General features: G+C 71.5%; 204 protein-coding genes, 1 tRNA gene, 5 pseudogenes and 1 riboswitch (1 of these 211 cut by a window edge). Of the genes and pseudogenes, 86 read left to right on the top strand and 124 right to left on the bottom strand.

The window, feature by feature from the left end:
- Window positions 1–94: 94 nt before the first annotated feature.
- Both HYQ63_RS10365 and HYQ63_RS10370 read left to right on the top strand, forming a co-directional pair.
- A complete protein-coding gene (locus HYQ63_RS10365; RefSeq protein ID WP_179933557.1) occupies window positions 95–1,555 on the top strand; it encodes an aldehyde dehydrogenase family protein in 1,461 nt (486 codons plus the stop codon).
- A gap of 16 nt (window positions 1,556–1,571) precedes the next feature.
- Window positions 1,572–2,696 (top strand): NAD(P)-dependent alcohol dehydrogenase, encoded by a 1,125-nt coding sequence (locus HYQ63_RS10370; RefSeq protein WP_179933558.1) that lies wholly within the window; start codon window positions 1,572–1,574, stop codon window positions 2,694–2,696.
- Window positions 2,697–2,705: 9 nt separating this feature from the next.
- Here HYQ63_RS10370 and HYQ63_RS10375 read toward each other — a convergent pair whose 3' ends face one another.
- The 6 genes from HYQ63_RS10375 to HYQ63_RS10400 form a co-directional block, all read right to left on the bottom strand.
- Complete coding sequence (locus tag HYQ63_RS10375) at window positions 2,706–3,485, bottom strand: enoyl-CoA hydratase/isomerase family protein (RefSeq protein ID WP_373689057.1); 780 nt, start codon at window positions 3,483–3,485, stop codon at window positions 2,706–2,708.
- 129 nt (window positions 3,486–3,614) lie between these two features.
- Complete coding sequence (locus tag HYQ63_RS10380; protein WP_009718933.1) at window positions 3,615–3,836, bottom strand: helix-turn-helix domain-containing protein; 222 nt, start codon at window positions 3,834–3,836, stop codon at window positions 3,615–3,617.
- 418 nt (window positions 3,837–4,254) lie between these two features.
- On the bottom strand, window positions 4,255–5,853 hold the full coding sequence (locus tag HYQ63_RS10385; RefSeq protein WP_179933559.1) for an ABC-F family ATP-binding cassette domain-containing protein: 1,599 nt from the start codon (window positions 5,851–5,853) through the stop codon (window positions 4,255–4,257).
- A gap of 185 nt (window positions 5,854–6,038) precedes the next feature.
- The gene (locus tag HYQ63_RS10390) at window positions 6,039–7,469 is read right to left on the bottom strand and encodes a hypothetical protein (protein ID WP_179933560.1); all 1,431 of its coding nucleotides are present in this window, start codon (window positions 7,467–7,469) and stop codon (window positions 6,039–6,041) included.
- Window positions 7,470–7,752: 283 nt separating this feature from the next.
- Complete coding sequence (locus HYQ63_RS10395) at window positions 7,753–8,883, bottom strand: alpha/beta hydrolase (protein WP_179933561.1); 1,131 nt, start codon at window positions 8,881–8,883, stop codon at window positions 7,753–7,755.
- Between the two features lie 46 nt (window positions 8,884–8,929).
- Window positions 8,930–9,658, bottom strand: a complete 729-nt coding sequence (locus HYQ63_RS10400; RefSeq protein WP_179933562.1) for a class II aldolase/adducin family protein — start codon at window positions 9,656–9,658, stop codon at window positions 8,930–8,932.
- 236 nt (window positions 9,659–9,894) lie between these two features.
- Here HYQ63_RS10400 and HYQ63_RS10405 point away from each other — a divergent pair, with 236 nt between their 5' ends.
- The 10 genes from HYQ63_RS10405 (at window position 9,895) to cobC (ending at window position 21,279) form a co-directional block, all read left to right on the top strand.
- Entirely contained in the window at window positions 9,895–11,208 is a 1,314-nt protein-coding gene (locus tag HYQ63_RS10405; protein ID WP_179933563.1) for an inorganic phosphate transporter, read from the top strand.
- A 15-nt stretch (window positions 11,209–11,223) separates the two neighbouring features.
- Window positions 11,224–11,454 carry a hypothetical protein gene (locus HYQ63_RS10410; protein WP_179933564.1) on the top strand — a complete coding sequence of 77 codons (231 nt, stop codon included), beginning with the start codon at window positions 11,224–11,226 and terminating at the stop codon, window positions 11,452–11,454.
- A gap of 176 nt (window positions 11,455–11,630) precedes the next feature.
- Window positions 11,631–11,772: riboswitch (cobalamin riboswitch) on the top strand.
- 141 nt (window positions 11,773–11,913) lie between these two features.
- Complete coding sequence (locus tag HYQ63_RS10415) at window positions 11,914–12,894, top strand: cobalamin biosynthesis protein (protein WP_179933565.1); 981 nt, start codon at window positions 11,914–11,916, stop codon at window positions 12,892–12,894.
- Complete coding sequence (locus HYQ63_RS10420) at window positions 12,891–14,462, top strand: cobyric acid synthase (protein ID WP_179933566.1); 1,572 nt, start codon at window positions 12,891–12,893, stop codon at window positions 14,460–14,462. The genes HYQ63_RS10415 and HYQ63_RS10420 overlap by 4 nt, the downstream gene beginning before the upstream one ends.
- A gap of 58 nt (window positions 14,463–14,520) precedes the next feature.
- A complete protein-coding gene (locus tag HYQ63_RS10425; protein ID WP_179933567.1) occupies window positions 14,521–16,686 on the top strand; it encodes a putative cobaltochelatase in 2,166 nt (721 codons plus the stop codon).
- The gene (cobO, locus tag HYQ63_RS10430; RefSeq protein WP_063731950.1) at window positions 16,686–17,282 is read left to right on the top strand and encodes a cob(I)yrinic acid a,c-diamide adenosyltransferase; all 597 of its coding nucleotides are present in this window, start codon (window positions 16,686–16,688) and stop codon (window positions 17,280–17,282) included. Before HYQ63_RS10425 ends, cobO begins: the two co-directional genes overlap by 1 nt.
- A complete protein-coding gene (locus HYQ63_RS10435) occupies window positions 17,276–18,751 on the top strand; it encodes a cobyrinate a,c-diamide synthase (RefSeq protein ID WP_179933568.1) in 1,476 nt (491 codons plus the stop codon). The genes cobO and HYQ63_RS10435 overlap by 7 nt, the downstream gene beginning before the upstream one ends.
- Before the next feature lie 18 nt (window positions 18,752–18,769).
- Window positions 18,770–19,291 carry a cobalamin biosynthesis protein gene (locus HYQ63_RS10440; RefSeq protein ID WP_179933569.1) on the top strand — a complete coding sequence of 174 codons (522 nt, stop codon included), beginning with the start codon at window positions 18,770–18,772 and terminating at the stop codon, window positions 19,289–19,291.
- A 64-nt stretch (window positions 19,292–19,355) separates the two neighbouring features.
- Window positions 19,356–20,195 (top strand): sirohydrochlorin chelatase, encoded by an 840-nt coding sequence (locus HYQ63_RS10445; RefSeq protein ID WP_179933570.1) that lies wholly within the window; start codon window positions 19,356–19,358, stop codon window positions 20,193–20,195.
- Window positions 20,185–21,279: an Rv2231c family pyridoxal phosphate-dependent protein CobC gene (gene cobC / locus HYQ63_RS10450; protein ID WP_179933571.1), complete on the top strand. Its 1,095-nt coding sequence runs from the start codon at window positions 20,185–20,187 to the stop codon at window positions 21,277–21,279. Before HYQ63_RS10445 ends, cobC begins: the two co-directional genes overlap by 11 nt.
- A gap of 125 nt (window positions 21,280–21,404) precedes the next feature.
- Here cobC and HYQ63_RS10455 read toward each other — a convergent pair whose 3' ends face one another.
- Both HYQ63_RS10455 and HYQ63_RS10460 read right to left on the bottom strand, forming a co-directional pair.
- Window positions 21,405–22,307: an SCO1860 family LAETG-anchored protein gene (locus tag HYQ63_RS10455; RefSeq protein WP_179933572.1), complete on the bottom strand. Its 903-nt coding sequence runs from the start codon at window positions 22,305–22,307 to the stop codon at window positions 21,405–21,407.
- Between the two features lie 224 nt (window positions 22,308–22,531).
- The gene (locus HYQ63_RS10460) at window positions 22,532–23,635 is read right to left on the bottom strand and encodes an amidohydrolase family protein (protein ID WP_179933573.1); all 1,104 of its coding nucleotides are present in this window, start codon (window positions 23,633–23,635) and stop codon (window positions 22,532–22,534) included.
- A gap of 145 nt (window positions 23,636–23,780) precedes the next feature.
- On the opposite strand from HYQ63_RS10460, the gene HYQ63_RS10465 reads away from it, so the two are divergent.
- The 6 genes and pseudogenes from HYQ63_RS10465 (at window position 23,781) to thpD (ending at window position 28,904) form a co-directional block, all read left to right on the top strand.
- Window positions 23,781–24,491: a SigE family RNA polymerase sigma factor gene (locus HYQ63_RS10465; RefSeq protein WP_257231784.1), complete on the top strand. Its 711-nt coding sequence runs from the start codon at window positions 23,781–23,783 to the stop codon at window positions 24,489–24,491.
- A complete protein-coding gene (locus HYQ63_RS10470; RefSeq protein ID WP_179933574.1) occupies window positions 24,491–25,270 on the top strand; it encodes a hypothetical protein in 780 nt (259 codons plus the stop codon). Before HYQ63_RS10465 ends, HYQ63_RS10470 begins: the two co-directional genes overlap by 1 nt.
- A 391-nt stretch (window positions 25,271–25,661) precedes the next feature.
- Window positions 25,662–26,210 carry a diaminobutyrate acetyltransferase gene (ectA, locus tag HYQ63_RS10475; RefSeq protein ID WP_179933575.1) on the top strand — a complete coding sequence of 183 codons (549 nt, stop codon included), beginning with the start codon at window positions 25,662–25,664 and terminating at the stop codon, window positions 26,208–26,210.
- A gap of 131 nt (window positions 26,211–26,341) precedes the next feature.
- Window positions 26,342–27,567: pseudogene (gene ectB, locus HYQ63_RS10480) on the top strand (diaminobutyrate--2-oxoglutarate transaminase).
- Between the two features lie 40 nt (window positions 27,568–27,607).
- Entirely contained in the window at window positions 27,608–28,012 is a 405-nt protein-coding gene (locus HYQ63_RS10485) for an ectoine synthase (protein WP_179933576.1), read from the top strand.
- Between the two features lie 4 nt (window positions 28,013–28,016).
- The gene (gene thpD / locus HYQ63_RS10490; RefSeq protein ID WP_179933577.1) at window positions 28,017–28,904 is read left to right on the top strand and encodes an ectoine hydroxylase; all 888 of its coding nucleotides are present in this window, start codon (window positions 28,017–28,019) and stop codon (window positions 28,902–28,904) included.
- A gap of 76 nt (window positions 28,905–28,980) precedes the next feature.
- Here thpD and HYQ63_RS10495 read toward each other — a convergent pair whose 3' ends face one another.
- Both HYQ63_RS10495 and HYQ63_RS10500 read right to left on the bottom strand, forming a co-directional pair.
- On the bottom strand, window positions 28,981–30,033 hold the full coding sequence (locus tag HYQ63_RS10495) for an aminotransferase class V-fold PLP-dependent enzyme (protein WP_179933578.1): 1,053 nt from the start codon (window positions 30,031–30,033) through the stop codon (window positions 28,981–28,983).
- A 196-nt stretch (window positions 30,034–30,229) separates the two neighbouring features.
- Window positions 30,230–31,765, bottom strand: coding sequence for an aldehyde dehydrogenase (NADP(+)) (locus HYQ63_RS10500; RefSeq protein ID WP_257231785.1), 1,536 nt, complete (start codon window positions 31,763–31,765; stop codon window positions 30,230–30,232).
- A 131-nt stretch (window positions 31,766–31,896) separates the two neighbouring features.
- Between HYQ63_RS10500 and HYQ63_RS10505 the strand changes: the two genes are divergently transcribed.
- The 5 genes from HYQ63_RS10505 (at window position 31,897) to HYQ63_RS10525 (ending at window position 36,828) form a co-directional block, all read left to right on the top strand.
- Window positions 31,897–32,667, top strand: a complete 771-nt coding sequence (locus HYQ63_RS10505; RefSeq protein WP_009718909.1) for an IclR family transcriptional regulator — start codon at window positions 31,897–31,899, stop codon at window positions 32,665–32,667.
- Window positions 32,668–32,811: 144 nt separating this feature from the next.
- Complete coding sequence (locus HYQ63_RS10510) at window positions 32,812–33,831, top strand: hypothetical protein (RefSeq protein ID WP_179933580.1); 1,020 nt, start codon at window positions 32,812–32,814, stop codon at window positions 33,829–33,831.
- On the top strand, window positions 33,828–35,102 hold the full coding sequence (locus tag HYQ63_RS10515) for a histidine kinase (protein ID WP_257231786.1): 1,275 nt from the start codon (window positions 33,828–33,830) through the stop codon (window positions 35,100–35,102). Before HYQ63_RS10510 ends, HYQ63_RS10515 begins: the two co-directional genes overlap by 4 nt.
- The gene (locus HYQ63_RS10520; RefSeq protein WP_179933581.1) at window positions 35,099–35,767 is read left to right on the top strand and encodes a response regulator transcription factor; all 669 of its coding nucleotides are present in this window, start codon (window positions 35,099–35,101) and stop codon (window positions 35,765–35,767) included. The genes HYQ63_RS10515 and HYQ63_RS10520 overlap by 4 nt, the downstream gene beginning before the upstream one ends.
- An 80-nt stretch (window positions 35,768–35,847) precedes the next feature.
- Entirely contained in the window at window positions 35,848–36,828 is a 981-nt protein-coding gene (locus HYQ63_RS10525) for an aldo/keto reductase (protein WP_179933582.1), read from the top strand.
- A gap of 113 nt (window positions 36,829–36,941) precedes the next feature.
- On the opposite strand, the gene HYQ63_RS10530 is transcribed toward HYQ63_RS10525, so the two are convergent.
- From HYQ63_RS10530 to HYQ63_RS10590, 13 genes and pseudogenes are all read right to left on the bottom strand, one after another.
- On the bottom strand, window positions 36,942–38,162 hold the full coding sequence (locus HYQ63_RS10530) for a right-handed parallel beta-helix repeat-containing protein (RefSeq protein WP_179933583.1): 1,221 nt from the start codon (window positions 38,160–38,162) through the stop codon (window positions 36,942–36,944).
- 304 nt (window positions 38,163–38,466) lie between these two features.
- Window positions 38,467–39,771, bottom strand: a complete 1,305-nt coding sequence (locus tag HYQ63_RS10535; RefSeq protein WP_179933584.1) for a polysaccharide lyase family 1 protein — start codon at window positions 39,769–39,771, stop codon at window positions 38,467–38,469.
- Between the two features lie 42 nt (window positions 39,772–39,813).
- Window positions 39,814–40,641: a rhamnogalacturonan acetylesterase gene (locus HYQ63_RS10540; protein ID WP_179933585.1), complete on the bottom strand. Its 828-nt coding sequence runs from the start codon at window positions 40,639–40,641 to the stop codon at window positions 39,814–39,816.
- A gap of 82 nt (window positions 40,642–40,723) precedes the next feature.
- Window positions 40,724–42,055: a sugar ABC transporter substrate-binding protein gene (locus HYQ63_RS10545; protein ID WP_179933586.1), complete on the bottom strand. Its 1,332-nt coding sequence runs from the start codon at window positions 42,053–42,055 to the stop codon at window positions 40,724–40,726.
- Window positions 42,052–42,990, bottom strand: a pseudogene (locus HYQ63_RS10550) (pectinesterase family protein); the annotation flags it as partial. The pseudogene HYQ63_RS10550 and the gene HYQ63_RS10545, both read right to left, overlap by 4 nt.
- A 389-nt stretch (window positions 42,991–43,379) precedes the next feature.
- Window positions 43,380–44,915, bottom strand: coding sequence for a glycoside hydrolase 43 family protein (locus tag HYQ63_RS10555; protein ID WP_179933588.1), 1,536 nt, complete (start codon window positions 44,913–44,915; stop codon window positions 43,380–43,382).
- Complete coding sequence (locus HYQ63_RS10560) at window positions 44,912–45,733, bottom strand: PmoA family protein (protein WP_179933589.1); 822 nt, start codon at window positions 45,731–45,733, stop codon at window positions 44,912–44,914. Before HYQ63_RS10560 ends, HYQ63_RS10555 begins: the two co-directional genes overlap by 4 nt.
- Window positions 45,730–46,962 carry a Gfo/Idh/MocA family protein gene (locus HYQ63_RS10565; protein ID WP_179933590.1) on the bottom strand — a complete coding sequence of 411 codons (1,233 nt, stop codon included), beginning with the start codon at window positions 46,960–46,962 and terminating at the stop codon, window positions 45,730–45,732. The genes HYQ63_RS10560 and HYQ63_RS10565 overlap by 4 nt, the downstream gene beginning before the upstream one ends.
- Window positions 46,963–47,000: 38 nt before the next feature.
- Window positions 47,001–47,924: a carbohydrate ABC transporter permease gene (locus HYQ63_RS10570; RefSeq protein WP_179933591.1), complete on the bottom strand. Its 924-nt coding sequence runs from the start codon at window positions 47,922–47,924 to the stop codon at window positions 47,001–47,003.
- Window positions 47,921–48,859, bottom strand: coding sequence for a carbohydrate ABC transporter permease (locus HYQ63_RS10575; RefSeq protein ID WP_179933592.1), 939 nt, complete (start codon window positions 48,857–48,859; stop codon window positions 47,921–47,923). The genes HYQ63_RS10570 and HYQ63_RS10575 overlap by 4 nt, the downstream gene beginning before the upstream one ends.
- Before the next feature lie 116 nt (window positions 48,860–48,975).
- Entirely contained in the window at window positions 48,976–50,718 is a 1,743-nt protein-coding gene (gene araD / locus HYQ63_RS10580) for an L-arabinonate dehydratase (RefSeq protein WP_179933593.1), read from the bottom strand.
- Entirely contained in the window at window positions 50,715–51,617 is a 903-nt protein-coding gene (locus HYQ63_RS10585; protein ID WP_179933594.1) for a dihydrodipicolinate synthase family protein, read from the bottom strand. The genes araD and HYQ63_RS10585 overlap by 4 nt, the downstream gene beginning before the upstream one ends.
- Window positions 51,618–51,676: 59 nt before the next feature.
- Complete coding sequence (locus tag HYQ63_RS10590) at window positions 51,677–52,345, bottom strand: GntR family transcriptional regulator (protein WP_179933595.1); 669 nt, start codon at window positions 52,343–52,345, stop codon at window positions 51,677–51,679.
- Between the two features lie 141 nt (window positions 52,346–52,486).
- Here HYQ63_RS10590 and HYQ63_RS10595 point away from each other — a divergent pair, with 141 nt between their 5' ends.
- Window positions 52,487–53,020: a kinase gene (locus tag HYQ63_RS10595; RefSeq protein ID WP_179939945.1), complete on the top strand. Its 534-nt coding sequence runs from the start codon at window positions 52,487–52,489 to the stop codon at window positions 53,018–53,020.
- 99 nt (window positions 53,021–53,119) lie between these two features.
- Here HYQ63_RS10595 and HYQ63_RS10600 read toward each other — a convergent pair whose 3' ends face one another.
- Window positions 53,120–53,440: a hypothetical protein gene (locus tag HYQ63_RS10600; RefSeq protein WP_179933596.1), complete on the bottom strand. Its 321-nt coding sequence runs from the start codon at window positions 53,438–53,440 to the stop codon at window positions 53,120–53,122.
- Between the two features lie 109 nt (window positions 53,441–53,549).
- Window positions 53,550–54,488 carry a class A beta-lactamase gene (gene bla, locus HYQ63_RS10605; protein WP_179933597.1) on the bottom strand — a complete coding sequence of 313 codons (939 nt, stop codon included), beginning with the start codon at window positions 54,486–54,488 and terminating at the stop codon, window positions 53,550–53,552.
- Between the two features lie 150 nt (window positions 54,489–54,638).
- On the opposite strand from bla, the gene HYQ63_RS10610 reads away from it, so the two are divergent.
- Entirely contained in the window at window positions 54,639–55,520 is an 882-nt protein-coding gene (locus HYQ63_RS10610; protein ID WP_257231787.1) for a LysR family transcriptional regulator, read from the top strand.
- Complete coding sequence (locus HYQ63_RS10615) at window positions 55,517–56,419, top strand: serine hydrolase (RefSeq protein ID WP_179939947.1); 903 nt, start codon at window positions 55,517–55,519, stop codon at window positions 56,417–56,419. Before HYQ63_RS10610 ends, HYQ63_RS10615 begins: the two co-directional genes overlap by 4 nt.
- A 500-nt stretch (window positions 56,420–56,919) precedes the next feature.
- Here the strand turns inward: HYQ63_RS10615 and HYQ63_RS10620 are convergent, their stop codons facing one another.
- The 3 genes and pseudogenes from HYQ63_RS10620 to HYQ63_RS10630 form a co-directional block, all read right to left on the bottom strand.
- Entirely contained in the window at window positions 56,920–58,527 is a 1,608-nt protein-coding gene (locus HYQ63_RS10620; protein WP_179933599.1) for a VWA domain-containing protein, read from the bottom strand.
- Complete coding sequence (locus HYQ63_RS10625; RefSeq protein WP_179933600.1) at window positions 58,524–59,714, bottom strand: AAA family ATPase; 1,191 nt, start codon at window positions 59,712–59,714, stop codon at window positions 58,524–58,526. The genes HYQ63_RS10620 and HYQ63_RS10625 overlap by 4 nt, the downstream gene beginning before the upstream one ends.
- A gap of 69 nt (window positions 59,715–59,783) precedes the next feature.
- Window positions 59,784–60,047, bottom strand: a pseudogene (locus HYQ63_RS10630) (helix-turn-helix domain-containing protein); the annotation flags it as partial.
- Here HYQ63_RS10630 and HYQ63_RS10635 point away from each other — a divergent pair.
- A pseudogene (locus HYQ63_RS10635) lies at window positions 59,939–60,232 on the top strand (zinc-binding dehydrogenase); the annotation flags it as partial. The pseudogenes HYQ63_RS10630 and HYQ63_RS10635 sit on opposite strands and share 109 nt — an antisense overlap.
- Window positions 60,233–60,393: 161 nt before the next feature.
- Here the strand turns inward: HYQ63_RS10635 and HYQ63_RS10640 are convergent.
- Window positions 60,394–61,569 (bottom strand): hypothetical protein, encoded by a 1,176-nt coding sequence (locus HYQ63_RS10640; protein ID WP_179933601.1) that lies wholly within the window; start codon window positions 61,567–61,569, stop codon window positions 60,394–60,396.
- Window positions 61,566–62,543 (bottom strand): 5-dehydro-4-deoxyglucarate dehydratase, encoded by a 978-nt coding sequence (locus tag HYQ63_RS10645; protein ID WP_179933602.1) that lies wholly within the window; start codon window positions 62,541–62,543, stop codon window positions 61,566–61,568. The genes HYQ63_RS10640 and HYQ63_RS10645 overlap by 4 nt, the downstream gene beginning before the upstream one ends.
- Window positions 62,544–62,771: 228 nt before the next feature.
- On the opposite strand from HYQ63_RS10645, the gene HYQ63_RS10650 reads away from it, so the two are divergent.
- Window positions 62,772–63,590, top strand: coding sequence for an NAD(P)-dependent oxidoreductase (locus HYQ63_RS10650; RefSeq protein WP_179933603.1), 819 nt, complete (start codon window positions 62,772–62,774; stop codon window positions 63,588–63,590).
- 33 nt (window positions 63,591–63,623) lie between these two features.
- Here HYQ63_RS10650 and HYQ63_RS10655 read toward each other — a convergent pair whose 3' ends face one another.
- The 8 genes from HYQ63_RS10655 to HYQ63_RS10690 form a co-directional block, all read right to left on the bottom strand.
- The gene (locus tag HYQ63_RS10655) at window positions 63,624–64,460 is read right to left on the bottom strand and encodes an EamA family transporter (RefSeq protein WP_179939949.1); all 837 of its coding nucleotides are present in this window, start codon (window positions 64,458–64,460) and stop codon (window positions 63,624–63,626) included.
- Between the two features lie 149 nt (window positions 64,461–64,609).
- Window positions 64,610–65,413, bottom strand: a complete 804-nt coding sequence (locus HYQ63_RS10660) for a MerR family transcriptional regulator (RefSeq protein ID WP_179933604.1) — start codon at window positions 65,411–65,413, stop codon at window positions 64,610–64,612.
- A complete protein-coding gene (locus HYQ63_RS10665) occupies window positions 65,406–65,942 on the bottom strand; it encodes a VOC family protein (protein ID WP_179933605.1) in 537 nt (178 codons plus the stop codon). Before HYQ63_RS10665 ends, HYQ63_RS10660 begins: the two co-directional genes overlap by 8 nt.
- 76 nt (window positions 65,943–66,018) lie before the next feature.
- The gene (locus tag HYQ63_RS10670; RefSeq protein ID WP_257231788.1) at window positions 66,019–67,329 is read right to left on the bottom strand and encodes a cytochrome P450; all 1,311 of its coding nucleotides are present in this window, start codon (window positions 67,327–67,329) and stop codon (window positions 66,019–66,021) included.
- 88 nt (window positions 67,330–67,417) lie between these two features.
- Window positions 67,418–68,200 (bottom strand): sugar phosphate isomerase/epimerase, encoded by a 783-nt coding sequence (locus tag HYQ63_RS10675; protein ID WP_179933606.1) that lies wholly within the window; start codon window positions 68,198–68,200, stop codon window positions 67,418–67,420.
- 105 nt (window positions 68,201–68,305) lie between these two features.
- Window positions 68,306–68,809: a hypothetical protein gene (locus tag HYQ63_RS10680; protein ID WP_257231789.1), complete on the bottom strand. Its 504-nt coding sequence runs from the start codon at window positions 68,807–68,809 to the stop codon at window positions 68,306–68,308.
- A gap of 7 nt (window positions 68,810–68,816) precedes the next feature.
- Complete coding sequence (locus HYQ63_RS10685) at window positions 68,817–69,968, bottom strand: mandelate racemase/muconate lactonizing enzyme family protein (RefSeq protein WP_179933607.1); 1,152 nt, start codon at window positions 69,966–69,968, stop codon at window positions 68,817–68,819.
- Between the two features lie 20 nt (window positions 69,969–69,988).
- Complete coding sequence (locus tag HYQ63_RS10690; RefSeq protein ID WP_257231790.1) at window positions 69,989–70,957, bottom strand: hydroxyacid dehydrogenase; 969 nt, start codon at window positions 70,955–70,957, stop codon at window positions 69,989–69,991.
- Between the two features lie 125 nt (window positions 70,958–71,082).
- On the opposite strand from HYQ63_RS10690, the gene HYQ63_RS10695 reads away from it, so the two are divergent.
- From HYQ63_RS10695 to HYQ63_RS10705, 3 genes are read left to right on the top strand one after another with little or no spacing between them, the layout of a single operon-like run.
- Entirely contained in the window at window positions 71,083–71,958 is an 876-nt protein-coding gene (locus tag HYQ63_RS10695; RefSeq protein ID WP_257231791.1) for a LysR substrate-binding domain-containing protein, read from the top strand.
- A gap of 59 nt (window positions 71,959–72,017) precedes the next feature.
- On the top strand, window positions 72,018–72,527 hold the full coding sequence (locus HYQ63_RS10700; RefSeq protein WP_179933610.1) for an RNA polymerase sigma factor: 510 nt from the start codon (window positions 72,018–72,020) through the stop codon (window positions 72,525–72,527).
- On the top strand, window positions 72,527–73,204 hold the full coding sequence (locus tag HYQ63_RS10705; RefSeq protein ID WP_257231792.1) for a hypothetical protein: 678 nt from the start codon (window positions 72,527–72,529) through the stop codon (window positions 73,202–73,204). The genes HYQ63_RS10700 and HYQ63_RS10705 overlap by 1 nt, the downstream gene beginning before the upstream one ends.
- 52 nt (window positions 73,205–73,256) lie before the next feature.
- Here the strand turns inward: HYQ63_RS10705 and HYQ63_RS10710 are convergent, their stop codons facing one another.
- Window positions 73,257–74,492, bottom strand: a complete 1,236-nt coding sequence (locus HYQ63_RS10710) for a Bcr/CflA family multidrug efflux MFS transporter (RefSeq protein WP_257231793.1) — start codon at window positions 74,490–74,492, stop codon at window positions 73,257–73,259.
- Between the two features lie 104 nt (window positions 74,493–74,596).
- Here HYQ63_RS10710 and HYQ63_RS10715 point away from each other — a divergent pair, with 104 nt between their 5' ends.
- Window positions 74,597–75,109 carry a MarR family winged helix-turn-helix transcriptional regulator gene (locus HYQ63_RS10715; protein ID WP_179933613.1) on the top strand — a complete coding sequence of 171 codons (513 nt, stop codon included), beginning with the start codon at window positions 74,597–74,599 and terminating at the stop codon, window positions 75,107–75,109.
- Here HYQ63_RS10715 and HYQ63_RS10720 read toward each other — a convergent pair.
- Window positions 75,106–76,020 carry an NAD(P)H-binding protein gene (locus HYQ63_RS10720; RefSeq protein ID WP_179933614.1) on the bottom strand — a complete coding sequence of 305 codons (915 nt, stop codon included), beginning with the start codon at window positions 76,018–76,020 and terminating at the stop codon, window positions 75,106–75,108. The genes HYQ63_RS10715 and HYQ63_RS10720 overlap by 4 nt on opposite strands.
- A gap of 154 nt (window positions 76,021–76,174) precedes the next feature.
- Between HYQ63_RS10720 and HYQ63_RS10725 the strand changes: the two genes are divergently transcribed.
- Window positions 76,175–77,041: a helix-turn-helix domain-containing protein gene (locus tag HYQ63_RS10725; RefSeq protein WP_179933615.1), complete on the top strand. Its 867-nt coding sequence runs from the start codon at window positions 76,175–76,177 to the stop codon at window positions 77,039–77,041.
- A 9-nt stretch (window positions 77,042–77,050) separates the two neighbouring features.
- On the opposite strand, the gene HYQ63_RS10730 is transcribed toward HYQ63_RS10725, so the two are convergent.
- Entirely contained in the window at window positions 77,051–78,034 is a 984-nt protein-coding gene (locus HYQ63_RS10730; protein ID WP_179933616.1) for a BtrH N-terminal domain-containing protein, read from the bottom strand.
- Window positions 78,035–78,204: 170 nt separating this feature from the next.
- On the opposite strand from HYQ63_RS10730, the gene HYQ63_RS10735 reads away from it, so the two are divergent.
- The gene (locus tag HYQ63_RS10735; protein WP_179933617.1) at window positions 78,205–78,666 is read left to right on the top strand and encodes a hypothetical protein; all 462 of its coding nucleotides are present in this window, start codon (window positions 78,205–78,207) and stop codon (window positions 78,664–78,666) included.
- Between the two features lie 187 nt (window positions 78,667–78,853).
- Here the strand turns inward: HYQ63_RS10735 and HYQ63_RS10740 are convergent, their stop codons facing one another.
- A complete protein-coding gene (locus tag HYQ63_RS10740; RefSeq protein WP_179933618.1) occupies window positions 78,854–79,432 on the bottom strand; it encodes a TetR/AcrR family transcriptional regulator in 579 nt (192 codons plus the stop codon).
- 90 nt (window positions 79,433–79,522) lie between these two features.
- Here HYQ63_RS10740 and HYQ63_RS10745 point away from each other — a divergent pair, with 90 nt between their 5' ends.
- Window positions 79,523–79,969, top strand: coding sequence for a DUF1772 domain-containing protein (locus HYQ63_RS10745; RefSeq protein WP_179933619.1), 447 nt, complete (start codon window positions 79,523–79,525; stop codon window positions 79,967–79,969).
- On the opposite strand, the gene HYQ63_RS45970 is transcribed toward HYQ63_RS10745, so the two are convergent.
- From HYQ63_RS45970 to HYQ63_RS10775, 6 genes are all read right to left on the bottom strand, one after another.
- Window positions 79,909–80,073, bottom strand: a complete 165-nt coding sequence (locus tag HYQ63_RS45970) for a transposase (protein WP_179933620.1) — start codon at window positions 80,071–80,073, stop codon at window positions 79,909–79,911. The genes HYQ63_RS10745 and HYQ63_RS45970 overlap by 61 nt on opposite strands.
- Before the next feature lie 22 nt (window positions 80,074–80,095).
- A complete protein-coding gene (locus tag HYQ63_RS10755) occupies window positions 80,096–81,061 on the bottom strand; it encodes a threonine/serine dehydratase (RefSeq protein WP_179933621.1) in 966 nt (321 codons plus the stop codon).
- An 82-nt stretch (window positions 81,062–81,143) separates the two neighbouring features.
- A complete protein-coding gene (locus HYQ63_RS10760) occupies window positions 81,144–82,544 on the bottom strand; it encodes an MFS transporter (protein WP_179933622.1) in 1,401 nt (466 codons plus the stop codon).
- Complete coding sequence (locus HYQ63_RS10765) at window positions 82,541–82,990, bottom strand: MarR family transcriptional regulator (protein WP_373689058.1); 450 nt, start codon at window positions 82,988–82,990, stop codon at window positions 82,541–82,543. The genes HYQ63_RS10760 and HYQ63_RS10765 overlap by 4 nt, the downstream gene beginning before the upstream one ends.
- A gap of 64 nt (window positions 82,991–83,054) precedes the next feature.
- Complete coding sequence (locus HYQ63_RS10770) at window positions 83,055–83,306, bottom strand: DUF397 domain-containing protein (RefSeq protein WP_179933623.1); 252 nt, start codon at window positions 83,304–83,306, stop codon at window positions 83,055–83,057.
- Window positions 83,303–84,115: a helix-turn-helix transcriptional regulator gene (locus HYQ63_RS10775; protein ID WP_179933624.1), complete on the bottom strand. Its 813-nt coding sequence runs from the start codon at window positions 84,113–84,115 to the stop codon at window positions 83,303–83,305. The genes HYQ63_RS10770 and HYQ63_RS10775 overlap by 4 nt, the downstream gene beginning before the upstream one ends.
- 175 nt (window positions 84,116–84,290) lie before the next feature.
- Between HYQ63_RS10775 and HYQ63_RS10780 the strand changes: the two genes are divergently transcribed.
- Window positions 84,291–84,770: an ATP-binding protein gene (locus tag HYQ63_RS10780; RefSeq protein ID WP_179933625.1), complete on the top strand. Its 480-nt coding sequence runs from the start codon at window positions 84,291–84,293 to the stop codon at window positions 84,768–84,770.
- A complete protein-coding gene (locus HYQ63_RS10785) occupies window positions 84,715–85,110 on the top strand; it encodes a hypothetical protein (protein WP_179933626.1) in 396 nt (131 codons plus the stop codon). The genes HYQ63_RS10780 and HYQ63_RS10785 overlap by 56 nt, the downstream gene beginning before the upstream one ends.
- A 130-nt stretch (window positions 85,111–85,240) precedes the next feature.
- On the opposite strand, the gene HYQ63_RS10790 is transcribed toward HYQ63_RS10785, so the two are convergent.
- The gene (locus HYQ63_RS10790; protein WP_179933627.1) at window positions 85,241–86,164 is read right to left on the bottom strand and encodes an NAD(P)/FAD-dependent oxidoreductase; all 924 of its coding nucleotides are present in this window, start codon (window positions 86,162–86,164) and stop codon (window positions 85,241–85,243) included.
- 81 nt (window positions 86,165–86,245) lie between these two features.
- Window positions 86,246–86,818 carry a TetR/AcrR family transcriptional regulator gene (locus HYQ63_RS10795; protein WP_179933628.1) on the bottom strand — a complete coding sequence of 191 codons (573 nt, stop codon included), beginning with the start codon at window positions 86,816–86,818 and terminating at the stop codon, window positions 86,246–86,248.
- 107 nt (window positions 86,819–86,925) lie between these two features.
- On the opposite strand from HYQ63_RS10795, the gene HYQ63_RS10800 reads away from it, so the two are divergent.
- On the top strand, window positions 86,926–87,861 hold the full coding sequence (locus tag HYQ63_RS10800) for a DMT family transporter (protein ID WP_179933629.1): 936 nt from the start codon (window positions 86,926–86,928) through the stop codon (window positions 87,859–87,861).
- 48 nt (window positions 87,862–87,909) lie between these two features.
- Here the strand turns inward: HYQ63_RS10800 and HYQ63_RS10805 are convergent, their stop codons facing one another.
- A complete protein-coding gene (locus HYQ63_RS10805; RefSeq protein ID WP_257231795.1) occupies window positions 87,910–88,719 on the bottom strand; it encodes a YwqG family protein in 810 nt (269 codons plus the stop codon).
- A 295-nt stretch (window positions 88,720–89,014) separates the two neighbouring features.
- On the opposite strand from HYQ63_RS10805, the gene HYQ63_RS10810 reads away from it, so the two are divergent.
- The 6 genes from HYQ63_RS10810 (at window position 89,015) to HYQ63_RS10835 (ending at window position 94,000) form a co-directional block, all read left to right on the top strand.
- Window positions 89,015–89,344, top strand: a complete 330-nt coding sequence (locus tag HYQ63_RS10810) for a PadR family transcriptional regulator (protein WP_179933630.1) — start codon at window positions 89,015–89,017, stop codon at window positions 89,342–89,344.
- A 2-nt stretch (window positions 89,345–89,346) separates the two neighbouring features.
- Window positions 89,347–89,727, top strand: coding sequence for a DUF1048 domain-containing protein (locus tag HYQ63_RS10815; RefSeq protein WP_179933631.1), 381 nt, complete (start codon window positions 89,347–89,349; stop codon window positions 89,725–89,727).
- Between the two features lie 148 nt (window positions 89,728–89,875).
- The gene (locus HYQ63_RS10820) at window positions 89,876–90,865 is read left to right on the top strand and encodes an ATP-binding cassette domain-containing protein (RefSeq protein WP_179933632.1); all 990 of its coding nucleotides are present in this window, start codon (window positions 89,876–89,878) and stop codon (window positions 90,863–90,865) included.
- Window positions 90,862–91,680: an ABC transporter permease gene (locus HYQ63_RS10825; protein ID WP_179933633.1), complete on the top strand. Its 819-nt coding sequence runs from the start codon at window positions 90,862–90,864 to the stop codon at window positions 91,678–91,680. Before HYQ63_RS10820 ends, HYQ63_RS10825 begins: the two co-directional genes overlap by 4 nt.
- 81 nt (window positions 91,681–91,761) lie before the next feature.
- A complete protein-coding gene (locus HYQ63_RS10830) occupies window positions 91,762–92,961 on the top strand; it encodes a TerD family protein (protein ID WP_179933634.1) in 1,200 nt (399 codons plus the stop codon).
- Window positions 92,962–93,247: 286 nt separating this feature from the next.
- A complete protein-coding gene (locus HYQ63_RS10835) occupies window positions 93,248–94,000 on the top strand; it encodes a class I SAM-dependent methyltransferase (RefSeq protein ID WP_179933635.1) in 753 nt (250 codons plus the stop codon).
- Window positions 94,001–94,010: 10 nt separating this feature from the next.
- Here the strand turns inward: HYQ63_RS10835 and HYQ63_RS10840 are convergent, their stop codons facing one another.
- The 4 genes from HYQ63_RS10840 to HYQ63_RS10855 form a co-directional block, all read right to left on the bottom strand.
- Window positions 94,011–96,212, bottom strand: a complete 2,202-nt coding sequence (locus HYQ63_RS10840; RefSeq protein WP_179933636.1) for a WD40 repeat domain-containing serine/threonine protein kinase — start codon at window positions 96,210–96,212, stop codon at window positions 94,011–94,013.
- Between the two features lie 110 nt (window positions 96,213–96,322).
- The gene (locus HYQ63_RS10845; RefSeq protein ID WP_179933637.1) at window positions 96,323–97,354 is read right to left on the bottom strand and encodes an LLM class flavin-dependent oxidoreductase; all 1,032 of its coding nucleotides are present in this window, start codon (window positions 97,352–97,354) and stop codon (window positions 96,323–96,325) included.
- Window positions 97,355–97,388: 34 nt separating this feature from the next.
- Entirely contained in the window at window positions 97,389–98,834 is a 1,446-nt protein-coding gene (locus HYQ63_RS10850; protein ID WP_179933638.1) for an alkaline phosphatase PhoX, read from the bottom strand.
- Between the two features lie 179 nt (window positions 98,835–99,013).
- Window positions 99,014–100,567: a hypothetical protein gene (locus tag HYQ63_RS10855; RefSeq protein ID WP_179933639.1), complete on the bottom strand. Its 1,554-nt coding sequence runs from the start codon at window positions 100,565–100,567 to the stop codon at window positions 99,014–99,016.
- A 261-nt stretch (window positions 100,568–100,828) separates the two neighbouring features.
- On the opposite strand from HYQ63_RS10855, the gene HYQ63_RS10860 reads away from it, so the two are divergent.
- Together HYQ63_RS10860 and dapA are read left to right on the top strand one after the other, a co-directional pair.
- Window positions 100,829–102,649 (top strand): endonuclease/exonuclease/phosphatase family protein, encoded by a 1,821-nt coding sequence (locus HYQ63_RS10860; RefSeq protein WP_179933640.1) that lies wholly within the window; start codon window positions 100,829–100,831, stop codon window positions 102,647–102,649.
- A 294-nt stretch (window positions 102,650–102,943) separates the two neighbouring features.
- Window positions 102,944–103,816, top strand: a complete 873-nt coding sequence (gene dapA / locus HYQ63_RS10865; protein WP_179933641.1) for a 4-hydroxy-tetrahydrodipicolinate synthase — start codon at window positions 102,944–102,946, stop codon at window positions 103,814–103,816.
- A 256-nt stretch (window positions 103,817–104,072) separates the two neighbouring features.
- On the opposite strand, the gene dapD is transcribed toward dapA, so the two are convergent.
- The 11 genes from dapD to HYQ63_RS10920 all read right to left on the bottom strand — a co-directional run bounded on the left by dapD (window position 104,073) and on the right by HYQ63_RS10920 (window position 112,763).
- A complete protein-coding gene (dapD, locus tag HYQ63_RS10870) occupies window positions 104,073–105,065 on the bottom strand; it encodes a 2,3,4,5-tetrahydropyridine-2,6-dicarboxylate N-succinyltransferase (RefSeq protein ID WP_123105627.1) in 993 nt (330 codons plus the stop codon).
- A 72-nt stretch (window positions 105,066–105,137) separates the two neighbouring features.
- A complete protein-coding gene (locus HYQ63_RS10875) occupies window positions 105,138–105,677 on the bottom strand; it encodes a TetR/AcrR family transcriptional regulator (protein ID WP_179933642.1) in 540 nt (179 codons plus the stop codon).
- Entirely contained in the window at window positions 105,677–105,997 is a 321-nt protein-coding gene (locus HYQ63_RS10880; RefSeq protein ID WP_179933643.1) for a multidrug efflux SMR transporter, read from the bottom strand. Before HYQ63_RS10880 ends, HYQ63_RS10875 begins: the two co-directional genes overlap by 1 nt.
- Window positions 105,998–106,113: 116 nt before the next feature.
- Window positions 106,114–106,452, bottom strand: coding sequence for a metal-sulfur cluster assembly factor (locus tag HYQ63_RS10885; RefSeq protein ID WP_009718823.1), 339 nt, complete (start codon window positions 106,450–106,452; stop codon window positions 106,114–106,116).
- Window positions 106,449–106,913: a Fe-S cluster assembly sulfur transfer protein SufU gene (gene sufU / locus HYQ63_RS10890; RefSeq protein WP_063732186.1), complete on the bottom strand. Its 465-nt coding sequence runs from the start codon at window positions 106,911–106,913 to the stop codon at window positions 106,449–106,451. Before sufU ends, HYQ63_RS10885 begins: the two co-directional genes overlap by 4 nt.
- Before the next feature lie 10 nt (window positions 106,914–106,923).
- On the bottom strand, window positions 106,924–108,180 hold the full coding sequence (locus tag HYQ63_RS10895) for a cysteine desulfurase (RefSeq protein WP_179933644.1): 1,257 nt from the start codon (window positions 108,178–108,180) through the stop codon (window positions 106,924–106,926).
- On the bottom strand, window positions 108,177–108,941 hold the full coding sequence (gene sufC, locus HYQ63_RS10900; RefSeq protein ID WP_009718820.1) for a Fe-S cluster assembly ATPase SufC: 765 nt from the start codon (window positions 108,939–108,941) through the stop codon (window positions 108,177–108,179). Before sufC ends, HYQ63_RS10895 begins: the two co-directional genes overlap by 4 nt.
- Window positions 108,942–108,948: 7 nt before the next feature.
- Window positions 108,949–109,272 (bottom strand): bifunctional 3-phenylpropionate/cinnamic acid dioxygenase ferredoxin subunit, encoded by a 324-nt coding sequence (locus HYQ63_RS10905; RefSeq protein WP_123099621.1) that lies wholly within the window; start codon window positions 109,270–109,272, stop codon window positions 108,949–108,951.
- Window positions 109,269–110,438, bottom strand: coding sequence for a Fe-S cluster assembly protein SufD (sufD, locus tag HYQ63_RS10910; protein ID WP_179933645.1), 1,170 nt, complete (start codon window positions 110,436–110,438; stop codon window positions 109,269–109,271). Before sufD ends, HYQ63_RS10905 begins: the two co-directional genes overlap by 4 nt.
- Before the next feature lie 79 nt (window positions 110,439–110,517).
- Window positions 110,518–111,939 (bottom strand): Fe-S cluster assembly protein SufB, encoded by a 1,422-nt coding sequence (sufB, locus tag HYQ63_RS10915; protein WP_123099619.1) that lies wholly within the window; start codon window positions 111,937–111,939, stop codon window positions 110,518–110,520.
- Window positions 111,936–112,763 (bottom strand): metalloregulator ArsR/SmtB family transcription factor, encoded by an 828-nt coding sequence (locus HYQ63_RS10920; protein ID WP_179933646.1) that lies wholly within the window; start codon window positions 112,761–112,763, stop codon window positions 111,936–111,938. Before HYQ63_RS10920 ends, sufB begins: the two co-directional genes overlap by 4 nt.
- A 206-nt stretch (window positions 112,764–112,969) precedes the next feature.
- Between HYQ63_RS10920 and HYQ63_RS10925 the strand changes: the two genes are divergently transcribed.
- From HYQ63_RS10925 to HYQ63_RS10935, 3 genes are all read left to right on the top strand, one after another.
- Complete coding sequence (locus HYQ63_RS10925; protein ID WP_179933647.1) at window positions 112,970–113,896, top strand: ABC transporter ATP-binding protein; 927 nt, start codon at window positions 112,970–112,972, stop codon at window positions 113,894–113,896.
- The gene (locus tag HYQ63_RS10930; RefSeq protein WP_179933648.1) at window positions 113,893–114,675 is read left to right on the top strand and encodes an ABC transporter permease; all 783 of its coding nucleotides are present in this window, start codon (window positions 113,893–113,895) and stop codon (window positions 114,673–114,675) included. Before HYQ63_RS10925 ends, HYQ63_RS10930 begins: the two co-directional genes overlap by 4 nt.
- A gap of 110 nt (window positions 114,676–114,785) precedes the next feature.
- Window positions 114,786–115,811 (top strand): heme A synthase, encoded by a 1,026-nt coding sequence (locus tag HYQ63_RS10935; RefSeq protein ID WP_179933649.1) that lies wholly within the window; start codon window positions 114,786–114,788, stop codon window positions 115,809–115,811.
- Here the strand turns inward: HYQ63_RS10935 and HYQ63_RS10940 are convergent.
- The 3 genes from HYQ63_RS10940 to HYQ63_RS10950 form a co-directional block, all read right to left on the bottom strand.
- On the bottom strand, window positions 115,751–116,917 hold the full coding sequence (locus HYQ63_RS10940; RefSeq protein ID WP_257231796.1) for an amidohydrolase: 1,167 nt from the start codon (window positions 116,915–116,917) through the stop codon (window positions 115,751–115,753). The genes HYQ63_RS10935 and HYQ63_RS10940 overlap by 61 nt on opposite strands.
- 149 nt (window positions 116,918–117,066) lie before the next feature.
- Window positions 117,067–117,402, bottom strand: coding sequence for a hypothetical protein (locus HYQ63_RS10945; protein WP_179933650.1), 336 nt, complete (start codon window positions 117,400–117,402; stop codon window positions 117,067–117,069).
- Window positions 117,403–117,443: 41 nt separating this feature from the next.
- Window positions 117,444–118,409 (bottom strand): heme o synthase, encoded by a 966-nt coding sequence (locus tag HYQ63_RS10950; RefSeq protein ID WP_179933651.1) that lies wholly within the window; start codon window positions 118,407–118,409, stop codon window positions 117,444–117,446.
- 349 nt (window positions 118,410–118,758) lie between these two features.
- Between HYQ63_RS10950 and tkt the strand changes: the two genes are divergently transcribed.
- The 5 genes from tkt to pgl are packed head-to-tail and all read left to right on the top strand — an operon-like array spanning window position 118,759 to window position 125,515.
- The gene (gene tkt / locus HYQ63_RS10955; protein ID WP_179933652.1) at window positions 118,759–120,837 is read left to right on the top strand and encodes a transketolase; all 2,079 of its coding nucleotides are present in this window, start codon (window positions 118,759–118,761) and stop codon (window positions 120,835–120,837) included.
- 46 nt (window positions 120,838–120,883) lie between these two features.
- Window positions 120,884–122,002, top strand: a complete 1,119-nt coding sequence (gene tal / locus HYQ63_RS10960; RefSeq protein ID WP_179933653.1) for a transaldolase — start codon at window positions 120,884–120,886, stop codon at window positions 122,000–122,002.
- A gap of 5 nt (window positions 122,003–122,007) precedes the next feature.
- Window positions 122,008–123,534, top strand: coding sequence for a glucose-6-phosphate dehydrogenase (gene zwf, locus HYQ63_RS10965; RefSeq protein ID WP_179939960.1), 1,527 nt, complete (start codon window positions 122,008–122,010; stop codon window positions 123,532–123,534).
- Window positions 123,531–124,736, top strand: a complete 1,206-nt coding sequence (opcA, locus tag HYQ63_RS10970; RefSeq protein WP_179933654.1) for a glucose-6-phosphate dehydrogenase assembly protein OpcA — start codon at window positions 123,531–123,533, stop codon at window positions 124,734–124,736. Before zwf ends, opcA begins: the two co-directional genes overlap by 4 nt.
- Complete coding sequence (gene pgl, locus HYQ63_RS10975; protein WP_179933655.1) at window positions 124,733–125,515, top strand: 6-phosphogluconolactonase; 783 nt, start codon at window positions 124,733–124,735, stop codon at window positions 125,513–125,515. Before opcA ends, pgl begins: the two co-directional genes overlap by 4 nt.
- An 86-nt stretch (window positions 125,516–125,601) precedes the next feature.
- On the opposite strand, the gene pgi is transcribed toward pgl, so the two are convergent.
- The 12 genes from pgi to HYQ63_RS11035 all read right to left on the bottom strand — a co-directional run bounded on the left by pgi (window position 125,602) and on the right by HYQ63_RS11035 (window position 140,200).
- On the bottom strand, window positions 125,602–127,254 hold the full coding sequence (pgi, locus tag HYQ63_RS10980; RefSeq protein ID WP_179939962.1) for a glucose-6-phosphate isomerase: 1,653 nt from the start codon (window positions 127,252–127,254) through the stop codon (window positions 125,602–125,604).
- Window positions 127,255–127,406: 152 nt separating this feature from the next.
- Window positions 127,407–127,742, bottom strand: a complete 336-nt coding sequence (locus HYQ63_RS10985; RefSeq protein WP_009718803.1) for an RNA polymerase-binding protein RbpA — start codon at window positions 127,740–127,742, stop codon at window positions 127,407–127,409.
- A 216-nt stretch (window positions 127,743–127,958) separates the two neighbouring features.
- Window positions 127,959–128,186, bottom strand: coding sequence for a preprotein translocase subunit SecG (gene secG, locus HYQ63_RS10990; RefSeq protein WP_039942143.1), 228 nt, complete (start codon window positions 128,184–128,186; stop codon window positions 127,959–127,961).
- Window positions 128,187–128,315: 129 nt separating this feature from the next.
- A complete protein-coding gene (gene tpiA / locus HYQ63_RS10995) occupies window positions 128,316–129,092 on the bottom strand; it encodes a triose-phosphate isomerase (RefSeq protein ID WP_179933656.1) in 777 nt (258 codons plus the stop codon).
- Window positions 129,093–129,097: 5 nt separating this feature from the next.
- Complete coding sequence (gene pgk, locus HYQ63_RS11000) at window positions 129,098–130,300, bottom strand: phosphoglycerate kinase (protein WP_179933657.1); 1,203 nt, start codon at window positions 130,298–130,300, stop codon at window positions 129,098–129,100.
- A gap of 80 nt (window positions 130,301–130,380) precedes the next feature.
- Window positions 130,381–131,385, bottom strand: a complete 1,005-nt coding sequence (gene gap, locus HYQ63_RS11005; RefSeq protein ID WP_123108006.1) for a type I glyceraldehyde-3-phosphate dehydrogenase — start codon at window positions 131,383–131,385, stop codon at window positions 130,381–130,383.
- Window positions 131,386–131,558: 173 nt separating this feature from the next.
- The gene (locus HYQ63_RS11010) at window positions 131,559–134,540 is read right to left on the bottom strand and encodes a M14 family metallopeptidase (RefSeq protein ID WP_179933658.1); all 2,982 of its coding nucleotides are present in this window, start codon (window positions 134,538–134,540) and stop codon (window positions 131,559–131,561) included.
- Between the two features lie 190 nt (window positions 134,541–134,730).
- Window positions 134,731–135,720: a DNA-binding protein WhiA gene (gene whiA, locus HYQ63_RS11015; RefSeq protein ID WP_176183588.1), complete on the bottom strand. Its 990-nt coding sequence runs from the start codon at window positions 135,718–135,720 to the stop codon at window positions 134,731–134,733.
- Window positions 135,711–136,730, bottom strand: coding sequence for a uridine diphosphate-N-acetylglucosamine-binding protein YvcK (gene yvcK / locus HYQ63_RS11020; RefSeq protein ID WP_009718796.1), 1,020 nt, complete (start codon window positions 136,728–136,730; stop codon window positions 135,711–135,713). The genes whiA and yvcK overlap by 10 nt, the downstream gene beginning before the upstream one ends.
- A complete protein-coding gene (gene rapZ / locus HYQ63_RS11025; protein ID WP_179933659.1) occupies window positions 136,727–137,665 on the bottom strand; it encodes an RNase adapter RapZ in 939 nt (312 codons plus the stop codon). The genes yvcK and rapZ overlap by 4 nt, the downstream gene beginning before the upstream one ends.
- On the bottom strand, window positions 137,662–139,734 hold the full coding sequence (gene uvrC / locus HYQ63_RS11030; protein ID WP_179933660.1) for an excinuclease ABC subunit UvrC: 2,073 nt from the start codon (window positions 139,732–139,734) through the stop codon (window positions 137,662–137,664). The genes rapZ and uvrC overlap by 4 nt, the downstream gene beginning before the upstream one ends.
- 40 nt (window positions 139,735–139,774) lie before the next feature.
- The gene (locus HYQ63_RS11035) at window positions 139,775–140,200 is read right to left on the bottom strand and encodes a Rieske (2Fe-2S) protein (RefSeq protein WP_179933661.1); all 426 of its coding nucleotides are present in this window, start codon (window positions 140,198–140,200) and stop codon (window positions 139,775–139,777) included.
- Between the two features lie 219 nt (window positions 140,201–140,419).
- On the opposite strand from HYQ63_RS11035, the gene HYQ63_RS11040 reads away from it, so the two are divergent.
- Both HYQ63_RS11040 and HYQ63_RS11045 read left to right on the top strand, forming a co-directional pair.
- Window positions 140,420–141,493 carry a LacI family DNA-binding transcriptional regulator gene (locus HYQ63_RS11040; RefSeq protein ID WP_179933662.1) on the top strand — a complete coding sequence of 358 codons (1,074 nt, stop codon included), beginning with the start codon at window positions 140,420–140,422 and terminating at the stop codon, window positions 141,491–141,493.
- Window positions 141,490–142,455 carry a carbohydrate kinase gene (locus HYQ63_RS11045; RefSeq protein ID WP_179933663.1) on the top strand — a complete coding sequence of 322 codons (966 nt, stop codon included), beginning with the start codon at window positions 141,490–141,492 and terminating at the stop codon, window positions 142,453–142,455. The genes HYQ63_RS11040 and HYQ63_RS11045 overlap by 4 nt, the downstream gene beginning before the upstream one ends.
- 84 nt (window positions 142,456–142,539) lie before the next feature.
- Here the strand turns inward: HYQ63_RS11045 and uvrA are convergent, their stop codons facing one another.
- The gene (uvrA, locus tag HYQ63_RS11050) at window positions 142,540–145,596 is read right to left on the bottom strand and encodes an excinuclease ABC subunit UvrA (protein ID WP_179933664.1); all 3,057 of its coding nucleotides are present in this window, start codon (window positions 145,594–145,596) and stop codon (window positions 142,540–142,542) included.
- 307 nt (window positions 145,597–145,903) lie between these two features.
- On the opposite strand from uvrA, the gene HYQ63_RS11055 reads away from it, so the two are divergent.
- On the top strand, window positions 145,904–146,560 hold the full coding sequence (locus HYQ63_RS11055) for an MBL fold metallo-hydrolase (RefSeq protein WP_179933665.1): 657 nt from the start codon (window positions 145,904–145,906) through the stop codon (window positions 146,558–146,560).
- A gap of 222 nt (window positions 146,561–146,782) precedes the next feature.
- Here HYQ63_RS11055 and HYQ63_RS11060 read toward each other — a convergent pair whose 3' ends face one another.
- The 4 genes from HYQ63_RS11060 to uvrB form a co-directional block, all read right to left on the bottom strand.
- The gene (locus tag HYQ63_RS11060; protein ID WP_179933666.1) at window positions 146,783–147,787 is read right to left on the bottom strand and encodes a TerC family protein; all 1,005 of its coding nucleotides are present in this window, start codon (window positions 147,785–147,787) and stop codon (window positions 146,783–146,785) included.
- A gap of 260 nt (window positions 147,788–148,047) precedes the next feature.
- On the bottom strand, window positions 148,048–150,033 hold the full coding sequence (locus HYQ63_RS11065) for a TerD family protein (RefSeq protein WP_179933667.1): 1,986 nt from the start codon (window positions 150,031–150,033) through the stop codon (window positions 148,048–148,050).
- A gap of 158 nt (window positions 150,034–150,191) precedes the next feature.
- On the bottom strand, window positions 150,192–150,770 hold the full coding sequence (locus tag HYQ63_RS11070; RefSeq protein ID WP_179933668.1) for a TerD family protein: 579 nt from the start codon (window positions 150,768–150,770) through the stop codon (window positions 150,192–150,194).
- A 210-nt stretch (window positions 150,771–150,980) separates the two neighbouring features.
- Window positions 150,981–153,122 (bottom strand): excinuclease ABC subunit UvrB, encoded by a 2,142-nt coding sequence (gene uvrB, locus HYQ63_RS11075; RefSeq protein ID WP_179933669.1) that lies wholly within the window; start codon window positions 153,120–153,122, stop codon window positions 150,981–150,983.
- A gap of 170 nt (window positions 153,123–153,292) precedes the next feature.
- Between uvrB and HYQ63_RS11080 the strand changes: the two genes are divergently transcribed.
- From HYQ63_RS11080 to HYQ63_RS11095, 4 genes are all read left to right on the top strand, one after another.
- Window positions 153,293–154,171 carry a glycerophosphodiester phosphodiesterase family protein gene (locus tag HYQ63_RS11080; protein ID WP_179933670.1) on the top strand — a complete coding sequence of 293 codons (879 nt, stop codon included), beginning with the start codon at window positions 153,293–153,295 and terminating at the stop codon, window positions 154,169–154,171.
- 58 nt (window positions 154,172–154,229) lie between these two features.
- Window positions 154,230–154,808, top strand: a complete 579-nt coding sequence (locus HYQ63_RS11085; protein ID WP_373689059.1) for a methylated-DNA--[protein]-cysteine S-methyltransferase — start codon at window positions 154,230–154,232, stop codon at window positions 154,806–154,808.
- Between the two features lie 249 nt (window positions 154,809–155,057).
- The gene (locus HYQ63_RS11090) at window positions 155,058–155,699 is read left to right on the top strand and encodes a DUF4360 domain-containing protein (RefSeq protein ID WP_179933671.1); all 642 of its coding nucleotides are present in this window, start codon (window positions 155,058–155,060) and stop codon (window positions 155,697–155,699) included.
- 61 nt (window positions 155,700–155,760) lie between these two features.
- A complete protein-coding gene (locus tag HYQ63_RS11095; protein ID WP_179933672.1) occupies window positions 155,761–156,420 on the top strand; it encodes a DUF4360 domain-containing protein in 660 nt (219 codons plus the stop codon).
- 90 nt (window positions 156,421–156,510) lie between these two features.
- On the opposite strand, the gene HYQ63_RS11100 is transcribed toward HYQ63_RS11095, so the two are convergent.
- A complete protein-coding gene (locus tag HYQ63_RS11100; RefSeq protein ID WP_179933673.1) occupies window positions 156,511–157,158 on the bottom strand; it encodes a uridine kinase in 648 nt (215 codons plus the stop codon).
- Window positions 157,159–157,234: 76 nt separating this feature from the next.
- Between HYQ63_RS11100 and HYQ63_RS11105 the strand changes: the two genes are divergently transcribed.
- Window positions 157,235–157,786, top strand: a complete 552-nt coding sequence (locus HYQ63_RS11105; protein WP_179933674.1) for a DUF1697 domain-containing protein — start codon at window positions 157,235–157,237, stop codon at window positions 157,784–157,786.
- A 21-nt stretch (window positions 157,787–157,807) separates the two neighbouring features.
- Here HYQ63_RS11105 and HYQ63_RS11110 read toward each other — a convergent pair whose 3' ends face one another.
- A complete protein-coding gene (locus HYQ63_RS11110; RefSeq protein ID WP_179933675.1) occupies window positions 157,808–158,269 on the bottom strand; it encodes a type II toxin-antitoxin system PemK/MazF family toxin in 462 nt (153 codons plus the stop codon).
- A 79-nt stretch (window positions 158,270–158,348) separates the two neighbouring features.
- Here HYQ63_RS11110 and HYQ63_RS11115 point away from each other — a divergent pair, with 79 nt between their 5' ends.
- The gene (locus HYQ63_RS11115; protein ID WP_179933676.1) at window positions 158,349–159,569 is read left to right on the top strand and encodes an aromatic acid exporter family protein; all 1,221 of its coding nucleotides are present in this window, start codon (window positions 158,349–158,351) and stop codon (window positions 159,567–159,569) included.
- A gap of 26 nt (window positions 159,570–159,595) precedes the next feature.
- Here the strand turns inward: HYQ63_RS11115 and HYQ63_RS11120 are convergent, their stop codons facing one another.
- Window positions 159,596–160,729, bottom strand: coding sequence for an ADP-ribosylglycohydrolase family protein (locus HYQ63_RS11120; protein WP_179933677.1), 1,134 nt, complete (start codon window positions 160,727–160,729; stop codon window positions 159,596–159,598).
- 136 nt (window positions 160,730–160,865) lie between these two features.
- Here HYQ63_RS11120 and HYQ63_RS11125 point away from each other — a divergent pair, with 136 nt between their 5' ends.
- A complete protein-coding gene (locus tag HYQ63_RS11125; protein WP_179933678.1) occupies window positions 160,866–161,147 on the top strand; it encodes a DUF6343 family protein in 282 nt (93 codons plus the stop codon).
- A 28-nt stretch (window positions 161,148–161,175) separates the two neighbouring features.
- Here HYQ63_RS11125 and HYQ63_RS11130 read toward each other — a convergent pair whose 3' ends face one another.
- The 4 genes from HYQ63_RS11130 to rpsA form a co-directional block, all read right to left on the bottom strand.
- On the bottom strand, window positions 161,176–161,544 hold the full coding sequence (locus tag HYQ63_RS11130) for a tetratricopeptide repeat protein (protein WP_179933679.1): 369 nt from the start codon (window positions 161,542–161,544) through the stop codon (window positions 161,176–161,178).
- Window positions 161,545–161,762: 218 nt separating this feature from the next.
- Window positions 161,763–162,368 (bottom strand): dephospho-CoA kinase, encoded by a 606-nt coding sequence (gene coaE, locus HYQ63_RS11135; RefSeq protein ID WP_179933680.1) that lies wholly within the window; start codon window positions 162,366–162,368, stop codon window positions 161,763–161,765.
- Window positions 162,369–162,456: 88 nt separating this feature from the next.
- On the bottom strand, window positions 162,457–163,401 hold the full coding sequence (locus HYQ63_RS11140) for a PAC2 family protein (RefSeq protein WP_179933681.1): 945 nt from the start codon (window positions 163,399–163,401) through the stop codon (window positions 162,457–162,459).
- 227 nt (window positions 163,402–163,628) lie between these two features.
- Window positions 163,629–165,131, bottom strand: a complete 1,503-nt coding sequence (gene rpsA / locus HYQ63_RS11145) for a 30S ribosomal protein S1 (RefSeq protein WP_179933682.1) — start codon at window positions 165,129–165,131, stop codon at window positions 163,629–163,631.
- Window positions 165,132–165,494: 363 nt separating this feature from the next.
- On the opposite strand from rpsA, the gene HYQ63_RS11150 reads away from it, so the two are divergent.
- Both HYQ63_RS11150 and HYQ63_RS11155 read left to right on the top strand, forming a co-directional pair.
- A complete protein-coding gene (locus HYQ63_RS11150; protein WP_179933683.1) occupies window positions 165,495–166,391 on the top strand; it encodes a class I SAM-dependent methyltransferase in 897 nt (298 codons plus the stop codon).
- Window positions 166,392–166,409: 18 nt separating this feature from the next.
- Window positions 166,410–169,253, top strand: coding sequence for an ATP-dependent RNA helicase (locus HYQ63_RS11155; RefSeq protein ID WP_179933684.1), 2,844 nt, complete (start codon window positions 166,410–166,412; stop codon window positions 169,251–169,253).
- Between the two features lie 21 nt (window positions 169,254–169,274).
- On the opposite strand, the gene HYQ63_RS11160 is transcribed toward HYQ63_RS11155, so the two are convergent.
- The 6 genes from HYQ63_RS11160 to polA all read right to left on the bottom strand — a co-directional run bounded on the left by HYQ63_RS11160 (window position 169,275) and on the right by polA (window position 175,934).
- A complete protein-coding gene (locus tag HYQ63_RS11160) occupies window positions 169,275–169,649 on the bottom strand; it encodes a hypothetical protein (protein ID WP_009718762.1) in 375 nt (124 codons plus the stop codon).
- Window positions 169,646–169,864, bottom strand: coding sequence for a hypothetical protein (locus tag HYQ63_RS11165; RefSeq protein WP_039942128.1), 219 nt, complete (start codon window positions 169,862–169,864; stop codon window positions 169,646–169,648). Before HYQ63_RS11165 ends, HYQ63_RS11160 begins: the two co-directional genes overlap by 4 nt.
- A 49-nt stretch (window positions 169,865–169,913) precedes the next feature.
- Window positions 169,914–170,918 carry a DUF3068 domain-containing protein gene (locus HYQ63_RS11170; RefSeq protein ID WP_179933685.1) on the bottom strand — a complete coding sequence of 335 codons (1,005 nt, stop codon included), beginning with the start codon at window positions 170,916–170,918 and terminating at the stop codon, window positions 169,914–169,916.
- A gap of 17 nt (window positions 170,919–170,935) precedes the next feature.
- Window positions 170,936–171,070 (bottom strand): SPW_0924 family protein, encoded by a 135-nt coding sequence (locus HYQ63_RS11175; RefSeq protein WP_009718759.1) that lies wholly within the window; start codon window positions 171,068–171,070, stop codon window positions 170,936–170,938.
- A 175-nt stretch (window positions 171,071–171,245) separates the two neighbouring features.
- Window positions 171,246–173,039 carry a lytic transglycosylase domain-containing protein gene (locus HYQ63_RS11180; protein ID WP_179933686.1) on the bottom strand — a complete coding sequence of 598 codons (1,794 nt, stop codon included), beginning with the start codon at window positions 173,037–173,039 and terminating at the stop codon, window positions 171,246–171,248.
- Between the two features lie 159 nt (window positions 173,040–173,198).
- Complete coding sequence (gene polA, locus HYQ63_RS11185) at window positions 173,199–175,934, bottom strand: DNA polymerase I (protein WP_179933687.1); 2,736 nt, start codon at window positions 175,932–175,934, stop codon at window positions 173,199–173,201.
- A 158-nt stretch (window positions 175,935–176,092) separates the two neighbouring features.
- Here polA and HYQ63_RS11190 point away from each other — a divergent pair, with 158 nt between their 5' ends.
- The 7 genes from HYQ63_RS11190 (at window position 176,093) to HYQ63_RS11220 (ending at window position 185,128) form a co-directional block, all read left to right on the top strand.
- Window positions 176,093–178,399, top strand: a complete 2,307-nt coding sequence (locus HYQ63_RS11190) for an FdhF/YdeP family oxidoreductase (RefSeq protein ID WP_179933688.1) — start codon at window positions 176,093–176,095, stop codon at window positions 178,397–178,399.
- A 64-nt stretch (window positions 178,400–178,463) separates the two neighbouring features.
- Complete coding sequence (locus HYQ63_RS11195) at window positions 178,464–178,934, top strand: hotdog fold thioesterase (protein ID WP_123106570.1); 471 nt, start codon at window positions 178,464–178,466, stop codon at window positions 178,932–178,934.
- A gap of 573 nt (window positions 178,935–179,507) precedes the next feature.
- Window positions 179,508–180,737, top strand: coding sequence for a branched-chain amino acid ABC transporter substrate-binding protein (locus HYQ63_RS11200; RefSeq protein WP_123106321.1), 1,230 nt, complete (start codon window positions 179,508–179,510; stop codon window positions 180,735–180,737).
- Window positions 180,738–180,843: 106 nt separating this feature from the next.
- The gene (locus tag HYQ63_RS11205) at window positions 180,844–181,776 is read left to right on the top strand and encodes a branched-chain amino acid ABC transporter permease (RefSeq protein ID WP_123106320.1); all 933 of its coding nucleotides are present in this window, start codon (window positions 180,844–180,846) and stop codon (window positions 181,774–181,776) included.
- A 12-nt stretch (window positions 181,777–181,788) separates the two neighbouring features.
- Complete coding sequence (locus HYQ63_RS11210; protein WP_179933689.1) at window positions 181,789–183,528, top strand: branched-chain amino acid ABC transporter permease; 1,740 nt, start codon at window positions 181,789–181,791, stop codon at window positions 183,526–183,528.
- Window positions 183,525–184,415 carry an ABC transporter ATP-binding protein gene (locus HYQ63_RS11215; RefSeq protein ID WP_179933690.1) on the top strand — a complete coding sequence of 297 codons (891 nt, stop codon included), beginning with the start codon at window positions 183,525–183,527 and terminating at the stop codon, window positions 184,413–184,415. Before HYQ63_RS11210 ends, HYQ63_RS11215 begins: the two co-directional genes overlap by 4 nt.
- On the top strand, window positions 184,412–185,128 hold the full coding sequence (locus tag HYQ63_RS11220; protein WP_179933691.1) for an ABC transporter ATP-binding protein: 717 nt from the start codon (window positions 184,412–184,414) through the stop codon (window positions 185,126–185,128). Before HYQ63_RS11215 ends, HYQ63_RS11220 begins: the two co-directional genes overlap by 4 nt.
- A gap of 50 nt (window positions 185,129–185,178) precedes the next feature.
- Here the strand turns inward: HYQ63_RS11220 and HYQ63_RS11225 are convergent, their stop codons facing one another.
- Window positions 185,179–185,814, bottom strand: a complete 636-nt coding sequence (locus tag HYQ63_RS11225) for an ANTAR domain-containing response regulator (protein ID WP_179933692.1) — start codon at window positions 185,812–185,814, stop codon at window positions 185,179–185,181.
- Window positions 185,815–185,913: 99 nt separating this feature from the next.
- Here HYQ63_RS11225 and HYQ63_RS11230 point away from each other — a divergent pair.
- A tRNA-Leu gene (locus tag HYQ63_RS11230) sits at window positions 185,914–185,989 on the top strand.
- A gap of 109 nt (window positions 185,990–186,098) precedes the next feature.
- Window positions 186,099–186,857 (top strand): annotated as a pseudogene (locus tag HYQ63_RS11235) (transcriptional regulator).
- Window positions 186,858–186,892: 35 nt separating this feature from the next.
- Here HYQ63_RS11235 and pyk read toward each other — a convergent pair.
- Window positions 186,893–188,323 carry a pyruvate kinase gene (gene pyk, locus HYQ63_RS11240; RefSeq protein WP_179933693.1) on the bottom strand — a complete coding sequence of 477 codons (1,431 nt, stop codon included), beginning with the start codon at window positions 188,321–188,323 and terminating at the stop codon, window positions 186,893–186,895.
- A 158-nt stretch (window positions 188,324–188,481) separates the two neighbouring features.
- Entirely contained in the window at window positions 188,482–189,171 is a 690-nt protein-coding gene (locus tag HYQ63_RS11245) for an SIMPL domain-containing protein (RefSeq protein ID WP_179933694.1), read from the bottom strand.
- 165 nt (window positions 189,172–189,336) lie between these two features.
- Here HYQ63_RS11245 and HYQ63_RS11250 point away from each other — a divergent pair, with 165 nt between their 5' ends.
- Window positions 189,337–191,130 (top strand): bifunctional UDP-sugar hydrolase/5'-nucleotidase, encoded by a 1,794-nt coding sequence (locus HYQ63_RS11250; RefSeq protein WP_179933695.1) that lies wholly within the window; start codon window positions 189,337–189,339, stop codon window positions 191,128–191,130.
- Between the two features lie 21 nt (window positions 191,131–191,151).
- Here HYQ63_RS11250 and HYQ63_RS11255 read toward each other — a convergent pair whose 3' ends face one another.
- From HYQ63_RS11255 to HYQ63_RS11275, 5 genes are all read right to left on the bottom strand, one after another.
- Complete coding sequence (locus tag HYQ63_RS11255; protein WP_257231797.1) at window positions 191,152–192,576, bottom strand: lysine N(6)-hydroxylase/L-ornithine N(5)-oxygenase family protein; 1,425 nt, start codon at window positions 192,574–192,576, stop codon at window positions 191,152–191,154.
- Window positions 192,577–192,649: 73 nt separating this feature from the next.
- Window positions 192,650–194,056 carry an aminotransferase class V-fold PLP-dependent enzyme gene (locus tag HYQ63_RS11260; RefSeq protein ID WP_179933696.1) on the bottom strand — a complete coding sequence of 469 codons (1,407 nt, stop codon included), beginning with the start codon at window positions 194,054–194,056 and terminating at the stop codon, window positions 192,650–192,652.
- Window positions 194,057–194,183: 127 nt separating this feature from the next.
- Window positions 194,184–196,739 (bottom strand): aminopeptidase N, encoded by a 2,556-nt coding sequence (gene pepN / locus HYQ63_RS11265; protein WP_179933697.1) that lies wholly within the window; start codon window positions 196,737–196,739, stop codon window positions 194,184–194,186.
- Between the two features lie 132 nt (window positions 196,740–196,871).
- On the bottom strand, window positions 196,872–197,231 hold the full coding sequence (locus HYQ63_RS11270) for a chorismate mutase (protein ID WP_123108407.1): 360 nt from the start codon (window positions 197,229–197,231) through the stop codon (window positions 196,872–196,874).
- Window positions 197,232–197,532: 301 nt separating this feature from the next.
- Window positions 197,533–198,330: a trypsin-like serine protease gene (locus tag HYQ63_RS11275; protein WP_179933698.1), complete on the bottom strand. Its 798-nt coding sequence runs from the start codon at window positions 198,328–198,330 to the stop codon at window positions 197,533–197,535.
- Between the two features lie 276 nt (window positions 198,331–198,606).
- On the opposite strand from HYQ63_RS11275, the gene HYQ63_RS11280 reads away from it, so the two are divergent.
- Entirely contained in the window at window positions 198,607–199,446 is an 840-nt protein-coding gene (locus tag HYQ63_RS11280; protein WP_257232593.1) for a hypothetical protein, read from the top strand.
- A 59-nt stretch (window positions 199,447–199,505) separates the two neighbouring features.
- Window positions 199,506–199,985: a PPOX class F420-dependent oxidoreductase gene (locus HYQ63_RS11285; protein ID WP_179933700.1), complete on the top strand. Its 480-nt coding sequence runs from the start codon at window positions 199,506–199,508 to the stop codon at window positions 199,983–199,985.
- A gap of 300 nt (window positions 199,986–200,285) precedes the next feature.
- Here HYQ63_RS11285 and HYQ63_RS11290 read toward each other — a convergent pair whose 3' ends face one another.
- From HYQ63_RS11290 to hisI, 14 genes are all read right to left on the bottom strand, one after another.
- On the bottom strand, window positions 200,286–201,746 hold the full coding sequence (locus tag HYQ63_RS11290; protein WP_179933701.1) for a glutamate synthase subunit beta: 1,461 nt from the start codon (window positions 201,744–201,746) through the stop codon (window positions 200,286–200,288).
- The gene (gene gltB / locus HYQ63_RS11295) at window positions 201,739–206,283 is read right to left on the bottom strand and encodes a glutamate synthase large subunit (protein WP_179939968.1); all 4,545 of its coding nucleotides are present in this window, start codon (window positions 206,281–206,283) and stop codon (window positions 201,739–201,741) included. The genes HYQ63_RS11290 and gltB overlap by 8 nt, the downstream gene beginning before the upstream one ends.
- Window positions 206,284–206,585: 302 nt before the next feature.
- Window positions 206,586–207,317 carry a VIT1/CCC1 transporter family protein gene (locus tag HYQ63_RS11300; RefSeq protein WP_179933702.1) on the bottom strand — a complete coding sequence of 244 codons (732 nt, stop codon included), beginning with the start codon at window positions 207,315–207,317 and terminating at the stop codon, window positions 206,586–206,588.
- Window positions 207,318–207,493: 176 nt separating this feature from the next.
- Window positions 207,494–208,441 (bottom strand): prolipoprotein diacylglyceryl transferase, encoded by a 948-nt coding sequence (lgt, locus tag HYQ63_RS11305; protein WP_179933703.1) that lies wholly within the window; start codon window positions 208,439–208,441, stop codon window positions 207,494–207,496.
- A gap of 72 nt (window positions 208,442–208,513) precedes the next feature.
- On the bottom strand, window positions 208,514–209,290 hold the full coding sequence (locus HYQ63_RS11310) for a thioredoxin domain-containing protein (protein ID WP_179933704.1): 777 nt from the start codon (window positions 209,288–209,290) through the stop codon (window positions 208,514–208,516).
- A gap of 81 nt (window positions 209,291–209,371) precedes the next feature.
- The gene (gene trpA / locus HYQ63_RS11315; protein ID WP_179933705.1) at window positions 209,372–210,187 is read right to left on the bottom strand and encodes a tryptophan synthase subunit alpha; all 816 of its coding nucleotides are present in this window, start codon (window positions 210,185–210,187) and stop codon (window positions 209,372–209,374) included.
- Window positions 210,187–211,422: a tryptophan synthase subunit beta gene (trpB, locus tag HYQ63_RS11320; RefSeq protein ID WP_179933706.1), complete on the bottom strand. Its 1,236-nt coding sequence runs from the start codon at window positions 211,420–211,422 to the stop codon at window positions 210,187–210,189. The genes trpA and trpB overlap by 1 nt, the downstream gene beginning before the upstream one ends.
- 277 nt (window positions 211,423–211,699) lie before the next feature.
- On the bottom strand, window positions 211,700–211,837 hold the full coding sequence (gene trpM / locus HYQ63_RS45975) for a tryptophan biosynthesis modulator TrpM (protein WP_373689061.1): 138 nt from the start codon (window positions 211,835–211,837) through the stop codon (window positions 211,700–211,702).
- A gap of 7 nt (window positions 211,838–211,844) precedes the next feature.
- Window positions 211,845–212,654 (bottom strand): indole-3-glycerol phosphate synthase TrpC, encoded by an 810-nt coding sequence (gene trpC, locus HYQ63_RS11325; RefSeq protein WP_123108393.1) that lies wholly within the window; start codon window positions 212,652–212,654, stop codon window positions 211,845–211,847.
- Between the two features lie 136 nt (window positions 212,655–212,790).
- Entirely contained in the window at window positions 212,791–213,204 is a 414-nt protein-coding gene (locus HYQ63_RS11330) for a DUF2752 domain-containing protein (RefSeq protein WP_257231798.1), read from the bottom strand.
- Between the two features lie 111 nt (window positions 213,205–213,315).
- Window positions 213,316–213,555 carry an HGxxPAAW family protein gene (locus HYQ63_RS11335; protein WP_179933707.1) on the bottom strand — a complete coding sequence of 80 codons (240 nt, stop codon included), beginning with the start codon at window positions 213,553–213,555 and terminating at the stop codon, window positions 213,316–213,318.
- A gap of 135 nt (window positions 213,556–213,690) precedes the next feature.
- The gene (locus tag HYQ63_RS11340; RefSeq protein ID WP_179933708.1) at window positions 213,691–214,359 is read right to left on the bottom strand and encodes a TIGR02234 family membrane protein; all 669 of its coding nucleotides are present in this window, start codon (window positions 214,357–214,359) and stop codon (window positions 213,691–213,693) included.
- A gap of 57 nt (window positions 214,360–214,416) precedes the next feature.
- A complete protein-coding gene (locus tag HYQ63_RS11345) occupies window positions 214,417–215,928 on the bottom strand; it encodes an anthranilate synthase component I (protein ID WP_179933709.1) in 1,512 nt (503 codons plus the stop codon).
- A gap of 40 nt (window positions 215,929–215,968) precedes the next feature.
- The gene (gene hisI, locus HYQ63_RS11350) at window positions 215,969–216,334 is read right to left on the bottom strand and encodes a phosphoribosyl-AMP cyclohydrolase (protein WP_009718719.1); all 366 of its coding nucleotides are present in this window, start codon (window positions 216,332–216,334) and stop codon (window positions 215,969–215,971) included.
- A 366-nt stretch (window positions 216,335–216,700) separates the two neighbouring features.
- Between hisI and HYQ63_RS11355 the strand changes: the two genes are divergently transcribed.
- On the top strand, window positions 216,701–217,306 hold the full coding sequence (locus HYQ63_RS11355; RefSeq protein WP_179933710.1) for a hypothetical protein: 606 nt from the start codon (window positions 216,701–216,703) through the stop codon (window positions 217,304–217,306).
- A gap of 65 nt (window positions 217,307–217,371) precedes the next feature.
- The gene (locus HYQ63_RS11360) at window positions 217,372–218,004 is read left to right on the top strand and encodes a TIGR03085 family metal-binding protein (protein ID WP_179933711.1); all 633 of its coding nucleotides are present in this window, start codon (window positions 217,372–217,374) and stop codon (window positions 218,002–218,004) included.
- A gap of 37 nt (window positions 218,005–218,041) precedes the next feature.
- On the opposite strand, the gene HYQ63_RS11365 is transcribed toward HYQ63_RS11360, so the two are convergent.
- The gene (locus HYQ63_RS11365) at window positions 218,042–218,365 is read right to left on the bottom strand and encodes a multidrug efflux SMR transporter (RefSeq protein ID WP_179933712.1); all 324 of its coding nucleotides are present in this window, start codon (window positions 218,363–218,365) and stop codon (window positions 218,042–218,044) included.
- A 119-nt stretch (window positions 218,366–218,484) separates the two neighbouring features.
- Here HYQ63_RS11365 and HYQ63_RS11370 point away from each other — a divergent pair, with 119 nt between their 5' ends.
- Complete coding sequence (locus tag HYQ63_RS11370) at window positions 218,485–219,399, top strand: LysR substrate-binding domain-containing protein (RefSeq protein WP_179933713.1); 915 nt, start codon at window positions 218,485–218,487, stop codon at window positions 219,397–219,399.
- Between the two features lie 6 nt (window positions 219,400–219,405).
- On the opposite strand, the gene HYQ63_RS11375 is transcribed toward HYQ63_RS11370, so the two are convergent.
- Window positions 219,406–220,428, bottom strand: a complete 1,023-nt coding sequence (locus tag HYQ63_RS11375; protein WP_306664819.1) for a LacI family DNA-binding transcriptional regulator — start codon at window positions 220,426–220,428, stop codon at window positions 219,406–219,408.
- A 188-nt stretch (window positions 220,429–220,616) separates the two neighbouring features.
- Here HYQ63_RS11375 and HYQ63_RS11380 point away from each other — a divergent pair, with 188 nt between their 5' ends.
- Genes HYQ63_RS11380 through HYQ63_RS11390 form a run of 3 tightly spaced genes read left to right on the top strand, consistent with a single transcriptional unit; the run spans window position 220,617 to window position 222,718 of the window.
- Window positions 220,617–221,660, top strand: coding sequence for a Gfo/Idh/MocA family oxidoreductase (locus tag HYQ63_RS11380; protein WP_179933714.1), 1,044 nt, complete (start codon window positions 220,617–220,619; stop codon window positions 221,658–221,660).
- Window positions 221,657–222,436 carry a TIM barrel protein gene (locus HYQ63_RS11385; protein WP_179933715.1) on the top strand — a complete coding sequence of 260 codons (780 nt, stop codon included), beginning with the start codon at window positions 221,657–221,659 and terminating at the stop codon, window positions 222,434–222,436. Before HYQ63_RS11380 ends, HYQ63_RS11385 begins: the two co-directional genes overlap by 4 nt.
- A 36-nt stretch (window positions 222,437–222,472) precedes the next feature.
- Window positions 222,473–222,718, top strand: coding sequence for an OsmC family protein (locus tag HYQ63_RS11390; RefSeq protein ID WP_306664820.1), 246 nt, complete (start codon window positions 222,473–222,475; stop codon window positions 222,716–222,718).
- Here HYQ63_RS11390 and HYQ63_RS11395 read toward each other — a convergent pair.
- Entirely contained in the window at window positions 222,691–223,797 is a 1,107-nt protein-coding gene (locus HYQ63_RS11395; RefSeq protein WP_179933716.1) for an alkene reductase, read from the bottom strand. The two genes, HYQ63_RS11390 and HYQ63_RS11395, sit on opposite strands and share 28 nt — an antisense overlap.
- A gap of 64 nt (window positions 223,798–223,861) precedes the next feature.
- Between HYQ63_RS11395 and HYQ63_RS11400 the strand changes: the two genes are divergently transcribed.
- Both HYQ63_RS11400 and HYQ63_RS11405 read left to right on the top strand, forming a co-directional pair.
- Window positions 223,862–224,227, top strand: a complete 366-nt coding sequence (locus HYQ63_RS11400) for a MerR family transcriptional regulator (RefSeq protein ID WP_179933717.1) — start codon at window positions 223,862–223,864, stop codon at window positions 224,225–224,227.
- A gap of 90 nt (window positions 224,228–224,317) precedes the next feature.
- Window positions 224,318–224,457: the 5' end (the start) of an RNA polymerase sigma factor gene (locus HYQ63_RS11405; protein WP_179933718.1), read on the top strand. 520 nt of this gene lie beyond the right edge of the window; only the first 140 of its 660 coding nucleotides appear in the window; the start codon lies at window positions 224,318–224,320; the stop codon falls past the right edge of the window.

The following is a 224,457-nucleotide window of genomic DNA, read 5'->3' on the forward strand; positions in this document are numbered from 1 at the left end:
GTGCGCAAAGTTCTTGAAATGTGTACGTCCCGGGCCTTGTCGCACCCTTCTCCGAGGAGCATCATCAGGATTCCTGAGCATTGAGGAGTCCGCGATGAGCCTGCTCTCCACCGCCGACTGGGCGGACAGGATCTTCACCGGCGGCTGGGACCTCCCGGCCCGGCCCGGCACCATCGACATCACCGAGCCCGCGACCGGGCAGCACCTCGGCTCCGTCGGCCGGGCCACCGAGGCGGACGTCGCCCCCGCGGCCCGCACCGCGGCGGCCGCGGGGCGCGCCTGGGCCGCGGCCCCCTTCCCCGAGCGGGCCGCGGCCCTGCGGCGCGCGGCCGACGCCTTCCGGAGCCACGCCGACGAGATCGCCGACTGGATCGTGCGGGAGGCCGGATCGTCGCGGGCGAAGGCCGCCCTGGAGGTGGCGGTCGCCGCCGCCGAATGCGAGGAAGCCGCCGCCCTGCCCGCGGCGCCCACCGGTGAGCTGCTGCCCTCGACGCAGCCGCGTCTGAGCATGGCGCGCCGGATCCCGGTCGGGGTGGTCGGCGTGATCTCGCCGTTCAACTTCCCGCTGATCCTGTCCATCCGCTCCATCGCCCCGGCGCTCGCGCTCGGCAACGCCGTCCTCCTCAAGCCCGATCCGCGCACCCCGGTGTCCGGCGGGGTGGTGCTCGCCCGCGTCTTCGAGGAGGCCGGGCTGCCCGCGGGGCTGCTGCACTGCCTGCCGGGCGGCGCGGACGTCGGCGCGGCGATCGTCCGCGACCCTGCGGTGCGGGTCGTGTCGTTCACCGGCTCCACCGCCGCGGGCCGCGCGGTCGGCGCGCTGGCCTCCGAGCAGCTGACCCGGGCCCATCTGGAGCTGGGCGGCAACAGCGCCCTGATCGTGCTGGACGACGCGGACATGGAGGCCGCCGCGTCCTGCGGGGCCTGGGGGAACTTCCTCCACCAGGGGCAGATCTGCATGGCGGTCGGCCGCCATCTGGTGCATGAGTCGCGGTACGAGGAGTACCTCGGCCTGCTCGCCAAGAAGGCCGAGCAGCTCACCGTCGGCGACCCCTTCCGCGAGCCGGTCGCCCTCGGGCCGCTCATCGACGACCGGCAGCTCGGCCATGTCGTGGACATCGTCGAGCGCAGCGTGGCCGCGGGCGCCCGGGTGGTCACCGGCGGCACCCACCGGGGGCGGTTCTACCGGCCCACGGTGCTGGCCGACTGCGGCCCGTCCGTCCCCGCCTGGGACGAGGAGGTGTTCGGCCCGGTCGCGTGCGTACGTCCGTATCGTGACGACGACGAGGCCGCGGCGCTCGCCGCCGACTCCCCGTACGGCCTGAGCCTGGGCATCCTCACCGCCGACACGGCACGCGGGCTCGCGCTGGCCGAGCGGATTCCCAGCGGGATGGTCCACATCAACGACCAGACCGTCAACGACGATCCGAACGCGCCCTTCGGCGGCCTCGCCGCATCCGGCTTCGGCCGGGTGGGCGGCGCCCGGGCCAATCTCGACGCCTTCACCGAGACGCAGTGGCTGACCCTGCGCGGCGACACCGCGCGCTACCCGTTCTGACCAGGGAGTCCCCACGATGACCGAAACCCTCGCCGCCGTGGTGAACAAGCCCGGCGCCCCCTTCTCCCTGGAGCGGATCACCCTGGACGAGCCCCGGCCGGACGAGGTCGTGGTCCGGCTGGCCGCCGCCGGGGTCTGCCACACCGATCTGACCGTGCGCGACGGCCATCTGCCCTTCCCCCTCCCCGGCGTCCTCGGCCATGAGGGCGCGGGCGTCGTGGAGCGGGTCGGGTCATGGGTCGGCCGGGTGCGGCCGGGCGACCATGTCGTCCTGACCTTCACCTCGTGCGGTACGTGCGGCACCTGCCGCGGCGGCCATCCCGCCTACTGCGCCTCCTGGCTCCCGCTCAACCTCCTCGGAGGCGCCCGCGGCGACGGCACCGCGACCCTGCGGCGCGGCGGCGATCCGGAAAGCAACGGGCTCGGCGGCCACTTCTTCGGCCAGTCGTCCTTCGCGACGCACGCGCTGGTGGACGAACGCAGCGTGGTCCGGGTCCCGGCGGACATCCCCCTGACCACCCTCGCCCCGTTCGGCTGCGGCATCCAGACCGGGGTCGGCGCCGTCCTGAACGTCCTGCGGCCCCGGCCCGGCAGCACGATCGCCGTCTTCGGCACCGGCGCGGTCGGGCTCGCCGCCCTGATGGCCGCCGCGCTCGGCCCGGTCCGGCAGGTGATCGCCGTCGACCGGCTCGCCCCGCGGCTGGCGCTGGCCCGGAAGCTGGGCGCCACGACCGTCGTCGACGCCGCGGAGGAGGACACCGCGGCCGCCCTGGTCGAGCTGACGGACGGCCTCGGCATCGACTGCGCCCTGGAGACCACGGGCCACCCCGGCGTCCTCCGCACCGCGATCGACGCCCTCGCGCCCCGGGGCGAGGTCGCGGTCATCGGGGCACCGCCCATGGGCACCGAGGTCGCGGTCGACGTCAACGGCATGCTTCCGGGCCGCCGCATCACCGGCGTCACACTCGGCGACAGCGAACCGGAACAGCTGATCCCGCTGATGGTCGCCCTCCACCAGCAGGGCCGGCTGCCGGTGGACCAACTGATCCGGACCTATCCGTTCGCCCGGATCGAGGAGGCGGCGGCGGACATGACGGCGGGCACCACGATCAAGCCGGTGCTGACCTTCGAGGACGCCTGAGCCCGTGCGCTAGTCGGCCACACCGGCGAGGTCGCGGATGCGGCGGGCCTGGGCGGCGCGCTCGGCGGCGCGCTGCTCGTCGTACGTACGGTCCGCCGCGCCCCGCAGCAGCGCCTTGGTCTCGACCACCGCGTCGCGGGGGGCGGCGAGCAGGGCCGCGGCCAGGTCCCGGACCGCGCCGTCCAGCTCAGCGGCGGGCACCACGAGGTTGGCGAGACCGGTGCGCTCGGCCTCCTCGGCATGGACGGAGCGCCCGGTCGCGCAGATCTCCAGCGCCCGGGCGTACCCCACGAGTCCGACCAGCGGATGGGTGCCGGTCAGGTCGGGCACCAGCCCGAGGCTGGTCTCGCGCATCGCGAACTGCGCGTCCTCCGCGCACACCCGCAGGTCACAGGCGAGGGCGAGCTGAAAGCCCGCCCCGATCGCATGGCCCTGCACGGCGGCGATGGACACGATGTCGTTGCGCCGCCACCAGGTGAACGCGTCCTGGTAGGCGGCGATGATCCCGTCCAGCTCGGCGTCCGGGCGGCGGGCCATCTCCGGGAAGGACGGCTCGCCGTCGAACCCCTCGGGGGTGAACGCCTGCCGGTCAAGCCCTGCCGAGAAGGACACGCCCTCGGCGCGCAGCACCACCACCCGCACGCTGCCGGGCAGCAGTGACCCCGCCTCGGCCAGCGCCCGCCACAACGCGGGCGACTGGGCGTTGCGCTTGGCCGGATTGGTCAGGGTCACCGTGGCGACCGCGTCATCGACGATGAGCGATACGCCGTCCTTGTCGAGCAGGGTCACAGGAAGCCTCCGGTCGGCCGCAGTCAGTACAAGTGACTGCACAGTAACCACCCGGTCGAACGGACGATCAACCGGGTGGCACTGTCCACACCTGCTTCCGGTGACGAACCGCGGACGCGAGACGCGCGATCAGGCCGATGCGGCCTTCTTGCCTCGCGTCGCGCCACCGCGACCACGTAGGGACACTCCTGATTCGCTGAGCATCCGGTGGACGAATCCGTAGGAACGGCCGGTCTCCTCGGCCAGCGCCCGGATGCTCGCACCGGAGTCGTACTTCTTCTTCAGGTCTGCCGCGAGCTTTTCGCGCGCGGCGCCGGTCACCCGGCTGCCCTTCTTCAGAGTCTCGGCCACCCGTGCCTCCTCATGGGAAGTGCGCTCTGGACTCTCATGATCACCCCTAGGCGGCTTCCTGGCCACCCATTCGGCAAGACCTGTGGAGGAAGGATTCCGAGAAATGACGCCATACGAGCCTTCGGAATCCAGGATTCCGGCGGCTTACGCCCTGTCAGTCTTTCTTGATCCGCGAAGAAAGGGCAGGTCAGGACCTATGTGCCAGAGGTTGGACGGAGAGCGACCGGCGCGCGGCACGTGCCGTGCGCCGGTCGCGGGCGGCGCGCCGCGATACCAGCCGTTCTCACTCAGATGACGGATCACGCCTAGGCCGAATGATCTACGAGGCCAGGGGACAGGGGATCAGAGGCTCAGACGGCCGGCCGGGAGCAGACGGGCCGGACGACGCCCGGAGGCCAGGCCGGCGCGACCAGATCGGTCAGGCCAGCGCGACCAGATCCGCGTAGTCCTCGCCCCACAGGTCCTCGACCCCGTCCGGCAGCAGAATGATCCGCTCCGGCTGGAGGGCGTCCACCGCGCCCTCGTCGTGGGTCACCAGCACCACCGCACCGGTGAAGGTGCGCAGCGCGCCGAGGATCTCCTCGCGGCTGGCCGGGTCGAGGTTGTTGGTGGGCTCGTCGAGCAGCAGGACGTTGGCCGAGGAGACGACCAGGGTGGCCAGCGCGAGCCGGGTCTTCTCACCGCCGGAGAGCACTCCGGCGGGCTTGTCCACGTCGTCGCCGGAGAACAGGAACGAGCCGAGCGTTTTGCGGATGTCGACCAGGTCGAGGTCGGGCGCGGCCGAGCGCATGTTCTCCAGGACGGTGCGGTCCGGGTCGAGCGTCTCGTGCTCCTGCGCGTAGTAGCCGAGCTTCAGCCCGTGGCCGGGCGACACCTGGCCGGTGTCCGGCTTCTCGACCCCGGCCAGCAGCCGCAGCAGGGTGGTCTTGCCCGCGCCGTTGAGGCCCAGGATGACGACCCGGGAGCCCTTGTCGACGGCCAGGTCGACATCGGTGAAGATCTCCAGGGAGCCGTACGACTTCGACAGGCCCGCGGCGGTCAGCGGGGTCTTGCCGCACGGGGCCGGGTCCGGGAAGCGCAGCTTGGCGACCTTGTCGGACTGCCGCACCTCCTCCAGGCCGGACAGCAGCTTCTCGGCCCGCCGGGCCATGTTCTGCGCGGCGACCGTCTTGGTGGCCTTGGCGCGCATCTTGTCGGCCTGCGAGTTGAGCGCGGCGGCCTTCTTCTCGGCGTTGGCACGCTCGCGCTTGCGGCGCTTCTCGTCGGCCTCGCGCTGGGCCTGGTAGAGCTTCCAGCTCATGTTGTAGATGTCGATCTGCGAGCGGTTGGCGTCCAGGTAGAAGACCTTGTTGACGACCGTCTCCATGAGGTCGACGTCATGGGAGATGACGATGAAGCCGCCGCTGTACGTCTTCAGGTAGTCGCGCAGCCAGATGATGGAGTCGGCGTCGAGGTGGTTCGTCGGCTCGTCCAGCAGCAGGACGTCGGAGTCCGAGAACAGGATCCGGGCCAGCTCGACGCGGCGCCGCTGACCGCCGGAGAGGGTGTGCAGCGGCTGGCCGAGCACCCGGTCCGGCAGGCCCAGGCTGGCCGCGATGGTCGCGGCCTCCGCCTCGGCCGCGTAGCCGCCCTTGGTCAGGAACTCCGTCTCCAGGCGCTCGTACTTCTTCATCGCGCGCTCGCGGGTGGCGCCCTTGCCGTTGGCCATGCGGTCCTCGTTCTCGCGCATCTTGCGCAGCACGGAGTCGAGGTCGCGGGCGGAGAGGATGCGGTCGCGCGCGAGGACGTCGAGGTCGCCGGTGCGCGGGTCCTGCGGCAGATAGCCGACCTGGCCGGAGCGGGTGATGCTGCCGCCGGCCGGGATGCCCTCGCCCGCCAGGCACTTGGTGAGGGTGGTCTTCCCGGCGCCGTTGCGGCCGACGAGGCCGATGCGGTCGCCCTTGGCGATGCGGAAGGAAGCGGACTCGATCAGAACACGGGCGCCGGCACGCAGCTCGACGCCGGATGCGGTGATCACGGGAATTACTCCTGGGCAGGGTGGACGGCGGACGGGACAGACCAGCGGGCGGGGCCGACGCCGTCTAATGCACGAGGAGAATTGCCATGCGGCTAGTTTAGCGGGGCGGGCAACCGGTTTTTTCCCTGGGGTCCGGAAGCTCCCCGCCTCCCGCCGGGCCGCTCCCCCGCCTGCCGAAAGGCCCCTCAGACGCCGCCCGTGTGGACCTGGAAGGCCGCCCGGCGCACCGCCTTGGCGAGGGCCGGGTCGGGGTGGGCGGCGGCCAGCGCCACCAGCACCTGCACCGTACGGGGGTGGCCGACGGCCCGCACCTCCGCCAGCAGCGCGGGCACCGTGCCCTGCACCGCCGACTCCAGGTGGCGCACCAGCAGCGGGCTCTCGCCGTGGTCGGAGATGGCCGCGGCGGTGTCCACCCACAGCCAGGTGGCCTCCTCGCGGGTGAGCACGTCCAGCGCGTCCTCGGGGTCGGCGCCCTCGTGCTCGGCGAGCCACAGCAGCGCGTACGGCCGCAGGCACGATTCGTCCACGACGGCCCGCACCGCGGGTTCGGCGGGCGCCCCGGCGACCCGCAGCGCCTCGAACGCGAGCCCGCGCAGCAGCGCGTCGTCGCCGCGCGCGGCGTCCAGGAGTTCGGTGATGGCGCTGCCGACCGGGCGGGCGGCGAGCCAGGCCCGGTATTCGGCGCGGGCGGGCCCGGGGGTGAGGCCCGCGCAGCCGCGCAGCATGTCGGCGGCGGGGTGCTCGATGTTCCCGGCGGGGCTCTGGGCGGCCACGCAGATCTGCTCCAGCTTGACCCACACCGCCCAGTTGCCGAGCGCGGTGAGGACGGCGTCGCCTTCGAGGACGGTGAGCGCCCCGACCGAGGCGAGCGCGTCCAGGGCCCAGCCGAGCAGGCCCTCCAGCGCCTCGTCGTCCTCCTCGGCGCCCTCCGCCCGCTCCCCGGGGGCGGCCGCGTGGTCGGCCGGGTCCGGGGTCGCGGCGGGGTCGTTGGCGTCTCCCGGCGCGGCCACCCCGTACGGCACCTCGCAGCGCTCGGTGCGCAGCTCCGCGACCCGCTTGCGCAGCATGTCCAGCAGCGTGGAGATCTGCACCGGGCCCGCGGACAGCTGGAGCAGCGAGAGCAGCTGCGGTACGGCCTCGACCACCTCGGCGACGGCCGTGGGCTCGGCGGTCTCCGGCGCGGGGCTGGCCAGCGACCAGGCGTCGAGCAGCGCGACCCAGCCGCGCAGCACCGCGCTGTCGTCGCGGTCCCATGCCTGGAGCCGCCAGCCGGGGCGCGCGGTGCCGCCGTGCAGATCGACGAGCCCGACGAGCCGGGCCCGGTCCCAGTCGGCGCGCACCTCCTCGGGGCTGCGCCCTAGCGTCGCGGCGGCACGGGCGGCGGCCTCGTCGGAGAGGGCCCCGAGCGAGTCGTCCTCGGCCGCGGCCCAGCGCGCCACCTCCACGGCCCCGGCAAGCCCCGCACGGGCCTGCCGGGCCAATTCCGGCCGGGGCGGCGTGCCCTCTGGCGGGCGTGGCGCCGGCCGGGAGCGGTTCGGCGCGGGCCGCGGGGCGGTGGCCATCGGCCGCTGGCGGACGAGTCGGAGCCGGGAGTCGCGCGGAGTACGGGACGTCACAGAAGCAGTCTCGCCGTTGACGGCCCGAAAGCCCAATCGGCACCCGTCCGGCGGTCGCCGCGGCCGGATTCCGATGGGTAGCCGGGACCGCCCGTGGCGCTAGGGGGTGTCTTGTCGATCGGGCTGGATCAGCGAGCGGCGTCTGGTGCGGTACATCGCAACCCGCGTGAGGAGAGCGCAGCGGCGCCGCGTGCGACGAGCGCGGCGCCGCGAGGTGCCGTGCCAGGCGTCGCGAGGTGCCGTGCCAGGCGTCGCGAGCCCTGCATGATCGGCACGACACCCCCTAGATGAGGGGCGTGAGGAAGCGGCGCAGCGCCTCCTCGTACCCGCGGGGGTCGGCGTTCCACATGGCGGCGTGCGGGGCGTGCCGGACCGGATGAAGGGTGACCAGCTCGGGCCGGGCGGCGGCGAGTTCACGGGAGGCGTCCCAGGGCGCGAGGGTGTCGCCGGGGCCGTGCACGATGAGGGTGGGCACCGGCAGGCTCTCGGGGTCGGCCGCCTCCGCCAGCTTGCCGTCGTGGAGCCCGGTGCGCCCTTCCGCGGCCCGTACGGCGAGCGGGAGCAGGGCGGCGGGGATGCGGCGCGCCGTGGCGAGGGCGCGCAGGGTGGCGCGCCAGTCGAGCACCGGGGAGTCCAGGACGATGCCGCTGAGCCGGTGCCGCAGTGCGGAGTTGGCGGCCGCGCGCAGGGCCATCGAGGCGCCGGTGGACCAGCCGTGCAGGACGATGCTCTCCGCCCCGTAGCGGACCGCGTAGCGGATGGCGGCGTCGAGGTCGCGCCACTCCGTCTCGCCGAGGTGGCTGATGCCGTCGGGCGGGCGCGGGGCGCCGGGGTCGCCGCGGTACGCGAGGTCGAGCACCGGGATCCGCATCCGGTGCAGCATCGGCATGACGACCATGGGGTGTTCCCGGGTGGTGCCGAGGCCATGGGTGGTGATCACCCAGGTGGTGCGCTCGCCGGGCAGGAACCAGGCGGGCAGCGGACCGAGTTCGCCGGGAATGTCGACATCGGCGTGTTCGATGCCGAGCGCGTCCCTCGGGTTGCCGATGTGCACCTGCGGGGTGAGCCGCACCCGGGTGCCCGTGTCGAGGGTGCCGTGCGTCACCCGTTCCAGGCGGCGTACGACGCAGTCGGCGGGGTGCGCAACGTCCTCGTCCACCGGGCCGACGACGGCGTGGCAGGCCCGGCCGACAAGGCCGTAGGTGCCGGGGCGCAGCGAGGCGAGCGAACGGGTGAGGGTGATCCGCCCGTCGTCGTCCATGGCGTGCACCGTGAGCGGCGGCTCGTTCGGCAGCGGCCGGTCGGGGGCCGGTCTGAGCGCAGCGTCGGTGACGTACCGGCCCGCCGCCACCGCGGCCGCGCCGACACCGAGCAGAGTGGTGGCGGCAGCGACCGCCGTTGTCCGCACACGCATCCCTCCCAGTGTGGGCGGGCGGCCGCGCGGCGGCCAGCGGAAGGGGCTATTTCGGGACGCCCGGGGCACCGCCCTCCGTACCGCCGTCGCGCGGCTGGCCGTAGCCGCCCAGCTTGGCCGCGGCGCGGTCCAGTTCGGCGGGCGGGAGAAGGGTGGGGGTGCGCCCGGGGACGGCGGCCGCGGCCAGCCAGACCTGGCACATCCATTCGAGCTGGGCGGTGCGGTCGTAGGCCTGGTCCAGCGTCGCGCCGTATACGACGGTCCCGTGGTTGCGCAGCAGACAGCCGGAGCGGTCGCGCAGCGCGGACAGCATGTTTTCGGCCAATTCATCGGTGCCGTAGAGCGCGTAGTCGGCGACCCGGACCGGCCCGCCGAGGGCGGCGGTCATGTAGTGGATCGCGGGGAGTTCGTCGACCAGCGTGGAGACGGCGGTGGCGTGAACGGCGTGGGTGTGGACGATGGCCGCGGCGTCTTCCGTGTGACGGTAGACGGCGAGGTGCATGGGCAGCTCGCTGGTGGGCGCGAGCGTGCCCAGCACCTGTCGGCCATCGAGGTCCACGCCGACCACGTCACGCGGGCCGAGCCGGTCGTAGGGGACGCCGCTCGGGGTCACCAGGACGGTGTCGCCGATCCGGGCCGACACATTGCCCGAGGTGCCGACGACGAGCCCGTCGGCGGTGGTTCTGCGGGCCGTCCGCACCACCTGCGTCCACGCCTGCCGCAGGGGCTGGGTCAGCCTCGGCTGTGGCCGTCGTGCCGATCGCGGCTCCGTCACGGGCCCTCACCTCCGGGCGCGATCCTTCCACACGGGCGCCGGCGCGGTGCGGTTACGCCGGCTCGATGTACGGGCGTCAAATGCCGTGTGACGAAAGGAAGTACGGTCGAAAACCAGCCGTTCTCACACTCGCGCGCCCGTGTCACCATGAAGCCCGCCTCAGTTCATCTTCCGTTCACCCAGTTTCCTTACGTTCACCGTGCACTGACCGCCCTCCGAACTGATTGACCGGGTGTATGGAACACATCACGCTTCTCATCGGGATCGTGATCGTCACGGCCTTGGTGTTCGACTTCACGAACGGCTTCCACGACACGGCCAACGCCATGGCCACCACCATCTCCACCGGAGCGCTCGGTCCCCGGGTCGCGGTGGCGATGTCGGCAGTCCTCAACCTCGTCGGCGCCTTCCTCTCCGTGGAGGTCGCCAAGACCATCTCCGGCGGAATCATCGACGAGGGCTCCGGCATCCAGCCCGAAGTGATCTTCGCGGGGCTCGTCGGCGCGATCCTCTGGAACCTGGTGACCTGGCTGGCCGGTCTCCCGTCCAGCTCATCGCACGCCCTCTTCGGCGGCCTCATCGGCGCCACCGTGGTCTCCGTCGGCATGGACGGGGTCAACGGCGACGCGATCGTCATGAAGGTCCTCATCCCGGCCGTGGCCGCGCCGGTCGTGGCGGGCATCGCCACGGTGGCCGCCACCCGGCTCACCTACCGGCTGGCCAACAACCGGGCCGCGGAGGACACCGCGAAGGGCTACCGCGCCGGTCAGATCGCCTCGGCCGCGCTGGTCTCCCTGGCCCACGGCACCAACGACGCCCAGAAGACGATGGGCGTCATCACCCTCGCGCTGGTCACCGGCGGCGTCATCGCCCCCGACTCCGACCCGCCCATGTGGGTGATCGTCTCCGCGGGTCTCGCCATCGCGCTCGGCACCTACCTGGGCGGCTGGCGCATCATCCGCACCATGGGCAAGGGCATCACCGACATCCAGCCGCCGCAGGGCTTCGCCGCCCAGACCGGCGCCGCGACCGTCATCCTGGCCTCGTCCCACATCGGCTTCGCGCTGTCCACCACGCAGGTCTGCTCGGGCGCCGTCATGGGTGCGGGCGTCGGCCGCAAGGGCGGTGTGGTGCGCTGGTCGACCGCGGGCCGCATGGTCGCCGCGTGGGCGCTGACCCTCCCGGCCGCCGGTCTGGTGGCCGCCGGTGCGGCGCTGCTGGCCGGCCAGGGCAACGGGGGCATCACCGCGGTCGCCGTCCTCGCGGTGCTGGGCTGCGGCGTCATCTGGATGCTGTCGCGCCGCAAGCCGGTGGACGCCAGCAACGTCAACGAGCTGGGTGCGGAGTCCGCCGAGCCGGTCGGTGTCGTCACCGCCGCCGTGCGGTCGGTCGCCCCGCCGCCCGCCGGAAAGACCGCATCCGCTGCCGATGGCACCGATGGCACGGATGCCGCAGACGCCTCGAACGCCTCGGGCTCGACGTCCGCCGAGGACGCCTCGTCCGAATCCGCCCCGACCCCCGCCACCGCGGGAACCGGTTCCACCAGCTGACAGGGAGCACACGCAATGCACATCGACTGGGCGGCCCTCGGCCAGGTCTTCGGCGTCAGCCTCGCGGTGACGGTCGGCGTCGTAGGGGTCTTCACCCTGGGCATCATCGGCACCTCCCGTACGGCTCAGCCGCAGCCCCAGGCCGCCGCGGGCGGCGCTTCCGCGGTTGCGCGCACCGGCGCGTACGCCTGTTTCGCGCTGTGCGCCGCGGTCGTGGCGTACGGCATCTATCTGATCGTGGCCTGAAACCAACGGAGGCCACTCAAGCCGCGGGGCGGTGGGCGCTGTTCGGCGCCCACCGCCCCGCGGTCGTTCCCGCGCGGGCGCCTGTGGATCTCGGCACACTCTGGCATCGCAGGTCAAATGCGAGTTGACGGCCATTCGCGCCCCATGGTGGACTTCCCGAGCCAAACGGCGGCAGGAGAGGAAGCCGGTGAGAATCCGGCGCGGTCCCGCCACTGTCACCGGGGAGCGCTCTCCCCTCACCGCAAGGGGTCACGGCCGTCCGTACGCCAGGAGGGCTGGAAGACCGGGAGAGCCGCGGATCCGGGAGCCAGGAGACTCTCACCGCCGGTCACGTCGAGCCAGGGCGCGGACCCTGAGTGAGGACATACCGCCATGCCCGGCACTGCCACGCCGTCAGCTCCTCCTGTCCGCATGCTCGGCGGCGGTCCTCGCCGCAGAGGCATGACGGCGGTCTGAAGGATGCGTGCCGACCACGCCTCGTACGCGTGCGGCGCCGCACTCGGCTTCCTCGGCGACCTCGCCGCGGGCGATCCGCGCCGCGGCCATCCGGTGGCCGCGTTCGGGCGGGCCGCCGCGGCCGTCGAGCGGCGGCTGTGGCGCGATCACCGCGGTTCCGGGGCCCTGCACACCGCGCTGTGCGCGGGCGGCGCGGCCGCCGGTGCCGCGCTGCTGGCGCGTACCGTACGCGGCTTCGCGGGCCGACGCCGGACGGCCGATGCCGCGCTGACCGCCGCCACCACCTGGGCCGTACTGGGCGGCACCTCGCTGGTGCGGGAGGCCCGGGTCATCGGTGACGCGCTGGCCGCCGGGGACGTCGACGCCGCGCGGGAGCGGCTGCCGCATCTGTGCGGACGCGATCCGCAGGCGCTGGACGCACAGCAGATCGCGCGGGCGGTCGTCGAGTCGGTGGCCGAGAACACCTCGGACGCGGTCGTGGGCGCGCTCGTGTGGGGGGCCGTGGCCGGGGTGCCGGGGCTCGTCGGCTTCCGCGCCGTCAACACCCTGGACGCCATGGTGGGCCACAAGTCGGCCCGCTACAGCCGGTTCGGCTGGGCCGCGGCCCGGCTGGACGACGTCGCGGGCTGGCCCGGCGCCCGGCTCACCGCCGCCCTGGCCGCCCTCGCCGGGCCCGATCCGCGCGGCGCGTGGCGCGCCTGGCGCGACGACGGCGGACGCCACCCGAGCCCCAACGCGGGCCCGGTGGAGGCGGCGTTCGCGGGCGCGCTGGGGGTCCGGCTGGGCGGCACGCTGGCGTACGCGGGCCGGGTCGAGCACCGCCCGGTGCTGAACCCGGGCGGCCGTCCCGTGACGGCGGCCGACATTCCGCGGGCGATCCTCCTCTCGCGGCGGGTGTCGGCGCTCGCTCTGCTCACCACCGTCGTGGCTCGTTCCGGAGCCGGTCGGGGCTCCGGAGCCGATCAGGAAAGGGTGAATCGATGACCCTGGGGGGCGGACTGCTCATCGCGGGAACGACCTCGGACGCCGGGAAGAGCGTCGTCACGGCGGGCATATGCCGCTGGCTGGCGCGCAAAGGGCTCCGGGTCGCCCCGTTCAAGGCGCAGAACATGTCGCTCAACTCCTTCGTCACCCGGGACGGCGCCGAGATCGGGCGGGCCCAGGCGATGCAGGCCGCCGCCGCGCGCGTCGAACCGAGCGCCCTGATGAACCCGGTCCTGCTGAAGCCGGGCAGCGACCGCAGCAGCCAGGTGGTGCTGCTCGGCAAGCCGGTGGGCGAGATGAGCGCGCGCGGGTATTACGGGGGGTCTGGGGGGTCGTCCCCCGAGGAAAGGCTGCACTCGGAGCGGCGGCGCGAAGGGCTGCTGGAGACCGTCACCGAGTGCCTGAGCGAGCTGCGGCGCACGCATGACGCGGTGATCTGCGAGGGCGCGGGCAGCCCGGCCGAGATCAATCTGCGCCGCACCGACATCGTCAACCTCGGTCTTGCCCGGGCCGCGGGGCTGCCGGTCGTCGTGGTCGGGGACATCGACCGCGGCGGCGTCTTCGCGTCCTTCTTCGGCACGACCGCGCTGCTGTCCCGCGAGGACCAGCGGCACATCGCCGCCTATGTGGTGAACAAGTTCCGCGGCGATGTGAGCCTGCTGGAACCCGGGCTGGACATGCTGCGCGACCTCACCGGACGGCCGACCGTCGGTGTGCTGCCGTACGCGCACGGCCTCGGCATCGACGAGGAGGACGGGCTGCGCGTCTCGCTGCGCGGCACGGTGCGCGAGAGCGTCGTCGCACCGCCGCACGGCGCGGACGTGCTGCGGGTCGCGGTGGCCGCCGTACCGCTGATGTCCAACTTCACCGACGTGGACGCGCTGGCCGCCGAGCCGGGCGTGATCGTGCGCTTCGTGGACCGCCCGGAGGAGCTGGCCGACGCCGATCTGGTGGTGCTGCCGGGCACCCGGGGCACCGTGAAGGCGCTGGAGTGGCTGCGCGAGCGCGGTCTCGCCGACGCGATCGCGCGGCGGGCCGCGGAGGGGCGGCCGGTGCTCGGGATCTGCGGCGGCTTCCAGGCGCTGGGCTACGCAATCGAGGACGAGGTCGAGTCGAAGGCCGGGACGGTCGAGGGCCTCGGACTGCTGCCCGTACGGGTCCGCTTCGCGGCCGACAAGACCCTGGCCCGGCCGGTGGGCGAGGCGCTGGGCGAACGGGTGGTGGGCTACGAGATCCACCACGGCGTCGCCGAACTGCTCCACGGGGGCGACGAACCCTTCCTGGACGGCTGCCGGGTGGGCCCGGTGTGGGGCACGCACTGGCACGGCTCGCTGGAGAGCGACGGCTTCCGCCGCGCCTTCCTGCGGCGGGTCGCGGAGGCGGCGGGCCGGGCGTTCGTGCCCGCGCCTGACACCCGCTTCGGGGAGCTGCGCGAGGAGCAGTTGGACCGGCTGGGCGATCTGATCGAGGAGCACGCGGACACGGACGCGCTGCTGAGGCTCATCGAGGGCGGCGTACCGGACGAACTGCCCTTCGTGCCGCCCGGGGCGCCGGGAGGAATGGCTTGAGCACACGACGCGAGCCCACACGCACCGACCGCGCACGCACCGTAGGAGGTACCGAAGCATGACCACCGCTGCCTACCCGTTCACCGCGGTCGTCGGAATGGACGACATGCGGCTCGCCCTGCTCCTCAACGCCGTCTCGCCCGCCGTGGGCGGGGTGCTGGTGCGCGGCGAGAAGGGCACGGCCAAGTCGACGGCCGTGCGCGCGCTGTCCACACTGCTGCCGCCGGTCGACGTCGTCCCCGGCTGCCGCTTCTCGTGCGATCCGGCCGCGCCCGACCCGGGCTGCCCCGACGGGCCGCACGAGACCGCCCCAGGGGACGCGCGCCCCGCGCGGATGGTGGAGCTGCCGGTCGGCGCGTCCGAGGACCGCCTCGTCGGGTCGCTGGACATCGAGCGGGCGCTGTCGGACGGGGTCAAGGCGTTCGAGCCGGGGCTGCTCGCGGACGCGCACCGCGGGGTGCTGTACGTCGACGAGGTCAACCTGCTGCACGACCACCTGATCGACCTGCTGCTCGACGCGGCCGCCATGGGCGCCTCCTATGTGGAGCGCGAGGGCGTCTCCGTACGGCACGCCGCGCGCTTCCTGCTGGTGGGCACCATGAACCCGGAGGAGGGCGAGCTGCGGCCGCAGCTGCTGGACCGCTTCGGGCTCACCGTCGAGGTCACGGCGTCGCGGGACACCGAGGAGCGGGTCGAGGTGGTGCGCCGGAGGCTGGCGTACGACGAGGACCCGGCCGGGTTCGCCGCGCGCTGGGCGCGCGAGGAGGGCGAGCTGCGGGACCGCATAGCGGCGGCGCGCGCCCTGCTGCCCGCCGTCCGGCTGGGCGACCGCGCGCTGCGGCAGATCGCGGCGGTGTGCGCGGCGTTCGAGGTGGACGGGATGCGCGCGGACATCGTGACGGCGCGTACGGCGACGGCGCTGGCCGCCTGGGCGGGCCGGACGGACGTGCGGACCGAGGACGTACGGCAGGCCGCGCTCCTGTCGCTCCCCCACCGGCGGCGGCGGGCGCCGTTCGACGCGCCGGGGCTGGACGAGGACAAGCTGGACGAGGTGCTGCGGCAGTTCGAGGACGAGGAGCCGGAGCCCGAGCCGGAACCCTCTGGTCCGGGCGATGCCCCGGATGACGACCCCGACGACCCCGACGGGCCGGGCGGGGGCGGAGGGTCCGACGGCGGGGACGCCCCCGACGGACCCGGCGGTGGCCGCCCGCAGGACGGCGGGCAGGAGCAGGCGCCGCCGCCCGGCGGGCCCGAGCCGTCCATCCCCGAGCAGCGGTCGCCCGAACCCGAGTCGTCCGCCGACGCCGCGCCCGCGGAGTCCGAGGCGGACGGCGGGGCCGGTGGCGGCGGCGGTGAACGGGCCGCCGTGGGCGCCGCGGAGCCGTTCCGCACCCGGCGGCTGGACGTGCCGGGGCTCGGCGAAGGCGCGGCCGGGCGGCGGTCGCGGGCCCGCACCGCGCACGGCCGCACCGCCGGTGCGCGCCGCCCCCAGGGCACGCTGACCTCGCTGCACCTGGCGGCGACGGTACGGGCCGCCGCCCCCCATCAGCACACCCGCGGGCGGCGCGGCCCGGGGCTGCTGGTGCGCCGGGACGATCTGCGGGAGGCGGTGCGCGAGGGCCGGGAGGGCAATCTCGTGCTGTTCGTCGTGGACGCGTCGGGGTCGATGGCCGCCCGCAAGCGCATGGGCGCGATCAAGGGCGCGGTGCTGTCGCTGCTGCTGGACGCCTATCAGCGGCGGGACAAGGTCGGCCTGGTCACCTTCCGGGGGTCCGGCGCGGAGCTGGCGCTGCCGCCCACCTCGTCGGTGGACGCGGCCGCCGCCCGGCTGGAACAGCTGCCGACCGGCGGCCGCACCCCGCTCGCGGCGGGGCTGTTGAAGGCCCGCGAGGTGCTGCGGGTGGAGCGGCTGCGGGACCCCTCGCGCCGTCCGCTGCTGGTCGTGGTGACCGACGGGCGGGCCACCGAGTCGAAGAAGGCCGCGGTGTCCGACGGGTCCACGCCGGTGGAGCGGGCCGGGCGCGCGGCGCGGCTGCTCGCGGGCGACGGGGTCGCCTCGGTGGTGGTCGACTGCGAGTCGGGGCCGGTGCGGCTGGGCCTGGCGGGCGCGCTCGCCCGCGATCTGCGGGGCACCCCGGTCACCCTGGACGAACTGCGCGCGGACAGCGTCACGGCGCTGGTCCGCGATGTACGGACGGTACAGAACTCACGGAGGGCAGCCTGATGCCGCAAGGACAACCGACCGTCGTCCCCGACGACGGGCTGACCACCCGCCAGCGCCGCAACCGGCCGCTCGTGCTCGTGCACACGGGCGTGGGGAAGGGCAAGTCGACGGCCGCGTTCGGTCTGGCGCTGCGGGCGTGGAACCAAAACTGGCCGGTCGGTGTATTCCAGTTTGTAAAGAGCGCGAAATGGAAGGTCGGCGAGGAGCGTGCGCTGCGCGTCCTCGGCGACTCGGGCGAAGGGGGGACCGTCGCATGGCACAAGATGGGCGAGGGCTGGTCGTGGGTCCAGCGCGACATGGCTTCCAGCGAGGAGGCCGCACGCGAGGGCTGGGAGCAGGTCAAGCGCGATCTCGCGGCGGAGACATACCGGCTCTATGTGCTGGACGAGTTCGCGTATCCCATGCACTGGGGCTGGGTGGATCCTGAGGAAGTGGTGTCGGTCCTGCGCGACCGGCCGGGTACCCAGCACGTCGTTATCACGGGGCGGAACGCCCCGGCGCCGCTGGTGGACTTCGCCGACCTCGTCACCGACATGTCCAAGGTCAAGCACCCGATGGACGCCGGTCAGAAGGGCCAGCGGGGCATCGAGTGGTGAGAGTTCCCAGACTGGTCGTCGCCGCGCCCGCCTCCGGCAGCGGCAAGACGACCGTCACCGCGGGGCTGATGGCCGCCTTCGCGCAGCGCGGTCTCGACGTGTCCCCGCACAAGGTGGGCCCGGACTACATCGATCCTGGCTATCACGCGCTGGCCGTCTCGTCCGCCGGTGGCGGCCGGGCGACGGGTGGCGGGGTGGCTGGTGGCCGCGCGCCTGGTGGCCGCGCGCCCGGTGGCGGGGCCGGGCGGCCGGGGCGGAACCTGGACGCCTATCTGTGTGGTCCGGACCGGATCGCCCCGCTGTTCCTGCACGGGGCGGCGGGCTGCGATCTGGCCCTGGTCGAGGGCGTGATGGGGCTGTTCGACGGGGCGGCCGGGCAGGGCGAGCTGGCGTCGACGGCACAGGTGGCCAAGGTGCTGCGGGCGCCGGTGGTGCTGGTGGTGGACGCGTCCTCGCAGTCGCGTTCGGTGGCGGCGCTGGTGCACGGCTTCGCCTCCTGGGACCCGGAGGTGCGGGTCGCGGGGGTGATCCTCAACAAGGTGGCGTCCGACCGGCACGAGGCGATGCTGAGGGAGGCGCTGGAGGGCGCCGGGGTGCCGGTGTTCGGCGCGCTGCGCCGGATGCGCGAGGTCGGGACGCCGAGCCGTCACCTCGGTCTGGTGCCGGTGGCCGAGCGGCGCACGGAGGCCACGGATTCGGTCGCGGCGCTGGCCGCGTGGGTGCGGGAGGGGTGCGATCTCGACGGGCTGATGGCGCTGGCGGGCAGCGCGCCTCCCCTGTCCGGCCCGGTGTGGGATCCGGTGGCGGAACTGGGCCCGGCGGCGGAGGCCGCCGCGGAGAGCCCCCTGCCGGAGGACCGGCGGCCGGTGGTCGCCGTGGCGGGCGGGGCCGCGTTCACCTTCTCCTACGCGGAGCACACGGAGCTGCTCACCGCCGCGGGCGCGCGGGTCGTGCCGTTCGACCCGCTGCGGGACGAGCGCCTCCCCGACGGGACCGGCGGGCTGGTGATCGGTGGCGGCTTCCCGGAGGTGTACGCACCGGAGCTGTCCGCGAACGAGCCGCTGCGCACCGAGGTCGCCAAGCTGGCGGCGACGGGTGCGCCCATCGCCGCCGAGTGCGCCGGGCTGCTGTATCTGGCGCGCTCGCTGGACGGGCGCCCGATGTGCGGAGTGGTGGACGCCGAGGCACATATGTCGGATCGGCTGACGCTGGGCTACCGTGAGGCCGTGGCCATTTCCGACACGTCCCTCGCCGCCGCGGGGACCCGGGTGCGGGGCCATGAGTTCCACCGCACCACCGTCGAGCCGGAGGCCGGGCAGACGCCCGCCTGGGGGCTCGTCCATCCGCAGCGCCGCACCGAAGGGTTCGCACCGGGAAACGTGCATGCCTCGTATCTCCATGTGCACTGGGCGGCGGTGCCCGGTGTGGCGGCCCGGTTCGTGGCCGGATGTGTGCCCACCACCGGGTGACCGGGGCGGTGACCTGAGGTGCGCCATCCACAGCAGCCGGATCTGGTGGTCGGCGTCGGCGCGGGGCGAGGGGTGTCCGTGGGCGAGGTGACCGGGCTGGTGGCGGCGGCCCTCGCCGCGGCGGGCCTCGCGCCCGGCGGCGTCGCCGAGTTGGCGACGGTCGAGGCCAAGGCCGATGAGCCCGGACTGCTGGCCGCGGCCGAGCGGTTCGGGGTGCCGCTGCGTGGGTACGGGGCGAAGATGCTGGCCGCCGTCGAGGTGCCGAACCCGTCCAAGGCGGCCCTCAGCGCCGTGGGGACGCCCGGTGTGGCCGAGGCGGCCGCGCTGCTGGCCGCCGGGCCGGGGGGCGAACTGCTCGTCGCCAAGCGGGTGTCGGAGCCGGGTGGGGGCAGGCCGTCGAGAGCCACCTGTGCGATCGCCCGCCGTGGCCCGCGGGACAGCCCGCCTCAAGACGGCCACTCTGGAAACGGCCATTCTCGAAACGGCCACTCTGAAAACGGCCGAAGACCTGCCGTGGCGTGTCCCGACGGCGCTCAGTAACGTCTCGGGGCGAGACTGCGCTTTGCACCGTGAGACCCGTTTCACCCTGCACCAAGGAGACTTCGTGACGACCCCGCCCGCGCTGCTCATCGCAGGCATCGGCACCCGAGACGAGAGGCGCGCCGGCGCCTTCCAGGACTTCGTACGGGAGTTGGGCGCGCAGCACCCGGATCTGCCCGTGGCGGGCGGCCTCACCGGGCCGGGCGCGCCCCCGCTGTCCGATGCGGTGGCCCGCCTCGTCGGAGAGGGCGTGACGCGTTTCGCCGTCGTGCCCCTCAGCCTGATCCCGGTGGAGCATCCGAGAGACGGGGTCGCCGCCGCGCTGGCCCAGGAGGCGGAGCGGCACGCGGACGCCTCGTTCGTCTTCGGCCGCCCGCTGGGCCCGGACCCCCGGCTGCTGCGGGTGCTGGAGCGGCGGCTGGACGAGGCGCTGGGCGGCGGGCGGCGCTCCCCCTCGGACCGGGCGCGGACGACGGTGCTGCTGGTGGGCGACGGGTCCCCGCTGCCGGAGGGCAACGCCGAGGTGCACCGGGCCGCCCGGCTCCTGTGGGAGGGCCGCGGTTTCGCGGGCGTCGAGACGGCGTTCGCCTCGCTCGCCGCGCCGGACGTGCCCTCGGGTCTGGACCGCTGTGTGCGGCTCGGGGCACAGCGGATCGTGGTGCTGCCGTATTTCCTGTTCGGCGGCGACGTGCTGGAGCGGGTGCGGCAGCAGGCGGAGGGCTGGCAGCTCGCGTATCCGGATGCCGAGGTGGTGTCCGCCGATGTCATCGGCCCGACCGTGGAGTTGGCGGAGCTGGTCATGGAGCGCTACGAGGAGGTGGCCGGGGTGCCCGAGCGGGCGCAGCTCGAAGCGGAGGCGGCCCATGCCCACTCCCACCCGGACATCCACGCCGATGTCCGCTGAGATACCGGCCGCCGAGACGCCCGCCGACGGTGCGGTCCCCGGGTTCGATCTGCGGCATCACGGGGACGCGGAGGTACGCGGCGCCGACGCGGGGCTGACGGACCTCGCGGTCAACGTCCGGGCCGGTACGCCGCCGCGCTGGCTCAAGGACCGCGTCGCCGCGTCCCTCGACGGGCTGGCCGCCTACCCCGACGGGCGGGCGGCGCGCGCCGCGGTGGCCGCGTGCCACGGCGTGCCCGAGGGACGGGTGCTGCTGACGGCCGGGGCCGCGGAGGCGTTCGTACTGATCGCCCGCGCCCTTCCGGCCCGGCGCCCGGTGGTGGTGCACCCTCAGTTCACCGAGCCGGAGGCCGCGTTGCGGGACGCCGGGCACACGGTGGAGCGGGTGCTGCTCGACGAGCGGGACGGCTTCCGGCTGGACCCGGCGGCGGTGCCGGACGACGCCGATCTGGTGGTCGTCGGCAACCCCACCAACCCCACCTCCGTGCTGCACCCGGCCGCCACGCTCGCCGAACTGGCCCGGCCCGGGCGGACGCTGGTGGTGGACGAGGCGTTCATGGACGCCGTGCCGGGCGAGCCCGCGTCGCTCGCCTCCCGCACGGATGTGCCGGGGCTGGTCGTGCTGCGCAGCCTCACCAAGACCTGGGGGCTGGCCGGACTGCGCATTGGGTACGTGCTGGCGGACCCCGGGATCATCGCCGCGCTGGAGCGGGTGCAGCCGCTGTGGCCGGTGTCCACCCCCGCCCTGGCGGCGGCGGAGGCGTGCTGTGCGCCCGACGCGCTGGCCGAGGCGGCGCGGGCCGCCGAGCGGTCCGCCGCCGACCGCGCCTATCTGGCCGAGCGGCTGGGCGAGTTCGCCGGGGCCGGGCTGCGGGTGTGCGGTCCGGCGGCCGGTCCGTTCCTGCTGATCCGGCTGCCGGACGCGGCGGCGATACGCACCCGCCTCCGCGAACTCGGCTTCGCGGTGCGCCGCGGCGACACCTTCCCGGGCCTGGGCCCGGAGTGGCTGCGGCTGGCCGTCCGCGACCGCGATACGACCGACCGCTTCGTGATCGCCCTGGCCAAGGCCCTCCAGGACGGCTGAGCCCCACAGGACACCGCCGTCTGGGGGCCTGCCCGGGCGGGTGGAATCGCACCGGGCAGGCCCTGGCCGACGCCGGAGGTCGGGGTGGGTCGACCGCCGGCGTCGGCTGCTAGGTGGGGTCGTGCTTACGCATCACCGCGCGTTCCGGCGGCCCGCCGGCGGCGGGCCATGAACACCGCGCCGCCACCCGCGGCGAGCAGCACGGCGCCGCCCGCCACCAGGTACGGGGTGGCCGAGCTGCCGCCGGTCTCGGCGAGGTGTTCCGGCTTGGGCTCCGGCTTGGTCTGGTTGACGACCTCCGGCTCCTCCTCCTTGGCGGGGGCGCCGGGCGCCTCACAGGTCGCGTGGGCCAGGGTGACCTGGCCCTCGACCTCGGAGACGTTGAGCTTGAGCGGGTTCACCGAGACCTTCAGCGACAGCGCGGTGGCCGCCGCGGTGCGCGAGGTGGTCGAGGTGCGCGACAGATCCAGGCTCACCTGGCCGAGCGAGGGCACGTCGACCTTGGTGGAGGCGCCCGCGGTCAGGGTGACCTTCTTGCCGAGCACACTGACGGTGCCGAGCACGTTGGAGTCGGCGGTCGGCTTCTTTCCGGCCGCGCACACGGCCTTCGAGGTGACCTGCTCCACGGTGAGGAGCGGCACCGCCAGCAGCCCCGGCACGTTCACCTTGGCGTTGACGAGGTTGGAGTAGCCCTGGGACCGGGACTTCTCCGTGACGGCGCGGGCGGTGGCCACGTCGGCGCGCAGCACGCTGAAGGGACGGTCGCCGTTGACGCCGGCCACGGTCGCGCTGAGCGCGGTCTTGCTGGCGGTCTGCGGCGCCTTCACTTCGTTCAGCGAGGTCACCAGCGGTGCGGTGACGGTCTTGTTGAGGAGCGAGACGCTCAGGTCGGTACGGAGGACGGCCGCGCCGGCCTTGCCGGTGGCGGTGGTGTCGCCGGTCCGGGCGTGCGCCGTGCCCGCGGGCAGGACGCCCAGGACGGAGACGGCGGTGGCGGCGGAGACGGCCGCCACACGGCGGGCGGGCATGCCGAAGAAGGTATTGCGTGAAAAGGACACGTGAGTTGACCCCCACAGGAGACATGGAGCCGCCGGCACCTGCCGCGGGGGACTCCACGGGCGCCGACGGCCTCGACCACGCCATATTTGCGCACCGAGGGTAAACAGGCAGACACATGAAGTCCGTTCATCCCAAAGGGTGTTGTTCGCCGAAGCGTTCGATGGCCACGTCTCCCTGGGCTCCCGGGTCCCGCTCAGAACACCCGGCCCCGCAGCACCACCCACCGCGGTGCCGTCAGCACCCGTACGTCGGCGCGCGGATCGGCCTCGTACACCACGAGGTCGGCGGGGGCGCCCTCGGTGATCCCCGGCCGTCCCAGCCAGGTCCGGGCGCCCCAGGTGGCCGCCGACAGCGCGTCCCGCACCGGGATGCCCGCCTTGACCAGCTCGGCGACCTCCTGGCCGACCAGCCCGTGCGCGAGCGAACCGCCCGCGTCGGTGCCGGTGTAGACGGGGATGCCCGCGTCCCAGGCGGCGCGCACCGTGTCGTAGCGCCGCGCGTGCAGCCGTCGCATGTGGTCGGCCCAGCGGGGGAACTTGGCCTCGCCGCCCTCTGCGAGCCGCGGGAAGGTGGCGATGTTGACGAGGGTCGGGACGATGGCGACGCCGCGCTCGGCGAACAGCGGGATGGTGTCCTCGGTCAGCCCGGTGGCGTGCTCGATGCAGTCGATCCCGGCCTCGACCAGCGGGGCGAGCGTCTCTTCGGCGAAGCAGTGCGCCGTGACCCGCGCCCCGAGCCGGTGGGCCTCGGCGATGGCCGCCTCGACCGCCCCGCGCGGCCAGCAGGCGGACAGGTCGCCGCTGTCCCGGTCGATCCAGTCGCCGACGAGCTTGACCCAGCCGTCGCCGCGGCGCGCCTCGGCCGCCACGTAGGCGACCAGGTCCTCCGGTTCGATCTCGTGCGCGTAGTTGCGGATGTAGCGCTTGGTGCGGGCGATGTGGCGACCGGCCCGGATGATGCGTGGCAGGTCCTCGCGGTCGTCGACCCAGCGGGTGTCGGACGGCGATCCGGCGTCGCGCAGCAGCAGCGCCCCGGCGTCGCGTTCGGTGAGTGCCTGCTTCTCGCTCGTCGCGTCGTCCACCGCGCCGTGGGCGTCCAGGCCGACGTGGCAGTGGGCGTCGACGAGCCCCGGCAGCACCCAGCCGTCCAGCCGCCGGACATCCCGGGTCCCGGTCGGCCGGTCGAAGGTGATCTTTCCGTCGATCACCCACACCTCGTCCCGGACGCCACCGGCGTCCCCGTCCTCCGGGCCGACCAGGATCCGCCCCTTGATGTGCAGCACCGCGCTCTCCCTCATGTCACGCACTGTACGAGACGGCGGCCGACCGCTGACCGGCCAATTCCCGGGAAGCGGAAGGGCTCCACTCGTACAACACGGGGAGCGCTGCTACGCTCACGCAACCCACCGGACGAGGGACAGCAGGGACAGTGAGGAGGCCCGCGTGAGCGCTCCTACCGATGGCCCGGCCGCCGCGGCCACCACACCGACGTCTGGCTTACAGGCAGCCGACTCACCGGCGGATGGCTTACCCGCGGCCGACGCGCAGGCGGAGTTCCGGGAGTTCTTCGAGCGGCACCATGCCGAGTTGGCCCGCCTCGCCCACTTGCTGCTGGGCAGTTCCGACGGTGCGGACGACCTGGCGGCCGACGCCCTGGTCGCGGTCTGGCACCGGTGGGACCGGGTGCGGGTCGCCGAGCATCCGGCCGCGTACGCCCGGGGCGTGGTCGCCAACCTGGCCCGGTCCCGGATCCGCAGTCTGGTGCGCGAGCGGCGGCGGGTGGCGCTCTTCTCGTCGGAGCGCTCGGACCGGGTGGACGATCCGGATGTGTCCGCGATGGTGGACGTGCAGGCCGCGCTGGTGAGGCTGCCGTTCCGGAAGCGGGCGTGCGTGGTGCTGCGGCACGCGTTCGACCTCTCGGAGCGGGACACGGCCCGTACGCTCGGCATCTCGGTGGGCACGGTCAAGAGCCAGACCTCCCGTGGCATCGCCGAGCTGGAGCGGCTGCTCGGCCCGCCCGACGACGAAACCGAGCGGCCCGCGGCGGGCACGCAGGCGCAGGCCCCGCCGTCGGCGCCGTCCGCGCAGGAGACGGTACGGGGGCTCCGCCCCGGCCGTGTGGGTCATGCCGGGCACCCAGGAGGGAACGGTTGATGATCGACCATCGCGACGACCGGCGCGATGTCGCCGCCGAGCTGCGCGAGGCCGCCGAGGCGCACCAGCCGGACCGGGCCCGGATGCTGGCCCGGGTCACCGCGGGCATGGCGGCGGGCGAGCGGCGGAGCGTCCGCCGGGTCCCCGCCCGGCAGTGGACCCGGGTCGTGGGCCCGGCGGCGGGGCTGGCCGCGGCGGTCGCGGCCGCCGGGATCGCGGTGGTGACCACCGACACCGCCGACGGGCCGCAGACGGTACGGACGTCGAGCGAACCGGCCGGGCCGCCCGCGGGCGAGGGCGGCGACACGGCGCGACGGCCGGGCGGCGGCACGGGGGACGGGGCTGGTCGGCACACGCCGAGCGCCTTTCCCACCTCGGTCGGTCCAAACCATCTCGCCGATCCGGCGGTGCGTTCGCGGGGGGCGATCAACCCAAATTCCAACCCGTACTGGGCGCAGAGTGACATCACGCTCACCAACAGCGAGCCGCTGACGTCGCTGACGGTGGAGCTGCGGGTCGCCGAGAACGGCGGGGTGCACACCACGGGATCCTGGAGCACCCTGCCCGCGGACGACCTGGCCGTCTCGGTGCGCTCCGAGGACGGGGTGCTGGTGTACCGCTGGACGCTCCGGAAGGGGGCCACGGTGCCGGCCGGGCGCCATGTCTTCGCGGGGCAGTACAACCATGCCGAGGGCAGCCGGGACGCCGGACGGGACCGCTACTCTGCCTCCGGCAACGGGCCCTCCGGCGCATTCGCCGTCCGCGGTGACTTTCGGTGAGTTCGGCGGTGAGTTCCGTGCAAGCGGTCGCGAGTTCCACGCGAGAAGCGATGCGCCAAGCCCGGCGGAATGAATTCCGGAAGACCGGAAGACAAATTCGGGGCGTTTTTCATGTACATCTTCCCATCTCGTCTTCCCCCTCTTCCGATCTCTAAACGCACTTTTTTTAGTGGCCCAGGACACGGTAATTCGATGCCATCACGCCCCCGTTACGCACATGTGACACACTCCACACGTCGACCGTTTCGACCCGCTAACTCCCCCACAAAATAGCGCTTTTCAGCGATCTGCCGCGCGTACGCGCGCACTCGCGTGTTACCACATCGACCCCCGTCTACGTAACCCCTCTCCTCGATGCATTTTTAGATCCTGCTGGGTAAATTGAATTTGCATGACCGCCGCACAAGCAGACCGAGTAGGCGCCCGTAGCGAATTTGATTTGCCAGAGGGGCTGACCCTCGACACACCACGCGTCGAGGACGGAGCCGCGATCTGGCGAATCGCCCGCGACTCCAAGACTCTGGACCTCAACTCCTCCTACAGCTACCTGTTGTGGTGCCGCGACTTCGCCGCCACCTCCGTGGTGGCGCGCGACGCCGAGGGCGGACCGGTCGGCTTCATCACCGGCTACATCCGCCCCGACCGGCCCGAGACCCTGGTGGTCTGGCAGGTCGCCGTCGATCAGGCGTGGCGCGGTCGCGGACTGGCAGCCACCCTGCTGGACGGGCTGACCGCGCGCGTCGCCGCGACGGGCATCCGGGGCATCGAGACCACGATCACCCCGGACAACACCGCGTCGAACCGGCTGTTCACGTCCTTCGCAGAGCGGCACGGCGCGCCCGTCGAGCACGAGGTGCTCTTCGACGGCGGGCTGTTCCCCGACGGAGGGCACGAGCCCGAGGTGCTCTACCGCATCGGCCCGCTCGCGGACCGCGGCTGAGCCCGGGGCAACGGCACCCGAGGTCATCCCCGATTTCTGCCCCCGATCCCCCGTACAGCGACCCCCCGTACACCCCGAGGGCGCACGCCCTCACCCCCTCACCCCTCGCACTCATCTCTCAGGAGAATGCTGTGACCATCACCCCGCCCGCCCTGAGCGTCTTCGAGGCCCTGGAGTCGGAGGTGCGCAGCTACTGCCGCGGTTGGCCTGCCGTCTTCGACCGCGCGCAGGGCAGCCACATGTACGACGAGGACGGCCACACCTACCTCGACTTCTTCGCCGGAGCCGGGTCACTCAACTACGGCCACAACAACCCGGTACTGAAACGGGCGCTGATCGACTACATCGAGCGTGACGGCGTCACGCACGGTCTCGACATGTCGACCACGGCCAAGCGCGCGTTCCTGGAGTCGTTCCAGAACAACATCCTGCGCCCGCGTGACCTGCCGTACAAGGTCATGTTCCCGGGCCCGACGGGCACCAACGCGGTCGAGGCCGCGCTGAAGCTCGCCCGTAAGGTCAAGGGGCGCGAGTCGATCGTCTCGTTCACCAACGCCTTCCACGGCATGTCGCTCGGCTCGCTCGCCGTCACCGGCAACGCCTTCAAGCGGGCCGGCGCCGGTATCCCGCTGGTCCACGCGCCGGTATCCGCTGGTCCACGGCACGGCTGCTCGAGGACCAGGGTTCCGGCCTCAACAAGCCCGCCGCCGTGATCGTCGAGACCGTGCAGGGCGAGGGCGGCATCAACGTCGCCCGCGCCGAGTGGCTGCGCGCGCTGGCCGACCTGTGCGAACGCCAGGACATGCTGCTGATCGTCGACGACATCCAGATGGGCTGCGGCCGCACCGGTGCCTTCTTCTCCTTCGAGGAGGCGGGCATCACCCCGGACATCGTCACGGTGTCCAAGTCGATCAGCGGTTACGGCCTGCCGCTGGCGCTCACCCTCTTCAAGCCGGAGCTGGACATCTGGGAGCCTGGTGAGCACAACGGAACGTTCCGTGGCAACAACCCCGCGTTCGTGACCGCCGCCGCGACCCTGGACACCTACTGGGCCGACGGCCAGATGGAGAAGCAGACCCTGGCCCGCGGTGAGCAGGTCGAGCAGGGGCTCCGCGCCATCTGCGAGGAGCAGTCCGGAATCTCCTACCGCGGCCGTGGCCTGGTCTGGGGCATGGAGTTCGAGGACAAGCCGCGCGCCTCGGCCGTCTGCAAGCGCGCCTTCGAGCTCGGCCTGCTGGTCGAGACCTCCGGCCCGGAGAGCGAGGTCGTCAAGCTGCTGCCGGCGCTGACGATGACGCCCGAAGAGCTGGACGAGGGTCTGCGGATCCTCGCCCGGGCGGTCCGCGAGACCGCTTGAAACATCAAGTAACGGAACAGCAGAAAGGTAGCGACTCACCGTGATCGTCCGATCCTTCAAGGACATCGAGGGCACCGAAAGGCATGTAAAGGCCAAGTCGGGTACGTGGGAGAGCAAGCGCATCGTGCTCGCGCGGGAGCGGGTCGGCTTCTCGCTGCACGAGACCACGCTCTACGCGGGCACCGAGACCTCGATGTGGTACGCCAACCACATCGAGGCGGTCCTCTGCGTCGAGGGCGAGGCCGAGCTCACCAACGACGAGAACGGCGAGAAGCACATCATCACGCCCGGCACCATGTACCTGCTGGACGGACACGAGAAGCACACGATGCGCATCAAAAAGGACTTTCGGTGCGTTTGTGTCTTCAACCCGCCGATCACCGGACGGGAGGACCATGATGAGAACGGGGTATACCCCCTGATCACCGAGACCGAGGAGGCATGATCCGATGACCACGGTCACTGACCTGTACCCGACCCGCGGCCCTATCGAGGTGGCCACGCCCCGCGTGGACCCCGTCGTGTGGTCCGAGCCCGGGGCCGAGGGTCCTCTGCAAGCGTCCGAGCTGAGCGATTTCGATCGCGATGGCTTTCTGGCGATCGATCAGCTCATCACTCCGGACGAGGTCGCGGTCTACCGCGCCGAGCTGGACCGGCTGATCGTCGACCCGGACGTGCGCGCCGACGAGCGCTCGATCATCGAGCCGAAGTCGCAGGACGTACGGTCGGTGTTCGAGGTGCACCGGATCAGCGAGGTCTTCGCCAACCTGGTGCGCGACCCGCGTGTGGTGGGTCGCGCACGGCAGATCCTCGGTTCGGACGTCTACGTCCACCAGAGCCGGATCAACGTCAAGCCGGGTTTCGGGGCCTCGGGCTTCTACTGGCACTCGGACTTCGAGACCTGGCACGCCGAGGACGGGCTGCCGAACATGCGGACCGTGTCGCTCTCGCTCGCCCTGACCGAGAACTACGACACCAACGGCGGCCTCATGATCATGCCGGGGTCGCACCGCACGTTCCTCGGCTGCGCGGGCCAGACACCGAAGGACAACTACAAGAAGTCCCTCCAGATGCAGGACGCCGGGATTCCGTCCGACGAGGCGCTCAGCGGCTTCGCCGACAAGCACGGCATCAAGCTGTTCACCGGCAAGCCCGGTTCGGCGACCTGGTTCGACTGCAACTGCATGCACGGCTCGGGCGACAACATCACGCCCTACTCGCGCAGCAACGTCTTCATCGTGTTCAACAGCGTGGAGAACACGGCGGTGGAGCCGTTCGCGGCGCCCGTGCGGCGGCCGGAATTCATCGGGGCGCGGGACTTCACGCCGGTGCGGTGAACCACAGGTCCCGTTGACCGTGGGTGGCCAGGGGGAGGGCGGCACACGCCCTCCCCCTGGCCATCCGCGCTGTCCGCTACGCACCGTCCCCCAGTGCTTCCAGCAGGCGGTCCACGTCGGCGGGCGTGTTGTAGAGGTGGAAGGCGGCGCGCAGGTTCCCGGCCCGCGCCGAGACCTGTACGTCCGCCTTGGCCAGCCGGGGCGCGGCCTCGCCGAGCCCCGGTACGGAGACGATCGCCGACCCCGGGGCGGGCAGGCAGGAGTGCCCCAGGGCGGTGATCCCGGCGCGGAAGCGGTCGGCGAGCGCGCGGTCGTGGGCGCGGACGGCCTCGGTGCCCAGCTCATGGAGCAGGGCGAGCGAGTGCCGGGCCGCGACGTACGAGAACAGGCTCGGGCTCTCGTCGTAGCGCCGCGCCGAACGGGCCAATTCGGCCACCGGCCCGTAGCAGCTGTCCCACGGCTTCTCCCCCGCGACCCAGCCCGCGAAGACCGGGGTCAGACCGCCCAGGTCCTCGGGCACGGTGAGGAAGGCGGTGCCGCGCGGACACAGCAGCCACTTGAAGCCGATGGACACGGTGAAGTCGGCGTCCGCCGCGCTCACCGGCAGCCATCCGGCGGCCTGACTGAAGTCCACCAGGGTGCGCGCTCCGTGTGCCCTGGCGGCGTCCCGGATCGCGTCGAGGTCGGCGATCCGGCCGTCCGCCGACTGGACGGCGCTCACCGCGACGAGCGCGGTGTCCGGCCGTACCGCCTCCGCCAGCTCCTCCAGCGGCGCGATGCGGAGCGTGAGGTCGCGGCGTACGGCGAACGGGTTGACCAGGGAGCTGAAGTCGCCCTCGGCGGTGAGGACTTCGGCGCCGGACGGCAGCGAGGTGGCGATCAGTCCGGCGTATACGGCGACCGAGGCGCCCGCCGCGACGCGCCGTGCCGGTACGCCGACCAGCCGGGCGTAGGCGGCGCGGGTCTCCTCGACCGCCTCGAAGGCCACGTCGGCGTACGGGCCCCCGGCGGCCGCGTCGTCGAGGGCCGCCTTCATGGCGGCGACGGAGCGTGCGGGGATCAGACCGCTGGAGGCGGTGTTGAGATACGTCGTCTGTGGCGCGAACTCGGCGCCCGCCAGGCTCTCCATGTCCATCCACTATGAGACGGGCCCACCCCGGCGTCCATCGCACATCTCTGTAGGGTCCCCGCCACGGATGCTTACGCATCCCCACTGACCTGCGCTGATTCCCGCTACCGGAACGCGGCACGCCCGGAACGCGAGACGGCCGCCGGGCGGGCGGGTCAGGTCCGCGCGCCCGACGGCCGTGCCGTCACCGGGGGTGTCAGCCCTGCTGTTCCCGGATGCCGTTCACCCGGCGGGGCAGCCCGAGCGGGTTGTCGTCGCGCAGCTCCGGCGGGAGCAGCGCGGGCGGGGTGTCCTGGTAGCTGACCGGCCGCAGCCAGCGCTCGACCGCGGTGCCGCCGACCGAGGTGGAGGTGGAGGTCGTCGCCGGGTACGGGCCGCCGTGATGCTGGGCGGGGGCGACGGCGACACCGGTCGGCCAGCCGTTGACCAGGACCCGGCCCGCGAGCGGGGTCAGCTCGGCGATCAGCTCACCGGCCCGGCCCTCGGTGCCCTCGGCCTCGGCGGCGGAGATCTGGACGGTGGCGGTCAGGTTGCCCTGGAGGCGGCCGAGGACGGCGGAGATCTCGGCGTCGTTCTCGTACCGGGCGACGACGGTCACCGGGCCGAAGCACTCCTCCAGCAGCACATCGTGCGGGCCCTGCTCGGCGAGGCGCCGGGCCGGGACGGTGAGGAAGCCGGGGCTGACGCTGTGCTCGCCGCCGGAGCCGGGGGTCACCGGGGCCTCGACGTCCGCCAGCTCGGCGCGCTCCTTGACCCCGGCCACGAAGTTGTCCCGCATGCGGTGGTCGAGCAGCACCCCGGCGTCGGTGTTGCTGACGGCCTCGGTGAGCGACTTGACCAGCGCGTCCCCGGCGGCGCCCGCGGGCGCCAGCACGAAGCCGGGCTTGGTGCAGAACTGGCCCACGCCCAGCGTCATCGAGCCGCTGAGCCCGGAGCCGATCTGCTCGCCGCGCTCGGCGGCGGCGGCCTCGGTGACCACGACCGGGTTGAGGCTGCCCAGTTCGCCGTGGAAGGGGATCGGCACCGGCCGGGCGGCCGCGGCGTCGTACAGGGCGCGGCCGCCGCGGATCGAGCCGGTGAAGCCCGCGGCGGCGATCAGCGGGTGCTTGATGAGTTCGAGGCCCGCGTCGAAGCCGTGCACCACGGAGATCACGTCGGCGGGCAGCCCGACCCGCTCGGCGGCCCGGCGCAGCGCGGAGGCGGCCACCTCGGAGGTCGCGGGGTGGTCGGGGTGGGCCTTGACGACGACCGGGCAGCCCGCGGCGAGGGCGCTGGCGGTGTCGCCGCCGGGTACGGAGAAGGCCAGCGGGAAGTTGCTGGCGGCGTAGACGGCGACGACGCCGAGCGGCAGCTTGTAGCGGCGCAGATCGGGCCACGGCGGGGTCTGGGTGGCGTCGGCGTGGTCGACGTGGACGTCGAGGAAGGCGCCCTCGTCCACGATCGTCGCGAAGGAGCGGAGCTGGTAGCTGGTGCGGGCCAGCTCGCCGGTGAGCCGGGCCGGGCCGAGCGCGGTCTCGGCGTCGGCGGCCTCGACCAGCGTGTCACGGGCCTCGTCGAGCAGATCGGCGGCGGTGCGCAGGAAGGCGGCGCGCACCGTACGGTCGGCCAGGGCGCCGCGCGCGGCGTCGGCCGCCCGCACCACCTTGTCGACCTCCTCCGCCGTGGCTTCGACCGCTACCTGCTCGCGCTGCTTTCCGGTTCGGGGGTCGACGCTCCACACTGGTGCTGACACCGCGGATTCCTCCTGCTGTGTTACCGCTGCTTGCGTCTCGCACATCGACTGTTGTTCGATATGTTGAACGCTGTCCCGGTTGATGAATTCCATCGGGACTCTATGGCTGGTCGAACAGAGGGGTCAAGGCGATGACAGCTGCCGAGACGGGCGGGGCCCAGGTCAAATCGGCGGTCCGCACGGTCGAACTGCTGGAGTTCTTCGCCGGACGGCCCGGGATGCACAGCCTGGCCTCCGTGCAGGAGGCCGTGGGCTACCCCAAGTCGAGCCTGTACATGCTGCTGCGCACCCTGGTCGAGCTGGGCTGGGTGGAGACGGACGCGACCGGCACCCGGTACGGCATCGGGGTGCGGGCGCTGCTCGTCGGCACGTCCTACATCGACGGCGACGAGGTCGTGGCCGCGGCCCGGCCCACCCTGGACCGGCTCTCGGACGACACCACCGAGACCATCCACCTCGCGCGGCTCGACGGCACCAACGTGGTCTACCTCGCCACCCGCCAGTCGCAGCACTACCTGCGCCCCTTCACCCGCGTCGGCCGCCGCCTCCCGGCCCACTCCACCTCGCTGGGCAAGGCGCTGCTGGCCACGTACACCGACGAGCAGGTGCGCAAGCTGCTGCCGGAGACGCTGAGCCCGCTCACCGAGCACACGATCACCGACCGCGAGAAGCTGATCGAGGAGCTGCACCTGATCCGCGAGCAGGGGTACGCGGTGGACCGCGAGGAGAACACCCTGGGCCTGCGCTGCTTCGGCATCGCCATCCCCTACCGCACCCCGTCCCGGGACGCCATCAGCTGCTCGGTGCCGGTGGCCCGGCTGACCGGGGCCCATGAGCAGATGATCAAGGACGCGCTGTTCGACGCCCGCGACCGCCTCACGCTCGCCACGCGCCGCCTCTGATCCGAAGACCGCGGGTCGCGGGGAGGACGGCGGCTCTCAGGGTCGTGGGGAGGACGGGGAGGACGGCGGCCTCCGCCGCACGGCGGAGGCGGATCGTCGGACAGGGCGAGGTGCGGAGCCGGAGGCTCCGCAAGGCTGGTGTACATGACACAGCCCCACGCCACCACCGCTCCCCGCCGGGCGCTGCGCGCCGTCGCCATCCTCGCCTGCCTCCCCTACATCGCCCTCAAGGTCGCCTGGATCGCGGGGAGTTACGTCGGCATCCCCGAGGGAAGCGATCTGCGCCGCCCCGAGGAACGCCCCGTCATGCTCGCCTTCAACGGGCTCTCCGTCCTCATGGACGCCGCCGTCGTCGTCCTCGCCCTCCTCCTCACCCGCCCCTGGGGCAGGCGGGTCCCGGCCTGGCTGCTGGCGCTGCCCGTGTGGTGCGCCTGCGGGCTGCTCGCGCCGATCATGACCGGCTTCCCTGCCCAGCTGATCATCAAGGCGCTCGGCCGCGGCACCGGGGTGGGCACGGCCGACGACGACAGCCGGTTCCTCGCCGACTGGGTCTTCGGCCTCGTCTACGGCGGGTTCATCGTGCAGGGCCTCGCCCTCGGCGCCCTCTTCGTGCTGTACGCCCGTGACCGGTGGGGCCATCTGTGGCGCGGCCGGATCGCCGATCTGCCGGTCGACAGCCCCACCCGCGGCGCCCAGCGCCTCACCGCCGTGGTCGCCACGGTGCTCGCCGTGCTGCCCGCCGCGACCCATGCGCTGTGGGCGGGCGGTTCGACGGCCGGGCTGTCCGCGGCGCGGGCCGCGGAGCGGACGAGCGACTTCTACGTCCTGGAGGCGATGTACGTCGTCTTCGCGCTCGCCACCGTCGCCGGTGCGCTGACGCTCGCCTTCCGCTCCGGCCACCGCCTCCGGCTCGGCGTCCCGCTGGGCCTGGCCTGGATCGGGTCGGGGGCGCTGGCCTGCTGGGGCGGCTGGCTCATGCTGACCGGTCTGACCTCGGGGGACAGTGCCAAGGCGCCGAGCGCGGTGATGACCATGACCTACGCTGTGCAGATGATCGTGGGCTTGCTGGTCCTCACGGCCGGCGCGTACTTCTTCGGCGAGCGGAGCGCGCAGGCGTCCGGAGCCCCGGTTTCCCCGCGCACGCTGGAGCTGCGGCCCCTGTGACCACCATCCCCTGGCGACGGTGGACCCGCGCGGTCCTCGGGCGACGAGCCCTGCTGCGCTGGGTCCATCTGGTGCTCGGCGGCGCGCTGTTGATGCCGTACTTCCTCCTCACCACGGTCATCCTCGGGTCGGTGGTCCGCAGCGACGACCTCCTCACCTCCCTCCCCTGGCAGCTGCTCGCCTTCGCCGCGGCCCTCCCGCTCGCCGCGCTGACCGCGCTCTTCCCCCTCGTACGCCCGCTGGAGGCCACGGCCGCGCGGGCGCTGTGCGGGCTGCCGGAGTCCGCCGAACTCGCCGCCGGGCCCGCCGCGTCCTGGGACGCCCGCCAGCGCACCGCCCTCTGGTACGCGCTGCACCTGGCGGTCGGCGGGGTGGTCAGCGGGGTCACCCTCGCCGTGCCGCCCGCCGCGGTGCTGCTGATGGCGCTGCCAGTGGCGGGGACCTCGTACGGGGCGGACCTGGGCTGGCCGGGCGCCTTCGACGGGGGCCGCGCCGTGCTGGCGCCCGCCGCCGGGGCGCTGCTGCTGGCGGGGGTGGCCGTGGTCGCCCTGGGCGCCGGGGCGCTGCTGGCCCGCTGTGCGCCCGCGCTCCTCGGGCCCGCCCCCGCCGACCGGCTGGCCGCCGCCGAGGAGCGGGCCGCCCGGCTCGCCTCCCGCAACCGCCTCGCCCGCGAGCTGCACGACTCCGTCGGGCACGCGCTCAGCGCGGTGACGCTCCAGGCGAGCGCCGCCCGCAGGGTCCTGGACGCCGATCCGGGCTTCGCCCGGGAGGCACTGGAGGCGATCGAGGAGACGACGCGCGGGGCCGTGGCCGAACTCGACAGCGTGCTGGGCCTGTTGCGCGAGGAGTCCGAGGGGGCCGGGACGGGCCCGGCCGCGCCCTCCCCCACCCTCGCCGACCTGGACGGGCTGCTGGCCCGTACCCGCGCCGCGGGCGTCACCGTCGACCTCGACGGGCCCCCACCGGGCGGTCTGCCGCCGGTCGTCTCCCGCGAGGCGTACCGCATCGTGCAGGAGGGGCTGAGCAACGCCCTGCGCCACGCCGGACCGGTGCCGGTGCGGGTGCGGATGACCAGATGCGGCAGCGAGTTGGAGATCCGCGTGGAGAACCCGGTGAGCGGGGCCGCCGCCCGCGCCCGCCGCACCGGCGGCGGCCGCGGCCTGCGCGGCATCGCCGAGCGCGCGGCGCTGCTGCGCGGCAGCTGCGCCTGGGACACCGTGGACGGCCGGTGGCGGCTGACGGTCCGGCTCCCCCTGGGGGCCGCCCGGTGACCGCGCCGCCGCCCCTGCGCATCGTGCTGGCCGACGACGAGCGGATGGTCCGCACCGCGCTGCGCGCGATCCTGTCCTGCGAACCGGACCTGGAGGTGGTGGGCGAGGCGGGCAGCGGCGCCGAGGCCGTCCCGCTGGTCCGCGAACTGCGCCCGGACATCGTGCTGATGGACGTCCGGATGCCGGACATCGACGGCATCCGCGCCACCGAGCAGATCCTGCGGACCGTGCCGGAGCCGCCGCGCATCATCGTGGTGACCACCTTCGAGAACGACGCGTACGTGTACGACGCGCTGCGCGCCGGAGCCAGCGGCTTCCTGCTCAAACGGGCCCGCGCGGACGACCTCGTGCAGGCGGTGCGGCTGGTGGCGCGCAGCGACTCGCTGCTGTTCCCGGCCGCCGTACGCGCCCTGGCCGCCGAACACGCCGCGGCGGGCGACCGCCACGCGGCCCGCGCCCTGCGTGACCGGCTCTCCGAGCGGGAAGCCGACGTGCTGCGGCTGATGGCCGCCGGGCTGTCGAACGCCGAGATCGCCACCCGGCTCACGGTCGGCCCGGCAACCGTCAAGACCCATGTCGCCGCGGTCCTCGGCAAGCTCGGCGTCCGGGACCGCACCCAGGCGGTGATCGCGGCATACGAGTGCGGTTTCGTCACTCCGGGCTGAGACAGGGCTGACATCCGCCTCCCGGGGTGGTCTCCTGTGACCGGCCAAAGCCATGGCCAATGCCGTGAGAGGAGACCGCCATGGAGTACGCACGACTGGGCACCTCGGGGATCAAGGTGTCGCGGATCTGCCTGGGCATGATGAGCTACGGCGACCCCTCGTACCGGGCGTGGCAGCTGGACATCGACGCGTCCCGGCCGATCGTGCGGCGGGCGGTGGAGAGCGGGGTGACGTTCTTCGACACCGCCGACATGTACGCGGTCGGCCGCAGCGAGGAGATCACCGGCGAGCTGCTGGCCGAGTGCTTCCCGCACCGCGACGACTACGTGCTGGCCACCAAGGTCTACAACCCGATGGGCCCGGGCCCCAACGACCGGGGCCTGTCCCGCAAGCACATCCTGGCCGGGATCGACGCCTCGCTGCGGCGGCTGGGCACCGACCACGTGGACCTGTACCAGATCCACCGCTACGACCACGAGACGCCGATCGAGGAGACGATGGAGGCGCTGCACGACGTGGTGCGCGCCGGGAAGGCCCGCTACATCGGCGCGTCCTCGATGTACGCGTGGCAGTTCGCGAAGGCCCAGCACACCGCCGACACCCACGGCTGGACACGGTTCGTCTCCATGCAGAACCACTACAACCTGCTGTACCGGGAGGAGGAGCGGGAGATGAACCCGCTCTGCCTCGACCAGGGCGTCGGCGTCATCCCGTGGAGCCCGCTCGCCCGCGGCCTGCTGGCCGGAACCCGCGACCGCGACCGCACCGGCCCCACCACCCGCGCCGCCAACGACCCCCTGGTCGAGCGGTGGTACGCGGACGCCGACTTCGACATCGTCGACGCGGTGCGCGAGGTCGCCGGGGAGCGCGGCGTCTCCCCCGCCCAGGTCGCCCTGGCCTGGCTGCTGAGCCGCCCCGCCGTGACCGCGCCGATCGTCGGCGCCACGAAGCTGTCCCACCTGGAGGACGCGGTGGCGGCGGTGGACCTGCCCCTCACGGAGGAAGAGACAACCCGCCTGGAGTCCCCGTACCGCCCCCGCCCCATCATGGGCCACCAGTAGCCCCTGACCAGCACACCTGGCGGCCCGGCCTGTTCGCGGGGCCGGGCGGGGTCCAGGGGCGGAGCCCATGGTTCGGGAAGGGGCGGGGTGGGGAAACACCCGCCGCCCGCCGGTCAGTTCATGGTCGAGCCGACCTCCGTCGCGCCTGCGACGACGAGGAAGCTGGTCACGGGCAGCGAGCCGTCCTGGCGTCGGGCCTCGTAGGCCGTGCCCGGGTCGGTGGTCACGAAGGGCGGGGTGATCGAGGCGTCCGGCTTCCAGTTGTTGCCGCGGGAGACCGCGGACTCGCCGGTGTCGGCCTGGCCGCGGCCGTTGGCGACGGCGAGGTTCTGCTGGAGCAGGACGCGGGAGTCGGGGAAGGAGTAGCCCTGGCCCTCGTTGGCGTAGGCGGTGGTGCGCAGCAGCCGGAGGGCGCCCGTGTTGCCGCCGGCGGCGAAGCCGCTCTTGGAGTTCTTCCAGGCGGCGGACGCCCGGACGACATGGGCGGGGGTGGGGGCGGAGCCGGTGTCGGCACCGAGCTGGAATCCGCTGCCGTCGCCCTCGAAGTCAGGGATGCCCCAGCGGTTGATGCCGTTGCCCCAGGCCCAGGAGTGGTCGATGGAGACGGGGCTCGCCCACATCCACAGGTCGAGGCCGTCGTCGCTGTTGTCGAAGAGGCGGGAGCCGGTGATCACGTTGCCGGAGCCGGAGCCATGGGTGATCGCGATGCCATCGGCTCTCTTGCCGCCGGTGGCGTCGTCGTGGTTGCCGTAGGAGTCCAGGTTCCGGATGAGGTTGCCGTCGGTGTTGTCGCCGCGGAGGGTGAACCCGGTGTCGCCGTTGCCGTGCGTGGTGAGGTTGTTGAAGACGCCGCGCGAGCAGGAGGTGCAGACGAGGCCGCCGCCGGGGGCGTTGCGCAGTTCGAGGCCGGAGACGGTCCAGTAGTCGGCGCTGAGGGAGAGCAGGGAGGCGCCGTCGCGGAGCCGGGAGCCGTCGACCCTGACCTTCTCGCCCTGGTACGGCCGCAGATGGACGCGGTCCCCGGCGGTGCCGCTCACGGAGCTGCGCAGGGTCCGGGACGGGTAGTACGTACCGCCGCGCACCTCGATGGTGGTACCGGGCTTCGCCACGGCGAAGGCCCTCTCCAGCGTGCGGTACGGAGATGCCAGCGTGCCCGTCTGGCTGTCGCTGCCGCCGGGCGCCACGTAGACGGTGGTGGGGACGGCGCTCGCGCCATCGGGGGAGGCGGTCAGGTACACCCCGGCTACGGCCGATGCCACGATCACCGCGCTGCCGAGCGGCAGCGTGCGGTCCTTGCGACGGCGGTGGCGGCCGCGGCTTCGCCTCACTCTCATGGCAACTCCTGTTCTGCGTCGAGAGAGCGGGCCGTGGGATCCTGGACGACCCGCTCCATGGCGTAGTTGCCGCCGATCCAGATTAGGTTGCCGCCGTATCGAGGATTCTCAGATTACGGAATCGCGATCGTCCAGCGATAGAGCATGGCGACTCTTGATCATTCTGCGACCAGCATTGCCCGGCAGTCCAATTGAAGTTGACCAACACGTCGCGACAGCAGAAAACGTCGGAAGACGGCGGAAGGGAAGGCCGGGCGGGGCCAGTTGACGCCCGGCCTCCCCCGCTCATGGGGCCGACCGGACGTCAGAAGCGGCCCGCGCCCGCGTCCTTGCCGACGATGCCCGGCACCGCGCGCGGTGCGTCGACGCGCGTGCGCAGCGTCGGGGTCCAGCCCGCGTCGCCGCCCAGTTGCTCGTCGGGGACGCCCGCGTTGTGGAGGGCGAGGAGGTCGGCCGCCTTGCCGCCGAGGTGGTTGTTCTTCGCGGTCAGCGCCGTGCCCTTCCACTTCTTGATGATCGTCGCCGGGTCGACGGAGGCGGGCACCGTGAAGGCGTTGGCCTCGGCGTAGAGCTGGGACTCGACGCCGATGCCCCAGCTGTACGCGTAGCCGCTTCGGGGCGCCACGAAGTGGTTGTTGTACGCGTCGACCTTGCCGAACCGCACCCGCGGCGCGCGCTCCACGATGTTCTTGAAGAGGTTGTGATGGAGCGTGACGCGGAGCTTGCCGCGGTCCGTGGCGCCCGCGCTGTCGCTGTTGCCGATCATCAGCGTCTTGTCGTGGTCGGCGAACACGTTCCAGGAGGCGGTGACGAGGTCGGCGCCGCGCACCACGTCCAGCTCCCCGTCGTGCTGCTGGTAGAGGCGGCCGAAGTAGCTGGGCTGGGCGCTGTCGGGGCGGCGGCCGTCGGTGAACGTGTTGTGGTCGACCCAGACGTGGGTGGAGCCGTACACCACCAGGTTGTCGTACTCGGAGTTCCAGTTGCCGTCGTCGCCGTCGGTGGGGTCCCAGGCGGGGAAGCAGTCGAAGGCGTCCTCGAAGGTGACGTTGCGGACGATGACGTTGTCCACGCCCCGGATCTGGAGGCTGGCCCCCAGCAGCCTGGCGTTCCGGCCGACGCCGAGGATGGTCGTGTTGGAGCCCACCTTCAGCTCGACGCGCTCGTACTGCCGGGCGGCGGACGCGGCGCGGGCGTCCTCCTGGGGGCCGGACGGCGCGGCCTTGCCCCAGGTGGCGGGGTCGTAGGCCGTCAGGTACGCGTCCAGGGAGTAGCCGTCGGTCGCGTAGTCGGCGCAGGAGAGCGGCTTTCCGGCGTCGTCGGTGTTGGCGTCGATCGTTCCCTTGACGCGGATCAGCCTCGGGGTCGCGTCGCCGTCGCCGAGGGCCTTCACCAGCTCGGCCCGGTTGGTGACCGTGAAGGTGTGCGCCTTGTCGGCCTTGGCGCCGCCGGTCGTGCCGCCGTCGGCGGAGGCCCAGCCGTCACCGGCCGGGAGGGCGCCCCGGGCGCCCCCGGCCTCCTGGGCGGCGGCGGCCGACGGGCCCTGGGCCACGCCGAGGGCGAGGGCGGCGCAGCCGAGCACGGCGGCCACGCGGGCATGACGTCTGAACATGACGGCTCCTGAGAACAAGGAAAGGGGGAGGTGAGAGGTGAACTACCAGGTGATCCAGCTGTCCGGGATCGCGGCGTTGAGCCGCCGCAGGTCGTGCGGCCGCAGCACCCGCCGGGCCGCCAGCTCGCGCGCGACGAGCCGGGCCACCTCGATCGCGCCGTGCGGCTGGAAGTGGGTGTTGTCCTGGAGCCCGGCCGGGTAGTTGGGCGACTCCCCCGGCTCCAGCCAGTTGAAGTAGTCCTGGGTGGCCTCGGGCCCGAGGCGCTGCCACAGCGCGATGCTGGATGCCTGGATGTCGAGGAGCGGCACCCGCTCGGCGCGGGCGAGGTGGCGTACGGCGTCGGGGTACGCGCCGTGCGTGGGCTGGGCGTTGCCCGCCGCGTCGAACGTGCGGCGCTCCACGGAGGTCAGCAGCACGGGGTGCGCGCCGCGCTCGCGCGCGCCGTCGAGGTAGAGCCGCAGATACTGCGGATACGTGGTCTGCGGATCGGTGCCGCGCGCCGGGTCCTCGATCTTCTCGTCGTTGTGGCCGAACTGGACGAGGAGGAGGTCGCCGGGGCGGAGGGCGGCCAGGATGGGGGCGAGCCGCCCCTCGTCGTAGAAGCTCTTGGAACTGCGGCCGTTGACGGCGTGGTTGGCGACCGTGAAGCGGTCGTCGGCCAGGAAGAACGGCAGGGCCATGCCCCAGCCGGCCTCGGGCGCGGCGGTGGGCTGCTTGGTGGCGGCGGTGGAGTCGCCCGCGAGGTAGACGGTGGTGCGGCGGCGGGCTGTCGCGGCGGCTGCCGTGCCGGGGGCGGCGAGGGCGAGGGGCAGCGCGGCGAGGGGCAGCGCGGCGAGGGACGCGGCGGCGTGTCTTCGGGTCAGGGCCATGGCGGAGCGAAAGCCTTCCGTAAGGGGCGTACGGGGCGGCCACCGGTGCGGTGCGGCCGCCCCGTACGCCGGATCAGGAGCCCTACTGGTGCTTCTTCCAGTCGGCCTGGGCCGTGTTCAGCTCGTCCGCGACCTTGTCGCAGAAGGCCTTGGCGGTCATCTGGCCGAGCAGCACCTTCTGGAAGCTGGGCTCGTTGTCGGCCTTGCTGATGTTGTTCCAGTCCGGGAGGTAGTACGGCAGCTGGACGACCTTCGTCTGCGGGTCGTTCAGCGACTCCAGCGCGGCCTTGGTCGGCGGGGCCTTGCTGATCCAGGCGTCGTCGGCGGCGCCGACGTTGGCGGGGATCGCGCCGACGTCCTCGTTCCAGAGGCTGTTCATCTCCGGGGAGGCCGCGAACTCGATGAACTTCCAGGCGGCGGCCTTGTTCTTGCTCGCCTTGAAGAGGCCGAGGCCGTCGACCGGGTTGGAGACGATCGTGCGGGCCGACCCGTCCTCGGACGGCGGCAGCGGTATGCCCGCGATCTTGTCCTTGCCGAGCTGCTTCAGGTGGTCGACGTAACTGCCGAGGTTGTGCTGGAGCATGCCGATGTCGCCCTGGTCGAACTGGGCGACCATCTTGGCGAAGTCGTTGTTCAGGTCGGCGGACGGGGTGACCTTCTTGAAGAGGGCGACGTACTTCTCCAGCGCCTCGACGTTCTTGGGGTCGTTGAGCGTCGTCTTGTCGCCGTCCCAGAAGGAGGAGATCCCCGACTGGGCGTACATCATGTCCAGCGCCTGGGCGATCGAGCCCGCGCCGCCGCGCAGGGTGAAGCCGAACTTGTTCTTGCCCTTGTCGGTCAGCTCCTCGGCGGCCTTGTAGAAGGCGTCCCAGGTCGTCGGGGCGGGCAGTTGCGCCGACTTGAACAGGTCGGTGCGGTACCAGAGGGTGCCCTGGTTGGCCGAGGTCGGGACGGAGAACAGCTCCTTCTCGTCCCCGCCCGCCGCGCGGACGCTGTCCACCATGTTCTTGATCAGCTTGCCCTTGAGGGGGCTGTCCTCGATCCGGTCGGTGACCGGGTCCAGGGCGCCCTGGGCGGCGAGGTTCGCCAGGTACGCGGTGCCGACGCCGCCGACGTCGGGGAGGCTGTCGCCGCCGCTCTGGATGGCGGTGTCGTACTTCGACTGCACGTTCGTGATCGGAATCGGAACGTACTTGACCTTGATGTCAGGGTTCTTGGCCTCGAACTCGGCGATGATCTTCTTCCAGACCTTCGTCCGGGGACCGCCGTTGTTGTCCCAGAACGTGATGGTGCCCTTGCCCGACCCCTCCTCCCCGGTGGACGACCCATCGTCGCCGCATGCGGTGGCGGTGAGCGCGAGGCTGAGGACGGCGGCGACGGCCGCGGCGGTGCGGGTGGCTCTTGCTCTGCTCATGAAGCGCATCTCCTGGTGTGGTGTTGAGGTGCCCAGCCATCCGTCCCGGCGAGGTAGTCGGCGACCTCGTGGTCCGCGGCGTCGGCCTCGTTCATCTGCGGCCGTGTCGCGGCGGGGCCCTCCGGCCCTGCCGCGCCCGGTCCGGTGTTGCGGTACTCGGTGAAGCGGGCCTCCTGCCACGGGAATCCGCTCATGTCCGTCCAGGGGGCGGACTTGACCGCAGCGGGGAGGTACGTGTCGCGGATGAGCACCTGGGCGATCGCGTCCGGCTCCCCGCCGGGGTGCCACGGCCGCCCGAGGTGGAAGGTCTGATCGGGCGCGTCGCTGACGATGCGACTGCGGGTGATCAGGAAGCCGTAGGGGTTGTCCTTCCAGGTGCTCGCGGCGGTGATGTAGCCGTTGTTGGTGGCGCTGCCGCGGGTGAGTGCCTTGATGGTGGAGCGCTCGATGACGGTGGTGGCACGGCCGTAGATGAAGTCGACGTCGCCCTCGATGTACGCGTCCCGGATGTACACCCGGCTGTTCGTCGTCAGCTTCGGGCTGTCCGTCATCAGGGTGTCCTGATTGCCCTTGAACGCCGTGTCCCGGAAGACGATCCGGTCACCGGTCGTCTTCATGGCCAGCGCCTGCTCGCCCTTCAGGTCGTGGGCCGCCTCGTCGAAGTCGTTGACGAAGGTGAGACGGCGGGCCGTGACATCGCTCGCCGCGATGAGGACGGTGGCACTGCCGGTGGACCCGCCGTACTCGGCGGGGGTGTCGTGGACGATGGTCGTGTCCGCGCGGTGCCGGCCGGTGCCGAGGAGGGTGAGGTGGGGCTTGTCGGCCGGGATGCGGACCTGTTCGCGGTAGGTGCCGGGGGCGATGGCGAGGGTGATGGGCTTGTCGTTGCCGGACGGTACGGCGTCGATGGCGGCCTGGACGGTACGGAAGTCGCCGGAGCCGTCGGCGGCGACGCGCAGGGTTTGCCGGTGTGCGGTTGCGCTGGCGCTGGGCGCGCCCCCGAGAACGACGAGCACCCCGGCGACCACCAGCCCAAGCGCCATCGCGGCAGCGCCGCGTGGCCGCCTGCGGCCCGAGTGCCACCCGCGGGACGGGCCCCTGCGGGCCGGTGGCCGCCAGGGTGAGCGCCATCCTGGCCAGGGTGCGTGGCCAAGCGCGGGCCGGGTTGTGCCCACCCGTTCCGCCCCGCGGAACGCCTGCCCACAACCCGGGCACCATGCCGCCGCCCGGGCAGAGGCCAGGGGCGCAGCCCCGGCGCCGTCCGGGGTGGGGGCCGGGGCGCAGCTCCCGGTTTCGGGGAGGGGCGGGGTTGGGGAAAGGGCCATCACTCGGGTCCCTTCGTCGCGTGGAAGCCCCTGAAGTCCGCGTGGCCCGCCGCGCCCTCGCCCGGCGGGGCCGTGGCGAACAGGGACAGCAGGGCGCCCACCCAGCGCCACGGCGTGGCGGCGAAGACCGGGCCCGAGGGGCGGAAGCCGTCGCCGGTGTCGGCGGAGAAGCGGCAGCGGGCGCCCGGGGTGACCTCGATGCGGAGGCGGGCCCGGGCGGCGGGGGCCGGGCGGGGGTGTTCCGCGTCGCGTTCGCGCTCGGTGGTGACGCTGGCGAAGCGGTGGACCAGGCGGACGCCGTCCGCAGCCCGCTCCAGGCCGATCCAGCCGAACGCGTCGCCCAGCACCGCCAACCCCGCCTTGGCGCCCACCACTTCGCTGTGGAGCGCCAGGTCGACGGTCGCCGTCAGGGACTCGGCGGGGAGCCGTTGCACCAGGGCGTTGGGGAGTCTGCGCAGGTCGTCCGCCGCGTCGTGGCGGTGGCAGGTGAGCCAGAGGCCGGGGCCGTCGTGGGCGGTCGTCCAGCCCGCCGCCGGGTTGGCGGTCCAGGACCACTGGGGGCCGTACCGGCCGTCGGGGAAGTCGTCGTCCACGGCGGGGGCGCACGGCTCGGCGGCGGGCCCCTTCGGCTTGCGGTACCAGGCCACCGGCTCGCCGTCGTCGCCGACCACCGGCCAGCCCGCGTCGTCCCATTCCATCGGCTGGAGGTGCACCACGCGCCCGTACGCGCCGCGCTGCTGGAAGTGCAGGAACCAGTCCTCACCGGCCGGGGTGGTGACCCAGGCGCCCTGGTGCGGGCCGTTGACGTCGGTGCGGCCCTGGGCGAGGATCGTCCGTTCCTCGTACGGGCCGAAGAAGTCCCGCGAGCGGAAGGCGCCCTGCCAGCCGGTCTCGACGCCACCGGCCGGGGCGAGGATCCAGAACCAGCCGTCGCGCCGGTGGAGCTTGGGGCCTTCGAGGGTGAACCACCCGGGGATGGTGTCCCCGTCCACGATGACGCGGCCCTCGTCGAGGAGTTCCCGCCCGTCCGGGCTCATGCGGTGTCCGGTGAGCCGGTTGTTGACGCCGGAGCGGGACTTGGCCCAGGCGTGGACGAGGTAGGCGTTGCCGTGTTCGTCCCACAGCGGGCAGGGGTCGATCAGGCCCTTGCCCGGCTTGATCAGGTGCGGGGCGCTCCACGGCCCGTGCGGATCGCGGGCGTTGATCTGGTAAACGCCCGCGTCCGGGTCGCCCCAGAAGATCCAGAAGCGGCCGTCGTGGTGGCGGATGCTGGGCGCCCAGACGCCGCAGTCGTGGCGCGGGAGGGCGAAGGCGTCGGCGGGTTCGAGCCGTTCCACCGCATGCCCGAGGATGCTCCAGTTGACGAGGTCCCGGGAGTGCAGGATGGGCAGTCCGGGGGCGCGTCCGAAGCTGGAGGCGGTGAGGTAGTAGTCGTCGCCGACGCGGACGACGTCGGGGTCGGACCAGTCGGCGTTGAGGATGGGGTTGCGGTACGTACCGTCGCCGAGATCGGCACGCCAGACAGGTCCGCTCATACGGCGGCCCCCTTGTCCGACAGCTGTCCCGCGATCCGCGCCGCCTCGTCCCGCTCCAGGCAGCCGTCCGCGACCGCGGTGACGATGCGCCGGGTCACGGTGTCGGCGGGGGCGATGGTCAGCGGCCGTTCGCGGGTGGCGAGGGCCGAGCCGACGCCGGGGTGCTCACCGGTGCGGACGTGCCAGGGGGCGGACCGGGTGTCGCCGGTCGCCCCGGCGAAGACCAGCGTCCAGTCCTCGGCGGCCAGCGCCACCCAGTCCGCGGGCCGCCCGTGCACGGCGGCCTCGCCCTCGTCGCCGCCCGCGCTGAAGACCCGCGGCGGCTGCGGGCGACGTGGCGCGCTCCAGAAGAAGCCTCCGCCGGACCCTGAAATGTCCTGCCCGGTCACATTGGTGAGCGCCGTGGTGAAGTCCAGCGCCCAGCACCCCGCCGACAGCGGCCGCACCGCGACCGTGCGCCGTTCCAGCAGCAGTTGCCGTCCGCCCGCGGTCCAGGACAGCTCCTCCACGAATCCGTCCGGGTCGCGCAGCAGCCAGCCCAGGTGGCGCTGGCTGCCGTAGGTGGTGACGGGGCTCGGGCCGCCCCCGAAGTTCCGCCCGGCGACGTCCGGTACGGCCATGGACACGCCCAGCTGGGCGGGGTGGTCGGCGGTGCGCACATCGGTGACGGTGATGCCGCCGAGGGTCCGCACCGGGTGCAGGTACGGGCGGGGGGCGAGCGTCCCGGCGAGCTGCGGCCGGTGGACGTACGTACCGACGGGCCGGTTCTCGTGGCGCAGCACGGTGCAGGGGGGACGGTTGGTGAAGGTGGGGTTCATGGGTGCGGGACCTCCGCGGGGGGTGCGGCCCAGGGGGCGCGCAGTTCGGAGTACAGAGCGAGGCGCTCGGCCCCGGCGGTGACCAGCTGGTCGATGCCGGTGACGACGCGCCGCTTCGCGCCCGCCGACGCGCCCGCCGCACCGGGTTCGGTGCGCCAGGCGTCGGGGGGCAGCGGGACCGGTGCGGGGGCGGTGCGGACCGCCTCGACGACGCGCATGAACGCGCCGGTGCGGTCCGGTGGGACGAGCAGTTCGGTGCCGTCGCGCACGTGGACCGCCAGGTTCTCCAGCAGGTCGGTGCGCGCGTAGTGGGTGGTCTCGGGGGGCGCTCCCGCGCGCTCGACCCGGACCCGGTCCTGCTTGTACCAGAAGGTGATGCGGCCCCGGTCGCCGTGGACGACGACGTACGGCTCGCCGGGCTCTTCCGCGCACAGGGTGACGGCGGCGGTGATCGTGGTGCCCCAGCGGGTCCGGATGCGCAGGCAGGAGGTGTCGTCGGCCTCGATGTCGTTGGCCCGGTACAACTCCAGTTCCAGGGCGGTGACGTCGTCGGCGCGGTCGGCGCCGTCGATGCGCAGGGCGGTGGCGACGGCGTGGGCGAGGGGGTTGGTGAGGACGCCGTCGATGACATCGCGGCCGTCCAGGGTGCGGTGCCCGGCCCAGGGCGCGCGGGTGTAGTACGTCTCGTCGCGCGACCACGCCCCGGCGGCGCCGATGCCCCGTACGGCCCCGATGGCGCCGTCGGCGATGAGCTTCCGGATGGCGGGCAGGGCGTGGGAGCCGAGGGATTGGAAGCCGATCTGGCAGGCGGCCTCGAGGTCCGCGAGCCCATCGCTCAGCCGGGTGAACTCGGCGTAGGAGGGCGTGGGCGGCTTCTCCAGGAGCAGGTGCGCACCCTGCGCGGCGGCGGTGAGGGCGAGGTCGGCGTGGGTGTGGATCGGGGTGCAGATGACGGCGATCCGGGCGCCGGTACGGGCCACCAGCGCACCGAGGTCGCCGGACTGCACGGGCTCGGACCCGGACCCGGGTTCGCCGAAGCCGTCCCCCAGCTCCTCGGCGTCGAGCGGCCGGAGTTCGCACACCCCGGCGAGCCGCACCAGCCCCTCCCCCGCCAGCCGCCGGATGTTCTCCAGGTGCCAGCGGCCGTGTCCCCGCGCGCCCGCGAGGACGATGGGTATGGGTGTGTATCCCTCGGCAGCCCCAGGCCCTGGGGGGTGCGTCGTGCGCATGGTCGGACCTCCTTGTCCGCGTACTGACTGACGGGTGCTCAGCCCTTGACGGCGCCCGCGCTGAAGCCGGTGATCAGCCACTTCTGGATGAAGGCGAAGACGATGACGACCGGCACCGCCGCGATCACTCCGCCCGCCGCGAGGGCGCCCAGGTCGACGCTGTCGGCGCCGATGAGGGTGTTGAGGCCGACCGGGATGGTCTGCATGTCCTGCGAGCTGAGGAACATCAGCGCGAACAGGAAGTGGTTCCAGCTGTGCACGAAGGCGAAGGAGCCGACCGCGATCAGGCCGGGCCGCAGCAGCGGCAGCACCACCGCGCCGAAGGCCCGCAGCCGCCCGCAGCCGTCGACCCAGGCCTGTTCCTCCAGGGAGACCGGCACGTTCCTGATGAAGCCGCTGATGAGGATGATGGACAGGGGCAGTTGGAAGACGGTCTCCGCGATGATCACACTCCCCAGCGAGTTGATCATCTGGAGGTTCTTGAAGATCTCGAAGAGCGGTACGAGCATCAGCGCGCCCGGGATGAACTGCGACGCGAGCAGGGCCAGCATGAAGCCCTTCTTGATGCGGAAGTCGAAGCGGGCGAGCGCATAGCCCCCCGCGAGCGCGACCACGGTCGTCATCAGCAGCGACGCAACGCCGACGATCATGCTGTTCTGGAAGAAGGTCCCGAAGGCGCGCTCGTTCCAGACCTTCGCGAAGTGCTCCCCGGTGACCGGCCACGGCACCAGCGAGGTGGAGCCCGCGGGGCGGAGCGCGAAGAGCAGCATCCAGTAGAAGGGGACGAGGGTGAACAGCAGGTACAGGCCCAGCGGCGCGTAGATCTGCCAGCGCGGTACGCCGTCGTCGACCGAGCGTCCGCGCCGCTTGCCGGAGCCGGCGGGCGGGACGGGGGCTGCGGGTGCGGTCGCGGCCGGGTCGGCGCCCTGCTCCGCGAGCGCGGGTGCGGGTGCGGCTCTCACTTGGTGTCGCCTCCGAACTTGCTCAGGCGCAGATAGAGGATCGAGCAGAAGAGGAGGATCACGAAGGCGACGGTGGTCAGCGCGGAGGCGTAGCCGAAGTCGTGGCCGTTGATCCCGGTGTTGGCGACGTACAGCGGCAGCGTGGTGGTCTGCCCGGCCGGACCGCCGCCGGTGAGGGTGTAGAGCAGGTCGACGTTGTTGAACTCCCACACCCCGCGCAGCAGCGTCGACAGCACGATGGCGTCCTTCAGGTGCGGCAGTGTGATGTGGAAGAACTGCCGCGCCCGCCCGGCGCCGTCGACCGAGGCCGCCTCGTACAGGTCCTTGGGGATGGACTGGAGGTCGGCGAGGATGAGGATGGCGAAGAAGGGGACGCCGCGCCAGAGTTCGGCGAGGACGGCGGCCCAGAAGACGGTGCCGGTGTCGGAGAGCACGGAGGTGCCGTACGTGCCGATCCCGGCGTCCGCGAGATAGCGGCTGATGCCGGTCGACGGGTTGTACAGCAGCATCCAGATGGTGGTGGTCAGCACCCCGGAGACGGCCCAGGGCGAGAAGACCAGGGCGCGGGCGATGCCGCGTCCGATGAAGGTCTGGTTGACCAGCAGGGCGAGCGCGACGCCGAGGACGAGCTGGAGCAGCACCTCGGTGACGACCCATTTGCCGCTGAAGGCCAGCGCGTCCCAGAACTGCGGGTCGTCGGTGAAGATGCGGGTGAAGTTCTCGAAGCCCGCGTAGCCGTTCCGCCAGGGCTTGGTGACGTTGTAGTTCTGAAGGCTGTAGTAGAGGACGCTGAGCATCGGATAGGCGATGAAGCCCAGCATCAGCAGCCCGGCGGGGGCGATCAGCAGGTACGGGAGGCGGCGTGGTGTCGCTCCCGTACGCCGCCGGCTGCCGCGGGGAGCGACCCGGGGTTGTTTCGCCACGGCGTTGGCCATGACTGCTTCTCCGTTCTCAGGGGGAAGCGCTTACTGCGGCGATTCGTGTGCGAGGAAGCGCTTTCCGTACGACGTTCGAAATACCGTGCAAAAATTTTTTCGATCAGGCTGCGGGCTCAGCCCGCGTACGGTTCCGGCACCGCACCGTCCCGGGCCAGGAAGCGGAAGTCGCAGCCGGTGTCGGCCTGGGTCATGTGCTCCTGGTAGAGCGCCCCGTAGCCGCGCTCGTAGCGGGGCGGCGGGGCCGTCCACGCCGCCCGGCGCCGTTCCAGCTCGGCGTCGTCCACCTCCAGCCGCAGCACCCGCGCCGCCACGTCGAGCGTGATCAGGTCGCCGTCGCGGACGAGGGCGAGCGGTCCGCCGATGTACGACTCGGGCGCGATGTGCAGCGCGCAGGCGCCGTAACTGGTGCCGCTCATCCGGGCGTCGGAGATCCGCACCATGTCCCGCACCCCCTTCTTCAGCAGGTGGTCGGGGATGGGCAGCATCCCGTACTCGGGCATGCCGGGCCCGCCGAGCGGACCGGCGTTGCGCAGCACCAGCACGGTGTCCTCGGTGATGCCGAGCGCGGGGTCGTTGATGGTGGCCTGCATCGTCTTGTAGTCGTCGAAGACGACGGCGGGCCCGGTGTGCTCGAGCAGATGCTGATCGGCGGCGATGTGCTTGATGACCGCGCCGTCCGGGCACAGGTTGCCGCGCAGCACCGCCACCCCTCCCTCCTCGGCGAGGGGGTTGTCGCGCGGCCGGATGACGTCCGGGTTGTGCACGAGGGCGCCGTCGAGCTGTTCGCGCAGGGTGGCGTGGGCGGCGGTGGGCCGGTCCAGATGCAGCCGGTCGGTGAGCCGGGAGAGAAAGCCCGGCAGTCCCCCGGCGAAGTGGAAGTCCTCCATCAGGTACTGGCCGCCGGGCCGCAGGTTGGCGAGGACGGGCACCGTACGGGCGATCCGGTCGAAGTCGTCCAGGGTGAGCCGCACCCCCGAGCGCCCGGCCATGGCGATGAGGTGGATGACGGCGTTGGTGGAGCCGCCGAGCGCGAGCACGGTGGTGACCGCGTCCTCGTACGCGTCCCGGGTGAGGATCTCCGAGAGCCGCAGGTCCTGCCACACCAGCTCGACGATGCGCATCCCGGAGGCCGCGGCCATCCGTTCGTGCCCGGAGTCGACGGCCGGGATGGACGAGGCGCCCGGCAGGGTCACGCCCAGCGCCTCCGCGGCGGCCGTCAGCGTGGAGGCGGTGCCCATGGTCATGCAGTGGCCGGGCGAGCGGGCGATGCCGCGCTCCAGCTCGGCGATCTCGCTGTCGCCGATGAGCCCGGCGCGCTTGTCGTCCCAGTACTTCCACATGTCGGTGCCCGAGCCCAGCACCTCGTTGCGCCAGTGCCCCGGCAGCATCGGCCCGGCGGGCACGAAGACGGTCGGCAGATCGGCGGTGGCGGCGCCCATGAGCAGCGCCGGGGTGGACTTGTCGCAGCCGCCCATCAGCACGGCGCCGTCCACCGGGTACGAACGGAGCAGTTCCTCGGTCTCCATGGACAGCAGGTTCCGGTACAGCATCGGAGTCGGCTTCTGGAAGGTCTCCGACAGCGTGGAGACCGGGAATTCGAGGGGGAAGCCGCCCGCCTGCCAGACCCCGCGCTTGACCGCCTGGGCGCGGTCGCGCAGGTGGACGTGGCAGGGGTTGATGTCGCTCCAGGTGTTGAGGATCGCGATGACGGGCTTGCCGAGGTGTTCCTCGGGCAGATAGCCGAGCTGGCGGGTGCGGGCCCGGTGGCTGAAGGTCCGTAACCCCTCGGTGCCGTACCACTGGTGGCTGCGCAGCTCCTCCGGTCTTCTGCGCGGACGGCTCGCAGCGTCGCTCATAGGGCCCATCCCTCTATCAGCGCGGCGACCTCCGCCCGCTGCGGCTCCGGCAGCAGTCGGCTGGGCGGGCGGACGTCGCGGCGGCACAGGTCGAGCGCGGCCAGCGCCTCCTTCACCACGGTCACGTTGTTGGCCGACTGCCGGGCGGCCCGCAGATCCTCGAACGGCCGGATCTGCTCCCACACCTTCATCGCGGCCGCGTAGTCCCCGGCGCGCAGCGCGCCCAGCATGTCCAGCGACACCTTCGGGGCGACGTTGACCAGGCCGGAGGTGAAGCCGGTGGCGCCGACGGCCCAGTACGAGGGCGCGTACAGCTCGGCGAGCCCGGCCACCCAGACGAACCGGTCGAGGCCCGCGTCCCGCGCGAACGCCGCGAAGCGGGCCGCGTCGGGGACCGCGTACTTCACGCCGATCACGTTCGGGCATGCCTCGCCGAGACCCGCCAGCGCCGCGCCCTCGATCAGCGGGTTGCGCAGATACGGCACCACGCCCAGCTCCGGAACCGCCTCCGCGATCTCGCGGTGGTAGTCGACCCAGCCGTCCTGCGACACGTACGGGTGCACCGGCTGGTGCACCATCACCATCTGCGCCCCGGCCTCCCGCGCGTGCCGCGCGGCGTCCACCGCCGTCGCCACGTCCTGCCCGACCCCGACCAGCACGGCGGCCCGGCCGCCCGCCTCCTCGACGCTCAGCTCGGTGCACAGCCGGCGCTCCTCGAGGGTGAGGGCGTAGAACTCCCCCGTGTTGCCGTTCGGGGTGACGGCCCGTACGCCGCCGTCGAGAAGCCTGCGCAGCAGGGCGCGGTAGGTGGCCCGGTCGACGGCGCCCGTGGCGTCGTACGGGGTCACCGGGATCGCCACGACGTCAGCGAGCGCGGTTCTCAGCGGTGTGAAGTCCATACGGACCCTCTCTGGATCGTGTTCGAGCTGGTTCGTGTTCGAGCTGGTTCGTGTTCGGGCTAGTTCGTGTTGGCGGTGCTGTTCGCGGTGGTGTCCGGGTCGGGAAAGGCCCGCTGGACGAAGGACGAGATGTGGTGGTGCAGCGCGCGGGCGGCCCCGTCGGCGTCCCCGTCGTGCGCGCGGGCCAGGATCTCCCGGTGCTCCCGCGCCTCCCGCTCCCACGACGGCACCGCCTGCCAGGCGACGGCCGACACCAGCGCCGCCTGGTCGCGCAGCTCGTCGAGCATCCGGGTCAGCAGCGGGTTGCCGCAGGGGAGGTAGAGCGAGCGGTGGAAGTCCCGGTTGGCCAGCGACCGGTCCGCCGGGTCGGCCGCCGCGTCCGAACGCTCCAGCGCGGCCCCCGCCGCCGCCAGGCTCGCCCGCGCGGTGACGGTCCGCCGCAGCGCCTCGGGCTCCAGCAGCAGCCGTACGTCGTATACGGCCCGCGCCATGGCGGTGTCGACCGTACGGACGGTCGCGCCCTTGTACTCGCTCATGACCACCAGACCCCGGCCCGCCAGGGTCTTCAGCGCCTCCCGCACCGGCGTCTTCGACACCCCGAACTGCGCGGCCAGCTCGGTCTCGACAAGCGGCTGCCCCGGCCGCAGCCGTCCCGTCAGGATGGCGTGCTTGACCGCTTCCAGCACGTACTGAGTACGGGAGGGAATCGGGCTGGGGGCGATGTCCATGGTGGCTCTCAGATCTCACGTATCGCGTCTCATATATGACGTACGAAGTACGACGCGATGAAGTTAGGGCGGCCCCATGGATTCGTCAACGGTACTGACGAAACTTCAACTTCCGGTGCCTGTAACGTCATCGAGGTGCTAATGGGCTCCCCGACGACACGGCTGATCCTCCTCCGCGGCAACTCCGCCTCCGGCAAGTCCTCCGTCGCCGCTGAGCTGCGCGCCCGCTACGGTCGGGGCCTCGCGCTGGTCGGCCAGGACACGCTGCGGCGGGACATCCTGCGGGAGCGGGACGTCCCGGACGGCGCGAACATCGGCCTCATCGACACGGTCGCCCGCTACGCCCTCGACCACGGCTACCACGTGGTGGTCGAGGGCATCCTGTCCGCGGCCCGCTACGGCGCGATGCTCGACGCCCTGCGGGCCGACCACCGGGGCCGCACCCATGCGTACTACCTCGACGTGCCGTTCGCCGAGACGGTGCGCCGCCACGCCACGAAGCCGCAGGCGGCCGAGTACGGCGAGGCCGAGCTGCGCGACTGGTACCGCCCGCTGGACCTGCTGCCGGGCGGCGCCGAAACCGTGGTCCCGGCGACGAGCGGGCTCGCGGAGACGGCGGAGCGGGTGCTGCGCGAATCCGGGCTGATACGACGAGGTCCCCACGAGCGCGGCTGAGACGCGCGCTCGCGGGGACCTGCGGTGTGAACCAGGCTTTCGGGGACCCGGGTACCAGGTGCCCGGGTATCAGGCGCCCGGGGGTCAGGTGCCCGGGTATCAGGGGCCCGGGTGGATGAAGCCCCACCAGCCATCGGGGGCGGGCTGGCAGTATCCGCCGTTCGACGGGGTGTGCGTGATGTACTCGATGACGCCCGCGTTGCACTCCGCCTCCGTCGGGTACCACGACAGGCACCGGAACTGAGGCCCGGCGTCCGGCGGCGGCGCTTGGGGCGGGCAGGACTTCGGCGTGACGTCGGTCTGGGTCACCGCCGCCTGGGCCGGGCCCGACGCCGCCGTGGCGGTCGGGGCCGAGACGATCGCTCCGCCCAGCCCGGCCGCGAGCACCGCGGCGGTGGCGACGAGACGTTGGATGCGCATGCGTACTCCCTCGCTCTCTGCGTCGGAGGAACTTCCGTCCGTCCGCACCGCCCAGTGCACCGGGCGGGAGTGGTAGCCGCGTGGTACGCGCGTGGCACCCCGCCCCGGCCTACGACAGCGTGTCCGCGACCACGGAGGCCGCCTCCGCGATCAGCTTGTCGTCGTGTACGTCGTCCTTCTCGCCGCGGTTGGTCAGGACCGCCATGACGATGGGCGCGGCGTCCGGGCGCCACACCACGGCGATGTCGTTGCGGGCGCCGTAGAAGAAGCCGCTTCCGGTCTTGTCGCCGACCACCCACCCCTTGGGCACCCCGGCCCTGATGAGGGCGTCCCCGGTGGTGTTGGTCCTCAGCCACGTCGTGAGCTGGGCGCGTTCGGGCTTGCGGAGGACGTCGTCGCCGAGGGCGAAGGCGCGCAGGTCCTTGGCGAGCGCACGCGGCGTGGTGGTGTCCCGCGTGTCGCCCGGAACCCACTTGCTCAGCTCGGGCTCGATGCGCTCCATCCGGGTGACGTCGTCCCCGACCCTCCTGACCTCGCGTTCGAGCGCCTTGGGCCCGCCGATCGCGTCGAACAGCAGGTTGGCCGCGGTGTTGTCGCTGTAGCGGACGGCGGCGTCGCACAGCTCGCGCAGGGTCATCCCGGTGTCGACGTGCTTCTCGGTGATGGGCGAGTTGTCGACCAGGTCGTCACGGGAGTACGTGATCAGCTTGTTCATTCCGTTCAGGGAGTACTTGCGCAGCACGGCTCCGGCGGCGAGCGCCTTGAACGTGGAGTGGAAGCCGAAGCGCTCACCGTCCCGGTACGCCACCTCGCGCCCGGTGCCGGTGTCGATGGCGTAGAGCCCGAGCCGTGCGTCGAACTCGCGCTCCAGGGCCTTCAGTTCGCCGGTGTACGGCTTCGTGGTGGCGGGCGCGGATGACGAGGCGGCGGGCGACGAGGCCGTAGGCGATGAGGCCGTGGCGTTGTTCTGGCCGCAGGCCACGAGCGGGACGAGAGCGAGCGCGGCGAGCGCACCGAGGGCGGTGCGGCGGGCACGGGTGTAGCGCATGGTTCAGCCTCCAAGGGCCGGCGTTTAGCCGGTGAGTTGGCCGGTGAGTTGGGAACACCTTCGCCATCGGGCACTCATGCGGTCCAATACGCTCACGCGCCACTTCATGCGGATTCGGCATAACGCAGACCTGGCATAGGGTTGCGAGCTGTGGATCTCGTGGGGGCATGCCGTGCGTTCGTCAGCGTGAGCGAGCACGGCAGTTTCACCGTCGGGGCGGCCGCCGCCCGGATGTCCCAGTCGGTGGCCAGCCGTCGCGTCGCCGCCCTGGAGGAACGCTTCGGTGAGCCGCTGTTCGAGCGCACGTCGCGGCGGGCCGTACTCACTCCGTTCGGCCGCGACATGCTGCCGACGGCCCGGCAGCTCGTCCAGGCGGCGGATGTGCTGCTGCACGAGGCCGAAGCCGTCAAGCGCAAGCCGTGGCGGCTCGCCGTGCCCGGCATCTGCACCACGGCCGGTCTCGCCCGGCTCGTCGCCGAGGCGCGGGGGCTCGGCGTCACGCTGGACCTCCGCGTCGCGGCACCGGCACAGCGGCGGGAACTCCTCCACGCCGAGCAGGTGCGGGCCGCCCTGCTCGCGGTGGTGCCGGACGACGCGGCGTGGCGCGTACCGCTCGGGCTCGCCGGTGCCGTGGACCCCGGCGTGAAGCGCGTCTACCTGGAGACGCTGCGCGTCGGACGCGCCTCCTCCGGCCCGGCCCGGCGCGTCTGGATCCAGCCGGAGGACGACGTACCGCACATCCGCGATCCGCTGACCCGGCTGCGCGACGCGGTCGGCCTGCGGCCCGCCCAGCTCGTCGCCGCGACCGACCTGACCACGGCCGTGGCGGAGGTCTTCGGTACGCACGACGTGCTGCTGTGCTCCCCCGCGCAGGCCGCGGAACTCGGCCTGCACTGGCGGCCCGTCGGCGAACTGCCCCTCGGCCGGGGGTACGCCCTCGCCACCGCGGAAGGCAGCCCCCAGCACATCGAAGCGCGCCTGGGCGGGGCCATGGCCCGTTGCCTGGGCGCCGGAACGGAATCTGGATGGTGAACACCGAAGCCCTGCTCCACGACCTGCGGCGGCAGTTGCACGACGGCGGCCTGCGCGGCTGCTTCCTCGTGCGGGACCTGCACACGGGAGAGGAACTGGGCATCGACCCCGACACCCAGCTCCCGTCGGCCTCCCTGGTCAAGGTCCCGCTCGCGCTGGCCACGGTGGAACGCATCCGGCGGGGCGAGCTGGACGGGGCGACGATGCTCGACGTACACCCCGGCCGGATCACCACACCCGGCCCCACCGGGCTGAGCCGTTTCCGCCACCCGGCGCGGGTCGCCGTCGACGACCTGCTGTACCTGAGCACCTGCCTGAGCGACGGAACGGCCGCCGACGTGCTGTTCGGCCTCACCCCGCCTGCCCGGGTCGCCGACCTGCTCCACGAGCTGGGGCTGCGCGACATCACCGTCAGGCACACGATGGGTGAGCTGTCCGACACCCCCGTGGAACGCTTCGACGCCGCCCAGGTCGACCTGGCCCACGCCCTCGCCATCGGCGCGGGCACGGGTGGCCGCGGCCACCGGGTCCCGCAGCTCGACACGACCCGCGCCAACACGGGCAGCGCACGCTCGTACGTCGACCTGCTCCAGGCCCTGTGGACCCCGTCGAAGATCCACCCCGAGGTGGCCGAGCGGGTACGCGAGCTGATGGCCCACAACGTCTTGCGGCACCGCCTCGCCCCGGACTTCAGCTCGGACGCCACGAAGTGGTCCTCGAAGACCGGCACCCTGCTGAACCTCCGCCACGAGGTGGGCGTGGTCGAGCACGCCGACGGCCAGTCCTTCGCCGTGGCGGCCCTGACGGAGTCCGAGGTCCCGGCCGCGCTCCAGCCGGGCGCGGAGGCGCTGATGTCCCAGGTGGCCCGCGCCCTACGCGACCACTTGCGCCAGCTGTGACGGGGTGCGCTTCATGGGGGTGCCACTAACGGTTTCGCGGGCGGGTGCGGCTGAGTGGCCGGGTTGTGGCCACCCGTTCCGCCCAGCGGAACGATTGCCCACAACCTAGCCCGTCGATACCCCATCCCTTCCGGACCCAGCCCCCGACGCCTCCGGCGTGCAGGACGCATCCCCAGCCCTTCCGGGCGCAACCACCAGGCCCTCCGGTGCTTAAGGAACACGGCCCAGGGCGGAGACGCCCTAACCCCAGCCCTCCGGCGCCCGACGGGCGGGGCCAGGGGCGGAGCCCCACACGCCAGCCCCTCTGGGCTCAACCCCAGCCCCACCGGGCGCACCCCAGCCCCACCGGGCGCACCCCAGCCCCTCCGAGCGCACCCCAGCCCCTCCGAGCGCACCCCAGCCCCTCCGGGCACAACTAGCCCCTCCGGCGATTGAGGAGCGGGGTCCGGGGCGGAGCCCCGGTTTCGGGAAGGGGCGGGGTGGGGAAAGGCCACCCCGCCCTAGATCACGCGGAACAGATCCGCCGCACCATGCACATCCCCAAGGTCCTCAACCCCCCGAAGGTTGTCGCACAACGCCTCCAGCACCGACCCCGCCTCGGCAGCCCGAGCCGCACCCACCGCCACCCCAAAAACCCGGAACCCCAGCAACCGCTTCGCGTCGTTCCACCCCCGCATCCACTCCTCCGTGACCCCGCACTCGTCATCGGTGATCATCACGATGTCACCGCGCCTGCGCGCGGCATCGTTGAACTCCTCCCCCAGCACCTCACACGCCACCGACAACGGCGCCTGATAACTGGTCCCGCCGCCAAGAAAGGTCTCCGCGAAGTCGACGACCCGGTCAATCCCCGCAGGCTGCTCGGCCGGGAAGCGGAATACCTGCACCTTGTCGGCGGCGGCGAACAAAATCCCCACGAAGTCACGCCCCGCCGCACGGGCCTGATCCAGCAGCGCCAGGGCGCACGCCTTGGCCCACGCCTCGCGCGTGACTCCGCCGGGCCCCGCCTCGTACATGGAGTGCGAGGTGTCCACGCACGCGATGATGGCGCCCTGGCCGGTGGTCTGCTCTCCCTGGCTGTCGTACAGCATCAGCTCCCCGGCGGCGTAGCGCGCGGCGAACACCGCGCGCAGCTCGGGCAGTCCGAGGTTGGCCAGTTCGGAGGGGATGACGCGGGAGAGGTCGTTGCCGAGCGTGACGCCGACCAGTTCCCCGGTGGCGTTCTCCACCTTGCGGGCGCGCTCACCGACGGCCATCTGCCGGAAGCGGCCGATCAGTTCGGCCCACCGGGCGAGACGGCCGGTGCCCAGCCGTTCGGCGAGCCGGGCGCGCTGGTCGAACGGCATCCGTTCCAGCTCGCCGGGGCCGACGCCCCACGCCCGCATCAGCGCGCCCTCCTCCCGGGCGCCCTCGGCGGCCTGCGCGGCCGCGTTCCGCGCGGCGGCGCGGATGCCGGGGACCGCCGCGGCGAGGGCCTGCGCGGCACCGTCGGCGGCCTGCCGCGCCGCGGCCTCGGCGGCTTCGGCGTCCTCGATGGCCCGTCGTACGGCGTCGGCGGCCGCGTCGGGCACGGCACCGCCCTCATCGCCCTCGTCCACGGCCCGCCGAAGCGCCTCGCCCACCAGACCCGCCGCGCCCTCGGCCTCCCGCTGGGCCTTCCCCGCCCGCTCACCCCGCTCCTGGGCCCCCCGCAAGCGTTCCAGCATCCCGCGCAGCGCGGCGGCCTGGGCGAGTACGGCCATGGCGGCGGCGTAGGGGTCACCGGCCGTCTCCCGGTGCAGCTCGGCGAACTGCCGTGACTCCACCAGCGCGGTGATGATCTGGTGGTTGACCAGCCGCGAGGGGTCCATCTCCTCCGGCTCCCGCAACCGCGGGCCGACCTTGTACGCGGCGAGGAACACATCAATCAGCAGGTCCGTGGCGTAGTCGTACCGCTCGTTCAGCTCCTCGGCGACCTCGCGCAGCCCGGCCGACTGCTCGTACGTATCGCGCCAGGTGACGCGGTCGAACCGGTCCGCGACCACGGCCGCGGTGTGCCGCCGGGGAGCGGCGGCGGACCGGGCCAGCCACGTCCCGCCCCGGTGCGCCAGCTCGTCGAGACTGCTCACGGCTGGGCCTGCACCATGTTCGCGTCCATGCCGAGCGCCTCGGTGAGGACGCGGGCGCGGACGGCACGCTGGCGACCGGTGACCCGGTCGATGGCGGCGGTGGAACGCCCGGCCCTCGCCGCGTCCTCGCGCAGCTTCTCCAGCCGCTTCCCCGCCATGGCGAGCTGATTGTGGGCCTTCTTGATGACCCACTCGCTCAGCGCCTCGCGGGACTGCCCGGCCATGGCGTCGAGCTGGGCCTCCAGCTCCTCGATGGCGTCGGCCAGGTCGAGCGCCTCCTTGGCGTCGGGGTTGACCAGGTGCAGCACCTCGCGCTCGACGGTCGGGCGCTGCGCGGGCGAATCCCACAGCACGTGCATCAGCACCGACAGATCGGCCTCGCCGACCTCCGCGCGGCCGTCGAGGTACGCGGACGCCTGGAGCAGCCCCACCGCCTGCCGCCAGCGGCGGTCGGAGGCGACGAGTTCCTTGCGCCGCAGCGCGGCCCGCAGCGTGCACACGGCGTCCACGATCGCGTCCGGTACGTCCACGGCCGGGACGTCTTCGGCCACGGCGTGCTGCAACGCGGCCAGCTCGACCGTGGTCCGCGCCGGTTCCGCCGGGCGGCCGACGGCGGACCGCACGAGCGCGGCGAAGTTGGACGGGTCCGCCAGATACCCGACCTCGATCCGCACCAGCAGCCGGTCGTAGATCGCGGCCGTATCCTCCCCACCGGGCAACTCGTTGCTCGCCGTGATGGCCCCGATCAGCGGACAACGGATGGGCTCGCCGCCGCTCTCGGGGTGGTAGATCCGCTCGTTGAGGTAACCCAGTGTCTCGTTGAGCGCGGCCGTGGAGCACTTGAAGATCTCGTCGATGAACGCGATGTGCGCGGTCGTGGCGCGCCCGTCGTACACCTGGCGGTACTCGCCCCGGGCGAGCGCGGCGACGTCGATGGGACCGAACATCCGCGTCGGCGCGGTGAACTTCGACAGCAGGATCTCCCAGTACGCCGCCCCCTCGACCCGCCCCGTAAGCTCCCGGGCCATCTCGGACTTCGCCGTCCCGGGCGGGCCGAGCACCAGTGAGTGCTGCCCGGCCAGCAGCGTGACCAGCAACGTCCGCACGACGTCGGCCCGCTCGTAGAAGCGGTCCGACAGCTCATCACCGATCGCCCGCAGCCGCTTGGCCGTATCCTGCCCGTCCATATACAACTCCTCGCCCGCAACGCCCGATTGCGCCGACACCCTTCGCCCTGAAACCTACGACGAAGCCTGTCAGCCCCCAGGTCCGGACGCTTCCCCGACGCCGCCCCCGACCGGACCCGAGGCGCGGAAGGTGCGCCGGTATGCCGACGGGGCGACTCCCGCCTCCGCCGCCAGGTGGCGCCGCAGCGAGGTGGCGGTGGCGAAGCCGACCTCGTGGGCGACCCGTTCGACCGGGAGGTCGCTGGACTCCAGCAGGTGCCGCGCCCGCCGCAGCCGCTGCTGGGTCAGCCACCGGCCGGGGCCCAGGCCGGTCTCCTCGCGGAAGCGCCGGGCCCTGCTACCAGGCCGGGATGCGCGCCGTCGCCGGGCTCGTCGACCGGGGCAGGCTCCGCGCCCACGTCTCCGAAACCTTCCCCCTCGCCGAAGGCGCCCGGGCCCACGCCCTGGGGGAGACGGGCCGCACCACGGGCAAGCTGGTCATCACCATGCGCGGACCATCCAGCCCCTCCGGCGATTGAGGAGCGGCGGTTTGAGGGCGGAGACGCCCCACCTCCCAGTCCCTCCGGCGATTGAGGAGCGGGGGCCCGGGGCGGAGCCCCGGCGGGGGTTTGGGGGCGGAGCCCCCAAACGGGGCCCGGGGCGGAGCCCCGGTTCTGGGAAGGGGCGGGGTGGGGAAAGGTCACCCCAGGCGCCCCAGCGCCTTCCGCACCTCCGCCAAATCCCCATCCGACGCCAACCCCGCGTGATACAGCCGAATCTCATCCGCGCCCAACTCCACCGCGTGCACAGCATCATCCACCAGCGAGGACGGCCGACCCCCCATCCCCGCCACCACCGTGAAGTTCGCGGCAAGCACCGTCCCCTCCCCCCGGTGCGGATCTCCCCGGTGCGGAACAAACGGCGGAAGCACCGCGGCGCGGACCGCCGCGTCGCCCGTACAGGGCAACACCACCCCATCCGCATGTGCCAGCACATCCGCCGGATCGACGCCCACGTTGGCGCCCACCGCCCGCCGCCAGGGCACCGCATGCAGCAGCACCTGAAAACCGGGACCAGGCGCCGCAGCCCGCACCGCCGCCACCGCGTCCCGCTGCAACCCGCTCGCCACGCCGTCCCGCCACGCCGCGAAGACGCCCGCCACATCCGCGCTCAACACCCCAGGCGCACCCCCCGCCCACACCGGCTCCAAGGCGCCCCGCACAGCGGCCCGCAGCTCCTCCGCGGACGCCCCCAGCCCCTCGTACCCCGCGCAACAGCACTCGCAGAAGCACAGCGACATCAGATACTGCGCCTCCTCCCCCAGCCCCACTCCCCCGATCTTGTCGTGGGCGTGCAGATGGGCGAGCCCGTACCACCCGCACGACTCCAGCTCGACCCCAGAAGCCCCCGGCCGGACCGCCGCCTCCGCCGCCAGGTCGACCAGGTACTCCCGTACCTCGGGCCGCCCGATGCACGGCGCCCACGGATAGCGATCCCCGTACACGTTCCGCACGGAGATCTCCGGATGCTCGTCCCCCAGCCGGGAGTTATGGGCGAGCACGACCCACGCGTGCACCTCCAGCCCAGCCCCGGCCAACGCCTCCGCGGCCTCCCCGAAGGGATCGGCCCCGGCGACCCACGTCTGCTCGTAGGGCCGCAGCGCACGCCCGGCCCACCGGCCCTCGTCCACCGGGTACAGCACCGCCGCATGCCGCGCCGTCACGATCCGGTGCTGCGGATGCCTGGGGGTCAGGGCCCGCGTCGAGTGGTACGCGGAGGCCAGGGTGACCTGCTGGACGCCCAGGTCGGCGATGCGTGCCGCCGCGTCCGGGTCGCCCACCACGTCCCACGGGTACACAAAGGCGGAGGACTTCACCTCACACCACCCTCCCCCACCAGCTCCAAGCCCCGCTCGATCAGCTCGGTCAGCGCCTTCACATGCTCCGGGCTCGGCTCGCTCAGCGGCGCCCGCACCTCGCCCACGTCCAGACCGCGCAGCCGCACCCCGGCCTTCACCAGGGATACGGCGTATCCCCGCCCCTGGTTCCGCAGTTCGACGAGCGGCCGGAAGAAGCCGTCCAGCAGCCGGTTGACGACGTCGTCCTCACCGGCCATCAACGCCCGGTGGAACGCGAGCGCGACTTCCGGTACGAAGCAGAAGACGGCGGACGAGTAGAGCGTCACCCCGATCGCCCGGTACGCCAGCCCGGTCAGCTCGGCGGTGGGCAGCCCGTTGAAGTACCGGAACCCTTCCTCCGCTCCGGCCTCCCGCACCGCGCTCACGATCCGCTGCATCAGGTCCAGATCGCCGAGCCCGTCCTTCAGCCCGATGATCCCGGGCACCTGCGCGAGCCGCGCCACGGTCTCCGGCGCGAAGACGGCGTTGTCGCGCTGATAAACGATGACGTCCAGCCCCGTCGCCCCCGCCAACGCGGTGTAATGCCGGACCAGCCCCTCCTGATCCGCCACCACCAGATACGGCGGCATGGCGAGCAGCCCGTCGGCCCCCGCCCGCTCCGCGAGCTTGGCGTACTGGATGGCGAGCGCCGTCCCGTATCCGGCGCCCGCGACGACCGGCACCCGCACCCCGCCCGCGGCCTCGACCGCCGCGGCCTCTTCCACCGCCACGGTGACGCAGTCGTGGAATTCCTCGGGGGTCAGCGCGTGGAACTCCCCCGTCCCGCAGCACGCGAAAACGGCCCCCGCGCCCGCCTCGATGCCCCGGCGCACATGGGTGCGGTACACGGCAAGGTCCAGGGCGCCATCGGGCCCATAGGCGGTCACGGGGAAGAACAGCAGTCCGTCGAGGCGCTCGGCGAGCGATGCCGAGGCTGAGGGGGCTGTGGTCACGGGCTCTCCCTGTCGCGTGCACGTTTCTGACCGGCATCTATATTCATGAACGCGCTCACCGTAAGGCAGCCGTCGCGCACCGGTCAAGGGTCGACGCACGCATCGATCACCCTTGACGCCCCCACCCACAATCCCTACGTTGTCCATGCATCTGAACGAGATGCACATATACGCCCAACCAGCGCCACCCGGCGCCCGCGCCCGCGCCCACCCGGAGGAGATCCGCCCATGTCCGCGCCCGCTCCCCGCACCATCCTCCTCACCGGCGCCGCCGGCGGCATGGGCACCCTGATGCGCGAGCTGCTGCCCCCGTACGGTTACGAGCTGCGCCTGTTCGACGTCGCCCCCATCCCCGACGCCCCGGACGCGATCATCGCCGACCTCGCCGACAAGGACGCGCTGCGGCGGGCCGTGGAGGGCGTCGACGCGATCATCCACCTGGCGGGCATCTCCCTGGAAGCCCCGTTCGAGAAGATCCTCGCCGCCAACATCCAGGGCACGTACAACCTCTACGAGGCGGCCCGCGAGGCGGGCGTCCGCCGGATCGTCTTCGCGTCCAGCAACCACGCGGTGGGCTTCACGCCCCGCCCCGCCGGCGACGACGCCCCGCTGATCCCGATCGACACCCCACGCCGCCCGGACACCTACTACGGCATCTCGAAGTCCTTCGGCGAGGACCTGGGCTCGTACTACTGGGACAAGTACGGCATCGAGTCCGTCGCCATCCGCATCGGCTCCTGCTTCCCCGAGCCGACGAACGTCCGGATGCTGTCGATCTGGATGAGCCCGGCCGACGGCGCCCGCCTCCTGCACGCGGCCCTCACCGCCGAGGACGTCGGCTACACCGTCGTGTACGGCAGCTCGAACAACACCCGCCTGTGGTGGGACCTGTCCTCCGCCCGGGCGCTGGGCTACGACCCGCAGGACGACTCGGAGCCGTACGCCGCGAAGCTCATCGCCGAACACGGCGAACTCGACCCGGCCAACCCCGACCAGGCCAACCTGGGCGGCGCGTTCTGCACCAACCCCCCGATCTGGCCGCACTGAGCCGCCCGAGGGCGCGGTGTCACACCAAGGGGTTCAGGTCAGGGCCAGGAGGCTGACGGCCACGGCGGCGGCGCCCAGGCCGACGAGTTGGCCGCGGTGGATGCGTTCGGCGAGGACGCCGCGGGCGAGGAGGACCGTACCGGCCGGGTAGAGGGCGGTGATCACGGCGACGACGGCGAGGTCGCCGCTGCGGGAGGCGAGCAGGAAGAGGAGGTTCGCCAGGGAGTCGAGCATGCCCGCGGTCGCCGACATGGCGTACGCGGGCCGTTCGGGGCCCAGTTTGCGGCGCAGCAGCCCGGCCGCGGTCAGGGTGACGGCCGAGGAGACCGCCCGGCCCACGAGCAGCGGGGCCACACCGCTGTCGGACGGCGCCTGGTGCAGGAAGACGAGCTGGAGGGCGATGGCGGCGCCCGCGCCGAAGGCCAGCAGCAGGGCCGTACGGGAGGGGCGCGCCGCGCCCGCGCCGTGACCGGCGCTGACCAGGACCACCGCCAGCAGGGCGAGCGGCAGGCCCACCAGCCCGGCGGCGCCCAGGTGTTCGCCCTGGAGCAGGCCGACGGCGACGGGCAGCGCGGCGGAGACGAGGGCGGTCAGCGGCGAGAGCACGTTCATGGGGCCGATCGCCAGGGTGCGGTAGAGCAGGGCGAACACGGCGGCCGAGGCGACGCCCGACGCGGCGCCCCAGCCGAGGGCGCCGGGGCTGAACGAGGCGCCGAGCAACGGCCACAGCAGCAGCTCGATGACGAGACTCGCCGGGGCCGCGATCATCACGGTGCGCAGTACGTGGGCCTTACGGGCGCCCAGGCCGCCGAGGAAGTCGGCGCAGCCGTAGGCGAGTGAGCTGCCCAGAGCCAGCAGCAGAGCGATCACAGTCATCCCCCTCGCGATTGGAACGACCAGACCGTACGTCGAACCGACCGGGTGGTGTCAAATAATCGACTCTGCGGTACATTCTAATGGCCTCACAACAGGTGGTCGCCGAGCGGCGGGTGGTCAAAGGGCTCAAGGTGGACCGCGCTCTATTGCCAGGTCGCGGTGTCGGGGTCGATGCCATGGGCGCGCGCGCTGGCGTCGACGATGCGACGGAACCACGTGGCAAGTCCGTCGCGGATGCCGTCGTAGTGGGCAGCAAATCCCGGATCGGCCTCATACATGCGGCCGAGACAGATCTGCATCTGCCTGGTGAGGGGAAAGTACGAAGCAAAAACTTCGCGGTGCCACTCGACGAGTTGGTTCGCTTCCGGGCTACCAGGTGTGACGCCGGCGTCCATCGCATCCCCGAGGGCGCGCTCGAGGCCGGCCATCGCGTCGGCGATGGCCTGCCATTCCTCCGGACCGCGAGAGGCCGAGCGTTCGGCGTACTGCTGCCATTGCGCCGTGTCTCCGTAGCGCTGACGGGCCTGGGCGGGCCAGTCCGGGTTCCACTGGGGGCCGAAGATCGCGGCCTGCTGCTCGACGGTCAGCAGCAGGCCGCGCTCGTGGGCGTCGATCATCCGATCCAGTCCGGCGCCGAGCTGCTGGAGACGGTCGATCCGTTCAGCAACCTGGGTGCGCTGCGCGCGCAACGCGCCGGGCACGTCCGCGGTCGAGTCGTCCAAGATGGCCTGGATCCTGTCCAGGCCGAGACCGAGCTCACGGTAGACCACGATGCGGTGCAGGCGTTCCAGATCACCGGCGGTGTAGAGCCGGTATCCGGCAGCCGTGCGCAGCGACGGTCGCGCCAGCCCGATCTCATCCCAGTGGTGCAGCGCGCGGACTGTCACGCCCAGACGCGCCGAGACCTGACCGACGGTCAGGCCATCGGCGTCAGCGGCATCAGGCATGCTCCCCATTGTCGTCGCGACCGACGTCCGGTGGGGTGATCCCGACTGCTTCAAGGTTCCGCGCCTCCTGACTGGCCGGATCAAAGGGCTTCGCCGCAGTGAAAACGATGCGTGCGTTCTCGGGGGTGGTCACCGCCACATCGCGGGTGTTCCAGGGAGTGTCCCGTGGACCGTCGACCGAGTCCGGGCGCACCGCACGACAGGACTCGACAACGGAATCGACCTGGCTGAGCACGCACGCGAAACTGAAGCTCACCGCTGGTGTCTGCTCCGGAACGCTCTCCGCCGGGACGAGGAGTACGTCCTGGAACGCCCACCGGCGCAGGTGCACAACGCTGCCGGGGATGCTGAACAGCTCGAAGAACCCGAGCCCACGAATCCAGAAGTCCATCGACTCCGCCAGATCGCTCGTGGGGATCGTCACGAACGCGGGCATTCCATAGATGCCTCGGAACGGCTCCGGCGGAACCGCATCCGGGCCGGGGGCGGGCACGGGGCTCATCTCGAACGCGTTGTAGTAGTCGCTCATGCACCCCACCTTTCAGCCTCACGCAACGTGAGGGTCAAGCCGATTCCATGATTCTCGCGCCGCCATTTACGACCGCCTAAGGCATGGTGATCGTGGCGGGCATCTCGCCGTCCGGGCGGACCGTGAAGCCGAAGACGGTCGACGTCGGGGTGGCCTGGAACGCGGGGACGAAGGCGGGCAGCAGGTGCTTCAGCAGCTCGACCATCTCGCGCATCGCGAACTGCGCGCCCAGGCAGGCGCGGGCGCCGAGGCCGAAGGGGTAGTACGCCCCATGGGGCACGGCGCGGCGGTCCTCCTCCGCCTCGGCGAACCGCGAGGGGTCGAACCGCTCGGGGTCGGGCCACAGGGCCGGGTCGCGGTGGGTGAGGTAGGGGCAGACGAAGATGTCGGTGCCCGCCTCGACGCGGTACCCGGCGAGGGTGTCGTCCTCGGTGGCGTGACGCGGCAGCAGCCACGCCGAGGGGTAGAGCCGCAGGGTCTCGGAGGCGAGGGCCCGGAGGGCGGTTTCGCGCTCGGGTGAGTCCGCGGGGCCCGCGTCGAGGGCCCAGCGGCGGGCTTCGGGGTGGCGGTCGAGCAGCAGGTACAGCCAGGCCAGGGTGGTGGCGGTGGTCTCGTGTCCGGCGGCCAGCAGCGTGACCAGCTCGTCGCGGATGAGCTGGTCGGTGTATTCGGGACGGGTCTCCCCCGCCTCCACCAGGACGCGCAGCAGGCCGGGGCCCTCCGGCCCCGCCTCTCCCCGGCGGGCGGCCGCGATCGCGTGCTCGGCGACGGCGTCGATGCGCGCGAGGTCGGCGGCCACGGTGGCGCGCAGCGCGTCCAGGTCGGTCGATGCGGAGGGCGTCGCCGGGAGGGCGGCCCCGACCGCCTCGACGGCGGCGAGTTCGCGGTTGGTGGTCTCGTCGAGGGGGTGGCCGGTGAGGGAGCGCCAGATGGTGTCGAGGGCGAAGAAGCGCATGTCCTCGCGGACGTCGGTCGGGGTGCCGGTCCGGGCGGCAGCCGCCCAGCGGTCGGCGGCGCGGCGTGCGGCGGCGGCGATGCGCTGCTCGTAGCGGCGGATGCCCGCTCCGGTGAACTGGGCCTGGAGCAGGCGGCGTTGACGCTTCCACGGCTCCCCCGAGGCCGAGAGCACCCCGTCCCCGACGAGCACGCGCGCCCGGTGGGAGCGCTTGACGTAGCGGTCGGGGTGCAGGGCGAGGACGTGCCGTACCGCGTCCGGGTCGGTGACCAGCACCGTGGGGCGCGGGCCGAGCCGTACGGCGCTGACCCCGCCGAGTTCGCGTGCCTGGGTCAGCAGGTCGACCACCGCTCCGGAGGAGGTGCGCCACCGCTCGACGGCGGCCGGGTCGAGCGATGGGACGGGGACGCCCTGCGGGGCTGTGGTGGCCAATGCGCTCTCCTGCTCACTCGTCGGACGCGCGGAACAACGACGCTCGGGACAACAACGTTCGGGACAACGCCCCGTACGGTACGCCGTGTCAGGCGGCGCGCGCCGCCGCGAGATCCGCCACCAACCGCTCCTCGACCGGGACGCTCGGGTCGGAGTACTGGCCGGACAGGCATACGGGACCCGCGTAGCCCAACTCCGCCAACTGCCCCAGAATCACGGACCAGTTGGACAGGCCCTCCCGGCCCGGTACGAACCATGGCTTCCAGTTGCCGCCGACCGATCCATCTACCGGATCAGCAGCGACGTACAGGGCGTTCTTCAGGTTGACGATCCCCAGCCGCCCCGCCACCAGCGGCAGCGTCACCCGTGGGTCGTCGCCCGCCAGCGCGTCGTGCGCGGCGTCCCACACCACCTGGAAGTGCTCCACCGGCAGCCCGTCGAGCAGGTCCAGCACCCCGAGCGCCGACGAGACGAAGCGCCCGTGGTGCGGCTGCACCCCGACCCGTACGCCGTACCGCTCCGCCAGCGGCGCGGCGGCTTCCAGGCGCTGCCGTACGCGGCGTACGGAGGCGGCGTAACCGTCGGGGCCGAGTTCGGCCATGACGCGGATCATCGGCACGCCCGCCGCACCGCAGGCCGCGAAGACGGGCTCGCCGAGGTCACTCGCGACGCTGATCACCTCCACCCCCTCGGCCCTCAGCTGCGCGGCGAAGACGGGCAGCAGCCGTTCCGCCTCCGCCGGAGTGACATGGGCGCTGTCCCGGACGGGTACCTCGGCGCCGGAGAAGCCCAGCCCCGCGACGAGCTTGCCCAGCTCGTCGCCGGGCAGCCGGGACCACGGCTTGGTGAAGACGGACCACAGGAATGTCATGGGTTCAGCGGCCTCCGAGTCCGCTCATGGTGATGCCGCGCACGAACCACCGCTGGGTGAGGAAGAAGATCACGATCAGCGGCACGGTGGTGATGGTGGCCGCCATCAGCAACAGGTTCCACTGGGTGCCGTTGGCGGACTGGAACACCTGGAGGCCGACCGACGCCGTCCGCGTGGAGTCGCTGTTGGAAATGCCGCCTCCTCGTAGTCCCGGGGGATGCTGAGGAAGAACTGCCGGAGCAGGAACACCCCGAGCGCGGTGAAGGCGTGCGGCAGGATCATCCCCGCCCACGTGTCCACGCCGTGCGCCTTGGCCACCAGGATGAACTGCGGGATGAGCGTGACCTGCGTCGGGATCATCAGCGTGGCGAGGTAGATGCCGAAGAGCACGCTGCGGCCGGGGAACCTGAGCCGGGCGAAGGCGTACGCGGCGAGCGCCGCCGTGACCGTTTCCAGGAGCGTCGTCCCGCCCGCGAAGATGACGGTGTTGACCAGGTAGCCGCCGAGCGGGACCAGCTCGAAGGCGCGGCTGATGCGGCGGCGGCCAGCTTGAGGAGAGAGCGGCGGGAACAGGGGGAAGAAGACATCGTCGTCTCCTCGCTGGATCAACGGTGTGTCAGGCGAAGGCCAGGTCCAGGGACTCGGCGCGAATCCGTTCCTCGTCCACCTCGACCCCGAGCCCGGGGCCGGTGGGGACGATCGCGGTGGCGGTGGCGGAGACGATCTCCAGTTTGTCGACATAGAGATCCGACAGGAGTTCGGGCCCGTTCAGCTCGGCGGGCAGCGCCAGCTCCAGCTGGCTGAACAGGTGCAGGGCCGCCGCGAAGCCGATACCGCAGTCGGTCAGCCCGCTGGCCAGCACCTCCAGGCCGCCCGCCTGGGCGACATGGGCGCTCTTGAGGGCGTTGCGGATGCCGCCCGCCTTGCAGATCTTGATGACGACGAGATCGGCGGCGTCCAGCCGCATCGCCCGCGCCAGATCCTGGGCGGTGAAGCTGCCCTCGTCGATGGCCACCGGGAGGTCGATCATGCCGCGCAGCCGGTGCAGGGCGAGGGTGTCCGTGCTGGGCACGGGCTGCTCGACGCACGCGATGCCCGGTACGTCGCGTACGGCGTCCAGCAGCCGCTTCAGCGCGGCGGGCCGGTACGACTGGTTGGCGTCGAGCCACAGCGGCTTGCCCGCCGCGACCTCCGCGACGGCGCCCACGGCCGCGGCGTCGGCGGCGAGGTCCCCACCGATCTTCACCTTGTACGCGGCGTAGTCCGACGACAGCCGGGCATGCTCGCGCACCGCGGACGGCTTCCCCACGCCGATGGCCGAGCAGAGCGGGATGTCGTCCCGCGTCGCGCCGCCCAGCAGGGCGTGGACCGGCAGCCCGACCAGCTTGCCCGCCGCGTCGTGCATGGCGATGTCCACGGCGGCGCGGGCGAACGGAAAGCCGTTGGAGACGGCGGGGCTGAGCCGCCGGTTCGCCCGGCTGTGGAACAACTCCACGTCGAAGGGGGTGAGTTCGAGCAGGATCGGGGTCAGGTGCCGCTTGATGATCACGGCCATCGTCTCGGCGGTCTCGTAGCTCCAGCTGGGCAGGGCCCGCTGCTCGCCCCAGCCGACCACGCCGTCCTCGGTGGTCAGCCGTACGAAGATCACCGAGCCTGCCTGGTCCGGTGCGGCCTGGTCCGGCGTGCCGACGGCTCCGCTGCCGAGCACGAACCGCCGGGCGAAGGGGACGGCCACGGGGAAGACCTCGACCGCCGTGATACGCGACATGTGCACTTCTCCCAACGGGCTCAGGCGGCCGTCGGCCACACGGCGGGGTCCACGAAGCCGGGTCCGCGGACGCCCTTGTCGAGCCAGTCGGCGACATCGGCGAGCACATATCCGGCGAGCGCCAGGTGCCCGTCCACCGTGTCCCCCGCGATGTGCGGGGACAACAGCAGGTCCGGGCAGCCCAGCACGGCGGCGTCGAGGACGGGCGGTTCGGGGTCGAAGACGTCCAGCGCGGCGAGCAGCCTGCCCGCGAGGACGTGTTCCAGCAGAGCGACCTGGTCGATGGCCGGGCCGCGCGAGGAGTTGACGACGATGGTGTGGTCCGGCATCTGCTCGATGAGCGCGCGGCCCACCAGCCCCCGCGTCTCCGGCAGGTCGGGTACGTGGAGCGAGACGAACGGGCAGCGCAGCGTCTCCTCAAGACCGGCCGTCCGCACACCCAGCGCGGCGGCCCGCTCCTCGCCCAGGTACGGGTCGTACACCACCACGTCACACCCGAACGGCCTGAGCAGCGTGATCAGGGTGCGCGCGGTGGAGCTGGCGCCGAGGATGCCCACCGGGCGGCCCGCGAGTTCGCCGCCCCGGAACCCCGTCTGCTTCCAGCCCCCGCCGCGCACGGCGGCGTCGAACCGGGGCAGTCGGCGGGCCAGGGTGAGCATCGCGGCGAGGCAGTATTCGCCCACGGACCAGGCGATGCGGCCCGCCGCGGAGAACACGGCGACGCCCTGGTCGAGCACCTCCCGGTCGATGAGCTTCTTCACCGACCCGGCCGCGTGCGCGACCACCTTGGGCCCGCGCCCGTCGGCCCAGATCGACGCGTCCAGGTGCGGGGTGCCCCAGCTGGTCAGCAGGACGTCGCAGTCGGCGGCCAGCGCCGCCACGCCGTCGGCGGTGAGCCGGTCCCCGGCCCAGGTCGTCGTCTCGTAACGGGTCTCGATCAGGCGGCGGGCGTCGGGGCCGCAGACGTCGGCGGCGCGTTGGGGGGTCATGGCAACAGCGATGCTGGACAACCTGGCTCCTCGGAGGCGGACGGCTGTGCGCTGGTGTCCTGACGGTAGGACGTGGCGTTATGCGCGTCCAAGCCCGATTTCGCATTGCGCGATACCTTGACGGCATGGACCTTTCGCTGCAACAGCTGCGCGGCTTCGTCGCCGTAGCGGAGGAACAGCACTTCGGACGGGCCGCCAAGCGGCTCAACATGACCCAGCCCCCGCTGACCCGGCAGATCCAGGCCCTGGAACGGTCCCTCGACGTCGTCCTCTTCGAGCGGACCGGCCGCGGCGCCCGCATCACCGCGGCGGGGCAGGTGCTCCTCGAACACTGCCGGAGGGTCCTCGCGCTGCTCGACGCCGCGCCCGTCGCCACCCGCCACGCCGCCGAGGGCCACACCGGCACCCTGCGCCTCGGCTTCACCTCGATCGGGGCGTACGCGATCCTCGCCGACGTCCTCGACCTGGTGAAACGCCGCATCCCCAACGTCGCGGTCGAGCTGTCCGAGATGGTCAGCCCGGAGCAGTTCACCGCGCTCGGCGACCTACGGATCGACCTGGGCCTCGTCCGGCCGCCGATCCCCGAGGGGTACGCGTCGGTCCTGATCCACTCGGAGGACCTGGTCCTCGCGGTCCCCGCCACCCACCCCCTCGCCGAGGGCACCGCGCCCGTCCTCCTCTCCGAAGTGACCAACAACTACATCGGCTACAGCCCCGAGGGCTCGCGCTATCTGCACGACATCTGCGCCGCCATGATCGGCGTGGACCGCTACGCCGTCAGCCAGCTCACCTCCCAGGTGCCGACCATGCTCGCGCTGGTCCGCGCGGGCCTGGGGTGCGCGCTGATCCCGCGCTCGATCATGACCATGGGCGTGCACGGCGTCCGCTACCGCGAACTGGCCGCCGCCGACGCCCACTCCGTCACCCTCCACGCCTGCTGGAGCCCGGACAGCCCCAACCCGGCCCTCCACCGCCTGACCGACGCCCTCGGCCGTCGCTGACGGGAAAAGTCTTGGAACCGATCGGTAAGGATGCGCCGGGTCCACGACATATAGCGGGTGTGGAGACCTTGAAGACGCGGAGCGACCGTGACCGCGCCGCGCGGTTCACGGCCCTGTACGTCCGCGACCATCCGCGGGTGTGCGCCTTTGTGCACCGGCGATCGGGCGACCGAGGAGCGGCGGAGGAACTGACCGCCGAGGTCTTCCGTACCGCGTGGGAGCGCATGACGGCCGGTCAGGACGTGGGGACAGGCTGGCTTTTCGTCACCGCGCGCAACCTGCTGAGCAACCACTACCGCTCCGTGGCACGCCTGACGGAGCTGCACCACACCATCGCCGACGCGCTGGGCCGCGCCCCGGCGTCGGGCCAGGACTACGCGGTGCTCGACGCCCTCGACCGGCTTCCGGCCGCTCACCGCGAGGTCCTGCTGCTGAGCTACTGGGACGGACTCAGCGCCACGGAAGCCGGTGAAGTCCTCGGGTGCAGTACGTCTGCGGTATGGGTCCGGCTGCACCGAGCCCGCAAAGCGTTCCGTCATGTTTACGATCGGCCCGAGGAGTCCGCGTGATGCGCGTAAAGCCTCTGCTCAAGAACGCCAACCCGGTCCCGGACGCGGCACACGAGGGCCTGTCGGCGCGCGCCGCCGACGAACTGGCCGCGCTGGTCGGCCCCGGTGGCGCCACCGCCCCCGCGCCCGCTCGCCGGTCGCCCCGGCGGGGCTTCCTGATGGCCGCCGTGGCCGGCGGGGCCGCCGTCGCCATCGGCGGCGTCACCTTCTTCAGCCTCCAGAACGACCCGGCCAACCCGAGCACCGACCCGGCGAGCCCGGGCGGCGGTGCCATGGCCGATGAGCCCTACTTCGGCAGCACGGCCAGGCTGGAAGGCGCGGCGACCGTGATCGTACGGGCGCGGCTCGGCGCCGGACGCGAGGAGACCGTCGACGACATCCCCACGACGGTGGCCACGGCGAAGGTGATGGCGACCGCCAAGGGCGAGCCGTCGGGCGATGCCATCCAGGTGTCCTACACGACCCCCGGTTCCGGGCCCGAGACCGCCGACCTCACCGCCGGGAAGGAGTACGTCCTCCTGCTCGAAAAGGGCGATGACGGAAGCTACTTCCTGGTGAACACCACTCAGGGCTGGTACACGGTCGATGACGGCACGGCAGTCCCCGCGCGGGACAACGACGTGGCACTGAGCCCGGGCGTCCGCAAGGCGCTCCGACTCGCACCGCCGAGCCGGTGACACGGCGCCGGTGACACAGCGCCGGTGACACAGCGCCGGTGCGCCATACGCGTCAGGCGGTGGTTTCGCGCCGTACGGGCCACAGGTGCACGACGACGGCGCCCGCCGCGCTGGCGGCGATGGCCAGGGCCATCGGCAGCGCCGCCCCGTTGCCGCCGAGTCCCGTCAGCGGCGCGGCGACGCCGCCCAGCGCGTACTGGAGCAGGCCCAGCAGCGCGGACGCGGTACCGGCCATCTCGGGGTGTCCGGACATCGACAGCGCCGTGGAGTTCGGCATGATCAGGCCGATGCTGGAGACCAACGCGAAGAGCGAGCCGAGTACGGCGGCCACGCCGAGGTCGGCGAGCACGGACAGCAGCAGTGCGCCGCCACCGGCCGCGCACAGCGCGAGCCCGGCCCGGAGCAGCGCGGACGGCGAACGGCGGCGCAGCAGCCGGGCGTTGCCCTGACCGAGCAGGGCGATGCCCAGCGCGTTGACGGCGAAGACGATGCTGAACTGCTGCGGGTCCAGGCCGTACGTCTTCTGGAGCACGAAGGACGACGCCGAGATGTACGCGAACATCGCGGCGAACGCGAAACCGCCCGCGAGGGCGGGCCGCAGGAAGCCCGGGTCGCGCAGCAGCACCCCGAAGCTGCGGACCGTCTGCCCGAGCCCGCCCCGGCGCCGCCGCGCGGACGGCAGGGTCTCCCCCACGACGACCACGGTGGCCGCGAGCAGGAGCGCGCCGATGACGGCGAGGACGAGGAAGACCCCGCGCCAGGACGTGAAGCGCAGCAGCTGACCGCCGACGACCGGGGCGAGGATCGGCGCCAGGCCGTTGACCAGCATGAGGAGCGAGAAGAAGCGAGCGGCGGCGGTGCCCTCGTAGAGGTCGCGGACGATGGCCCGGCTGATCACGATCCCCGCCGCCCCCGCTATGCCCTGGACGGCGCGCAGCCCGGTCAGGGCGGTGACGTTCGGCGCGACGGCGCACAGCACGGACGCCACGAGGTACCCGGCGAGGCCGATCAGGAGCGGCACCCTCCGCCCCCACCGGTCGCTGAGCGGCCCGGCGATCAGCTGCCCGACGGCGAGCCCGATGAGGCAGCTGGTCAGGGTCAGCTGAACGGCCGCGTCCGGGACGGCGAAATCCCGCGCGAGAGCGGGCAGCGCGGGCAGGTACATGTCCAGCGACAGCGGACCGAACGCCGACAGCGCCCCCAGGACGATGAGCAGCCGCAGCGCACGAGGGGGCGCTGGAGGCGCGGGCGGGGTCGAGACCGTGGGGGTCGAGGTGGCGGTGTCCATGAGCAGCAGGGTAACCATATTGCTGACTAGTCAGCAATTGACGAGTCAGTGACTTACGCGGCACTAGACTGCCCGCAAGATCCATACGGGAAGGCAGACACACCATGGGGGCACGGAAACGCACCGCCGCGGAGGCGGCCCGCGGGCCCCTCGTCCACGAGTTCGGCCTGCTGCTGAGGGCGGCGACCCACCTGGAACAGCGCATCAACGCAGCCATGCGGGCGGAGTCCGGGATCAGCCACGTGATGTTCGAGGTGCTGATCCGGCTGTGCAAGGACCCCGAGGAGCAGGTCTCCCAGCGCGCCCTGGCCCAGGACCTCATCCTGACCAGCGGCGGGGTCACGCGGCTGATCGACCGCATGGAGGAAGCGGGCCTGGTCCGCCGCGTACCGTCGCCCGACGACCGCCGGGTCACGCTGGTCGAGGCGACCGCGGAGGGCGAGAAGACGTTCGTGCACGCGGTGGACGTCCACGCCCGCATCGTGGAGCGCTACTACGTCGCCCCCGTGACGGCCGACGACCGCAGCCGCCTCACCGCGTCCCTGGAACGGATCACCACGGCACTCCTCAACGACACCGCCGACGCCGACGCCGCCCCCGACGCCGCCGAGGACTAGGCGGCAGGAAGCGGGTGGACGTCCGCGTACCGGGGAGCGAACTCCTCCTCGACGAAGTTCTCGATGGAGGTGGGGGTTGAGGTACGGGCGGTACGGGGCTGCCGCATCCGCGTGTGCTGGGAGTTGAGGGACGTGCCGACCTCGGCCATCATCCGCTCGACGTTGAGGGAGACGCCGTTCCTGCGCAGCTCCGCACGGAAGGTTTCGAGGTCGAGCTGCTCGTACACGAGGTCGTCCGCACCCACGGCATTCGCGATCACCTCCGTGGCCTCCCTCATGCTCACATCTCGCTCGCCCTGGAGCTCCAGCACCTCCGTACCGCTGAAGGCGCCGGTGACCAGCTCCTCGGCGGCCCTTGTTCCGATGTCCCGGGTGGTGACGAACGGCAGCGGAAGATCGGGGGCGAGGGGACCGCTGATACGGCGGTGCTCCCTCGCAGCGTCCGCGTGGTCCAGCAGGTTCTCCATGAAATAACCCGCCCGCAGCCACAGTATGTCGACCCCGGGGGTGGCCGACAGGAGCTGTTCGAAACGGTGGAGCCCCGCGACCGGCCCTGTGCCCTCGGCGTGCTGGGCGCCCCAGCTGCTGAGCCCGACGACGCGGGTCACCCCGGACACGGTGATGGCCCTGGTCAGGGAGGCCGCCACCGCGTCCTGGAAGGCGGCGAAGTCAGGATGGTCGGGAATGTAGTTGGGCTGGATCACCGCGTAGACGCCTTCCGCGCCGTGGAAGGCGTCCGCCAGTGCGGCGGCGTCGGTCTGCTCGGCCTCCCACACCTCGGCGCCCCGCTCGGCGAGGTCGGCCAGCCGCCGCGCCGAACGGCCGACGGCCCGTACGGGGTGCCCGTGCGCGAGCAGGTGCGCCGCCGCGGCCCGGCCCGTACGGCCGCTGGCGCCGGTGACAACGAACATCGTCTGTCTTCTTTCTCTCGTTCTCTCGCGTTCCGTCGTGTGTGGGCACGCTATGCACCTGGCACGACGCACGGGTAGGAGCGCCGCACCCACCCCCGGGCGGGCCGGTGCGGGCATACGGTTCCCCGGTCCTGCGCATCCGTACGCTGGTGGCATGGAGGTGTCGAGCAGCCGTACCGAGGACCGCGGGCCGCTGGCGGGATTCCTGCGCGCCCGCCGCGAGCAGGTGCGCCCCGAACAGCACCGCCTGGTGTCCGGGGCGAAGCGCCAGGTGCCGGGGCTGCGCCGGGACGAGGTGGCGCTGCTGGCCGGGGTCAGCACCGACTACTACGTACGTCTCGAACAGGGCAGGGAACGGCGACCGTCACGCACGGTGCTGGAGGGCCTGCGCGAAGCGCTGTTGCTGGACTCCGCGGCGGCGCGCTATCTGCGCGGACTCGCCGAGAGCGGGGCGGGGATGAACGACGCCGGGGACGGCCGCCCGGACCGGGCACAGCCCGGCATGGGCAGGGAACGGCTGGAGTCCGTGTACCGGCTGCTCAGCACGGTGACGGTGCCCGCCCTGCTGGTGAACCGGCGTCTCGACATCGTCGGCGACAACGCTCTCGGCGACCTTCTCCACGAGGGCCTGGATCCCCGGGACAACTACGCACGCATGGTCTTCTGCGCGCCTCAGGCCCGGACGTTCTTCACCGAGTGGCCCGACCTCGCCCGTTGTATGGTGGCGGCCCTGCGCGCACAGACCGGCCCGGCCCATACCGGTTCCGAGGCGGACGCGGACGGCCTGGCGGGCTTGGTGGACGAACTGGCCGCACACAGCGAGGACTTCAGCACCGCCTGGGCCGAACACCACGTCTACGAGAAGGCGATGGACCACAAACGGCTCCGACACCCGCGAGTCGGACCTCTCCACCTCGACCAGCACACCCTCGAACTACCGGGCAGCGGGGGCCACAAGATCTGGACCTACCATCCGGCGGACGCCGCAACCACGGAAGCCCTGCGCCAACTGGCGGCCTAGGGTGCTCCCTTAAAGCTTGCTGAGTGCCTGCATCGCCTCGCGTTCGACGCGCGAGAGCTCATGGAGGATGGAGGCGGCCTGCGTGAGGGGCTTCGCGTCGCCGGATTCGCCTGCCGTCGCGATGAGCGCGGCCACCTGTGTCCAGAGGGTGGCGGCCTCGGCATACCGGCTGTGGCCGGTGCGCAGGTGGCTGCTGTCGATCAGCTGGGCGCACTCGGCGAGGAAGTCCCGGTAGAGATTGCGGAACAGCGCACCGCCGGTGCCGGCCCTCTCCATCAGGTCGGCGGCCCGTGGCAGGTCCTCCCGCGGATCGTCGCTGCGCTGTAGCCACTTCGGCACCTGCTTGGCGGTCTTCTCGATGCCCCGGTGGCCCAGGTTCGCGATGGGCGGGTTCAGGAAGGCGTCGGCACAGGTCTTGATCGCGGGGATGATCCGGTCCTGCGGTGACGTCGGGCTGCCGGGCGCCGTGATGGTGAACGAGCGGTGCTTGGCGGTCATGGGGCCGCGCTCGGCCCTGGCCCTGGCCAGGGCGGCGAGGCTGGTCGAGACGGCTCCGCCCTGCGGGGCGGTGTCCACCAGGTAGGCGTCCTGTTCGTCGTAGCCGTACATGGCCACGACGTGCCCGCCGAAGTGCACCTTGGTGCTGAAGTAGTCCAGGTGGTAGCTGTCGAGCTGAAGGCCGACCGGCCGACCGGCGTCGATGGGTGCCGCCACGTTCTGCCACGCCTTGCGCGGGGAGGTGGTCTCCCCGACCAGCAGCTCGAGCCCGAGCACGGCGGCCAGGTTCCTGGTCAGCTCGAACGGTTTGACCCGGCCTCCCAGGAAGGGAAAGCCCATGCTTTTGCTGTCCCAGTAGATGAAGGACAGCCCGGAGCCGAGCCCGAACAGCATGGGCTCGGACAAGTCGAGGCCCTCATGCCGCAGCAGCACGCCCAGCGCCGTCGTCTCGCAGTGCTGCATACCGCGGACATCGATGTCCTTCACCATGGTCATGCCGCCCATCCTCCTCCCACACTGACCCGGTGCCGGGTGTCGGCGTCGAACAGGGGAGGCGGGCCGACACGCTCAGGAACTTCCCATATCCACCGCAAATGGACGGAACTCATCCGGGCGCGGGCCGCATCCTCCCCCGTGGAACGTCCGCAACGACCAAGGGGGAACGGATGAACCGCAAGAGCAGGATGATCGGGCGCGCGCTCGCCACCGTCGTCGCCGTCGGCACGTTAGGGGCCATCAGCGCCTCACCCGCGAGCGCCGCCGCGCACTGGGCGAACGGGGCGTACGCGGGGCAGCACTTCTGGAAGAGTGACCTGTATCTGAGGGGCGGCTTGGAGGCCGGGTCCGGCGAGATCCGCGTCGACTGGACCGGCGGCAAGGTGGGCATCCGCGGATACGCCTTCGACGCCTCGTCGGACAACCGAGGCGTACTGGTGCGGGTCAGCTACGACTACTACAGCGGCGGAGCCTGGCACCACGCCTCGAAGAAGGTCGCGGCCAAGGCGGCGGGCGCGTACAAGATGACGAACTTCGCCAAGCACTCCACGCTGTCGGTCAAGAACCTGCACGCACAGGCGTGCCTGTACAACAGCGCGGGCCAGACCTCCTGGTGCGGACCGGTGCGCTAGGGGGTGCCTTGCCGATCACGCCGGGCTCCCGACGCCTGGCACGGCAGCTTCCGAGGCGGGTGCCCCGCCGGGGTACGGGACCCGGCGATCTGTGGCTGCGCCGTGTGAGCGCGCGTGACCGGAAGCGATGCCGCGGGCACGCAGCCGGGCCCGAGGGCCCCGGCTGCGTGCCCGCCGGGACGGTGCGTCAGATCATGGCGAGCCGGTCCACCAGCAGCTCCGTCCTCCGCTCAGTGTCCTCCGGCGGCTGTCGTCCCGCCCGGGCCAGGGTCGCAAGGCCATGCAGGGCCGCCCAGAACACCTCGGTGAAAAGCCCCGGGTGGACGCCGTCCCCGGCAACCTCGCCGAGACTCTCCAGCAGGGCGGCGAAGGCGTCCTTCAACGGCTCCGGAGTGTCCTCCTTCGCGAACACCAGGCCGCCGTCGAGCAGGAACATGGCGTCGTAGACCGCAGGGTTGGACTCGGCGAAGTCGAGGTAGGCGCGGGCGAGGGCGGTGACCCGGGCGCGCGGTCCGTCCGCGGCGGAGACCGCGGCCCGCAGTGCCGCGGCCATCTCGGCGGCGCCCTCGAGGGCGACGGCGCCGATGATCTCGCGCTTGCCGCGGAAGTGGCTGTAGAGGACGGGCTGGCTGTACTCGATGCGCTCGGCGAGCCGACGCGTGGTGACCGCGTCCCACCCCTGCTGCTCGGCGAGTTCGCGGGCCGTCGCCACGATGAGGCGCTCACGACTCGCCCGTTCGCGCTCCTTGCGTTCCTGTACCGACATGATTCGATTCTATCACCGCTAGACAGGCGAGCGGCAGTAGGTCTAGTGTTGCCTCATCATCTAGCATCGCTAGACCCCAGGAGGGTCATCATGCTCACTGCACTTGAGGTCGTCACCACCGTGGTCGTCGGCCTGATGGTGGGGGTGGAGTTCTCCGTCGCCTTCGTCATCAACCCGATCCTCAACGCACTCCCCGAGGACAGTGACCAACTCGGCCGCGCCCACGGGGGCCGGATGCTCGGCGCCGTGATGCCGGTCTGGTACATCGGCTCGCTCGTCCTCGTCGCGGTCTGGGCCATCGCCGGATGGCACCACGACGGCGCCGACCTCGTCGTCACCGCCGGCGCGCTGCTGATCCTCAGCGTGATCATGTCGCTCCTGCTGCTCGTCCCGATCAACAACCGGGGCAAGACATGGACCCCCGAGAATCGGCCCGCCGACTGGAAGCAGCAGATGAACCGCTGGGACCGCTTCCACTACGTCCGCGTCGCCGTCATCATCGCCGCCTTCACCCTGCTCGTCGCCGCCCTCGCCTGAGCCCGCAGGCCGACACCGCGCCACTGCCGGAAACGGTTGTGGACAGTCGACCAGGCACCGAACTCGGCGGGCACCTCCCGCCACTGCCCGCCCGTCCCGCTCATTGATCACGACCCGATACGCGCCCTAGGCCGCACCGACCCAGCGGCGGTAGGCGTCCACGTCGACGTTGCTGCCGCACACGATGGTGACGACGTGCCGTCCCGCGAAGCGGTCACGGTCTTCGAGGATCGCCGCGATGCCGAGCGCGGCCGACGGTTCGACGACGAGACCGGCGTGGTCCAGGAGCATCCGCATACCGGCGATGATCGACGCCTCCTGGACCAGCACGGCGTCGTCAGCGACGAGGAGGAGGTCGTCCAGGACGGCCGGGATGGGACGCCGACCGGCCACGCCGTCGGCGATGGTGTCGGTCGAGTCGGTGGTGACGACGCGCCGCCCGCGCCACGAGCGCGTCATCGCCGGTGCGCCCAGCGGCTGGACGCAGATCACCTCGACATCGGGCGCCAGGGCCCTCACCACATGCCCCACGCCGGTGGCCAGCGCCCCGCCGCCGAGGGCGACCAGGACGGTGTCGAACGACGGCGCGGTGGCCACCAGCTCCAGGCCGATGGTCGCCGCGCCCTCGCAGGTCTCGATGTCCAGACTGTCTTCGACCAGCCGGATTCCGTCGTGCCGCGCGAGGGCCGCCGCCCGCTCACGCGCCATCTCGTGATCGCCGTCCACCAGTTCCAACCTGGCGCCCAACGCGCGGATGCGATCAAGCTTGGCCACGGTCGCGAAGCGGGATGCCACGACGGTCACGTCGAGCGCCCGGTCGCGACCGGACCACGCCAGGGCTTGACCGAGATTGCCCGCACTGGCGCACACCACGGCTCGCGCCCCACTGTCGGCGAGCGCGCTCGCGACGACCTCCGTGCCGCGGGCCTTGAAGCTGCGGACCGGGTTCGCCGTTTCGAGCTTGATGCTCACCGCGCACCCGAGGCCGGGCTCCAACGCCTCGCAGCGGTACAGCGGAGTGTCGAGAAAAATCGGGTCGATGACCCGGCGGGCCGCCCGGATCCGATCCGTGTCGAGGCGCGTCTCCTGCACGGCACAGCAGCGTAGCGCCGCCCGGTCAGCCGACCGCCCACCCTCCGGTTCGACATGGCGGTTGCGTCTTTCGTCAGGACCGTCAGGAAGCAGAGGACGAGCCGACGCGGCTCAGCGAGCGGTCCGCGACCGTGATCGCCAGAAACAGACCGGCGATGGCGAGCATGAACCACGCCAGCCCATGCAGCCCGCCGGTGTCCGCGCGGGCGCCGAAGAAGACGCCGTTGGCGCCTGAGGCAACCATCGCGCCGAGGTAGAGGAAGGTGCGCAGCAGACCGGCCGAAGACCCCATCCGCTCCGGGTCGGCCTGGTGGTACACCGCGTTCTGCAAAGCCAGATTGTTCAGCCCCTGCGGTACGCCGCTGACGACCGCGATGACGATCAGCAGCCACACCGGGCTGTCCGGCTGAAGCGTGAGCACCAGAAGGCAGACGGCGATCTGCCCGACCGCGCCGACCAGCAGCTTGCCGCGCACCTGGGCCCGCTTACCGGTGGCGGTGGACACCGCGATCCCCGCCAGGAACAGCGGCAGTTGCGCGAGCCCCGCCTGCGTCGCCGACAGCCCCCGCCCCTCCTGGAGCCACTGGGTGTACCCGTACAGCAGGACGTACGACACGACGGCGACGAGGAGCATACGGGCGTACGTGAGCAGCAGCGGTACGTTGCCGCCGAGCACCCGCAGATCGATGAACGGCTCCGCCACCCGCAGCTCACGCACCGCGAACCCGGCCGCCGCCACCACCATCAGCACCGGCAGATACCAGCGCTCGGCCCCCGGCTCCATCAGGAACAGCAGCAGCGAGACCAGCATCGCGGCAAACAGCGCCATGCCGGGAAGGTCCAGTCCGGCAGCCCCTTCGCGCTCCCGGCGCGGGTGGGTCTTCGGCAGACGGAGGAAGCCGAGGATCAGACCGGCGGCGGCCAGCGGGAGGTTGACGGCGAACGTCGTACGCCAGCCACCCAGCCCGATCAACAGCCCGCCCAGGGACGGGCCGATGACCGCCACGGTCTGATTGGCGACGGCGAGCGCGGTCAGCACTCCGGCCGGGCTCTCCCTGCCCGTACGCCTGCCCTCGCTGCGGATGAGGTACATCGAGGCCGGATAGCCCGCGCAGGTCCCGAACCCGAGCACCACCCGCGCGACAATCAGCGTCGCCAGGTTCGGGGCCAGTACGCCGATCAGTCCCGACAGTCCCGTCAGCGCGGACCCGAGCAGGAAGAGGCGGCGCGGCCCGTAGAGGTCGATAAGTCGCCCTACGACCGGCTGTCCTATCGCGGTGGCCAGGTACAGCGCCGACACCAGCCAGGCCGTCTGCGACGGCGGAGCGCCGAAGGCCGCGCCGATCGGCACCAACGACACGGAGACGATGGAGGAGTTGACCGGGTTGAGGATCGACCCCAGCATCATCGGCGCGAGCAACCGGCGGTCGAAACCGCCGTGCGCCTGGGGCTTGGTGGTACGTCGTATCAGCCGTGTGATCATGCGTCGCTGAGCCGGTCCAGCAGGGCCAGCGAACTGATGATGGCCTGCCGTTCGTCCTCGGTGAAGCCGGATTCCAGGGCCTGGGACAGCCACTCCTCGCCCGCGCGCTGCTTGTCCTCCAGGAACGCCCGGCCCGCCTCGCTCACCGAGATCAACTGCCGCCGCCGGTCATCCGGATCAGGCCGTCGCTCGATGAGACCCCGCTCATCGAGCGCGCCGAGGGTCATCGCCATGGACTGCGGGCGTACGCGCTCGGCGGCGGCCAGCGCACTGGCCGAGGAGGGCCCGTCCCTTCTGAGCCTGCTGAGCACGGACGTCTGGGTCGGAGTGAGCCCTTCCGTGTCGTACGACTCCCGGAACCGCCGCCGCAGGCGGCCCACGACGACGCGGATCTCGTGCGCGGCCTGCACGGAGGACGCGGACATGCCGCGAGGGGTCTCTGCCATACCCTCACGGTAATTTCTTCAGTCCAGCCTGTCCAGTTTGGACTGAACAGGCTGGACTGTTCAATCAGGCGTTCGTGGCGAACCCTACGAAGGCGTCCCACGCGGTGGCCGGGAACGTCAGCATCGGGCCCTCGGTGACCTTGCTGTCACGGACGTGGATGGTGTTGGGGCAAGCGGCGACCTCTACACACTGGCCGCCTTCGCCGCCGCTGTAGCTGCTCTTACGCCACTCCATGGCGACCTCGACGCACGCGCCGCCCTCGCTGTCGCTGTAGCTGCTCTTGAACCAATTCAACTCGCTTATGCCCCTCTTCATAGCTCTCCCAGCACCTTCTCGATAAGGTCCAGCGACTCCCGTGGGGTGAGAGCCTGGGCCCGGATAATTCCATACCGAGCTGCGATAACGCGGACCTCTTCCCGGTCAGTGAGCAGGGTGCTGTGCCCCTGACCTTCAAAGTACGCGATCTGCGCACCCCCCTTGGGGACCATCAGGATGCATGGACCAGCGACTCCAGCGTGGTCCTCAAGGTCCGTTGGCATGACCTGGAGTTCCACATTGCGCTTCTCCCCGAGGAGGAGCAGATGTTCCAACTGTCCGCGCAGAACCTGCTTCCCGCCATAGGGGCGCCGCAGAATGGCCTCCTCCATGACGAAGCCCATGATCGGTGCGGGCTTGACGTTGAAGATGGCCTGGCGCTCCAGCCGCGCGGCGACCCGCTGCTCGATCAGCTCCTCGTCCAGCAAGGGGCGGCGCATGCCCAGCACCGCTCGCGCGTAGTCTTTCGTCTGCAACAGCCCCATGAACACTTGGGTCTCGTACGAATACAGCTCTGCCGCTTCCGCTTCGATCTCCGCCGCATCTTGGAAGAACGCCGGGTACCGCGCCAGCGCGGCCTGTTCCTTCTGCGCCTTGAGGACTCCCCCGGCGGCCAGCACCTCGTCCACCTTGTCGATCAGTTCCGGCTTGGGGATGCGGCGCCCACATTCCACCGACGCGATCTGATCCGCGCTGTACCCGACGCGTGCCCCCAATTCCCCCTGCGTGAGCCCCGCCTTCTCCCGGAACAGCTTCAGCTGCCTACCGAACCCCCTCGTGAACGCCGACGAGTTGTCTGAACCAGCCATGGGTCACCACCCCTGCCCACCGCGCCTCGCGTGTCCGACAGACACTGTCCGTACAAGCGCGCTTACTGGTCAGGCTAGGCACAGCTCCCCCACGCTCGTTGCCATGACGACCGAAAATCCCCCCTCACGGGGTACGGCCAAGGGGCAAATCCCCGCCGTACCCGGAGAGTTCGCCATGCGCTTCACCTCGACACCGCGCGGTGCGCGGCTCGCTCGGCGGCTCGTATCGCACCGGCTGGCCGCGTGGGGGTATCCGTACGATTCCAGCCCCAACGAGATCACCACGCTGATCGCCAGCGAGCTGTGCGCGAATGCGGTGCGTCACGGACGCGTCCCCGGGCGGGACTTCCACGTACGCCTCACCGCACCGCTCGACGCCTCCGGCCCGATCCGTATCGAGGTGTCGGACACCCGTGGCGAGCGGCAGCCCGCGCTCACCACGGCGGCGCCGGAGGCGGAGACGGGGCGCGGACTGTTCCTCGTGTCGCAGTTCGCGGAGCGGTGGGCGGTTGGGCCACGGCCCAACGGTGGGCCCGGGAAGACCGTTTGGGCTGAGATCGCAACAAAATACGGGGCGCCCAGCCCTATGGTGGGCGACCATGGAACAGCGGATGCAAGCCGCCCTGCGCGTGGAGATCAGCGCCGAGGCGGATGACGGGGATCTCGCGATCCACGACCTGTACCGGTGGCTGCGGCAGGACACGGACGTTCGTGCGCATGCCGATCTGAACATGATCCCGAGCCCCTCGCGCGGGAAGCTGGAGATCATCGATCTGGTGGTCAGTCAGGGGCTCGGCGCGCTGAACCTCGGGCTGTCGTACGCCGCGTGGCGTGCCGCGCGTCCGACCGCGCCCGCGGTCATCATCAGCGCCAACGGCCGGTCCATAACGGTGCGCGGGGAGTGTGACGCGGAGACGGTGCGCCACTTCGTGGAGGCGATGGAGTCCGCGTCCGCTCCCAGCCCGACCCCGGCGGCGGACGCGGACAGCGCGTGACCCCTCAGCCCTTCGCGGCCGTCCGCCGCCCCGCCCGCCCGGTACCGGTTGAAGGTCCACACGCCCAGACCGACCAGGTTCGCCACCGCGTTCGGCCCGCCCCGTCATCGGTTGAACCAAGACGACGGGGCTACGCCTGGATGGCCGCGTTGAGGTCGCTCATCAGCAGATCCCCGTTGATCGTGGACCCGGCCCGGTAGCCGCCGGCCGCCGCGTTCACGACCTGCTCGGCGAAGCCCATGGCGTTGCCCACAGCCCACACACCGGGCACGGTCGTCTGGCCCGTTGGATCGACCACGGGGTACGAGCCGAACGGGGTCTCGTGCAGTTCGGCGCCCAGCCGTGCGAGCAGATCCGTCTGCGGGACGGCCGTGGGCGCGGTGAACACGACCTCGCGCGCGAACGTCGTGCCGTCCTTCAGCCGCACGGCGGTGAGCCGGTCGTCGGCCACCACCAGCCCGTCGACCTCGCCCGGCACCACATCGACACCGGCCGCGGCCAGCCTGCGCAGATCGTCGTCCGGCAGCTCGTCCTGCTCGACTGTGTGCAGGAAGAAGGTCACGTCCTTCGACCATTGGGACACCATCAGCGCTTGGTGCACGCTGAGCGGAGTCGTGGCGAGCACGCCGAAAGCCTGGTCGCGGACCTCCCAGCCGTGACAGTACGGACAGTGCAGGACGTCCTTGCCGAAGCGCTCGGTCACGCCGGGCACGTCCGGGAGCACATCCTTGAGGCCGGTGGCGACGACGAGACGTCGGCCCTGAACGGTCCGTCCGCTCGCCAGAGTCACCGTGAAGTCGCGGGTGATGTCCACGGCCGTGTCCCTGACCAGCTCGACGCCGTACCGCGCGATCTCCTTGCGGCCGATCTCCAGGAACTCTGCGGGCGGCATCCCATCCCGGGACAGATAGCCCTGCATGTGCGCGGCGGGCGCGTTGCGCGGCTCGCCCGCGTCGACAACCAAGGTGCGGCGCCGGGCCCGACCCAGGACGAGGGCCGCAGACAGACCCGCCGCACCGCCACCGATCACCAACACTTCATAGGTGTTTGTCATGCCGCCACGGTCCCTCGAAGGAAACGGGATTGACAAAGATATTTGCTGATCCCGCAAATGACCGCGCCGGAGCGCGAGGGCTCAGATCCCGGCCTGCTTCAGCGCTCGTAGCGCCATCCCGCGCGCCGTACCGACCGGGTCGGGGAGGGCCGACAGGCCGTACAGGACGGTCGCACCCTCGTGGAGCATGAGGAGTTCGTCGGCGAGGGCGTCGGGGTCCGCGGCGCCCGCGTCCTCGGACAGGCCCCGCAGATAGTCCCGCAGCCAGCGCTTCTGGTCGCTGATCACCTGGCGGGCCGGATGGCCGGTGTCCGGCAGCTCGGCGGCGGCGTTGACGAAGCCGCAGCCGCGCGGGTTCTCGCGGTGCATCCAGACGCCGAGGGCGTCGAACGTGGCGAGGATGCGGCCCGGCGGGTCCTGCCGGGGCGACTTGTCGACTTCGGCGGTCAGCCAGACCCGCCACCGCTCGTCGCGCTCGCGCAGATACGCGGCGACCAGCGCTTCCTTGCTGCCGAAGCGCTCGTACAGCGTCTTCTTGGTGACTCCGGCGTGCTTGGCGATCAGATCCACGCCGACCGCGTTGATCCCCTGCCCGTAGAACAGCTCGGCGGCGGCGTCCAGGACGCGGCGGGCGGCGGGGGTGAGCGTCTCCATGGGGCGTGATCCCTCCCGACGTGACTTGACGGGTATACCGATCTGTTTAGTCTAGTACGTGAGCGACTAAACAGACCGGTATACCCAGTAGCCCGGGGAGGCTCTTCATGCCCATCACCGCGATCACGTCCGTCGGCCTCGTCGTGATGTGGAGCTCCGGCTTCATCGGCGCCGAACTCGGCACCCGCGAGGCCCCCGCCGACACGCTGCTGATGTGGCGCTTCATCGCGGCGGCCGTTCTGCTGGGCGGCGGCTGGATGCTCTTCCGGCGACGCCGACTATCCCTTCGCGCAGTGGGCGAGCAGGCCGTCATCGGCGCGCTGTCGCAGGGCGGGTACCTGGGCGGGATCGTGTGGGCGGTCGGGCTCGGCGTACCGTCCGGGACCGCCGCGCTGATCGCCGCCCTGCAACCGCTGGCCGCCGGTGCCCTGGCCGGGCGACTGCTAGGCGAGACGGTGACCGCCCGGCAGTGGACGGGGCTCGCGATCGGGCTGGGCGGCGTCGCCCTCGTCGTACAGGGCGACCTGTACGGGACGTCGGCCGTGACGCCCTGGGCGTACGGGCTCCCGTTCGCGGCCATGGCGGCCCTGCTGGCGGCGAGCTTCCTGGAGCGGCGGGCGCGGGCGCCGCTTTCGCCGATGGACGCGATACCGCTGCACTGCCTGACCAGTGCGGCGCTCTTCGCCGGGGTCGCCCTGGTCGGCGGGCACGCGGCGCCGCCGTCCGGCGGCGGGTTCTGGTTCGCCGTGGCATGGACCGTCGCACTCTCCACGGTGGGCGGCTACGGCTTCTACTGGCTGAGCGTGCGGCACAGCGGCGTCACCCGCACCTCCGCGCTGATCTACCTCACGCCGCCGACGACCTCGGTGTGGGCGTACGCGATGTTCGGCGAGGCGCCGGGGGTGCTGGCGCTGGTGGGGATGGCCGTGTGCGTGCTGGGGGTGGCGGCGGCGAACCGGCGCCCGGGGCGGTCGGCGCGACCGGAGCGGTCGGCACGGCCGGACGACACCGCCGCCGAGTGTCCCGTGCGCGTCGGCCGGTGAGCCCCGCCGCACCCAGCCGCCACTTCGGCCCCGCGTTCACGCCCGGAGTCAGCAGCACTGCCAGGTGAACATGGCCCGGTCGAAACGGCCCGCGGCGAGGTCCTCGGGGCGGATCAGCCAGTACAGGACACCCTCGTCACCCCACATCAGATCGGCGTCCTCGTCGGAGTCGAACTGGGCCAGCAGCACCCAGCGCCGCGCCTCCTCCTCGATCCGGGGGCCCTCCCACGCCACGCCCCCACCCAGCGCACCGTGCGCCACCACGATCTCCACGGCGCCCTGGACCGACTGCGCATGGCCGCCGATCTGATGCGCGGTGCCGCTCTCGTACTCCCACAGAGCCCTCTCGAACGCGTCCGGAAGCTCCATGCCGTCGAGGACGGGCGATTCGGTGTCGGGGGCGCTCGGGCCCATGCGCGCGGTCAACGGCACCGCCGGATACGGAGTGAGCCCGGCCGGGGCGGGGCGTTCGGGCTCGCTGTCCGAGCCGGGCGGCAGATGGAGCACGCGGGCTCCGGCCCAGGTGCCGGGGTCGGCGGTGTCGACCAGGGCGTCGTCGTCCTCGTCGCCGTAGTAGAAGAAGGCCAACCGCCCCTCCGTCGGCAGCGGTACGTCCAACTCGCCCGTGGGCAGCGCGGCGCAGTCGACCGCCGCCACGAAGCGCAGCGGGCCCTTGCCCTCCCACACCGGCCACGCCACGTCCGCGGGCAGCCGGGGCAGCCCGCCGAGCTGCCCGACGACCGGATCGCCCGCCTCCGCCTTCCGGAGGTGGGCCGCGGGGCGCAGCAGGCCCGTCCAGCGGCGGGCCAGATCCGCGGGGAGGTGGGCGTGGGCGAGGGCATGCAGCGCGTTCGTCATACGGGCCATCATCACGGGCCCCACCGACACCAGTTCTCCTGGGCGGGGCACTTCTCCCCTACCCCGCCCCTTCCCGAAACCGGGGACACCCCGGCCCCCGGGTTGTGGGCAATCGTTCCGCCGAGGGGAACCTCCCAGCGGTAGCTGGGGGGAGGGACAGGTGGGCACAACCCGCCCACCGGCCCGCGCCGGGCAGCGAATACAGCCCCGCTATTCCGTCTTGCTAAGTACCGGTAGTCAGCGTTACTGTGTACCGGTACTCAACAGACTGACTAGCGCAGAGGGGAGGTGTTCCATGACCAAGCTGGAGACGGAGATGCTCAAGGGCACGCTGGAGGGCATCATCCTCGCGACCCTGTCCGGACGGCCCGCCTACGGCTACGAGATCACGGCACGGCTGCGGGAGCAGGGTTTCTCCGACATCGCCGAAGGGACCATCTACGCGCTGCTCGTCAGGATCGAGAAGCGCGGCCTCGTCGACGTGGAGAAGGTCCCCTCCGAGAAGGGGCCGCCGCGCAAGGTGCACTCCCTCAACGCTCGGGGACAGGAGTACCTCGAAGAGTTCTGGAGGACGTGGAGCTTCCTCACAGAACGACTGGAACAGCTCCGCGAAGGGGGCAAGTAACCATGTCCGATGGCGAAAAGACCGGCTTCATCTCGAAGGTGATCGGGCCCAAGAAGCGCTGGAAGGCGTACAAGGCGCGTGTCAAGGAGCTCCCCGAGAACCACCGCACGGCGGTCGGAGCGATCGAGCGGTACCTGATGCACTTCGTGCCGACCGACGGCGACAGCAGTGCGTCGATGTTCGAAGACCTCGCCGACCTGTTCGAGCAGGCCGCGGCGGACGGAACGCCGATCAGCGAGGTCGTCGGGGAAGACCCGGTGGAGTTCGTCGAGGCGTTCGCCCGGAACTACACGGAGGGCGGCTACGTCCCCCCTCGCGCGCGGAAGCAGCTGACCGACGACATCGCGCGCGCCGAGGAGAACGAGGCCGAGGCGCCCCAGTAGCCGCGCGCACGACCTCGCCCGGCTGCGGCACCTGACACCGTCACGGCGCCGGACGGCGGCATTCGCCGCCGTCCGCGCCCGGCACGGCACGGCAACACCCCCAGTCACTTCGGCCTTCGAACGGGAGGGCTCCATGCCTTCATCTGTCATGCCCACATCCAGTAAGCGCAACAGTCACCCGTCGTCGGTCGCCGCCATCTCCACCGTCGGCCTCCGCAAGTCGTACGGCGACAAGACCGTCCTCGACGGCATCGATCTGCACATCCCGGCCGGGTCCGTGTTCGCGCTGCTCGGGCCGAACGGCGCGGGCAAGACCACCGCCGTCAAGATCCTCTCCACCCTCATCACCGCCGACGGCGGCCAGGCCCGGGTCGCGGGCCACGACGTCGCCTCCGACCCGCAGTCCGTGCGCGCCGCGATCGGTGTCACCGGGCAGTTCTCCGCCGTCGACGGGCTGATCACCGGCGAGGAGAACATGCTCCTCATGGCGGACCTGCACCACCTGTCCAAGCGCGAGGGGCGGCGGGTCGCCGCCGAGCTGCTGGAGCGCTTCGACCTGGTCGAGGCCGCGAAGAAGCCCGCCTCCGCCTACTCCGGCGGCATGAAGCGCCGCCTCGACATCGCCATGACCCTGGTCGGCGACCCGCGGATCATCTTCCTCGACGAACCCACCACCGGCCTCGACCCGCGCTCCCGCCACACCATGTGGGGCGTCATCCGCGGGCTGGTCTCCGACGGGGTCACCGTCTTCCTCACCACGCAGTACCTGGACGAGGCCGACGAGTTGGCCGACCGCATCGCCGTGCTCAACGACGGCAAGATCGCCGCCGAAGGGAGCGCCGCGGAGCTGAAGCGGCTCATCCCCGGCGGGCACGTGCGGCTCCGCTTCACCGACCCGTCCGCGTATCAGTCGGCCGCCTCCGCGCTGCGTGAGGTGACCCGGGACGACGAGACGCTGTCGCTGCGAATCCCCAGCGACGGCAGCCAGCGCGAGCTGCGCTCCATCCTCGACTGGCTGGACACGGCCGGCGTCGAGGCGGACGAGCTGACCGTGCACACCCCCGACCTCGACGACGTGTTCTTCGCCCTCACCGGCGGGGCCGACGTCCCCAACCAGCCCAAGGAGCACGTCCGATGAGCGCTCCCCTGGCTCCCGCCCGCCCGGCCCGGATCCCCCTCGCCGTCCGCGACTCGAACACGATGCTGCGCCGCAACCTGCTGCACGCGCTGCGCTACCCGTCCGCAACGCTGAACCTGCTGCTCACGCCGATCATGATGCTGCTGCTCTTCGTCTACATCTTCGGCGACGTGATGAGCGCGGGCATCGGCGGCGGTGGCGCCGACCGCTCCGAGTACATCGCCTACATCGTCCCGGGCATTCTGATGATGACCATCGGCAGCACCGTGGTCGGGGCCGCGGTGTACATCTCCATGGACATGAGCGAGGGCCTCATCGCCCGCTTCCGTACGATGGCGATCCACCGCGGCTCCATGATCATCGGGCACGTCGTCGGCAGCGTGCTCCAGTGCATCGCCAGCGTGGTCCTCGTCGGTGCCGTCGCCGTGGCCATCGGTTTCCGGTCCACGGACGCCACGGCCCTGGAGTGGCTGGCGGCGTTCGGGCTGCTCGTGCTGTTCGCCCTGGCGTTCACCTGGATCGCGGTCGGCATTGGTATGGCCAGCCCGAACGCCGAGGCAGCCAGCAACAGCGCGATGCCGCTGATCCTCCTCCCGCTCATCTCGAGCGCCTTCATCCCGGCCGACACGATGCCGGGCTGGTTCCAGCCGATCGCCGAGTACCAGCCGTTCACCCCGGCCATCGAGACCCTGCGCGGCCTGCTGCTCGGCACCGAGATCGGCCACAACGGGTGGCTCGCGATCGCCTGGTGCGTCGGCCTGACCGCCCTCGGCTACCGATGGTCGACGGCGCAGTTCAACCGCGACCCGAAGTGAGCGCGCGGCGCACGCTCATCGCGAGCTGGGTGGCTGGGCAGGTCAAGGAACCGTAAAAGGGGGACGTTCGTTACCCCGGGCATGACCGCTATGACTCCCGGCTCGAACCTCCCCCTCACCGTCGCGCGCGTGGCGGTGGACGTCACCGCGCCCGTGCGGCTCGACGTCTCGGGCCTGCTGCTCACCACCGACGGCAAGGTGCGCTCCGACGACGACTTCGTGTTCTACAACCAGCCCACCGGCCCCGGCGTGACCCACCGCGCCGGGGCCGGGGGCGGTGGTGACGCGATCACCGTCGACACCGCCGCCGTTCCCCCCGACATCGACAAGATCGTGGTGACCGCGAGCCTGGACGCCCCCGGCGCCACCTTCGCGGGCACCGAACCGACCGCGACCGTCCGCGGGGCGGACGACGGCGCCGTGATCGCCACGTTCACCCCGCCCCAGCTGGGGACGGAGACCGCGCTCGTGGTCGTCGAGGTGTACCGGCGGGGCGGGGGCTGGAAGGTGCGGGCCGTGGGGCAGGGCTATGCGAACGGCTTGGCGGGCATCGCGACGGACTTCGGCGTAACGGTGGAAGAACCCGCCGCCCCGGCCGCCCCGGCCGCACCGACCGCTCCCCCGGTCACCCAAGCGCCCCCGCCCACCGGCCCGGCGGCAGCGGTCCCCCCGCCCCCCATGCCCAGCGCCCCGCCCTCCACGGGGAAGATCAACCTGGACAAGGGCCGGGTGAGCCTCCAGAAGAACCAGACCGTCTCCCTGGTCAAGGGCGGTCAGCCGGTGCTGTCGTCGGTCAAGATGGGCCTCGGCTGGGAGCCCGCCTTCCGCGGCGCGGACATCGACCTCGACGCCTCCGTGATCGCCTTCGGCGTCGACCGCAAGAAGATCGACGCGTGCTTCTTCGGCAAGCTGGCCATCCTCAACGGCGCGATCCAGCACTCCGGCGACAACCTCACCGGTGAGGGCGGCGGCGACGACGAAACCATCACCGTCCACCTGGGCGGCCTCCCCCCGGAGGTCACGGGCCTCGTCTTCACGGTCAACTCCTTCTCCGGCCAGAAGTTCACGGACGTGGCCAAGGCGTACTGCCGCCTGGTCGACGCCCAGACGAACGAGGAACTGGTCCGCTTCGACATCACCCACGCCGAGCCGCGGACGGGCGTGATGATGGCGAAGCTGATCAAGCAGTTCTCGGGCGAGTGGGAGATGACGGCGATGGGCGAGTACGTCGACTCGCGCACGGTGCGGGGCATGGCGAAGCCCGCAGGCAAGGCCCTCTGACCCCGGGCGCGCTTCGTTCCCCACCCCGGCCCCCGGCAGCTCCGCGCTGAGCGGGCCGGGGCCCGCGCCCGGCGGGCCCCTCGTCCGCCCCCTGTCCCCGACCCGGGGGAGCAACCCGGGCCCCGCGACCGCGCCAGAGGGCGCACGCAGCCTCGGGCGCAGCGGGGGGCCGGGGGTATCCCCCGGTTTCGGGGAGGGGCAGGGTGGGGGAAACAACCGCCGCCGGGGCGGGGCGGGGCCGAAAATGGGGCGCGATCAAGTACGCCCCCGCAGTACCGTCCCGGCCATGAGCGATGACGACGAGGACGGGCACTTCGGAGGGCGCGTCGCGGCGACGTACGACGAGTCGGCGGCGGAGATGTTCGAGCCGGGTGTCGTGGGCCCGGTGGTCGACGTGCTGGCGGGGCTCGCCGGGGACGGGCGGGCCTTGGAGCTGGGCATCGGAACGGGGCGTATCGCGCTGCCGCTGGCGGCCCGCGGGGTTCCGGTCCATGGGATCGAGCTGTCCCGGGCGATGGTGGCCCGGCTGCGCGACAAGCCGGGCGGGGACGCGATCGGGGTGACGATCGGCGACTTCGCCACCGCCCGAGCAGACGGCACGTTCTCCGTCGCGTACCTCGTCTTCAACACGATCATGAATCTGACGACGCAGGACGCCCAGGTGGCGTGCTTCCGCAACGTCGCGCGGCACCTCGCCCCCGGCGGCTGCTTCGTCATCGAGGTGACGATCCCGGAGCTGCGGAAGCTGCCCCCGGGGCAGCACGTCGTGCCGTTCCGCGTCGGCGCCACGCGCTGGGGGTTCGACACGTACGACGTCGCCACCCAGGAGATGAGTTCGCACCACTTGGAGATCGCGGAGGACGGCCGGGCCACGTACACGCCGTTCCCCTTCCGGTACGTATGGCCCGCGGAGCTGGACCTGATGGCCCGGCTCGCCGGGATGCGGCTGCGCGACCGGTGGGAGGGGTGGGCGCGGGAGCCGTTCACCAACGACAGTCCCCGGCATGTCTCGGTGTGGGAGAAGGTGTCGGCCGACTGAGCTCAACCGTTCACTTGGGGGTTTTCCACAGCCGTACCGTGCGGGACTTGCTGTCGTTGCCCGCGACGAGGCGGCCGTCCGGGCTGAAGGCCACGTCCTGGATCGCGTTGTCCGCCCCCTGTGCGCCGGTCGACAGGATGGCACGCGGCTTGCGGTCGGCCACGTTCCACAGCATCAGCCCATTTCCGCCGGGGGCGGCGAGCGTCTTGCCGTCCGGACTGAACGCCAAGTCCTCGACCACCGCCTGGTAGTAGTCGCTGAGGGTGGCCGTGCGGCGGCCGGCGGCCACGTCCCACAGCCGCACGTCGTCGTCGGAGCCGCCGGTGGCGAGCGTCTTGCCGTCCGGACTGAACGCCACGCTCAAGACTCCTTGGACCGTGGAAAGGGTGGCACGTGGATCGCCTTGGCCGTACGGCTCCGGGTCACGGCCCGCCACGTCCCACAGCAGCGCCGCGTGCTTCGGGGTGAGATTGCTGCCCGAGTCGTCGCCCGCCGACGCCAACGTCCGGCCGTCCGGGCTGAAGGCCACATCCCTGACGGTCGTGCCGGGGTCGAAGTAGGCGACTGGCTCGTCCCCGCGGCCGTTGGTGTCCCACAGGAACACCGCGTCGCCCTCACTGCCAGTGGCGAACAGCTTGCCGTCCGGGCTGAAGGCCACGCTTTCGCCGCCGCTGTGGAGGAAGCGGATCTGCCGGTGCGTGGCCACGTCCCACAGGGTCACCCAGCCGGTCATATTGGTGGCGGCGAGGAGCTTGCCGTTGGGGCTGAACGCCACGCTGCGGTTCGCGAACCCGCCATTGCCGACGCTGTCACGTTGGATGAAGGTGGCTTTGGGTTTGCGGCTGGCGACATCCCACAGTCGCACCTTGCCCTCGTCGCTGCCGGTGGCGAGTGTCTTGCCGTCCGGGCTGAACGCCATGCCTTGGGCCTCCCTGGACTTCCCGGTGGGGCCGATGGAGGTGGTGGGCAGATACGAGCGATAGGGGTAGTCGGGACCGCGGTCAGGGGCGGAGTCGGGGAGGTAGACGGCGATCAGGATGATGGCGAGGACGAAGATCCCGATTCCGCTGAGCACGAGGGGCAGCCCCGCGGCGGGGGCGGTGAGGGGGCCCGGGACCGGCGGGTTCGCCGAGGTGTCCGCCCCCGACGGTGTCCCCCGTGCCGGGTCGTCCACGGCCGGAGCGGGCGGCGGTACGGGGACGGCGGGCCCGGAACCGCGCGGCGACCGTGCGGTACGTGTCACGGCGTCGGGCGTGCCCGGGGCGTTGGGTGAGCCCGGGGCGCCGGGTGTCACGGGCTCGGACCCTGACAGCGACACGGCGGTACGCGTGTGGGCGTCGGCGATTTCCGCCGCGTCGGCGGCTCCCGCCTCGGACACCCTTCGGCACAGCTCGATGACCTCGGCCGGGGTCGGCCGCTTCGCCGGGTCCTTCTCCAGGCAGCGGGCGGCGATGCCCCGGACGGGCTCGGGGCAGCCGTCGAGGTCGGGGGCGTGTTCCAGGACGCGGTAGATCACACCGTGGTCGGCGCCGCCGCCGAAGGGGAGCCGTCCGGTGGCGGCGAAGTGGGCGACGCCCCCGAGGGCGAACACATCACCGGCCTCGGTGACGCTCTGCCCCCTGATGTATTCGGGCGCCATATAGGCCGGCGTACCGGTACGCATCCCGGTGGCGGTCACCGACGTGACGTCCGCCGCCCGGGCGATACCGAAGTCGATGACCTTGGGCCCGTCACCGGTGAGGATGATGTTGGACGGCTTCAGGTCGCGGTGGATCACACCGGCCGCGTGGATGGACTGCAAGGCTTCGGCCACCCTGGCGGTCAGCCCCAGCGTCGCGTCAACCGACAACGGCTCCCCGTCGGCCACCGCCTGCTGGAGCGACGGGCCGGGAACGTAGGCCGTGGCCAGCCACGGCTCATCGGCCTGGAGATCCGCGTCGACCACGGGCACCGTATAGAGACCCTGCACCCGCCGGGCCGCGGCCACCTCCTGCTCGAACCGCTTGCGGAACGACGCGTCGCCCGCGTACTCGCGGTGCACCACCTTGACCGCCACCGCGCTTCCGGCGGGCGTACGCCCCAGGTAGACGCGGCCCATTCCGCCCGCCCCGAGAACCCCCTCCAACCGGTACGGACCGGTCTCGGCGGGATCACCATGGCCCAGTGGGCGAGGTGGTGGCGGCGCGGTCGGCCAGCCCAGTTGTCGGGACATGCCGACCTCACCCCCGTTGGACTACCGCCCATTGTTCGAGCGAGCGACAGCGTAAACGAACCCGGCACCCCCGAAAAGATCTCCCCCCGGGTTCTCCGGGCAAGACACCCCTAGGCGGACACCGGGCTCCCTGCCAGGTCCGCCACCCGGGCCAGGCGCCGGTAGGAGTCGAGCAGGGCGTCGCGGTCGTACGTACTGGTCGTCACCAGTACCTCGTCCGCACCGCTGCGCCCGATCAGCTCGTCGAGCGCGGCGGCCACCTCGTCCTCCGTGCCGTACAGCTGACCGCTCAGCCCCTCCTCGTAGAAGCCGCGCTCCTTCTCCGTCATGTCCAGGGTGGCGATCTCCTCCGGCGGGGTGAGCGGGGGGAAGCTGCCGCGGGTGCGGGAGTGGGCCATCGCCCAGGCCTCGGGGGTGAGGAGGCGGCGCGCTTCGGCCGTCGTGTCGGCGACGGCCACGTTGCCCGATACGACGACGTACGGCGCGGACGACCACGCGGAGGGCCGGAAGCCCGCCCGGTAGCGGTCGATCGCGCGCAGCATGCGGTCCCGGCCGCGGAGATCGCCGATGACCAGTCCCAATCCGGCCTCGGCCGCCACGTCCGCGCCCGCGCCCGTCGCCAGGACGAAGGCGGGCAGGGTCAGGCCCTCCGCGGGGTGGGCGTGGACCTGGGGGTACGTACGCTGCTCGCCGGTGAACCAGCCCAGCAGCTCGGCCAGTTGCGCGCCGAAGTCCTGCGCGGCGTCCTTCTCGGCGCCCAACGCCCGGCGGATGCCGTCGGTGAAGCCGACCGAGCGGCCGAGCCCCATGTCGATGCGGCCGGGGAAGAGGGAGGCCAGCACCCCGAACTGCTCCGCCACCACCAGCGGCCGGTGGTTCGGCAGCATCACGCCGCCGGTGCCGACCCGGATGCGGGCCGTCGCCGACGCGACGGCGGCCGCCAGCACGGTGGGCGCCGACCCGGCGACGCCGGGGACGCTGTGGTGTTCCGAGACCCAGAAGCGGTGGAAACCCAGAGCCTCGGCCTGCTGCGCGAACCGTACGGTGTCGCGCAGCGCCTCGGACCGCTCCCGCCCCTGCCGGGTGCGGGAGCGGTCCAGGATGGAGAAGGGGATGGTGCGCAGACGTGAGGTCACCCTCATGTCAGCGCACCACGCGCCCGCAGGATTCCCCGCCTCAGCGCTGGCGGCGCCAGGGGCCGGTGATCGCCAGCATGATGCCCGGGTCCTGGATGTTGGCGTACAGGGTCCCCCCGTCGGGCGAGAAGACCACGCCGGTGAACTCGCTGAACTCAGGCTCCTCCGCCGAGCCGATGTTCAGGTCGTTGCGCGCGATCGGGTACGTACGGCCGTCGTCCGTCGCCCCGAACAGGTGCTGGATGCCCTCGCCGTCCTCGGCGATCACCAGACCGCCGTACGGCGAGACGGTGATGTTGTCCGGGCCGTCGAACGCGCCGTCCTTCGACGGGTCCGGGTTGACGCCCAGCAGCACCTTGAGGGTGAGGGTGCGGCGCTTGGGGTCGTAGAACCAGACCTGGCCGTCGTGCTGGACCGGGCTCTCCTCACGGGCGTACGAGGAGACGATGTACGCGCCCCCGTCGGCCCACCACATGCCCTCCAGCTTGCGCGCCCGGGTGATCTCGCCGTCCTTGAACTGCTTCCGGACGGAGACCGACTTGGCGTCGCGGTCCAGCACCGTCTCCCAGTCCACGCCGTAGACCGTGCCGGTCTTGGTGGCGCGGGACAGGTCGTCCACGAAGTGGCCACCCGAGTCGTAGCACTTGGGCGCCTGGAGCACGCCCGCGTCGTCCTTGAGGGTGCGCAGCTGGCCGCGGCCGTGCTCGAAGCCGTGCGGCGGGACCCAGCGGTAGAGGAGACCGTTCGGGCCGGAGGCGTCCTCGGTGAGGTAGAGGTGGCCGCGCTTGGGGTCGACGACGACTGCCTCGTGCGCGTACCGGCCCAGTGCCTTGATCGGCTTGGGGTTGCGGTTCGCCTTGCGGTCCTGCGGGTCGACCTCGAAGACGTAGCCGTGATCCTTGGTCATGCCGTTCTGACCGGCCTTGTCCTCGGTCTCCTCGCAGGTCAGCCAGGTGCCCCACGGGGTGCGCCCGCCCGCGCAGTTGGTGGCGGTGCCCGCGATGCCCACCCACTCGGAGACATGGTCGCCGTGCTTGGCGACCTCGACCACGGTGCAGCCGCCGGACGCCGCCGGGTCGTAGACCAGGCCGTCGATCAGGGGGACGGGGTGCGGCCAGTCCTTGCGGGGACCGGCCAGCTCGTGGTTGTTGACGAGCAGCGTCGCGCCGCGGGGGCCCTCGAAGGTGGCGGTGCCGTCGTGGTTGGACGGGGTGGACTCGCCGGACTCCAGCGTCGTCTCACCGGTGCGGGTGATGATCCGGTACGTGAAGCCCTCGGGCAGGGCGAGGATGCCCTTGGGGTCGGCGACGAGCGGACCGTAGCCGAGCCGTGCGGCGCCGTCGCCACCGTGCTCCGCGGCGGTGCCGGTGTCTTCCGACGCCAGGGCGCCGGGCGCGGTGCCGAGCACACCGGCGCTGCCGACGAGGGCGAACCCGGCCCCGGTGTACGCGGAGCGCTTCGCGAAGTCTCTTCGGGTGAGGGGCATCTTTTTCTCCTGAGCGGCGAGGGCCTGGCTGAGGACGCCATGCTGCGCGCGGCTGCGCACTGCGCGGATAGATTTTCGCCCCAGACCGAACAGCAGTTGAACGGAATGAGACATCGACGGACCAAACGGGCCCGTCGATGTCTCGCTGTTCGTTATCCGCTGCCGCTACCGCCCCGCCGTTACGCCCGGGAGCGGGCCTTGAAGGCGGCCTTCCGGGCCTCCTTCGCGGCCTTCTTGTCCGGGTGCAGCCGCCCCATCGCCTCCAGCACGTCGGCCGTCGCCGGGTGGTCCACCCGCCAGGCCGACTCGAAGAACCCGCCGGACTGGTCGACCAGCCCGCGCACCAGGTCCCGCAGCTCCTCGGAGTCGTCCTCCGTGGCGAGCTGCGCGGCCAGGGTATCCACCGTCAGCCAGAAGACCATGCTCTCCGACGGCTCCGGGACGTCCCTGGCGCCGTGCTCGGCCAGCCACACCCGGGCCAGCCCGCCCAGGTGGCGGTCGTCCAGCACCTCCCGCAGCGCGGGCTCGGCCGCGTCGCCGACCAGCGACAGCGTCTGCTGGCAGGTGAGGCGGCGCAGCGGGGCGCCCTCGTCGTCACCGCGGGCGGCGGCCAGGAGCTCCCGGGCGGCCCCGTCCGGCGTACGGCGGCCCAGCCACAGCTCGGCCTCGGCGTGGGCGGCGGACTCGGGGTGGGCGGGGAGGGTGTCCAGCAGGACGTCCGCGCCCTTGTCGGCCAGGTCGCCGACGACCGGGGCGTCGATGCCCGCGTCGAGCATGCGGGAGCGGATGGCGTAGACACCGAGGGGAGTGAGGCGGACCATGCCGTAGCGGGAGACGTCCTCCTCCTCGTCCTGCGCCGCCTGCTCCCGCGCCGCCTCGGACTCGTGGAGCCGGACCTCGCCGTCGACCTCCTCGATCAGCGCCTCGTCCACCGGCTGGTAGTCGATCAGGCCGGTCGGGGCGAGCAGCCGGAACTGGTCGTCCAGCCGCACCATCGCCTCCGACACCTCTTCGAGGATGTCGTCGGTGGGCTCGTCCATGTCGTCGGGGACGACCATGGAGGCGACGAGCGCGGGCAGCGGCACCGAGCCGACGGCCGCCTCCTCGTCCATGGCGGTGAGCAGGTAGAGGTTGCCGAGGATCCCGTCCAGGAACTCGGCCTCCTCCTCCGGGTTCCAGTCGATCGAGTCGAGGTCGATCTCGCCGCCCTCGCTGATCTGGTCCACGAGGTCACCGAGGTCGGGCGCGGCGGCGTCGGCGAGGACGGTCTCGAAGCCGTCGAGCCAGATGTCGAGGACGTCCTGCGGGCTGCCGCCCGTGATCAGCTGGAGCTCCTCGCCGCTGGTCGCGGTGGCGGCGGGCTCACGCTCGCCGTCGGCCGCGGTGTCGTCGTCCTCTGCGTCGTCCGCCGAGCCCTCTGCGGAGTCGTCCGCCGCGGACTCCTGGGACTCCTGCGACTCCTGGATCGCGACCAGCCCGGTGTCGACGGCCAGCTGCCACGCCTGGGCGGCGTGCTCGGCCCCGTCCTCGTCCGCCGCGAGGTCCAGCAGCTCCACCGCCGCCCGCAGATCATCCGCCGACAGCACGCCCCCCGACGCCACCGGCTTTCCGGGCTCGGCCCAGCGGGCGAGCCGTACCGCGCGGGCGAGAAGCGGCGCGGCGAGCGCGTCCCGGGCGAGTTCCGCTTCGCTGCGGAGCCGCACGGGCGGCATGGTGGGGCGGTCTTCTGGCATATGCGGAAGTCTCCTCGGCGGATGGCGGTACGGAGGGCACGGGGCGCACGGCCCGACCCCCCAGCGTAGACGGAACGCGGGGGCAGTTTCGTCCCGATGTGGCCGCCCGCCGCGTTCCCCCAGCCGTTCGTGTGTCTGTTCATCCGCTGGTCCGGGGCCGTACACCTGACCACTCTTGACAACTGTCGTACGGAGACAAGAGATTGACGCGCGTAGAGGCCACCCTGTCCCTCTGTTCACTCCGCACCGGAGGCCACCACCATGTCCCCACGCGCCCGGCGCACATCCGTCGCCGTCACCGTCACCGCTGTCGCGGCAGGGCTGCTCGTCGGCCCGTCGTCCGCCTTCGCGTCGGCGTCCGCCGAGACGGCCCGCATCCACGACATCCAGGGCAGCACCCGAATATCCCCGCTGGCCGGGAAGCAGGTGACCGACGTACCCGGCACGGTCACGGCGGTGCGCTCCTTCGGCTCGTCGCGCGGCTTCTGGATCCAGGACCCCCGGCCGGACGCCGACCAGGCCACCAGCGAGGCGATCTTCGTCTTCACCGGCTCCACCACCCCGACCGTCACCGTCGGGGACGCGGTCCTGGTCAGCGGCACGGTAGCCGAGTACTACCCGGGCGGGGCCTCGGCCGGTCTCCAGTCCCTGACCGAGATCTCCAAGGCGAGCTGGACGGTCCAATCGCAGTCGGGTGAGCTGCCCGCCGCCTTCCGCCTCAACCCGTCCACCGTCCCCGACCGGTACGCCCCCGACGGCTCCCTGGAGGGCCGGACGCTGCGGCCCCGCTCGTACGCCCTGGACCGGTACGAGTCACTGGAGGGCATGCGGGTCTCGGTCGCCGACGCGCCCGTGGTCGGCGCGACCACCCCGTACAAGGAGCTGTGGGTCACCGCCGAACCGCGCCACAAGCGCACCGCGCGCGGCGGCGCCCTCTACGACACGTACCGCGACCCGAACGCGGGCCGCCTCAAGGTCGCCTCCCTCCTCCCCTACGCCGAACACCCCTTCCCCGTGGCCGACGTCGGCGACAAGCTGACCGGGACGACGGCCGGACCGCTGGACTACGACAACTTCGGCGGCTACACGATCGCCGCCGGCGCGCTGGGCACCCTGGACGACCGCGGGCTGACGCGGGAGCGCACCCGCAAGCAGAAGTCCGGCGAGCTGTCGGTCGCCACCTACAACGTCGAGAACCTCTCCCCCAAGACCGCGCAGTCGAAGTTCGACCGCCTCGCGTCCGGCCTGGTCGACAACCTCGCCTCGCCCGACATCGTCGCCCTGGAGGAAGTCCAGGACGACAACGGCGCCACCAACGACGGGGTCGTGAGCACCGACGCCACCCTGAGGAAGCTGACCGACGCCATCGCGGCCGCCGGAGGCCCGGCGTATGAGTGGCGGCAGATCAACCCGGCCGACGACCAGGACGGCGGCGAGCCGGGCGGCAACATCCGGGTCGCCTTCCTGTACAACCCGAAGCGGGTCTCCTTCACCGACACCCCGGGCGGCGACGCGACAACGCCGGTGAAGGTCGTTCAGGACGGCGGCAAGGCGGCCCTGTCGGCCTCCCCCGGCCGTATCGAGCCGGGCAGCGACGTGTGGAAGGCCAGCCGCAAGCCGCTGGTCGGGCAGTTCGCCTTCCGGGGCCGCCCGGTGTTCGTGGTCGCGAACCACTTCAACTCCAAGGGCGGCGACCAGGGCCTCGACGCCCGCGTCCAGCCTCCCGCGCGGTCCTCCGAAACCCAGCGCACGGGCCAGGCCACGGCGGTCAACACCTTCGTGAAGTCCCTGCTGGCCGCCGACCCGAAGGCGGCGGTGGTCGTCGCGGGCGACCTCAACGACTACCAGTTCTCCCCGGCGCTGTCCGCCCTCACCAAGGGCGGCGTCCTGACGGACCTGGTGACGAGCCTGCCGCGGGGTGAGCGGTACGGGTACGTCTACAACGGCAACTCGCAGGTGCTGGACCACATCCTGACCAGCCGGGCGCTGCGCGGCCCGGACTACGACATCGTCCACATCAACGCGGAGTTCGCCGACCAGTCCAGCGACCACGACCCCCAAATCGTCCGCATCCGCCCCTGACCGCGGCTCCGCGGTTGTTCCCCCACCCCGCCCCTCCCCGAAACCGCGGGACACCCCCGGCCCCCGGACCACCTGCCCCGCGGTCCAGGCCAGCGCGGCCTGCCCGGACCCGGGCGGGCGGACCCCGGCCCGCCGCCGGGGCGGAGGTGTCGGGGGCGGGGGTGTCCCCCGTTTCGGGAAGGGGCGGGGCGGGGGAAAGTAACACCCACCCCCCCAACCCCGTAGCAGCCCTACACACCCACCCCAAGAAGATTTAAGTGGACCTACGGCATCCCGCCGCACGACACTTCCGTCATGCCCAGCTCCCACCTCGCCTGCGCCATGGTCACCCCCTTCACCCGGGACGGCGACCTCGACCTCCCCGGCACCCAACACCTCGCAGCCGCCCTCGTCGACGAGGGCGGCTGCGACGGGCTCGTGCTGGGCGGGACCACCGGGGAGTCGCCGACGACCACCGACGCCGAGAAGACGGCGGTCATCCAGGCCGTGGCAGAAGCCGTCGGGGACCGGGCGCGGATCGTGGCGGGGGTGGGCAGCAACGACACGGGCCATGCCGTCGCGCTCGCGCGGGCCGCCGAGAAGGCGGGCGCGCACGGGCTGCTGGTGGTCACCCCGTACTACAGCCGCCCACCGCAGGAGGCCGTCGAGGCGCACTTCCGCATGGTCGCCGACGCGGTCGGCATCCCGGTCACGCTGTACGACATCCCCTTCCGCACCGGCGTCGCGCTCTCGTACGACACCCTGTGCCGCCTCGCGGAACACCCCCGCGTGACCGGGGTGAAGGACTGCGCGTACGACCTGATGAAGTCGGCGCGGACGATGGCCGCCACCGGGCTCGCCTACTACTCCGGCTGCGACGAGTTGAACCTGCCGCTCAGGGCGATCGGCGCGGTCGGCTGCATCAGCACGGTCGCGAACGTGGCGCCGCGCGAGGTGCGGGGCGTTCTGGAGGCGTACGACGCGGGCGACCCCGAAGAGGCCGCCCGCCGCCATCTCGCGCTGACCCCGCTCATCGACGCGATGATGTCCCACCTCCCCGGCGCGGTAACCGCCAAGGCACTCCTGAGCACCCTGGGCCGCCCCGGCGGAACGGTGCGCCCGCCCCTCTTCGGTGCGGACGCAACCGTAACGGCCGAACTGGCCGCCACCTACGCAACGGCAACCTGACCGCCAAAGCGGATCAGTTGTGGCTGTGCAGCGCCTCGTTGAGCCCGCCCCACGAGGCGGTGCGCCCGGGTGGCCCACCCGGGGATCGCCCAAAGCGGGGTCCGGGGGCGCAGCCCCGGTTTCGGGAAGGGGCGGGGTGGGGGAATCCCCCACCCCCGGCACGCCGTGATCAGCCCTGGCCGTGCAACGCCGCAGGCACCGCTCCCGGGCGAGGCCGCCCGGGAGCGGGGGCCGGGGGCGCAGCCCCCGAAGCCGGTCAGTTGTGGCTGTGCAGCGCCTCGTTGAGCCCGCCCCACGACCCCGTGCGCGGCAGGACCTCGACCGCGCCGGTCGTGGAGTTGCGGCGGAAGAGGAGGTTCGTGGCGCCGGACAGCTCGAGGGCCTTGGCGATCTTGCCGTCCGGGAGGGTCACCCGGGTGCCCGCCGTCACGTACAGGCCCGCCTCGACGACGCAGTCGTCGCCGAGGGAGATGCCGAGGCCCGCCTCGGCGCCCAGCAGGCAGCGCTCGCCGATGGTGATGGTCTGCTTGCCGCCACCGGACAGCGTGCCCATGATCGACGCGCCGCCGCCGATGTCGGAGCCGTCGCCGACGACGACGCCCGCGCTGATGCGGCCCTCGACCATGGAGGTGCCCAGCGTGCCCGCGTTGAAGTTGACGAAGCCCTCGTGCATGACGGTGGTCCCGGCGGCGAGGTGCGCGCCGAGCCGTACGCGGTCGGCGTCACCGATGCGGACACCGGCCGGAACGACGTAGTCCGTCATCCGCGGGAACTTGTCGACGCTGGTCACCGACAGGTGCAGACCCTCGGCGCGGGCGGCGAGCCGGGCGCGCTCGACCTGGTCGGCGGCGACGGGGCCGAGCGAGGTCCAGGCGACGTTGGCGAGCAGGCCGAACTGGCCGTCCAGGCTCAGCCCGTGCGGCTTGACCAGCCGGTGGCTGAGGAGGTGCAGCCGCAGGTACACGTCATGCGCATCGAGCGGCTTGTCGTCGATCGAGGCGATGACCGTGCGGACGGCGACGATCTCGACGCCACGGCGCGGGTCCGGGCCGAGCGCCTTGAGGGCGGTCTCGCCCAGGAGCTGGGCGGTGCGCTCGGCGTCGAGCCGCTCGGTCCCGGCCGGGCCGGGCGCGTCGGCCAGCTCGGGGGCCGGGAACCAGGTGTCCAGAACGGTGCCGTCCTCGGTGAGGGTGGCGAGCCCGGCGGCGACGGCGCCGGTGGTGCGGGTGGTGGTGGCTGCATCGGTCATGGTCAGCACGCTAACCGGAGGCGGGCCCCGGAGGCTAACCGGTCCCAGGGAGCAGACAGGGGCATGGCACCTTCAGCCGGTCACGCGGGCGAACGCCGCCCGCGCCTCCTCCCGGTCGAATTCCCGCCCGGTCAGCAGGATCTGCAACAGCATCCCGTCGAACAGGGCGTTCACGGCCCGCGCGACGTCCACATCGCCGGTGCGCCGCTCCAGTAGCGCGGCCATCCGGTCGAGGAACGCGGCGGCGATCGGCCGCACCGTCGCGCGGCGCAGGCCGACGAGATACAGCTCGTATTCCAGCTCCAGCCGCTTACGGTCGCCCGTCAGCATCTGCTCCATCAGCCACGCCATCTGGTCCGCGAGCGGCATCCCGGGCGGTGCGTCGCGCTCGATGCGCTCCACATCGGCCAGACACTCGGTGTTGACCTGCTCGAGCGCGGCGACCAGCAGATCGTCCAGCGTCGCGAAGTGGTACGTGGTCGATCCGAGCGGTACGTCCGCCTCGGCGGCCACGGCCCGGTGGCTCAGCCCGCTGATCCCCCGCTCGCCCACCACCGTGATCGCGGCGTCGATGATCCGCTGCCGTCGCTCGGGGTCGTAGCGGCGCCCCATCAGTGGGCCCCGCCGAGGTTCAGCACGACGACCCCGGCGATCACCAGCAGCACCCCTATCACCCGCGCGGCGGTCACCGCCTCGCCGAGGAACACCATTCCGATCGCGGCGATGACGGCGGTCCCGGCCCCGGCCCAGACGGCGTACGCGGTACCGACGGAGATCGTCTTGAGCGTCTGGGCGAGCAGGACGAAGGCGATCCCGTAGCCGAGGGCGGTGGCGACCGAGGGCCAGAGCTTGCTGAAGCCGTCGCTGTACTTCATCGAGGTGGTCGCCAGGACCTCGGCGAGGATCGCACCGGAGAGCGTCAGGTATCCCATGCGTACGATCGTACACAACGATGCGTACAGGTGTACACATAAAAGGACCCGGAACACACGAAGCGGCCCCCGCGCCTGTGCGCGGGGGCCGCTTCGCACAACCTCGACGGAGACCCTCAGACGTTGAAGCCGAGCGCCCTCAGCTGCTCACGGCCGTCGTCGGTGATCTTGTCGGGACCCCACGGCGGCATCCAGACCCAGTTGATCCGCAGTTCGTTGACGATGCCGTCGGCCGCCGACTTCGCCTGGTCCTCGATGACGTCGGTCAGCGGACAAGCCGCGGAGGTGAGCGTCATGTCGATGGTGGCGATGTTGCTCTCGTCGACGTGAATGCCGTAGACGAGGCCGAGGTTGACCACGTCGATGCCCAACTCGGGGTCGACCACGTCGTAGAGGGCCTCGCGGACCTCTTCCTCGCTCGCGGGCTTGGTGGTCGTTTCCACGTTCTCAGTCATGCGGTCTTCCCTTCAGCGCCTTCACCCAGGGCCTGAGCGGTGGCGTCCTTCCATGCCATCCAGCTCAGCAGCGCGCACTTGACCCGGGCCGGGTACTTGGAGACACCGGCGAACGCGACCGCGTCCTCCAGCACCTCTTCCATCGCGTCGTCCGGCTCCAGCTGGCCCTTGGACTGCATCAGCTCCAGAAACGTCGTCTGGATCCTGCGAGCCTCGCTCAGCTCCTTGCCCACCAGCAGGTCGTTGAGCACGGACGCGCTCGCCTGGCTGATGGAACAGCCCTGGCCCTCGTAGCTCACGTCCTCGATCGTCTCGCCGTCAAGCCGTACCCGGAGGGTGATCTCGTCACCGCAGGTGGGATTGACGTGGTGTACCTCGGCGTCGCCGTCCCTGAGCCCCCGACCGTGGGGGTGCTTGTAGTGGTCCAGGATGACGTCCTGGTACATCGAATCCAGCTTCACGTGGCATCCCCTAGCCGAAGAAGTTCCGTACGTGCTCCAGCCCGTCGACCAAGGCATCCACCTCGGCCGGCGTGGAGTACAGATAGAACGACGCTCGCGTGGTCGCAGGAATTCCGTACCGCAGGCACACCGGACGCGCACAGTGGTGGCCCACCCGGACGGCGATGCCCTGCTCGTCGAGGACCTGGCCCACATCGTGCGGGTGGATGTCGCCGAGCGTGAAGGAGATCGTCGCGCCGCGCTCCTCGGCCGTGGTGGGGCCGATGATGCGCAGGTCGGGCACCTCCAGGAGCCTGCCGACCGCGTAGTGGGTCAGGGCGTGCTCATGGCGGTTGATGTTGTCCATGCCGACCGAGGCCAGATAGTCCACGGCCGCGCCGAGGCCGACGGCCTGGGCGATCGGGGGCGTACCGGCCTCGAACTTGTGCGGCGCCGGGGCGTAGGTGGAGGAGTTCATCGAGACGGTCTCGATCATCTCGCCGCCGCCGAGGAACGGAGGCAGATCCTCCAGCAGCTCCTGGCGGCCCCACAGCACACCGATGCCGGTCGGGCCGCACATCTTGTGGCCGGTGAAGGCCACGAAGTCGGCCTGGAGCGCCTGGACGTCCAGCAGCATGTGCGGGGCGGCCTGGGAGGCGTCGATGACGACGAGGGCGCCGACGTCCTGCGCGCGGCGGACGATCGCCTCGACCGGGTTGACCGTGCCCAGGATGTTGGAGACCAGCACGAAGGAGACGACCTTGGTCTTCTCCGTGATGACCTGCTCGATCTCGGACAGGTCGAGACGGCCGTCCTCGGTGAGGCCGAACCACTTCAGCTTCGCGCCGGTGCGCTGCGAGAGCAGCTGCCACGGAACGATGTTGGAGTGGTGCTCCATCTCCGTGATGACGATCTCGGTGTCCTGGTCCACCCGGTAGGGCTCATCGGCCCAGCCGAGCATGTTGGCGACCAGGTTCAGCGACTCCGACGCGTTCTTGGTGAAGATCACCTCGTCGCGGCTGGGAGCGTTGATGAAGGTGGCGACCTTGTCCCGGGCGCCCTCGTACAGCGCCGTGGCCTCCTCCGCGAGCAGATGGACGCCACGGTGCACATTGGCGTTCGAACGCTCGTAATAGCTGTTCAGCGCGTCCAGGACCTGGCGCGGCTTCTGCGAGGTCGCCGCGTTGTCCAGGTAGACGAGCTTCTTGCCGTCGTGGACCGTGCGGTCCAGGATCGGGAAGTCCTTGCGGATCGCCTCGGTGTCGAGGAGGCCCGGCAGCTGTGTCACTCGGAGACGCCTCCCTTCACGTACTCCTCGTAGCCCTCTTCCTCCAGCTTGTCGGCCAGCTCCGGGCCGCCGGACTCGGCGATCCGGCCCGCGGCGAACACGTGGACGTGGTCGGGCTTGATGTAGCGCAGGATGCGCGTGTAGTGGGTGATCAGCAGGGTGCCGACCTGGCCGGACTCGCGGACGCGGTTGACGCCCTCGGAGACGACGCGCAGGGCGTCGACGTCGAGACCGGAGTCGGTCTCGTCGAGGATCGCGATGGCCGGCTTCAGCAGCTCCAGCTGGAGGATCTCGTGGCGCTTCTTCTCACCGCCGGAGAAGCCCTCGTTGACGTTCCGCTCGGCGAAGGACGGGTCGATCGAGAGGCGCTGCATGGCCTCCTTGACCTCCTTCACCCAGGTGCGCAGCTTCGGCGCCTCGCCGCGGATCGCGGTCGCGGAGGTGCGCAGGAAGTTGGAGACGGAGACGCCGGGCACCTCGACCGGGTACTGCATGGCGAGGAAGACACCGGCGCGGGCCCGCTCGTCGACGGACATCTCCAGCACGTCCTCGCCGTCGAGGGTGACGGTGCCGCCGGTGATCTTGTACTTCGGGTGACCGGCGAGCGAGTACGCCAGGGTGGACTTGCCGGAGCCGTTGGGGCCCATGATGGCGTGCGTCTCGCCCTGCTTCACGGTCAGGTCGACGCCGCGCAGAATCTCGCGGGGGCCGCCCTCGGCCTCGACGGAGACGTGCAGGTCGTGAATCTCAAGCGTTGCCATGGGTGCCTCAGGACTCCTGGGTGACGGAGACGAGCACGTCGTCCCCTTCGATCTTTACGGGGTATACGGGGACGGGGCGCGTCGCGGGAAGGCCGGACGGCTTGCCGGTGCGCAGGTCGAAGCTGGAGCCGTGCAGCCAGCACTCGATCTGGCAGTCCTCCACCTCGCCCTCGGACAGCGAGACGTTCGCGTGCGAGCAGATGTCGTTGACCGCGAACACCTCGCCCTCGGTGCGCACCAGCGCGACCGGTACGCCGTCGAGCTCGACGCGCTTGGGGGCGTCCTCTTCGAGCTCGGTCAGCGCACAGGCGCGGACGAAGGTTTCGGTCATACGGACGCCTCCAGCTCGGCCTCGATCTTGGCGATGAGGCGCTCCTCCAGCTCGGGCAGCCCGATCTGCTGGACCAGCTCGGCGAAGAAGCCGCGGACGACCAGACGACGGGCCTCGTCGGCCGGGATGCCGCGGGCCATCAGGTAGAACAGCTGCTCGTCCTCGAAGCGGCCGGTCGCGCTCGCGTGACCGGCACCGACGATCTCGCCGGTCTCGATCTCCAGGTTCGGCACCGAGTCGACGCGGGCGCCGTCGGTGAGGACCAGGTTCCGGTTCAGCTCGTAGGTGTCCGTGCCCTCGGCCGCGGCGCGGATCAGCACATCGCCGATCCAGACCGCGTGCGCGTCCTTGCCTTGCAGCGCGCCCTTGTAGGCCACGTTGCTGCGGCAGTGCGGGGTGTCGTGGTCGATGAAGAGCCGGTGCTCCTGGTGCTGGCCGTTGTCGGTGAAGTACAGGCCGTACAGCTCGGCCTCACCGCCCGGAGCGCCGTAGACGACGCGCGGGTGCAGCCGGACCAGGTCGCCGCCGAAGGTGACGACCACGGACTTGAAGGTGGCGTCCCGGCCGACCAGCGCGGTGTGCTGACCGGCGTGGACGGCCGTGTCGTCCCAGTCCTGGACGGAGACGACGGTGAGCTTGGCGCCGTCGCCGATCAGGTACTCGATGTTGGCGGCGAGCGTCGCGTCACCGGTGTGGTCGATGACGACGACGGCCTCGGCGAAGGCGCCGACCTCGATCACCTGGTGGCCGAAGGCGGTGCCGCCCTCGCCGTGCACGGCGATCCGCACCGGCTCGGTGAGCACCTTCTCCTTGGGCACGGAGACGACCGAGGCCTTCTCGAAGGAGCTGTACGCCTGGGCCGCCACCCGGTCCACCGGCTTGCCGGCCTTGCCCAGGCGGGCGTCGTCACGGCCCACGGTCTCGACGGTGACGCCCTCGGGGGCGGACACCTCGACCTTGACGCCGCCGTCGGCGACGGCGGTGCCGTCGTGGAGGCCGCGCAGCCGCTCCAGCGGCGTGAACCGCCAGTCCTCCTCGCGCCCGTGGGGCACGGGGAAGTCGGCCACGTCGTACGACGCGGGGGCGCTCACCCGCGCGTCGATGGGCTGCTGCCCCACCTGGATGACGCCGTCCGTGGTGGATCCGGCCGGAATGGTTTCAGCCATGGCTGTCGTACTGCTCGCTTTCTGCCTTCTGGGGCTTACACGGGGGTGCCCCGATGGCGGGGCGGGAAGGGCGGCGGCGTCAGCCGACCGCGCCCTCCATCTGCAGCTCGATCAGCCGGTTGAGCTCCAGCGCGTACTCCATGGGCAGCTCGCGCGCGATCGGCTCGACGAAGCCGCGCACGATCATCGCCATGGCCTCGTCCTCGGACAGACCGCGGCTCATGAGGTAGAAGAGCTGGTCATCGCTGACCTTCGAGACGGTCGCCTCGTGCCCCATGGACACGTCGTCCTCGCGGACGTCCACGTACGGGTAGGTGTCCGAGCGCGAGACGGTGTCGACCAGCAGGGCGTCGCACAGCACGTTGGACTTGGAGCCCTCCGCGCCCTCGCCGATCTCGATGAGACCGCGGTAGGAGGTGCGGCCACCACCCCGGGCCACCGACTTGGAGACGATGTTCGAGGAGGTGCGGGGCGCCATGTGCACCATCTTGGCGCCGGCGTCCTGGTGCTGGCCCTCGCCCGCGAAGGCGATGGACAGCGTCTCGCCCTTGGCGTGCTCGCCCATCAGGTAGACGGCCGGGTACTTCATGGTCACCTTGGAGCCGAGGTTTCCGTCGACCCACTCCATGGTCGCGCCCTCGTACGCCACGGCGCGCTTGGTGACCAGGTTGTACACGTTGTTCGACCAGTTCTGAATGGTCGTGTAGCGGCAGCGGCCGCCCTTCTTGACGATGATCTCGACGACCGCGGAGTGCAGCGAGTCCGACTTGTAGATCGGCGCGGTGCAGCCCTCGACGTAGTGGACGTAGGCGTCCTCGTCGACGATGATCAGCGTCCGCTCGAACTGGCCCATGTTCTCGGTGTTGATCCGGAAGTACGCCTGGAGCGGGATGTCCACGTGGACGCCCTTGGGCACGTAGATGAACGAGCCGCCGGACCACACCGCCGTGTTCAGCGAGGCGAACTTGTTGTCGCCCGCCGGGATCACCGTGCCGAAGTACTCCTTGAAGAGCTCCGGGTGCTCCCTGAGCGCGGTGTCGGTGTCCAGGAAGAGGACGCCCTGCTGCTCCAGGTCCTCGCGGATCTGGTGGTAGACGACCTCGGACTCGTACTGGGCCGCGACACCCGCGACGAGGCGCTGCTTCTCGGCCTCCGGGATGCCCAGCTTGTCGTACGTGTTCTTGATGTCCTCGGGCAGGTCCTCCCAGGAGGCGGCCTGCTGCTCGGTGGAGCGGACGAAGTACTTGATGTTGTCGAAGTCGATGCCCGACAGGTCCGAGCCCCAGGTGGGCATGGGCTTCTTGTCGAAGAGCTTCAGGCCCTTGAGGCGGAGCTTGAGCATCCACTCCGGCTCGGACTTCTTCGCCGAGATGTCGCGGACGACCTCCTCGGAGAGGCCGCGCTTGGCAGAGGCGCCGGCCACGTCGGAGTCGGCCCAGCCGTACTCGTAGTTGCCCAGACCCTCAAGCTCGGGGTGAGCAGTCTCCGTGGGGAGAGTCATTCGGGGTTCCTCCCGGCCGTGCTGGCAGATGCTGTGGTGGTCTTGGTGATGCGGTGGTCGGTCTTCTCGACCGCGGTGTCGGTCTGTCCGGCCTGGTGTCCGGTCTTCGGAATGAACGTCGTGCACACCCCGTCGCCATGGGCGATGGTGGCCAGACGCTGGACATGAGTCCCGAGCAGCTGGGAGAAGACCTCGGTCTCCGCCTCACACAGCTGCGGATATCGCTCGGCTGCGTGGGCGACCGGGCAGTGGTGCTGGCAGAGCTGTTCGCCGACCGGCGCGCTGCGCGCCGTAGCAGCGTACCCGTCCGCGGACAGTGCGCCCGCCAGGGCTTCGGTACGCCGCCCGGGGGCGGCCGCCTCGACGGCGCCGCGGTATCCCTCGGCCTGGGCGGCGAGCCTGGCGCGGGCGAACGCCGCGACGGCGGCCCGGCCCTTCTCGCCGCCGCCCGCGCTCTGCTCGATCCAGCGCAGGGCGTCGACGGCGAGATCGTCATAGGCCTGGTCGAAGGCGTCACGGCCGCAGTCCGTCAGGGCGAACGCCTTGGCCGGGCGGCCGCGCCGCCGCGCCCCGTACACCCTCTTCTCGCGGGGCTCGACGACGCCGTCGGCGACGAGGGTGTCGAGGTGGCGCCGCACGGCCGCCTGGGTCAGCTCCAGCCGCAGGGCGAGCTCGGCGGCGGTGGACGGGCCGTGGTCGAGGATGGAGCGGGCAACCCGGTTCCGGGTGCCGTGCTGCTCCTCCGGAGCGGTCACGGCAGGCACGCCGGACCGCGCGGCCGACTCGGCCGCGCGTCCCTCGGGAGCCTCGCTCGCGTATTTCACAACGCCATTGTTGCGTAATTCTTCGGCAAGGTACAAGCGAGAACGGAGGGAGCTTCCGGTGGAGTGCGTCACTTAGGTGTACCTAAGTGTGACCTGCGACGATGCGGCTGCCCGGCTCGTCGGAAGGGGTCTCGCGGGCCGTGCGCGGGAGATGCGTTCCGGCCCTGCCGCCCACGGCCCCACCCGCCGTTCGTACACTGCCGGACATGCGAGAAGAGCCCGCGGTCGGCGTCGTCGGCCTGGTCAAACGGTACGGCTCGAAGACCGCCGTCGACGGGCTCGACCTGTCCGTCGGCCGCGGCACCGTGAGCGCCGTCCTCGGCCCCAACGGCGCCGGCAAGACCACCACCGTCGAGACCTGCGAGGGATATCGCCGCCCCGACGCCGGGACGGTCCGCATATTCGGCCTCGACCCGGTCGCCGACGCGGCGGCGCTGCGGCCGCGGGTGGGCGTCATGCTCCAGTCCGGAGGGGTTTATTCCGGGGCGCGCGCAGAAGAGATGCTGCGCCACACCGCCTCCCTCCACGCCCATCCCCTGGACGTCCCCGACCTCATCGACCGGCTCGGCCTCGGCTCCTGCGGCCGTACGACCTACCGGCGGCTCTCCGGCGGCCAGCAGCAGCGGCTCGCGCTCGCCATGGCCGTCGTCGGCCGCCCCGAACTGGTCTTCCTCGACGAGCCCACCGCCGGACTCGACCCGCAGGCCCGCCGCGCCACCTGGGACCTCGTCCGCGATCTGCGCCGCGACGGCGTGACCGTCGTGCTGACCACGCACTACATGGACGAGGCCGAACAGCTCGCCGACCACGTCGCCATCATCGACGGCGGCAAGGTGATCGCCCACGGCACCCCCGAGGAGCTGTGCCGCGGCGGCGCCGAGAACACCCTGCGCTTCACCGGCCGCCCCGCGCTCGACCTGGCCTCGCTGCTCAAGGCGCTGCCCGTCGACAGCACGGCCGCCGAGCTGACCCCCGGCGGCTACCGGGTCACCGGCAAGGTCAACCCGCAGATGCTGGCCACCGTCACCTCCTGGTGCGCACAGAACGGCGTCATGCCCGACCGCATCTCGGTCGAGCGGCACACCCTGGAGGACGTCTTCCTGGAGCTGACCGGTAAGGAGCTGCGCGCGTGACCGCCACAGGCACCTATCTCCCCAAGCCGGGGGCGGCACCGCTGCTGCGGATGATCCGCGCGCAGGCCGCGCTGGAGACCCGGATGCTGCTGCGCAACGGCGAGCAGCTGCTGCTGACCGTCGTCATCCCGTCCCTCGTCCTGGTGCTCTTCAGCAGCGTCGATATCGTTGACACGGGCGCCACCGGCGTCCCCGGGAACGCCGTCGACTTCCTCGCGCCCGGCGTGCTGGCGCTCGCCGTCCTGTCCACCGCCTTCACCGGACAGGCCATCGCCACCGGCTTCGAGCGGCGGTACGGCGTGCTCAAGCGGCTCGCCGTCTCCCCGCTGCCCCGCTGGGCGCTGATGGCCGCCAAGACGTGCGCGGTGCTGGTCACCGAGGTCCTCCAGATCGTGCTGCTGACGGCGATCGCCTTCGCGCTGGGCTGGTCGCCGCACGGCGACCCGCTCGCCGTGGTGCTGCTGCTGGTCCTCGGCACCGCCGCGTTCTCCGGGCTCGGACTGCTGATGGCGGGCACCCTGAAGGCCGAGGCGACCCTTGCCGCCGCCAACCTGGTCTTCCTGCTGCTGCTCGTGGGCGGCGGGGTGATCGTCTCACTGGACAAGTTCCCGGGCGCCGTACGGGGCGTCCTGGAGCTGCTGCCGATCTCGGCGCTCTCCGGCGGGCTGCGGGACGTCCTCCAGGACGGCGCCGGAATGCCCTGGCGGGACCTGGCGATCCTGGCCGTGTGGGCGGTGCTGGGGCTCGGGGCGGCGGCGCGGTTCTTCCGCTGGGAGTGATCCGCTGATCCGCGCGGAGCGAGGGGCTTCCCCGGGTACGTGAACCTCGTGTCCCCCGGTAACCGGGACCCTCGTGAAAAGCTGCACAAGCTCCGTCCTACGATGGCTCCGTGCCGAATTCGCTGAATCCGTTCGAGCTGATCGCCCGGCGCTGGCAGCCCTCCGCGCGCTTCGTGGAGCGCGCCGCGCTCGCCACCGTGGTGATGGCCGTGGTCATCGTCGTCACCGGGGGCGCGGTGCGGCTGACCGAGTCCGGGCTGGGCTGTGACACCTGGCCGAGGTGCACCTCCGGGAGCCTGACACCCACCGCCGACATGGGCATCCACGGCGCCATCGAGTTCGGCAACCGCATGCTGACGTACGTGCTGTGCGCGTTCGTCGGCCTGCTGATCATTGCCGCCCGGGCCCGTCAGCCGGTGCGCCGCTCCCTCACCCGGCTGGGCTGGGTCCAGTTCTGGCTGATCATGAGCAACGCCGTCATCGGCGGCATCATCGTCCTGACCGGCCTGAACCCGTACATCGTCAGCTCGCACTTCCTGCTGGCCACCGCACTCCTCACGGTCGCGATGGTGGTCTGGCAGCGCTCCCGCGAGGGCGACGGCGCGCCGCGCGACCTGGTGGTCCGGCCGGTGCGCCAGCTGACCTGGCTGCTGGTCGGCGCGACCCTGACGCTGATCCTGCTCGGCACCGTGGTCACCGGCTCCGGCCCGCACGCCGGTGACGCCCGCGAGGTGCACCGGATCCCGCTGGACTGGCAGGAGATCACCCAGCTGCACGTGGACTTCGTCTACATCGTGCTGGGCCTCACCGTCGCCCTGTGGTTCGTGCTGCGCGCCGTGCAGGCCCCGGCGGCCGTGCGCCGTACGGTGCTCGACCTGCTGGGCGTGCTGCTCCTCCAGGGCGTGATCGGGTACGTGCAGTACGCCACGGGCCTGCCCGAGGTGATCGTCGGCGTCCACATGTTCGGGTCCTGCCTGGTGTGGATCGCGGTCCTGCGGGTGTTCTTCGCACAGCGCGAGCGCCCCGCGCTCGCCGCCGTCCCGGAGCACGGCCCCACGGACGACCACGAGACCATTCAGCCGGAGACCCCGGCGGACACCGACCCGGAGCCCGAGCCCGCCGCGTCCAGCCGGTAGACCCGGCGCGCCGTCCCGGCCGCGACCAGCCCGGCGATCCGCCGGGCCTCCGCCCTCGTGCAGATGCCGTCGGCGACCCACTCGGCCGCCAGCCGGTCCATGGCCTGCCCGAACAGCCGGGCAGCGGTCACATACAGCTCGGGCAGCGCTCGGGCGCCGGTGGAGAACAGCAGCTTGCCGAACGGCGCCTCGCCCAGCGTCTCCGCGGGCCGCGGCCCCGCGTCCGCGTAGACGTGCGGGAAGACGGCGGCGAGCTGGGCCGCGCGGCGGTGGTGCGGCCGGTCGGGCAGCAGCACCAGGTCGGTGCCGAACCCGGCGGTGGCGCGTAAGAAGCCGATGAGCGGCTGTGGATCGGCGCAGTGCAGCTGCACCGGCAGCCCGGTCGCCACGGCGCTCCACATCAGGTGCTGGGCGAGCACGGGGTCGGGCGCCCGGTTGCGGACCGGGCGCGCGGAGAGCCTTCGGGCCGCCGCGCGCCGCACCTCGCGCGGGTCGGGCGGGGTCTCGTCGCAGAAGGTGATGCCCAGCGCGAAGGCGGTGGCGTGCTGGGCGGCGGCGTACAGGGCCTCGGCGGTGTTGCCCATGAACGAGTCGACCGTCCCCGAGGTGTCCGCGACCTGCTCGGCCAGCGGTTCGAGCCGTACGACCTCATGGACCCGGCCCTCGGCGGCCGCCGCCAGCTCGGCGGGGGAGGTGAGGTCGCTGGGGGTGCCCGACTCCAGCAGAAAGGTGCCGATGCCCGCGCCGCGCAGCAGCAGCCGGGCGGCGCGGTAGGCGCCCAGCTCGCGGCGGCGGGCGAGATAGCGCACGGGCGTGCAGTGCGGCTCCATGCCCAGCAGCGGCGGGCACCAGCGGCGTACGGCGAGCCCGGTCCAGCTGTCGAAGTACGTGGTCCCCGCCGGGGCCGGGCCCGATCCCGCGGCGGTGGCCAGATGCGTCTCGAACGAGCCGAGGCCCAGCTCGCCGTGGACGATGCCGTGGCCGTGCTGATCGACCAGCGGCGGCAGCTCCACGCCCGGTCCGTCCCGGGGCACCGAGCCGGTAGCGGGCTCTGGGGCGTGTTTGCAAGGCCCCAGGGTCTCCGGGGAACCCGTCGCCTCGTCCATCGCCGCCGCCTCCTCGCCCTCCGGCATCGCAGGGCTTAACGCCCGGATGCCGCACGAGGTGTCGCCGGTCGGGGTCCGGCGGACCGGCGGACCGGCCGTATGCGGGCGCGGCCCCATTGTGCCGGTCCGGCGGGGGAGACTCCGGCGGTTCAGGTGTTGCGGGGGCCGCCCAGTTGGATACCGGCCATCCGCTTCCATTCGTACGGGCCCGTACGGACCTTCGCCGCGAGGTCGCCGTCGAAGTCGTCCTGGAGCGCGAGCCCGGCGATCTCCACCGCGCGGCGGGCCGTCTCCTGGGAGGGGGCGACCAGGGTGCCCCACTCGCCGTTGGCGCCCACCAGGGCGATCCGGACGGTGCCGCGCCCGATGTGGGCGAGCTGGCCCTCGGCGCTGCCGCCGTGGCTCTTGGCGAAGGCCGTGATCTGGTGGGCGAGTCGCTGGGCCCGCTTCTCGTCCTTCGGGGACGCCTGCGTGGTATCTGCCATACCACCGATGCTACCCGCCGGTAATTACGCCCGGAAGGGGATCACCGCAGGAAGGGGTCCACGGCGACGGCGACGAAGAGCAGCGAGACATAGGTGATGGACCAGTGGAACAGCCGCATCTCCTTGAGCTTCGCGCCGGTGACCTCGGCCCGGGCGCGCGCCTGGAGCCCGTGCGCCTCCTTGAGCCAGAACGCGCCCAGCACGGTCGCCGCCACCGGGTAGAACCAGCCGGTGTAGCCGAGCGGCCACAGCAGCAGCGAGACGCCGACCATGAGCCAGCTGTAGAGGACGATCTGCCGGGCGACCGCCTTGTTGCCCGCGATGACGGGCAGCATCGGCACGCTCGCCCGCTCGTAGTCCTCCTTGACCTTCATCGACAGCGGCCAGTAGTGCGGCGGCGTCCAGAAGAAGATGACAAGGAAGAGGATCACCGCGGCCCAGGAGACCTCATTGGTGACCGACGACCATCCGATGAGCACCGGCATACAGCCCGCGATTCCGCCCCAGACGATGTTCTGCGAGGTACGCCGCTTGAGCAACATCGTGTAGACGACGACGTAGAAGACCAGCGCACCGAGGGCCAGCATCGAGGACAGCGGGTTGACCAGAAACCAGAACCAGGCCGTGGACACGACGGCGAGCGAGAAAGCGAAGACCAGGCACTCGCGCGGCGAGACCATGCCGGTGACCACTGGACGCTGCGACGTGCGGTCCATCATCGCGTCGATGTCGCGGTCGTAGTACATGTTGAACGCGGCGGCGCCACCGGCGGACAGATAGCCGCCGACGCAGGTCGCGAGGACCAGCCACAGGTCCGGCACGCCCTGGGCGGCCAGGAACATGACCGGCACCGTGGTCATCAGCAGCAGCTCGATGACGCGCGGCTTGGTCAGCGTCACGAACGCCTTGACCCGGGCCCCGAACGGCCGGCGGCCGGGAAGCCGCTGCCCGAGGCTCGATTCGCTCGTTTCGAGCACCCCCGCAGGACGGGATTCGACGGCCGTCACGCACACCCCTGGTGGAAGCAAGAACCAGCAAGCACCGGAGATGAAACCCCGGTAAAGACTTGCGCGTACCACGCCACTCTAGACGTAGCGGATACGCCGCCTGCCGCCGGGGTCGGGTCGTGTTGATGCCCCTCGAAGACCTGCGCGGACGCCCCGTACAACGTCCGGAACGCTGTATTCCATGGCTCTCGGAGAGAACTCCGAGGGAATGCCACGACCTTGAGATTCGTTTCGTATGGCGTTGAGTGGAACTCGAAAAGATGACCGTTCTTACAGGGGTAGGCTCGACCTCGCCGGTGTGCACACGGTCACCGGACAGCGACATTGTGGAGAGGAGCCCTGACTCAGGGTGAGCACCAAGCCGACTACCACAGACCTCGAATGGACCGATCTGGACCAGCGGGCCGTGGACACCGCCCGCGTCCTGGCCATGGACTCCGTACAGAAGGTCGGTAACGGCCACCCTGGCACGGCCATGAGTCTCGCGCCCGCCGCGTACCTTCTCTTCCAGAAGCTCATGCGGCACGACCCCTCCGACGCGGACTGGGCGGGCCGTGACCGGTTCGTCCTCTCCCCCGGGCACACCAGCCTCACTCTCTACGTCCAGCTCTACCTGGCGGGCTTCGGCCTGGAGCTGGAGGACCTGAAGTCCTTCCGCACCTGGGGCAGCCTCACCCCGGGCCACCCGGAGTACGGCCACACCACCGGTGTGGAGACCACCACCGGGCCGCTCGGCCAGGGCATCGCGAACGCGGTGGGCATGGCGATGGCCGCCCGCTACGAGCGCGGTCTTTTCGACCCGGAGGCGCCCGAGGGCGCCTCCCCGTTCGACCACACCATCTGGGCGATCGTCTCCGACGGCGACCTGGAGGAGGGCATCTCCGCCGAGGCGTCCTCGCTGGCCGGACACCAGAAGCTGGGCAACATCGTCGCGCTGTACGACGACAACCACATCTCCATCGAGGGTGACACCGCCACCGCGCTGTCCGAGGACGTACTGAAGCGGTACGAGGCGTACGGCTGGCACGTCCAGCGCATCGAGCAGGCGGCCAGCGGCGACTTCGACATCGAGCAGCTGTACGCGGCGCTCAAGGCGGCGCAGGACGAGACCGAGCGCCCCTCGATCATCGCCGCCCGCACGATCATCGCCTGGCCCGCGCCGAACGCGCAGAACACCGAGGCGTCCCACGGCTCCGCGCTCGGCGCCGACGAAGTCGCCGCCACCAAGCGGGTCCTGGGCTTCGACCCCGAGCAGCACTTCCAGGTCGACACCGAGGTGATCAACCACGCCCGCGGGCTGGTCGACCGCGGCCGCGAGGCGCACGCCGCCTGGGACAAGAAGCTCCAGGAGTGGCGCAACAACAACCCCGCGCGCGCCGCCGAGTTCGACCGCATCACCGCCGGTGAGCTGCCGGAGGGCTGGGAGAGCGCGCTGCCCGTCTTCGAGGCGGGCAAGGACGTCGCCACCCGCAAGGCGTCCGGCCAGGTGCTCAAGGCGCTCGGCGGGGTGCTCCCGGAGCTGTGGGGCGGCTCGGCCGACCTCGCCGGTTCCAACAACACCACCATCGACGCGTCCTCGTCCTTCCTCCCCAAGGACAACCCGCTGCCGGAGGCCGACCCGTACGGGCGGACGATCCACTTCGGCATCCGCGAGCACGCCATGGGCTCGACCATGAACGGCATCGCGCTGCACGGCAACACCCGTGTCTACGGCGGTACGTTCCTCGTCTTCTCCGACTACATGCGCCCGGCCGTGCGGCTGGCCGCGCTGATGAAGCTGCCGGTCACCTACGTGTGGACGCACGACTCCATCGGCCTCGGCGAGGACGGCCCCACCCACCAGCCGGTCGAGCACCTGTCCGCGCTGCGCGCCATCCCGGGCCTGAACATCGTCCGCCCGGCCGACGCCAACGAGACCGCCATCGCCTGGCGCGAGATCACCCGCCGCCACGGCGCCAACCCTGCCCCGCACGGCCTCGCGCTCACCCGGCAGAACGTGCCGACGTACGAGGCCGACGAGAACGCCGCCAAGGGCGGTTACGTCCTGTTCGAGGCCGAGGGCGGCCAGCCGCAGGTGATCCTGATCGGCACCGGCTCCGAGGTCCAGCTCGCCGTCGAGGCGCGCGAGCAGCTCCAGGCCGCCGGTGTGCCGACCCGCGTCGTCTCGATGCCCTCGATCGAGTGGTTCGAGGAGCAGGACAAGGGGTACCGCGACAGCGTGCTGCCGCCGTCCGTGAAGGCGCGCGTGGCCGTCGAGGCCGGTATCGGTCTGACCTGGTACCGCTACGTCGGCGAGGCGGGCCGCATCGTCTCGCTGGAGCACTTCGGCGCCTCCGCCGACTACAAGGTGCTCTACCGGGAGTTCGGCCTGACGGCCGACGCCGTGGTCACCGCCGCCCGCGAGTCCCTGGACGCCGCCGGGCAGTGAGCCCGCATCCGACTTGAACAGCGACGAGCAACAGGAGACACACCCCATGACAGACGCACTCAAGCGGCTGGCCGACGAAGGCGTCGCGATCTGGCTCGACGACCTCTCCCGGAAGCGGATCACCTCCGGCAATCTCGCCGAACTGATCGACCAGCAGCACGTCGTCGGCGTCACCACCAACCCGTCGATCTTCCAGAAGGCGATCTCCGGCGGCGACGGTTACGAGCAGCAGCTCACCGATCTCGCGGCCCGCAAGGTCACCGTCGAGGAAGCCGTCCGGATGATCACCACCGCGGACGTCCGGGACGCCGCCGACATCCTGCGCCCGGTCCACGACGCGACCGGCGGTCAGGACGGCCGGGTCTCCATCGAGGTCGACCCGCGGCTGGCCCACAACACGGCCGCCACCATCGCCGAGGCCAAGCAGCTGGCCTGGCTGGTGGACCGCCCGAACACCTTCATCAAGATCCCGGCCACCCAGGCGGGACTCCCGGCGATCACCGAGGTGATCGGCCTGGGCATCAGCGTCAACGTCACGCTGATCTTCTCCCTGGAGCGCTACCGCGCGGTCATGGACGCCTACCTGGCCGGTCTGGAGAAGGCGAAGGCCGCCGGCCTCGACATCTCCAAGATCCACTCGGTGGCGTCCTTCTTCGTGTCCCGGGTGGACACCGAGATCGACAAGCGCATCGACAAGCTCGGCACCGACGAGGCCAAGGCGCTGCGCGGCAAGGCCGCCCTGGCCAACGCCCGCCTCGCCTTCCAGGCGTACGAGGAGGTCTTCGGCTCCGAGCGCTGGGCCGCCCTGGACCGGGCGAACGCCAACCGGCAGCGCCCGCTGTGGGCCTCGACCGGCGTCAAGGACCCGGCCTACAAGGACACCCTGTACGTCGACGATCTGGTCGCCCCGGGCACCGTGAACACGATGCCGGAAGCCACCCTCGACGCGGTCGGCGACCACGGCGAGATCAAGGGCAACACCGTGGCCGGTGCCTACGAGCAGGCCAAGGCCGACATCGAGGCGCTGGCCTCGATCGGCATCTCGTACGACGAGGTCGTACAGCTTCTGGAGGACGAGGGCGTCGAGAAGTTCGAGGCGTCCTGGAACGACCTGCTGAAGTCCACCGAGGCGGAGCTGAACCGCCTCGCACCGTCGGAGGCGTGAACACCTTGACCATCAGCAGCAATCCGCTGCGTGACCCGAAGGACCGGCGGCTCCCGCGCATCGCGGGGCCGTCCGGCCTGGTCATCTTCGGGGTCACCGGTGACTTGTCCCGCAAGAAGCTGATGCCCGCCGTCTACGACCTGGCCAACCGCGGCCTGCTGCCGCCGGGCTTCTCGCTCGTCGGCTTCGCCCGCCGCGACTGGGAGCACGAGGACTTCGCCCAGGTCGTCCACGACGCCGTGAAGGAACACGCGCGGACCCCGTTCCGCGAAGAGGTCTGGCAGCAGCTCGCCGAGGGATTCCGCTTCGTACCCGGGGAGTTCTCCGACGACGAGGCGTTCGAGAAGCTGCGGGCGACCATAGAGGAGCTGGACAAGGCCCGCGGCACCGGCGGCAACTTCGCCTTCTACCTCTCGGTGCCGCCCAAGTTCTTCCCCAACGTGGTGCAGCAGCTCAAGAAGCACGGGCTGTCCGACGGGCAGAACCACTCCTGGCGGCGCGCCGTCATCGAGAAGCCCTTCGGCCACGACCTGGAGAGCGCCCAGGAGCTGAACCAGGTCGTCCACGAGGTCTTCCGGCCCAGCGATGTCTTCCGGATCGACCACTACCTGGGCAAGGAGACAGTCCAGAACATCCTGGCGCTGCGCTTCGCCAACACCATGTTCGAGCCGCTGTGGAACCGTTCGTACGTCGACCACGTACAGATCACCATGGCCGAGGACATCGGCATCGGCGGCCGCGCGGGCTACTACGACGGCATCGGCGCCGCCCGGGACGTCATCCAGAACCACCTGCTCCAGCTGCTCGCCCTGACCGCCATGGAGGAGCCCGCCTCCTTCGACGCCAAGGCGCTGGTCACCGAGAAGCTGAAGGTGCTCAACGCCGTCAAGCTGCCGCGTGAACTGGGCAAGCACACCGTGCGCGGCCAGTACGCACACGGCTGGCAGGGCGGCGAGGAGGTGCGCGGCTACCTCGAAGAGGACGGCATCGACCCGGAGTCGAATACCGACACCTACGCCGCGGTCAAGCTGGAGATCGACAACCGCCGCTGGGCGGGCGTCCCCTTCTACCTGCGCACCGGCAAGCGGCTGGGGCGCCGGGTCACCGAGATCGCCGTGGTCTTCCAGCGCGCCCCGCACTCCCCCTTCGATGCCACCGACACCCAGGAGCTGGGGCAGAACGCCCTGGTCATCCGGGTGCAGCCGGACGAGGGCGTCACCATCCGGTTCGGCTCCAAGGTGCCCGGCACCTCCATGGAGATCCGCGATGTGACGATGGACTTCCAGTACGGCGAGTCCTTCACCGAGTCCAGCCCCGAGGCGTACGAGCGGCTGCTGCTCGACGTCCTGCTGGGCGACGCGAACCTCTTCCCGCGCCACCAGGAGGTGGAGGAGTCCTGGCGGATCCTCGACCCGATCGAGGAGTACTGGGACAAGCACGGGAAGCCCGAGCAGTACACGGCCGGTACCTGGGGGCCGAAGGCCGCGGACGAGATGCTCGCACGAGACGGACGGAGCTGGCGGCGGCCATGAACATCGATCTCACGGACACCACGTCCAGCCGGATCAACTCCGCTCTGGTCCAGGCGCGCCGGGCCACCGGCACCCCGGCCGTGGGCATGGTGCTCACCCTCGTCATCGTCACCGACGAGGGCAACCACTACGACGCGCTGAAGGCCGCGAGCGAGGCATCCAAGGAACACCCCTCGCGCATCCTGGTCGTCATCAAGCGGCCGGGCCGCTCGCCGCGCGACCGCAAGATGGCCCGGATGGACGCCGAGGTCCGGGTCGGCGGCGAGACCGGCACCGGTGAGACGGTCCTGCTTCGGCTCCACGGCGAACTCGCCAACCACGCCTACTCGGTGGTCCTGCCGCTGCTGCTGCCGGACGCCCCGGTCGTGGTGTGGTGGCCCGAGGACGCCCCGGAGCACCCCGCCAAGGACCTGCTGGGGCAGCTGGCCCAGCGCCGCATCACCGACGCCCAGGCCACCGAGGACCCGGTCGCCACGCTGGGCCTGCGGGCCGAGACGTACACCCCGGGCGACACCGACCTGGCGTGGACCCGGATCACCCCGTGGCGCAGTGTGCTGGCGGCAGCCCTGGACCAGAAGCACTCGAAGATCACCTCCGCGGTCGTCGAGGGCGAGGCGTACAACCCGAGCAGCGAACTGCTCGCGCTGTGGCTCGCCGAGCGGCTGCGGGTCCCGGTCGACCGGCAGATCTCCGAGGGCCCGGGGCTGACCGCGGTGCGGCTGGAGACGGCCGACGGCGTGATCTGCCTGGACCGGGCCGACGGTGCGCTGGCCGAGCTGGCGATGCCGGGCCAGCCGGACCGGCACGTCGCGCTCCAGCGGCGGGAGATGTCGGAGCTGATCGCCGAGGAGCTGCGGCGGCTGGACCCGGACGAGATGTACGCGATCTCGGTGAAGTTCGGCGTGAACAAGCTGAACGGCGGCGGTGCGGCCCGGCACAACCCGGCGCCCGCCGCGGCAGCCAATGGTGGCGGCACCGCGACCGCCGAGGCGCCCGCGCCCCCGGCCCCGCCCCGGCCGCCGCTGCCGACGCGCGACCCGGGCTCGGCTCCGTCCCCGACGAACACCCCTGCCCCGCCGCAGGCCCCGGCCCAGCCACCGGCGGCTCCTTCAGCCCCTTCGTCCCCTCCGGCTCCGAAGCCCTCGGACCTGAAGCCGGGCGGAAAGGCCGAGGGAAAGGGCAACGGAAAGGCGGAGAAGTGAGCGCTCCGCAGGTCGTCGTCCACCGCGACAAGGAGCTGATGGCCCAGGCGGCCGCGGCCCGGCTGATCACGAAGATCGTGGACGCCCAGGCCGCCCGGGGCTCCGCCTCCGTCGTCCTGACCGGCGGCCGCAACGGCAACGGCCTGCTGTCCGCCCTCGCCGCGTCCCCCGCGCGCGACGCGGTGGACTGGTCGCGGCTGGACCTGTGGTGGGGCGACGAGCGGTTCCTGCCCGACGGCCACCCCGACCGGAACGTCACCCAGGCCCGGGAGGCGCTGCTGGACGCGGTCGACCTGGACCCGGCGCGGGTGCACCCGATGCCCGCGTCCGACGGTCCGCACGGCGGCGACGTGGAGGCCGCCGCGGAGGCGTACGGCATCGAGCTGGGCCGCGCCGCGCGGCCGGAGAACCACGGCGCGGCGCCGTCCTTCGACGTAGCTCTGCTGGGCGTCGGGCCGGACACCCATGTGGCCTCGCTCTTCCCCGAGCTGCCGGGCGTCCGGGAGACCGAGCGGACGGTGGTCGCGGTGCGCGGCGCGCCCAAGCCGCCGCCCACCCGGGTCTCGCTGACGCTGCCCGCGATCCGCGCGGCCCGGGAGGTGTGGCTGCTGGCCGCCGGTGAGGACAAGGCGAAGGCGGTGACCATCGCCCTGTCGGGGGCCGGGGAGATCCAGGCCCCGGCGGCGGGCGCGTACGGCCGCAGTCGCACCCTGTGGCTGCTGGACCGGGCGGCGGCGAGCGGTCTACCGCGCGAGCTGTACCCACCGGCCTCGCCATAAGGCTCCTTCACCCAGCGATCCCCCGTGCGCCTGCGTGCGCACGGGGGATCGCTGCTGTTCGGGGCGTCGCTGCTGCTCGGGGCGTCTCAGCGGCCGCGCAGCGAGCGGTACGTGGCGACGAGGCGGGCCGTGGAGGCGTCGAGCCCCGGCACCTCGGCGCCCTCGGTCAGCGCGGGCTCGACCCGCTTGGCGAGCACCTTGCCCAGCTCGACGCCCCACTGGTCGAAGGAGTCGATGTTCCAGATGGCGCCCTGCACGAACACCTTGTGCTCGTAGAGCGCGATCAGCTGGCCGAGCACCGCCGGGCTCAGCTCGGCGGCCAGGATGGTGGTGGTGGGGCGGTTGCCCTGGAAGGTCTTGTGCGGCACCAGCTCCGGGGGCACGCCCTCGGCGGCGACCTCTTCCGGCGTCTTGCCGAAGGCCAGCGCCTGCCCCTGGGCGAAGAGGTTGGCCATCAGCAGATCGTGCTGGGCCACCAGCCCGGGCCGCAGGTCATCCACCGGCTTGGCGAAGCCGATCAGATCGGCCGGGATCAGCTTGGTGCCCTGGTGGAGCAGCTGGTAGTAGGCGTGCTGGCCGTTGGTGCCGGGGGTGCCCCAGACCACCGGGCCGGTCTGCCAGCGGACCGGCTCGCCCTCCCGGTCCACCGACTTGCCGTTGGACTCCATGTCCAGCTGCTGGAGGTAGGCGGTGAACTTGGACAGGTAGTGGCTGTAGGGCAGGACGGCGTGCGCCTGGGCGTCGTGGAAGTCGCCGTACCAGACGCCCAGCAGGCCGAGCAGCAGCGGTACGTTCTGCTCCGGCGGGGCGGTGGTGAAGTGCTCGTCCACGAGGTGGAACCCGGCCAGCATCTCGCGGAAGCAGTCCGGGCCGATGGCGACCATCAGGGACAGGCCGATCGCCGAGTCGTACGAATACCGGCCGCCGACCCAGTCCCAGAACTCGAACATGTTGTCCGTGTTGATGCCGAACTCGGCGACCTTCTCCGCGGCGGTCGACACCGCCACGAAGTGCTTCGCGACGGCCTCGTCACCGGCCCCGAGCCCGCTCAGCAGCCACTCGCGGGCGGAGACGGCGTTGGTGATGGTCTCGATAGTGGTGAAGGTCTTGGAGGCGACGATGAACAGCGTCTCCGCCGGGTCCAGGTCGCGCACCGCCTCATGGAGATCGGCGCCGTCCACATTGGAGACGAAGCGGAACACCAGCTCGCGGTCGGTGTAGGCGCGCAGCGCCTCGTACGCCATCGCCGGGCCCAGGTCGGAGCCCCCGATGCCGATGTTGACGATGTTCTTGATGGGCATGCCGGTGTGGCCGTGCCAGTCCCGGGCCCGGATCCGGTCGGCGAACACGCTCATCTTGGTGAGGACCGCGTGCACCTCGGGGACGACGTCCTCGCCGTCCACCGTGATGACCGCCGAGCGGGGCGCGCGCAGCGCGGTGTGCAGCACCGCGCGGTTCTCGGTGGTGTTGATCTTATGACCGCGGAACATCGCGTCCCGCAGGGCGGTCACGCCGGTCGCCGACGCCAGCTCGCGCAGCAACCGCAGCGTCTCGTCCGTCACCAGGTTCTTGGAGTAGTCGACATGGAGATCGCCGACCTGGAGCGTGAACCTGCTCGCGCGCTCCGGGTCGTTCGCGAACAGCTCGCGCAGATGCGCGTCGCCCAGCGCCTTGCGGTGCTCGGCCAGTGCGCTCCACTCCGGCAGCTGATCGAGCCTGGTGCGGCCTTCTGCGTTCATCTCGGACATCAGCCCACTTCTCATCGGTGCCTGGCCCCCGTTGTCCACCAACCTAATTGACGGTAGCCCGCGGCACTGACAACGGCCCGGCCGCGCACCCCCGTCAGGGGTGCCCGGCCGGGCCGTCGTCGCGCGCTGTCGCTGGGCTCTGCTCAGATCTCGCCGCGGAGCTTGGCGAGCGCCTCGGCGAGGATCGCCTCGCCGTCGGCGTCGCTGCGCCGCTCCCGCACGTAGGCGAGGTGCGTCTTGTACGGCTCGGTGCGGGGCGGGTCCGGCGGGTTGTCCCGGTCCTTGCCGGCCGGGAAGCCACAGCGGGGGCAGTCCCACGTGTCCGGGATCTGCGCGTCGCTGGCAAAGCTCGGCACGGTCTCGTGCCCGTTCGAGCACCAGAAGGAGATGCGCAGGCGCGGCGCCGATTCGCCTCGCTCGGCTTCTCCCATCGGCCCCGCTCCGACCCGACTTCCACGGATCGCGTTGCCACTTGCCACGGTCGTAACTCCCTGCGTGATGGTGCCGCGAAGCATCGAATGGCGGCCCCGCTGCCCGGCGCCCCAGACTACGTAAGGCCCAACGCGCGTCCATCGAGAGGAGTTACACCCGCCCTTGAGGACGCCACCCCATGATAGGCCGCGAATCCGCCGCACTGACGACGGTACGTCAGTTATCGGGCCGGAATCGGGCCCCGACCGCGCTTCGGTCGAACGTCAGTCGAGCTTCATCAACAGGCCGAGCACGACGATGACGACGAACCACAGCAACCCGACCACGATGGTGATGCGGTCCAGGTTGCGCTCAGCGACCGAAGAGCCACCGACGGAGGACTGCATTCCGCCACCGAACATGTCGGACAGACCCCCGCCCTTCCCCTTGTGCATGAGCACCAGCATCATCATCAAAAGGCTCAAGATGATGAGGGCGATCGAAAACCCCATGATCACGGCTGGACCAACTCTCTCGGGCTCGTTACGGACGGTTTCTTACGGGAGACGGGGGCCGGGGAGGCGCGAAATGCGCCACCACGACCCCCGACAGAGTACGACGAGGCCCGGCTCAGGGCCTACTCACTGGTCGCGGAATCGAACGATCTTGACGAATTCGTCCGCGTCCAGCGCGGCGCCGCCGATCAGGGCGCCGTCCACATCCGGCTGCGCCATGATCGCCGCCACGTTCCCGGACTTCACCGAGCCGCCGTACTGGATCCGGACCTTGTCGGCCAGCTCCTGGCTGTACAGCTCGGCCAGCCGGCCGCGGATGGCCCCGCAGACCTCCTGGGCGTCCTCGGGGGTGGCGACCTCGCCGGTGCCGATCGCCCAGACCGGCTCGTACGCGATCACGATGGTCTCGGCCTGCTCGGCCGGGACGTCATTGAGGGCGCCGTCCAGCTGCGCGAGGGTGTACGCCACCTGCTGGCCCGCCTTGCGGATGTCCAGGCCCTCGCCCACGCACAGGATGGGGGTGAGGTCGTTACGGAAGGCCGCCTTGACCTTGCCGTTGCAGATCTCGTCGGTCTCCGCGTGGTACTGGCGGCGCTCCGAGTGGCCGATGGCCACATAGGTGCACTTCAGCTTGGAGAGCATCGGACCGGAGATCTCGCCGGTGTACGCGCCGGAGTCGTGCGCGGAGATGTCCTGGGCGCCGTACTTGATCTTCAGCTTGTCGCCGTCGACCAGGGTCTGCACCGACCGCAGATCGGTGAAGGGCGGCAGAACCGCGACCTCGACGGCCTCGTAGTCCTTTTCGGCGAGCGCGAAGGCGAGCTTCTGGACGTGGGCGATGGCCTCGAGGTGGTTGAGGTTCATCTTCCAGTTGCCCGCCATCAGCGGGGTGCGGTCACTCACGGTGTTCAGTCCTCCAGTGCGGCGAGGCCGGGGAGCGTCTTGCCCTCGAGGTATTCGAGGCTCGCTCCGCCGCCGGTCGAGATATGGCCGAAAGCGGATTCGTCGAAGCCCAGGATGCGGACGGCCGCGGCGGAGTCGCCGCCGCCCACCACGGTGAAGGCGGGGCTGTCGAGGAGCGCCTGGGCCACGGCCTTGGTGCCGTCGGCGTAGTCGGGGTGCTCGAAGACGCCCATCGGGCCGTTCCAGAAGACGGTGGCCGTGTCGGCGAGCTTCGAGGCGTACAGCTTGCGGGTGTCCGGACCGATGTCCAACCCCTCCAGGTCGGCCGGGATGGCGTCCGCGGGGACGACCTGCGGATGCGCCGGGGCCTTGGTCTTCAGGTCCGGGAACCCGTCCGCCGCGAGGACGTCGACGGGCAGCACGAACTCCACGCCGCGCTCCTGCGCCCGCCGCAGGTACTCCTGGACGGCCGGGACCTGGTCCTCCTGGAGCAGCGACTTGCCGACCTCGTGGCCCTGGGCCTTGAGGAAGGTGTACGCCATGCCGCCGCCGATCAGGATGCGGTCGGCCTTCTCCAGCAGGTGGTCGATGACGCCGAGCTTGTCGGAGACCTTGGCGCCGCCGAGGACCACCGCGTACGGCCGCTGGACGTCCTCGGTGAGCTTCTTCAGGACGCTGACCTCGGTGGCGATCAGCCCGCCCGCGGCGTGCGGCAGCCGCGCCGGGAGGTCGTACACGGAGGCGTGCTTGCGGTGCACCGCGCCGAAGCCGTCGCCCACGTAGAGGTCGGCGAGGGCGGCGAGCCGGTCCGCGAAGGCGCCGCGCTCGGCGTCGTCCTTGCTGGTCTCACCGGCATTGAAGCGCAGGTTCTCCAGCAGCGCGACCTCGCCCGCGGCGAGCCCCGCGACGGTGGCCCGGGCGCTGTCGTCCACGGTGTCGGTCGCGAACGCGACCTGCTTGCCGAGGAGTTCGCCGAGCCGCTTGGCGACCGGGGCGAGCGAGAACTGCGGGTCGGGCGCGCCCTTGGGGCGGCCGAGGTGCGAGGCGACGACCACCTTGGCGCCCGCGTCCAGGAGCGCGGAGATGGTCGGCACGGCGGCGCGGATCCGGCCGTCGTCGGTGATCGTCTCGCCGTCGAGCGGGACGTTGAGGTCGGCGCGGACGAAGACCCGCTTCCCGTCGACCTGGAGATCGTCAATCGTCTTCACAGAGTGACTCCTTGTTCATGGCACGGGGCCCGTTACGACGTGTGCCGTAGCGGGCCCCGTTCTCGCTCATCGCGGCAGGGTCAGAGCCGGCCGCCGACGTAGACGGTCAGGTCGACGAGGCGGTTGGAGTAGCCCCACTCGTTGTCGTACCAGCCGACGACCTTGACCTGCTTGCCCTGGACCATGGTCAGGGAGGAGTCGAAGGTGCAGGACGCCGGCCAGTTGACGATGTCCGAGGAGACGATCGGGTCCTCGGTGTACTCCAGGACCCCCTTGAGCTGCCCCTCGGCGGCCTTCTGGAAGGCGGTGTTGATCTCGTCCTTGGTGACCTCGCGGTCCAGCTCCAGGACCAGGTCGGTGACCGAGCCGGTCGGGACCGGGACGCGCATCGCGATGCCGTCCAGCTTGCCCTTGAGCTGCGGCAGGACCAGGGCGGTGGCCTTGGCGGCGCCGGTGGAGGTCGGGATGATGTTCTCCGCGGCGGCGCGGGCGCGGCGCAGGTCCTTGTGCGGGAAGTCAAGGATGCGCTGGTCGTTGGTGTACGCGTGGACCGTCGTCATCATGCCCTTGACGATGCCGAAGTTCTCGTCGAGAACCTTGGCCATCGGCGCCACACAGTTGGTGGTGCAGGAGGCGTTGGAGATGACGTCGTGCTGGGACGCGTCGTACTTGTCCTGGTTGACGCCCATCACGATCGTGATGTCCTCGTCCTTGGCGGGCGCGGAGATCAGGACCTTCTTGGCGCCTGCGGCCAGGTGCTTGGCCGCGTCGTCACGCTTGGTGAAGATGCCGGTGGACTCGACGACGATGTCGGCTCCCAGCTCTCCCCACGGAAGGGCGGCCGGGTCGCGCTCGGCCATGGTCTTGAAGGTCTGGTTGCCCACCGTGATGGTGTCCTCGGTGTGGCTGACCTCGTGCTTCAGCCGTCCGAGGATGGAGTCGTACTTCAGCAGGTGCACCAGGGTGGCATTGTCGGTCAGGTCGTTGACACCGACGATCTCGATGTCCGCGCCCTGCTCCAGGAGCGCGCGGAAGTAGTTGCGACCGATGCGGCCAAAGCCGTTGATGCCTACGCGGATCGTCACGAACCGATCTCCTCGTTGGTGTGCCGGTCTGGACGCCGGCGAGCTGTTTGGGAATCCCCGACCGCCTCCGACCCTACCGCTATCACGGAACGTCCGTGACATTGGCGTCGGCGGCCCATGACCACCGGAAAGGGGCATGGGCCGCCGATTCAGTCACGATTCGTCACACTCTGTCAACGGCGCAGCGCACGCAGCGCGCTCCCCACGAGCGACGCCCGCTGGGCGGCGTCCCGTACGTGTTCCAGGCCGAAGCCGAGCAGCACGGTGTCCCGGGTGGTGACCGCGGCCGCGGTGCGGAACAGCTCCTTCGAGCGCGTCCAGTCCGCCGCGTTCGCGGGGCTGCCCTCCGGCGGCCCCGGTACCGACCAGGGGCCGAGCGCCGTTTCGAAGCCCTCGGCGTCCCGCGTGTCGCCGCCGGTGACGAGCGCGGTGCCGTCGACGAAGGCGCCGCGGCCGCCGACGCTCGAATCGGTGACGTACGAGAGGGCCAGTTCGACCTTCTCGCCCGCGTAGCGGCTCAGATCCAGGGTGACCGGCTTCCAGCCGCCCGAGGAGCCCGTGAAGCTGTTCCAGGCGCCCGTGCCGCCCTCGGCGCGGCAGCCATCGTCGGTGGCCGTCAGATAGCGCTTCAGGAACGGGTGGGCGGTCAGCAGGAAGCCCGCCTCGCACTCGGCCGGGACCCGGTCCGAGCTGGCGCCGCCCGCGTCCGGGAGCGTGGTCCAGTCGTCCTCGCCGACGGTGTGCGCCTCGGCGATCACATGGTCGTAGCCGGGCTCGGTGTCGTAGCTGAGCCGGAAGGTCAGGCTCGGCTCGTCCTCGGCGCTCACCCCGGTCAGGTCGACGGTGCGGGACAGCCGCGTCCAGGAGCTGTTCCGGTGGACGGCGGCGGCCATCCACTCGCCTTCGTAGGGCTGGTACGGGGTGCGTGCGCCGGAGTACGCGCCCGCGCCCGCGCTGCGGAACTGCGGGAAGTCCTCCGGCGGCAGCACATCGGAGGTGACGGTGTACGCGCCCGCGGCGTCCAGGGGGTTGCCGGGCGCGTCGCCGAGCGTCGCGGAGGTGCCGTCGAGCGCCCCGCCGCCCTGGTACTCGGGCGGCGACTGCATCGTGAGGCGGCCGTCGGCGCCCAGGTAGTACTGGCTGAAGTCGTCGGTGTCGGCCGGGCCCACCACGGAGCTGCCACCCGCCTGCTCACCGGTGGTGATCAGCTTGCCGCCCTCGTTGAGGTAGTCGCGCACGGCGAGCAGGGTGGCGCCGCCGGGCTTCTGGGCGCCGGTGTACCAGAGCACCGTCCTGAAGTGACCGAGCACCCCGAGCGCGGACGGCGCCCCCTGGGTGGCCACGTCCCAGACGGCGGCCTTGCGGCCGTTCCGGGCGAGCGCGTCGGTGTACGCGGCGAGGTGCAGGGCCGGGGAGTCGCCGCCCTCCTCGGCGATCACCAGCGTGTCGGCGCGGGGCCGCTCGGCGACGGTGTAGGTGAACGGCTCGCTCGCGGTCCGCTCGCCGTCCTCCGTACGGCCGGTGAACCACACCTCCACGGTGTCGCCGGGGTCCGCGCCCCTGACCGCGGCCCGGTACTGGTCGAAGTGGATGTTGTCCTCGCCGCCGTAGGTCTCGCCGCCCTTCCAGGGCCGCAGGGAGGCGGTGTGGGTGCGCCCGCCGTTCAACCGGTAGGCGAGCGTCTTGGCGCGGACGCTCTTGCGGGCGGTGACGGAGACGTCCTGGGCGGCGCCGCGGGCGTAGGAGGTGGTGAAGGCGTCCGGGGTGAAGTCGGGCGCGGTCATGCCGACCGATGACGACGGCTGGTCGGGGTGCCGGGCTGTCTCGGCGACGGAGAGCGCGAAGGGGATGTTCTTGGCGAACTCCTGCTGGATCAGCTTCTCGTCGTCCGGGAAGGTGAAGACGGACGCGCAGTCGCGCGGCTGCCAGGCGTCGTTCGGGTCGATGGTGGAGGCGGTCTGACAGGTCGACATCTCCGGGGTGAACATCATCATCCCGTTGACGTTGGCCGCGTGGCCGTCGGCCTCGCCGTTGGTGGTGTACAGCTCCGAGGACACCTGCGGGTGGTAGCCGGGGATCGCGGAGTGCTCGGGGGTGCCCGCGAGCGCCTTGTACAGCACGTCGTCGGGGGTCGGCGTGGCGACCTGCCAGCCGACGCCGTAGAGCAGCAGTTCGGCGGCCGAGTGGTAGTTGATGCCGTAGGCGAAGCCGATGCGCTTCTCGAAGCGGTCCAGCGCCTTGGTCTCGGGCTCGGAGCCGGGGGCGGGGCCGCGGTAGGTCTCGCCTGCCGGGTCGGCGGAGGACCCCTCGTTGTCGTAGCCCCACTTGTAGGGGAAGTTGCGGTTGGGGTCGACGCCGTCGCCCGGGGCGATCTTGCCGTCGCCGTTGTTGTCCCGCAGGGTCTTGCGCCATTGGCGGTTGGCCGGGCTCTGATGCGTGTAGTCGTACCCGTCCGGGTTGGCGGAGAGCACGAACCACAGCTCGGTGCGGTCCACGATCCTGGTGACGCGGTCGTCCTTGCCGTAGTTGTCCAGGTAGTAGTGCATCAGCCGCCGGGTCATCTCCGGGGTGATCCACTCACGGGCGTGCTGGTTGGACATGTACAGCACCGACGGCTTGCTGCCGTCGCGGCTCTTCGCGGCGCCCTTGGTGAGCTTGAGCGCGAGGATGTCCTTGCCCTGGGTGGTCTTGCCGATGCTGATCACCTTGGTGAGACCGGGATGCGTCTGTCCGGTCTCGACGATCTCCTGCCGGAGCCCGCCGTCGCCGCTGTACGGGCGGAAGACGCCGTCGCCCGCGGCCTTCACGCGGCCCAGGGTCCGCTGCGAGAGCTTCTTCTCGGTGAGCGCCACGCCCTGGCCGCGCAGCGCGGCGGCCTGAGTGCGGGTCAGATACAGCTCGACCGGTCCCGCGCCCTTCTCGGGCACCTGCGTGCCGAGTTCCGTGCCGTCCACGCCCGCCCTCAGGAGCAGCGGGATCTGGGCCCGGGTGACCTGGGCGGTCCATACGGTGAGTGCCTCGCCCGCGGTGTCGGCCGCGGGTTGTGCGTGGGCCGCGGGTGTGGCGGCCAGTCCGGTGAGGAGTAAGGAAGCCAGTGCCGCGGCCGAGCCGACCGCTCTCGCCGTGCGTCTCCATCCGGCCTTGCGTGTCTTCATGAGCCCCCCTGACTGTCGTTCCGACGTGTGGGTGCACCGACGCATAAGCCTCATGTCGGCACATGGCCATGTCAACAGCGGCTCGCGGCGATGATCCGATGGTGTGACCACCCGGCTCCCCGTACGGCCCCGGACGCACCGCGCCCCCGGGTCCACACGGGGAACCGGGGGCGCGGGACGCGATGGGCGGTCAGCCGACCATGCCCTCGGCCATCTCGTCGGTCAGGCTCGACTCCGTACCCGGAATGCCCAGGTCCTGGGCCCGCTTGTCGGCCATGGCGAGCAGCCTGCGGATACGGCCCGCGACGGCGTCCTTGGTCAGCGGCGGGTCGGCGAGCGCGCCCAGCTCCTCCAGGGACGCCTGCTTGTGCTCCATGCGCAGCCGCCCGGCCGCGGCCAGGTGCTCGGGCACCTCCTCGCCCAGGATCTCCAGCGCGCGCTGCACCCGGGCGCCCGCGGCGACGGCGGCCCGGGCCGAGCGGCGCAGGTTGGCGTCGTCGAAGTTGGCCAGCCGGTTGGCGGTCGCCCGCACCTCGCGGCGCATCCGCCGCTCCTCCCAGGCGAGCACCGACTCGTGCGCCCCCAGCCGCGTCAACAGCGCGCCGATGGCATCACCGTCCCGGACGACCACCCGGTCCACCCCGCGCACCTCGCGCGCCTTCGCCGCGATCTGGAGCCGACGGGCGGCGCCGACCAGCGCCAGCGCGGCTTCCGGGCCGGGGCAGGTCACCTCCAGGGAGGACGAGCGGCCGGGCTCGGTGAGCGAGCCGTGGGCGAGGAACGCCCCGCGCCAGGCGGCCTCGGCGTCACAGGTGGCGCCGGAGACGACCTGCGGCGGCAGCCCGCGGATCGGCCGGCCGCGGCCGTCGACCAGGCCGGTCTGGCGGGCCAGCTGATCACCGCCCGCCACCACCCGCACCACGTACCGACTGCCGCGGCGCAGCCCTCCGGGGGCCATCACCACCAGATCGGAGGAGTGCCCGAAGATCTCCAGGATGTCCTTGCGGACCCTGCGGGCCGCGATGCCCGTATCCAGCTCCGCCTCGATCACGATGCGCCCGCTCACCAGGTGCAGGCCGCCCGCGAACCGCAGGATCGCCGAGACCTCCGCTTTCCGGCAGCAGGTGCGGGTGACGGGGAGCCGGGAGATTTCATCCTTCACCGCTGCCGTCATCGCCATGGGCCGATCCTTCCATGCATCCGAAAAATACGGTCGTACGCGGCCGCCAGAAGCTCCGGGTCATGCTTCGGGGAACCGTCGGTCGCGGCTACCGGCGCCAGCTCGACCGTGCCGCCCAGTCGCTTCGCGGCATCGCACAGACTGCTCTGGTCGGGAACGGCGGCCTCGTCGGCCAGCACCACGTCGAAGGCGAGTTTAGGGGCGTGTCGGGCCAAAACCTCCAAATGACGCTGCGGGGAGAAGCCATCGGTTTCACCCGGCTGCGGCGCCAGATTCAGCGAGAGCACCCGCCGGGCCTTGGTGTCGGTGAGGGCGCGCAGCAGATCGGGCACCAGGAGGTGCGGGATCACGGAGGAGAACCACGAGCCGGGGCCCAGCACCACCCAGTCGGCGTCCATGACCGCCTCGACCGCCTCGGGCACCGCCGGCGGGTCGTTCGGCACCAGGTGGACCGACTGCACCTCGCCGGGGGTGAGGGCGACGGTGGCCTGCCCGGCGACCGTCGACACCTCGTCCGGGCGGGCCGGGTCATGGCCCTTGACGTACGCCTGGAGCTCCAGCGGCACCGCCGACATCGGCAGCACCCGGCCGTGCGCGCCCAGCAGCTTGCCGACCAGGTCGAGCGCGGCCACATGGTCGCCCAGCTGCTCCCACAGGGCGACGATCAGCACATTGCCGACCGCGTGGCCGTGCAGCTCGCCCTCGCTGATGAAGCGGTGCTGGATGACCCGGGCCCACGTCTGGCCCCAGTCGTCGTCCCCGCACAGGGCCGCCAGCGCCTTGCGCAGATCGCCGGGCGGCAGCACCCCGAGCTCGTCGCGGAGCCGCCCGCTGGAGCCGCCGTCGTCGGCCACCGTGACCACGGCGGTCAGATCACCGGTGATCCGGCGCAGCGCGGCGAGCGACGCGGACAGGCCCATGCCGCCGCCGAGCGCGACCACCTTGGGCTGCGCGCTGCGGCCCGTACGGGCCCCGACGAGCCGCCGCAGCCGCCCGTTACGGATCGTCACTCGCGCCCCATGTCACGGTGGACGATGACGGTTTCGACCCCTTCGGCGCCGAGCCGGGCGGCCAGCCGCTCGGACATCGCGACGCTGCGGTGCTTACCACCCGTACAGCCGACCGCGATCGTCACATAGCGCTTGCCCTCGCGGCGGTAGCCCGCGGCGATCAGCTGGAGCAGCTCGGCATAGCGGTCCAGGAACTCCTTGGCGCCGGGCTGGTTGAAGACGTAGCCGGACACCTCCTCGTTGAGCCCGGTGAAGGGGCGCAGCTCGGGAACCCAGTGCGGATTGGGCAGGAAGCGGCAGTCCACCACCAGATCGGCGTCGACCGGCAGGCCGTACTTGTAGCCGAAGGACATCACGGTGGCGCGCAGCTCCGGCTCCTCCTCACCGGCGAACTGGGCGTCCATCTTGGCGCGCAGCTCGTGCACGTTGAGGCTGGAGGTGTCGATCACCAGATCGGCGTCACCGCGCAGCTCGCGCAGCAGATCGCGCTCGGCCGCGATGCCGTCCACGATCCGCCCGTCGCCCTGGAGCGGGTGGGGGCGGCGCACGGACTCGAAGCGGCGCACCAGGGCCTCGTCGGACGCCTCAAGGAACAGCACGCGCCGCTTGACGTTCTTGGCGGCCAGGTCCGCGAGGGACTCGCGGAGGTTGTCGAAGAAGCGGCGGCCGCGGACGTCCACCACCACGGCGATGCGCGCCACATTGCCCTGGGAGCGGGCGCCGAGGTCCACCATGGTGGGGATCAGCGCGGGCGGCAGATTGTCCACCACGAACCAGCCGAGGTCCTCCAGACATTTGGCGGCGGTGCTGCGGCCCGCGCCGGACATTCCAGAGATGATCACCAGCTCGGGAATGGCTGCCGCCGCCTCGGCGGACTCTCCCGTCGTGCCCGTATTCACCTGCGCTCCGTCTCCGTGGATCTCGTGCTCGGTCATGATCTCGTCCCCCGGTTCCCGGACGGCGCCGACGATGCGGCCTCGTCCTCAATGATCTCTCCTGTGGAGGTGTTCACGGCGGGTGCGGCCGGAGCCGCTCCGGTGAGCGCCGCCGCCACCGTCTCGGCCGTCTTCCGGCCGACGCCCGGCACCTCGCAGATCTGCTCGACCGTGGCGGCACGCAGCCGCTTGACGGAGCCGAAGTGCTTGAGCAGGGCCTGCTTGCGGCTGTCGCCGAGGCCCGGTACGGCGTCCAGCGGCCCGGCCTTCATCGACTTGGCCCGCTTGCTGCGCTGGTAGGTGATGGCGAACCGGTGGGCCTCGTCGCGGACCCGCTGGAGCAGATACAGCCCCTCGCTGCTGCGGGGCAGCACCACCGGGTCGTCCTCGTCGGGCAGCCAGACCTCTTCGAGCCGCTTGGCGAGCCCGCAGACGGCCACGTCGTCGACGCCCAGCTCGTCCAGCGCCCGCTTGGCGGCGGCGACCTGCGGCTGTCCGCCGTCGACCACGACGAGCTGCGGCGGGTACGCGAACCGCTTGGGCCTGCCGTCGTCGTCCAGGGGGGTGCCGGCGAGCTCAGCTTCCTCGGCTCCAGCGGCGGTCTCGCCGGGCTCGGCGCTCTCCTCCCACTCCCCCGACTTCTGCTTCTCCTGGAGATAGCGGCGGAAGCGGCGGCTGACGACCTCGTGCATGGAACGGACGTCGTCCTGCCCGGCGCCGTGCCAAATTTGCGCGTCTCCGACACGACCTTTGATCTGGAAGCGGCGGTACTCGCTCTTCCGCGCCAGCCCGTCCTCGAAGACCACCATGGACGCCACCACGTCATCGCCCTGGAGATGGGAGATGTCGAAGCACTCGATGCGCAGCGGCGCCGAGTCCAGCCCGAGCGCCTCGGCGATCTCCTCCAGGGCCCGGGAGCGGGTGGTGAGGTCGGAGGCGCGCTTCGTCTTGTGCAGCGCCAGCGCCTGCTGGGCGTTGCGCTGGACGGTCGTCATCAGGTCCTTCTTGTCGCCGCGCTGCGGGATGCGCAGATCGACCCGGGAGCCCCGGCGCTCGCTGAGCCACTGGGTGACCGGCTCGGCCGGGTCCGGTACGGCGGGCACCAGGACCTCCTTGGGCACGGCGTCGCCCCGCTCCTCCCCGTACAACTGCTGGAGGGCGTGCTCGACCAGGTCGGCGGTGTCGACGGCCTCGACCTTGTCGGTGACCCAGCCGCGCTGGCCGCGCACCCGCCCGCCGCGGACGTGGAAGATCTGGACGGCGGCCTCCAGCTCGTCCTCGGCGACCGCTATCAGGTCGGCGTCGGTCGCGTCGGCGAGGACGACCGCGTTCTTCTCCATGGCGCGCTTGAGCGCCCCTATGTCGTCGCGCAGCCGGGCGGCCTTCTCGTATTCCATCTCCTCCGCGGCCTGCTGCATCTGCTGTTCGAGGCGGCGGATGTAGGTGCCGGTGCGGCCCGCCATGAAGTCGCAGAACTCGTCGGCGAGTTCGCGGTGCTCCTCGGCGCTGACCCGGCCGACGCAGGGGGCGGAGCACTTGCCGATGTAGCCGAGCAGACAGGGGCGGCCGATCTGGGCGGAGCGCTTGAACACCCCGGCCGAGCAGGTGCGCACGGGGAACACCCGCAGCATCAGGTCGACGGTCTCGCGGATCGCCCAGGCGTGCGCGTACGGACCGAAGTAGCGCACGCCCTTCTTCTTGGGGCCGCGCATGACCTGGACCCGGGGGAACTCCTCGTTGAGGGTCACCGCGAGCGACGGATAGCTCTTGTCGTCCCGGTACTTGACGTTGAACCGGGGATCGAACTCCTTGATCCACGAATACTCGAGCTGTAGCGCCTCGACCTCGGTCGACACCACGGTCCACTCGACCGCGGCGGCCGTGGTGACCATGGTCCGGGTGCGCGGGTGAAGGTTCGCCAGGTCCTGGAAGTACGAGGAGAGCCGCTGGCGCAGGCTCTTCGCCTTTCCGACGTAGATCACCCGGCCGTGCTCATCACGGAACTTGTAGACCCCCGGCGACTCGGGGATCTGTCCCGGCTTGGGGCGGTAGCTGCTCGGGTCGGCCATGGTCACCACCCTACTGGCGGGCGGTGACAGTTCAGGCGGATCAGGCGTCCGGGCCCGCGACGAGCTTTCCGCCCTTCGTCCTGACGGGCACGGACGGCAGCGGGGAGACGGCGGGGCCCTGGAGGACCTTGCCGGTGCGGGCGTCGAAGACGCTGCCGTGGCAGGGGCAGCTGATCTTTCCGTTCTCGACGGCGTCCACGACGCAGCCCCGGTGGGTGCAGACCGCGCTGAACGCCGTGTACCGGTCCTCGGCGGTCCGGGAGACGACCACCCGGTCCTCGCGGTAGAGCTTCGCGCCCCCGGCCGGGACGGCGTCGGCCGGGCCGAGGTCGACGGGGGCGGTGGGGGTCGGGGACGCCTTCTTGCCCGATCCCTCCGGACCGCAGGCCGCCGCCCCGAGCCCGGCGGCTCCGGCCAGTGCCGCTCCGCACAGCACGGTTCTACGGGAGGCGGGCTGGCTGGTCATGGGGGCTCCACGGGGCATGGCGGTACGAGCTGGGGGCTGCTCTACGACGATACCGGTACGGATCGGTCCGCCCACCGGCGGCTCCGGGTCGGCCCGGGGCGGCCCGGGGCGGACGTAAACGTTTGCGCAAGCGTTTACGCGCGGTCGCCGATGCGATACGTTCCCCCACGTTCCCGCAGCGCACCGAGAAGACAGCACACCGAGGAGAGGGGCGGGCGGATGGCGACCATGGTCGACGTGGCCCGGCGCGCGGGCGTTTCCGTGGCCACGGTCTCGCACGTCCTCAACGAGACCCGCCGGGTGCGCCCGGACACCCGCCAGGCCGTCCTGGACGCCATCGACGCCCTCGGCTACACCCCCAACACGCTGGCCCGCTCCCTGGTCACCGCCCGCACCCGCTCGATCGGGCTGGCCGTCTCGGCGATCAGCAATCCGTACTTCACCGAGATCCTCCAGGGCGTCGAATCCAGCGCCCTCGAACACGGCTACAGCCTGCTGATCGCCGATCCGCACGACGACCCGGCCCACGAGCGGAAGGTCGTCCAGCTGCTCCATGAGCGGCGGGTGGACGGAGTGATCGTCGCGCCGTCCGCCGAGCCCTCCGCGCTGATCGGCTATCTGACCCGGAGCGGGGTCCCGTGCGTCTTCCTCGACCGGCTGATCGGCGACGGACACGACCATCCGTACGACCAGGTCGGCGCCGAGAACGCGTTCCACCTCGAACAGCTGGTGCGCCACCTCGCCGAGCTGGGCCACACCCGCATCGGCCTGGTCGCGGGCCTGCCGGGGCTGAGCACCACCGCCGAGCGGATCGCCGGTTACCGCACCGGACTGGACCACAGCGGACTGCCGTTCGACCCCGGGCTGCTGGCGGACGGCCACTCCGAGGCGCGGGGCGCGGAGGACGCCACCCACCGGCTGCTGGCCTCCGCCGAGCCGCCCACCGCGATCATCACCGCCAACAACGCGATGACGATCGGCGCGCTGCGCGCCCTGCGGGCGGCGGGCCGCACCGTACCGGGCGATCTGGCGCTCGTCTGCTTCGACGACTTCTCCTGGGCCGATGTCTTCTCCCCCGGGCTCACCGCGATCTCCCAGCCCAGCCGGGAGATCGGCAGCACCGCGGTCCGGCTGCTCCTGGACCGGCTGGAGCGTCCCGGGCGGCCGCCGCGTACCGTGCGGCTGCCCTGCGCCTTCGTCCACCGCACGTCCTGCGGCTGCGCTCCCGAACCCGCGCCCGCTCCCCCATCCCCCGATCGCCCGCCGCTCCCAGGAAAGGACCCCGTCTCGTGATCGTCGTCGCCGGAGAAGCCCTGATCGATCTCGTGCCCGATCGCGCGGCCCCCGCCGCGACGGGCGACGAGCTGCCCGCGCTGCGTCCGGCGCGCGGCGGTGGCCCCTACAACACCGCGATGGCGCTGGGGCGGCTCGGCGTGCCGACCGCGTTCTGCTCACGGGTCTCCACGGACGGCTTCGGCGAGGCGCTGCTGTCCCGGCTGCGGAAGGACGGGGTGGATACCGCCCTGGTGCAGCGCGGCCCGGAGCCCACCACCCTCGCCGTCGCGTCGATCGGCGCCGACGGGTCGGCGGGCTTCGGCTTCTATGTGGAGGGCACCGCGGACCGGCTCTTCGCGCTGCCCCCGGCCCTGCCCGAGGGGACCACCGCGCTGTCGCTGGGGACCTGTTCGCTGGTGCTGGAGCCGGGCGCGAGCGCGTACGAGGCGCTGCTGCGGCGCGAGGCCGGGCGCGGCGTCTTCACCGCGCTCGACCCCAACATCCGCACCGGGCTCATCCCCGACGCCGACGCCTACCGGGCCCGCTTCCGCGGCTGGCTGCCGTACGTCGGGCTGCTCAAGCTGTCGATCGAGGACGCGCGCTGGCTGGCCGGTTCCGGGGACGCCCCGGCGGAGTCCGACGCGGCGGTCGAGGCGGCGATACGGGAGTGGGCGGCGGCCGGACCGGGGGCCGTGGTCTGCACCCACGGCGGGGACGGGCTGAGCGTGCTGTGCCAGGACGGATCCCGCTGGGCCGTGCCCGGAGAGCGGGTGGAGATCGTGGACACCATCGGCGCGGGTGACACCGTGAACGCCGCGCTGCTGCACCGATTGGCCGCCCATGACGCGCTGTCGGCACCCGCACTGGCCAAGCTGGGCGAGGCGGCCTGGCGGGACGTCCTGGGCTTCGCCGCCCGGGCCGCCGCGATCACCTGCTCCCGGGCGGGCGCCGAGCCGCCGTACGCCGCCGACCTGGCGTAAGCCGATAAGCGCACGCGGCGCGTCAGCCCGCGGGTGCGCCGCGCCCGGACCGGGCGCGGCGCACCGCACGAAGGGTTCCGCGGCCTACTTGGCGGCTGTCCGCTTCGAGGCGGCCGTGGACTTGGCCGCCGCCTTCTTGGTGGCGGTCTTCTTCGCCGCGGCCTTCTTCACCGCGGTCGTGTTCGCGGTGGACTTCTTCGCCGCAGTCTTGTTGGCCGCCGCCTTGGCCGGGGCCTTCTTGGCGGTGGCCTTCTTCGTCGTGCCGCCCGTGCGGGCCGCGGGCACGGTCGCGTCGCTCACCCGGTCGCCCAGCATGTCCCGCAGGAACTTTCCGGTGTGGCTGGCCGGAACCGAGGCCACCTCTTCCGGGGTGCCCTCGGCGATGACCAGACCACCGCCGCTGCCGCCCTCGGGGCCCATGTCGACGACCCAGTCCGCCGTCTTGATCACATCGAGGTTGTGCTCGATGACGATCACCGAGTTGCCCTTGTCGACCAGTCCGGACAGCACATTGATCAGCTTGTTGATGTCCTCGAAGTGCAGACCGGTGGTCGGCTCGTCCAGCACATAGACCGTCCGCCCGGTGGACCGCTTCTGTAGCTCGCTCGCCAGCTTGACGCGCTGTGCCTCACCGCCGGAGAGGGTGGGCGCGGGCTGGCCGAGCCGCACATACCCCAGGCCGACCTCGTTGAGGGTGCGCAGATGGCGGGCGATCGTCGGCACCGCCTCGAAGAAGTCCAGCGCCTCCTCGATGGGCATGTCCAGCACCTCGGCGATGGACTTGCCCTTGTAGTGCACCTCCAGCGTCTCCCGGTTGTAGCGCGCGCCGTGGCAGACCTCGCACGGCACATACACATCCGGCAGGAAGTTCATCTCGATCTTGATCGTGCCGTCACCGGAGCAGTTCTCGCAGCGACCGCCCTTGACGTTGAAGGAGAAGCGCCCGGGCATGTAGCCGCGCACCTTCGCCTCCATCGTCTCGGCGAACAGCTTGCGCACATGGTCGAACACCCCGGTGTACGTGGCCGGGTTGGACCGCGGCGTACGGCCGATGGGCGACTGGTCGACGTGGACGACCTTGTCGACCAGATCGTCACCGGCGACCCGGGTGTGCCGCCCGGGGACGGTCTTCGCCCCGTTCAGCTCGCGGGCCAGATGGGTGTAGAGGATGTCGTTGACCAGCGTGGACTTCCCGGATCCGGAGACGCCGGTGACGGCGGTGAGCACGCCGAGCGGGAAGGACACGTCGATGTCCTGGAGGTTGTTCTCCCGGGCGCCGTGCACCGTCAGCTGCCGCTCCGGGTCCATGGGACGCCGGATCCGCGGCAGCGGGATGACCTTCTTGCCCGACAGATAGTGGCCGGTCGCCGACTCCTCGTTGACCAGCAGCTCGCTCAGCGGCCCGCTGTGCACGACCTTGCCGCCGTGCTCGCCCGCGCCCGGGCCGATGTCCACCACCCAGTCCGAGGTCTTGATGGTGTCCTCGTCGTGCTCCACGACGATCAGCGTGTTGCCGAGGTCGCGCAGCCGCACCAGCGTCTCGATCAGCCGGTGGTTGTCGCGCTGGTGCAGACCGATCGACGGCTCGTCCAGCACGTACAGCACGCCCACCAGACCGGAGCCGATCTGGGTGGCCAGCCGGATGCGCTGGGCCTCACCGCCGGAGAGCGTGCCCGCCGCCCGGTTGAGCGAGAGATAGTCCAGGCCGACGTCGACCAGGAACCGCAGCCGCTCGTTGACCTCCTTGAGGACGCGCTCGGCGATGGTCTTCTCGCGGGCGGTCAGCTCCATGTTCCGCAGGAACTCGGCGCATTCGCTGATCGACATCGCGGAGACGTCCGCGATGGACCGCTCCTGCACGGTGACCGCGAGGACGATCGGCTTGAGGCGGGTGCCCTCACAGGTGGGGCAGGGCACCTCGCGCATATAGCCCTCGAACCGCTCCCGGCTGGCGTCGCTCTCCGCCTCCGTGTGACGCCGCTTGACGAAGGGCACCGCGCCCTCGAACGCGGTGGTGTACGCCCGCTGGCGGCCGTACCGATTGCGGTAGCGGACCTCGATCTGAGTGCGGTGACCGTTCAGCAGCGCCTTCTTGGCGCGCTGCGGCAGCCCCGCCCAGGGGATGTCCGTACGGAAGCCGAGGGCGTCGGCCAGCGCGCCGACCAGTCGGCCGAAGTAGTCCTTGGTGTGGCCGTGGGACCAGGGGTGGATGGCGCCCTCGTCCAGCGACTTCTCCTCGTCCGGAACGATCAGCTCCGGGTCGACCTCCATCCGGGTGCCGATCCCGGTGCAGTCCGGGCAGGCGCCGAAAGGCGAGTTGAAGGAGAAGGAGCGCGGCTCCAGCTCCTCGAAGGACAGGTCGTCGTACGGGCAGTAGAGGTGCTCGGAGAACATCCGCTCGCGCTGCGGATCGTCCTCGTCCAGATCCACGAAGTCCAGGATGATCATGCCGCCGGAGAGGCCGAGCGCGGTCTCCACCGAGTCGGTCAGCCGCCGCTTGGCGCTGTCCTTGACGGTGAGGCGGTCCACGACCACCTCGATGGTGTGCTTCTCCTGCTTCTTCAGCTTCGGCGGGTCGGACAGGTGGATCGTCGCGCCGTCCACCCGGGCCCGGCTGTAGCCCTTGGTCTGGAGATCGGAGAAGAGGTCGACGAACTCCCCCTTGCGCTCGCGCACGAGCGGCGAGAGCACCTGGAAGCGGCTGCCCTCGGGCAGCTCCAGCACCCGGTCCACGATCGCCTGCGGCGACTGGCGGGCGATCGGGCGGCTGCACTCCGGGCAGTGCGGCTTGCCGATGCGGGCGAACAGCAGCCGGAGGTAGTCATAGACCTCGGTGATGGTGCCGACGGTCGAGCGCGGGTTGCGGGACGTCGACTTCTGGTCGATCGACACCGCCGGGGACAGGCCCTCGATGAAGTCCACATCGGGCTTGTCCATCTGGCCCAGGAACTGCCGCGCGTAGGAGGAGAGCGACTCGACGTAGCGGCGCTGCCCCTCGGCGAAGATCGTGTCGAACGCGAGGGACGACTTGCCCGACCCGGACAGTCCGGTGAAGACGATGAGGGAGTCACGCGGGAGGTCGAGCGAGACGTTCTTGAGATTGTGCTCGCGAGCGCCACGGACGATGAGACGGTCGGCCACGCCGGTCGGCACCTTTCTTGAGGAGAGGTGGGTGCGCCGGGCCCGCTCCCGGGTCCCTCCCGACGGGCAGGACGGAGCGGAGCGAAGCCCCCGACCCAGGGTATGGGGGCGCCACGGCGATGTCTTAAGGATGCAGCACACCGAGCCTATAGCACGCACATTCGATTTGCGGGGCCCGCGTGCCCGGTTCACCCGATCGTGTGGCAGGCGCTAATGGATAAAAGGCGCATCACGCCCCTGGTATTCCCCTGCCCCCACCTCGCCCCCGACCCCACGCCGCCCGGCTTTCCGGGACTAGGCTGAGGCCATGACCTACAGCGGAGTTGTGACGGTCGGCGGACCGGCGGACGTACACGAACTGCCCGATCTGATGATCTCGAAGGTCGCGGTCGGCCCCATGAACAACAACGCGTATCTGCTGCGCTGCCGGGCCACCGACGAGCAGCTGCTGATCGACGCGGCCGCCGACCCGCAGACCCTGCTGTCACTGATCGGCGAGAGCGGCATCGCGTCCGTCGTCACCACCCACCGCCACCAGGACCACTGGAACGCGCTGCGCGAGGTGGTGGACGCCACCGGCGCCCGCACCCTGGCGGGCCGGTACGACGCCGAGGGCATCCCGGTCCCCACCGACGTGCAGGTCGAGGACGGCGACACGGTCCGGGTCGGCCGGGTCGAGCTGACCGCCCGCCATCTGGTGGGCCACACCCCGGGCAGCATCGCCCTGGTCTACGACGACCCGCAGGGCCATCCGCACGTGTTCACCGGCGACTGCCTGTTCCCGGGCGGCGTCGGCAACACCTGGAAGGACCCCGAGGCGTTCGAGAGCCTGATCAACGACGTCGAGACCAAGCTCTTCGACCGGCTCCCGGACGAGACCTGGGTCTACCCCGGTCACGGCGACGACACCAGCCTCGGCGCCGAGCGCCCGCACCTCGCCGAATGGCGCGAGCGCGGCTGGTAGCGCCCCGGCCCCTGTGCCTGCTGGGCTGCGCGGCCACGGCACCCTGTTCGCCGTGACCAGCCTGGGCTGCTTCGCCCTGCTGCCGGATACACGCCCGACGGCCGACCGTCCGACAAGCGGACGGTCGGCCGTGCGGCCCTTGGAGGCCGGGGAGGCCACTGCCTGAGCCCCGGGTCGTACGGGCGGCCGCCGTAGAGGGCGGGCCGCCCGCACGGACAGGCGTCAGACGTCGGCGCTGTCCCTGTCCCGGGTCCCGCCCTCCCCGGTCCCCGCCTCCGCCAGGGCCTGCTTCTTCGAGGCGTAGAGGCTCGTGATCGTCGTGACCGCGAGCACCGCGCAGATCACACCCAGCGACACCGGTATGGAGATCTGCGGGACGTGCACCCCGGACTCGTGCAGCGCGTGCAGCACCAGCTTGACGCCGATGAAGCCGAGGATGACCGACAGCCCGTACGACAGGTGGACCAGCTTCTTGAGCAGCCCGCCGATCAGGAAGTACAGCTGGCGCAGACCCATCAGCGCGAAGGCGTTGGCGGTGAACACGATGTACGGGTCCTGGGTCAGGCCGAAGATCGCGGGTATGGAGTCCAGCGCGAAGAGGACGTCCGTGGTGCCGATCGCCAGCATGACGATCAGCATCGGCGTCATCAGCCGCTTGCCGTTCTCCATGATGAACAGCTTGGTGCCGTGGTACTGGTCGGTGGAGGGGACGCGCTTCTCGACCGCCTTGAGCAGGCGGTTCTCCTCGTACTCCTCGTCCTCCTCGCCCGAGCGCGCCTCCTGGATGAGCTTCCAGGCCGTCCAGATGAGGAAGGCGCCGAAGATGTAGAAGACCCAGGCGAAGGTCGAGATGATCGCGGCACCCGCGGCGATGAAGACCGCGCGCAGCACGAGCGCGATCAGCACGCCCACCATCAGCACCCGCTGCTGGTAGATCGTGGGCACCGCGAACTTCGCCATGATCAGGACGAAGACGAAGAGGTTGTCGACGCTGAGCGACTTCTCGGTGATGAAGCCCGCGAAGAACTCGCCGGAGGGCTGGCCGCCCGCGAAGACCAACAGCCCGAGCCCGAAGAGCCCGGCGAGGACGATCCAGACGGTCGTCCAGATACCGGCCTCCTTGAGGGAGACCTCATGCGGTTTGCGGCCGCCTATGAAGAAGTCGACGGCGATGAGGGCACAGAGACCGACAATCGTCAGCCCCCACATGGCCACGGAAACGTCCACGGATCCTCCGGCATTCGTACGGCAATTTCAGCGTCGTCGCTGCCGGAGGTCTCTTCCGCCCGGGCTCGCGCCACGGACCGGTGCCCCGGGACCGCGCCCGACCCGACTCAAGGTGCACGGGCGCGATCCGTGGTGACGGGAACACCGCTTAAGGAGTACTCCCCTCCGCGTAAAGAAGAGTACAGGAAGCCCCATGAAAGAGTAAAGAAAAAGGCAAATACCCTGCTCATAGGGGGTATTGACGAGTAATGATCTCCGGGTCAGCGTCCGTACGCCTGCCGGGCCCGCGCCACCTGCCCCAGCACCTGCTGGAGCACCTGGCTGCCCGCTGGGACGAGCGGCGGCTCGTACGTCCAGGCGTGGCCGACCCAGGGGTCGGCGAGGTGATCGTCGGCGACCGGGGTGATCCGCAGCAGCGAGCGCCACAGCGGGTCCAGCACCGGCCCGTACGCCTGCGCGTCCTCGCGGTCGGCGACCATCATCAGATGCACCCCGACCGAGGGCCCCTCGTCCGCGAGGTAGCGCAGCTGCGTGACGGCCCGGTCGTCGAAGCCGTGCGGGAAGTCGTGGACGATCAGCAGCTGCTGGGCGAGGTCCAGATCCGGCGGCAGCGCGTCGGTGGCCCCGCTGCGTATCGCCATCTGCACCAGGTCGACGCGCCGGGTCAGCGCGGCGAGCACCGAGGACACCCCGGCCGCCCCGGCCACCGGCGGCTCACGCAGCGCACCGGACGACACCAGCGGGGCCAGCGAGGCCGCGGCCGAGCCCGCCGGGTCGATCACATGCAGCGAGAACTCGTCCACCGGATACACCGCCAGCAGCCGCGCGGCGTGCGCCACCGCCGTCTCGGCGGCCAGCCTGCGCAGCTCGGCGGAGTCCAGCAGGGCGCCGTGGGCGGAGCCGGTGCGCCCCGCGTCGACCCACAGACCGCGCTCCAGCGGCAGCCGCACCAGCATGGGGATGCGCAGCCCGGTGCGCTCCGGAAGGTGCAGATCGCCCAGGCGCAGCGCCATCGGGACCTCCATCGGCACCTGATAGCCCTGCCAGACCGGGCTGTCCCAGCGGGCGTACGCGGGCGGCAGCGCGGGCTCGACGACCTCGGCCTCGGCGGTCAGCTGCGCCAGGTCGCGGTCGAGGGCGGTCCGGGCCTGCTCGACCAGTCCGGCCTGCTTGGCGCGTGCCTGCGCGCGGGCGGTGTCGGCCGCGGGGCCGACCCGGGTGCGCGGGTCGGAGAGGACCTTGTCCAGCTCCTGTTCCATCCGGGATTCGGCGAAGTCGACGGCGCTGCGATAGGCGGCGGTGGTGCGGGCCAGGTCCTCGAACATGCCCCAGACCTGGTTGTAGAGCCGCTCGTCCATGGTCCAGCCGGAGGCGTCGCCCGCGACGGGCCGCGCGGGCTGTCCGGGCGGGGCGGGCGGCGCGGCGGGCGGGGGCGTGGGCGGAGCGGCGGTGCGGCGCCCGGGGTGCTGGTAGTTGATCGGCCCGCCCGGGGAGGTGTCCCCCGCGGAGGACGGCTGAGCCCCCGCCTGGGTCGGGGACTGAGACCCCGCCTGGGTCTGGGACTGTGACCCCGCCTGGGTCTGCGGCTGGGCCGGGGCGGGGGCGTCCGGCGCGGCCCCGGTGCCCGCCGTGGCCGTACGCACCCGGCCGTCGCCCCCGGCAGCACGCGGCGGGGGCTGGGCCACCGAGCGGGCCATGCCGCGCGCCACCGCGTCGTTGATCTCGGCGGCCAGCTCGGTGGCCTGGGGCAGCCCCTGGTCCCGCAGCATCTCGGCCAGCCCGCCCGCGTACCCCTGGCCCACCGCGCGCACCTTCCAGGCGCCCTGCCTGCGGTACAGCTCCAGGGCGACCACCGCGGACTCCGCGTCCAGGTCGGTGATGGTGTAACCGGCCACCTCGGTGCCGTCGAGGCCGGTGACGGCGACGGACGGCGCGGCCATGGCGCCGAACCGGACCGGGCCGCCGGCCCCGCTCACCAGGGCGAGCAGCACATGCACCCGGTGGACGCCCTCGGGCAGCGCGTCGAGGTCGACGGCGAGCCGATGGGCGGCCGCCGCCTGTTTGGACACTTCGATGCCGGGCAGCTGGGGCGAGGCGGGGTGCGCGACCCACTCGACGCCCCGCACCGTGCCCTGCTCATCGCCGAGTGTCGCCCCGGCCACGATCGGATTACCCGCCGAGATCCGGATCTCCAAACGGGTCTGGGGCAGCGGGTGGTTCTGCCCCCGGACCAGCTCGGCCGTCATCGTGCGTCCCCTCGTTGTGTTCCGTTGTGTGCGTGGTGGTGCGTGGTGGTGCGTGGTGCCGCGTAGTCGGCGCCGTGGTGGTGTGCGGACGGTGCCGCATGAGCGCGTCGGCCCGGCGGGCAGACGCACCACCGGGCCGACGGGACAACCGCTTCCGCTTACAGGTGCGGCACGATGTGCGGCATCAGGTCCTGGAAGGTACGGCCGTTGGCGGGCTCGCCCACGGCCTTCATCTGCCAGGCGCTGCCCTCGCGCTGCACGAGGGCCATGATCTGCGCGGTGTACTGGCCGCCACCGGTGAGGGTGTAGCGGGCCAGCTCCTGGCCGTTGGTCTCGTCGACCAGTCGGCAGAACGCGTTCTGCACCTCGGCGAAGGTCTGGCCGGTGAAGGAGTTCACCGTGAAGATGATCTGGTCGATGTGCACCGGCACCCGCTGGAGGTCGACCAGGATCGCCTCGTCGTCACCGCCCTGACCGGCGCCGCCGACCAGGTTGTCGCCGGTGTGGCGCACCGAGCCGTCGTCGCTCACCAGGTGGCGGAAGAACACGACGTCGGTCGGCTGCTTGTCGGCGAAGAGCACCGCCGACGCGTCGAGGTCGATCTCACGGGTACGGGAACCGAACAGTCCGCGGCGGGGCGCCGCCTGCCAGCCCAGTCCCATCCGCACCGCGGTCAGGGTGCCCCCGTCGGCCTTCTGCAGGCTGATGGCCTGTCCCTTGGACATGTTGACCGTCACGCGCTGTCCCTACTCTCGTCTCTCGGTTTCCCCGTGGCCACCGCCGCGGCACGGCCACGGCCGCGCCGTGTGCACGGCCCTCCCGAAAACCCTATGCACGCCTACCAGCACTCCGGCCAGGCGAGCGGGCTTTTGTGTCGGTCTTGCAACACAGCGGGACCACGGCGGAACGACAGCGCGACCACGGCGGAACCCCAACCGCCCCAGGGGTCAGGAGAGCCCGGCCTCCCTCATCTGCCGCAGCTCCTTCTTCAGCTCCCCGACCTCGTCCCGCAGCCGGGCCGCGACCTCGAACTGGAGCTCCGCCGCCGCGGCCTTCATCCGGTCGGTCATCTCCTCGATCAGCTCGGCCAGTTCGGCGGCCGGACGGTCGGTCAGCTCGCCGTCCTTCGCCCCCTTGCCGCCCGCCTTGTGGGACGCCAGGGCGGGCACCGGCGCCTTCGCCTGCCCCTTGCCCGCTCCCTTGCCCTGGTCCGCCGACTTGCGGTAGCCGGTTTCCAGCAGCTCCTTGGTGTCGATCTCCTCGCGCGCGAGGGTCGCCACGATGTCGCCGATCTTCTTGCGGAGGGGCTGCGGGTCGATCCCGTTCTTCTCGTTGAACGCGATCTGCTTCTCCCGGCGGCGGTTGGTCTCGTCGATGGCCTTCTCCATCGCCGGGGTGACCTTGTCGGCGTACATGTGCACCTGGCCCGAGACGTTACGGGCGGCGCGGCCGATGGTCTGGATCAGGGACGTGCCGGAGCGCAGGAAGCCCTCCTTGTCCGCGTCGAGGATGGCGACCAGCGAGACTTCGGGCAGGTCGAGGCCCTCCCGCAGCAGGTTGATGCCGACCAGGACGTCGAACTCGCCCGCGCGCAGCTCGCGCAGCAGCTCCACCCGGCGCAGGGTGTCCACGTCGCTGTGCAGATAGCGCACCTGGATGCCCAGTTCGAGCATGTAGTCGGTCAGGTCCTCGGCCATCTTCTTGGTGAGGGTGGTGACGAGGACCCGCTCGTCCTTCTCGGTGCGGGTGCGGATCTCATGGATCAGATCGTCGATCTGGCCGTCGGTGGGCTTGACCACGACCTCGGGGTCGACCAGGCCGGTCGGCCGGATGATCTGCTCCACGAAGCCGTCGCCGCGGGACATCTCGTACGTCCCGGGGGTCGCGGAGAGATAGACGGTCTGACCGACCCGCTCGAGGAACTCCTCCCACTTCAGCGGGCGGTTGTCGAGCGCGGAGGGCAGCCGGAAGCCGTGCTCGATCAGCGTGCGCTTCCGGGACGCGTCGCCCTCGTACATCGCGCCGATCTGCGGCACGGTGACATGCGACTCGTCGATGACCAGGAGGAAGTCCTCCGGGAAGTAGTCGAGCAGGGTGTGCGGCGGGGAGCCGCTCTCCCGGCCGTCGATGTGCAGCGAGTAGTTCTCGATGCCGGAGCAGGTGCCGATCTGCCGCATCATCTCGATGTCGTACGTGGTGCGCATCCGCAGCCGCTGGGCCTCCAGCAGCTTGCCCTGCTTCTCCAGCCGGGCCAGGGTCTGCTCCAGCTCGGCCTCGATCCCGGCGATGGCCTTCTCCATGCGCTCGGGTCCGGCCACATAGTGGCTGGCCGGGAACACATACAGCTCCTGGTCGTCGCTGATCACCTCGCCGGTGAGCGGGTGGAGCGTCGACAGCGCCTCGATCTCGTCGCCGAACATCTCGATCCGGACCGCCAGCTCCTCGTAGACCGGGAAGATCTCGATGGTGTCGCCGCGGACCCGGAAGGTGCCCCGGGTGAACGCCATGTCGTTGCGCGCGTACTGGATGTCCACGAAGCGGCGCAGCAGCTGGTCGCGGTCGATCTCCTCGCCGACCTTGAGCGGCACCATGCGGTCCACGTACTCCTGCGGGGTGCCCAGGCCGTAGATGCAGGAGACGGAGGCCACCACGACCACATCGCGCCGGGTGAGCAGCGAGTTCGTCGCGGAGTGGCGCAGCCGCTCGACCTCCTCGTTGATCGAGGAGTCCTTCTCGATGTAGGTGTCCGACTGCGGTACGTACGCCTCGGGCTGGTAGTAGTCGTAGTACGAGACGAAGTACTCGACCGCGTTGTTCGGCAGCAGCTCGCGGAACTCGTTGGCGAGCTGGGCCGCCAGCGTCTTGTTCGGCGCCATGACGAGCGTGGGCCGCTGAAGCTTCTCGATCATCCACGCGGTGGTCGCGGACTTGCCGGTGCCGGTCGCGCCGAGCAGCACGACGTCCTTCTCACCGCCGCGGATGCGCCGGTCGAGGTCGGCGATGGCCGTGGGCTGGTCGCCGCTGGGCGTGTACGGGCTGACGACCTCGAAGGGCGCCACCTTGCGTTCGATCTGAGTCACGGGCCGCATGAGACCCACCGTACGACTCGCCACTGACAACGGCCGGGCCTCCCGCTCCCGCGGCCGCTCCGGGAGGGGTACGGGATGGATCAATGTACGGCTTTTCTGTGACTGTCCTCCGGTACGGCTGGTCTGGCACGCTTCGGCCGTCCACGAGTCAGACGACGCGAGGAGTCCGTATGCAGATCCGCCCCGCCGCCGCGTTATCCGGCGCTCTCCTGGGTGTCTCGGCGCTCTTCCTCCCCACGGCGGCGCAGGCCGCAGCCGGCGCATCGCACCACCACCCCGTCACGGTGGCGCACCGGGGCGCCTCCGCCTACGCCCCCGAGAACACGCTGGCCGCCGTCGACGCCGCCGATGACCTGGGCATCGACTGGGTGGAGAACGATGTGCAGCGCACCCGGGACGGGGAGCTGATCATCATGCACGACACCACCCTGAACCGGACCACCGACGTCGAGGAGGTCTTCCCGGACCGCGCCCCCTGGAAGATCTCCGACTTCACCCTGGACGAGATCGAGAAACTTGACGCCGGGAGCTGGTTCGGGTCGGAGTTCGCGGGCGAGCCGGTGCCGACCCTGGAGGAGTACCTGGATCGGGTTTCGGACAACCACCAGAAGCTGCTGATGGAGATCAAGGCGCCGGAACTGTACCCGGGCATCGAGCGGCAGACGCTGCGCGAGCTGCGCCGGGAGGGCTGGCTCGACCGCAAGCACCTCAAGCGGCTGATCGTGCAGAGCTTCAGCGCCGACTGCGTCCAAGCGGTCCACAAGCTGCGGCGGGACGTCAAGACCGGTTTCCTGGGCACCCCGCCCGTCGCCGATCTGCCGCGGTACGCGGAGTTCGCCGACCAGGTCAACCCGAACCACACGACGATCGACGCCGCGTACGTGAAGGAGATCCAGGCGGTACGCGGTGCCCACGGCCGTCCGCTGGAGGTCTACACCTGGACGGTGAACGACGGCCCGAACGCGGTCAAGGTCGCGCGGATGGGGGTGGACGGGATCATCACCAACAAGCCCGATGTGGTGCGGGAGGCGCTGGACGACATCCGCTGACGGCGGCTGACAGCAGCTTGTGACGGGGGCTGTCGGGCCCCCCGCCTACGCTGAAGGTGTGACGAAAGAGCAGCGGCAGCCGGAGCGGCAGTCCGAGCGGCAGGAGCCCCAGGACTGGTCCTGGGCGGTGTCCGACACGCCCATCGGTCCCCTGCTGCTCGCGGCCACCGGCCAGGGGCTGGTCAACGTGGTCTTCCACGCCGACCCGAAGACGGCGGCCGGGGCCGTCGACCGGCTCACCCGCCGCCTCGGCACCGGCCCCGCGCCCGAGCCCGGTGCGCATCTGACCGAGGCGATACGGCAGCTGGAGAGCTACTTCGCCGAGAAGACGCGGGCGTTCACCCTGCCGCTGGACTGGTCCCTGTCCACCGGCTTCAACCGCCGGGTGCTGCGCGAGCTGGCCGCCCACGTTCCGTACGGCACGGTCGTCGGCTACCAGGACCTCGCCCGCCGCGTCGGCGAGCCGGACGCCGCCCGCGCGGTCGGCGTGGCCATGGGCAGCAATCCGCTGCCGGTGGTGGTTCCCTGCCATCGCGTCGTGGAGAGCGGCGGCGGCATAGGCGGCTTCGGCGGCGGGCTGGAGACCAAGCGGACCCTGCTGGCCCTGGAAGGGGTACTTCCGCAACCGCTTTTCTGACCGGAAGGGTTCTCCGGTTACCGGGGTCGAAAATATCTTGCCGCGGAAAACCACCGCCATCTTGTCATGGACCCGTTCCGCCCTTACCTTAAGAGCGCTCGCGGGCCCCACCCAGCGAGAATGCTACGCAAGCACATTCAGGTACGCGGTAACGCTCTTTCGTTCTTCCGCTCTTCCCGCTCACGCTCGAAAGACGTACGCGTTCCTTCACGGCTCAACCACGTCCCCCGATGATCGAATTGGAGAGCCATGTCCGGTGTTCTGCTCGCCGGCGGCGCGGCCGCGGCGTTATTCGCCTCTGCCTTTTCCGCCCAGGGTGTTTCCTCGACCCCCGATGTACCGCCGGAGAAGATCCAGATCAGCGTCAATACCGTGAACGGCTCGGGCTGCCCGAAAGGGACCGCAGCGGTGGCCGTGGCCAGTGACAACACGGCATTCACCGTGACCTACAGCGACTATCTCGCTCAGGTCGGCCCCAGCTCGAACCCCACCGACATCCGTAAGAACTGCCAGCTCAACTTGGGCGTTCACGTGCCGCAGGGGTTCACCTACGCCATCGCCCAGGTCGACTACCGCGGCTACGGCTCCCTGCAAAAGGGCGCGAAGGGCACCGAGAAGGCGAGTTACTACTTCCAGGGGTCGTCGGACACGGCATCGCGCACCCATGAGTTCAGCGGTCCGTACAACGACAACTGGCAGACCACCGACAGCACGGAATACAGCGCGCTGGTATGGGCGCCGTGCGGCCAGGACCGCAACTTCAACATCAACACCGAACTGCGGGTAAGCGCGGGCACCTCCGCGGCCGGCACCACCAGCTTCATGGCCATGGACTCGACGGACGGCGGAGCCAACACCATTTACCACCTGGCCTGGAAGGAATGCCCCTAGCCCTTCCAGCGGGGCGGGCCCCTCCAGCAGAGCGGGTAAATCCACCATCGAATGGAGAATCATGCCCGGTGTTCTGTACGCAGGCGGCGTGGTCGCGGCGTTATTCGCCTCGACGCTCACCTCCCAGGCATACGCGCAACCCCCGTTCGACACCGTGCCACCCGACAAGATCGTGATCAAGGTCGCGACCGTCAACGGCTCGGGCTGTCCGGCCGGAACGGCGGCGGTGGCCGTCTCCCCCGACAACACCGCGTTCACGGTCACCTACAGCAATTACCTCGCCCAGGTGGGCAAGGGCTCCAAGCCGACCGACTTCAGGAAGAACTGCCAGCTGAATCTGGTCACGCACGTGCCGCAGGGCTTCTCCTACGCCATCGCCAGCGTCGACTACCGGGGCTACGCCCACCTGGAAAAGGGCGCCTCCGCCACCGAGAAGGCCTCGTACTACTTCCAGGGCCAGTCGCAGACGACGTCGAGCACGCATGACTTCAGCGGCTCCTACGACGACAACTGGCAGGTCACCGACACGGCCGACATCGCCACCGTGGTCTGGTCCCCCTGTGGTGAGCTGCGGAACTTCAACATCAACACCGAACTGCGGGTCAACGCCGGATCGTCGAACACCACGGACACGACGAGCTTCATCACCATGGACTCGACGGACGGCGACGTGAGCACCACCTACCACTTCGCGTGGAAGGAGTGCCCGCAGAAGAAGTAGCGCGCGGACGCGGACGGACGGCCTCAGGGAACCCCAGGAAATCCCCGGCCATCCCCGGAACGGACCCAGGACCGGTCCCCCCAGGCGGCCCTACGGTTCCGGGCGGTGCCACGCCGGGTGCCGGGGGTCGTCCGCCCGCACCACGACGTCCGCGCTCTCGACGGGCCGCACCTCGTCCTCGTACCGCGCGAAGGCGGGCAGCGTCCAGCGCTGGTCCTCCTCGGTGCGGCGGGCGAGGGCGGCCTGCGTCAGCCACAGATGCACCGACAGGTCGAACGGGAACCAGTGCCCCAGCAGCAGCGCGCCGTGCAGCAGCAGCACCCCGCCCGGCGGCAGTTCTGTGTAAGGGCTGCGGGTGGCCCGGTCGGTCGCCGGGTCCCACAGGTCGGGCAGCACCCGCCCGGTGCCGCCCGGTCCCGGCTCCAGCGGGGTGAAGACCTCGCGCCACAGGGCTCCGGTGTCCAGCCAGCGGTCGTAGTACGCGTCGGCGTCCCGCTTCCCGTACTCGTAGCGCAGCGACGCGGGCCGCAGGAACCCCGCCGCCGCGACCACGAGCACCGGGCGCCCGCGTATCCGCAGCGCCTCCGCCAGGTCCCGGGCCAGCTCCCCGGGGCGCGCCGCGGGGGCGCCGTCGACCGCCACCCTGAGCCAGGGGCCGCCGTCCGCCGCCGTCATTCCGGCGATGCGGTCGGCGGTCGCGTCGGTCAGCCGTTCCCAGGTGATCGCTTCGAGCCGCACCCACCCCATGATGCCGTGCCCCTCCTGGCGCGCTGCGGGTACGCTCCCCGCAGGCGTCACGTCAGGAGATCCGGCCATGGCATCCCAGGTAGCGCTGCTGCGCGGCATCAATGTGGGCAGCGGCAGGAAGTTCCCGATGGCGCGGCAGCGCGCGCTGATGGCCGAGCTGGGCTTCGAGGGTGTCACCGTCCACCTCCAGAGCGGCAACATCGTCTTCGCCGACCCCGGCGACCCGCCCGAGCGCACCGCCCGCACGCTGGAGGACGCCTTCGCCGCCGACCTGGGCTTCTCCGTCCCCGTGATGGTGCGGACCCGCGACGAGCTGGCCGCCGTCGTCGCCGCCAACCCGTACCCCGCCGCCGTGGCCGAACCCAAGACCCTGCACGTGGTCTTCCTGTCGGACGTGCCCACCGACACCTCGGCGCTGGACGCGCTGAACGCTCTGAACACAGCCGCGTACGCGCCCGACGAGTTCCGGCTCGTCGGGCGCGAGATCTACCTCCACCTGCCGGGCGGGCTCGGCCGTTCCAAGCTGGCCGCGAAGCTCACCAACCCCCGGCTCGGGGTGACGGCCACCGCCCGCAACTGGAACACGGTCACCAAGCTGCTGGCGCTCGCCGACGCCTGACCATCCGCCCGCCGCGGGGGCTCAGCGCCAGCCGTACCGCTGCCGCAGCCGCATCACGACCAGGTCGAAGCGCGGCCGGTCCAGCGCACACGCCTCGCGCCGCATGCCATCCGGATACACCCGCAGGACACGGTCCAGGTCGACCCAGGAGTCCCGCCCGGCCCGGTCCCACGGCCCGGCGCCGATCGCCACCCACTCGTGGTCGCCGTCGTGCCGCTTGCTCGACAGCTGTACGGCCAGCAGCGTGCCGCCGCGCTCACGCGCGACGACCAGCACCGGCCGGTCCTTGCCGCGGCCGTCGTTCTCCTCGTACGGAACCCACGTCCAGACGATCTCGCCCGGATCGGGGTCCCCGTCCGGATCCGGTGCGTACTCGGTCCGTACCCGCCCGACCTGGCGCGGCGCGGCTTCGACGGTGGCGGTGGGTCCGGTGCTCCCGGGCAGCGCCTCGTCGTCTTCGGTCCCCTTGAATGGCCTGATCACGCCCGACACGTTAGCCCGTCCGAGGTGGCCGGGCGGCGGCGCGGTACCCGTCGCTCACGCAGCGGGAAGGGACAAGCATGTGCCTGATGTCCTCGACCCGGTGGCGGACCTCGTCAAGCGCCGCAAAGCCCCCGTCGTCGTCCAGACCCTGCGTTCCGCGGCGGCCGCGACCATCTCCTACGTCGTCGCCCTCCAGCTGAGCACCGAAGCGGCCCCGCTGACCGCCCCGCTCACCGCGCTGCTCGTGGTGCAGGTGACCCTCTTCGCGACCCTCACCACCGGCATCCGACGGGTGAACGCCGTGGTGGTGGGCGTCCTGCTCGCCATTACCTTCTCCATCCTGGTCGGGCTGACCTGGTGGAGCCTGGGTCTGATCATCCTCGCCTCGCTGACGGCCGGTCATTTCGCACGGGTGAGCGAGTTCGTCCCGGAGGTGGCGATCAGCGCCATGCTCGTCCTCGGCGTGAGCCAGGTGACCACCACCGCCTGGTCCCGGGTGCTGGAGACCCTGATCGGGGCCGTCGTCGGACTGGCCTTCAACTTCCTGTTCGCGCCGCCCGTCTGGGTGCACACCGCGGGCGAGTCCATCGTGGACCTGGCCCGCCGGATGCGTCAGCTCCTGCTGCACATGGCCGAGGAGCTGGGCAGCCCCACCCCGGTCGAACGCGCCGCCGCCCGCCTCCACGAGGCCCGCCGCCTCGACCACGACATCTCCCAGGTCGACGCCGCCCTCCGGCAGGCCGAGGACAGCGTCCGCCTCAACCCCCGGGTCAAGGAGGGCCTGCTGCACCGGGTGGTGCTGCGCACCGGCCTGGACACCCTGGAGATCTGCACGGTCGTCCTGCGCGTCCTCACCCGCACCCTCACCGACCTCGCCAAGAAGCGCACGGACGAACCCCTCTTCCCCGCCGACGTGGCCGAGGCGCTGGAGGACCTCTTCCGCTACACCGCCGCCGCCGTCGAAAGCTTCGCCGTCCTGGTCACCAGCTCGATCAGCGCCAACGCCGAGGAGGCCGAATCCCACCTGGCCACCGAGCTGTCCCGGGCCCACACCAGCCGCGACGAGGCCGCCCACCTCCTCCTCCGCCGCGTCCAGGGGCACCCGGACCAATGGCAGCTCCAGGGTGCCCTGCTCGCCGAGGTCGACCGCATCCTCGCCGAACTGGACATGGAGCAGCGCTCCCGGCGCCTCATGGAAGAACTGGACCGCAGCACCCGCGAGAAGCGCGACCGCTTCCCCGCCCTCCGCAAGCTCCCACGCCGCCTCCGCGGTGACCGGAGCGGCCAGTTGAGCAGGTAGTCAGTTCAGCGGGGTTCAGCGGGTGGTCAGTTCAGCGGGTAGCGGTCCTGGGGGAAGACCGCGGCGTCGTACGGCTGGGCGGACGGGTGGAATACGGAGGCGAAGTCATCGGCCAGCTCGGCTATCGTGCCGCGGCCCTCCACCTGCGCCAGCCAGGACGGCGGCAGGCGCAGGTCGCCGTGGTGGGCGCCCAGCAGGTTGCCGCAGATCGAGCCGGTCGAGTCGCTGTCGCCCGAGTGGTTGACGGACAGCAGCAGCGCCGCCGGGACGCTGGGGCCCGCCAGGGCCGCGTAGACCCCGATGGCCAGCGCTTCCTCGGCGATCCACCCACCGCCGAGCGACTCGACCTTCTCCGCGGTGGGGTCGCCCCCGGCCGCCAGGTCGATCGCGCGGCGCAGGGCGGTGGCGGTCTCCTCGTGCCGTGGGAAGGCGCGCAGGATCTCCAGGGTGCGCAGGACCGCGCCCTCCAGGGAGTCGCCTTCGAGGAGGTTGGCGACGATCGCGGCCAGGGCGCCCGCCGCGAGGTAGCCGGTCGGATGGCCATGGGTGATCTGGGCGCAGCGGGCAGCGAGTTCGAAGCAGTCGCGGGCGGGCAGACCGGTGAGGCCGAACGGGGCCGACCGCATCACGGTGCCGCAGCCCTTGGAGCCGCCGTTCACCGGGCCCGGGCCGCCGTAGAGGGGGGCGTCCACGGCGGGGGTGTGGCCTTCGAGGAGGCCGGAGAGGCACGCGTTGCCGGGCGCGCGGCGGGCGTACAGCCACGGATGGGTGCGCAGCCAGCCGGAGCGGCCGATGTCCTCCGGGGTCCGCTGGCGCGGCGGCTCGGGAAAGTTCTGGGTGTCGAGCCAGCGCAGGTACGCCCGGCGGATGACGGCGATCACGGCGCCCCCGACGCCCTCGGCGGAGGCGAGGGCGTGGGCCCGGATCAGCCCCTCGGCCGTGAACAGGGTCATCTGGGTGTCGTCGGTGATCCGGCCCGCGACGCCGCTGTCGTCCGGGACGAAGCCGGTGACGCCCGCCCGGCCGTACGCCTCACGGATCCCCGACAGGGAGCGGAACTCGATCGGGTTGCCGATCGCGTCACCGATCGCACCGGCCAGCAGACAGCCGCGGATGCGGGCCCGCCGGGCGGCCGATTCGTCCCATGACTGCTGGATCACGTGCGACTCCTGTTCCTGCGCGGCTGGCTGCACAGCTCCCGTGTGCTCAGCACATGATCGCAGACCACACCGACAGACCCCGGCGCGGTAGCGTCGAAGAGGGAGACGCAAGGGGGTGGGCGGGAGATGCGCTGCGATGTCGATGCGATTCATCCGTACGGGCGATGAGCCCGCGCATGCCCGCAGCCCGCTGCGGATGCGGCTGTGGCTCGCCGTCTGGGGGCTGCTGTGGACCGTCGGCGGCACGGTGGCCTTCGCACTGGCGGACAGGCCGGGCTGGGCGGCCGCCTGCGCGGCGCTCGCCGCGATCACCCTGATCGACCTGGCCCTGGTCATCCGGCACATCCGGCAGGGGCCGCACTACCAGCCGGGGCGGGACGTACCGCCGTACGCGCCGGTCAGGGGGCGGCGGCGCTGACGGCACCGCCCCCCTGGGTCGGCGCGGCTCAGCCCTGCTCGCCGAACCGCGCCGCCTCCACGAAGTCCGGGCGCGGATCGAGCGCCGCGGCGAGGCGGAAGTGGCGGATGGCCTCGGCCCGGCGGGAGGCGCGCTCCAGCGTACGGGCGAGGGCGAAGTGGGCGAACGCGTTGTCCGGCTCGCGCTCCAGCACGATGTGGAATTCCAGTTCCGCGGCACGGAGCTGGGCCGCGCCGAAGAACGCGCGGGCCCGCAGCAGCCGGGCCGCGGTGTTCTCGGGGTGGGCGGTGATGACCGAGTCGAGCAGCTTGACGGCGCCTCGCGGATCTCGGGCGGCGAGCAGCTGCTCCGCGGCGCGGTAGTCGATGACATGGGTCTCGGGCGTGGGCTCGGGCACAGCCGCTTCCTTCCCCGGGCTTGCGTGATCGTTGGCCCCGTGTGCGGTGATCCCTCGGTGGTGTCCCTGGGTGTTCCCTCGGCGATGATCGTCGTTACGGGCACCACAACAACCACCTGGTGCGCCACATTCCCCCTCGGTCCGCCCCGCAAGCATGCCCGCCCCGCGAACACGCCCGCTCCGCGAACATGCCCGCCCCGCAAGCGCGGCCCGTCGCCTCAGTCCGTGGCGGCGGCCCGTTCCACCAGCTCCGTCCAGACCTTGCGGACCCGCGGCTCCAGCTCCTCCAGCGGGCCGTCGTTGTCGATCACGACATCGGCGACGGCCAGCCGCTCCTCGCGGGTCGCCTGGGCCGCCATCCGGGCCCGCGCCTCGTCCTCGGTCATGCCGCGCAGCCGGACCAGCCGGTCGAGCTGGGTCTCGGGCGTGGCGTCGACGACCAGCACCAGGTCGTACAGGGACCCCAGGCCGTTCTCGGCGAGCAGCGGGACGTCGTGGACGACCACCGCCTCCGGCCCGGCGTCCGCCTGGAGTTCGGCGGAGCGGTCGCGGACCAGGGGGTGGACGATGGCGTTCAGGGCGCGCAGCCGCTCGGGGTCGTTGAAGACGATGCCGCCGAGCTTGGGCCGGTCGAGCCGGCCGTCGGCGGTCAGCACCCCGGGCCCGAACTCGGCGACGACGGCGGCGAGGCCGGGGGTGCCCGGCTCGACCACCTCACGGGCGATCCGATCGGAGTCGATCAGCACCGCGCCGTAAGAGACCAAGATCCGCGAGACTTCGCTCTTGCCCGCGCCGATTCCGCCCGTGAGCCCCAGCTTCAGCATGGGGCCCACGCTATACGAGCACGGGCCCCCGCTATACGAGCACGGGTCCCGCTATATGGGCACGGGGCCCCGCTGGAGGGGCCGCCGCTCAGGCACCGCCCTCGCCCTCCCGCTCGGCCAGGAAGCGTTCGAACTCGGCGCCCAGCTCGTCCGCCGACGGCAGCTCGGCCGGTTCCGCGACCAGGTTGCCGCGGCTGTCGGCCCCGGCCACCGCGTCGTACTGGTGCTCAAGACCCCGTACGAGCGCGACCAGCTCGTCGTCCCCCTCCGAGACCTGCCGCTCGATCTCCTCCTGCGTCTTCAGCGCCTCGTTGCGCAGCGCATGCGCCGCGCCCGGCAGCACCAGGCCGGTGGCCGCGGTGACCGCCTCCAGCGCGGTGAGCGCCGCGTCGGGGTAGGCGGATCGGGCCAGATAGTGGGGGACGTGGGCGGCGACGCCGAGGACGTCATGGCCCGCCTCGCCGAGCCGGTACTCGATGAGCGACTCGGCGCTGCCGGGCACCTGGGCCTCGTCGAAGTAGCCGCGGTGGCCGGGCATCAGGTCGGTGCGGTTGCCGTGCGGGGTGAGGCCCACCGGCCGGGTGTGCGGAACGCCCATCGGGATGCCGTGGAAGTTCACCGCGAGCCGCACGCCGAGCCGCTCGATGATCTGCCGCACCGCGGCCGCGAAACGCTCCCACTCCACGTCGGGTTCGGGCCCGCAGAGCAGCAGGAAGGGCGCCGCGGTCGCGTCCCGCACCAGGTGGAGTTCGATCGCCGGGGTCTCGTAGGCCGTCCAGCGGTCGCGCTGGAAGGTGAGCAGGGGGCGCCGGGCCCGGTAGTCGACGAGCCGGTCGTGGTCGAAGCGTGCGACGACCTGCCGCGGCAGCCCGTCGAGCAGCCGCTCCACGATCTGGTCACCGGTCTCACCGGCGTCGATGTAGCCGTCGAAGTGGTAGAGCAGCACCAGCCCGGCCGAATCCCGGGAGGCTATCGCGTCGACTTCGGCGAGCCCACTCGGTTCCCACGCGTACAAATCCTGCGGATCAAGCACTGTGACCGCTCCTCCTTGTGTTCCGTACGCGAAAACACCACACGGGGGCGGGCGCATTCCCGGCCCCGGTCCCAACTCCTGTGCGCATCATGGCCGTCTGCGCCCCGAGACATGCGTGGCGCCGGAACATGCGCCGGAACATGCGTGAGGCCCGCTCCCCCGAAGGGGAACGGGCCTCACACTCGTTCAGCCGGTGCCGCCGACGCTCAGATCAGCGGCGCAGCGATTCAGCTCTGGCCACCGGCCAGCTTCTCGCGGAGCGCGGCCAGCGCCTCGTCCGACGCCAGGGCGCCGGAGTTGTCGGCCGACTCCGAGGAGTACGAACCGCCGCCGGAAGCCTGCCCGCCGGGCGCCGGGGCAGCGCTGCCGGCCTCGGCAGCGGCCTGCTCGTCGGCCTCGCGGGACTTGATGACCTGGGCCTGGTGCTGCTCGAAGCGGGTCTGCGCGTCGGCGTACTGACGCTCCCACTCCTCGCGCTGCTTCTCGTAGCCCTCGAGCCAGTCGTTGGCCTCGGGGTCGAAGCCCTCGGGGTAGATGTAGTTGCCCTGGTCGTCGTAGGACGCGGCCATGCCGTACAGGGTCGGGTCGAACTCGACCGCGGACGGGTCGGCACCGAAGGCCTCGTTGGCCTGCTTCAGCGAGAGGCTGATGCGGCGGCGCTCGAGGTCGATGTCGATGACCTTGACGAAGATCTCGTCGTTGACCTGGACGACCTGCTCCGGGATCTCCACGTGGCGCTCGGCCAGCTCGGAGATGTGGACCAGGCCCTCGATGCCCTCGTCGACGCGGACGAACGCACCGAACGGAACGAGCTTGGTGACCTTACCCGGGACGACCTGACCGATCTGGTGGGTCCGGGCGAACTGCTGCCACGGGTCTTCCTGGGTCGCCTTGAGCGACAGGGAGACGCGCTCGCGGTCCATGTCGACGTCCAGGACCTCGACCGTGACCTCCTGGCCGACCTCGACAACCTCGGACGGGTGGTCGATGTGCTTCCAGGACAGCTCGGAGACGTGGACCAGACCGTCCACGCCGCCCAGGTCCACGAAGGCACCGAAGTTGACGATGGAGGAGACGACGCCGGAGCGCACCTGGCCCTTCTGGAGGGTGGTGAGGAAGGTCTGACGGACCTCGCTCTGGGTCTGCTCCAGCCAGGCGCGGCGGGACAGGACCACGTTGTTGCGGTTCTTGTCCAGCTCGATGATCTTCGCCTCGAGCTCCTTGCCCACGTAGGGCTGGAGGTCGCGGACGCGGCGCATCTCGACCAGGGAGGCGGGAAGGAAGCCGCGGAGGCCGATGTCGAGGATGAGACCACCCTTGACGACCTCGATGACGGTACCGGTGACGATCCCGTCCTCTTCCTTGATCTTCTCGATGGTGCCCCAGGCACGCTCGTACTGGGCGCGCTTCTTCGAGAGGATCAGGCGGCCTTCCTTGTCCTCCTTCTGGAGAACCAGGGCTTCGATCTCATCGCCGACGGCCACGACCTCGTTCGGGTCGACGTCGTGCTTGATCGAAAGCTCGCGGGAAGGGATGACGCCTTCGGTCTTGTAACCAATGTCGAGCAGGACCTCGTCCCGGTCGACCTTCACGATGACGCCGTCGACGATGTCGCCGTCGTTGAAGTACTTGATCGTCTCGTCGATCGCGGCGAGGAAGGCTTCCTCGGAACCGATGTCGTTGACCGCCACCTGCGGGGTGGTGCGGGTTGCCTCGGTGCTGCTCGTCATGTGGGAAAGGGCTCCGGTACGGACATTGAGTCGTAGGTACTGCTACGCCGAGGACCCTTATCGCACCGCCGAAGCCGGACAGCCTGTGAGGCGTGAACCTTTCCGAATCTTTCCAGAGACCGAAAGCGCCTCGACAACCGAGGGGACATACAACAGATGCGAGCGCGGCCTGCTCCGTCTGAGTCGCGCAGGCCCGCAGCGCAACTTGTAGCATACGGGGGCGGCCGGGCATGGTCAATGCACGAAGAGCGCACGTGGGGCCTAACGCCCCTAACCCGGCAATTTGCAGGTCACTGCTGCGACGCGGTTTGTTGCCGCGCCCCGCAGCCACAGGTCGATACAGAGAGTACGACGACGCGCCCGATGGTCCAAGAACACAAGCCCAGCGGTGCCTTCAGGGCCCCCGAGAGTGCCCTTGAAGCCCTCGACGAGGCCCCCGAAGCCTTCGAGCCCACCGCCACCCGCCGGCTCGCCGACGACACCGAGAGCAGCCGGGCCAGCCGCGGCTGGTGGGACCGCAACGCGGACGAGTACCAGGAGGAGCACGGCGCCTTCCTCGGCGACGACCGGTTCATCTGGGGCCCGGAGGGGCTGGACGAGGCGGAGGCCGGGCTGCTCGGGCCCGCGGACCTACTGAAGGGGCGCGACGTGCTGGAGGTGGGCGCGGGCGCGGCGCAGTGCTCGCGCTGGCTCGCGGCGCGCGGGGCCCGCCCCGTGGCGTTCGACATCTCCCACCGGCAGCTGCGGCACGCCCAGCGGATCGACGCGGAGGCGGCCGCCCCCGGCCCGTCCGGAATCGCGCTGGTCCAGGCCGACGCGACCGCGCTCCCCTTCCGGGACGGCGCGTTCGACCTCGCCTGCTCCGCGTACGGGGCGGTGCCCTTCGTGGCGGAGCCGGTCCGGGTGATGCGCGAGGTGCACCGGGTGCTCCGGCCGGGCGGCCGGTGGGTGTTCTCGGTGACGCATCCGGTGCGGTGGGCGTTCCCGGACGAGCCGGGGCCCGAGGGGCTGAGCATCTCCGGCTCGTACTTCGACCGCACCCCCTATGTGGAACAGGACGACGCGGGCCGTGCCGTCTATGTGGAACACCACCGGACCCTCGGTGACCGGGTACGGGACGTCGTGGCCGGGGGCTTCCGGCTGATCGACCTCGTGGAACCGGAATGGCCCGCCTGGAACCGTCAGGAGTGGGGCGGCTGGTCCCCGCTGCGTGGCGGCCTCATCCCGGGCACGGCCGTCTTTGTCTGCGAGCGGGACTGAGCGGGGGGACCACCGGCCATGCGTACGGACGTCCTCGACCAGCTCCCCGTCCGCGAAGCCGTCCCCGAGCTGCTGCGCGCGCTCGACCGGCGGGGGTCGGCGGTGCTGTGCGCACCGCCCGGGACCGGCAAGACCACCCTCGTGCCGCTCGTCCTGGCCGGACTGCTGGACGGCGACGGCTCACCGGTTCGTCGTGTCCTGGTGGCCGAGCCGCGCCGGATCGCGGCGCGGGCCGCCGCGCGGCGCATGGCGTGGCTGCTCGGCGAGCGGACCGGCGAACGCGTCGGCTTCACCGTGCGCGGGGAGCGGCAGGCCGGGCCGCGCACCGTGGTCGAGGTGGTGACCACCGGTGTGCTGGTGCAGCGGCTGCAACGGGACCAGGAGCTGGCCGGAGTCGACGCCGTCGTGCTGGACGAATGCCATGAACGGCACCTGGACGCGGACACGGCGGCCGCCTTCCTGCTGGACGTCCAGGCCACGCTGCGCCCGGAGCTGCGGCTGATCGCCGCGTCGGCGACGACCGACGCGGAGGGGTGGGCGCGGCTGCTGGGCGGCGACGGCGGCGATGACGGCGCGGGCGACGGGCAGCCCGCGCCGGTCGTCTCGGCCCCGGGCGTGTCGCACCCCGTCGAGGCGGTGTGGGCGCCGCCCGTACGCCCCGTACGCCCACCGCATGGGATGCGCGTGGACCCGGCCCTGCTCGAACACGTCGCGGACGTGGTGCGGCGCGCACTGCGCGAACGGTCCGGTGACGTCCTGTGCTTCCTGCCCGGCGTCGGCGAGATCGGCCGGGTGGCGGGGCTGCTGGGCGGCGCCGACGCGGACGTCCTCCAGGTCCACGGGCGCGCCCCCGCCGCCGTGCAGGAGGCCGTGCTCGCGGGCGCGGACGGCGGTCGGCGGCGGGTGGTGCTGGCGACCTCGGTCGCCGAGTCCAGCCTGACCGTGCCGGGCGTACGGATCGTCGTCGACAGCGGCCTCGCCCGCGAGCCGCGCATGGACCACGCGCGGGGCCTGAGCGCCCTGACGACCGTACGGGCCTCGCGGGCCGCGGCCCGGCAGCGCGCGGGCCGGGCCGGGCGCGAGGCGCCGGGGACGGTCTACCGCTGCTGGCCGGAGGCCGAGGACGCCCGGCTGCCGCGCTTCCCGTCGCCGGAGATCGCCGAGGCCGACCTGACGGCCTTCGCCCTCCAGGCGGCGTGCTGGGGCGACCCGGACGCGTCCGGCCTCGCCCTGCTCGACCCACCGCCCGGTGGGGCCATGACCGCCGCGCGGGAGGTGCTGACCGCGATCGGCGCCGTCGACGCGGCCGGGCGCGCCACCGAGCGCGGCCGCCGCATGTCCCGCCTCGGCCTCCACCCCCGCCTCGCCCGCGCCCTCATCGACGGCGCCCCCGAGGTCGGCGCCCGCCGGGCGGCCGAGGTGGTGGCCCTGCTGAGCGAGGAGCCACCGCGGGAGTACGGCGACGACCTGGCCGCCGCCTGGCGCACCGCCCGCCGCGCGGGAGACCCGTACGCGCCCCGCTGGCGCCAGGAGGCCCGCCGCCTGGAGCGCGCGGTGACGGGGGACGCGGGCGGCCCGCGGACGGATGCCGCCACCGGCGGACCGCGCGGCGGACCGTCGGCGGCGATGCCCGCCGCCACCGCGCCGCCCGCGAAGGCCGAGCGTGCGGACGCCGGTACCGCACAGCCGGGGCCCGGTCCCGGCGCGGGCGCCGCACCCGATGCGCCCAGCGGGGGCGAGTCGGTGGGCGCCGGCACCGCGTCCGCCGGACGGCCGGACGGGCCGACTCCGGGCACCGGGCCGGGTGGCGGCCGGGGCACCGGCAGCCGCGGTGCGCGAAGCAGGGCGTCCGGGCTTCCGGGACAGGACAGCCCGGCGCGATCCGATGACGCCGTCGCCGGGCTCGTCGTCGCGCTGGCGTTTCCCGAGCGGGTGGCGCGGGTGCGGGGCGGGCGGTCGTATCTCATGGCGGCCGGGACCGGGGCCGAGCTGGGCGACGGGTCGCGGCTGGGCGGTGCGCCGTGGCTGGCCGTGGCGGTCGCGGACCGGCCCGTCGCCGCCGCGTCGGCGCGGGTGCGCCTCGCCGCCGTCACCGACGAGGAGACGGCCCGTACGGCGGCCGCGGCGCTGGGGTCGGACGGCGAGGAGGTGCACTGGGCCGACGGGGACGTCGTCGCCCGGCGGGTGTCCCGGCTCGGGGCGATCGAGCTGGTGGCCCGGCCGCTGGCCGCGCCCGACCCGGCGCTCGTGCACGCGGCGCTGCTGGAGGGGCTGCGCCGCGAGGGGACGGGGCTACTGCGCTGGTCCGCGCAGGCCACGGCGGTGCGGCAGCGGATGGCGTTCCTGCACCGGGAGCTGGGGGCGCCCTGGCCGGACGTATCGGAGGCGGCGCTGCTGGCGGACCCGGACGCGTGGCTGGGCGTGGAGCTGGGCCGGGCCCGGCGGCGGGCGGATCTGGAGCGGGTGGACGCCGGTCAGGCCCTGGCCCGGCTGCTGCCGTGGGCGACGGGCCACGCGGCGCGCTTCGAGGAGCTGGCGCCGGAGCGGATCGAGGTGCCGAGCGGCTCGCGGGTGCGGGTGGACTACGGGGACGGGGACGGACAGCCGGTGCTGGCGGCGAAGCTCCAGGAGCTGTTCGGCTGGCAGGAGTCGCCGCGGATCGCGGGCGGGCGGGTGCCGCTGCTGGTGCATCTGCTGTCACCGGCGGGGCGTCCGGCGGCGGTCACGGCCGACCTGGCGTCGTTCTGGCGGGACGGCTACCGCTCCGTACGGGCCGAGCTGCGCGGCCGTTACCCCAAGCATCCGTGGCCGGAGGACCCGACGACGGCCGAGCCGACGCGGCGCACCAACGCCCGCCGCTGAACGGCGCGAGTCGCACCGGGTCTATACGGCCCAGGCGCGCAGCCGCCGGGCGGTCTCGCTCAGGCGGAGCCGGTTGTCCCGTATGTCGCGGATGAGCCCCACCATGGCGCCGGGCGGCGGGGCGATCGCCTCGCCGGACTCCTCCAGGTACATCTGGGCGCAGGCCGCGCCGATGACCGCGTTGTAGTCGGAGAACGGTTCCAGGATCAGCGAGGTGTGGAGGAAGGTCGCGGCGCGCGCCGCGGCCTCCTCGTAGTACGGCTCCCCCGCGAACCGTTCGTAGCGGTGCCGTTCGCTCATGCAGTGCAGTGCGCCCCAGTCACGCACGGGGGTGTTCACCGGGGAGACGTCGACCTGCACGTTGAGCACCCAGCCGGCGTCGACGTACAGGATCAACGCAACCCTTCCGGGAACTCCCGCTCGAACTCGGCCTTGTAGCCCAGGGCGAAGCGCACGGCACCCTCGACGAAGCGCTGCTTCTGACGCCGCCGCACGACGTCCTCGGTCAGTATGTCGTGGGCGAGGCGCTTGATGGCCACGCCCTTCTCCTTCGCCTCGGCGCGCAGCTCCGCCAGTTCCTGCTCGGTGAACTCGATCGTGATACCCGGCATGGAGCGCATGCTAGCCAGCCGACTACCGAGATCACTACCGGCGTCACTATCAGGAGGGAACGCGGGGACGGAGGTTGACGAGCCGTCGCCGCGAGCGCCGCGGAGGCGCCCCCGGGCGACGGCCGCGCTCCTCCAGCAGCAGCGCGACCGCGAGCAGTCCGGCCCCCAGCACCCCGAAGCCCCAGGGCAGATACGTGGTGAAGGCCAGGACCAGCTGCCGCTGGGAGGAGACCATCTTCACCGTGTGGGCGATGTAGTCCTCGCGCATCTTCACGTGGCCCGAGAAGACGGTCACCCGCTCCCGGCCGCCCAGCAGGGTGCCGCCGCGCAGTTCCTCGCGGTGGATCTCCTGCCCGTTGACGGGCGCGCCGGTGGTGGGTTCGACCCAGAACATGCGCTTGGTGGTGTACCAGCGGGAGGTTCCGGCCTTGCGGACGGTCTCGGGGGTGACGCCGTCGACCGGCATGGTCTTGGGCAGCGGGACCTTGGTCCACGGGATGGTCTGCTCGAAGTAGTACACCGTCAGACCGCGGAAGTTCCGGGTGCCCTTGTAGTGGATGGGCGCGGAGGTGCGGGTCTGGGCGTCGAAGTAGCGGTAGTCGCGCTTCTCGGTGAGGAAGGGCCACTTGTACGCGATGCCCTCGCGGCGCACGGCGTCGCCGTCGACGTGCTCGCCGCCCGCGTGCACCGGGTCCTGGGAGTGGGCGTCGAAGACGTAGCGCTCGGGGATCCGGGAGACCATCTTGCCGTCGGGCCCGGCGATGTACGACAGGGCGTCCCAGACGACGACGTCGCGCCCGGTCTCCTTCCCGACCTTCTCGGCCGCGCCCACGTTGCCGCGCAGGGTCTGCACGATGCTGACCTTGGAAACCTTCCGGGGCTTCATGGTGGCGTAGTCGAGCAGGGTGGCGGGGCGGGCCTCCAGGACGGCCGTCTGGTACTCGCTGGGCGGGATCTTGGCGAGCCGGGGGAACGCGTACCAGCGCACCAGCGGCGCGAGGGCGGCGAAGAAGACGGCGAAGGCGAGCAGCACCAGGCTGGCTTTGCGGCGCATGGCGGGGCGTCCCTCCCTCAGGGGTGCTCGGGGACGGTGGTGAGCAGCGGCTCGGGGGAGGTGGTGCCGCCGGGGGCGCCGATGGCCGTCACCGTGAAGACGAGGGCGAGGGCGGCGGCGAGTCCGATCGCGGCGGCGGCGAGGGCGCGCATGCGGGCCTCCCGTGATTGCGGTACGACAACTGACAGGGCGTCAGTTACAGCCGGGGCTGGGCACCGTAGCAACGGGCGGCGCAGATGAGAACACGAAGGGCTCAACGCGAACGCGCCGCCCCCGGGCCCGGTGGGGGCTCGGGGGCGGCGCGCGGTGTGCCCGGTGCGGCGGCCGCTAGGGGGCGGCGGCCTTGGTGACGGTCAGCTCGACGTCGAGGACGGCGCCGTCGGCCGTGGTGAGGCGGAGCAGATAGGTGCCCGCGTGCTCGTCGGTGAGGATCTTCGGAAGCGTCAGCTGTCCGAGGGCGTTGGTCTTCAGCCCGGTCAGGGTGCGGACCGGCTTGCCCTTGGCGTCCAGGAAGTACGGACCCTTGTCGTTCACCTGGGGCTTCTTGGCGTCCGTGATCATGGTCGCGGTGACCGGGACGCCCGCCGCGACCTTGCCCTTGTTGGTCGCCTTGACGGTGAGGAGATCGGCGAAGGCGCCACCGGTCCCGGTCTTGAGGACGCCGTCACCGAGGCGGGCCAGCGCGTCGGCCTGCGGGACAGGGCGGGGCTTGACGGTCGCGGCGAAGTCGACCGGAGACACCTTCTCGCGCCCGACGGCCGTGGCGCGCAGGGTGAACGAGCCGGGCTGCTCGCCCGCGAGCAACTTGGGGGCGGTGGCGGTGCCGTCGAGACCGGTGAGCACGGTGACGGAACGGACGAGGCCGAGGAAGCGGGCGCTCGTCTCACCACGGATCTCGTACTTCACGCGCGCCGCCGCCACCGGCTTGCCCGCGGCGTCCACCGCGCGGACCTTGGGGGAGCCGGTGAACGTCTCACCGGCGGTGGCGGTGAGCTGCTTGGCGCCGACCGCGGTCAGCTTGGCGGTGCCGGTGGGCTTGGGCGCGGGGGTGGTGGGCGGCGTGGTCGGCGGGGTGGGGAGGTCCTGACCGGGCGTCTGCGTCCCGCCTTCGCCCGGCTTCGGGCTCGGCGAGGGGGACGTGGAGCCGCCGCGGCCGTCCTCGGGCTTGGGCAGGGTGCGCGCACCGCCGTTGCCCTTGCCCTTTTCCTTGTCGGACCCCTTGCCGGATTCCTTGCCGGATTCCTTGGAGCCCGTCTTGGAGCCGTTGCCGGGCGGGTCGCTCCGCTCCGAGGGCAGCACTCCGGTGCCGTCGGGAACCTCGTGGGTACCGCTCTTGTAGTACTCGAACCACGACAGGACGGTGTTCAGATACTCCTGCGAGTGGTTGTAGCCGAGGATCGCCGCGTTGATGTCCTTCTGGACGGACAGATCACGGTCGTTGGCGCACAAGTAGTAACCGGCGGCGAGCGCCGCGTCGTAGATGTTGTTGGGGTCCGAGCGGCCGTCTCCGTTGCCGTCCTCGCTCCAGTTCGCCCAAGTGGACGGGATGAACTGCATCGGCCCGACGGCCCGGTCGTGGGTGGTGTCCCCGTCGAACTCGCCGCCGTCGGTGTCCTTGATCAGGGCGAAGCCGTTGCCGTTGAGGGCCGGTCCGAGGATGGGACTGACGGTCGTCCCCTTGTCGTCCACGTTGCCGCCGCGGGCCTGGCCGGACTCGACCTTGCCGATCGCGGCCAGCAGCTGCCACGGCAGATTGCAGCCGGGCTTGGACTCCCTGAGCGCCGCCTCCGCCTTCTTGTACGCGGCGAGGACGCTCGCCGGGATGCCCGCCTCGGCCTTGGTGCTGCTGCCCGGGAACCCCGGCAGGTCGATCGAGGAGCCCGGCTTGTCCGGCTTGGTCAGGGGCGGCAGATCGGTGTGGTACGAGGAGCCGCCGTCGATGGGCGTATCGGGCGAGGGCTGCGCCCCACTGGCCCGGTCCCGGTCCCGGTGGTCACGGTCTGCGTGCTCCTGCGCGGCGAACCCGGGCGCCTGGGATGCGGTGAGGGCGGCCATCGCGGCCGCCGCCACCGCCGTCGTGGCCGCCCCCTTACGCAGACGTCGGCCGATAAGCGGTGCCATCCGTGTGTCCCTCCCGTCGAACACAGTGCGCTCCCCCGCGCGTCAACCCTGGTGACACTACGACAACTTAGGGCCCGCGACTACCGCTGCCTACCGCCCGTCAGCGGCCATTGTGGAGTCAGGACTTGGCCGGTTCCGCCGATTCCACCGGGCGCCCGCTCAGTGCGCGGCCGACTCCCAGTCGGCGCCGACACCCACCGACACGTCCAGCGGAGCGCGCAGTTGGAAGGCACCGGCCATCTCGCGCCGCACCAGCTCCTCGACCCGCTCCCGCTCCCCCGGCGCGATCTCCAGCACGATTTCGTCGTGCACCTGGAGCAGCATCCGCGACGAGAGTTCGCCTGCCGTCAACGCGGCGTCCACCTTCAGCATCGCGATCTTGACGATGTCAGCGGCGGTGCCCTGGATCGGCGCGTTGAGCGCCATCCGCTCGGCCATCTCGCGGCGCTGGCGGTTGTCGCTGGTGAGATCGGGGAGGTAGCGGCGGCGGCCGAGCATGGTCTCCGTGTAGCCGATGGCGCGCGCCTCCTCCACGACCCGCTGGAGATAGTCGCGGACGCCGCCGAACCGCTCGAAGAAGTTCTCCATCAGCCGCCGGGCCTCGTCCGCGCCGATGCCCAGCTGCTGGGAGAGGCCGAACGCCGAGAGCCCGTACGCCAGGCCGTACGACATGGCCTTGATCTTGCGCCGCATCTCCGGGTCGACCTCGGACTTGGCGACGCCGAACACCTGGGAGGCGACCGTGGTGTGCAGGTCCTCACCGGAGGTGAACGCCTCGATCAGACCCTCGTCCTCGGAGAGATGGGCCATCACGCGCAGCTCGATCTGGCTGTAGTCGGCGGTCATCAGGGATTCGAAGCCCTCACCGACGACGAAGCCGCGCCGGATCGCCCGGCCCTCGTCCGTGCGCACCGGGATGTTCTGGAGATTGGGGTCGGTCGAGGACAGCCGGCCGGTCGCCGCCACCGTCTGGTTGAAGGTGGTGTGGATGCGGCCACCGGGGGAGATCGTCTTGATCAGCCCCTCCACGGTGGAGCGCAGCCGGGCCTGCTCCCGGTGGCGCAGCATGATCACCGGGAGTTCGTGGTCGGTCTGCCCGGCCAGCCAGGCGAGCGCGTCGGCGTCCGTCGTGTACCCGGTCTTGGTCTTCTTGGTCTTGGGCAGGCCCAGCTCGCCGAAGAGCACCTCCTGGAGCTGCTTGGGCGAGCCGAGGTTGAACTCGTGGCCCACCGCGGCGTGCGCCTCCTTCACCGCCTGCTGGACGGCTCCCGCGAACTGCTGCTCCATGCGGTCCAGCCAGTCACGGTCGGCGGCGATGCCGGAGCGCTCCAGCCGGGCCAGCAGCTCGGAGGTGGGCAGCTCCACATCGCTCAGCAGCCCGGCCGCGCCGACCTCCTCCAGACGGCCCCGGAACGCCTCGCCGAGGTCGAGGACCGTACGCGCCTTGATCATCAGGGCGTCCTGCTCGGCCTGTTCATCGGCGCCGAAGGCGAGCTGCCCGCTGTCCGCGGCCGCCGCCGGGGACAGCTCACGGCCCAGGTACTCGACCGACAGGGCGTCCAGCTCGAAGGAACGGCGGCCCGGCTTGACCAGATAGGCGGAGAGCGCGGTGTCCATGGAGACGCCCGCGACGGACCAGCCGTGCTCGGCGAAGACCCGCATGGTGCCCTTGGCGTTGTGCAGCACCTTCGGCCGGTCCGGGTCGGCGATCCAGGCGGCGAAGGCCCGCTCGTCGGCCTCGTCCAGCTCCGCCGGGTCGAAGCAGACCGCGGGCCCGCCCGCGGTGGCCAGCGCGACCTCGCTGACGCTGCCGCTGCCCAGCGCCCAGGTGTCCACGGTGGCCAGGCCCAGCGGTTCGGCGCCGCGGTCGGCCAGCCAGGGCGCCAGCTCGCCCGCGCTCAGCGTCACCCCGTCGACCTCGACGCCGGGCTCCGCGGCGGCGGGCTCCTCGTCGGCCGCGCCCGGGTCGACGGCCAGGATCCGGTCGCGGAAGTTCTGGTGGCGGAACTCCAGCGCGTCCAGGATCACGGCCAGCGCTGCCCGGTCGTACGGAACGCGCTTGAGGCCATCGGGGCCGACGCCCAGCTCCACGTCCCTGACCAGCTCGGTCAGCTGCCGGTTGAGCTTGACGGACTCCAGGTGGTCGCGCAGCTTCTCGCCGACCTTGCCCTTGACCTCGTCGACCCGCTCCACCAGATCCTGGAACGACCCGAACTGGTTGATCCACTTCGCGGCGGTCTTCTCGCCGACGCCCGGGATGCCGGGCAGGTTGTCCGACGGGTCGCCGCGCAGCGCCGCGAAGTCGGGGTACTGGCGCGGGGTGAGCCCGTACTTCTCGTGGACCTTCTCGGGGGTGAACCGGGTCAGCTCGGAGACGCCCTTGGTCGGATAGAGCACCGTGACATGATCGCTGACCAGCTGGAACGAATCGCGGTCACCGGTGACGATCAGGACCTCGAAGCCCTCGGCCTCGGCCTGGGTGGCAAGGGTGGCGATCACGTCGTCCGCCTCGAAGCCGTCCACCGCGAAGCGGGTGACGTTCATCGTGTCCAGCAGCTCGCCGATCAGCTCGACCTGCCCCTTGAACTCGTCGGGGCTCTTGGAGCGGTTCGCCTTGTACTCCGCGAACTGCTCGGAGCGCCAGGTCTTGCGCGAGACGTCGAACGCCACCGCCAGGTGCGTGGGCTGCTCATCACGGAGCGTGTTCGCCAGCATCGAGGTGAAGCCGTAGATCGCGTTGGTCGTCTGGCCGGAGGTCGTGCTGAAATTTTCCGCCGGCAGCGCGAAGAACGCCCGGTATGCCAGGGAATGCCCGTCCAGCAGGAGCAGGCGGGGACGGTCCCCCGTGCGGTCGGGCTCGGGCGCTGCGGTCTTCTTCGATGCTTTCTCTGCCACGCCCCCGATCCTGCCACGCCCCACCGACAACGCCTCCCGCCTCCCACCCCGGCCCCCCGCACCGGGTGGTCCCAAAGTCCATGACTCATGAAAGGATCGATGGGGGACAACCGAGCCGATGTCGAAGCCGACAAGTCGAGTCGAAAAAGGGGAGCGACATGGCAGCCAAGCCGCCCGCAGGCGATCCAGTACAGGACGCGCCCGAGGTCGCACCCCCCAAACACGCCGCCGCCGGGCTCCCCGCGGTCGGTCACTCGCTGCGCATCGCCCATCAGCAGATGGGAATCCGCCGCACCGCCCTCACCCTCATGCGGGTCAACCAGAAGAAGGGCTTCGACTGCCCCGGCTGCGCCTGGCCCGAGGGCGACAAGCGGCACGCGGCCGAGTTCTGCGAGAACGGCGCGAAGGCCGTCGCCGAGGAGGCGACCCTGCGCCGGGTCACCCCCGACTTCTTCGCCGCCCACCCGGTGGCCGACCTCGCCACCCGCAGCGGCTACTGGCTCGGCCAGCAGGGCAGGCTCACCCAGCCCATGTACCTGGACGAAGGCGCCGAAGCCTACGAGCCGGTCAGCTGGGACCGCGCGTTCGACATCATCGCCGACGAACTGCACGCGCTGGACTCCCCCGACGAGGCCGTCTTCTACACCTCCGGCCGCACCAGCAACGAGGCCGCGTTCCTCTACCAGCTCTTCGCCCGCGAATTCGGCACCAACAACCTGCCCGACTGCTCCAACATGTGCCACGAGTCCTCGGGCTCCGCGCTGACCGAGACCCTGGGCGTCGGCAAGGGCAGCGTGCTGCTGGAGGATCTCCACAAGGCCGACCTGATCATCGTCGCCGGGCAGAACCCGGGCACCAACCATCCGCGCATGCTCTCCGCCCTGGAGAAGGCGAAGGGCAACGGCGCGAAGATCATCTCCATCAACCCGCTGCCCGAGGCGGGCCTGGAGCGGTTCAAGAACCCGCAGAACGCCCGCGGGCTCGCGGGCGGCGGCACCTCGCTCACCGACCTCTTCCTCCAGATCCGGATCGGCGGCGACCAGGCCCTCTTCCGCCTCCTCAACAAGCTGATCCTGGAGGCTTCCGACAACGCCTCCGGCACGGACGAAGCCGTCATCGACGAGGACTTCATCCGCGAGCACACCCACGGCTTCGAGGAGTTCGCCACCGCCGCCCGCGCCGCCGACTGGGACGAGACGCTGAGCGCCACCGGCCTGGAGCGGGCCGACATCGAGCGCGCGCTGCGCATGGTCCTCGCCTCGAAGCGCACCATCGTCTGCTGGGCGATGGGCCTGACCCAGCACAAGCACTCGGTGCCCACCATCCGGGAAGTCGTGAACTTCCTGCTGCTGCGCGGCAACGTCGGCCGCCCCGGCGCCGGGGTGTGCCCCGTGCGCGGCCACAGCAATGTGCAGGGCGACCGCACCATGGGCATCTTCGAGCGGCCCGCCCCCGCCTTCCTGGACGCCCTGGAGAAGGAGTTCGGCTTCGCCCCGCCGCGCGAGCACGGCTTCGACGTCGTCCGCGCCATCCGCGCGATGCGCGACGGACAGGCCAAGGTCTTCTTCGCCATGGGCGGCAACTTCGTGGCCGCCTCCCCCGACACCGACGTCACCGAGGCCGCCATGCGCGCCGCCCGGCTGACCGTCCACGTCTCCACCAAGCTCAACCGCTCGCACGTGGTCACCGGCACCCGCGCCCTGATCCTGCCCACCCTCGGCCGCTCGGACCGGGACATCCAGGACGGCGGGCCGCAGTTCGTCACCGTCGAGGACTCGATGGGGATGGTGCACGCCTCGCGCGGCAGGCTGGAGCCCGCGAGCCCGCACCTCCTCTCCGAACCGGCCATCGTCTGCCGACTGGCCCGGCGGGTGCTCGGCCCGGAAAGCGCCACCCCCTGGGCGGAGTTCGAGCGCGACTACGCCACGATCCGTGACCGCATCGCGGCCGTCATCCCCGGCTTCGAGGACTTCAACGCCAAGGTGAGCAACCCGTCCGGGTTCGCCCTGCCGCACGCCCCGCGCGACAGCCGCAGCTTCCCGACCGCCACCGGCAAGGCCAACTTCACCGCCGCCCCGGTCGAGTACCCGAAGGCCCCCGAAGGCCGGCTGCTGCTCCAGACCCTGCGCTCGCACGACCAGTACAACACCACCATCTACGGCCTCGACGACCGCTACCGCGGCATCAAGAACGGCCGCCGGGTGGTGCTCATCCACCCCGAGGACGCCCGCGAGCGGGGGCTCGCCGACGGCGCGTACGCCGACCTGGTCAGCGAGTGGACGGACGGCACCGAGCGGCGCGCCGCCGGGTTCCGGGTGGTCCACTACCCCACCACCCGCGGCTGCGCCGCCTCGTACTACCCGGAGACCAACGTCCTGGTCCCGCTGGACTCCACCGCCGACACCAGCAACACCCCGGCCAGCAAGTCCGTGGTGATCCGGCTGGAACCCACCAACCCCGTCTAAGCGTCCGCTCAGCGCTCCTGATAAGAAGGTGGCCACCAGCAGCACGACGAACGGAGCCGGTCCGATGGGCGAGCAGGCCAGCGTGAAGTTCCCGCAAGAGGTCATCGACGAGTACGCGGCACTCGGCGTCGACCTCCTCGCGCTGTTCTCCGCCGGCCATCTCGGCACCCGCATGGGCGTGCAGATCCTCGAAGCCTCCGCGGAGCGGGTCGTGGGCACCATGCCCGTCGAGGGCAACACCCAGCCGTACGGGCTGCTGCACGGCGGCGCCTCCGCCGTGCTGGCCGAGACCCTCGGCTCGGTGGGCTCGATGCTGCACGGCGGCAGCGGCCGGATCGCGGTCGGCGTCGACCTCAACTGCACCCACCACCGCGGGGTGCGCTCCGGCCTGGTCACCGGCGTCGCCACGCCCGTCCACCGGGGGCGCTCGACCGCCACGTACGAGATCGTCATCAGCGACGAGCAGGACCGCCGGGTGTGCACCGCCCGGCTGACCTGTCTGCTGCGCGAGGCGGAGGGCCTGCCGAAGCCGTAGGCCCTGTCCGGCGGATCTTCGCCGGACAGGGCCTAACGCCCCACCTCGGCCACGAGAAGCGGCGCCCCCGGATCCGGGGCGCCGCTTCTGCGTGCGCGCCGGGCCGCGCGCCGGCCCGCACACCGTTCACGCACGGGCTGGAATCACTCGCCCCGGTTGTAACACTACGTAATGCGTTCGCAATACAAGATCGGACGCTTGCGTGCCGTGACGTCATGGATGATGACCTCGCTCCGCGACCACGAGCACACGCCTCCACACTTCGTTCGCAACTTCCCTCGACTCCTTAGCGGAACTGCACCTTCTCACTATCCGGACCTCATGGATTGTCCGTAAACACCCACTTCATCCCTTCCGTTCCGCTACACCGAGACAGGAACGTGACCTGTGTCATAACAAGACAGTCACATCATGGGCTGCACCTCTGCCACCTGACGCGTCCCACGCTTACATTCACAGCCAGTCACGACACCCGTCGGGTGTTCGCCAGCGCCCGAACGGCTGTAACAGGTCCACCGGCGCGGACACGGCGCCCCATCCAGAGGGGCGGCCGGGCCAGGGAAAGGATTCTTCGTGCGACAGCGCTCCTTGCTCATCCTGACGACCGCGATCACCGCGGGAGCCCTCACCCTCAGCGCCTGCGGTTCGCGCGGCCAGACCGACAGCGGGGACAAGAACAAGAAGACCACCGTCGTCATCGGCGTCGACGCCCCGCTCACCGGCTCGCTGTCGGCACTCGGCCAGGGCATCAAGAACTCCGTCGACCTCGCCACCAAGGTGGCCAACAAGCAGAACGAGGTCCCGGGCGTCACCTTCAAGATCAAGTCCTATGACGACCAGGCGGTGCCGTCCTCCGGCAAGCAGAACGCCACGTCGATGGTGGACGAGGACGCCATCCTCGGCACGGTCGGCCCGCTGAACTCCGGCGTCGCCCAGTCCATGCAGGGCGTCTTCGCCAAGGCGGACCTGGCCGAGGTCTCCCCAGCCAACACCAACCCGGCGCTGAGCCAGGGCGACGCCTGGGCCTCGGGCAAGAAGTCCCGGCCCTTCAAGACGTACTTCCGCACCGCGACCACCGACATCATCCAGGGCCGCTTCGCCGCGCAGTACTACTACAAGGACGCGAAGAAGCGGAAGGTCTTCGTCATCGACGACAAGCAGACCTATGGCGCCGGGCTCGCCAAGATCTTCGCCCAGGAGTTCAAGCGCCTCGGCGGCACGGTCGTCGGCACCGACCACCTCACCGTCAAGGAGACCGACTTCTCCGGCATCGCGGGCAAGGTCAGGTCATCCGGCGCCGACTCCGTCTACTTCGGCGGCCAGTACCCCGAGGGCGGCCTGCTGTCCGACCAGATCAAGCAGGCCGGTGCGCAGGTCCCGGTGATGGGCGGCGACGGCATCTACGACCCCGCGTTCATCAAGGCGTCCGGCACCAACAACGACGGCGACCTCGCGACCTCCGTCGGCTACCCCGTCGAAGACCTCCCCTCCGCCAAGACGTTCGTCAAGAACTACGCGGGCCAGAAGTACCCGGACCCGTACGGGGCGTACGGCGGCTACTCCTACGACGCCGCCTGGGCCATCATCCAGGCCGTCAAGGCGGTCGTCGCCGACAACGACGGCAAGCTCCCCGACGACGCCCGCGCCAAGATCACCGAGGCGCTGAACAAGGTCTCCTTCGACGGCGTGACCGGCAAGGTCTCCTTCGACCAGTACGGAGACACCACCAACAAGCAGCTGACCGTCTACCAGGTGAAGAACGGCGCCTGGAAGGACGTGAAGAGCGAGACCTTCAAGGACTGACCCCGGGGCAACACCCCCCGCCCACCCATGCAACGCAACCGCGCGAGGGCGCACACCAGCGCCCTCGCGCGGCGTCATATCCGACACGCTCATCGGAGGCCCTGCGGTGCACGAACTGCCGCAAACGCTGGTCAACGGCCTGACCCTCGGCGCCCTCTACGGCTTGATCGCCATCGGGTACACCATGGTCTACGGCATCGTCCAGCTCATCAACTTCGCCCACGGCGAGATCTTCATGATCGGGGGCTTCGGCGCCCTCACCATCTACCTCTGGCTGCCCAGCGGCACCGCGCTGGCGCTGGCCCTGCCGCTCATGCTCATCGGCGGCATCCTCGCCTCGGTCGCCATCGCCACGGCCGCCGAGCGCTTCGCCTACCGGCCCCTGCGCGGCGGCCCCCGGCTGGCCCCTCTGATCACCGCGATCGGTCTGTCCATCGCGCTCCAGCAGGCCGTCTGGGCGTTCTACCCCGACGCCAAGAAGGCCCGCAGCTTCCCCCAGTTCGAGGGCAGCTCGTATCAGATCAGCGACAGTCTGCACATCCAGCGCGGCGACGCGTTCCTGCTGATAGCCGCCCCGCTGTGCATGCTCGCCCTGGGGCTGTTCGTCTCCAAGAGCCGGGCCGGGCGCGCCATGCAGGCCACCGCGCAGGACCCCGACACCGCCAAGCTGATGGGCATCAACACCGACCGCATCATCGTGATGGCCTTCGCCATCGGCGGTGCGTTCGCCGCCGTCGCCGCCCTCTCCCACGGGCTCAAGTACGGCCAGATCAACTTCGAGATGGGCTTCATCGCCGGGCTCAAGGCCTTCACCGCGGCCGTGCTCGGCGGCATCGGCAACATCTACGGCGCCATGCTCGGCGGCGTCGTCCTCGGCATCGCCGAGGCCCTGGCCATCAAATACATCCAGGACATCCCCGGAATGGATCAGCTCGGCGGCGGGGCCTGGAAGGACGTCTGGGCCTTCACCCTGCTCATCCTCGTCCTGCTGGTCAGGCCCCAGGGGCTGCTCGGCGAACGCGTAGCGGACCGGGCGTGAGGGAGTGAACCGATGACCACCCACATCAGCAAGGCACCCGGCGCCGACACCCCGGCCCCGCGCACCACCCTGCTCCGGGCGCTCACCGCGGCCGGCGGCCTCGCCACCGTCGCCTCCACCTTCCTCGCCTGGACCTGGACCTCCGACTTCCCCGGCGACCTCACCGTCTACGGCTACCCCGGCGGACTCCAGGTCCTCACCCTCGCCCTGGGCCTGGCCACCCTGCTGTTCGCGGTCGCCGCCCTGGACGTCCGGGGCTTGCGCTGGCTCACCCCGGCGGGCGCCACCGCGGCCCTGCGGCTGCTGGCCCTCGGCGCCTTCGCCACCACCTGGTTCACCCTCATCGCCATCGCCGTCGACCAAGGCGGCCTGGTCAACCTGGAACCGGGCGGCTGGGTCGCCGCCGTCGCCACCGCCGTACCCGTCGCCACCGCGTTCCTGCTCCCGGACGACACCCGGCCCATCTGCCGCCCCCGGCAGCTCCCCTCCTGGGCGGACATCCTCATCATCGCGGCCGTCTTCGCCCTCGGCCTCTACGTCGTCAACTACGGCATCCAGACCGACGAGGACAACCCCGAGCCCTTCATCGGCTACCTCATCGCGCTGTGCTTCGCCGCCGCAGCACTCCTCAAGGCCGGGCTCATCACCCGGCTCAGCGGGCTCACCAGCACCTACCGCTCCCTCACCCTGGTGGCGGCCCTGGTGACCGCGCTGGTCTTCCCCTTCACCCAGGACAAGGCCAGCTACACCGAACTCGGCGTCAACATCGCCATCTTCGCGACCGTCGCGCTCGGCCTGAACATCGTCGTCGGACTCGCCGGACTCCTCGACCTCGGCTACGTCGCCTTCCTCGGCGTCGGCGCCTACACCGCCGCCCTGGTCTCCGGAACCGCCGCCTCCACCATCCACGTCACCTTCCCGTTCTGGGCCGCCATGCTCACCGGAGCCCTGGCCTCCCTCGTCTTCGGCGTCGTCATCGGCGCCCCCACGCTGCGGCTGCGCGGCGACTACCTCGCCATCGTCACCCTCGGCTTCGGCGAGATCTTCCGCATCGCCGTCAGCAACCTCGACGGCACCTCCGGGCCCTCCGTCACCAACGGCCCCAACGGCGTCCCCAACATCCCGCCGCTGGAGATCTTCGGCTTCAACTTCGACGACGAGCACAGCTTCGCCGGGCTCACCCTCGACTCCAACAGCAACTACTACCTGCTGATGCTGCTCGTCACCGTCATCGTCGTCCTCATCTTCAGCCGGGCCGGAAACTCCCGCATCGGCCGCGCCTGGGTGGCCATCCGCGAGGACGAGACCGCCGCCACCGCCATGGGCATCAACGGCTTCCGCGTCAAGCTCATCGCCTTCGCCCTCGGCGCCACCCTCGCCGGAGTCGCCGGCACCATCTGGGCCCACGTCCAGACCACCGTCGTCCCCGAGCAGTACGTCTTCGCCGGGCCCGTCCCGCCGAACTCCACGTTCCTGCTCGCCGCCGTCATCCTCGGCGGCATGGGCACCATCGGCGGCCCCCTGCTCGGCGCGGCCCTGCTCTTCCTCATCCCCGAGAAGCTGGAATTCCTCCAGGACTACCAGCTCCTCGCCTTCGGCATCGCGCTCATCCTGCTGATGCGCTTCCGCCCCGAAGGGATCATTCCCAACCGGCGGCAGCAGCTCGAATACCACGAGACGGGACAGCTCGACGTGCCCGACCAGGCCGCCCTCAGCGGCAGCACCGTCGGCGTCACCAAGGCGGAGGCATGACAGACATGACCACGACCACCGTCGCGAAGGCCGCCCCCGTGCTCACCGCCACCGGCGTCACGATGCGCTTCGGCGGACTCACCGCCGTACGCTCCGTCGACCTCGACGTCCACCCCGGCGAGATCGTCGGCCTCATCGGCCCCAACGGCGCGGGCAAGACCACCTTCTTCAACTGCCTCACCGGCCTCTACGTCCCCACCGAGGGGCGCGTCGCCTACCGGGGCACCGTCCTGCCACCGAAACCCCATCTGGTCACCCAGGCAGGCATCGCCCGCACCTTCCAGAACATCCGCCTCTTCGCCAACATGACCGTCCTGGAGAACGTCCTGGTCGGCCGGCACACCCGCACCAAGGAAGGACTGTGGTCCGCCCTCCTGCGCGGCCCCGGCTTCAAACGCGCCGAAGCCGCCTCCAAGGCACGGGCCATGGAACTCCTGGAGTTCACCGGCCTCGCCGCCAAGGCCGACCACCTCTCCCGCAACCTCGCCTACGGCGAACAGCGCAAGCTGGAGATCGCCCGCGCCCTGGCCAGCGACCCCGGGCTCCTGCTCCTCGATGAGCCGACCGCGGGCATGAACCCCCAGGAGACCCGGGCCACCGAAGAACTCGTCTTCGCCATCCGCGACACGGGCACCGCCGTCCTCGTCATCGAGCACGACATGCGGTTCATCTTCAACCTGTGCGACCGGGTCGCCGTGCTCGTCCAGGGCGAGAAGCTCGTCGAGGGCTCCTCCGACGTCGTCCAGAGCGACGAACGCGTCATCGCCGCCTACCTCGGCACCCCCTTCGAGGGCGCCCCCGGCGCCGAGGAGGCCGCGGCGGTCGAGGCGGCCGAGGACCAGGCCGCCGGGCGAGCCACCCACGCACGTACGGAGGACGGACAGTGACCGCACTGCTCGAAGTCGAGGACCTCAGGGTCGCCTACGGCAAGATCGAGGCCGTCAAAGGGATCTCGTTCAGCGTCGAGGCCGGCCAGGTCGTCACCCTCATCGGCACCAACGGCGCGGGCAAGACGACCACCCTGCGCACCCTCTCCGGCCTGCTGACCCCGCTCGGCGGCGCCATCCGCTTCAACGGCAAACCGCTGAGCGGCGTCCCTGCGCACAAGATCGTCGCCCTGGGCCTGGCCCACTCCCCCGAGGGACGGCGCATCTTCCCCCGGCTCACGATCGCCGAGAACCTCCAGCTCGGAGCGTTTCTCCGCAAGGACGCCGACGGGATCGCCGCGGACATACGGAAGGTGTACGACCTCTTCCCCATCCTCGGCGAACGCCGCACCCAGGCGGCCGGCACCCTCTCCGGCGGCGAACAGCAGATGCTCGCCATGGGCCGCGCCCTGATGTCCCGCCCCAAGCTGCTGATGCTCGACGAACCCTCGATGGGGCTCTCGCCCATCATGATGCAGAAGATCATGCAGACCATCGCCGAACTGAAGGCGCAGGGCACCACGATCCTGCTGGTCGAACAGAACGCCCAGGCCGCCCTGTCCCTCGCCGATCACGGCCATGTGATGGAGATCGGCAAGATCGTGCTGTCCGGGACCGGGGAGGCGCTGCTGCACGACGAGTCCGTGCGGAAGGCGTACCTCGGCGAGGACTGAGGGGTACTGACGCGGTGATCGGCCTCCCCGATCACCGCGTCAGCCCCTGATCACTGCTCCTTGGCCTTCTTCTCCGCCGCGTCCTCGATGACCGCCTCGGCCACCTGCTGCATCGACAGGCGCCGGTCCATCGAGGTCTTCTGGATCCAGCGGAACGCGGCCGGTTCCGTCAGCCCGTACTCCGTCTGCAACACGCTCTTGGCCCGGTCCACCAGCTTGCGGGTCTCCAGCCGCTGGGAGAGGTCGGCGACCTCCTGCTCCAGCGTCTTCAGCTCGGTGAAGCGGGAGACGGCCATCTCGATGGCGGGCACCACGTCGCTCTTGCTGAACGGCTTCACGAGATACGCCATCGCCCCGGCGTCCCGGGCCCGGTCGACCAGTTCGCGCTGCGAGAACGCGGTCAGCATGAGGACGGGCGCGATGCGGTCGCCCGCGATCCGCTCGGCGGCGGAAATCCCGTCGAGGACGGGCATCTTCACATCGAGGATGACGAGGTCGGGCCGGTGTTCCCGAGCGAGCGCGACGGCCGTCTCGCCGTCTCCCGCCTCGCCGACGACGGAGTACCCCTCTTCTTCGAGCATCTCCTTCAGGTCGAGGCGGATGAGGGCCTCGTCCTCGGCGATGACGACGCGGGTTGTCTGCGGCGGGACGTGCGACTGCGCGTCGGGGGCGTCAGCGGTGCTCACTGTGCTCCTCGGTTTCCTCTACAGGTGGGGGCACCACGAGCCTACCGAGCTGCGGTAAGGTAGACGCGCAGCGGGTCGCCGATGACCTTCGATCCGTTGGCCCCGGTAGCCCAATTTGGCAGCAGGCAATGGATTCAAAACCCATACAGTGTCGGTTCGAGTCCGACCCGGGGCACTTTTCCTTCGATTCCAAGGTCACTGGGGAATCAGAAGCTTTCACTCGATGAAGTGAACGCCTTTTCGAACGAGTAACAGGCGGGCGTTCTCCGGCCAAGCTCGTGGTCGTGTACGACGTCGAAACGCGAAAACGTGCCCTGGCTCTCGTGCAACAGGGCCGCAGCGTGAACTCCGTGAGCAAGCAAACGGGGATATCCCGGTGGGCAATCCGCAATTGGCAGACCCGACTGGAGCCCGTCGCCCGTACCGCTGATTGCACGCGATGTGCCCCGGAGCCCCGAGCCCCGGCGGACACCGCCGCATATACGTATCTACTGGGCCTCTACCTCGGCGACGGCTGCGTCAGCCCTCTGTGAAAGGGCCTGTTTTTCCTGCGCATCGCTTGTGCGGATGCCTGGCCAGGGCTCATCGACGCCTGTGCGGGGGCGATGCGCGCCGTGCATCCCCGCAACAGCGTCTGCCGCGTCCAGCGGCAGGGTTACGTCATGGTGACCGGCTACAGCAAGCACTGGCCGTGTCTGTTCCCCCAACATGGGCCGGGCAAGAAGCATGAGCGGCCGATCGCCCTGGAGACGTGGCAACGGGAGATCGTTGCCACCCACCCCTGGGAGCTCGTCCGAGGGCTGGTGCACTCCGACGGTTGCCGGATCACCAACTGGACTACGAAGATCGTCGCCGGTGCGCGCAAGCGCTATGAGTACCCGAGGTACTTCTTCACCAACCGGTCCGACGACATCCGGAAGATGTACACCGACACGCTCGACCAGCTCGGGGTCGCCTGGCGGCAGACCAACGCGTGGAACATCTCCGTCGCGCGCCGCGACTCCGTCGCGCTCATGGATGCGCACGTCGGGCCGAAGTACTGACGTCGGCACTTCGGCCCAGGAAGGCGGCGCAAGGGCTAGCGGAGGTCGTCGGCGCCGATGTGGTGGACGCGGACCAGGTTGGTGGAGCCGGAGACTCCGGGTGGGGAGCCTGCGGTGATGACGACGAGGTCGCCCCGCCGGCAGCGGCCCAGCCGCAGCAGTTCCTCGTCGACCTGGCGGACCATCTCGTCCGTGGAGTCGACCGTCGGGCCGAGGAAGGTTTCGACGCCCCAGGTGAGGTTGAGCTGGGAGCGGGTGTTGGGGTCCGGGGTGAAGGCCAGCAGGGGGATCGGGGAGCGGTAGCGGGAGAGGCGGCGGACGGTGTCGCCGGACTGGGTGAAGGCGACCAGGAACTTGGCGCCGAGGAAGTCGCCCATTTCGGCCGCCGCGCGGGCGACCGCGCCGCCCTGGGTGCGGGGCTTGTTGCGCTCGGTGAGCGGGGGGAGGCCCTTGGCGAGGATGTCTTCCTCGGCGGCGGCGACGATGCGGCCCATGGTCCGGACCGTGGCGATCGGGTATTTGCCGACGCTGGTCTCGCCGGAGAGCATCACCGCGTCCGTGCCGTCGATGACGGCGTTGGCGACGTCGGAGGCCTCCGCGCGGGTGGGGCGGGAGTTGTCGATCATCGAGTCGAGCATCTGGGTCGCGACGATCACCGGCTTCGCGTTCCGCTTCGCCAGCTTGATCGCGCGCTTCTGGACGATCGGCACCTGCTCCAGCGGCATCTCGACGCCGAGGTCGCCGCGGGCGACCATGATGCCGTCGAAGGCGTCAACGATCTTCTCCAGGTTCTCGACCGCCTGCGGCTTCTCGATCTTGGCGATGACGGGGAGCCGGCAGTCCTCTTCCTGCATCACCCGGTGCACGTCCACGACGTCGTCCCCGTTGCGGACGAAGGACAGGGCGATGATGTCGGCCCCGGTGCGCAGCGCCCAGCGCAGGTCCTCGATGTCCTTCTTGGAGAGGGCGGGGACGGAGACGGCCACGCCGGGCAGGTTGAGGCCCTTGTGGTCGGAGATCATTCCGCCTTCGATGACGATCGTGTGCACCCGCGGCCCGTCGACGTCGACGACCTCGAGGGTGACGCGGCCGTCGTCCACGAGGATGCGCTCGCCCTTGTTGACGTCGGCGGCGAGCCCCTCGTAGGTGGTGCCGCAGCGGAAGCGGTCGCCTTCGATCGGCTCGACGGTGATGGTGAACTCGTCTCCGCGTTCAAGGAGTACGGGCCCCTCGCGGAAGCGGCCGAGTCGAATCTTCGGACCTTGAAGGTCGGCGAGGATACCGACGCTGCGGCCGGTTTCCAGCGAGGCCTTGCGGACTCGCCGATAACGCTCCTCGTGCTCGGCATAGGTGCCGTGGCTGAGGTTGAAGCGGGCCACGTCCATTCCGGCTTCGACGAGCGCCTTGATCTGCTCGTACGAGTCGGTGGCGGGTCCCAAAGTACAGACGATTTTTGCTCGGCGCATGCTGCCGAGCCTATGACTTACTCACGGGTAAAGAACCGGAAAGCAGCCACTCCCCCATGGCCTTTGCATGGCGGGTTATCGACAACTAATGAAACGTGCATAGGGGTGCTCCGATGAGCGATTCGGGGCCGGTACACGGGCCGCCGCACCCGGTCGTTTCACAGCTCCGGGCGGGTGATCGTAAAGCGCGCCGTGACGTGCGCGTATACGGTCTGGCGTTCGGGTTCCAGATCGAGCGCGACCGCGTCCTCCGCGCCGGGACGGGCGGAGCGGTGACGCGGGGCCGCCACCGCCACCGGCATCGGCGGGCCCGTCTCCCCCTCCGCGCCCAGGTCGGACAGCTCGACCAGGGCGACGAGCCCGGCGCCCAGCGCCCCCGCGTACTCGCGGGCGCGCTGCACGGCCTCCCGCACCGCCTGCTGCCGGGCCCGGCCGTGGACGGGTGAGTCGGGGCGCAGCCCCCACCAGGGGCCGTCGACCCGGGTCAGTTCGAGGTCGGCGAGGCGGGTGGTGAGTTCGCCCAGGGCGGTGAAGTCGGTGACGGTCACGGCGAGGTGCACCCGGCCGTGGTAGGCCCGTACCCGCTCCTGGCGGCCCCTGGCCAGCTCCGGGTTGATCGCGAAGGCGCCGGTCTCCAGCTTCTCGATCGCCTCGCCGTAGGACTTCACCAGGTCCAGCGCCCGCTGGTTGCGGCGGGTGAGGTCGTCCAGTGCGGCGCGCCGGTCGGCGCCGCGCGCGCTGACGGTGACGGAGAGGCGGGCGATCTCGGGGTCGACCTCCAGCGTTGCCTCGCCGAGGACCGCGACGCGCGGGGTGTCGGGGGTGCCGTACGGGACGTGCCGATCCATGGGGGGCTCCTGTTCGGGGCTCGTGGACGTGGCTTGATCCTGCCCTGTGCCGGGCGCTCGGCGTGCTCTGATCGCAACCTGTCGGGGGTGTTGCGGAACGGCACGGCTACGCCAGAATCTACGCGCGTTGTGCCCATTTCGCAGGTATCCCAGGGGAGTTCAGCCATGCCGCTCAACCGTCGGACGTTTCTGGGCCGCACCGCGGCCACCAGCGCGGGGGTCGCGCTCGCCTCGGCCGCGGCCACCGCTCCGGCGGACGCGCACGGCCACGGACGCGGCGAGCGGTACGAGTTCACCGTCATGGGCACCACTGATCTGCACGGCAACGTCTTCAACTGGGACTACTTCACGGACGCCGAGTTCGACGACGCGGCGCACAACGACGTCGGCCTCGCGAAGATCTCGACCCTGGTCGAGCAGGTCCGCAAGGAGAAGGGGCGGCGCAACACGCTGCTGATCGACGCGGGCGACACCATCCAGGGCACCCAGCTGTCGTACTACTACGCCAAGGTCGACCCGATCACCGGCAAGGGCGGCCCGGTGCACCCGATGGCGCAGGCGATGAACCTCATCGGCTACGACGCGGCGGCGCTCGGCAACCATGAGTTCAACTACGGCATCCCGGTGCTGCGGAAGTTCGAGGAGCAGTGCGACTTTCCGCTGCTGGGCGCGAACGCGCTGGACGCCACGTCGCTGCGGCCCGCGTTCCCGCCGTACTGGATGACGCGGCTGCGCACGCCCTGCGGCCGCGGCGTGAAGGTGGCGGTGCTGGGGCTGACGAACCCGGGGATCGCGATCTGGGACAAGGCCCATGTGCAGGGGAAGATGACGTTCCCGGGGCTGGAGGAGCAGGCGGCGAAGTGGGTGCCGCGGCTGCGTTCGATGGGCGCGGACGTGGTGCTCGTCTCGGCGCATTCGGGCACCAGCGGGACGTCCAGCTACGGCGACCAACTGCCGTATGTGGAGAACGCGGCGGCGCTGGTGGCCGAGCGGGTGGCGGGCATCGACGCGATCCTGGTCGGCCACGCCCATGTGGAGATGGCCGAGCGCCGGGTGGTGAACAAGGAGACGGGCCGGGAGGTCGTGCTGTCCGAACCGCTGAAGTGGGGTCAGCGGCTGACGCGCTTCGACATCGGGCTGGAGTGGGCGCGCGGCCGCTGGCAGGTGGAGTCGGTGTCGGCGAAGGTGCTGAACTCGGCCTCGGTGGCGGAGGATCCGCGGATCGTGGAGCTGCTCGGCGATGAGCACAAGAAGGTCGTCGGGTACGTCAACCAGGTGATCGGAGCCTCCACGGCGGCGATGACGGCCACGGAGGCGCCGTACAAGGACGCGCCGATCATCGACTTCATCAACCATGTGCAGACGGAGACGGTGAAGGCGGCGCTGGCGGGCACGGAGCACGCGGAGCTGCCGGTGCTGTCGCAGGCGTCGTGCTTCTCGCGGACGGCGCGGATCCCGGCCGGGGAGGTCACGATCCGGCAGGTGGCGGGGTTGTATCCGTTCGAGAACACGCTGGAGGCACGGGTGCTGACGGGCGCCCAGGTCAAGGACTACCTGGAGTTCTCGGCGCGGTACTACGTACGGACCCCGGCGGGCGGTGACGTGGACCCGTCGAAGCTGACCAACGCCGACGGCACCCCCGACTACAACTACGACGCGGTGAGCGGTCTGACGTACGAGATCGACATCGCGAAGCCGGTGGGTTCGCGGATCGCCGCGCTGCGCTTCGACGGCAAGCCGGTCGAGGACGGGGCGCGGTTCGTGCTGGCGGTGAACAACTACCGGGCGAGCGGCGGGGGCAACTTCCCTCATGTGGCCGCCGCCCAGCAGGTGTGGGCCAACTCCGAGGAGATCCGCAACACGATCATCGCGTGGGTGAAGGCGAAGGGGACGATCGACGGGGCCGGGTTCGCGTCGGTGGACTGGAAGCTGACGCGCGACGGCACGCCGGTGTTTTAAGGACGGGCCGAGGACTGGCGCTCAGGTCCGGGTGGGGGTCCGGCCGGTGCGCTGGTCGGGGAGGTGCATGCGTCCGCTGCCCCGGGCGACCGGCGCCGACGGGGCGGCGGGCCGCTGCGGGGCGGCGTCGCCCGGCCGGGAGGGCTGGAGTCCGAAGGTGGTGAAGGCGGTGCGGGACGGCAGGGGGTAGACCGGTTCGGCGCTGAGCGAGTTGAGGATGACGGCGGAGCGCCAGGCGGCCAGCCCGAGGTCGGGGGTGCCGACGCCGTGGGTGTGCCGCTCCGCGTTCTGGACGTGCACGGAGCCCTTGACGAGGGGGTCGAGGACCAGCCGGTGCCGGTCGTCGACGCGGGGCCGTTCCGACGAGTCGCGCCGGATGTAGGGGTCGAGGGCGGCGAGCAGGGTGTCGACGCGGCGTTCGCGGTAGCCGGTGGCGAGGACGACGGCCTCGGTGGTGTGGCGGGTGCGGGTGCCCTGCTGGACGTGCTCCAAGTGGAGTTCGAGCCGGGCGGCGGCGATACGGCCCGCGGTGCGGACGGTGACGCCGGGGGTGAGGACGGCGCCCGGCCAGCCGCCGCCGTGCTGGGCGCGGCGGTACAGCTCGTGGTGGATGGCAGTGATGGTCTCCTGGGCGATGCCCTTGTAGAGCTGCCACTGCCCGGGGAGGAGCTGGTCGCGGACGACCTCGGGGAGGGCGTGGAAGTAGCGGGTGTAGTCGGGGCTGAACTGCTCCAGGCCGAGCTTGCTGTACTCCATGGGCGCGAAGGACGGCGTACGGGCGAGCCAGTGCAGCCCCTCGGCGCCGAGGGGCCGGTTGCGCAGCAGGTCGAGGAAGACCTCGGCGCCGGACTGGCCGGAGCCGACGACGGTGATGTGGCCGGTGCTCAGCAGCCGTTCGCGGTGTTCCAGGTAGTCGGCGGAGTGGAGGACGGGGACGTTGGGGGCGTCGGCGAGGGGGCGCAGGGTTTCCGGGACGTGGGGTTCGGTGCCGACGCCGAGGACGAGGTGGCGGGCGTGGGCGCGGCCGGGGGACACGGCTTCGCCGTCGGGGCCGAGCCTGCTGAAGTCGATTTCGAACAGCTCGTGGTCGTGGTCCCAGCGGACGGCGTCGATCCGGTGGCCGAAGTGGAGGCCGGGGAGCTGTTCGCTGACCCAGCGGCAGTAGGCGTCGTATTCGGTGCGCTCGATGTGGAAGCGCTCGGCGACGTAGAAGGGGAAGAGCCGTTCGCGGGCCTTGAGGTAGCTGAGGAAGCTCCAGGGGCTGGCGGGGTCGGCGAGGGTGACCAGGTCGGCGAGGAAGGGGACCTGGACGGTGGCGCCGTCGATGAGGAGCCCGGGGTGCCAGTGGAAGGCGGGGCGCTGTTCGTAGAAGGCGGTGCGCAGGGTGGGGACGCCGTGGGCGAGGGCGGCGAGGGAGAGGTTGAACGGGCCGATGCCGATGCCCACGAGGTCAAGGGGCTCGTCCGGGGTGGTGGGGTCGGGTTCGGGGGCGGACGCCGGGGTGGGGGTTGTGCGGTGCTCATGGGGTGGTCGTGCCTTCCACGAGGTCGAGCAGCCGGCGCAGATCGCCGGGCTGGATGTGCGGGTTGAGGAGGGTGGCCTTGAGCCACAGCCCCTCGGGGGTGGCGGCGCGGCCGAGGACGGCGGTGCCGCGGTGCAGGAGGCTGCGGCGCAGCGCGGCGACGGCGTCCGGTCCGGCTCCCTTGGGGCGGAAGAGGACGGTCGAGAGGGTGGGGCGGGCGTACAGCTCCAGGGCGGGGCGGGCCTGGATGAGGTCGGCGAGGGCGTGCGCGTGGGCGCAGACCTGGTCGACGAGGTCGCCGAGGCCGTGGCGGCCGAGGGCGCGCAGGGTGACGGCGATCTTGAGGATGTCGGCGCGGCGGGTGGTGCGGAGGGAGCGGCCGAGCAGGTCGGGGAGCCCGGCGTCGGTGTCGTCGTGGGCGTTGAGGTAGTCGGCGCGGTGGCCGAGGGGGGCGAGGGCGGTGGTGTCGGGTACGGCGAGCAGACCGGCGGCGGCCGGTTGCCAGCCGAGTTTGTGCAGGTCGAGGGCGACGGTGTGGGCGCGGTCGAGTCCGTCGAGCCGCTTGTTCAGGGTGTCGCTGAACAGGAGCGGCCCGCCGTAGGCGGCGTCGATGTGGAGCGTCGCCCCGTGGCCGTCGCAGAGGTCGGCGAGGTGCGGGAGGGGGTCGATGGCCCCGGTGTCGGTGGTGCCCGCGGTGGCGACGAGCAGGGTGGGGCGGTCGGGTTGTGCCTGTTCGGCGTCGCGGAGGGCGTCGTGGACGCGGGCCGGGTCGAGGACGCCGGTGGGGGTGGGGAGGGTGTGCGGCGGGTGCAGGCCGAGCAGCCAGGCGGCGCGGTGGACGCTGTGGTGGGCGTTGGCGCCGCAGACGATACGGAGGGGCGCGCCGTGGGCGGCTTCGCGGGCAAGCAGCAGGGCGAGCTGGTTGGATTCGGTGCCGCCGGTGGTGACGAGGGCGTCGGGCGCGGGGCCGTGCGGGTGCACCAGCTCGGCGAGGGCGCGGCAGGTCAGCGCCTCCAACTCGGCGGCGGCGGGGGCCTGGTCCCAGGAGTCGAGGGATGGGTTGAGCGCGGAGACGGCGAGGTCGGCGGCGGCCGCGACGGCGAGCGGCGGGCAGTGCAGATGGGCGGCGCAGTGCGGGTCGGCCGGGTCGGCGGCACCCGCGGTGAGGGCGGTCACGAGGGTGCGCAGGGCGTGGTGCGGCCCTTCACCGTGGTCGGGGAGGGAGGGCCGGGCCGCGCCGTGTGTGCGGTGGGCCACGGCGCCGGGTCCTCCGGCGGGGAGCGGCCCGCCGCGGTCGGCGGCGCCGTGGGTGAGGGCGTCGAGGACGATGTCGAGCATCGGGCGAAGCGCGCCTGGTCCCTCGCTCCCCCCGGCGAGGAGGCGGGCGGTGCCGGAAGCGGGCATGGGCCTCAAGCTACTTGGCCCGCAAGCGGATCGGCCGGGCTCGGCCCGAAGTGCACCCGTACGTGGTACGGGTGCACGGTGCGGGTTGATCTGGCGGGCGCGGTTCCGGACCCGAAGTAGCCGAAGCCTAGTGCGCGGGTTCGCTCCGCACCCGCAGGGCGCGCCGCAGGTCGTCGAGCTGGTCTTCGAGGTGGCGGCGCAGGGCGGGGAGGAGGTCGGGGGCGGTGAGGCACTCCTCGCCGAGCCGCAGGGTCGTCGCGTCCACCGTCGTCGGGAAGCCGGAGCGGGCGATGGCCTCGGCGATGGCGGGGCCGCGGCGGGCGGCGGTGGCGGCGGCGTCGGTGAAGAAACGCGGTACGTACTCGGTGAGCAGGTCGTGGTGTTCGGGCTGCCAGAAGCCGGTGGCGGTCGCGGTGACGAGGTAATTGGAGAGAGCCGGAAGGGCGGGGCTGTCACCGAACAGGGCGTCCCAGGCGGCCCGTTTGGCGTCCGGGTCGGGGAGTGCGGCGCGGCAGCGGGCGGCGCCCTCCTGTCCGGTGGCGCTGGAGTCGCGGGCGAGTTCGGCGTCGATGTCGGCGGGGCCCGCGGCGCCGAGGACGGCGAGCCGTCCGAGGATCTGCCAGCGCAGTTCGGGGTCGAGGGCGGGGCCGCCGGGTACGGTGTCGCCGTCGAGCCAGTCGGTCAGCTCGGCGGGGGCGGTGGCGCTGGCGATGTAGGTGCGTACGGCGGACAGCCGCAGCCCGGGCCCGGAGCCGTCCTCGGTGCGGCGCAGCAGGTCGCGGCAGGTGGCGGCGATGGTGTTGAGGGCGGCGGGCCGCTGGTCGGCGGGGACGTAGCGGTCGGCGATCTGGGTGCGGGCGAAGGCGAGGACGCCCTGCACGATCGCTATGTCGGTCTCGTGCGGGAGGTGGGTGCGGGCGGCGTCGAGGTAGTCGGCGGCCGGGAGGTCGCCGTCGCGCACCATGTCGCGGGCGGCGTTCCAGAGGGTGGCGCGGCTGACGGTGTCGGGGAGGCCGGAGAGGGAGCGTACGGCGGCCTTCCAGGAGCGGGGGTCGAGGCGGACCTTGGTGTAGGTCAGGTCGCCGTCGTTGAGGAGGAGCAGGTCGGGGCGGGGGCCGGTGAAGGAGAGGTGGGCGGCGGGGTCGGTGCCGTTGAGTTCGGCCTCGACGCGCTTGCGCAGCACGAGTTGGTGCGGGGCGGCGGGTTCGTGGTCGTAAAGGCCGATCGCGATGCGGTGGGGGCGGCGGTGGGCCGGTTCGGCGGCTCCCTCGTGGCGGATCTCCAGGTGCCAGTGGCCGCCGTCCGTGGTGATGGCGGGGGTGAGGGTGTCCACTCCGGTGGTGCGCAGCCAGGCGTCGGCCCAGGCGTGGACGTCGCGGTCGGTGGAGCGGGCGAGGGAGTCGAGGAAGTCGGCGAGGGTGGCGTTGCCGAAGCGGTGCCGGGTGAAGTGTTCGTTGATGCCGCGGAGGAAGTCCTTTTCGCCGAGCCAGGTGACGAGCTGGCGCAGCGCGGAGGCGCCCTTGGCGTAGGAGATGCCGTCGATGTTGAGGCGGGCGGCGGCGGTGTCGGGGACGAGTTCGGGTGCGGGGGCGACGGGGTGGGTGGAGGGGCGCTGGTCGGCGTCGTAGCCCCAGGTCTTGTGGCGGATGCCGAAGTCGGCCCAGGTGTCGGTGTAGCGGGTGGTCTCGGTGAGGATCTGGAAGCCCATGTACTCGGCGAAGGACTCGTTGAGCCAGAGGTCGTCCCACCAGGTCATGGTGACGAGGTTGCCGAACCACATGTGGGCCATCTCGTGGGCGATGACCATGGCGCGGGTCTGGCGCTCGGCGTCGGTGACGGCGGAGCGGAAGACGAATTCGTCGCGGAAGGTGACGAGGCCGGGGTTCTCCATGGCGCCGAAGTTGAATTCGGGGACGAATGCCTGGTCGTAGGAGTCGAAGGGGTACGGCTCGTCGAAGATCTCGTGGTAGCGGTCGAAGCAGCGCCGGGTGAGGTCGAGGAGTTCGTCGGCGTCGGCTTCGAGGTGGGGGGCGAGCGAGCGGCGGACGTGCAGTCCGAAGGGCAGTCCGGCGTGCTCGGTGTGCACGGAGTGGTACGGGCCCGCGGCCAGCGCGACCAGGTACGTGCTGATGGGCGGGGTGGGGGCGATCCGCCAGCGGCCGTCCGCGGGGTCGCCGTCGCGGGTGGCGATGCCGTTGCCGAGGACGGTCCACTGCGGCGGGGCGGTGACGCGGACGTCGAAGACGGCCTTCAGGTCGGGCTGGTCGAAGGCCGCGTAGACGCGGGGGGCGTCGGACATGGCGCACGTGGCGTAGAGGTAGGTCTCGCCGTCGGCGGGGTCGGTGAAGCGGTGCATGCCCTCGCCGGTGTGCGAGTACGTCATGTCCGTCTCGACGCGCAGCTCGTGCTCGCCCTCGGCGAGGCCGGTGAGCGGAATCCTGCCGTCGGCGATGACCTCGGCGGGGTCGAGCGCGAGGTCGTGTCCGTCGAGCACCGCCCGGTGCAGGGCGGCGGGGCTCAGCTCCACGAAGGTGTCCGCGCCGTCCTCGCGGGCGCTGAAGCGGATGGTCGTGGTGGAGCCGAAGTGTTCGTCACCGCGGGTGAGGTCGAGGTCGATCGTGTAGCGGTGGACCTCGATGAGGCGGGCTCGGATCTGCGCGTCCTCGCGCGTCAGTACGGACATGGGGACATGCTGCCCTACCCGCGGTAGGCGGCACACGGGAGTTCGGAGTCTGCCGGGCGCGGGCGTACGTGGGGGCGCACCACCGGTTGTGCGCCCGTGCCGTACGCCCGGCGGGCGGGGGCCGCGGCGGGCTCAGGAGCGCGCGATCGTCTCGTGATGCCGGATGACCTCGGCGATGATGAAGTTGAGCAGCTTCTCGGCGAAAGCGGGATCGAGTTTGGCGCTTTCCGCCAGTTCGCGCAGCCGGGTGATCTGGCGGGCCTCGCGGGCGGGGTCGGCCGGGGGAAGCTTGTGGGCGGCCTTGAGGTGACCGACCTGCTGGGTGCACTTGAAGCGCTCGGCGAGCATGTGGACCACGGCCGCGTCGATGTTGTCGATGCTCTCGCGCAGCCGGGCCAGCTCCGCGCGTACGGCGTCGTCGGCCTCGTGGGTCGTGCTGGTCGGGTCCGGCTGGCCGGGACGGTCGGCGGGGTCGGTCTCGCGATGCGTCATGGCCCCCGACCCTATGCCAGCGGGGCCGCGGCCTCGGCTCCGGGACCGCCCCGCCCCCGGTGGGGGGTTGTGAAGGGGACGGGGCGGCCGCTCGGGGAGGTCTGCCCCCGGTAGCAGCGCCTCCACCGTGGAGGAGCCGGAAACGCGAGACGGGGTTCCCTTCGGCGCGGGGATTTTCCGCATTCGCCAGGGGGTGTCTCGCCGATCATGCCGGGCTCCCGACGCCTGGCACGGCGTGACGCGGACCCGGCGCGCACTGCCGCGCCGGGTCCCGTTCCTGCCGTGGTCTATGTGCCGGGGGTCAGCCGCCGAGCTGGGCCGCCGCGGTCTTGATGTTCTGGGCGAAGGTGCTCACCTCGGTGTAGACACCGGGCTTGCCGGGCCGGGCGCAGCCCTCGCCCCAGCTGACGATGCCGACCTGGATCCACTGCCCGGCGTCGTCCTTGCGGAACATCGGGCCGCCGGAGTCGCCCTGGCAGGTGTCGACGCCGCCGGTGGCCATCTTTCCGGCGCAGATCTCCTCACCGGCGACGAGTTCGCCGTACGCCGACTTGCAGGTGGCGTCGTCGACGAACGGCACGGTGGCCTTGAGCAGGTAGCGCTGCTGGCTGCCGCCTTCGGTGGCGGCGCCCCACCCGGCGACGGTGAAGTCGCCCTTGTTGTACGCCGTGGTCTCGGCGATCTTCAGGGTGGGCTGGTTGATGGGCTGGGCGAGCTTGATGAGGGCCCAGTCCTTGCCGGTGCCGTTGTAGCCGGGGGCCTGGAGCACCCGGGTGGACTTGACCTTGGTGGCGCTGGAGCTCTGGAGGTCGACGACGCCCGCGGTGGCGGTGATGGAGGTGTTGGCGCCGCTGCCGTTCACACAGTGGGCGGCGGTGAGCACGAGGGTCGGGGAGTAGAGCGCGCCGCCACAGCCCATGGAGAGGCGGACCATGAAGGGGAATTCACCCTGGGCGGCGCGGGTGCCGCCGACGACGGAGGGGCTGGGCTCGGGGCCGGTGGGCTGGGCTGTCGCGGTGCCCGGCATGAGGCTGAACGCGGCGAGGGCGACCGCGCCGAGGGCCGCGGATCTCTTCAGGTGCTTCAGTGCGTTTCGCAACGGAAGTCCTTTCGTGGGGGGTTGCGCAAAAATGTCAGGCCCACGTCAAATGACAAGGCCTGCGTATGCCCTGTGATTATGTGAAGTCCGCGAACAGCCTGACAAGGGTTGCTTTCCGGCCAAGTCGACGCCCCGTCAGCTACGCACCCACCCCATCAGCCGCGCACCGCCGCCCCGGCCCCGCGCGGCCTCCGCGCCACCGCACCCGGCCGCCCGTACAGTGGGCACGTGGCGGCACCGGGCAGCGACATCGAACACGGCTATCCGCACCTGGACATGGTCCGGGCCTCGCTCACCGCGCTCTACCGGCGGCTGTCGCGCGACACGGTGGACACCTTCGGGCTCAGCGTGGTCCCCGGCGACGTGGCCTTCTCCGACCAGGACGACCTGCATCTGGGCGTCCAGCGGGTGGCCCGGGTGATGGTGCAGCACATGCGGCTGCCGGACGCCCGGATGATCGTGAGCTTCCGCGAGATGCGGCACGCGGGGAACGTGGAGCTGGCCGCCGGGCCGGAGTACTTCATCGAGCTGAACTCCCGCTTCAAGACCCACCGCCGCGACATCGGGGCGGCCCTCGCCCACGAGGTCACCCATGTGTATCTGCACCGGCTCGATCTGGCCTTCCCCGGCACCCGCGACAACGAGGTCCTCACCGACACCACCGCCGCCTACCTCGGCACCGGCTGGCTGCTGCTCGACGCGTACCGCCAGGACGCGGTCACCAGCCAGAAGCTGGGCTATCTGACGCCGGAGGAGTTCGGCTACGTCCTCGCCAAGCGGGCCCGGCTCTTCGACGAGGACCCGTCCCCCTGGTTCACCAGCCCGCAGGCGTACGAGGCGTACGCCAAGGGGGTGGAGCTGGCGCTGCGCGACGAACGGCAGCCGCCGCTCGCCGCGGCCGGCTGGACCGGACGCCGCCGCTACGCCAAGGACCGCCGTTCGGCGCAGTCCGGCCACCCCTCCCCCACCGGGGGCGACTACGTCTTCGAGGTCGGCCCGCCGTTCAGCGTGTCGTTCCCCTGCCCTACCTGCCGCCAGCGCATCCGGCTCCCGGTGCGCGGCAGGCTGCGGGCGCGCTGCGGACTGTGCCGTACGCACCTGGAGTGCGACACCTGACGGGACCCTGAGGGGCCGGGGCGACGTTCGAGCGCACTCCACGTCGTACCCTCGCGTGCATGAGCCCCTCCATCGCCACCAACACCCGTGTCGCCCTGGACGAGCTGCTGGAGTTCGTCCGCCCGCGGCACCGCGCCATCCTGATGACCCGCCGGTCCGACGGTTCCCCGCAGGCGTCCCCGCTGACCTGCGGCGTCGACGACTCGGGCCGTATCGTCATGTCCACCTACCCCGAGCGCGCCAAGGTCCGCAACGCCAAGCGCGACGCGGCCGTCAGCCTGATCGTGCTGTCCGACGAGTGGAACGGCCCGTGGGTGCAGATCGACGGCACCGCCGAGGTCATCGACACCCCCGACTCGGTCGAACCGCTGGTCGAGTACTACCGCAACATCGCCGGTGAGCACCCGGACTGGGACGAGTACCGCTCGGCCATGCGCAAGCAGGGCAAGTCGCTGATCCGGGTCACGCCCGAGCGCTGGGGCCCGGTCGCCACCGGCGGCTTCCCCGCCCGGCTGGTGGAGGACTCCCCCGAAGGGTGAGCGGCAGCAGCACCCGGGGCGCGCGTACAGCACGATGCGCATGCCGGTGACGTCCCTGGCGGCGCATCGGTGGAAGTACCGCGCCAGCGCCTCGCGCTTCACCCGCTCCTGCGGGGGTGTCGTCCAGCGGCTGCCCGGGCGGGTCGTTCACCGTGACGATCCGCCCGGGCGCGTAGAGGTCGCGGTGGGCGGCGAACGCCACGCGGCGCCCGCCCCCGGTCGGGTTGGGGGAAGGCGCCGCGCGGCCGGTCCGTACGCCGTTGTACGGGCGGAGACTTGAGGACCGTCAGTCCATGGAGGTCAGACCATGAGGGCCCGGTCGGTGGGGCGGATCGGGGCGGGCAGGGCGCTGGCCCCGGCCAGGTAGCGGTCCACGCCGCGCGCCGCGGAGCGGCCCTCGGCGATGGCCCAGACGATCAGCGACTGGCCGCGGCCCGCGTCACCGGCGACGAAGACGCCGTCCACGTTGGTGGCGAAGTCGGCGTCGCGCGCGACGTTGCCGCGCTCGTCCAGCTCCAGGCCGAACTGCTCGACGAGGCCGTTCTCCCGGTCGGTGCCGGTGAAGCCCATGGCCAGGGTGACCAGCTGGGCCGGGATCTTCCGCTCGGTGCCCGGCTTCTGCTCCAGCTTGCCGTCCTTGAACTCCACCTCGATCAGGTGCAGCCACTGGACGTTGCCGTCCTCGTCGCCCTCGAAGTGGGTGGTGGAGACGGAGTAGACCCGCTCGCCGCCCTCCTCGTGCGCCGAGGTGACCTTGTAGAGCATCGGGAAGGTGGGCCAGGGCTGGCCCGCCGAGCGCTCCTCGCCCGGCTTGGGCATGATCTCCAGCTGGGTGACGGAGGCGGCGCCCTGCCGGTGGGCGGTGCCGACGCAGTCGGCGCCGGTGTCACCGCCGCCGATCACCACGACGTGCTTGCCCTCGGCGGTGATGGGGGGCGTCGTCAGGTCGCCCTCCTGCACCTTGTTGGCGAGCGGCAGGTACTCCATCGCGTAGTGGATGCCGTTCAGCTCGCGGCCCGGGACCTTCAGGTCGCGGGAGGTGGTGGCACCGGCCGCGATGACGACCGCGTCGTACCGCTTGCGCAGCTTGGCGGCGTCGATGTCGCGCCCGATCTCCGTCTCGGTGCGGAACTTGGTGCCCTCCGCGCGCATCTGCTCGATGCGGCGGTTGATGTGGCGCTTCTCCATCTTGAACTCGGGGATGCCGTAGCGCAGCAGCCCGCCGATGCGGTCGGCCCGCTCGTACACGGCGACCGTGTGTCCGGCGCGGGTCAGCTGCTGGGCGGCGGCGAGCCCCGCCGGGCCCGAGCCGATGACGGCGACGGTCTTGCCGCTGAGCCGCTCGGGGGGCTGCGGGGTGACGTCGCCCGCGTCCCACGCCTTGTCGATGATGGTGACCTCGACGTTCTTGATGGTCACCGCGGGCTGGTTGATGCCGAGGACACACGCGGACTCACACGGGGCGGGGCACAGCCGCCCGGTGAACTCCGGGAAGTTGTTGGTCGCGTGCAGCCGCTCGCTGGCCTCCCGCCAGTCCTCGCGGTAGGCGTAGTCGTTCCACTCGGGGATGAGGTTTCCGAGCGGACAGCCGTTGTGGCAGAACGGGATGCCGCAGTCCATGCACCGGCTGGCCTGCTTGCTGATGATCGGCAGCAGCGAGCCGGGGACGTAGACCTCGTTCCAGTCCTTGACCCGCTCCTCCACCGGACGGGTCTTGGCCACCTCGCGGTCGGTGGTCAGGAAGCCCTTGGGGTCAGCCATTGGTCGCCGCCTCCATCATCTTCTCGTGGGTCTCGGACTCGGAGAGTCCGGCTCGCTCGGCGGCGTCCTTGGCGGCGAGCACGGCCTGGTACGTAGCGGGGATGATCTTGCTGAAGCGGGCGAGGGCGCAGTCCCAGTCGTCGAGCAGCGCGGCCGCGACGGTGGAGCCGGTCTCCTCCTGGTGGCGGCGCACAGCGTCGTGCAGCCACTGCTTGTCGGTGTCGTCCAGCTCACCGACGGCGTCGAGGAGAGCGCCGTTGACGTTGTCCCGGTCGAGGTCGATGACGTACGCGATGCCACCGGACATCCCGGCCGCGAAGTTGCGCCCGGTCGGGCCGAGGACGACGGCCCGACCGCCGGTCATGTACTCGCAGCCGTGGTCGCCCACGCCCTCGGAGACCACGGTCGCGCCCGAGTTGCGGACGCAGAACCGCTCGCCGACCTTGCCGCGCAGATACATCTCGCCGCCGGTCGCGCCGTACGCGAGGGTGTTGCCCGCGATGGTCGAGTACTCGGCGAGGTGGTCGGCGCCCCGGTCCGGGCGGACGATCACGCGGCCGCCGGACAGGCCCTTGCCGACGTAGTCGTTGGCGTCGCCCTCCAGCCGCAGCGTGACGCCGCGGGGCGCGAACGCGCCGAAGGACTGGCCGGCCGAGCCGGTGAAGGTGATGTCGATGGTGTCGTCCGGCAGACCCGCGCCGCCGAACTTCCGCGTCACCTCGTGGCCGAGCATGGTGCCGACGGTCCGGTTGATGTTGCGGATCGCGACCTGGGCGCGGACCGGCTGGGCGGCCTCGGCGGAGTCCGCGTTCAGCGCGTCCGCCGCGAGCTTGATCAGCTCGTTGTCCAGCGCCTTCGCCAGGCCGTGGTCCTGCTCGACCACCTGGTGGCGGACGGCGCCGTCGGGCAGCTCGGGGACGTACAGCAGCGGGCCGAGGTCCAGGCCCTGGGCCTTCCAGTGCTGCACGGCCTGGCTGGTGTCCAGCAGCTCGGCGTGGCCGATGGCCTCGTCCAGCGTGCGGAAGCCCAGCTCGGCGAGGAGCTCGCGGACCTCCTCGGCGATGAACTGGAAGAAGTTCACCACGAACTCGGCCTGGCCGTTGTAGCGCTCGCGCAGCACCGGGTTCTGGGTGGCGATGCCGACCGGGCAGGTGTCCAGGTGGCACACGCGCATCATCACGCAGCCGGAGACGACCAGCGGCGCGGTCGCGAAGCCGAACTCCTCGGCGCCGAGCAGCGCGGCGATCACCACGTCGCGGCCGGTCTTCAGCTGGCCGTCGGTCTGCACGACGATGCGGTCGCGCAGCCCGTTGAGCAGCAGCGTCTGCTGGGTCTCGGCGAGGCCCAGCTCCCAGGGGCCGCCCGCGTGCTTGAGCGAGGTGAGCGGCGAGGCGCCGGTGCCGCCGTCGTGGCCGGAGATCAGCACCACGTCGGCGTGCGCCTTGGAGACGCCCGCGGCGACGGTGCCGACGCCGACCTCGGAGACCAGCTTGACGTGAATGCGCGCCTTCGGGTTGGCGTTCTTCAGGTCGTGGATCAGCTGGGCGAGGTCCTCGATGGAGTAGATGTCGTGGTGCGGCGGCGGGGAGATCAGGCCGACGCCGGGCGTCGAGTGCCGGGTCTTCGCCACCCACGGGTACACCTTGTGGCCGGGCAGCTGGCCGCCCTCGCCGGGCTTGGCGCCCTGCGCCATCTTGATCTGGATGTCATCGGAGTTGACCAGGTATTCGCTGGTCACGCCGAAGCGGCCGGAGGCGACCTGCTTGATGGAGGAGCGCCGCGTCGGGTCGTGCAGCCGCTCCGAGTCCTCGCCGCCCTCACCGGTGTTGGACTTGCCGCCCAGCTGGTTCATGGCGATGGCCAGGGTCTCGTGCGCCTCCTGGGAGATGGAGCCGTACGACATGGCACCCGTCGAGAACCGCTTGACGATCTCGCTGACCGGCTCGACCTCCTCGATCGGGATCGAGGGCCGGTCGCCGTCCTTGAAGGAGAACAGGCCGCGCAGCGTCATCAGCCGCTCGGACTGCTCGTTCACCCGCTCGGTGTACTTCTTGAAGATGTCGTAGCGGCGTGCGCGGGTCGAGTGCTGGAGCCGGAAGACCGTCTCCGGGTCGAACAGGTGCGGCTCGCCCTCGCGGCGCCACTGGTACTCGCCGCCGATGTCCAGCGCGCGGTGCGCGGAGGGGATGCCGCTGGCCGGGTACGCCTTGGCGTGCCGGGCGGCGACCTCCTTGGCGACGATGTCCAGGCCCGCGCCGCCGATCTTGGTGGTGGTGCCGTGGAAGTAGGCGTCCACGAAGGACTCGTCCAGGCCGACGGCCTCGAAGACCTGGGCGCCGCGGTAGGAGGCCACGGTGGAGATGCCCATCTTGGACATCACCTTCAGGACGCCCTTGCCGAGCGCCTTGATCAGGTTCTTGATCGCGGTCTCGGCCTCCATCCCCGGCAGGAACGTTCCGGCCCGGACCAGGTCCTCGACCGACTCCATCGCCAGGTACGGGTTGACGGCCGCGGCACCGTAGCCGATGAGCAGCGCGACATGGTGCACCTCGCGCACGTCGCCCGCCTCGACCAGCAGCCCCACCTGGGTGCGCTGCTTGGTGCGGATGAGGTGGTGGTGCACGGCGGAGGTGAGCAGCAGCGAGGGGATCGGCGCGTGCTCGGCGTCCGAGTGCCGGTCGGAGAGCACGATCAGCCGGGCGCCGTCCTCGATGGCGGCGTCCGCCTCGGCGCAGATCTCGGCCAGCCGCGCGGCGAGCGCGTCACCGCCACCGCTGACCCGGTAGAGACCGGAGAGGTTGGCGGCCTTCAGGCCCGGCATGTCGCCGTCGGCGTTGATGTGGATGAGCTTGGCCAGCTCATCGTTGTCGATCACCGGGAAGGGCAGGGTGACGCTGCGGCAGGAGGCCGCGGTCGGCTCCAGCAGATTGCCCTGCGGGCCCAGCGAGGAGATCAGCGAGGTGACCAGCTCCTCGCGGATCGCGTCCAGCGGCGGGTTGGTGACCTGCGCGAACAGCTGGGTGAAGTAGTCGAACAGCAGCCGCGGCCGCTCGGAGAGGGCGGCGATCGGCGAGTCCGTGCCCATCGAGCCGATCGGCTCGGCACCGGCCTTGGCCATCGGCGCGAGGAGGACCCGCAGCTCCTCCTCGGTGTAGCCGAAGGTCTGCTGGCGGCGGGTGACGGAGGCGTGGGTGTGCACGATGTGCTCGCGCTCGGGAAGGTCCGCCAGGTCGATCAGCCCGGCCTCCAGCCAGTCGCCGTACGGCTGCTCGGTGGCCAGCTCGGCCTTGATCTCGTCGTCCTCGATGATCCGGTGCTCGGCGGTGTCCACCAGGAACATCCGGCCCGGCTGGAGCCGGCCCTTGCGGACCACCTTGGCCGGGTCGATGTCCAGGACGCCGACCTCGGACGACAGCACGACCAGCCCGTCGTCGGTGACCCAGTAGCGCCCCGGCCGCAGACCGTTGCGGTCCAGCACGGCGCCGACCTGGGTGCCGTCGGTGAAGGTGACACAGGCCGGGCCGTCCCAGGGCTCCATCATCGTGGAGTGGTACTGGTAGAAGGCGCGCCGGGCCGGGTCCATCGAGGGGTGGTTCTCCCACGCCTCGGGGACCATCATCAGCACCGAGTGCGGCAGCGAGCGGCCGCCGAGGTGCAGCAGCTCCAGGACCTCGTCGAAGGTCGCGGAGTCGGAGGCGTCCGGGGTGCAGAGCGGGAAGATCCGGTCCAGGCCCTTCTCCCCGAACAGGTCGCTGACCAGCTGGGATTCGCGTGCCCGCATCCAGTTGCGGTTACCCTGGACGGTGTTGATCTCACCGTTGTGGGCGACGAAGCGGTACGGGTGGGCCAGCGGCCAGCTCGGGAAGGTGTTCGTGGAGAACCGGGAGTGGACCAGCGCGATGGCCGTGGCGAAACGGCGGTCGGACAGATCCGGGAAGAACGGCTCCAGCTGACCGGTGGTCAGCATGCCCTTGTACACCAGGGTGCGGGAGGACAGCGACGGGAAGTACACGTCCGCCTCGCGCTCGGCGCGCTTGCGCAGCACGAACGCCTTGCGGTCCAGGGCCAGCCCGCTGCTGGTGCCGTCCGCGACGAAGAGCTGGCGGAAGGCGGGCATGGTGGTGCGCGCGCCGTTGCCCAGCAGCTCGGGCGCGACCGGCACCTCACGCCAGCCGAGGACGGTCAGCTCCTCTTCGGCGGCGATCCGCTCGATGTACTCCGCGGCCTCGTCACCCGCCGTCTCGGGCAGGAACCCGATACCCACGGCGTACGAACCGGCCTCGGGAAGATCGAAGTCGGTCACGTCCCGCAAGAAGGCGTCCGGAACCTGCACGAGGATGCCCGCGCCGTCACCCGAGTCGGGCTCGGAGCCGGTGGCCCCACGGTGCTCCAGGTTCCGTAGCACGGTGAGAGCCTGCTCAACGAGCTCGTGGCTGGCCTCGCCGGTGAGGGTCGCCACAAAGCCGACGCCACAGGCGTCGTGCTCATTGCGCGGATCGTACATCCCCTGGCGGGCGGGGTGGGATGCGGAACGCATCGGCTCTCCCGTCGTCGTCATGGCATTTTGCGTGTGCCGAGGGACGACGTTGGCCCTCCGCGAGAATTTCGTGCAGGTTACATGATGAGTCGGTTCTCGGGAAGTGGATATTCCGTTTCACCATGCGGACACCCCTGCACGGGGTGAGTCGGGCGATGGGGACTGAAACGACCACCGTCGCCCCGGCGCGAGACGGGCCACACTGCCCGAGCGCTTCGGCTTTATGCCCGCTGGTAAACGGATCGAAACCGTCGAGTAACAGCGTAATGATGCGATTACTCGTATGAGAGGCCGGTGAGAGGTCAGCCTACGGCCGTACCGAAGAACGTGCCCAGGGCATAGGTCACACCCGCCGCCGCCCCGCCCAGCGCGAGCTGCCGCAGCCCGCTGAACCACCACGGCCGGCCCGTCACCCGGGCCACCACCGCGCCGCAGGCGAACAGCCCGAGCAGCGCCAGCAGCACCGCAGGCCAGAGCGCCACCGCGCCCAGCAGATACGGCAGCACCGGCAGCAGGGCGCCCAGCGCGAACGAGCCGAACGACGACACCGCGGCGACCAGCGGCGACGGCAGATCATCCGGGTCGATGCCCAGCTCCTCGCGGGCGTGTATCTCCAGCGCCTGCTCCGGATCCTTCGACAGCTGCGCGGCCACCTCGCGGGCCAGCTTCGGCTTCACGCCCCGCGACTCGTACAGCGCCGCCAGCTCCGCCATCTCGTCCGCCGGATGCTTGCGCAGCTCCCGCCGCTCGACCTCCAGCTCGGCCTCGACCAGCTCGCGCTGGGAGGCGACGGAGGTGTACTCACCGGCCGCCATCGAGAACGCACCGGCGGCGAGCCCCGCCAGCCCGGTGATCACGATGGTCTGCCGGTCGACGGCCCCGCCCGCGACGCCGGTCATCAGCGCCAGGTTGGAGACCAGCCCGTCCATGGCCCCGAAGACGGCCGGGCGCAGCCAGCCGCCGTTCACATCGCGGTGCGTGTGGTTGTCGCGGTGTGCGATATGCGGTGACTGGATGGTGTCGATGACGGACATGTGCTGTCGTGCTCCCTTCGCGGGCGCGGACCTGCCGCCCGCACCCCAATAGCTCGAAGGTAGACACGAGATCCCCTGTCCCGCCAGCAAGGAAGGCCGAACTTACCGCTCTGACCTGCGGAAACGTAAAAAGGCCGCCGAAACCCGAGGGGTTCGGCGGCCTCTTGGCGCAGGCGTCAGGGCTTCTTGGTGGCCTCCGGCTCGGCGGGAGACTTCGCCTCCGCGGGAGCCTTCGCCTCGGCGGGCGCCTTGGCCTCCGCGCCCTTCTCGGCCGGGGCGTCCTCCTCGGCCGCACCGTCTTCCACCGCCGCGGGCTCGACGACCGCTTCCCGGCCCGGGGCCTTCTTCGCGGAGATCACCAGGTACGCCACCGCGCCCAGGAAGACGACGATGGACGTCCAGTCGTTGAGCCGCAGGCCCAGGATGTGGTGGGCGTCGTCCACCCGCAGATACTCGATCCAGAAGCGGCCTACGGTGTACGCGGCCACGTAGAGGGCGAACGCCCGGCCATGGCCCAGCGTGAAGCGGCGGTCCGCCCAGATCACCAGCAGCGCCACGCCGATGCACCACAGCGACTCGTAGAGGAACGTCGGGTGGTACGTGCCGGCGACGCGCCCGGTGTCCGGGTCGGCGTCGATCTTCAGCGCCCACGGCAGGGTGGTCGCCTTGCCGTACAGCTCCTGGTTGAACCAGTTTCCCCAGCGGCCGATCGCCTGGGCCAAGGCGATCCCGGGAGCGATGGCGTCCGCGTACGCCGGGAGCGGGATCCCCCGGCGGCGGCAGCCGATCCAGGCCCCCAGCGCGCCCAGCGCCACGGCTCCCCAGATTCCCAGGCCGCCCTGCCAGATCTTGAAGGCGTCGACCCAGTTCTTGCCGTCCGTGAAGTACAGCTGGTAGTCGGTGATGACGTGGTAGAGCCGCCCTCCCACCAGTCCGAAGGGCACCGCCCACACGGCGATGTCGGCAACGGTGCCGACCTGGCCGCCGCGGGCGACCCAGCGCCGCCCACCGAGCCAGACGGCGACGAAAACGCCGATGATGATGCAGAACGCGTAGCCGCGCAGCGGGATCGGACCGAGGTAGATCACGCCGGAAGACGGGCTGGGAATGTAAGCGAGTTCCATGACAGGGTCGACGCTACCGTGCCGGGCGGTCAATGCGGCAACCTGCCCGGCACAACGTGTGGATAACAGGTCTCAGCCCCTCGCCGCCGCGGCGACCATGCGCTTCAGCTTGTTGGGCGACAGCGGGGTGTCCGGACCGTAAATCGACTTCCCGTCGAGCAATACGGTCGGGGTCGAGGCGAAACCGGAACGGTTGAAGTCCGCGTGGGACTTCCTGACCCACCCGTCGTGCCGACCGTCCTCGACGCACTTCCGGAACGCCGCCGTGTTCAGCCCAGGGACCTTGTCCGCCAGCCGGATCAGCCTGGCGTTCTTCGCGTACGCGTCCCGGGTCTCCTGCGGCTGATGCCGGTACAGCACGTCGTGGTACGCCCGGAACTTCCCCGCGTCCTGGGCACACGCGGCGGCGTTCGCCGCGCGCACCGAGCCGGTGCCGCCCAGGTTGCCGTCGATGATGGCGACGAGGTGGTACTCCACCCGCATCCGGCCGCGGTCCGCCAGCTGGTTCACGGTCTTGTGGAAGACGTCCTCGAACTGCTTGCAGCCCGGGCAGCGGAAGTCCTCGTACACGGTCAACGTGGCCGGAGCGCCGCGCTTCCCGGTCGGAACGACCAGATCGCCCTTGCCCACCGCGCCCCGCGGCGGCTCGGCGGAGCTGCCCGACTTCCCCGAGTCCTGGTTCGCCTTGGTCGCGAACACGCCCACACCGCCGGCCACCGCGAGGACGGCGATCACCGCCCCGACCATGCCGAGCGTCCGCTTTCGCTTGCCGCGCGCCTTGTCCTTCTCGCGCTGTTCTTGCAGTCGCTCCCGGGCGCTGCGCTTTCCCTCACGGTTTTTCTGGCTCACGCCCTCGCCTAACGAGGCGGAGGGGCACCGCTCAGCCCCTCCGCCCCGTATTCCCTCGAACGAGGGACCAGGGGGTGTCTTCTAGCGCGCGACCCTGACGCCCTCCGCCAGCTCACCCGCGAGCCGGCGCACGCCGTCCAGCCCGGCCTCCGGGCTCTCCGCGTCCAGCAACCGCTTCACGAAGGCCGAGCCCACGATGACCCCGTCCGCGAACGCGGCGACCTCGGCGGCCTGCGCGGGGTTCGACACCCCGAGCCCCACACACACCGGCAGCGCGGTGGTCGCACGGGTGCGCGCGACCAGCTCGCGCGCCTCCTGTCCCACCGATTCCCTCGTTCCGGTGACGCCCATCAGGGACGCGGCGTAGACGAAACCGCTGCCCGCCGCCGTGATCTTCGCCAGCCGCTCGTCCCGGCTGCTCGGCGCGACCACGAACACCGTCGCCAGCCCGTGCTGCTCGGCGGCCTTCCGCCACACCTCGGACTCCTCGACCGGCAGGTCCGGCAGGATGCACCCGGCGCCGCCCACCGCGGCCAGGTCCGCGGCGAACCGCTCGACGCCGTAGCGGTCGACGGGGTTCCAGTAGGTCATACACAGGATCGGCGCACCCGTCGCCGCGTGCACCTCGCCGACCGTACGGATCACATCGCGAATCCGGACCCCGCCCCGCAGGGCGATGTCATCCGCGGTCTGGATCACCGGCCCGTCGAGGACCGGATCGCTGTGCGGCAGCCCGACCTCGACCACATCGCAGCCGCCCTCGATCATCGCGGTCATCGCCGCGACGCCGCCGTCGATCGACGGAAAACCGGCGGGCAGATATCCGACGAGCGCCGAGCGCCCCTCGTCCTTGGCCTTGGCCAGGACGGACCCCAGCAGCTCCAGGTTCCCGGCCATCACTTCGCTCCCTCGTCGTACAGCCCGAAATACCGCGCCGCGGTGTCCATGTCCTTGTCGCCGCGCCCGGACAGGTTGACGACGATGACAGCGCCCTCGCCCAGCTCCCGCCCGAGATCCAGCGCCCCGGCCAGCGCGTGCGCGCTCTCGATCGCCGGGATGATCCCCTCGCTCTGCGACAGCAGCCGCAGCGCCTGCATCGCCTCGTCGTCCGTGACGGCCCGGTACTCGGCCCGCCCGACGTCCTTCAGATACGCGTGCTCGGGACCGACCCCGGGGTAGTCAAGACCGGCCGAGATCGAGTACGGCTCGGTGATCTGCCCGTCCTCGTCCTGGAGCACATACGAGCGCGACCCGTGCAGAATCCCGGGCTCACCCTGGCTCAACGTCGCGGCATGCTCGCCGGAGTCCACCCCGTGCCCCGCGGGCTCGAAGCCCACGATCCGCACGCTCTCGTCGGGCAGGAACGCGTGGAACAGCCCGATCGCGTTCGACCCGCCGCCCACGCACGCCGCCACCGCGTCCGGCAGCCGCCCGGTCCGCTCCAGGATCTGCCGCCGCGCCTCCACGCCGATCACCCGGTGGAAGTCCCGCACCAGCGCCGGGAACGGATGCGGCCCGGCGACCGTGCCGAACAGGTAGTGCGTACGGTCCACATTGGCGACCCAGTCGCGGAACGCCTCGTTGATCGCGTCCTTCAGCGTCCTGCTGCCGGACTTCACGGCGATGACCTCGGCGCCCAGCATCCGCATCCGCGCCACGTTGAGCGCCTGCCGCTCGGTGTCGACCTCGCCCATGTAGATGGTGCACTCGAGGCCGAACAGCGCACACGCCGTGGCCGTCGCCACCCCGTGCTGGCCCGCGCCGGTCTCGGCGATGACCCGGGTCTTGCCCATGCGCTTGGTGAGCAGGGCCTGCCCCAGCACGTTGTTGATCTTGTGCGATCCGGTGTGGTTCAGGTCCTCCCGCTTCAGGAAGATCCGCGCACCCCCGGCGTGCTCAGCGAACCGCGGCACCTCGGTCAGGGCGCTCGGCCGCCCCGTGTAGTTGACCAGCAGATCCTCGAGCTCGGCCGCAAAGGCGGGATCGGCCTTGGCCTTGTCGTACTCCGCGGCGACCTCATCGACCGCGGCGACGAGCGCCTCGGGGATGAACTTGCCGCCGAACGCACCGAAATACCCCTCGGTACTGGGGACCTGACCCTCGGGGTCCGGAATGAAGAAATCAGAGGACATGGAAGCACTCCGCAAGTCTTGAGGGAAACGACGAACCGGCCCACCGGCGGACAGCCGCCGACGAGACAGGAGGGGACGGGGTCGCAGGGGTGGGGTCCTGGACGCTGCCGTGTATGTGTGGCGCCGTGGACTTCCGGCTCACCCCGCGCTTCCGGGCGGCGGCGCCGTACATATACGGTCCAGGGCCCTGCCCCGGAGGCCACGGCCCCGCACCCGGAAACGCACCGTCAGCGCACCGGCAACGAACCCCAGCGCACCCAGTGACAACCCGCCACCGTCAACGCCATCGGCGCCCGTTGACCTGCCCCGGCTCGCACCCGATGTGATAGCGCACGCGACGCCCCCGCACCCGCCGGGCGGGTGCGCGGCAACCCCGGGGGCGGCACCCCCGCGCCAGGCGCGCGTACACCTCCATGATCCGCTCAGTCCCGCCCGTGCCGCAGCGCCGGATGCGCACCGGCCGCCACCAGATCGGCGACCGCGCCCTTGGGGTCGCGCCCCGTCACCAGGGACTCCCCCACCAGCACCGCGTCCGCGCCGTCGTTCGCGTAGGCGATCAGGTCGTGCGGTCCGCGCACACCCGATTCCGCGATCTTGACGATGTGGTCCGGGATCTCCGGCGCGACCCGCGCGAAGTTCCCCCGGTCCACCTCGAGCGTCTTCAGGTTCCGCGCGTTGACGCCGATCAGCCGCGCCCCGGCGGCCACGGCCCGCTCGACCTCTTCCTCGTCGTGCACCTCGACCAGCGGGGTCAGCCCGATCGACTCGGCCCGCTCGATCAGCGAGACCAGCGCCTCCTGCGGCAGCGCGGCCACGATCAGCAGCACCACGTCGGCGCCGTACGCCCGCGCCTCCCACAGCTGGTAGGAGGTGACGATGAAGTCCTTCCGCAGCACCGGGATGTCGACCTTGGCCCGCACGGCCTCCAGGTCGGCCAGCGATCCGCCGAAGCGCCGCTGCTCGGTGAGCACGCTGATGAGCGACGCGCCACCCGCCTCGTAGTCGGCGGCGAGCGCGGCCGGGTCGGCGATCGCGGCGAGCGCGCCCTTGGACGGGCTGGACCGCTTGACCTCGCAGATCACCTTGACGCTGTCGCCCTTGAGCGCCGCCACGCCGTCCTTCGCCGGCTGGGCCTTGGCCGCCCGCTCCTTGAGCTCGTCGAGGGTGACGCGCGCCTGCCGCTCCGCGAGGTCGGCACGGACACCGTCGATGATCTCGTCGAGCACACTCACGCGAGCGGCCCCCTTCCGGGACGGGGATGGAGCTTCTGGTCGAATGCGATGGTAGCTGTCAAAGGACCGAGGTCCCGCATCCGGTTGACGCCGCGTCCCACCAGGTGGTCGTACACGACGTCATACACAACAACGGTCAGGGTGCCAGTAGTCCCCCGAAGGGGAAATTCCGGATGAGGGTGAAGGCGAGGACGGCGCCTCCGATCACCCAGGCGTGCCACGTCTGCCAGGCCCACGCCCCTCGGCGGTGCCGCCATCCGAGAACCCGGACGCACCACACCACCCACCCCACGCAGAACACGCCGCCGCACACCACGACCAGGGCGTTGTCCCCCAGCGCCCGCAGCAGCTCGCCGTGCGCCAGGGCGTGGGCGCTGCGCAGCCCGCCGCACCCCGGGCAGTAGAGGCCGGTCAGCCGGAACAGCGGGCAGACGGGGTAGTGGCCGGGCTGATGGGGATCGACGGCGCCGACGTACGCGAAGGCGGCGACGACACCGGTGAGCACGCCGAGGGGAGCGAGGAGCCGACGCGCCGCGGGAGACAGGACCACACGCCCGAGTCTCCCCGGGTAACGACGAAGGCGCAGCTCAGGGCCGTGCCCGATGATCCGTACGGATCACCCGTACGAACCGTCGGCACCGGCCCCGCGCCGCGCCTCGGCTCACTCCTGGGTCTGCACCTGCTTCTCGCCCACCATCCGCAGCGGCTTGGCCTTCGGGGCGCCGAGCCCGGCCGCGCGCATGGCCATCGTGACGACACCGCCGAGGAGAGCGATGACGATGCCCGCCCAGAAGCCGAGCGGGTTGGCCAGCACGGTGAACGCTCCGGCGACGCAGAAGCCGATGAAGGCGATGATGACACCGGTCCAGGCGGCCGGGGTGTGCCCGTGGGCGTTGGACATGAATTCTCCTCGTAGCTCTACACAGCGCCTGGTCCGGGCCTGGTCCGGGCGCGCGGGGCGAAGCTCCCACGCCATTGTCCCCGATGCCGCAAGCGCCCTTGAGCGGGGGTGCCTCCCCCCGCGCTTCCCCGGCGACTACCGCGAAACCGTCGGGTCCTCACCCCGGTCCAGGGCCTTCCACAGCTCCTCGGGGCGGTCGGTGTCCGGGGCCGCGGAGGTACGGCGCCGCGGCCCCCGGCCCTCCGCACCGGCCCGCTCGTACCGCCCGGACATGGCGGGCCAGTGGCGCCCGTACGCCAGCGCCAGCACGCCCGCGAGCAGCAGCAGCACACCACCCGCCAGGGCGACCCACGGCCAGGGCGTGTACGACACGTCGTGGATGGCGCTGCCCTCCACGCCGGTCACCTTGGACGCCTTCTCCTTGAGCGCCGCCTTGTCGGTGGCGCCGAGCGCGGCGCTGATGACGATGCCCGTACCGGTGAGGGCGAGGAGGAGGGAGACGACGATGCGGCCGACGCGGCGTACGGCGAAGACGGCCACGAGCGCGGCGAGGCCCACGACGGCGAGGGCGCCGGGCAGCCCGGTGATGTCATCGCCGTTGGCGCTCTGCGGCAGGGAGCCCTGGGCGACGCTGGCCGTGCCCTCGGCCCACTTGCGGCTGGTGGCGAGCAGGACGAGCGCCGCGCCGAGCGCACCGCACAGCAGCGCGACGGCGAGGCTGCCGCGCGCCGCTCGGCGGCCGCGCTCGGCGGGGGCGGAGGGCTCGTTCTCGGCCCGGGGCGGGGGTACGGCTGCTGCACTCACGCCTACCACTATCCCCCACGCCGAACACCCGCCCGCCCGTGGGCTGCGCGGGACTGCCTAACGCCCCAGGCGGTTGGCCGCGTGGACCGCGCGCAGCACCGCCGCCGCCTTGTTGCGGCACTCCGCGTCCTCGGCCACCGGGTCGGAGTCGGCGACGACACCGGCGCCCGCCTGGACGTAGGCCGTGCCGTCGCGCAGCAGCGCGGTGCGGATGGCGATGGCGGTGTCGGAGTCGCCCGCGAAGTCGAGGTAGCCGACGCAGCCGCCGTACAGCCCGCGGCGGCTCGGCTCCAGCTCCTCGATGATCTGCATCGCGCGCGGCTTGGGGGCGCCGGAGAGGGTGCCCGCGGGGAAGCAGGCGGTGAGGACGTCGAACGCGGTGCGCCCCTCCGCGAGCTTGCCGGTGACGGTGGAGACGATGTGCATGACGTGGCTGTAGCGCTCGACCGACATGAAGTCGACCACCTCGACGCTGCCGGGCTCGCAGACCCGCCCCAGGTCGTTGCGGCCGAGGTCGACCAGCATCAGGTGCTCGGCCCGCTCCTTGGGGTCGGCCATCAGCTCCTCGGCGAGGGCGGCGTCCTCCTGCGGGGTGGCGCCGCGGTGCCGGGTGCCCGCGATGGGGTGCAGCATGGCGCTGCCGTCCTCGACCTTGACCAGGGCCTCGGGGCTGGAGCCCACCACATCGAAGCCGTCGAAGCGGAAGAGGTACATGTACGGGCTGGGGTTGGTGGCCCGCAGGACCCGGTAGACGTCGAGCGCGCTGGCCGAGCAGGGCGTCTCGAAGCGCTGCGAGGGGACGACCTGGAACGCCTCGCCCGCGCGGATGCGCTCCTTGATGTCGTCCACGGCCGTCATGAAGTCCGGACCGCCCCACAGCGCGGTGTAGTCGGGCACCTCGGAGGGCGGCAGCGCGGTGGGGTCGGTGGGGACGGGTCGTACGAGGTCGGCGGCCATCGCGTCGAGCCGGGCCACGGCGTCCGCGTACGCCTCGTCCACGCCGGTGTCGAGGTCGTTGTGGTTGATCGCGTTGGCGATCAGCAGCACGGTGCCGTCCCAGTGGTCGAGGACGGCGAGGTCCGAGGTGAGCAGCATGGTCAGCTCGGGGAGCCGCAGATCGTCGCGCCCGTGCTCGCCGATCTTCTCCAGGCGGCGGACGACGTCGTAGCCGAGGTAGCCGACCATGCCGCCGGTGAAGGGCGGCAGATGGACGAGACCGCCCAGGTCACGCGGGGTGTGCAGGGTCTCGACCGTGGCGCGCAGGGCGGCGAGCGGGTCGCCCTCGGTGGGGACGCCGACGGGCGGGGTGCCCAGCCAGTGGGTGCGGCCGTCGCGCTCGGTGAGGGTGGCGGCGCTGCGGACGCCGACGAAGGAGTAGCGGGACCAGGAGCGGCCGTTCTCGGCGGACTCCAGCAGGAAGGTGCCGGGGCGCTCGGCGGCGAGTTTGCGGTAGAGGCCCACCGGGGTGTCGCCGTCCGCGAGCAGCTTGCGGGTGACGGGGATGACACGGCGGTCGGCCGCCAGCTTGCGGAAGGTCTCGAGGTCCATCGTGGCAGCGTCCTGGGTCATGGCTGGGGAGCCTAGTGGGCGGTCTTCGGTCCGAAGGGGGCTACTGGCCCAGGGGGAGGACGTCGGCGTCGAAGCAGGTGCGGTCGCCGGTGTGGCAGGCGGCGCCGACCTGGTCGACCTTGACGAGCACGGTGTCGCCGTCGCAGTCGAGCGCGACGGACTTGACCTGCTGGGTGTGGCCCGAGGTGTCGCCCTTGACCCAGTACTCCCGGCGGCTGCGGCTCCAGTAGGTGCAGCGGCCGGTGGTGAGGGTGCGGTGCAGCGCCTCGTCGTCCATCCAGCCGAGCATCAGCACCTCGCCGGTGTCGTACTGCTGGGCGATGGCGGGGACGAGACCGTCGGCGCCGCGCTTGAGGCGGGCGGCGATGGCCGGGTCGAGGGCGGAGGGACGATCGGAGCCGGTCATGCGACCATTCTGCACGTCCCGGCGGGTGATCCTCTCGCCTGCCGATCGCCTGCCGAAATGGCCGGGCCCGATGGTCGCTCCACGGGGGTGATGGGGCATGCTTCGGGCATGACGTTTCCGTCGCCGTCGCATGACCACAACCGGCCTGGAAACGGCGGGGGGTTTGGTCCACCGCCGCAGCCGCAGCAGGAACCACAGCAGTCACAGCAGTCACCGCAGGGGGGCTTCGGGCCGCCCGTCGATCCGGCCCCGTCAGGACAGCCCGGTCCGCCCGCGCTCCGCAGTGGCTTCGGACCGCCCCCGCCTCCCCCGCCGCCGGGTGGTCCGCCGCCGCCGCGCTCCAGGGCCGCGGCGATCGTGACCGGCGTGGCGGTGGGCCTGGCGGTGGTCGCGGGCGTGGCCTTCTTCGGCTCACAGGACGACGACGGCGGCGACAAGGCGGCCGACGCCCCGCAGTCCGCCTCGAACCGCCCCCTCTCCTCGCCGTCGGGCGACGCGTCCGCTCCGGCCGGTACGGAGGACCCGGGCCAGGGTGCACCGCTGGGCGGCGGGGACGACCAGGCCGCCCCGTCCCCGGACGCCTCGGAGTCCTCCCCGACCGGCCGCAGGATGCCGTATGTCGTGCTCAAGCCGGGCACCTGCTTCGACCACCCGGCGATGGACAGCAGCGTGACGAAGGTCGAGAAGCGCTCGTGCGACCGCGCGCACGACGGCGAGGTGATCACCAACGAGACGCTGACCGGGGACTTCTCCTCCGAGCGGGCGATCCAGCGCAAGGCGCTCTCGCTGTGCGCGACGGACGCGGAGAAGCGACTGAAGAGCGTCCCGAACGACGGCCGGGAGTACTACTACTACGCGTTCTACCCGGCCCTGGGCACGTACACGGAGCACCGCAAGGACCGGGTCTCGTGCGCGCTGACGGTGAGCACGGGCAAGGACGGCGCCAAGCTGCGCGCGCCGATACCCGAGTAGCACCCCGGGCCCGGGGGGAGCGCTTCTCATGGCGGGCGGCGGGCGTCGGCCGTAGGGTGGGCGGTATGTCCACTCACGCGAAGCGCGAACGCCTGCTCCTCGCCGATCTCTTGGAGAACGCGGGCCCCGACGCCCCGACGCTGTGCGAGGGCTGGACCACCCGCGATCTGGCGGCCCATCTGGTGGTGCGCGAGCGCCGCGCCGACGCGGCCGGCGGCCTGGTGATCAAGCCGCTGGCCCAGCGGCTGACCCGGGTGCAGGCCGAGTTCGCCGCGAAGCCGTACGAGGAGCTGGTGCAGCTCTTCCGCACCGGCCCGCCGCGGATGTCGCCCTTCGCGATGAAGCAGGTGGACGAGGCGGCCAACACCGTCGAGTTCTACGTCCACGCCGAGGACGTCCGCCGCGCCCGCCCGGACTGGACGCCGCGCGAGATCGACCCGGTCTTCGCCGACGCGCTGTGGTCCCGCACCGAGCGGGTCGCGCGGGTGTTCGGCCGCAAGTCCCCGGTCGGGCTGGTGCTGCGCCGCCCCGACGGGCGTACGGCGGTCGCCCACCGCGGCGTCCCGGTGGTCACGGTCACCGGCGAGCCCGGTGAGCTGGCGCTGTTCCTGTACGGGCGGCAGAAGGCGGCCCGGGTCGAATTGGAGGGCGACAAGGAGGCGGTGGCCGCGGCGCTGGACGCCACGCTCGGCGTCTGACGCTACGGCGTCAGCGGTGTCGACGGCGTCAGCGGCGTCATTGCGCGCTGCCGAGGTTGAGGGTGATGACGCCGCCGATCACCAGGGCCACGCCCAGCGCCTTCACCGCGGTGAGCGGTTCGCCCAGGAAGAGCAGACCGATCACCACGATGAGGGCCGTGCCGAGGCCCGACCACAGCGCGTACCCCACGCCGACCTGCATCCCGTCGTGGATCGCCCGCGCCAGCATGAAGCACGCCACCGCGTAGGAGGCGAGACAGGCCAGGGCGGGCCCGGGGCGGGAGAAGCCCGCGGTGGATTTGAGGAGACTGGTGCCGATCAATTCGGCGGTGATGGCGGCCAGAAGGAGGAGGTAGGCCATGCCGACAGTCTCCGAGCGGCGAGAAGTACACGTCAAACCTGTCAACAGGGGCCTGAGACCCCCGAAATGTGTTGCTCGCCCTTGCCCGGCCGAACGGGCCCCGCGTAGCGTCGCCGACCGTGCGTACGCCCCTCCCTCCGCTGCCCGGTCTGCTGGCCTACGAGGCGACCGCCCGGCTCGGCAGCATCGCGGCGGCCGCCGATGAGCTGGGCCTGTCGGCCTCGGCGGTCAGCCAGCGCATCCGGGTGCTGGAGGCACACCTGGGGATCTCCCTGTTCGAGCGCCAGGCGCGCAGCATCCGGCTGACCCCGATGGGGCAGGCGTATCTGCCCACCGTCCGGGGCGCGTTCGACGATCTGTCGGCGGGCACCACCGGGCTGTTCGGTCCGGCCGGGCGCGGGCGGCTGACCGTGCGGGTGCAGGTGTCGTACGCCATGACCTGGCTGGTGCCCCGGCTCCAGGACTTCCACGACGACTACCCGCACATCGACCTGCGGGTGGTGACCGCGATCTGGGCCAACGAGGTCCCGCCGCACGAGGTGGATCTGGAGATCCGTCACGGCAACGGCCGCTGGACCGGGTTCACCGCCGATCTGCTGCACGAGGACCAGGCCGTGGTGGTCGGCTCCCCCGCCCACCTGGAGGCGTACGGCCCGCTGACCGGGCCCGCCGACCTGGAGCAGCGGCCGCGGGTGCACGTCATCGGCTACGACGACCTGTGGCAGCGGCTGTTCCCGCACACGCCGCCGCCGTCGCGGGGCGCGGAGGGGACCATCACGCTCGACACCACGGTGGCGGCGACCCAGTTCGCCACGTCCGGGCTGCACTGCGCCCTCGTTCCCGAACGCTTCGCGCGCACCGCCGTCCGCGACGGCCGTCTCGTGGTCCTCCACGACCGTCTGGTGCCGCTGCGCCAGGCCCACTATCTGCTCCAGCGCGAGGGCGAGGCCCATATGTCCCCGGAGGGGCGGACGTTCGTCCAGTGGCTCATCCGCCAGGACATCGAGGACCCGCCGCTCCAGCCGGGCGGCTAGTACGTTCTAGGGGGTGTCGGGAGGCCCGGGGGCCGGGCCGGTGGTGGCCCGCTCCACCAGATGGGGCGCGAACACGCTCTCGGACGCCTCCCGGCCCGCGACGAGGTCCAGCGCCCCGCTCACCGCGGCCTCCGCGAGCCGGGCGGCGTCCTGCGACACCGTCGTCATCTGCACATGCGGGAACTTGGCCAGCCGCGAGTCGTCGTACCCGACCACCGAGATCTCCCCGGGAACCGCGCGGCCCTCCCGCCCGAGGACGTCCAGCACGCCCGTGGCGCAGCGGTCGTTGAAGGCGACGACCGCCGTGGGCGGGGTCTCGCGGGCCAGCAGGTAGCGCATACCCTGCGCCCCCGCGGACTCGGTGAGCCCACCGGCCAGCACCTCGGCCGAGTCCTGGAGCCCGTGCCGCCCCATGGCCTCCAGGAAGCCGAGGCGGCGGTCGGAGCTTCCGGGCGCCCCGGCCCCGTCGATGTGTGCGATGTGCCGGTGCCCGAGGGCGGCGAGGTGGTCGACGGCGAGGGCGACCCCGGCCTTGTCGTCGCCGCGTACGACGCCCACGCCCGGGACGTCGGCGTGCCGGGCGACCAGCAGCGTCGGCCCCCGGCGGGCCAGCCGGGTCAGCTCCTCCGTACCGAGCCGGCTGCCCAGCAGGATGGCCGCCTCGCAGCGCTCGCGCAGCAGGGCGCCGACCGCGGTGGACTCCTCGCGGCTGGGCGCCACGGCGCTGAGCGTCACGTCGTAGCCGCGGCGGGCCGCGGCGGCGTAGATCTGCTCCACGAGGTCGCCGTGGAAGGGCTGCTGGAGTTCGAAGGTGACGCCGAGCAGCCGTGAGCTGCTCTGGCGCAGCTTGCGGGCGCGCTGGTCGGGGACGTACCCCATCTCGTCGGCGATCTTCAGGACGCGCTTGCGAGTGGCCTCGCTGGCTCCCGGCACGCCGCGCATCACGATCGAGACCAGCGCGGTGGAGATACCGGCGGCCCGTGCGACGTCGGCCATGGTCGTCCGCGTGCCGCCCGCCTCCTCGGTCACTCCCGTCACTCCTGCCTGCCGAAACGCCGCCTTGGCCGCCGACCGTCGATGACCATGCCCGATGCCCCGGCCGACCCGCGTCCGAGCATATCGATCTCTTGACCGGCTCCCCGTTCTCGCTCTACCGTCCTCACGTCACTAGAACGTACTAGTTCTCCACGGTACTAGGCCCCAGGGGAGATCCGCAGATGACCGTCACCGACACCGTGCGACTGGCCACGATCGGCGCGGGCCGCATCGGCAGCAGCCACGCCGGGCTCGTGGCCCGGCACGTCCCCGGCGCCACCCTGGCCGCCGTCGCCGATCCGGTGCCCGGCGCCGCCGAACGCCTCGCGGCCTCCCTCGGCGCCCCGTACGCCACCACCGACCCCGGCGCCGTCCTCGGCCGGGACGACATCGACGGGGTGCTGATCACCGCCCCCGCCCGGGCCCACACCGACCTGGTCGTGGCGGCGGCCGCCGCCGGAAAGCACGTCTTCGTGGAGAAGCCGATGGCGGTGACCCTGGAGGACGCCGACCGCGCCATCGCCGCCGCGAGCGAGGCGGGCGTCGTCCTCCAGGTGGGGTTCAACCGCCGGTTCGCCCCCGGTTTCGCCGCCGCCCGCGCCGCGGTCGACGACGGCCGGACCGGCACCCCGCAGCTGCTGCGCTCCCTCACCCGCGACCCGGGCCCGTTCACCGCCGATCCGGCCCGTATCCCGCAGTGGACGATCTTCCTCGAAACCCTCATCCATGACTTCGACACCCTGTGCTGGCTCAACCCCGGCGCCGCCCCGGCCCGCGTCCACGCCACCGCCGACGCCCTGATCCGCCCCGACGCCAAGACGGACGGGCACCTCGACACCGCCGTGGTGACGATCCGTTTCGACAACGGCGCCATCGCCACCGCCGAGGCGTCCTTCTCCGCCCTGTACGGCTACGACGTACGCGCCGAGGTCTTCGGCTCCGGCGGCATGGTCACCGCCGGAAGCGGCCGCAGCACCGACATGACCTACTACGGCCCCGACGGCCTGCACGCCGACACCGCCCGGCGCGATACGGACCTCCTGCGCCCGGCCTACCTCGCGGAGCTGACCGCGTTCGCCGACGCGATCCGCCACCGTACGCCGCCCCCGGTCACCGGGCACGACGCCCGCCGGGCGCTGTCCATCGCCCTGGCCGCCATCCGCAGCGTCGAGACCGCGGCCCCCGTGGACCTCGCCGATGTAACGGCCGAGGTGAGCGCCGTATGACCCCCTTCACCCTCGCCGCCAGCGCCGAAATGCTCTACCTCGACCTGCCCTTCACCGAACGGGTCCGGCGCATCGCCGACCAGGGCTTCCAGGTCGAGATCTGGGACTGGTCCGCCAAGGACATCGACGCCCTCGCCGCCACCGGCGCCACGTTCTCCTCCATGACCGGCTACCTCACCGGCGACCTCACCGACCCCGACGGCATCGACGCCCTGCTCGCCTCGGCCCGCACGTCCCTCGACGTGGCCGCGCGATTGGACTGCCCGCGCCTGAACCTGCACGGCACCGGCCTGGACGGCAAGGGGCTGCCCGTCCGCCCCGTCGAGACCGTCACCCCCGCGATGTGGCTGACCGCCGCCGACACCCTCCGTCGCGTCGCGGCCCTCGGCGAGGAAGCGGACCGCGTCTTCACCCTCGAAAACCTCAACCTCGCCGTCGACCACCCGGGCACCCCCTTCGCCCGCGCCGCCGACACCCTCGCCCTGACACGCGCCGTCGACAGCCCGCACCTACGGCTGAACCTGGACCTCTACCACGCCCAGATCGGCGAGGGAAACCTCATCGACCTCCTCGGCCGGGCCCTGCCGTACATCGGCGAGATCCAGGTGGCGGACGTCCCCGGCCGCTGCGAACCGGGCACCGGCGAAATCCACTACCCCGCCATCGCCACCGCCCTCCACGACCTCGGCTACACCGGCGTCGTGGGCCTCGAATCCTGGGCCCGCGACGATTCCGACGCCGCCCTGGAGCGGTTCCGCTCCGCATTCACGCCCTGATCACACGTCCCGGCGCACGGCCGGTCGTCGGCCAAAATGGTGGCATCGAGGCACGCCCGCCCCGCGTTCGGGATCACGGGCGACTCCCCGGAGCAATGGAATCCGGAGGCCGGGCACAGCGGGCGGTTCACCGAGGTGGTGCTGCGGCCGGTGGTCACCGTCGCGGACGCGGCGATGCTGGAGCGGGCACGCTCGGCGCATGGCGATGCCCACCGGACGTGCTTCATCGCCAACTCGGTCAACTTCCCCGTCCGTCACGAGCCGACGGTCAGCGTGGGGTAGTCGGTGTAGCCGGTCTCGCCGCCCACGTACATCAGGTACGCGTCGCGGATCGGATTGAGCGGGGCGCCGGTGCGCAGGCGGTGCACCAGGTCGGGGTTGGCCAGGAAGGGGCGGCCGAGGGCGATCAGGTCGGCTCCGGCGGACAGGAGGCGTTCCGCCTGGTGGAGGCCGCCGTCGGCGGGGATCGCGGCACCGGGCAGGTGGGGGTTGGCGATCAGCGTGCCCGGCCATGTGGTGCGGATCTCTCGGAAGACGGGGTCGTCCGGTTCGGCGCGGACGATGTGCACATAGGCCGGGGCGATGTCCGCCAGCGCCTCGATGAGCGCGGGGTAGACGAGCTCGGTGTCGCCCTCCTCGATGCCGTTGACGGTGGAGTGGGGGGAGATCCGTACGCCCACCCGCTCGGGGCCGATCGCGTCGGCGACGGCACGGACCGTCTCGGCCACGAAGCGGACGCGGCCGCTCGCCGGGCCGCCGTAGGCGTCGGCGCGGCGGTTGGTGTTCCGGGCGAGGAACTGGTGGAGGAGGTAGCCGTTGGCGGAGTGCACCTCCACCCCGGCGAAGCCCGCGTCGAGGGCGTTGCGGGCGGCGGTGGCGAAGTCGGCGATGGTGGCGCGGATGTCGTCGGTGGTCATCTCGCGCGGGACGACGGCCTCCTGGTGGCCGCCCGGGGTGAAGATGGTCTCGGGGAGCGGAACCGGGGAGGGCGCGAGCGGGGTCAGTCCGCTGGTGTCGGGGTGGCCGATCCGGCCGCCGTGCTGGAGCTGAAGGAACATCGGGCGGCCGCCCGCGGCGTGGACCGCGTCGGTGACGCGCCGCCAGCCGGCGACATGGGCGTCGTTGTGGATCGCGGTGATGTTGGGGTAGGTCTGCCCGACGGCGTTGGGCGTGGCGGCCTCGGCGACGATCAGTCCGGCGGATGCGCGCTGTGCGTAGTAGGTGTCCATGATCGGCAGCGGTACGCCGTCGGCGGCGGCGCGGTTACGGGTCATCGGCGCCATGACCAGGCGGTTGGGCAGGTGCAGTGCGCCGAGGCGGGCCGATTCGAACAGGGAAGTGATCGCTGGTGCGTTCGTCATGCCGGTACCGTAGAAGTTCTCATTGGTGTCAGATTCAAGCCCGGACCGGCGTGCGAGGTGGGGAATGCGGATCGGCGAACTGGCTCGGCGCACCGGCGTCAGCGAGCGCTCGCTGCGCTATTACGAGAAGCAGGGGCTGATGGACGCCGAGCGCACCCCGGGCGGCCATCGCGAGTACGCCGAGGGCGCGGTGGACCGGGTGATCCGCATCCAGGAGCTGTTCGCCGCGGGGCTGTGCAGCGAGAAGATCGCCGAGCTGCTCCCCTGCATGCGGGACTCGGACGGCGGCCCGTCCCGGATCGCGGGCGGGCGGCTGGTCGCCGACCTCACCGTGGAGCGGGACCGCATCAACCGGATGATCGCCGACCTGATCCGCTCCCGGGAGGTCCTGGACGAGGTGATCGACGCGGCGTCGGCCCCGGCCGAATAGCCGGGCGCAGAACGGCCCGTGACCGTGTGGCGCAGGTCACGGGAACCGCCCACCGCGTGCGGAGAGGCACGGGTGTGAGGTGGAAACGACATGACTGAGGGTCTGCGCGAGCGGATACGGGCGGGTGACCGCGAGGCGTTCGCGCAGCTCTACGAAGAGCACGCGCGCGCCGTCTACAACCATGCCTTCCGGCTGACCGGCGACTGGTCGGCGGCCGAGGAGGTGATGGG

This window comes from Streptomyces sp. Rer75, from assembly GCF_013414305.1.
Classification (GTDB): Bacteria; Actinomycetota; Actinomycetes; order Streptomycetales; family Streptomycetaceae; genus Streptomyces; species Streptomyces himastatinicus.

Excerpts from the sequence above, each read along its gene's own strand:
- HYQ63_RS10365 (WP_179933557.1), top strand. The coding sequence starts at position 95 with ATGAGCCTGCTCTCCACCGCCGACTGGGCGGACAGGATCTTCACCGGC.
- HYQ63_RS10370 (WP_179933558.1), top strand. The coding sequence starts at position 1,572 with ATGACCGAAACCCTCGCCGCCGTGGTGAACAAGCCCGGCGCCCCCTTC.
- HYQ63_RS10395 (WP_179933561.1), bottom strand. The coding sequence starts at position 8,883 with ATGCGTGTGCGGACAACGGCGGTCGCTGCCGCCACCACTCTGCTCGGT.
- HYQ63_RS10405 (WP_179933563.1), top strand. The coding sequence starts at position 9,895 with ATGGAACACATCACGCTTCTCATCGGGATCGTGATCGTCACGGCCTTG.
- HYQ63_RS10410 (WP_179933564.1), top strand. The coding sequence starts at position 11,224 with ATGCACATCGACTGGGCGGCCCTCGGCCAGGTCTTCGGCGTCAGCCTC.
- HYQ63_RS10415 (WP_179933565.1), top strand. The coding sequence starts at position 11,914 with ATGCGTGCCGACCACGCCTCGTACGCGTGCGGCGCCGCACTCGGCTTC.
- HYQ63_RS10420 (WP_179933566.1), top strand. The coding sequence starts at position 12,891 with ATGACCCTGGGGGGCGGACTGCTCATCGCGGGAACGACCTCGGACGCC.
- HYQ63_RS10425 (WP_179933567.1), top strand. The coding sequence starts at position 14,521 with ATGACCACCGCTGCCTACCCGTTCACCGCGGTCGTCGGAATGGACGAC.
- cobO (WP_063731950.1), top strand. The coding sequence starts at position 16,686 with ATGCCGCAAGGACAACCGACCGTCGTCCCCGACGACGGGCTGACCACC.
- cobC (WP_179933571.1), top strand. The coding sequence starts at position 20,185 with ATGTCCGCTGAGATACCGGCCGCCGAGACGCCCGCCGACGGTGCGGTC.
- HYQ63_RS10455 (WP_179933572.1), bottom strand. The coding sequence starts at position 22,307 with ATGCCCGCCCGCCGTGTGGCGGCCGTCTCCGCCGCCACCGCCGTCTCC.
- HYQ63_RS10460 (WP_179933573.1), bottom strand. The coding sequence starts at position 23,635 with ATGAGGGAGAGCGCGGTGCTGCACATCAAGGGGCGGATCCTGGTCGGC.
- HYQ63_RS10470 (WP_179933574.1), top strand. The coding sequence starts at position 24,491 with ATGATCGACCATCGCGACGACCGGCGCGATGTCGCCGCCGAGCTGCGC.
- ectA (WP_179933575.1), top strand. The coding sequence starts at position 25,662 with ATGACCGCCGCACAAGCAGACCGAGTAGGCGCCCGTAGCGAATTTGAT.
- thpD (WP_179933577.1), top strand. The coding sequence starts at position 28,017 with ATGACCACGGTCACTGACCTGTACCCGACCCGCGGCCCTATCGAGGTG.
- HYQ63_RS10495 (WP_179933578.1), bottom strand. The coding sequence starts at position 30,033 with ATGGAGAGCCTGGCGGGCGCCGAGTTCGCGCCACAGACGACGTATCTC.
- HYQ63_RS10505 (WP_009718909.1), top strand. The coding sequence starts at position 31,897 with ATGACAGCTGCCGAGACGGGCGGGGCCCAGGTCAAATCGGCGGTCCGC.
- HYQ63_RS10510 (WP_179933580.1), top strand. The coding sequence starts at position 32,812 with ATGACACAGCCCCACGCCACCACCGCTCCCCGCCGGGCGCTGCGCGCC.
- HYQ63_RS10525 (WP_179933582.1), top strand. The coding sequence starts at position 35,848 with ATGGAGTACGCACGACTGGGCACCTCGGGGATCAAGGTGTCGCGGATC.
- HYQ63_RS10530 (WP_179933583.1), bottom strand. The coding sequence starts at position 38,162 with ATGAGAGTGAGGCGAAGCCGCGGCCGCCACCGCCGTCGCAAGGACCGC.
- HYQ63_RS10535 (WP_179933584.1), bottom strand. The coding sequence starts at position 39,771 with ATGTTCAGACGTCATGCCCGCGTGGCCGCCGTGCTCGGCTGCGCCGCC.
- HYQ63_RS10540 (WP_179933585.1), bottom strand. The coding sequence starts at position 40,641 with ATGGCCCTGACCCGAAGACACGCCGCCGCGTCCCTCGCCGCGCTGCCC.
- HYQ63_RS10545 (WP_179933586.1), bottom strand. The coding sequence starts at position 42,055 with ATGAGCAGAGCAAGAGCCACCCGCACCGCCGCGGCCGTCGCCGCCGTC.
- HYQ63_RS10555 (WP_179933588.1), bottom strand. The coding sequence starts at position 44,915 with ATGAGCGGACCTGTCTGGCGTGCCGATCTCGGCGACGGTACGTACCGC.
- HYQ63_RS10560 (WP_179933589.1), bottom strand. The coding sequence starts at position 45,733 with ATGAACCCCACCTTCACCAACCGTCCCCCCTGCACCGTGCTGCGCCAC.
- HYQ63_RS10565 (WP_179933590.1), bottom strand. The coding sequence starts at position 46,962 with ATGCGCACGACGCACCCCCCAGGGCCTGGGGCTGCCGAGGGATACACA.
- HYQ63_RS10575 (WP_179933592.1), bottom strand. The coding sequence starts at position 48,859 with ATGGCCAACGCCGTGGCGAAACAACCCCGGGTCGCTCCCCGCGGCAGC.
- araD (WP_179933593.1), bottom strand. The coding sequence starts at position 50,718 with ATGAGCGACGCTGCGAGCCGTCCGCGCAGAAGACCGGAGGAGCTGCGC.
- HYQ63_RS10585 (WP_179933594.1), bottom strand. The coding sequence starts at position 51,617 with ATGGACTTCACACCGCTGAGAACCGCGCTCGCTGACGTCGTGGCGATC.
- HYQ63_RS10590 (WP_179933595.1), bottom strand. The coding sequence starts at position 52,345 with ATGGACATCGCCCCCAGCCCGATTCCCTCCCGTACTCAGTACGTGCTG.
- HYQ63_RS10595 (WP_179939945.1), top strand. The coding sequence starts at position 52,487 with ATGGGCTCCCCGACGACACGGCTGATCCTCCTCCGCGGCAACTCCGCC.
- HYQ63_RS10600 (WP_179933596.1), bottom strand. The coding sequence starts at position 53,440 with ATGCGCATCCAACGTCTCGTCGCCACCGCCGCGGTGCTCGCGGCCGGG.
- bla (WP_179933597.1), bottom strand. The coding sequence starts at position 54,488 with ATGCGCTACACCCGTGCCCGCCGCACCGCCCTCGGTGCGCTCGCCGCG.
- HYQ63_RS10625 (WP_179933600.1), bottom strand. The coding sequence starts at position 59,714 with ATGGACGGGCAGGATACGGCCAAGCGGCTGCGGGCGATCGGTGATGAG.
- HYQ63_RS10650 (WP_179933603.1), top strand. The coding sequence starts at position 62,772 with ATGTCCGCGCCCGCTCCCCGCACCATCCTCCTCACCGGCGCCGCCGGC.
- HYQ63_RS10660 (WP_179933604.1), bottom strand. The coding sequence starts at position 65,413 with ATGCCTGATGCCGCTGACGCCGATGGCCTGACCGTCGGTCAGGTCTCG.
- HYQ63_RS10665 (WP_179933605.1), bottom strand. The coding sequence starts at position 65,942 with ATGAGCGACTACTACAACGCGTTCGAGATGAGCCCCGTGCCCGCCCCC.
- HYQ63_RS10675 (WP_179933606.1), bottom strand. The coding sequence starts at position 68,200 with ATGACATTCCTGTGGTCCGTCTTCACCAAGCCGTGGTCCCGGCTGCCC.
- HYQ63_RS10685 (WP_179933607.1), bottom strand. The coding sequence starts at position 69,968 with ATGTCGCGTATCACGGCGGTCGAGGTCTTCCCCGTGGCCGTCCCCTTC.
- HYQ63_RS10690 (WP_257231790.1), bottom strand. The coding sequence starts at position 70,957 with ATGACCCCCCAACGCGCCGCCGACGTCTGCGGCCCCGACGCCCGCCGC.
- HYQ63_RS10695 (WP_257231791.1), top strand. The coding sequence starts at position 71,083 with ATGGACCTTTCGCTGCAACAGCTGCGCGGCTTCGTCGCCGTAGCGGAG.
- HYQ63_RS10705 (WP_257231792.1), top strand. The coding sequence starts at position 72,527 with ATGCGCGTAAAGCCTCTGCTCAAGAACGCCAACCCGGTCCCGGACGCG.
- HYQ63_RS10710 (WP_257231793.1), bottom strand. The coding sequence starts at position 74,492 with ATGGACACCGCCACCTCGACCCCCACGGTCTCGACCCCGCCCGCGCCT.
- HYQ63_RS10715 (WP_179933613.1), top strand. The coding sequence starts at position 74,597 with ATGGGGGCACGGAAACGCACCGCCGCGGAGGCGGCCCGCGGGCCCCTC.
- HYQ63_RS10720 (WP_179933614.1), bottom strand. The coding sequence starts at position 76,020 with ATGTTCGTTGTCACCGGCGCCAGCGGCCGTACGGGCCGGGCCGCGGCG.
- HYQ63_RS10725 (WP_179933615.1), top strand. The coding sequence starts at position 76,175 with ATGGAGGTGTCGAGCAGCCGTACCGAGGACCGCGGGCCGCTGGCGGGA.
- HYQ63_RS10730 (WP_179933616.1), bottom strand. The coding sequence starts at position 78,034 with ATGACCATGGTGAAGGACATCGATGTCCGCGGTATGCAGCACTGCGAG.
- HYQ63_RS10735 (WP_179933617.1), top strand. The coding sequence starts at position 78,205 with ATGAACCGCAAGAGCAGGATGATCGGGCGCGCGCTCGCCACCGTCGTC.
- HYQ63_RS10740 (WP_179933618.1), bottom strand. The coding sequence starts at position 79,432 with ATGTCGGTACAGGAACGCAAGGAGCGCGAACGGGCGAGTCGTGAGCGC.
- HYQ63_RS10745 (WP_179933619.1), top strand. The coding sequence starts at position 79,523 with ATGCTCACTGCACTTGAGGTCGTCACCACCGTGGTCGTCGGCCTGATG.
- HYQ63_RS45970 (WP_179933620.1), bottom strand. The coding sequence starts at position 80,073 with ATGAGCGGGACGGGCGGGCAGTGGCGGGAGGTGCCCGCCGAGTTCGGT.
- HYQ63_RS10760 (WP_179933622.1), bottom strand. The coding sequence starts at position 82,544 with ATGATCACACGGCTGATACGACGTACCACCAAGCCCCAGGCGCACGGC.
- HYQ63_RS10765 (WP_373689058.1), bottom strand. The coding sequence starts at position 82,990 with ATGGCAGAGACCCCTCGCGGCATGTCCGCGTCCTCCGTGCAGGCCGCG.
- HYQ63_RS10770 (WP_179933623.1), bottom strand. The coding sequence starts at position 83,306 with ATGAAGAGGGGCATAAGCGAGTTGAATTGGTTCAAGAGCAGCTACAGC.
- HYQ63_RS10775 (WP_179933624.1), bottom strand. The coding sequence starts at position 84,115 with ATGGCTGGTTCAGACAACTCGTCGGCGTTCACGAGGGGGTTCGGTAGG.
- HYQ63_RS10780 (WP_179933625.1), top strand. The coding sequence starts at position 84,291 with ATGCGCTTCACCTCGACACCGCGCGGTGCGCGGCTCGCTCGGCGGCTC.
- HYQ63_RS10785 (WP_179933626.1), top strand. The coding sequence starts at position 84,715 with ATGGAACAGCGGATGCAAGCCGCCCTGCGCGTGGAGATCAGCGCCGAG.
- HYQ63_RS10790 (WP_179933627.1), bottom strand. The coding sequence starts at position 86,164 with ATGACAAACACCTATGAAGTGTTGGTGATCGGTGGCGGTGCGGCGGGT.
- HYQ63_RS10795 (WP_179933628.1), bottom strand. The coding sequence starts at position 86,818 with ATGGAGACGCTCACCCCCGCCGCCCGCCGCGTCCTGGACGCCGCCGCC.
- HYQ63_RS10800 (WP_179933629.1), top strand. The coding sequence starts at position 86,926 with ATGCCCATCACCGCGATCACGTCCGTCGGCCTCGTCGTGATGTGGAGC.
- HYQ63_RS10805 (WP_257231795.1), bottom strand. The coding sequence starts at position 88,719 with ATGACGAACGCGCTGCATGCCCTCGCCCACGCCCACCTCCCCGCGGAT.
- HYQ63_RS10810 (WP_179933630.1), top strand. The coding sequence starts at position 89,015 with ATGACCAAGCTGGAGACGGAGATGCTCAAGGGCACGCTGGAGGGCATC.
- HYQ63_RS10815 (WP_179933631.1), top strand. The coding sequence starts at position 89,347 with ATGTCCGATGGCGAAAAGACCGGCTTCATCTCGAAGGTGATCGGGCCC.
- HYQ63_RS10820 (WP_179933632.1), top strand. The coding sequence starts at position 89,876 with ATGCCCACATCCAGTAAGCGCAACAGTCACCCGTCGTCGGTCGCCGCC.
- HYQ63_RS10825 (WP_179933633.1), top strand. The coding sequence starts at position 90,862 with ATGAGCGCTCCCCTGGCTCCCGCCCGCCCGGCCCGGATCCCCCTCGCC.
- HYQ63_RS10830 (WP_179933634.1), top strand. The coding sequence starts at position 91,762 with ATGACCGCTATGACTCCCGGCTCGAACCTCCCCCTCACCGTCGCGCGC.
- HYQ63_RS10835 (WP_179933635.1), top strand. The coding sequence starts at position 93,248 with ATGAGCGATGACGACGAGGACGGGCACTTCGGAGGGCGCGTCGCGGCG.
- HYQ63_RS10840 (WP_179933636.1), bottom strand. The coding sequence starts at position 96,212 with ATGTCCCGACAACTGGGCTGGCCGACCGCGCCGCCACCACCTCGCCCA.
- HYQ63_RS10845 (WP_179933637.1), bottom strand. The coding sequence starts at position 97,354 with ATGAGGGTGACCTCACGTCTGCGCACCATCCCCTTCTCCATCCTGGAC.
- HYQ63_RS10850 (WP_179933638.1), bottom strand. The coding sequence starts at position 98,834 with ATGCCCCTCACCCGAAGAGACTTCGCGAAGCGCTCCGCGTACACCGGG.
- HYQ63_RS10855 (WP_179933639.1), bottom strand. The coding sequence starts at position 100,567 with ATGCCAGAAGACCGCCCCACCATGCCGCCCGTGCGGCTCCGCAGCGAA.
- HYQ63_RS10860 (WP_179933640.1), top strand. The coding sequence starts at position 100,829 with ATGTCCCCACGCGCCCGGCGCACATCCGTCGCCGTCACCGTCACCGCT.
- dapA (WP_179933641.1), top strand. The coding sequence starts at position 102,944 with ATGCCCAGCTCCCACCTCGCCTGCGCCATGGTCACCCCCTTCACCCGG.
- dapD (WP_123105627.1), bottom strand. The coding sequence starts at position 105,065 with ATGACCGATGCAGCCACCACCACCCGCACCACCGGCGCCGTCGCCGCC.
- HYQ63_RS10875 (WP_179933642.1), bottom strand. The coding sequence starts at position 105,677 with ATGGGGCGCCGCTACGACCCCGAGCGACGGCAGCGGATCATCGACGCC.
- HYQ63_RS10880 (WP_179933643.1), bottom strand. The coding sequence starts at position 105,997 with ATGGGATACCTGACGCTCTCCGGTGCGATCCTCGCCGAGGTCCTGGCG.
- HYQ63_RS10885 (WP_009718823.1), bottom strand. The coding sequence starts at position 106,452 with ATGACTGAGAACGTGGAAACGACCACCAAGCCCGCGAGCGAGGAAGAG.
- sufC (WP_009718820.1), bottom strand. The coding sequence starts at position 108,941 with ATGGCAACGCTTGAGATTCACGACCTGCACGTCTCCGTCGAGGCCGAG.
- HYQ63_RS10905 (WP_123099621.1), bottom strand. The coding sequence starts at position 109,272 with ATGACCGAAACCTTCGTCCGCGCCTGTGCGCTGACCGAGCTCGAAGAG.
- sufD (WP_179933645.1), bottom strand. The coding sequence starts at position 110,438 with ATGGCTGAAACCATTCCGGCCGGATCCACCACGGACGGCGTCATCCAG.
- sufB (WP_123099619.1), bottom strand. The coding sequence starts at position 111,939 with ATGACTCTCCCCACGGAGACTGCTCACCCCGAGCTTGAGGGTCTGGGC.
- HYQ63_RS10925 (WP_179933647.1), top strand. The coding sequence starts at position 112,970 with ATGCGAGAAGAGCCCGCGGTCGGCGTCGTCGGCCTGGTCAAACGGTAC.
- HYQ63_RS10940 (WP_257231796.1), bottom strand. The coding sequence starts at position 116,917 with ATGGACGAGGCGACGGGTTCCCCGGAGACCCTGGGGCCTTGCAAACAC.
- HYQ63_RS10945 (WP_179933650.1), bottom strand. The coding sequence starts at position 117,402 with ATGGCAGATACCACGCAGGCGTCCCCGAAGGACGAGAAGCGGGCCCAG.
- tal (WP_179933653.1), top strand. The coding sequence starts at position 120,884 with ATGACAGACGCACTCAAGCGGCTGGCCGACGAAGGCGTCGCGATCTGG.
- opcA (WP_179933654.1), top strand. The coding sequence starts at position 123,531 with ATGAACATCGATCTCACGGACACCACGTCCAGCCGGATCAACTCCGCT.
- pgi (WP_179939962.1), bottom strand. The coding sequence starts at position 127,254 with ATGAACGCAGAAGGCCGCACCAGGCTCGATCAGCTGCCGGAGTGGAGC.
- secG (WP_039942143.1), bottom strand. The coding sequence starts at position 128,186 with ATGGGGTTTTCGATCGCCCTCATCATCTTGAGCCTTTTGATGATGATG.
- HYQ63_RS11010 (WP_179933658.1), bottom strand. The coding sequence starts at position 134,540 with ATGAAGACACGCAAGGCCGGATGGAGACGCACGGCGAGAGCGGTCGGC.
- whiA (WP_176183588.1), bottom strand. The coding sequence starts at position 135,720 with ATGGCGATGACGGCAGCGGTGAAGGATGAAATCTCCCGGCTCCCCGTC.
- rapZ (WP_179933659.1), bottom strand. The coding sequence starts at position 137,665 with ATGACCGAGCACGAGATCCACGGAGACGGAGCGCAGGTGAATACGGGC.
- uvrC (WP_179933660.1), bottom strand. The coding sequence starts at position 139,734 with ATGGCCGACCCGAGCAGCTACCGCCCCAAGCCGGGACAGATCCCCGAG.
- HYQ63_RS11035 (WP_179933661.1), bottom strand. The coding sequence starts at position 140,200 with ATGACCAGCCAGCCCGCCTCCCGTAGAACCGTGCTGTGCGGAGCGGCA.
- HYQ63_RS11040 (WP_179933662.1), top strand. The coding sequence starts at position 140,420 with ATGGCGACCATGGTCGACGTGGCCCGGCGCGCGGGCGTTTCCGTGGCC.
- HYQ63_RS11055 (WP_179933665.1), top strand. The coding sequence starts at position 145,904 with ATGACCTACAGCGGAGTTGTGACGGTCGGCGGACCGGCGGACGTACAC.
- HYQ63_RS11065 (WP_179933667.1), bottom strand. The coding sequence starts at position 150,033 with ATGACGGCCGAGCTGGTCCGGGGGCAGAACCACCCGCTGCCCCAGACC.
- uvrB (WP_179933669.1), bottom strand. The coding sequence starts at position 153,122 with ATGCGGCCCGTGACTCAGATCGAACGCAAGGTGGCGCCCTTCGAGGTC.
- HYQ63_RS11080 (WP_179933670.1), top strand. The coding sequence starts at position 153,293 with ATGCAGATCCGCCCCGCCGCCGCGTTATCCGGCGCTCTCCTGGGTGTC.
- HYQ63_RS11090 (WP_179933671.1), top strand. The coding sequence starts at position 155,058 with ATGTCCGGTGTTCTGCTCGCCGGCGGCGCGGCCGCGGCGTTATTCGCC.
- HYQ63_RS11095 (WP_179933672.1), top strand. The coding sequence starts at position 155,761 with ATGCCCGGTGTTCTGTACGCAGGCGGCGTGGTCGCGGCGTTATTCGCC.
- HYQ63_RS11105 (WP_179933674.1), top strand. The coding sequence starts at position 157,235 with ATGGCATCCCAGGTAGCGCTGCTGCGCGGCATCAATGTGGGCAGCGGC.
- HYQ63_RS11125 (WP_179933678.1), top strand. The coding sequence starts at position 160,866 with ATGTCGATGCGATTCATCCGTACGGGCGATGAGCCCGCGCATGCCCGC.
- coaE (WP_179933680.1), bottom strand. The coding sequence starts at position 162,368 with ATGCTGAAGCTGGGGCTCACGGGCGGAATCGGCGCGGGCAAGAGCGAA.
- rpsA (WP_179933682.1), bottom strand. The coding sequence starts at position 165,131 with ATGACGAGCAGCACCGAGGCAACCCGCACCACCCCGCAGGTGGCGGTC.
- HYQ63_RS11150 (WP_179933683.1), top strand. The coding sequence starts at position 165,495 with ATGGTCCAAGAACACAAGCCCAGCGGTGCCTTCAGGGCCCCCGAGAGT.
- HYQ63_RS11155 (WP_179933684.1), top strand. The coding sequence starts at position 166,410 with ATGCGTACGGACGTCCTCGACCAGCTCCCCGTCCGCGAAGCCGTCCCC.
- HYQ63_RS11165 (WP_039942128.1), bottom strand. The coding sequence starts at position 169,864 with ATGCCGGGTATCACGATCGAGTTCACCGAGCAGGAACTGGCGGAGCTG.
- HYQ63_RS11170 (WP_179933685.1), bottom strand. The coding sequence starts at position 170,918 with ATGCGCCGCAAAGCCAGCCTGGTGCTGCTCGCCTTCGCCGTCTTCTTC.
- HYQ63_RS11175 (WP_009718759.1), bottom strand. The coding sequence starts at position 171,070 with ATGCGCGCCCTCGCCGCCGCCGCGATCGGACTCGCCGCCGCCCTCGCC.
- HYQ63_RS11180 (WP_179933686.1), bottom strand. The coding sequence starts at position 173,039 with ATGGCACCGCTTATCGGCCGACGTCTGCGTAAGGGGGCGGCCACGACG.
- HYQ63_RS11190 (WP_179933688.1), top strand. The coding sequence starts at position 176,093 with ATGGCAGCCAAGCCGCCCGCAGGCGATCCAGTACAGGACGCGCCCGAG.
- HYQ63_RS11195 (WP_123106570.1), top strand. The coding sequence starts at position 178,464 with ATGGGCGAGCAGGCCAGCGTGAAGTTCCCGCAAGAGGTCATCGACGAG.
- HYQ63_RS11210 (WP_179933689.1), top strand. The coding sequence starts at position 181,789 with ATGACCACCCACATCAGCAAGGCACCCGGCGCCGACACCCCGGCCCCG.
- HYQ63_RS11215 (WP_179933690.1), top strand. The coding sequence starts at position 183,525 with ATGACAGACATGACCACGACCACCGTCGCGAAGGCCGCCCCCGTGCTC.
- pyk (WP_179933693.1), bottom strand. The coding sequence starts at position 188,323 with ATGCGCCGAGCAAAAATCGTCTGTACTTTGGGACCCGCCACCGACTCG.
- HYQ63_RS11245 (WP_179933694.1), bottom strand. The coding sequence starts at position 189,171 with ATGGATCGGCACGTCCCGTACGGCACCCCCGACACCCCGCGCGTCGCG.
- HYQ63_RS11250 (WP_179933695.1), top strand. The coding sequence starts at position 189,337 with ATGCCGCTCAACCGTCGGACGTTTCTGGGCCGCACCGCGGCCACCAGC.
- HYQ63_RS11260 (WP_179933696.1), bottom strand. The coding sequence starts at position 194,056 with ATGCCCGCTTCCGGCACCGCCCGCCTCCTCGCCGGGGGGAGCGAGGGA.
- pepN (WP_179933697.1), bottom strand. The coding sequence starts at position 196,739 with ATGTCCGTACTGACGCGCGAGGACGCGCAGATCCGAGCCCGCCTCATC.
- HYQ63_RS11270 (WP_123108407.1), bottom strand. The coding sequence starts at position 197,231 with ATGACGCATCGCGAGACCGACCCCGCCGACCGTCCCGGCCAGCCGGAC.
- HYQ63_RS11280 (WP_257232593.1), top strand. The coding sequence starts at position 198,607 with ATGGTCCGGGCCTCGCTCACCGCGCTCTACCGGCGGCTGTCGCGCGAC.
- HYQ63_RS11285 (WP_179933700.1), top strand. The coding sequence starts at position 199,506 with ATGAGCCCCTCCATCGCCACCAACACCCGTGTCGCCCTGGACGAGCTG.
- HYQ63_RS11290 (WP_179933701.1), bottom strand. The coding sequence starts at position 201,746 with ATGGCTGACCCCAAGGGCTTCCTGACCACCGACCGCGAGGTGGCCAAG.
- gltB (WP_179939968.1), bottom strand. The coding sequence starts at position 206,283 with ATGCGTTCCGCATCCCACCCCGCCCGCCAGGGGATGTACGATCCGCGC.
- HYQ63_RS11300 (WP_179933702.1), bottom strand. The coding sequence starts at position 207,317 with ATGTCCGTCATCGACACCATCCAGTCACCGCATATCGCACACCGCGAC.
- lgt (WP_179933703.1), bottom strand. The coding sequence starts at position 208,441 with ATGGAACTCGCTTACATTCCCAGCCCGTCTTCCGGCGTGATCTACCTC.
- trpA (WP_179933705.1), bottom strand. The coding sequence starts at position 210,187 with ATGGCCGGGAACCTGGAGCTGCTGGGGTCCGTCCTGGCCAAGGCCAAG.
- trpB (WP_179933706.1), bottom strand. The coding sequence starts at position 211,422 with ATGTCCTCTGATTTCTTCATTCCGGACCCCGAGGGTCAGGTCCCCAGT.
- trpM (WP_373689061.1), bottom strand. The coding sequence starts at position 211,837 with ATGGAGGTGTACGCGCGCCTGGCGCGGGGGTGCCGCCCCCGGGGTTGC.
- HYQ63_RS11335 (WP_179933707.1), bottom strand. The coding sequence starts at position 213,555 with ATGTCCAACGCCCACGGGCACACCCCGGCCGCCTGGACCGGTGTCATC.
- HYQ63_RS11345 (WP_179933709.1), bottom strand. The coding sequence starts at position 215,928 with ATGACCCAGGACGCTGCCACGATGGACCTCGAGACCTTCCGCAAGCTG.
- hisI (WP_009718719.1), bottom strand. The coding sequence starts at position 216,334 with ATGACCGGCTCCGATCGTCCCTCCGCCCTCGACCCGGCCATCGCCGCC.
- HYQ63_RS11360 (WP_179933711.1), top strand. The coding sequence starts at position 217,372 with ATGTCCACTCACGCGAAGCGCGAACGCCTGCTCCTCGCCGATCTCTTG.
- HYQ63_RS11365 (WP_179933712.1), bottom strand. The coding sequence starts at position 218,365 with ATGGCCTACCTCCTCCTTCTGGCCGCCATCACCGCCGAATTGATCGGC.
- HYQ63_RS11380 (WP_179933714.1), top strand. The coding sequence starts at position 220,617 with ATGACCGTCACCGACACCGTGCGACTGGCCACGATCGGCGCGGGCCGC.
- HYQ63_RS11385 (WP_179933715.1), top strand. The coding sequence starts at position 221,657 with ATGACCCCCTTCACCCTCGCCGCCAGCGCCGAAATGCTCTACCTCGAC.
- HYQ63_RS11390 (WP_306664820.1), top strand. The coding sequence starts at position 222,473 with ATGGTGGCATCGAGGCACGCCCGCCCCGCGTTCGGGATCACGGGCGAC.
- HYQ63_RS11395 (WP_179933716.1), bottom strand. The coding sequence starts at position 223,797 with ATGACGAACGCACCAGCGATCACTTCCCTGTTCGAATCGGCCCGCCTC.
- HYQ63_RS11400 (WP_179933717.1), top strand. The coding sequence starts at position 223,862 with ATGCGGATCGGCGAACTGGCTCGGCGCACCGGCGTCAGCGAGCGCTCG.